Annotated in this window: 165 protein-coding genes and 11 pseudogenes (1 of these 176 cut by a window edge); 89 read left to right on the plus strand and 87 right to left on the minus strand. The window is 63.4% G+C overall.

Annotated features, from left to right (window positions below; genetic code table 11):
• The first annotated feature begins 99 nt into the window (after nt 1–99).
• The 4 genes from H4W01_RS06620 to acs all read left to right on the plus strand — a co-directional run bounded on the left by H4W01_RS06620 (nt 100) and on the right by acs (nt 6,646).
• Nucleotides 100–1,065, plus strand: coding sequence for a PQQ-dependent catabolism-associated beta-propeller protein (locus tag H4W01_RS06620; protein ID WP_029622827.1), 966 nt, complete (start codon nt 100–102; stop codon nt 1,063–1,065).
• 122 nt (nt 1,066–1,187) lie between these two features.
• The gene (locus tag H4W01_RS06625) at nt 1,188–2,603 is read left to right on the plus strand and encodes a porin (RefSeq protein ID WP_010406389.1); all 1,416 of its coding nucleotides are present in this window, start codon (nt 1,188–1,190) and stop codon (nt 2,601–2,603) included.
• 81 nt (nt 2,604–2,684) lie between these two features.
• Nucleotides 2,685–4,697 carry a TonB-dependent receptor gene (locus H4W01_RS06630; RefSeq protein WP_209613269.1) on the plus strand — a complete coding sequence of 671 codons (2,013 nt, stop codon included), beginning with the start codon at nt 2,685–2,687 and terminating at the stop codon, nt 4,695–4,697.
• A complete protein-coding gene (acs, locus tag H4W01_RS06635; RefSeq protein WP_425358374.1) occupies nt 4,694–6,646 on the plus strand; it encodes an acetate--CoA ligase in 1,953 nt (650 codons plus the stop codon). Before H4W01_RS06630 ends, acs begins: the two co-directional genes overlap by 4 nt.
• Before the next feature lie 102 nt (nt 6,647–6,748).
• Here the strand turns inward: acs and H4W01_RS06640 are convergent, their stop codons facing one another.
• Both H4W01_RS06640 and H4W01_RS06645 read right to left on the minus strand, forming a co-directional pair.
• The gene (locus H4W01_RS06640) at nt 6,749–7,696 is read right to left on the minus strand and encodes a quinoprotein relay system zinc metallohydrolase 1 (RefSeq protein WP_209610382.1); all 948 of its coding nucleotides are present in this window, start codon (nt 7,694–7,696) and stop codon (nt 6,749–6,751) included.
• On the minus strand, nt 7,697–8,497 hold the full coding sequence (locus H4W01_RS06645) for a quinoprotein dehydrogenase-associated SoxYZ-like carrier (RefSeq protein ID WP_209610383.1): 801 nt from the start codon (nt 8,495–8,497) through the stop codon (nt 7,697–7,699).
• Between the two features lie 78 nt (nt 8,498–8,575).
• On the opposite strand from H4W01_RS06645, the gene H4W01_RS06650 reads away from it, so the two are divergent.
• Complete coding sequence (locus H4W01_RS06650; protein WP_029622830.1) at nt 8,576–9,139, plus strand: rhodanese-like domain-containing protein; 564 nt, start codon at nt 8,576–8,578, stop codon at nt 9,137–9,139.
• 398 nt (nt 9,140–9,537) lie between these two features.
• Here H4W01_RS06650 and H4W01_RS06655 read toward each other — a convergent pair whose 3' ends face one another.
• The 4 genes from H4W01_RS06655 to H4W01_RS06670 are packed head-to-tail and all read right to left on the minus strand — an operon-like array spanning nt 9,538 to nt 16,500.
• Nucleotides 9,538–11,022, minus strand: coding sequence for a carboxylesterase/lipase family protein (locus H4W01_RS06655; RefSeq protein ID WP_209610384.1), 1,485 nt, complete (start codon nt 11,020–11,022; stop codon nt 9,538–9,540).
• Nucleotides 11,019–11,771 (minus strand): GDSL-type esterase/lipase family protein, encoded by a 753-nt coding sequence (locus tag H4W01_RS06660; RefSeq protein ID WP_133187613.1) that lies wholly within the window; start codon nt 11,769–11,771, stop codon nt 11,019–11,021. Before H4W01_RS06660 ends, H4W01_RS06655 begins: the two co-directional genes overlap by 4 nt.
• Nucleotides 11,771–13,093 carry a sugar porter family MFS transporter gene (locus H4W01_RS06665; RefSeq protein ID WP_209610385.1) on the minus strand — a complete coding sequence of 441 codons (1,323 nt, stop codon included), beginning with the start codon at nt 13,091–13,093 and terminating at the stop codon, nt 11,771–11,773. The genes H4W01_RS06660 and H4W01_RS06665 overlap by 1 nt, the downstream gene beginning before the upstream one ends.
• Nucleotides 13,090–16,500: a glycosyl hydrolase 2 galactose-binding domain-containing protein gene (locus tag H4W01_RS06670; RefSeq protein WP_334685178.1), complete on the minus strand. Its 3,411-nt coding sequence runs from the start codon at nt 16,498–16,500 to the stop codon at nt 13,090–13,092. Before H4W01_RS06670 ends, H4W01_RS06665 begins: the two co-directional genes overlap by 4 nt.
• A 459-nt stretch (nt 16,501–16,959) precedes the next feature.
• Between H4W01_RS06670 and H4W01_RS06675 the strand changes: the two genes are divergently transcribed.
• From H4W01_RS06675 to H4W01_RS06690, 4 genes are all read left to right on the plus strand, one after another.
• A complete protein-coding gene (locus H4W01_RS06675) occupies nt 16,960–20,133 on the plus strand; it encodes a TonB-dependent receptor (protein ID WP_209610387.1) in 3,174 nt (1,057 codons plus the stop codon).
• A gap of 109 nt (nt 20,134–20,242) precedes the next feature.
• Complete coding sequence (locus tag H4W01_RS06680) at nt 20,243–21,775, plus strand: tryptophan halogenase family protein (RefSeq protein WP_209610388.1); 1,533 nt, start codon at nt 20,243–20,245, stop codon at nt 21,773–21,775.
• Between the two features lie 85 nt (nt 21,776–21,860).
• A complete protein-coding gene (locus H4W01_RS06685) occupies nt 21,861–23,138 on the plus strand; it encodes an ROK family transcriptional regulator (RefSeq protein WP_010406416.1) in 1,278 nt (425 codons plus the stop codon).
• 88 nt (nt 23,139–23,226) lie between these two features.
• Entirely contained in the window at nt 23,227–24,123 is an 897-nt protein-coding gene (locus tag H4W01_RS06690; protein WP_334685179.1) for an ROK family protein, read from the plus strand.
• Nucleotides 24,124–24,785: 662 nt separating this feature from the next.
• On the opposite strand, the gene H4W01_RS06695 is transcribed toward H4W01_RS06690, so the two are convergent.
• The 3 genes from H4W01_RS06695 to H4W01_RS06705 all read right to left on the minus strand — a co-directional run bounded on the left by H4W01_RS06695 (nt 24,786) and on the right by H4W01_RS06705 (nt 27,650).
• Nucleotides 24,786–25,979: an IS91 family transposase gene (locus tag H4W01_RS06695; protein WP_209609414.1), complete on the minus strand. Its 1,194-nt coding sequence runs from the start codon at nt 25,977–25,979 to the stop codon at nt 24,786–24,788.
• 4 nt (nt 25,980–25,983) lie between these two features.
• Nucleotides 25,984–26,889 (minus strand): tyrosine-type recombinase/integrase, encoded by a 906-nt coding sequence (locus H4W01_RS06700; RefSeq protein ID WP_209609416.1) that lies wholly within the window; start codon nt 26,887–26,889, stop codon nt 25,984–25,986.
• Between the two features lie 128 nt (nt 26,890–27,017).
• Entirely contained in the window at nt 27,018–27,650 is a 633-nt protein-coding gene (locus H4W01_RS06705; protein ID WP_209610390.1) for a tyrosine-type recombinase/integrase, read from the minus strand.
• A gap of 264 nt (nt 27,651–27,914) precedes the next feature.
• Here H4W01_RS06705 and H4W01_RS06710 point away from each other — a divergent pair, with 264 nt between their 5' ends.
• Nucleotides 27,915–28,406, plus strand: a complete 492-nt coding sequence (locus H4W01_RS06710) for a hypothetical protein (RefSeq protein ID WP_209610391.1) — start codon at nt 27,915–27,917, stop codon at nt 28,404–28,406.
• Nucleotides 28,407–28,591: 185 nt separating this feature from the next.
• On the opposite strand, the gene H4W01_RS06715 is transcribed toward H4W01_RS06710, so the two are convergent.
• Nucleotides 28,592–29,326 carry an SDR family oxidoreductase gene (locus tag H4W01_RS06715; RefSeq protein WP_209610392.1) on the minus strand — a complete coding sequence of 245 codons (735 nt, stop codon included), beginning with the start codon at nt 29,324–29,326 and terminating at the stop codon, nt 28,592–28,594.
• Nucleotides 29,327–29,417: 91 nt separating this feature from the next.
• Here H4W01_RS06715 and H4W01_RS06720 point away from each other — a divergent pair, with 91 nt between their 5' ends.
• On the plus strand, nt 29,418–30,317 hold the full coding sequence (locus H4W01_RS06720; protein WP_334685180.1) for a LysR family transcriptional regulator: 900 nt from the start codon (nt 29,418–29,420) through the stop codon (nt 30,315–30,317).
• Between the two features lie 178 nt (nt 30,318–30,495).
• On the opposite strand, the gene H4W01_RS06725 is transcribed toward H4W01_RS06720, so the two are convergent.
• The 6 genes from H4W01_RS06725 to H4W01_RS06750 form a co-directional block, all read right to left on the minus strand.
• Entirely contained in the window at nt 30,496–31,113 is a 618-nt protein-coding gene (locus H4W01_RS06725; RefSeq protein WP_334685181.1) for a tyrosine-type recombinase/integrase, read from the minus strand.
• Nucleotides 31,114–31,451: 338 nt separating this feature from the next.
• Entirely contained in the window at nt 31,452–32,441 is a 990-nt protein-coding gene (locus H4W01_RS06730; RefSeq protein ID WP_209610394.1) for a hypothetical protein, read from the minus strand.
• Nucleotides 32,442–33,017: 576 nt separating this feature from the next.
• On the minus strand, nt 33,018–34,211 hold the full coding sequence (locus H4W01_RS06735) for an IS91 family transposase (protein WP_209609414.1): 1,194 nt from the start codon (nt 34,209–34,211) through the stop codon (nt 33,018–33,020).
• Nucleotides 34,212–34,215: 4 nt separating this feature from the next.
• Nucleotides 34,216–35,121 (minus strand): tyrosine-type recombinase/integrase, encoded by a 906-nt coding sequence (locus H4W01_RS06740; RefSeq protein ID WP_209609416.1) that lies wholly within the window; start codon nt 35,119–35,121, stop codon nt 34,216–34,218.
• 200 nt (nt 35,122–35,321) lie between these two features.
• Nucleotides 35,322–38,603: a PAS domain S-box protein gene (locus H4W01_RS06745; RefSeq protein WP_209610395.1), complete on the minus strand. Its 3,282-nt coding sequence runs from the start codon at nt 38,601–38,603 to the stop codon at nt 35,322–35,324.
• A 306-nt stretch (nt 38,604–38,909) separates the two neighbouring features.
• Complete coding sequence (locus H4W01_RS06750) at nt 38,910–39,542, minus strand: tyrosine-type recombinase/integrase (protein ID WP_209610396.1); 633 nt, start codon at nt 39,540–39,542, stop codon at nt 38,910–38,912.
• A gap of 350 nt (nt 39,543–39,892) precedes the next feature.
• Between H4W01_RS06750 and H4W01_RS06755 the strand changes: the two genes are divergently transcribed.
• The 8 genes from H4W01_RS06755 to cobA all read left to right on the plus strand — a co-directional run bounded on the left by H4W01_RS06755 (nt 39,893) and on the right by cobA (nt 50,530).
• Nucleotides 39,893–40,471, plus strand: a complete 579-nt coding sequence (locus H4W01_RS06755; RefSeq protein WP_209613271.1) for an ANTAR domain-containing response regulator — start codon at nt 39,893–39,895, stop codon at nt 40,469–40,471.
• Complete coding sequence (locus H4W01_RS06760; RefSeq protein ID WP_209610397.1) at nt 40,468–41,682, plus strand: ABC transporter substrate-binding protein; 1,215 nt, start codon at nt 40,468–40,470, stop codon at nt 41,680–41,682. The genes H4W01_RS06755 and H4W01_RS06760 overlap by 4 nt, the downstream gene beginning before the upstream one ends.
• A 184-nt stretch (nt 41,683–41,866) precedes the next feature.
• On the plus strand, nt 41,867–43,150 hold the full coding sequence (locus H4W01_RS06765; protein ID WP_209610398.1) for a nitrate/nitrite transporter: 1,284 nt from the start codon (nt 41,867–41,869) through the stop codon (nt 43,148–43,150).
• The gene (locus H4W01_RS06770) at nt 43,150–44,367 is read left to right on the plus strand and encodes an alginate export family protein (RefSeq protein WP_209610399.1); all 1,218 of its coding nucleotides are present in this window, start codon (nt 43,150–43,152) and stop codon (nt 44,365–44,367) included. The genes H4W01_RS06765 and H4W01_RS06770 overlap by 1 nt, the downstream gene beginning before the upstream one ends.
• Nucleotides 44,364–46,832 (plus strand): nitrite reductase large subunit NirB, encoded by a 2,469-nt coding sequence (gene nirB, locus H4W01_RS06775; protein ID WP_209610400.1) that lies wholly within the window; start codon nt 44,364–44,366, stop codon nt 46,830–46,832. The genes H4W01_RS06770 and nirB overlap by 4 nt, the downstream gene beginning before the upstream one ends.
• Nucleotides 46,829–47,173: a nitrite reductase small subunit NirD gene (nirD, locus tag H4W01_RS06780; protein ID WP_189677566.1), complete on the plus strand. Its 345-nt coding sequence runs from the start codon at nt 46,829–46,831 to the stop codon at nt 47,171–47,173. The genes nirB and nirD overlap by 4 nt, the downstream gene beginning before the upstream one ends.
• Nucleotides 47,170–49,752 carry a molybdopterin-dependent oxidoreductase gene (locus H4W01_RS06785; RefSeq protein ID WP_334685182.1) on the plus strand — a complete coding sequence of 861 codons (2,583 nt, stop codon included), beginning with the start codon at nt 47,170–47,172 and terminating at the stop codon, nt 49,750–49,752. Before nirD ends, H4W01_RS06785 begins: the two co-directional genes overlap by 4 nt.
• Entirely contained in the window at nt 49,739–50,530 is a 792-nt protein-coding gene (gene cobA, locus H4W01_RS06790; RefSeq protein WP_209610402.1) for a uroporphyrinogen-III C-methyltransferase, read from the plus strand. Before H4W01_RS06785 ends, cobA begins: the two co-directional genes overlap by 14 nt.
• A gap of 257 nt (nt 50,531–50,787) precedes the next feature.
• Here cobA and H4W01_RS06795 read toward each other — a convergent pair whose 3' ends face one another.
• From H4W01_RS06795 to H4W01_RS06855, 12 genes and pseudogenes are all read right to left on the minus strand, one after another.
• Complete coding sequence (locus tag H4W01_RS06795; protein WP_209610403.1) at nt 50,788–51,075, minus strand: hypothetical protein; 288 nt, start codon at nt 51,073–51,075, stop codon at nt 50,788–50,790.
• A gap of 1,104 nt (nt 51,076–52,179) precedes the next feature.
• Complete coding sequence (locus H4W01_RS06805; protein ID WP_209613273.1) at nt 52,180–52,572, minus strand: response regulator; 393 nt, start codon at nt 52,570–52,572, stop codon at nt 52,180–52,182.
• Entirely contained in the window at nt 52,572–54,350 is a 1,779-nt protein-coding gene (locus H4W01_RS06810) for a sensor domain-containing diguanylate cyclase (RefSeq protein WP_209610404.1), read from the minus strand. Before H4W01_RS06810 ends, H4W01_RS06805 begins: the two co-directional genes overlap by 1 nt.
• A gap of 530 nt (nt 54,351–54,880) precedes the next feature.
• Nucleotides 54,881–56,276, minus strand: a pseudogene (gene tnpC / locus H4W01_RS06815) (IS66 family transposase).
• A gap of 111 nt (nt 56,277–56,387) precedes the next feature.
• Nucleotides 56,388–56,735 carry an IS66 family insertion sequence element accessory protein TnpB gene (tnpB, locus tag H4W01_RS06820; protein WP_209610405.1) on the minus strand — a complete coding sequence of 116 codons (348 nt, stop codon included), beginning with the start codon at nt 56,733–56,735 and terminating at the stop codon, nt 56,388–56,390.
• The gene (tnpA, locus tag H4W01_RS06825; RefSeq protein ID WP_209610406.1) at nt 56,732–57,118 is read right to left on the minus strand and encodes an IS66-like element accessory protein TnpA; all 387 of its coding nucleotides are present in this window, start codon (nt 57,116–57,118) and stop codon (nt 56,732–56,734) included. The genes tnpB and tnpA overlap by 4 nt, the downstream gene beginning before the upstream one ends.
• Before the next feature lie 433 nt (nt 57,119–57,551).
• A pseudogene (locus H4W01_RS06830) lies at nt 57,552–57,737 on the minus strand (IS3 family transposase); the annotation flags it as partial.
• A gap of 94 nt (nt 57,738–57,831) precedes the next feature.
• A complete protein-coding gene (locus H4W01_RS06835; protein WP_209610407.1) occupies nt 57,832–58,473 on the minus strand; it encodes a MobA/MobL family protein in 642 nt (213 codons plus the stop codon).
• A gap of 192 nt (nt 58,474–58,665) precedes the next feature.
• Nucleotides 58,666–59,307, minus strand: a complete 642-nt coding sequence (locus tag H4W01_RS06840) for a hypothetical protein (protein ID WP_209610408.1) — start codon at nt 59,305–59,307, stop codon at nt 58,666–58,668.
• 87 nt (nt 59,308–59,394) lie between these two features.
• Nucleotides 59,395–60,045: a hypothetical protein gene (locus H4W01_RS06845; protein ID WP_209610409.1), complete on the minus strand. Its 651-nt coding sequence runs from the start codon at nt 60,043–60,045 to the stop codon at nt 59,395–59,397.
• A 46-nt stretch (nt 60,046–60,091) separates the two neighbouring features.
• The gene (locus H4W01_RS06850) at nt 60,092–60,355 is read right to left on the minus strand and encodes a hypothetical protein (protein ID WP_133187740.1); all 264 of its coding nucleotides are present in this window, start codon (nt 60,353–60,355) and stop codon (nt 60,092–60,094) included.
• A gap of 108 nt (nt 60,356–60,463) precedes the next feature.
• A complete protein-coding gene (locus H4W01_RS06855; RefSeq protein WP_209610410.1) occupies nt 60,464–63,274 on the minus strand; it encodes a hypothetical protein in 2,811 nt (936 codons plus the stop codon).
• 41 nt (nt 63,275–63,315) lie between these two features.
• On the opposite strand from H4W01_RS06855, the gene H4W01_RS06860 reads away from it, so the two are divergent.
• The 8 genes from H4W01_RS06860 (at nt 63,316) to H4W01_RS06895 (ending at nt 69,137) form a co-directional block, all read left to right on the plus strand.
• Complete coding sequence (locus H4W01_RS06860; protein WP_209610411.1) at nt 63,316–64,128, plus strand: hypothetical protein; 813 nt, start codon at nt 63,316–63,318, stop codon at nt 64,126–64,128.
• Complete coding sequence (locus H4W01_RS06865; protein WP_189676191.1) at nt 64,125–64,466, plus strand: hypothetical protein; 342 nt, start codon at nt 64,125–64,127, stop codon at nt 64,464–64,466. Before H4W01_RS06860 ends, H4W01_RS06865 begins: the two co-directional genes overlap by 4 nt.
• Nucleotides 64,466–66,196: a hypothetical protein gene (locus H4W01_RS06870; RefSeq protein ID WP_209610412.1), complete on the plus strand. Its 1,731-nt coding sequence runs from the start codon at nt 64,466–64,468 to the stop codon at nt 66,194–66,196. The genes H4W01_RS06865 and H4W01_RS06870 overlap by 1 nt, the downstream gene beginning before the upstream one ends.
• On the plus strand, nt 66,193–66,669 hold the full coding sequence (locus H4W01_RS06875) for a hypothetical protein (protein WP_209610413.1): 477 nt from the start codon (nt 66,193–66,195) through the stop codon (nt 66,667–66,669). Before H4W01_RS06870 ends, H4W01_RS06875 begins: the two co-directional genes overlap by 4 nt.
• A gap of 45 nt (nt 66,670–66,714) precedes the next feature.
• Nucleotides 66,715–67,368, plus strand: a complete 654-nt coding sequence (locus H4W01_RS06880; RefSeq protein WP_209610414.1) for a hypothetical protein — start codon at nt 66,715–66,717, stop codon at nt 67,366–67,368.
• 77 nt (nt 67,369–67,445) lie between these two features.
• Entirely contained in the window at nt 67,446–67,934 is a 489-nt protein-coding gene (locus tag H4W01_RS06885) for a hypothetical protein (RefSeq protein ID WP_209610415.1), read from the plus strand.
• Between the two features lie 11 nt (nt 67,935–67,945).
• On the plus strand, nt 67,946–68,515 hold the full coding sequence (locus H4W01_RS06890; RefSeq protein ID WP_209610416.1) for a hypothetical protein: 570 nt from the start codon (nt 67,946–67,948) through the stop codon (nt 68,513–68,515).
• A 16-nt stretch (nt 68,516–68,531) separates the two neighbouring features.
• On the plus strand, nt 68,532–69,137 hold the full coding sequence (locus tag H4W01_RS06895; protein ID WP_209610417.1) for a hypothetical protein: 606 nt from the start codon (nt 68,532–68,534) through the stop codon (nt 69,135–69,137).
• A gap of 222 nt (nt 69,138–69,359) precedes the next feature.
• Here H4W01_RS06895 and H4W01_RS06900 read toward each other — a convergent pair.
• A pseudogene (locus tag H4W01_RS06900) lies at nt 69,360–69,623 on the minus strand (ATP-binding protein); the annotation flags it as partial.
• Nucleotides 69,624–70,228: 605 nt separating this feature from the next.
• On the opposite strand from H4W01_RS06900, the gene H4W01_RS06905 reads away from it, so the two are divergent.
• From H4W01_RS06905 to istB, 5 genes and pseudogenes are all read left to right on the plus strand, one after another.
• Nucleotides 70,229–71,959 carry a methyl-accepting chemotaxis protein gene (locus H4W01_RS06905; protein ID WP_209610418.1) on the plus strand — a complete coding sequence of 577 codons (1,731 nt, stop codon included), beginning with the start codon at nt 70,229–70,231 and terminating at the stop codon, nt 71,957–71,959.
• 280 nt (nt 71,960–72,239) lie between these two features.
• Nucleotides 72,240–73,198 (plus strand): annotated as a pseudogene (locus H4W01_RS06910) (IS481 family transposase).
• 45 nt (nt 73,199–73,243) lie between these two features.
• Nucleotides 73,244–73,438 (plus strand): hypothetical protein, encoded by a 195-nt coding sequence (locus tag H4W01_RS06915; RefSeq protein ID WP_209610419.1) that lies wholly within the window; start codon nt 73,244–73,246, stop codon nt 73,436–73,438.
• A gap of 294 nt (nt 73,439–73,732) precedes the next feature.
• A pseudogene (gene istA / locus H4W01_RS06920) lies at nt 73,733–75,247 on the plus strand (IS21 family transposase).
• Nucleotides 75,234–75,962, plus strand: coding sequence for an IS21-like element helper ATPase IstB (istB, locus tag H4W01_RS06925; protein ID WP_209610420.1), 729 nt, complete (start codon nt 75,234–75,236; stop codon nt 75,960–75,962). The pseudogene istA and the gene istB overlap by 14 nt, the downstream one beginning before the upstream one ends.
• 368 nt (nt 75,963–76,330) lie before the next feature.
• Here istB and H4W01_RS06930 read toward each other — a convergent pair whose 3' ends face one another.
• Nucleotides 76,331–79,636 (minus strand): TonB-dependent receptor, encoded by a 3,306-nt coding sequence (locus tag H4W01_RS06930; protein WP_209610421.1) that lies wholly within the window; start codon nt 79,634–79,636, stop codon nt 76,331–76,333.
• Nucleotides 79,637–79,903: 267 nt separating this feature from the next.
• Between H4W01_RS06930 and H4W01_RS06935 the strand changes: the two genes are divergently transcribed.
• Entirely contained in the window at nt 79,904–80,167 is a 264-nt protein-coding gene (locus H4W01_RS06935) for a transposase (protein ID WP_209610422.1), read from the plus strand.
• A 726-nt stretch (nt 80,168–80,893) separates the two neighbouring features.
• Here H4W01_RS06935 and H4W01_RS06940 read toward each other — a convergent pair.
• On the minus strand, nt 80,894–81,241 hold the full coding sequence (locus H4W01_RS06940) for a DoxX family protein (protein ID WP_209610423.1): 348 nt from the start codon (nt 81,239–81,241) through the stop codon (nt 80,894–80,896).
• Between the two features lie 21 nt (nt 81,242–81,262).
• On the opposite strand from H4W01_RS06940, the gene chrA reads away from it, so the two are divergent.
• Nucleotides 81,263–82,474, plus strand: coding sequence for a chromate efflux transporter (gene chrA / locus H4W01_RS06945; protein WP_209610424.1), 1,212 nt, complete (start codon nt 81,263–81,265; stop codon nt 82,472–82,474).
• 208 nt (nt 82,475–82,682) lie between these two features.
• Here the strand turns inward: chrA and H4W01_RS06950 are convergent, their stop codons facing one another.
• Entirely contained in the window at nt 82,683–82,877 is a 195-nt protein-coding gene (locus H4W01_RS06950; RefSeq protein ID WP_209610425.1) for a hypothetical protein, read from the minus strand.
• 900 nt (nt 82,878–83,777) lie between these two features.
• The gene (locus H4W01_RS06955; RefSeq protein ID WP_209610426.1) at nt 83,778–84,365 is read right to left on the minus strand and encodes a recombinase family protein; all 588 of its coding nucleotides are present in this window, start codon (nt 84,363–84,365) and stop codon (nt 83,778–83,780) included.
• 188 nt (nt 84,366–84,553) lie between these two features.
• On the opposite strand from H4W01_RS06955, the gene H4W01_RS06960 reads away from it, so the two are divergent.
• Entirely contained in the window at nt 84,554–85,336 is a 783-nt protein-coding gene (locus H4W01_RS06960; RefSeq protein ID WP_209610427.1) for a YkgJ family cysteine cluster protein, read from the plus strand.
• Nucleotides 85,337–85,623: 287 nt separating this feature from the next.
• Here the strand turns inward: H4W01_RS06960 and H4W01_RS06965 are convergent, their stop codons facing one another.
• On the minus strand, nt 85,624–85,914 hold the full coding sequence (locus H4W01_RS06965; protein ID WP_209610428.1) for a hypothetical protein: 291 nt from the start codon (nt 85,912–85,914) through the stop codon (nt 85,624–85,626).
• A gap of 1,344 nt (nt 85,915–87,258) precedes the next feature.
• Between H4W01_RS06965 and H4W01_RS06970 the strand changes: the two genes are divergently transcribed.
• From H4W01_RS06970 to H4W01_RS06995, 6 genes are all read left to right on the plus strand, one after another.
• Nucleotides 87,259–88,200 (plus strand): endonuclease/exonuclease/phosphatase family protein, encoded by a 942-nt coding sequence (locus H4W01_RS06970; protein WP_209610429.1) that lies wholly within the window; start codon nt 87,259–87,261, stop codon nt 88,198–88,200.
• Between the two features lie 82 nt (nt 88,201–88,282).
• Nucleotides 88,283–88,897, plus strand: a complete 615-nt coding sequence (locus tag H4W01_RS06975) for a polysaccharide biosynthesis/export family protein (RefSeq protein ID WP_209610430.1) — start codon at nt 88,283–88,285, stop codon at nt 88,895–88,897.
• Between the two features lie 230 nt (nt 88,898–89,127).
• Nucleotides 89,128–89,523 (plus strand): hypothetical protein, encoded by a 396-nt coding sequence (locus H4W01_RS06980; protein ID WP_209610431.1) that lies wholly within the window; start codon nt 89,128–89,130, stop codon nt 89,521–89,523.
• Between the two features lie 25 nt (nt 89,524–89,548).
• Nucleotides 89,549–90,877, plus strand: a complete 1,329-nt coding sequence (locus tag H4W01_RS06985; RefSeq protein WP_209610432.1) for an outer membrane beta-barrel protein — start codon at nt 89,549–89,551, stop codon at nt 90,875–90,877.
• 27 nt (nt 90,878–90,904) lie between these two features.
• On the plus strand, nt 90,905–93,082 hold the full coding sequence (locus H4W01_RS06990; protein ID WP_209610433.1) for a GumC family protein: 2,178 nt from the start codon (nt 90,905–90,907) through the stop codon (nt 93,080–93,082).
• 34 nt (nt 93,083–93,116) lie between these two features.
• Complete coding sequence (locus H4W01_RS06995; protein WP_209610434.1) at nt 93,117–93,737, plus strand: hypothetical protein; 621 nt, start codon at nt 93,117–93,119, stop codon at nt 93,735–93,737.
• Here H4W01_RS06995 and H4W01_RS07000 read toward each other — a convergent pair.
• The 8 genes and pseudogenes from H4W01_RS07000 to H4W01_RS07035 form a co-directional block, all read right to left on the minus strand.
• On the minus strand, nt 93,704–94,876 hold the full coding sequence (locus tag H4W01_RS07000) for an O-antigen ligase family protein (protein WP_209610435.1): 1,173 nt from the start codon (nt 94,874–94,876) through the stop codon (nt 93,704–93,706). The genes H4W01_RS06995 and H4W01_RS07000 overlap by 34 nt on opposite strands.
• A 341-nt stretch (nt 94,877–95,217) precedes the next feature.
• Nucleotides 95,218–95,880, minus strand: coding sequence for a sugar transferase (locus H4W01_RS07005; RefSeq protein ID WP_209610436.1), 663 nt, complete (start codon nt 95,878–95,880; stop codon nt 95,218–95,220).
• A 188-nt stretch (nt 95,881–96,068) separates the two neighbouring features.
• Nucleotides 96,069–97,100, minus strand: coding sequence for a cell wall hydrolase (locus H4W01_RS07010; RefSeq protein ID WP_209610437.1), 1,032 nt, complete (start codon nt 97,098–97,100; stop codon nt 96,069–96,071).
• A gap of 295 nt (nt 97,101–97,395) precedes the next feature.
• Nucleotides 97,396–98,535: pseudogene (locus H4W01_RS07015) on the minus strand (IS3 family transposase).
• A gap of 63 nt (nt 98,536–98,598) precedes the next feature.
• A complete protein-coding gene (locus H4W01_RS07020) occupies nt 98,599–99,657 on the minus strand; it encodes an acyltransferase family protein (protein ID WP_209610438.1) in 1,059 nt (352 codons plus the stop codon).
• Nucleotides 99,658–99,772: 115 nt separating this feature from the next.
• On the minus strand, nt 99,773–101,284 hold the full coding sequence (locus H4W01_RS07025; RefSeq protein WP_209610439.1) for a lipopolysaccharide biosynthesis protein: 1,512 nt from the start codon (nt 101,282–101,284) through the stop codon (nt 99,773–99,775).
• Nucleotides 101,285–101,315: 31 nt separating this feature from the next.
• On the minus strand, nt 101,316–102,278 hold the full coding sequence (locus tag H4W01_RS07030; RefSeq protein WP_209610440.1) for a glycosyltransferase: 963 nt from the start codon (nt 102,276–102,278) through the stop codon (nt 101,316–101,318).
• A gap of 96 nt (nt 102,279–102,374) precedes the next feature.
• Nucleotides 102,375–103,694 (minus strand): hypothetical protein, encoded by a 1,320-nt coding sequence (locus tag H4W01_RS07035; protein ID WP_209610441.1) that lies wholly within the window; start codon nt 103,692–103,694, stop codon nt 102,375–102,377.
• Nucleotides 103,695–103,967: 273 nt separating this feature from the next.
• Here H4W01_RS07035 and H4W01_RS07040 point away from each other — a divergent pair, with 273 nt between their 5' ends.
• Nucleotides 103,968–104,804 (plus strand): glycosyltransferase family 2 protein, encoded by an 837-nt coding sequence (locus H4W01_RS07040; protein WP_209610442.1) that lies wholly within the window; start codon nt 103,968–103,970, stop codon nt 104,802–104,804.
• Nucleotides 104,801–105,883: a glycosyltransferase family 2 protein gene (locus H4W01_RS07045; RefSeq protein ID WP_209610443.1), complete on the plus strand. Its 1,083-nt coding sequence runs from the start codon at nt 104,801–104,803 to the stop codon at nt 105,881–105,883. The genes H4W01_RS07040 and H4W01_RS07045 overlap by 4 nt, the downstream gene beginning before the upstream one ends.
• Before the next feature lie 637 nt (nt 105,884–106,520).
• Here H4W01_RS07045 and H4W01_RS07050 read toward each other — a convergent pair.
• Together H4W01_RS07050 and H4W01_RS07055 are read right to left on the minus strand one after the other, a co-directional pair.
• Complete coding sequence (locus H4W01_RS07050) at nt 106,521–107,696, minus strand: glycosyltransferase family 4 protein (RefSeq protein WP_209610444.1); 1,176 nt, start codon at nt 107,694–107,696, stop codon at nt 106,521–106,523.
• A gap of 358 nt (nt 107,697–108,054) precedes the next feature.
• Nucleotides 108,055–108,945: pseudogene (locus H4W01_RS07055) on the minus strand (integrase core domain-containing protein).
• A gap of 124 nt (nt 108,946–109,069) precedes the next feature.
• Between H4W01_RS07055 and H4W01_RS07060 the strand changes: the two are divergent.
• Nucleotides 109,070–110,515: a hypothetical protein gene (locus H4W01_RS07060; protein WP_209610445.1), complete on the plus strand. Its 1,446-nt coding sequence runs from the start codon at nt 109,070–109,072 to the stop codon at nt 110,513–110,515.
• A 128-nt stretch (nt 110,516–110,643) separates the two neighbouring features.
• Here H4W01_RS07060 and H4W01_RS07065 read toward each other — a convergent pair.
• Nucleotides 110,644–111,791 (minus strand): annotated as a pseudogene (locus tag H4W01_RS07065) (IS3 family transposase).
• Nucleotides 111,792–111,971: 180 nt separating this feature from the next.
• Between H4W01_RS07065 and H4W01_RS07070 the strand changes: the two are divergent.
• Nucleotides 111,972–113,264, plus strand: a complete 1,293-nt coding sequence (locus H4W01_RS07070; RefSeq protein WP_209610446.1) for an MFS transporter — start codon at nt 111,972–111,974, stop codon at nt 113,262–113,264.
• Here H4W01_RS07070 and H4W01_RS07075 read toward each other — a convergent pair.
• The gene (locus H4W01_RS07075; RefSeq protein ID WP_209610447.1) at nt 113,180–114,310 is read right to left on the minus strand and encodes an ROK family transcriptional regulator; all 1,131 of its coding nucleotides are present in this window, start codon (nt 114,308–114,310) and stop codon (nt 113,180–113,182) included. The genes H4W01_RS07070 and H4W01_RS07075 overlap by 85 nt on opposite strands.
• 168 nt (nt 114,311–114,478) lie before the next feature.
• On the opposite strand from H4W01_RS07075, the gene H4W01_RS07080 reads away from it, so the two are divergent.
• On the plus strand, nt 114,479–117,010 hold the full coding sequence (locus H4W01_RS07080) for a TonB-dependent receptor (RefSeq protein WP_209610448.1): 2,532 nt from the start codon (nt 114,479–114,481) through the stop codon (nt 117,008–117,010).
• A gap of 3 nt (nt 117,011–117,013) precedes the next feature.
• Here the strand turns inward: H4W01_RS07080 and H4W01_RS07085 are convergent, their stop codons facing one another.
• Nucleotides 117,014–118,141: an ROK family transcriptional regulator gene (locus H4W01_RS07085; RefSeq protein ID WP_209610449.1), complete on the minus strand. Its 1,128-nt coding sequence runs from the start codon at nt 118,139–118,141 to the stop codon at nt 117,014–117,016.
• A gap of 126 nt (nt 118,142–118,267) precedes the next feature.
• On the opposite strand from H4W01_RS07085, the gene H4W01_RS07090 reads away from it, so the two are divergent.
• Nucleotides 118,268–120,838 (plus strand): TonB-dependent receptor, encoded by a 2,571-nt coding sequence (locus tag H4W01_RS07090; protein ID WP_334685415.1) that lies wholly within the window; start codon nt 118,268–118,270, stop codon nt 120,836–120,838.
• Between the two features lie 18 nt (nt 120,839–120,856).
• Entirely contained in the window at nt 120,857–122,953 is a 2,097-nt protein-coding gene (locus tag H4W01_RS07095; RefSeq protein ID WP_209610451.1) for a phosphocholine-specific phospholipase C, read from the plus strand.
• 276 nt (nt 122,954–123,229) lie between these two features.
• On the opposite strand, the gene H4W01_RS07100 is transcribed toward H4W01_RS07095, so the two are convergent.
• The 3 genes from H4W01_RS07100 to H4W01_RS07110 are packed head-to-tail and all read right to left on the minus strand — an operon-like array spanning nt 123,230 to nt 128,006.
• The gene (locus tag H4W01_RS07100; protein WP_209610452.1) at nt 123,230–125,098 is read right to left on the minus strand and encodes a TonB-dependent receptor plug domain-containing protein; all 1,869 of its coding nucleotides are present in this window, start codon (nt 125,096–125,098) and stop codon (nt 123,230–123,232) included.
• Nucleotides 125,099–125,109: 11 nt separating this feature from the next.
• Nucleotides 125,110–126,954, minus strand: a complete 1,845-nt coding sequence (locus tag H4W01_RS07105; protein WP_209610453.1) for a hypothetical protein — start codon at nt 126,952–126,954, stop codon at nt 125,110–125,112.
• On the minus strand, nt 126,951–128,006 hold the full coding sequence (locus tag H4W01_RS07110; RefSeq protein ID WP_209610454.1) for a ferritin-like domain-containing protein: 1,056 nt from the start codon (nt 128,004–128,006) through the stop codon (nt 126,951–126,953). Before H4W01_RS07110 ends, H4W01_RS07105 begins: the two co-directional genes overlap by 4 nt.
• Nucleotides 128,007–128,272: 266 nt before the next feature.
• Here H4W01_RS07110 and H4W01_RS07115 point away from each other — a divergent pair, with 266 nt between their 5' ends.
• A complete protein-coding gene (locus H4W01_RS07115; protein WP_209610455.1) occupies nt 128,273–129,259 on the plus strand; it encodes a hypothetical protein in 987 nt (328 codons plus the stop codon).
• Nucleotides 129,260–129,406: 147 nt separating this feature from the next.
• On the opposite strand, the pseudogene H4W01_RS22810 reads toward H4W01_RS07115, so the two are convergent.
• Nucleotides 129,407–129,558, minus strand: a pseudogene (locus H4W01_RS22810) (tyrosine-type recombinase/integrase); the annotation flags it as partial.
• Between the two features lie 395 nt (nt 129,559–129,953).
• Between H4W01_RS22810 and H4W01_RS07120 the strand changes: the two are divergent.
• The 4 genes and pseudogenes from H4W01_RS07120 to H4W01_RS07135 form a co-directional block, all read left to right on the plus strand.
• A complete protein-coding gene (locus H4W01_RS07120; RefSeq protein ID WP_209610456.1) occupies nt 129,954–130,277 on the plus strand; it encodes a VOC family protein in 324 nt (107 codons plus the stop codon).
• A gap of 3 nt (nt 130,278–130,280) precedes the next feature.
• Nucleotides 130,281–130,553 (plus strand): ArsR/SmtB family transcription factor, encoded by a 273-nt coding sequence (locus tag H4W01_RS07125; protein ID WP_209610457.1) that lies wholly within the window; start codon nt 130,281–130,283, stop codon nt 130,551–130,553.
• On the plus strand, nt 130,550–131,140 hold the full coding sequence (locus tag H4W01_RS07130; protein WP_209610458.1) for a hypothetical protein: 591 nt from the start codon (nt 130,550–130,552) through the stop codon (nt 131,138–131,140). Before H4W01_RS07125 ends, H4W01_RS07130 begins: the two co-directional genes overlap by 4 nt.
• 161 nt (nt 131,141–131,301) lie before the next feature.
• Nucleotides 131,302–131,424: pseudogene (locus tag H4W01_RS07135) on the plus strand (integrase core domain-containing protein); the annotation flags it as partial.
• Nucleotides 131,425–131,768: 344 nt separating this feature from the next.
• On the opposite strand, the gene H4W01_RS07140 reads toward H4W01_RS07135, so the two are convergent.
• Nucleotides 131,769–132,350: a septation protein IspZ gene (locus tag H4W01_RS07140; protein WP_209610459.1), complete on the minus strand. Its 582-nt coding sequence runs from the start codon at nt 132,348–132,350 to the stop codon at nt 131,769–131,771.
• A gap of 775 nt (nt 132,351–133,125) precedes the next feature.
• Between H4W01_RS07140 and H4W01_RS07145 the strand changes: the two genes are divergently transcribed.
• Complete coding sequence (locus H4W01_RS07145; protein WP_209610460.1) at nt 133,126–136,017, plus strand: TonB-dependent receptor domain-containing protein; 2,892 nt, start codon at nt 133,126–133,128, stop codon at nt 136,015–136,017.
• A gap of 209 nt (nt 136,018–136,226) precedes the next feature.
• On the opposite strand, the gene H4W01_RS07150 is transcribed toward H4W01_RS07145, so the two are convergent.
• Complete coding sequence (locus H4W01_RS07150) at nt 136,227–137,819, minus strand: glycosyltransferase family 39 protein (protein WP_209610461.1); 1,593 nt, start codon at nt 137,817–137,819, stop codon at nt 136,227–136,229.
• Between the two features lie 77 nt (nt 137,820–137,896).
• Here H4W01_RS07150 and rfbF point away from each other — a divergent pair, with 77 nt between their 5' ends.
• A complete protein-coding gene (gene rfbF, locus H4W01_RS07155; RefSeq protein WP_209610462.1) occupies nt 137,897–138,670 on the plus strand; it encodes a glucose-1-phosphate cytidylyltransferase in 774 nt (257 codons plus the stop codon).
• Nucleotides 138,655–139,752: a CDP-glucose 4,6-dehydratase gene (gene rfbG, locus H4W01_RS07160; protein WP_209610463.1), complete on the plus strand. Its 1,098-nt coding sequence runs from the start codon at nt 138,655–138,657 to the stop codon at nt 139,750–139,752. Before rfbF ends, rfbG begins: the two co-directional genes overlap by 16 nt.
• On the opposite strand, the gene H4W01_RS07165 is transcribed toward rfbG, so the two are convergent.
• Genes H4W01_RS07165 through H4W01_RS07210 form a run of 10 tightly spaced genes read right to left on the minus strand, consistent with a single transcriptional unit; the run spans nt 139,704 to nt 150,774 of the window.
• On the minus strand, nt 139,704–140,669 hold the full coding sequence (locus H4W01_RS07165) for a class I SAM-dependent methyltransferase (protein WP_209610464.1): 966 nt from the start codon (nt 140,667–140,669) through the stop codon (nt 139,704–139,706). The genes rfbG and H4W01_RS07165 overlap by 49 nt on opposite strands.
• Nucleotides 140,666–141,070 (minus strand): GtrA family protein, encoded by a 405-nt coding sequence (locus tag H4W01_RS07170; RefSeq protein ID WP_209610465.1) that lies wholly within the window; start codon nt 141,068–141,070, stop codon nt 140,666–140,668. Before H4W01_RS07170 ends, H4W01_RS07165 begins: the two co-directional genes overlap by 4 nt.
• Nucleotides 141,067–142,887 (minus strand): thiamine pyrophosphate-binding protein, encoded by a 1,821-nt coding sequence (locus H4W01_RS07175; RefSeq protein WP_334685183.1) that lies wholly within the window; start codon nt 142,885–142,887, stop codon nt 141,067–141,069. Before H4W01_RS07175 ends, H4W01_RS07170 begins: the two co-directional genes overlap by 4 nt.
• Nucleotides 142,884–143,894 (minus strand): NAD-dependent epimerase/dehydratase family protein, encoded by a 1,011-nt coding sequence (locus H4W01_RS07180; RefSeq protein ID WP_209610467.1) that lies wholly within the window; start codon nt 143,892–143,894, stop codon nt 142,884–142,886. Before H4W01_RS07180 ends, H4W01_RS07175 begins: the two co-directional genes overlap by 4 nt.
• The gene (locus H4W01_RS07185; protein WP_334685184.1) at nt 143,891–145,186 is read right to left on the minus strand and encodes a hypothetical protein; all 1,296 of its coding nucleotides are present in this window, start codon (nt 145,184–145,186) and stop codon (nt 143,891–143,893) included. Before H4W01_RS07185 ends, H4W01_RS07180 begins: the two co-directional genes overlap by 4 nt.
• A complete protein-coding gene (locus H4W01_RS07190) occupies nt 145,183–146,139 on the minus strand; it encodes a glycosyltransferase family 2 protein (protein ID WP_209610468.1) in 957 nt (318 codons plus the stop codon). Before H4W01_RS07190 ends, H4W01_RS07185 begins: the two co-directional genes overlap by 4 nt.
• On the minus strand, nt 146,136–147,248 hold the full coding sequence (locus H4W01_RS07195) for a capsule biosynthesis protein (protein ID WP_209610469.1): 1,113 nt from the start codon (nt 147,246–147,248) through the stop codon (nt 146,136–146,138). Before H4W01_RS07195 ends, H4W01_RS07190 begins: the two co-directional genes overlap by 4 nt.
• Nucleotides 147,245–149,125, minus strand: a complete 1,881-nt coding sequence (locus tag H4W01_RS07200) for a polysaccharide biosynthesis/export family protein (protein ID WP_209610470.1) — start codon at nt 149,123–149,125, stop codon at nt 147,245–147,247. Before H4W01_RS07200 ends, H4W01_RS07195 begins: the two co-directional genes overlap by 4 nt.
• Complete coding sequence (locus tag H4W01_RS07205) at nt 149,122–149,952, minus strand: inositol monophosphatase family protein (protein ID WP_334685185.1); 831 nt, start codon at nt 149,950–149,952, stop codon at nt 149,122–149,124. Before H4W01_RS07205 ends, H4W01_RS07200 begins: the two co-directional genes overlap by 4 nt.
• 9 nt (nt 149,953–149,961) lie before the next feature.
• Nucleotides 149,962–150,774 (minus strand): aldolase/citrate lyase family protein, encoded by an 813-nt coding sequence (locus H4W01_RS07210; RefSeq protein ID WP_334685186.1) that lies wholly within the window; start codon nt 150,772–150,774, stop codon nt 149,962–149,964.
• A gap of 124 nt (nt 150,775–150,898) precedes the next feature.
• Here H4W01_RS07210 and H4W01_RS07215 point away from each other — a divergent pair, with 124 nt between their 5' ends.
• From H4W01_RS07215 to H4W01_RS07240, 6 genes are all read left to right on the plus strand, one after another.
• Complete coding sequence (locus tag H4W01_RS07215) at nt 150,899–151,477, plus strand: M23 family metallopeptidase (protein WP_209610471.1); 579 nt, start codon at nt 150,899–150,901, stop codon at nt 151,475–151,477.
• Nucleotides 151,478–151,596: 119 nt separating this feature from the next.
• Nucleotides 151,597–152,112 (plus strand): RNA polymerase sigma factor, encoded by a 516-nt coding sequence (locus H4W01_RS07220; protein ID WP_209610472.1) that lies wholly within the window; start codon nt 151,597–151,599, stop codon nt 152,110–152,112.
• A 36-nt stretch (nt 152,113–152,148) separates the two neighbouring features.
• A complete protein-coding gene (locus tag H4W01_RS07225; RefSeq protein WP_209610473.1) occupies nt 152,149–153,099 on the plus strand; it encodes a FecR family protein in 951 nt (316 codons plus the stop codon).
• Nucleotides 153,083–155,569: a TonB-dependent receptor gene (locus H4W01_RS07230; RefSeq protein ID WP_209610474.1), complete on the plus strand. Its 2,487-nt coding sequence runs from the start codon at nt 153,083–153,085 to the stop codon at nt 155,567–155,569. Before H4W01_RS07225 ends, H4W01_RS07230 begins: the two co-directional genes overlap by 17 nt.
• Nucleotides 155,570–155,827: 258 nt before the next feature.
• Nucleotides 155,828–157,399 carry a peptide MFS transporter gene (locus tag H4W01_RS07235; RefSeq protein WP_443024794.1) on the plus strand — a complete coding sequence of 524 codons (1,572 nt, stop codon included), beginning with the start codon at nt 155,828–155,830 and terminating at the stop codon, nt 157,397–157,399.
• A 142-nt stretch (nt 157,400–157,541) separates the two neighbouring features.
• Entirely contained in the window at nt 157,542–160,460 is a 2,919-nt protein-coding gene (locus tag H4W01_RS07240; protein WP_209610475.1) for a TonB-dependent receptor, read from the plus strand.
• A 227-nt stretch (nt 160,461–160,687) separates the two neighbouring features.
• On the opposite strand, the gene H4W01_RS07245 is transcribed toward H4W01_RS07240, so the two are convergent.
• Both H4W01_RS07245 and H4W01_RS07250 read right to left on the minus strand, forming a co-directional pair.
• Nucleotides 160,688–163,420 (minus strand): DUF5695 domain-containing protein, encoded by a 2,733-nt coding sequence (locus tag H4W01_RS07245; RefSeq protein WP_209610476.1) that lies wholly within the window; start codon nt 163,418–163,420, stop codon nt 160,688–160,690.
• Nucleotides 163,421–163,428: 8 nt separating this feature from the next.
• Nucleotides 163,429–165,792, minus strand: coding sequence for a S9 family peptidase (locus tag H4W01_RS07250; RefSeq protein ID WP_209610477.1), 2,364 nt, complete (start codon nt 165,790–165,792; stop codon nt 163,429–163,431).
• A gap of 185 nt (nt 165,793–165,977) precedes the next feature.
• Between H4W01_RS07250 and H4W01_RS07255 the strand changes: the two genes are divergently transcribed.
• The 5 genes from H4W01_RS07255 to H4W01_RS07275 are packed head-to-tail and all read left to right on the plus strand — an operon-like array spanning nt 165,978 to nt 175,408.
• The gene (locus tag H4W01_RS07255; protein ID WP_209610478.1) at nt 165,978–168,347 is read left to right on the plus strand and encodes a beta-L-arabinofuranosidase domain-containing protein; all 2,370 of its coding nucleotides are present in this window, start codon (nt 165,978–165,980) and stop codon (nt 168,345–168,347) included.
• Nucleotides 168,344–169,378, plus strand: coding sequence for an Ldh family oxidoreductase (locus tag H4W01_RS07260; RefSeq protein WP_209610479.1), 1,035 nt, complete (start codon nt 168,344–168,346; stop codon nt 169,376–169,378). The genes H4W01_RS07255 and H4W01_RS07260 overlap by 4 nt, the downstream gene beginning before the upstream one ends.
• The gene (locus tag H4W01_RS07265; RefSeq protein WP_334685187.1) at nt 169,375–171,153 is read left to right on the plus strand and encodes a DUF885 domain-containing protein; all 1,779 of its coding nucleotides are present in this window, start codon (nt 169,375–169,377) and stop codon (nt 171,151–171,153) included. The genes H4W01_RS07260 and H4W01_RS07265 overlap by 4 nt, the downstream gene beginning before the upstream one ends.
• 2 nt (nt 171,154–171,155) lie before the next feature.
• Nucleotides 171,156–172,703, plus strand: coding sequence for a family 43 glycosylhydrolase (locus tag H4W01_RS07270; protein WP_334685188.1), 1,548 nt, complete (start codon nt 171,156–171,158; stop codon nt 172,701–172,703).
• Complete coding sequence (locus tag H4W01_RS07275) at nt 172,700–175,408, plus strand: DUF5695 domain-containing protein (RefSeq protein WP_209610481.1); 2,709 nt, start codon at nt 172,700–172,702, stop codon at nt 175,406–175,408. The genes H4W01_RS07270 and H4W01_RS07275 overlap by 4 nt, the downstream gene beginning before the upstream one ends.
• Before the next feature lie 22 nt (nt 175,409–175,430).
• Here H4W01_RS07275 and H4W01_RS07280 read toward each other — a convergent pair whose 3' ends face one another.
• On the minus strand, nt 175,431–176,612 hold the full coding sequence (locus H4W01_RS07280) for a M24 family metallopeptidase (RefSeq protein ID WP_209610482.1): 1,182 nt from the start codon (nt 176,610–176,612) through the stop codon (nt 175,431–175,433).
• A complete protein-coding gene (locus H4W01_RS07285) occupies nt 176,609–177,844 on the minus strand; it encodes an NAD(P)/FAD-dependent oxidoreductase (RefSeq protein WP_334685189.1) in 1,236 nt (411 codons plus the stop codon). Before H4W01_RS07285 ends, H4W01_RS07280 begins: the two co-directional genes overlap by 4 nt.
• Nucleotides 177,845–177,925: 81 nt before the next feature.
• On the opposite strand from H4W01_RS07285, the gene H4W01_RS07290 reads away from it, so the two are divergent.
• From H4W01_RS07290 to H4W01_RS07310, 5 genes are read left to right on the plus strand one after another with little or no spacing between them, the layout of a single operon-like run.
• Nucleotides 177,926–178,840, plus strand: a complete 915-nt coding sequence (locus H4W01_RS07290) for a dihydrodipicolinate synthase family protein (protein WP_010402273.1) — start codon at nt 177,926–177,928, stop codon at nt 178,838–178,840.
• Between the two features lie 9 nt (nt 178,841–178,849).
• The gene (locus tag H4W01_RS07295; RefSeq protein ID WP_209610484.1) at nt 178,850–179,848 is read left to right on the plus strand and encodes a 4-hydroxyproline epimerase; all 999 of its coding nucleotides are present in this window, start codon (nt 178,850–178,852) and stop codon (nt 179,846–179,848) included.
• 32 nt (nt 179,849–179,880) lie between these two features.
• Nucleotides 179,881–180,537 (plus strand): GntR family transcriptional regulator, encoded by a 657-nt coding sequence (locus tag H4W01_RS07300; protein ID WP_209610485.1) that lies wholly within the window; start codon nt 179,881–179,883, stop codon nt 180,535–180,537.
• A gap of 21 nt (nt 180,538–180,558) precedes the next feature.
• On the plus strand, nt 180,559–181,971 hold the full coding sequence (locus H4W01_RS07305; protein WP_209610486.1) for an amino acid permease: 1,413 nt from the start codon (nt 180,559–180,561) through the stop codon (nt 181,969–181,971).
• A 2-nt stretch (nt 181,972–181,973) separates the two neighbouring features.
• A complete protein-coding gene (locus H4W01_RS07310; protein WP_334685190.1) occupies nt 181,974–183,521 on the plus strand; it encodes a glycoside hydrolase family 27 protein in 1,548 nt (515 codons plus the stop codon).
• Nucleotides 183,522–183,639: 118 nt separating this feature from the next.
• Here the strand turns inward: H4W01_RS07310 and H4W01_RS07315 are convergent, their stop codons facing one another.
• On the minus strand, nt 183,640–184,074 hold the full coding sequence (locus tag H4W01_RS07315) for a hypothetical protein (RefSeq protein ID WP_334685191.1): 435 nt from the start codon (nt 184,072–184,074) through the stop codon (nt 183,640–183,642).
• 93 nt (nt 184,075–184,167) lie between these two features.
• Nucleotides 184,168–186,930 (minus strand): ATP-binding protein, encoded by a 2,763-nt coding sequence (locus H4W01_RS07320; protein ID WP_209610487.1) that lies wholly within the window; start codon nt 186,928–186,930, stop codon nt 184,168–184,170.
• Between the two features lie 191 nt (nt 186,931–187,121).
• Between H4W01_RS07320 and H4W01_RS07325 the strand changes: the two genes are divergently transcribed.
• From H4W01_RS07325 to H4W01_RS07355, 7 genes are all read left to right on the plus strand, one after another.
• Nucleotides 187,122–187,955 (plus strand): hypothetical protein, encoded by an 834-nt coding sequence (locus H4W01_RS07325; RefSeq protein ID WP_209610488.1) that lies wholly within the window; start codon nt 187,122–187,124, stop codon nt 187,953–187,955.
• Between the two features lie 217 nt (nt 187,956–188,172).
• Nucleotides 188,173–189,792 carry an MFS transporter gene (locus tag H4W01_RS07330; protein ID WP_209610489.1) on the plus strand — a complete coding sequence of 540 codons (1,620 nt, stop codon included), beginning with the start codon at nt 188,173–188,175 and terminating at the stop codon, nt 189,790–189,792.
• A complete protein-coding gene (locus H4W01_RS07335; protein ID WP_209610490.1) occupies nt 189,779–190,873 on the plus strand; it encodes an HlyD family secretion protein in 1,095 nt (364 codons plus the stop codon). The genes H4W01_RS07330 and H4W01_RS07335 overlap by 14 nt, the downstream gene beginning before the upstream one ends.
• Nucleotides 190,870–192,282, plus strand: a complete 1,413-nt coding sequence (locus H4W01_RS07340) for an efflux transporter outer membrane subunit (protein WP_209610491.1) — start codon at nt 190,870–190,872, stop codon at nt 192,280–192,282. The genes H4W01_RS07335 and H4W01_RS07340 overlap by 4 nt, the downstream gene beginning before the upstream one ends.
• A gap of 318 nt (nt 192,283–192,600) precedes the next feature.
• Nucleotides 192,601–193,383, plus strand: a complete 783-nt coding sequence (locus H4W01_RS07345) for a 3-hydroxybutyrate dehydrogenase (protein WP_209610492.1) — start codon at nt 192,601–192,603, stop codon at nt 193,381–193,383.
• A gap of 16 nt (nt 193,384–193,399) precedes the next feature.
• Entirely contained in the window at nt 193,400–194,581 is a 1,182-nt protein-coding gene (locus H4W01_RS07350) for a patatin-like phospholipase family protein (RefSeq protein WP_209610493.1), read from the plus strand.
• Nucleotides 194,578–195,321 carry an acetoacetate decarboxylase gene (locus H4W01_RS07355; RefSeq protein WP_209610494.1) on the plus strand — a complete coding sequence of 248 codons (744 nt, stop codon included), beginning with the start codon at nt 194,578–194,580 and terminating at the stop codon, nt 195,319–195,321. The genes H4W01_RS07350 and H4W01_RS07355 overlap by 4 nt, the downstream gene beginning before the upstream one ends.
• 431 nt (nt 195,322–195,752) lie before the next feature.
• Here the strand turns inward: H4W01_RS07355 and cyoD are convergent, their stop codons facing one another.
• The 5 genes and pseudogenes from cyoD to H4W01_RS07375 form a co-directional block, all read right to left on the minus strand.
• Nucleotides 195,753–196,139: a cytochrome o ubiquinol oxidase subunit IV gene (gene cyoD, locus H4W01_RS07360; protein ID WP_209610495.1), complete on the minus strand. Its 387-nt coding sequence runs from the start codon at nt 196,137–196,139 to the stop codon at nt 195,753–195,755.
• On the minus strand, nt 196,136–196,798 hold the full coding sequence (gene cyoC, locus H4W01_RS22815) for a cytochrome o ubiquinol oxidase subunit III (RefSeq protein ID WP_334685416.1): 663 nt from the start codon (nt 196,796–196,798) through the stop codon (nt 196,136–196,138). The genes cyoD and cyoC overlap by 4 nt, the downstream gene beginning before the upstream one ends.
• A 36-nt stretch (nt 196,799–196,834) precedes the next feature.
• Nucleotides 196,835–198,808, minus strand: a pseudogene (cyoB, locus tag H4W01_RS07365) (cytochrome o ubiquinol oxidase subunit I); the annotation flags it as partial.
• A gap of 3 nt (nt 198,809–198,811) precedes the next feature.
• On the minus strand, nt 198,812–199,729 hold the full coding sequence (gene cyoA / locus H4W01_RS07370) for a ubiquinol oxidase subunit II (RefSeq protein WP_334685192.1): 918 nt from the start codon (nt 199,727–199,729) through the stop codon (nt 198,812–198,814).
• 500 nt (nt 199,730–200,229) lie between these two features.
• The gene (locus tag H4W01_RS07375; RefSeq protein ID WP_209610497.1) at nt 200,230–200,625 is read right to left on the minus strand and encodes a winged helix-turn-helix transcriptional regulator; all 396 of its coding nucleotides are present in this window, start codon (nt 200,623–200,625) and stop codon (nt 200,230–200,232) included.
• An 89-nt stretch (nt 200,626–200,714) separates the two neighbouring features.
• Here H4W01_RS07375 and H4W01_RS07380 point away from each other — a divergent pair, with 89 nt between their 5' ends.
• Nucleotides 200,715–201,302: an FMN-dependent NADH-azoreductase gene (locus tag H4W01_RS07380; RefSeq protein WP_209610498.1), complete on the plus strand. Its 588-nt coding sequence runs from the start codon at nt 200,715–200,717 to the stop codon at nt 201,300–201,302.
• A 164-nt stretch (nt 201,303–201,466) separates the two neighbouring features.
• Here H4W01_RS07380 and H4W01_RS07385 read toward each other — a convergent pair whose 3' ends face one another.
• The 3 genes from H4W01_RS07385 to H4W01_RS07395 form a co-directional block, all read right to left on the minus strand.
• Nucleotides 201,467–201,910, minus strand: a complete 444-nt coding sequence (locus H4W01_RS07385) for a hypothetical protein (protein WP_209610499.1) — start codon at nt 201,908–201,910, stop codon at nt 201,467–201,469.
• Nucleotides 201,911–202,166: 256 nt separating this feature from the next.
• Nucleotides 202,167–202,598 carry an antibiotic biosynthesis monooxygenase gene (locus H4W01_RS07390; protein WP_209610500.1) on the minus strand — a complete coding sequence of 144 codons (432 nt, stop codon included), beginning with the start codon at nt 202,596–202,598 and terminating at the stop codon, nt 202,167–202,169.
• The gene (locus H4W01_RS07395) at nt 202,595–203,713 is read right to left on the minus strand and encodes a zinc-binding alcohol dehydrogenase family protein (RefSeq protein ID WP_209610501.1); all 1,119 of its coding nucleotides are present in this window, start codon (nt 203,711–203,713) and stop codon (nt 202,595–202,597) included. The genes H4W01_RS07390 and H4W01_RS07395 overlap by 4 nt, the downstream gene beginning before the upstream one ends.
• A gap of 117 nt (nt 203,714–203,830) precedes the next feature.
• On the opposite strand from H4W01_RS07395, the gene H4W01_RS07400 reads away from it, so the two are divergent.
• The 3 genes from H4W01_RS07400 (at nt 203,831) to H4W01_RS07410 (ending at nt 206,560) form a co-directional block, all read left to right on the plus strand.
• Nucleotides 203,831–204,742, plus strand: coding sequence for an AraC family transcriptional regulator (locus tag H4W01_RS07400; protein ID WP_209610502.1), 912 nt, complete (start codon nt 203,831–203,833; stop codon nt 204,740–204,742).
• Between the two features lie 166 nt (nt 204,743–204,908).
• Nucleotides 204,909–205,847 (plus strand): hypothetical protein, encoded by a 939-nt coding sequence (locus H4W01_RS07405; protein ID WP_209610503.1) that lies wholly within the window; start codon nt 204,909–204,911, stop codon nt 205,845–205,847.
• On the plus strand, nt 205,844–206,560 hold the full coding sequence (locus tag H4W01_RS07410; protein ID WP_209610504.1) for an ATP-binding cassette domain-containing protein: 717 nt from the start codon (nt 205,844–205,846) through the stop codon (nt 206,558–206,560). The genes H4W01_RS07405 and H4W01_RS07410 overlap by 4 nt, the downstream gene beginning before the upstream one ends.
• 37 nt (nt 206,561–206,597) lie before the next feature.
• Here the strand turns inward: H4W01_RS07410 and H4W01_RS07415 are convergent, their stop codons facing one another.
• Nucleotides 206,598–207,455: an aldo/keto reductase family oxidoreductase gene (locus H4W01_RS07415; protein WP_209610505.1), complete on the minus strand. Its 858-nt coding sequence runs from the start codon at nt 207,453–207,455 to the stop codon at nt 206,598–206,600.
• An 88-nt stretch (nt 207,456–207,543) separates the two neighbouring features.
• On the opposite strand from H4W01_RS07415, the gene H4W01_RS07420 reads away from it, so the two are divergent.
• Together H4W01_RS07420 and H4W01_RS07425 are read left to right on the plus strand one after the other, a co-directional pair.
• Nucleotides 207,544–208,440, plus strand: a complete 897-nt coding sequence (locus H4W01_RS07420; RefSeq protein WP_209610506.1) for a LysR family transcriptional regulator — start codon at nt 207,544–207,546, stop codon at nt 208,438–208,440.
• 177 nt (nt 208,441–208,617) lie between these two features.
• Complete coding sequence (locus tag H4W01_RS07425; RefSeq protein WP_209610507.1) at nt 208,618–209,661, plus strand: LacI family DNA-binding transcriptional regulator; 1,044 nt, start codon at nt 208,618–208,620, stop codon at nt 209,659–209,661.
• Between the two features lie 2 nt (nt 209,662–209,663).
• On the opposite strand, the gene H4W01_RS07430 is transcribed toward H4W01_RS07425, so the two are convergent.
• The gene (locus H4W01_RS07430; protein WP_209610508.1) at nt 209,664–211,022 is read right to left on the minus strand and encodes an MFS transporter; all 1,359 of its coding nucleotides are present in this window, start codon (nt 211,020–211,022) and stop codon (nt 209,664–209,666) included.
• Nucleotides 211,023–211,180: 158 nt separating this feature from the next.
• Here H4W01_RS07430 and H4W01_RS07435 point away from each other — a divergent pair, with 158 nt between their 5' ends.
• The 3 genes from H4W01_RS07435 to H4W01_RS07445 are packed head-to-tail and all read left to right on the plus strand — an operon-like array spanning nt 211,181 to nt 216,434.
• Nucleotides 211,181–213,652 carry a TonB-dependent siderophore receptor gene (locus tag H4W01_RS07435; protein ID WP_209610509.1) on the plus strand — a complete coding sequence of 824 codons (2,472 nt, stop codon included), beginning with the start codon at nt 211,181–211,183 and terminating at the stop codon, nt 213,650–213,652.
• A 29-nt stretch (nt 213,653–213,681) separates the two neighbouring features.
• Complete coding sequence (locus H4W01_RS07440; RefSeq protein WP_334685193.1) at nt 213,682–214,704, plus strand: alpha/beta hydrolase; 1,023 nt, start codon at nt 213,682–213,684, stop codon at nt 214,702–214,704.
• Complete coding sequence (locus H4W01_RS07445; protein ID WP_209610511.1) at nt 214,701–216,434, plus strand: alpha-amylase family glycosyl hydrolase; 1,734 nt, start codon at nt 214,701–214,703, stop codon at nt 216,432–216,434. Before H4W01_RS07440 ends, H4W01_RS07445 begins: the two co-directional genes overlap by 4 nt.
• Before the next feature lie 27 nt (nt 216,435–216,461).
• Here the strand turns inward: H4W01_RS07445 and H4W01_RS07450 are convergent, their stop codons facing one another.
• The 8 genes from H4W01_RS07450 to H4W01_RS07485 all read right to left on the minus strand — a co-directional run bounded on the left by H4W01_RS07450 (nt 216,462) and on the right by H4W01_RS07485 (nt 230,413).
• On the minus strand, nt 216,462–217,169 hold the full coding sequence (locus H4W01_RS07450) for a phosphatase PAP2 family protein (protein WP_209610512.1): 708 nt from the start codon (nt 217,167–217,169) through the stop codon (nt 216,462–216,464).
• Nucleotides 217,170–217,192: 23 nt separating this feature from the next.
• Nucleotides 217,193–219,640 (minus strand): TonB-dependent receptor, encoded by a 2,448-nt coding sequence (locus H4W01_RS07455; protein WP_209610513.1) that lies wholly within the window; start codon nt 219,638–219,640, stop codon nt 217,193–217,195.
• 182 nt (nt 219,641–219,822) lie between these two features.
• The gene (locus H4W01_RS07460; RefSeq protein ID WP_209610514.1) at nt 219,823–221,166 is read right to left on the minus strand and encodes a sensor histidine kinase; all 1,344 of its coding nucleotides are present in this window, start codon (nt 221,164–221,166) and stop codon (nt 219,823–219,825) included.
• Complete coding sequence (locus H4W01_RS07465) at nt 221,147–221,827, minus strand: response regulator transcription factor (RefSeq protein WP_209610515.1); 681 nt, start codon at nt 221,825–221,827, stop codon at nt 221,147–221,149. The genes H4W01_RS07460 and H4W01_RS07465 overlap by 20 nt, the downstream gene beginning before the upstream one ends.
• Before the next feature lie 65 nt (nt 221,828–221,892).
• Nucleotides 221,893–224,973 carry a discoidin domain-containing protein gene (locus tag H4W01_RS07470; protein WP_209610516.1) on the minus strand — a complete coding sequence of 1,027 codons (3,081 nt, stop codon included), beginning with the start codon at nt 224,971–224,973 and terminating at the stop codon, nt 221,893–221,895.
• Nucleotides 224,970–226,373 carry a glucoamylase family protein gene (locus H4W01_RS07475; protein ID WP_209610517.1) on the minus strand — a complete coding sequence of 468 codons (1,404 nt, stop codon included), beginning with the start codon at nt 226,371–226,373 and terminating at the stop codon, nt 224,970–224,972. The genes H4W01_RS07470 and H4W01_RS07475 overlap by 4 nt, the downstream gene beginning before the upstream one ends.
• A gap of 75 nt (nt 226,374–226,448) precedes the next feature.
• Nucleotides 226,449–229,397 (minus strand): TonB-dependent receptor, encoded by a 2,949-nt coding sequence (locus H4W01_RS07480; RefSeq protein ID WP_334685194.1) that lies wholly within the window; start codon nt 229,395–229,397, stop codon nt 226,449–226,451.
• The gene (locus tag H4W01_RS07485; RefSeq protein ID WP_209610518.1) at nt 229,394–230,413 is read right to left on the minus strand and encodes a LacI family DNA-binding transcriptional regulator; all 1,020 of its coding nucleotides are present in this window, start codon (nt 230,411–230,413) and stop codon (nt 229,394–229,396) included. The genes H4W01_RS07480 and H4W01_RS07485 overlap by 4 nt, the downstream gene beginning before the upstream one ends.
• 180 nt (nt 230,414–230,593) lie before the next feature.
• Between H4W01_RS07485 and H4W01_RS07490 the strand changes: the two genes are divergently transcribed.
• Nucleotides 230,594–230,686, plus strand: partial view of a glycoside hydrolase family 3 N-terminal domain-containing protein gene (locus H4W01_RS07490; RefSeq protein ID WP_209610519.1) — the beginning only. Its footprint extends 2,202 nt past the window's final position; only the first 93 of its 2,295 coding nucleotides appear in the window; its start codon is at nt 230,594–230,596; its stop codon lies off the right edge, out of view.

The raw sequence follows: 230,686 nt of genomic DNA on the forward strand, positions 1-230,686 counted from the left end.
CTTCGCGATTGAGTCGGAGATGTAGGCGGGGGCGAGCGCCGCACCCTATTGCACTTAGGTACAGCATGCGGCCGCGCGCGGTTGGATTAGACACTATGCATGCGTGCTCATCTTCTCTCGTCATTCCTTTGCGCCCTCGCCTTTGCAGGGGCCGCCCACGCCGAGACGGTCTACGTTTCCAACGAGAAAGGGAACAGCATCACTGTGATCGACGCGGCGAGCCTCAAGGTCACAGCGACCTGGCCGATCGGCAAACGCCCGCGCGGTATCGTGCTCTCGCGCGACGGCAAGTTCCTCTATGTCTGCGCGAGCGACGACAATGCCGTCCAGGTCATCGACCGCGCGACTGGCAAGGTCGTCGCCGATCTCCCCTCGGGCGAGGACCCTGAGCAGTTCGCACTGTCGCCCGACGGCACGACGCTGTTCGCGGCGAACGAACGCGACGCCGCGGTCACCGCGATCGATGTCGCCAAGCATGTCGTCGCCTGGCAAGTCGATGTCGGCGTCGAGCCCGAGGGAATGGCGGTCAGCCCCGACGGCAAGACGGTCGTTTCGACCTCGGAAACCGATGATTCGGTGCATTGGATCGATCTCGCCAGCCACAGGGACATTGCGCAGACCGCGGTCGGCATGCGGCCGCGCCACGCCGAATTCACCGCTGACGGCAAGGCGCTGTGGGTCAGTTCGGAAATCGGCGGCGGAGTGCAGATCCTCGACACGACCAGCCATGCGGTGAGCAAGACGATCGCCTTTGCGCCGCCGGGCGTGTTCAAGGACAAGATCATGCCGGTCGGGATCCGCTTCACCCCCGACGCGAAGCAAGCGGTGGTCGCGCTGGGGCGCGCCGACACGCTCGCGATCGTCGACGTCGCGAGCGCGACGGTGACCGGCTATGTCCCGGTCGGGCGGCGGGTGTGGCACACTGCGATCGATGCCGCGGGGCGCCGCGTCTTTTCGGCCAATGGACTTTCGGACAATGTCTCGGTGGTCGATCTCGCGACCGGGACCGTGATCGCGACCCTTGCCGCAGGGCGCGCACCGTGGGGCGTCGTCGTCGCGCCCTGATCCGACGCCCCCGGCAAGCTCCGCCACTACCAACCAAAGTCCAATTCCCCGAAGGCGGTGCTGGGCCCAGCCTCGGCACGCAAGGTACCGCGAAAGGCGGGCCGCCAACGGGGAGGATATCCATGAGGGGCACCACGAAATTGCTACAGGCGGTCTGCGCGGTCGCACTGCTGGCGGGCGCCACGCCCGCTTTCGCGCAGGACGACACGACCAGCGCACTGCTGCTGCGGCTGAAGGAAAAGGGCATTCTGACGCAGGCCGAATATGACGACCTCGTCGCGCGCAAGGCGCCCGTTGCGCAACCCGCCGCGGTCGCGACCAACCCGAGCGCCGAGCCGCAGACCGCAGCGGCGGCGCAGCTCGACGACAAGCGCCTGGTGCGGATGACGAGCAGCGGGATCGGCATGGACGTCGGCGGGGTGACAGTAAAGTTCTCGGGATCGGTCAACGCCTTCTACACGCATGATTCGCCCGATAAGCGCCTCGCTGGCACCACCGTCGTGGGTGGCCTCGCCAGTACCGGCACGCAGAACAGCTCGGCAATCCGCAACGGCCTGTTGCCGGGCATCTTCGGCCTCGACGTTTCGACCAACCAGGGCGGCTGGGACATTGCCGCGCACTTCGGTTTCTATCCTGGCATCAACAGCAATTCCTACGGCGGCAATGGCGCGAATGCGGCTGGCGCGCCGGTTGCGCTGGCAACATCGGGGATCGATGCCCGGCAGACCTACATGACGATCGGCAAGCCGCACCTCGGCACGCTCAAGCTCGGGCGCGACATCGGGCTGTTCGGGTCGGATGCGATCCTCAACGACATCACCTTGCTGTCGGTCGGCACGCCGGGGAGCAATGCGGGGCCGTCGAACACCTCGCTCGGGCGGATCGGGATCGGCTATATCTACACCGACTTCCAGCCGCAGATCACCTATACGACGCCCAAGTTCGGCGGCTTCCAGGCCTCGATCGGTGTGTTCCAGCCGCTATCCACGCTGACCGGCGGACTCGAAATCAATGGGACGCCCGGCTTCCAGGGTAAGCTGACCTACGACTTCAAGGCCGACGCCTTCACCGGGCACCTGTGGGCATCGGGCATTTCCCAACGGCATGACGGCTTTGCCGGTACGCCAAGCTATACCGGCAGCGGCTTCGATGTCGGGGGGAAGCTCGGCTATGGGCCGCTTAACGTGCTCGGATACTATTATGGCGGCTCCGGGCTCGGAACGACCGGTCTGTTCGTCTTTTCAACCGATGCGCTGGGGCGCAAGCGCGACAGCAGCGGCTTCTACGGGCAAGCGAGCCTGACCTTCGACAAGGTCACGGTCGCCGCGAGTTATGGCCAGAGCAAGCTCGATCTGGCGCGCGGTGAAATCAACCCGACGCTGCTCGACAAGAACAGCAGCTGGGTCGGACAGGTGCGCTACGGCCTGACGAGCTGGGTGACGCTGCTCGCCGAATATACCCACACCAAGGCCGAGGCGCAGGGCCCGAACGCGGCCAGATCGAACACCGTGTCGGTCGGGTCGATCCTGTTCTTCTGATCTTGCAACCACGCGGTGGCGGGGTGGTCCAACCGGGCTGCCCGTGCCACCGCGCTCTTTTGTGAAAGCTCCGGCTTGGCTATGCGTTGCCCATCACTCCTGCCGCTGTTGACGCTGGCCGTGCCCTTTTCGGCGCTCGCGCAGCAAGGCCCCGTGCCCCCGGCAGGCCAGGCCGATATCGTGGTGCTCGGCCAGCCGCTGCCGCTGCCGCCCGGGGTGCCGGCCTATGGCTCGGTGACGATCGGTCGTGCGCGTTTGACGGGGGACGCGACGGGGCGGGTCGAGGACGTCCTGCTCGACGTGGCGGGGTTCCAGCAGTTCCGCCGATCGGACAGTCGATCAGCCAACCCTTCGGCGCAGGGCGTTACGTTGCGCGCACTTGGCGGCAACGCGTCGAGCCGCGCGCTGGTGCTGCTCGACGGCGTTCCACTGGCGGATCCGTTCTTCGGCTATATCCCGTTCAACGCGCTGGCGGTCGATCGGCTCGCAGGGGTGCGCGTCACCCGCGGCGGGGGGGCAGGTGCGTTCGGCGCGGGCGCGGTGGCGGGAACGATCGAGCTGGCCAGCGCGACGCGCGCCGACCTGCCGCCGGTGGCGGGCGAGCTATTCTATGGCAGCAATGCCGCGGTCGTGGCGTCGGGCAGCGTCAGCCCCGACGCCGGCGGCGGGTTCGTAAGTCTATCGGGCAAGTTCGAACGCGGCGACGGCTTCTACACCACGCCCCCAGGTCAGTTCACTCCCGCGACCGTCCGCGCGCGCTACCGCGATGGATCGGCGAGCCTTCGTGCGGTCGTGCCGATCGATGCGCAAACCGAGATCCAGGCGCGCGGCCTGCTGTATCGCGACGCTCGCTCGCTCCGCTTCGCCGGCGCGGACAGCAGCAGCGCAGGCGAGGATGCCAGCGTGCGACTGATCCACCGCGGTGCCTGGGCGATCGACGCGCTCGCTTATGTCCAGGCGCGCAATTTCTCCAACCGCGTGATCAGCGCGACGAGCTTCAGGCTCACGCTCGACCAGCGTAACACCCCGGCGACCGGAGTCGGCGGCAAGATCGAGCTCCGGCCGCCGGTCGGGCCGGACCATGTGCTGCGCATCGGCGCCGACGCCCGGCTCGGCGACGGCCAGCTCTACGAGAATGCCTATGCCGCGAGCGGGGCGGTCACCACCCGGCGCAATGCCGGGGGGCACACCAGCACGACCGGGCTGTTCGTCGAGGATGACTGGACGCTCGGGCGGCTCGTGCTGACCGCGGGCGTGCGGGGCGATCGCTGGACGATTACCAGGGGGTTTTTCCGCGAAACCACCGCGGCGGGCGCGACAACCACCGACACGCGCTATCCCGACCGTGATGGGTTCGAGGGCACCGGGCGTGCGGGCGCGCTGTTCCACGCGAGCGACGCCGTGGCGCTGCGCGCGGCGGGCTATACCGGCTTTCGCTTGCCGACGCTCAACGAACTCTATCGGCCGTTCGTCGTCTTTCCGATCACGACGCAGGCCAATGCCGCGCTCGGGCTCGAGCGGTTGCGCGGGGCCGAGGGCGGGCTCGATCTCAAGCCGGTCGCCGGCGTCACGTTCGGGGTCACCGCCTTCTACAACCGGCTGGACGGCGCGATCGCCAACGTTACGATCGCACCCAATCTGCGTCAGCGCCGCAACGTCGATACGATCGTCGCCAAGGGGATTGAGCTTACCGCGCATGCCGCGCGCGGCCGCTTCTCCTTCGACGGCTCCTATGCCTTCAGCGACAGCCGGGTCCACGCCTCGGGCGCGTCGCGACAGCTCGATGGCTTCGTCCCGGCGCAGAGCCCGCGACACAGCGGCAGCGCGACGCTTGCCTGGGCATCGCCGCACAGCTTCGCCGCGGCGCTCACAGCGCGCCATGTCGGGAAGCAGTATGAGGATGACTTGCAGACCGACGTGCTCCCGCCTTCAACGACGCTCGACGGGGTGCTCACGCTGCCCGTCGGCCAGCGCGTGGGGGTCGTCCTGCGCGGCGAAAATCTTTTCGACGAGACGGTGATCACCCGCAATTCGGCCGGATCGATCGATTTTGGCACCCCGCGGACGCTGTGGATCGGCGTGCGCCTGCGATGAGGACGACCGACGTGACGTCAGATATCTATCCCGTACCGGCGAGCTGGGCGGACAGCGCGACGATCAGCGCGGAGCGCTATGCGGCCGACTATGTCCGCTCGCTCGACGACGCGGATCGCTTCTGGCTCGAACAGGCGGAAAGGCTCGAATGGTTCACTCCGCCGAGCGTCGCCGATCAGAGCAGTTTTCACGAGGCCGATTTCGGCGTGCGCTGGTTTGCCGATGGCGTGCTCAACGTCTCGGCTAATTGCATCGACCGGCATCTCGCGACGCGCGGTGATCAGGTCGCGATTTTGTGGGAGCCTGACGCCCCCGACCGGCCGGCACGCCGCATCACCTTCACCGAGCTCCATGCTGAAGTGTGCCGTTTCGCCAACGTGCTCAAGGCGCAGGGTGTGCGCAGGGGCGACCGAGTCACGTTGTATCTTCCGATGATCCCCGAGGCCGCGTTCGCGATGCTGGCGTGCACACGCATCGGCGCGATTCATTCGATCGTGTTCGGCGGCTTTTCGCCCGAGGCGCTGGCCGGGCGGATCACCGATTGCGACAGTCGTCTCGTTATCACCGCCGACGAGGGGTGTCGCGGCGGTAAATGCGTCTCGCTCAAGGCCAATGTCGATGCCGCCGCCAGGCTGATCACTTGCCTCGACACGGTAATCGTGGTGCGCGCGACCGGCGGACCGGTCGCGATGCAGGACGGGCGCGACATCTGGTATCACGATGCCGCGGCGCTGGTCGGGGGCGACTGCCCGCCCGAACCGATGAATGCCGAAGATCCGCTGTTCTTGCTCTACACGTCGGGATCCACCGGCGCGCCCAAGGGCGTGCTTCATACCACCGGCGGTTACTTGCTCTGGGCGGCCTACACGCATGCCTGCGTGTTCGATTGCCGCGACGGCGATACCTATTGGTGCGCCGCCGACGTCGGCTGGGTCACTGGGCACAGCTATATCGTTTACGGCCCGCTCGCGAATGGCGTCACCACGCTGATGTATGAGGGCGTTCCTAACTGGCCGACCCCGGCGCGGATGTGGCAGGTGGTCGATCGCCACCAAGTGACGCAGCTCTACACCGCTCCGACCGCGCTGCGCGCGCTGATGCGCGAGGGCGACGGTTTCGTCATGCAGACCAGCCGCGCCTCGCTCCGCCTGCTCGGGTCGGTTGGCGAGCCCATTAATCCCGAGGCGTGGCGTTGGTATCATGATGTGGTGGGCGATGGGCGCTGCCCGATCGTCGATACATGGTGGCAGACCGAGACCGGCGGCCACATGATCACGCCGCTCCCCGGCGCAACCCCGCTCAAGCCGGGCGCCGCGAGCTTTCCCTTCTTCGGGGTCGAGCCGGCGCTGGTCGATGCGGCGGGGGTAGTGCTCGAGGGCGCGACCGAGGGCAATCTCGTTATCGCGCGCAGCTGGCCGGGGCAGATGCGGACCGTCTGGGGCGACCATGCGCGCTTCTTCCAGACCTATTTCTCGGCCTACCCCGGCGTCTATTTCACCGGCGACGGCGCGCGGCGCGACACTGACGGCTATTGGTGGATCACCGGACGCGTCGACGATGTCATCAATGTCTCGGGCCATCGCATGGGGACTGCCGAAGTCGAGTCGGCGCTCGTGTTGCACCGGTCAGTCGTCGAAGCGGCGGTTGTCGGCTTCGCGCACGACATCAAGGGGCAGGGGATCTACGCCTATGTCACGCTCAACGCTGGCGAAGTGCCGACTGCTGCGTTGCGCAAGGATTTGGTCGCCTGGGTACGCGCCGAGATCGGCCCGATCGCGACGCCCGATGCGATCCAATTCACTCCCGGCCTGCCCAAGACGCGGTCGGGCAAGATCATGCGCCGGATCCTGCGCAAGATCGCCGAGGGTGACTTTGCCGCGCTCGGCGACACGAGCACGCTGGCGGACCCGGCAGTGGTCGACGATCTGATCGCCAACCGCGTCGGATGATTGGCATCGCTCCTGTTTCCTCGCGAAATCGGGGATCCAAAGCCCCTGACGCTGCGCTTGCAAGCCAGGGTTGCGGCGTCCGCAACAGCACCGCGCAAAGCGTCAGCGCTTGGCGTCGATCCGCGGCATAAGTTCCGCCTCGAGGCCCGGATAGAAATGCGAGACCGAGCGCTGCAGCTCGTAGCGCGCGGACTGCAGCGTCGCGAAACGCGCCGGGATCGCGACATTGCCCGCCGCGACATTGTCCTCGCCGGCGGCAACTGCCGCGCGCAGCGTCGCGGTCACCCAGTCGAGCCAGTCGCGCGTTTGATCGATCGCAGCGGTGGGGGTGGGATCGATCGGGCCATGCCCTGGCACGACGCACTTGTGACCTAGCGCTGCAAGCGTTTTCAGCGCGGTATGCCATTTCGCCAGATCGGCATGCGGGGTGGACGGCGCGCGATCATGGAAGACGAGGTCGCCCGCGATGAGCGTGCCGCTCGCTTCGTCGAGGATCGCGAGGTCGGCCGGGCTGTGCCCCGCCAGCGGCAGCAGTCGCAGCCGCCGCGTCCCGAACGTCTCGTGATCGGCAGCCAGGATCGTGCCGGGTGGGGTGAATTCGGTCCCGCGCATCCAATCGCCGAGCAGCCGGTACATCCCGTCCGAAAAGCCCGCACCCTCGCTTTTGAGCAGCGTCGCCAGCTGGGGCGTCGCCGCGACGATCCCAGGGGCGAAGGCGGCGGCAGCATAGATGTGGTCGGGGTGCAGGTGCGTCAGATAGAGGCGAACCACGGGCTTGCCGGTCAGCGCCTCGGCCGCGTGCCTGAGCGCGTTGCCGTAACGAAGCGACGGGCCGCAATCGACCAGCACAGTCCCAGCCTCGGTCGCGAGGATCGTTATGTTGGCGATCGCGCCGCCATTGGCCATTGCGATCGGTGCATCGACGCCGCGCACGACCCACAACCCCTCGGCGATCTTCTCGGGCGTGATCCTATAGGCGAGCGGTTGCGCCCGGACGGGCAGCGCGATGGCGCCGAGCAGTCCCGCCAGTGCGATCCGGCGATTGATCATCTAGCCGACGGCGGCCGGCGCGGGCGCGGCGTCGTGCACCGCAAGCGACCCATCGTAGCGGATGCCGTTGGTATCGCTGCCGCGCAGGACGATCGCCTCGCCCGCCGCCGTATCGGCGATCACCGAGATCGTCGGGTCTTCCGCAACCGACGCCTCGATTCGCATCGTCCCATACGATTTGCTGCCCGCCCCGCTCAGCGCGACCGTATCGAGATTATAAGTCGGGATATTCGTGACGAAGCCGGTATCCATCGGATGTCGGAAGGCAAGCCGGATGTGCGTACCGTCGCGCTCGCGCACCGCGATGCCGCGGACTTGGCCGAGATGTTCGGCCCAGTCGCCCTTGACGCGGCTCGCCGGTGGCGCCGAGCAGCCACCGCCCGCGGCATCGACCCAGCCGCCACTCACCAGCCAGCTACCATCCTCCAATTGCACCGCGCCGCGGACCGGGGTGCGCTGGTCGAGTTTGATCCGCGTGCCGAGAAACGCGCGCGCGCGTTGCGGCGCATAGTCAATCGCCAGCGGGATCGGGTTAAGATCGGCGAACAGCAGGATGCGCTTCACGCCGTTAATGCCGCGCGCGTCGACGGTAACGGGAAAGCTGCTCTGGTCTTCGGCGATTTCCGGGAAGTCCACCCGTACGCGGTCGTCGAAGCGGACGGGATCGCTGCCGAACAGGGTGGTGCCCAGACGCTGCCACATGGGCGAGCCGAGCGGATCGGCGGGCAAGGCGGCGTGCGCCGACACCGGTGCTAGCGCCAAGACTATGACCCCCAACCAGGGTGTCGACGATACGAACATGATCTTCTCCCAAAGCACATCTTAGCAGCGCCTCGGCGTCTGCTACCATGCGACTTTGGATCAAGCGGAGTCGGTCGGATGCGAATGACGATGATGTTCGCGCTGGCGATGATGGTACCCGTCTCCGCCACGGCGCAGTCCGATACCCGACATGTTGATGAGGCGCCGGTGGTTGACCCCGTCACGGGCTATAGGGTTAGCCACTATCGCGGCGTGGTAGGGTCGGTCCCCGAAGGCGTCGCACGCGTCGATGTCGCACAGGCCCGCGCGCTGTGGCGTGCGGGTGCGATCTTCATCGACGTTAATCCGGCACCCGGTGCGCAGCGCGACGCCAAGAATGGGCGATGGGCCCTCGCCGAACTACATTCTTCGATTCCCCGCGCGCATTGGTTTGCCGAGAGCGGGCGGGGGGCCATCCAGCGTGACGTCGAGCGCGCGTTTGTGGTCGGCGTGCGGCGATTGGCGGCGCGGCACCCCAACCGCCCGATCATCGTGTTCTGCCAAGCGGATTGCTGGATGAGCTGGAACGCAGCGCTTCGGCTCCACCGCGCGGGCCTGCCCGACATCCGGTGGTTCGCTGACGGACTAGACGGTTGGAAAGATGCGGGGTGGGGCGTTAAGCCGGTGGTGCCGGAACGATGAGCTGTTCTTCCTTTTGTGGGCCTTCGAAACGACGACGAGGTTCGCAAAAAGAGTTGAGAGGAGGGTATCTTTACGCGTCACATCTCGGTGTCGGATTGGGTGGATAGCGGTCTGTCCGATATCGGAACGCGACCTGTGTAAACGGGCGTTCCTTCATGTGGCAGAGCGGCAACTCCGAGCGCGCGCCGGGGGTGCGAGCTCGATCCCCTGTCGCACGTGTTCGCCAGTGTTGACGGCCCGAAAGCACCGGAGTTCGTCGAGCGCGGATTGAGGTCGACAGCTTGGGCGATCGCCATGAGCAGGACAGCGGTGTCCGTGGGATTTCGGATCACTCTAGCTGACTGGCGTAATGGGAGCGAGGTTGGACGCCATAAGATTGGGGCAGCCTCTCGATGCGCCTATGGCGCATGGCGCCAGGAACACGGCAATCGAAATGCATCGCGGGTGAGCGTTCCCGCAGAGGTGAAGGCGATCTCGATCGACCGGGTCGGTCTGGATCGCGGCCAGTAGGCAACACCCGCGCTGTTGGGATTTCGCGTTCGGACAAAATTAATCCAATAGGTCTGCAGCGGGGGCGCTGCAGCCTCCAGGCCCGTATTTGGCGATGCGAACACGCTGCGCAATTCGCTTCCGTGGGTCACTGCCGCACCGTCTGGTGGCGTATAATCATACGTGTACCGCCAAACCGAACCGCCGCGCGTGGCCACGGCCTTGGCGACTACGTTCGTCGGGCAACGGAAGGTCAAGTCGGTGGCGAGCTGCAGGGTCGCGTCACCCAGCCGCGGGTCGGACCGCGGAACCTGCCCCGGACCGAGCCCATAATAGGCGAGTGCGACGCCGGCGGTATCTCCGAACGCGCCTGTGGCGATCGCGCGCGCTGCGGAGAGGTCACCGTGCAGCGGCAGCTCGCGGGCATTGGTGCCGATGATCAGCGGCACGGGATTGGGTCGCCCGCGCGCGAGCAGGCGCGCCGGCGTATCGGTCAACACGCGACCATCCACCACCGCCTGCAGCCAGATGAAGCTATTATCGTCGAGGCCCGGCACGACGACCGCTTCTTGCGCTGCAAGAATGCGTTCGACCGGAAGCGCGCGCAGCTGGGCCGCTGTCGGGTCACGGGCGAGGCCCGCTGCCTCGGCGAACGACGCGCCGACCGCTTCGTTCTGCGCGAGACTGCGCGGCGGCACGCCGAACCCCGCAGTCCCGCTTTCCTGGATCGCAGCATGGAACAGCCCGTGCGCGAGCGGGGATAGTTGTTGCAACGCGACGTCTTGCGCGCCGGCCGATTCTCCAGCGATCGTCACTCGTCGCGGATCGCCGCCGAACCGCGCGATGTTCCGCTGGACCCACCGGAGCGCGAGCTGTTGATCGAGCAGCGCGTAGTTGCCCGAATGCCCACCAGCCTCGGCGCTAAGCGCCGGGTGACTGAGGAAACCGAGTGCGCCCAGGCGATACTGAATGCTGACGAGTACGATCCGGTGTTCGGTGATGCGGCTCTCGACGGTGCCGCCGGCGGCCCCGCCGCGATTGCCGCCGCCGTGGATCCATACCATCACTGGAAGCCTGGCAACGCGCGACAGGAGCGGGGTGCGGACGTCGACGAACAGGCAGTCCTCCGCGCCGCTGCGCGCCGCCGCCCGGTTCCACGTGCCATAGTCGGATTGCGGGCAGGCGGCATGGTCGGCGACCGCCGCGACGGGCTGCGTCCAAGGGCGGGGGCGGACCGGCGGCCGCCAGCGCAAAGCGCCGGTCGGCGGTGCACCATAGCGGATTCCGCGGAACACCGCGCCGCCGCCCGCGATCGCTTCGCCGCGGACCGGGCCGTCGTCGGTTGTCACGATTGGACCGGCGGCTGCCAGCGCCAGCGCCAGCAACAGGCTCACCGCGGCAGGCCGACCGGGGCAGGGCGGGCGAGCGCATCGCGGATCGCGGCCTCGGCCACCGGCGCCATCGCGGCATAGCCGGCTTCGTTGGGGTGAACCCCGTCGACGGTGAAGGCGGCGCGCTGCGCCTGGCCGTCGTGGAGCGCGCTCCAGTAATCGGCATAGGTCGCGCCGATCTGGGCGGCGTAGCGCTTGAGCCAGGCATTCATCCGCTCGATCTTCGACGAAACCTCGAGCCCCGGGCGCCACGGGAAATTGGCCGCGGGTGGGATCGACGCGAGGATCACGCGAGTCCCGTTCGCGCGCGCGAGATCGCACATCATGATGATGTTGGCCTGCGTCTGCTCGAGCGTCATCGGGCCGGTGTTGCTGGCGATGTCGTTGGTGCCGCCCATGATCTGGACCGCGGCCGGATGCAGGTCGATCACGTCCTGGTGGAAGCGCAGCACCATCTGCGGCGTGGTCTGGCCGCCGATGCCGCGATCGACACGGTCGGGGCCGAAGAAGCTCGGGACCTTGTCGAACCACCCCTGGGTGATCGAATCGCCGATGAAGACGACGCGCTGGCCTGTTGCAGAGGGGGCGAGCGCCGCATTGGCGGGCTGGTAGCGGCCGAGCCACGCCCAATCCTCATGCAATCGCTGTTCGGCTTCCTGCGCCTGGCGGGCCTTGGCATCTGCAGGCGTTTGCGCGTTTGCGGCCGTGGCCAAAGGCAGTAGCACGGACAGCAATATCATGGCGTGGCGCATCAGCGGGACTCCATCATCCGGGCGTGCATCGCATCGAGCGCGACGCCCTTGGTTTCGGGGAAGAACAGCAGCACGACGACGCATTGCACCGCCATCGCAACCGCGAAGATCACGAACGGCGCGCCCGCCGACCACGCGACGAGCACCGGAAACACGCCGGCGATGGCGGCGTTCATCAGCCAGTGCGTACTTGCCCCAAGACCGCTGCCGCGCGCGCGCACCGCGCTCGGGAAGATCTCCGACAGATAGACCCAGATGACCGCGCCCTGGCTGGTCGCGAAGAAGGCGATGAAGCCGACCAAGGCGGGCAGCAGCGCGGCGTTGCCGATCCGTCCGAACAGCACCAGCGCGGCGACCGACAGGCAGACCGTCATCCCCGCCGCGCCTGCGGCGAGCAGCGTCCGCCGCCCGACGCGATCGATAAGCGCCATGCCCACCAGCGTGAACAGCAGATTGGCCGCGCCGATCAGGATCGCCTGCCGATCGGGTGAAAAGCTGCCGGCTTTGGCGAAGATGTCGTTGAGATAATAAAGGACCGCGTTGATCCCGGCGAGCTGGTTGAACATCGCGGTCGCGACCGCCAGCAGGATCGGCTTGCGATGCTTGCGCCACGACAGCGTCTCGCCTGGCGCATCCTGCCGCAGCGCGTTCTCGACCGACGCAAGCTCGGCGGACGCCTCGTCCGCGCTCAGGCCGATCCGCGCCATCGCGGTGCGCGCATCGTCCAGTCGGCCCGACAGGATCAGCCAGCGCGGGCTGTCCGGAATGCGCGCGAGCAGGACCAGGAACAGGATCGCGGGCGCGGCGGTGACGCCAAGCTTCCAGCGCCATGCCGCCTCGCTGACGAGCGATCCGACAACCGCATTGCTGAGATAGGCGACTAGGATCCCGGTGACGATCGCGAGCTGGAACAGCCCGACCAGCATCCCACGCCGGGCAGGCGGGGCGATCTCGGCGATATAGACCGGTGCGAGCACCGAGGACCCGCCGATCGCCAGCCCGCAGGCGAAGCGGAAGGCGAGGAACGCGGTCCAATCGGTGACCAGGGCGCAGCCGAGCCCGGCGAGAACATACAATATGCCGAGCAGGCCGAGCACACGGCGGCTGCCATAGCGATCTCCCGGCTTGCCGGTGAACAGCGCACCGATCAGCGTTCCCCACAGCGCCGCGGACACCGTGACCCCGAGCGTTTCAGGGGTCAGGCGGTAGATCCGCGTGAGGTCGCCGGTGACGCCCGCGATCACCGCGGTGTCGAACCCGAACAACAGCCCGGCGAGCGCGGCGGTGCCGATGCTCGCCGCCAAGACGCCGCGGCCGCTCACCGCAGTGCCGTGCTCGATGCGGCGACGTTCCAGCCGCGCAGCGTGACGCTCGGGGTGGCAGCCTTCGCGGTCGGGTAGCGGATCTCGACCGTGCGGCTTTCGCCGGGCAGCAGCGAGACGTAATTGTCGGTGAAATAGGCGGGCAGGACCTGGCTGCCGTCCGTGTTCAGCACCGTCAGCTTGGTTTCGATCGCCGGAGTCTGGCTCGAATTGTTCAGGGTGACCGTCGCGACCGTCTCCGCGCCATCGACCCGGCTGCTCGCACTGGTCTGCAGCGTGACCGGGGCGAGCGCGTTGAGCGCCTGGAACTGCGCGTCAATGGCTGCCTGCCAGTAGAGGTTGGTCGACAGGACCTTGCCCGCCGCATCGCGTGCCTCAAGCCGCACCAAGGCAACGCCCTTGGCGAGGACCGGCGCGAGGTCGAGCGTGAACGCCGTGTTGGCGGTCTCACCGGTCGCCGTCAGCGTGGTGCGCTTTTCGGCGAGCACGCGGTTGTCGAGGCTGACGACCTTGGCCGAAACCGTCACCCCGCGCAGATCGCCGACGCGGTTGTTGACGAGCATCACCTTGTAATCGGGCAGGTTCATCTGGACGTGGACCGGTTCGGACGCCTTCTTGACGCCGTAGAACGACGCCTGCGTGTCGTAATCCGACGAGAACATCTGCCATGCCGACGACGGCCACGCCGGCTGCGTCATCCACAGCATCCGGCCGCTATTCTGCGTCCACAGCCCGGCGTTCATGCCCTCGAAGATCGCGCGGTACGATTCATACTGCATCATCTGCGCCTTGCGCTCGAAATCCTCGAGGCTCGTGCCCGGGCCGAAACGCGTCGCGAGCGCGTTCATATAGCTCGTCACTGCGCCGTTCCCGGTCTGGTGCCAGTCATGATATGCCCAGCTGTCGCTGATCGGCCAGCGATCGGGCTCGGGGATCGCACGCTTCCACGCCTCGAGCGTCGGCAGCGACGGCGTGCCGCTCTCGACCGAGAAACCCTTGGCGTGCTCGGTGAAATATTCGACCGGGGGACGCCAATTGTACGGCCCGCTGTTCTGCAGATTCACGCGATTTGACGAGCCCATGTAGATCCGCGTGCCATCCTCCTTGTGGATCAGCGCCTGCAGGCCTTCGTTGAGGATCGGCTGCGGCACGCCTTCGTTGCGGCCGAACCACACCACGATCGAGGGGTGGTTGCGATAGCGCTTCACCACGTCGGTCGCGTTCTTGAGGAACAGCGCCGGGTCTTGCGCCTCGATGTTATAGTCCTGCGTCGATTCCCAGAAATCGTTGAGGATCATCAGGCCGTATTCGTCGGCGAGATCGTAGAAACTGTCCTCGGTGTTCTGCCCGACCCAGTTGCGGATGATGTTCATGTGCGCATCCTGGTGGAGCCGGAAGAACGGCTCCAGCCGCGCGCGATCGACGCGCTTCATGAAGTCGTCCATGCCGATATTGCCGCCGCGTGCCGCGATCCGCACGCCGTTGACGCGAATTACGAGATACGGCGTCAGGCCGTCCTCATCCTTGATCCGCCGTACCGCGGGCGAGCTTTCCGCGCCCGGCACCAACGACGCCGCCCAGCCGTCCTTGACCTTGTGGATGCCCGTGTGACTGCCGTCGACGATCTGCTGGCCGAGCGCGCGCGCCTTCGACAGATCAATCCCGACGCGTTCGAGCTCGCCCTTCTGGTCCATCAGCGAGATGTCGTATGTGACCTGGCGCATGCCGAAGCGCAGCGTGCGGGTGTCGCTCGGCTGGCCGGCGACGCTGCTGGTCAGCGTCAGCATGTGGAGCGCGGGCGCGCCATAACCGTTCGGCCACCACAGTTTGGGGTTGCGGACGGATAATTGCGGGAACTCGGACGGACGCAGCACGACATGGCTGGTCTGTCCGGGGGCGAGCGTCACCGTCTTCTCGACCGCGACGTCGTCGAACGCGGCGCGCACGACGGTCGTGACCGGCTGCGCCGACGCGTTGGCGACGGGCACGGTGATCTCGACATCGGCGAGGCTGGTATCGGCGCGCGGCAGCGTGGTGACGACCTGCGCATCGCCGAGCGTCGCCGCGCCGGTCGCCGCGAGTATGACGCCCTGCCACAGGCCGGTGTTGCGGTCGCGGATGCTCGGGATCCAGTCCCACCCTTCGGCCGCGCCGAAGGTCGGGCCGTCGAGCATCATCATCCCGCCATTCTCGCCGACGCCCGCAGTCAGCGATTCCTCCTGCGCGATGCCGGGATGCGGTGGGGGCGAGACCTTGACCGCGATCGCGTTGCGGCCGGGGAGCAGCTTGCCGGTCACGTCGAACTGGCCGCGGATGAAGGCGCCCTTCATCGTGCCGATCACCTGGCCGTTGAGCCAGACTTCGGCGGCATAGTTGACGCCCTTGAAGGTCAGCTGCTGGTGCTTGCCCGCGGCCTCGGCCGGAACGTCGAATTCGGTGCGATACCAATATTCCTGCCGCGCCAGCGTTTCGGGGATCGCCAGATTGTTGAGCCCGTGCGCCGGGTCGGGATAGACGCCACGATCGACCAGCGTGGTCAGCACGGTGCCGGGGACGGTCGCGGCGTACCAGCCCTTCGTGTCGAACCCGGCGCGGCTGAGCGTCGTGCCGGGGGCGACGACTTTCGGCGCCTCGGCCAGTTGCCAGCCGTTGACGTCCCATTGCCCCGGACCGGTCGCGACGATCGCCGCCGCGGTCGATACCGGCTTCGCGACCGGCGTATCGAACGGAGCCTTCGACGTCGGTAGCGTCGCCGCGTCCTGCGGTGCGGTCTGGCCATACATCTGGTGGACCTGGACCGGCCAGGTCGGGCTGCCCTGCTGGAAGGCGATGAGCGCGGGGTCGGGCGCGCGCGCAGCGGCGGCTGCGATCGTAGCTGCGTCCGCTGCCCCTGCGACCAGCGCGAAGTTCGCGACACGTCCGGCAAAGACCGGCGCGTTCGCCCGCGGGGCGAGCGTCAGCACCGGCGACACCGCCGCCGCCGCCGTCGCCATTTTGCGCTGCGCGACTGGCTTGCCATCGACGAACAGCCGGGCGGTCGTCCCGTCGAAGCTGGCCGCGACATGATGCCAGGAAGCGGAGCCGAGCCGCGCGGGGGAGACGAGCGTGCCAGCCTCGGTGACAAGGCTCGGCTTCCCGCCGTCGAGCGCGAGAAAGCGGCGCGGGCCAGTGCCGGGATCGCCGAATCCGCCGATCAGCGCACTCCCGGTAGGAAGCGCGCTGGGCTCGATCCACGCCGACAGCGTCCAGGTAGGCGTGGCGATCGCCAGGGCGTCGGCACCGCCTATCCGGCTCACGATCGCATCGCCGCCCGCAGGCAGGTTGGCGTTGATCGGTCCATAGGTTTGTGCGCGCGCCGTTGCGGCGGTCGCCAGCAGAGCGATCACTGTCGCGCTTATCCGTACCATGCCCATCGATCGCCTCCCAGGATGCCGATCACGTCGGCTTGCCGCGACCAAAAGCACAGCGGCGGTAGATTGCCAAATCAAATTTGTTTATTTCGGCAGCGGGCATCCCGAGTGCTTTTCGAGTGTCAGGGTCCCGTAGCGATGGGCGCGCACAGTCGGCCAGTGAGGCCTTTGCCGGAGGGAATGCCTTGAAAATCATCGTTCCGCAGCTGGCGCAACGAAAGGCTTTGGGACGTCAAAACCGTTACGAAGTCGAACAATATAAAATGCCAAATTGCATTATTTAATCGTTGACGTGCGCGCGGACTTGGTGGATTTGTCGCGCATCGGAGACGACGGCAAGTCGCGAACGCGGTTTTGGGGGAGGGGACAGGCACTGCCTGGACCGCACATTCTCTTCATCCCGTGGAACGTGACAAGGCCGCGGGCCGCCGACGCAGGGCTGGAGAGGATTGGGGAATGAAATTGAAATTTGGGCATAAGGCGACGTTGTTGATCGCCGTATCCGGTGCGGCCTTGCTGACCGGCACCGCCGCGTCGGCACAGCAGAGCGGAACGACGCAGGGTGTGCTCGCGACTGCGCCGGGCGCGCAGTCCGCATCGCCATCGGCTGCGACCGCTGACCAGAATAGCGCTGCGTCCGACCCCGTCGCCGCACCGGCATCCGCCGCCGACGACAGCGCCGCGACCCCGGACATCGTCGTGACCGGCATTCGCGGTGCGCAGCAGCGTGCGGTGAACCTGAAGCGCTCGGCCGGATCGGTGACCGACTCGATTTCCGCCGAGGATATCGGCAAGCTGCCCGACGTGACGATTTCGGATTCGCTCCAGCGTATCCCGGGTGTCCAGATCCGTCGCGACGCGGGCGAGGGCGCTGCGATCAACATCCGCGGCCTGCCGCAGGTGACGACGCTGCTCAACGGCGAGGCCTATCTCGGGGCGCAGTCGATCACCACGATCCAGCCGAACTTCAACGATATCCCTTCGCAGCTGTTCGCCGGCGCCGACGTCATCAAGTCGAGCACCGCGGACCTGCTCAACGCCGGCATCACCGGTACGGTAAACCTGCGCACGCGGCGTCCGATGGACCTCAAGCGCGGCCTCACGCTCGCTGCAGCGGCGGAAGGATCGTATGGCGACAAGTCGAAGGAGCTCGACAAGAGCTTCAACGGCCTGGTCGGCTATCATGGCGAGCGCTTCGGCGTGCTCGTGTCGGGCACCTATTCCAACCTGCATCTGTCGAACTCGCACAACGGCATCCAGGAAGGGTACGGCGTCGGGCTGCACAACGAGCAGTTCAACACCGCGGCCAATCCGAGCGGCGACGTCAACACGACCAACGGTTTCTCGCCGGCGAACCGGCCGCACGGGACGGTCGTCGGCACCGGTCGCGACGTGAACGGCAACGGCACGTCGAACGACATCTTCATGACCCCGCAGGCGTTCACCGCGTGGAACAAGATCAACGAGCGCGAGCGGATCGGCGTCAACGCGTCGGCGCAATGGGAAATCAGCGATCAGCTGACGCTCGTCGCCGACGCCTTCTTCACGCGCCAGAACGAACATGACCGCACCGCGGGCATCCAGCTGCAAAACGTCAACTGGCAGGCGGGCGAAGCGACCCCGGGCGCCTCGCGCAATACCGGCGCGACCATCACGCAGACCGCGAACGGCATCCCGCACAGCTACAATCTCTATTCGACCCAGGTCTACAATTACGACCTCGGCAATTTCGACTCCTATTCGCAGAACGATCACTACAAGTCGCAATCGCAGAACTACAATGCCGAGCTGAAGTACGACAATGGCAGCGGTCTGAAGGCCAGCCTGCGCGGGATCTACGGCAAGGCTTCGCAGGATTACGACCAGAGCTATCTGCAGTTCAGCGTCAGCAACGGCGCGCAGTGGCAGCCGGGCGGCATCGGTCGCTATCCGAGCGGAAACGTCGCGTTCAACCCCGGCGGGTATGCGGTCAACACGATTGCGGGCGCCGCATCGCTACCGGCGACGGTCAATTTTTCCGGCAGCCAGCCGGTCTTCACGCTGCCATCGCAGCTCACCTCGCTGCTCGGCAACATCAACAATTATGCGATGAAGACGACCTCGTCGGAAGGGAATTACCGCCGCAACGGGGATCTCAAGCTGATCCGCGGCGATGTGTCATACGAAGCCAACGAGTCGGTCAGCCTCAGCGCAGGCGCGCGCTACAGCGAACGCTCGGTGACCGATTTCGAATTCGATCGCGCCGCGCCGCTCTATGCAGGGCAGGCCTCCAAGGCGGGCGGGTGTCTCGTCAAGTGGAAGGCGTTCGACGTTCCGCTGAACGATCCGAGCTGCTCGGCGGGCCCGGTCGGCGCCGCTTACACCGCCGGCGTCGTCCGCAATGCCAACAACGCAATCTTCAACGGCCAAGTGAAGCAATACACGCTGCCGGGCGCGGGCCTGCCGGGGATCTATGTCCTCAACCCTGGCGCGATGGACAATGCTCTGGCGTTCCAGAACAGCTTCTACCCGGGCAATGTCGAGGTGCAGAACCCCGGTGCGTCGTTCAACGTCGGCGTGAAGCAGATCTCGGGCTATCTGCAGATGAACGTGAAGGGCGAGATCTTCGGGATCCCCGTGTCGGGCAACGCCGGCGCAAAGATCATCAACACCAAGCTCGACATCGTCCAGTTCGTCACGGGTTCGCCGCAGCCTTATGGTCTGGCGAACCTCAGCAACGGGATCGTCGAGACCAAGCGCAACTTCACCGATGTGCTGCCGGCGTTCAACATGGCGTTCGATTTCTCGCGCAATCTCAAGCTGCGTGTCGCGTTCAGCCAGACGATGACGCTGCTCGATCTCAACCAGTGGGGCGGGGGTCTCAACCCGACCTATGCGATCGACACCACCAATGCCGGGTCGCCGGTATTCCGCGTGACCGGCGGCAGCTCGAACGGCAACCCGCAGCTCGATCCGTGGCGTGCTACCAATGTCGAGGGTTCGCTCGAATATTATATCGGGCGGAGCAGCTTGCTGAGCCTCGGCGCCTTCTACATCGATGTCGCCAGCTTCATTCAGTCGGGCACGGTGACGCGCACTGACCTGCCCGACAATGACGGCGTCGTGCGCGGTCGCACCGTGTTCATCACGACGCCGGTGCAAGGACGTGGCGGCACGCTCAAGGGGCTCGAGGCGGGCTGGAAGCAGTCGTTCAGCGACTTGGGCTTCATGCCGCACGTGTTGTCGAACTTCGGCATCGACGCGAACATCACCTATTCGCCATCGAATTCGGGGCAGACCGATCTCGCGGGCGCGTCGATCCCGTTCCAGGACAATTCGAAGATCCAGACCAACCTCGCCGGCTTCTATCAGGACGGCCATCTCCAGGCGCGCGTCGCCTGGAACTATCGCTCAAAGCGGGCGGTGCAGTCGGATTTCAGCGGGATCAGCGGGCTCGAACTATACCAGCAGCCGACCAACTACGTCGATGCATCGCTCAGCTACGACATCAATTCGCACTTCACCTTCTACGCGCAGGGCTCGAACCTGACGGGCGAGTATGAGAAATATTACCTGACCTTCCCCGATGCGAAGGCGTACAACAACATCTACGAACGGCGTTTCACCGGCGGCGTCCGCGTCAAGTTCTGACGCTGGCACCGTACCCGACCGCCCCGACACCCGTTCGCTCCGACAGGCGCGAACGGGTGTCGGGTGCGGGCGGAACGCCTGGGCGCGGGCAGCGCTATGGGAAGATCGCATGACCGGACAGAGCGAGAGGATCCACGGCGAGCGAGCGATACGCTCGATCGTCATCGTTGGCGGCGGGACCGCGGGGTGGATGGCCGCGGCGATGCTCGCGCGCCGGCTCGAAAAGCAGCCGGTCGCGATCACGGTCGTCGAATCGAGCGCGATCGGCACCGTCGGTGTCGGCGAGGCGACCGTGCCCGGCATCCGCGATTTCTTCCGCGAGATCGGGGTGACCGAACGCGAGGTGATGGCGGCGTCGCACGGCACGGTTAAGCTCGGCATCGAGTTCGCGGATTGGAAGCGGCCGGGGCACAGCTTTTTCCATCCGTTTGGGCTGTACGGGATGCGCTCGCGCGGCGTCGCATTCCATCACTATTGGCAGAAACTGCGCGCGGCGGGCGAACCGGTCGAGCTCGCCGACTATTGCCTGGCAACCGCGATGGCGAAGCAGAACGTCTTCATGCTGCCGACCGATCGGCCGGTCCACGACCTGCTGTTCTTCGACTGGGCGGTGCATTTCGATGCCGGGCTGTTCGCCAAGTTTCTGGCGACTCGCGCCGTTTCGGATGGCGTCACGCGGGTCGACGCGACGATCAGCACCGTCCGGATCAACGCGCAGACCGGGCTGATCGACGGCGTTGACACCAATTGCGGCAAGGCGATCGACGGTGACCTGTTCATCGATTGCACGGGCTTCCGCTCGTTGCTGCTCGGGGCAGCGCTCGGCAGCGGCTATGAGGATTGGAGCAATCTACTGCCGTGCGATCGCGCGGTGGCGATGCCGTGCGAACGCGCAGGGCCGCTGACGCCGTTTACGCGCAGCACGGCCTTCGCACAGGGCTGGCAATGGCGCATTCCGCTCCAGCACCGCGTCGGCAACGGGCTGGTCTATGCCAGCCGGCATTTGTCCGACGACGAGGCGGTTGCCACGCTGCGCTCGCGGATCGAGGGGGCACCGCTAGCCGAGCCCAATCTGATCCGCTTCCGCACCGGGCATCGGCGCGACTTCTGGCGCGGGAACTGCGTCGGGCTCGGGCTGGCCGCGGGGTTCATGGAGCCGCTCGAATCGACCAGCATCACGCTGATCCAGACCGGCATCGAAAAGCTGCTCGCGCTTTTCCCGGATCGCGACTTCGACCCAGCGCTGGCGAGCGAATACAATCGCTCAACGACGCTCGAATACGAGCGGATTCGCGATTTCCTGCTGCTGCACTATTGGGCGAACGATCGGCGTGGCGAGCCGATGTGGGATCAATGTCGCGACACCGCCTTGCCCGAGGCGTTGGCCAACAAGCTCCGGCTGTTCCGTGCGCGCGGGCATCTGGTCCGGTACGAATGGGAATCGTTCCAGGATCCGAGCTGGCTTTCGATGTATGCCGGTTTCGACATCGCGGCGCGGACGTACGATCCTGCGGCCGATTATTTCTCGATTCCCGATCTGCAATCAGCGCTCGCGCGGATGCGGGAGTCGATCGGCAAGGCGGTCGCGCTGGGGGAACCGCATGATGCCTTCCTGAAGGCTTATGCTGTAGCGTCGGCATGATCGCCTGCGCAGCGCCCCTAGAGGCGCACGCAGGGGTGGGCGGGGGCTGGCGACCGCCAGGGTGCGGCGCTCGGGCAACGAGGATATGATGGTGCAGGGAGCGGACGGAATTTTGGATCTTTCGGACTTCACCCCGACGGGACCAGGCGTGACCGCGAGCGACCGCGCCGCGCGGCTCGGCACCAGCCTGTCGGGGACCAACCTCGTGCGCGCCGGCGACTATAATCAGCGCGTTGTCCTCCAGGTGATCCGCAAGAACCCCGACATCACGCGTACCGAGATTGCGGCGATGACCGGGCTGACCGCCCCGACCATCGCCAATATCACCGCCCGCCTGTTCGAGAGCGATCTGGTCGTCGAGTCGGGCCGGCGTACGGGCGGGCGCGGCCAGCCCGCTACGCGCTTGCGGATCAACCCCGACGGCTGTTTCGCGATCGGTCTCAACGTCGACCGCGATCACGTCACGCTCGTATCGCTCGATCTTGCGGGAACTGTTCGGTCACGGCTGACGCGGCAGATCGCGTTCGCGATGCCCGACGATGTCGTCGCGATCGTCCGCGAGGGGCTCGGCGAGATCCAGCGCAGCGGCGCGCTCCGCGAGGACCGCATCCTCGGCATGGGCGTCGCCGTGCCCGACGATCTCGGCCGGGTTGCCCTGCCGCACCGCCCTGCGAATTACGAGCGCTGGAGCGAGGTCGATCTGCCCGCGCTGCTCGGCGCGATCGTGCCCTTGTCGATCCATGTCGACAACGACGCCGCTGCCGCGGCGATCGGCGAGGCGCAGTTCGGCGGCGGGCTCGACCATGAAAGCTTTTTCTACATCCTCGTCAGCGCCGGCCTCGGCGGCGGTCTCGTGATCGACGGTGCATATTACCGCGGCGCCAACGCGCGCAGCGGAGAGATCGGCTTCCTTCCGCTGCACCGCTACGATCCCGGCGGGCAGGTGTTGCAGGATGTCGTCTCGCTGTCGGCGCTGTCCGCCAGGATCGAGCGCGCGGGCGTGTCGCTCGACGGGGTCGATCCGACGATCGCGTTTCCGGACGCCGCCAAGCCGTATATCGACGGATGGATCGACGATGCGACTGACGCGCTGATACCCCCGCTGACCGCGGTCAATTGCCTGATCAATCCGGCGGTGGTGTTGATTGGCGGGCGCCTGCCTGACGAGATCCTCGACCGGCTCGCGGAGGCGAGCAATCGCAAGCTGCGCGCAATGGCGCCCAACATCCCCGCGCTGGCGCCGATGGCGCGCGCTACGCTGTCGCGCGATGCCCCTGCCGTTGGGGCGGCGATCTTGCCGTTTCTCGATCGGATCCTTCCCTCGGATTCGATCCTGATCAAGAGCAAAGCGGCGATTATATAAATTGACTTTGTTTATTGGCGGGGCAGGGTTGCCCGGTGCGATATGTCGCGCCGGACAGCGCGGCGGACCCTTGGAAGGCATTTAAGTGGTGATACAGATCGGCGTCGATTTCGGCGGGACCAAGATCGAAGCGGCTGCGCTCGATGCGGCGGGGCAGTATGTCGTGCGGACCCGGATCCCCAATCCCGGCAGCTACGATGCGGCGATCCGCGACGTGCGCGATCTGATCGCTGCGGTCGAACGCGACGCCGGTGCGACGGGAACGATCGGGATCGGCACGCCGGGGTCGGTCGACCCGCGGTCGGGGCTGATGCGCAACGCAAATTCGACCTATCTTAACGGTCGCACCTTTCGCTACGACCTCGAGCAGGCGATCGGGCGCGAACTGCGCATCGCCAACGATGCCAATTGCATGGCGCTGTCCGAAGCCGTCGACGGCGCGGCGGTTGGCGCCCGCACGGCCTTTGCCGTCATCATCGGTACCGGCGTGGGCGGCGGTCTCGTGGTCGACGGGCAGATCGTCGAGGGTGCGAATGGGATCGGCGGCGAATGGGGCCATGTTCCGTTGCCGTGGATGACCGCCGAGGAATTTCCAGGCCCGGCCTGTTGGTGCGGCCAAGCCGGGTGCCTCGACATGCTGATTTCCGGGACGGGGCTTCGCAAGGATTACGCCGCGCGCGGCGGGGAGGGGCTAGATTGCCCCGCCATTGTGGCCACGGCGCGAGAGGCCGATCCGCTCGCGGTGGCGGCCCTTGATGCCTATGTCAGCCGGCTCGGACGGGCGATGGCGATGATCGTGAATATCGTCGATCCTGATGTGTTCGTGGTTGCGGGCGGCATGTCGAACGTCACCGAAATCTATCCTGCTTTGCCCGATATCGTCCGCGCGCATGTATTTGGCGGGGTGTGGGAGGGGCGCATTGTTCCGGCACAATGGGGCGATGCGTCGGGAGTGCGCGGTGCGGCGCGGCTGTGGGGACGCTGATGACCGAGACATCACGTCGAACCGGACCTTGATAGATACGGGCCAGTCCCGATAGCGTCATAATCGCCGGCACATCTTCCCCCCTTTAGAGCGGCGTTTCCAAAAGCCGATTGAGCATTCCTTGATTGATCCGGCACCTAGGGGACGCAGCAGTGGCGGACGCGTGATTGAACGAGCGCGCGCCTGAAAGGCAGAACATCCGGACGCCACTATCGTGTTGGGAAAGCTCGAGCGTTCCACGCAAACTTGGCTATAGTTTCCCGCGGACCAAACGGACAGCCTAGAGCTGAAACTGCGCCAAAAAGGGTCATGAACAGACGGCGGGTTTTGGGGAGCGGACAGGGCCTTCTCACTCTCCGATACTGTGAAGGATATCGGATGCCGGCAGGCGAACGATATCCTCCAAAGCAGGAAGCCGCGGACCACGAGCGCTTACCTATGGGGATTTCGGTTTTCGCCCTGTCGTGCGGTGGTCGCATCGGCGTGCGGGACTCGCATCGGCGGTCGGAACGTAGGGTGCAGGGGCGATGTACCGCGTAGCTGGTAACCAGGGTTGGGGCTTGAGATCGGCGCCGGCTCGGCTGGCGTTGTTGCCAGCGCGAGCGACATCGCCGCCGGAAGCACGGGACTTTCGGAGCACGGTTGGGCTGAGCCATGCCGGGTCATGGCGCGGTGGTCCCGGTCGATGCGGTGGAGTGTGGCGGTGCGCGCGGCTGGCGCCAGCGCTCGAAGGTCTCGATGATGACCATGTGCCCGCCACAGCAGGGGCATGGTGGGCGGACATCGGTCGGCTCGTCGGGCGTCTCGTTATCGAGCGGCGGCGCGACGCCGAGCAACTGGCGGGCGTGTTCGAGATGCGCCTTGCGGGTGGCGCCGGCGAGCAGGCCGTAATGGCGGATGCGGTGGAACCCGCGCGGCAGGACATGGAGCAGGAAGCGGCGGATGAACTCGTCCGTCGCCAGCGTCATCACCTGCTGCCGATCGGCACCGTCGCGGCGATAGTCTTTGTAGCGCATGGTGACGCCGGCCCCGTCGAAGGCGAGCAGCCGACTGTTCGAGATCGCGACCCGGTGGGTGTAGCGCGACAGATAGGCGAGCACTGCTTGCGGCCCAGCGAACGGCGGCTTGGCGTAGACCACCCAGTTCTTTTTGCGGATCGGAGACAGGTGGCGAAGGAACGCACGCCTATCGGCCAGCTGCGCGAGGGTGCCGTAGAACGCGAGCCGCCCCGCCGCGTGCAGCGCCATCAGCCGGGTCAGGAACAGGCGGCGGAACAGCTTGCCCAACACCTTGACCGGCAGCAGGAACGCCGGCCGTGAGGATATCCAGCGCGTGCCGTCCCGCGCGATGCCGCCGCCGGGCACGATCATGTGGACATGCGGATGGTGGGTCATCGCGGACCCCCAGGTGTGCAGCACCGCGGTGATGCCGATGCGGGCGCCGAGATGCTTCGGGTCGGCGGCGATCGTCAGCATCGTCTCGGACGCGGCCTTGAACAGCAGGTCGTAGACCAGCGCCTTGTTGTGGAACGCGATGTCAGCGACCTCGGCGGGCAGCGTGAACACGACATGGAAGTATCCGACCGGCAGCAGGTCGGCCTCGCGCTCTGCGAGCCAGGCGCGCGCGGCGGCACCCTGGCACCTGGGACAATGCCGGTTACGACAACTGTTATAGGCAACCCGCCAATGCCCGCAGTCGGTGCAGGCCTCGACGTGCCCGCCCATGACGGCGGTGCGACAATGCTCGATCGCCGACATGACCTTGAGCTGGTGCAGGCTCAGATGCCCGGCATGGGTTGCCCGGTACGCAGGCCCGGCAGCACGGAAGATGTCGGCGACCTCGAGCGAGGCGCGCACCGGTTCAACCGGCCGGTGTCTTGCCCTCCATCAGCGCCATCAGCCGATCGAGCGGACTGGTGACCGCGCGGATCGTGCGGGTGGCGACCTTGGTGTAGAGCGCGGTCGTCTCGAGCTTGCTGTGCCCGAGCAACACCTGGATCACGCGGATATCGACATCCTGTTCGAGCAGGTGGGTGGCGAAGCTGTGCCTCAGCGTGTGCGGGCTCACGCGCTTGCGGATCCCGGCCGCCTCAGCTGCCTCGCAGACGGCGCGGTGGAGCTGCCGCGTCGAGATCGGATCGGTGTAGCTGCGCCCGGGGAACAGCCAGCCGTGCGGCAGCAGGACGCTGCGCCGCTTGCCCTCGCGCCACCACAGCCGCAGCAGCTCGAGCAGTTGCGGCGACAGCATCGCGTTGCGGTCCTTGCGCCCCTTGCCCTCCTCGATCCGGATCAGCATCCGCTTGCTGTCGATATCGTCGGCCTTGAGATGCGCGACTTCCGACACGCGCAGGCCGGCGCCATAGGCAACGCCCAGCGCCGCGCGGTACTTGATGCCCGGTGCCGCCTCGAGCAGCTTGGCCACCTCATCAACGCTCAGCACGTCGGGGAGCTTCCTGGGACGACGCGCCAGCACCAGCCGCCGCGACAGATCAGGTCGCTCGAGTGTCACCTCGAACAGGAAGCGCAGCGCCGACACCGAGCCGTTGATCGAGCCTTCCCCGACACCATGCTCGCGCTGGTGAAGCTGGAAGCGGCGTACATCCTCGGCGGTCGCGGTGTCGGGCGAACGTCCGAGGAAGGCCGCGAAGGCGCGGACGTGACGGACATAGTCGTGCTGGGTCCGCGCGCGCATGGCACGCATCGCCATATCGTCGAGCATGCGCTGACGCAGCGGGGTGAAGGGTCGCTTGGTCGGTTGAGGCGTCATAGCGAAGTTCCTCTTGTTGAAGGAACTCCATCGTCCGCCACCGCTCCCGCGCGGCCAAACCTCAGCGCCGGCGCGCTACCTCACCGCCAACACCACTGCCGCGCAGCGGCTTCGTGCATTGGGTCCGCTCAGACCTCAGTGCGTTCGGCCAGTTCCAAAGCGTCCTCCACGTCAACGCGCGAGTAGCGCACCGTGCTGTCGATCTTGGCATGGCCAAGAAGGATCTGAACGGCGCGAAGGTTGCCAGTCGCCTTGTAGATGATCGATGTTTTCGTGCGCCGAAGCGAGTGCGTCCCGTAATCCTGAGCCGGAAGACCGATGCCGACCACCCACTCGTGCACGAGGCGGGCATATTGCCGCGTGCTCACATGGGCCATGTAGTCGTTTCGGCTCGGGAATACGAAGTCGTTCCGTGTCCCGCCGCGTCGCTCCAACCATGCCCGCATCGTCTTTCGTGCCGTGTCCATCAGCTCGAACTGGACCGGTCGTTTCGTCTTCTGCTGACCGACGACGGGGCGGTCACGGACGCGCCCGCCGGAAACCACATCCCCGATCCGCACCGTGACCACGTCACAGCCGCGCAGCTTGCTGTCGATGGCGAAGTCGAACAGCGCTCGGTCGCGCAGTCGTCTATGCTGGTCGAGCCAGAAGCGAATAGCCCAGACCTGTTGCTGTTTCAGCGCCCGCTTCGCGCCGATTAGCCGGCCTTCATTCCACGCACGAAGTTCGTGAAACGCGGGGTCCATCGACGAGTGACCCATCGACCATCTCCATCGGATCAACCAATCGAGCGTACCCAGGCGCGGTAAACCGACGGTTCGGAAATGTGGTTGATCGTCCGTCGGTGATGTGAACGAGCGGCAGGTTTCGGACGGCGCCTCGCAGCCGCTGAGCGGCCGAAAGTGGGTCGTCCAGCCGCCAGTTGCTTGTGCAATTAGGGCAGCACGGCTGGTTTGGCGGGGCCTCCGTATCGACGGAGCGGATGGCTGGCGCGATCAGCGAATCTATCGCATTGCGCGATTGATATGACAGGTTACTTCACAGCGGGCATCGCGCCACTGCTCGCGTTGGCGACAGCGGCGCTGGCTGCGCCGCTCGCGGTCCATACGCCTGCTCCCGGAAGCCCGGAACGCACCGCGATCGTCAAGACGCTCCACGCGGGCGACGATAGCGCGCAATCGCGTTTCACCTTCCGAGCGTTTCGGGTCCTTTCGGCGGGCCCGGGTGCGATTGCCTATGTTCGCGGCGCAGGGCCGGTCGGCACCTTCCAGGCCATCCTAAAGCGCGACGGCCGGGCTGGATGGCGCAAAATATGGGGCGAAGGCGATGGCGGCAGCAGCAGCTGCGAAGTCGGCGCGCGGCATTATGCCCGGGCCTTGCAACTTCTGCGTACCTACACGGCCAACCCCGATACGATCTTTCCGGGCATCGTGGCGCGGACCGGGGAATTGCGACGCATGGCGAAAGCGAGGCCCGACGTGCAATGCGTCGGTGATTTAGACGGCGGCCCCAGCTGATCGCGGGACATTGGCCCTGTTTAGCCCAACTTACTCATGTTGCCGGCGTGGGGATCTGCTATCAGGAACAACGCGTTAGGAACCCGTACCAGCCTTGGCTTGGAGGCAGGGCACGCAAGAAAAACGAGCGCCCCCTGTCGGCCACGAAACGAGCGCCCGTAGCTGCGGAAGCGCCTGAAACCTGATCAGACGAAACCGCCATTGGCGCGGATCGTCTGACCATTGACCCAGCCACCATCGGGGCTGGCTAGAAATGCTACGACCGACGCTATGTCGTCCGGCTGGCCAAGCCGCTTCAGCGGATTGGCGTCGATCATCGATTGCACCACGGCCTCCGACTTGCCGTTCATGAACAAGGCCGTTGCCGTCGGCCCAGGCGCGACCGCGTTCACGGTAATGCCACGCATGCCCAGTTCCTTGGCGAGAATACTCGTCATGGCCTCGACCGCAGCCTTCGTCGCGGTGTAGACGCCGTACCGGGGAAGTAGCGCGCCGACGACGCTGGTCGAGAAGCTGATGATCCGACCTCCATCGCGCAAGCGACGCGCACCTTCTCGCATCCCGCGGAAGACGCCAGCGATATTGACGGCAAGCTGGTGATCGAAATCGGCGTCGCTGACGTCGGCAATCGGCGCGAAGATGGCCACACCCGCATTGTTGACCAGGATATCGAGCCCGCCGAATATGCGTTCCGCAGCGTCGAACAGCGATGGTATCCCGCCCGGCGTGCTGACATCTGCCTGTACCGCGATCGCTTCGCCGCCTGACGCGGCGATCTCGGTCACAACGTCCTGAGCATCCTCGTGACCGCGCGCGTAGTTTACGATCACGGCCATGCCGTCGGCCGCAAGGCGCTTCGCGATGGCAGCGCCGATGCCCTTCGATCCCCCGGTAACCAGTGCAACTTTACGTTCCGTCATGATCGGTCTCCTTCTGAGACGGGTATGTAGACGGTCGTGTGGCCGGGATAATCGGTCAGGTCTTGCCAAGTCCATTCGGATATGGCGAACAATGGACATGGATCGCCTCGAAGCCATGCGGCTGCTCGTACGGGTCGTCGAACGTCGCAGCTTCACGGCGGCGGCAACCGATCTCAATATGTCGCGCTCGACTGCGACGGAGGGCATCAAGCAGCTGGAAGCCCAGTTGGGCGTGCGCCTGCTGGAACGCACGACACGGATCGTGACCCCGACGCTCGATGGCGACGCCTATTATCGTCGCTGCATCGCGATCCTGGCCGATATCGAAGAGGCGGAGGGCGCGTTTCAGGATGCCGAGCCGCGTGGGCTGCTTCGGATCGACGTCCATGCGATGATCGCGCGGCGGTTCTTGATCCCGCACATTCCCGCGTTCCTTGACCGTTACCCGCGGATCGATCTTCATATCGGCGAAGGGGATCGCCTCGTCGATCTCGTGCGCGAAGGCGTGGATTGCGTCATCCGTGCAGGCGAGTCAACTGAAAGCGGCTTGATCATGCGTCGTGTTGCCACGCTGAACGAGATGACGTGCGCGAGTCCGGCATATCTCGCGCGCCACGGCGTCCCAGCGACACCCGCCGATCTCCAAGGTCATCGGATGATCGGCTATCTGTCATCGCGAACCGGCGAGATCATCCCCCTGGAATTTACGGTCGAGGGCCGGCTCGACTACGTCACCTTGCCGAGCCGCGTTACGGTCGGCGGTGCCGATGCGATGGGGGAGCTTGCCCGGCTGGGCATGGGGCTTATCCAGGCCCCGCGTTATCGCTTCGTCGACGATTTTGCTGCTGGCACGTTGACCGAGGTGCTGGCCGACTATCCACCTTCGCCGACGCCGCTCGTGGCGCTCTATCCGCAGAACCGACAGCTCTCACCGCGTGTCCGGGTTTTTCTTGATTGGGCTATAGGCATTTTCGCATCGGTCGATCTTTAAGAATAGGTGCCACCACGGTTCTGCGCGGTATCCGATGTCGCGATTGATCGGCGCCAATTAACACGAATGGACGGCAAGCTGTTGGAGGCTATATGCGCCCTGTTTAAGTGCAAATGCTAACGAGTGTCGGAAGTTGGGAAGCGGGGAAGGCGGCGTAAATGACCGGAACTGGGTCCGCTCAGACCTCAGTCCGTTCGGCCAGTTCTAAAGCGTCCTCCACGTCAACGCCCAAGTAGCGAACCGTGCTGTCGATCTTGGCATGACCCAGAAGGATCTGAACGGCGCGGAGGTTGCCAGTCGCCTTGTAGATAATCGATGCTTTCGTGCGCCGAAGCGAGTGCGTCCCGTAATCCTGCGGCGGAAGGCCCATACCGACCACCCACTCGTGCACTAGGCGGGCATATTGTCGCGTGCTCATGTGCGCCATGTAGTCGTTTCGGCTCGGGAAGACGAAGTCGTTCAGTGTCCCGCCGCGTCGCTCCAACCATGCCCGCATCGTCTTTCGTGCCGTGTCCATCAGCTCGAACTGGACCGGTCGTTTGGTCTTCTGCTGAACCACGATGGCGCGGTCACGGACGCGCCCGCCGGAAACTACATCCCCGATCCGCACCGTGACCACGTCACAGCCGCGCAGCTTGCTGTCGATGGCGAAGTCGAACAGCGCTCGGTCGCGCAGTCGTCTATGCTTGTCGAGCCAGAAGCGAATAGCCCAGACCTGTTGCTGTTTAAGCGCCCGCTTCGCACCGATAAGCCGGCCTTCATTCCAAGGCCGAAGTTCGTGAAACGCGGGGTCCATTGACGAGTGACCCATCGACCATCTCCATCGGGCCGGATCAGCCAATCTAGCGTACGCAGGCGCGGTAAACCGACGGTTCGGAATTGTGGTTGATCGTCCGTCGGTGATGCTGAACGAGCGGCAAGTTCGGGCGGCGCCTCGCAGGCGCTGAGCGGCCGAAAGTGGGTCGAAGCCGTCGCCTCTGTGTACAATCGCAGCTTGCAGCTCGTAGCGATTAAGGCAGCGGCCGCGGTTACCCATCGAAGCGCGATCTAGGTTGCAGACAAGACCGGCAGGCGTCGATGGGGCGGCTCCACAGATAACGCTTGCCTGAGCACCAACGGGCGTCCGAAGACGTCTTAGAGAGGCGGCCGGGTCAGGACGCCGATCCGGCGGCGGCTTGCGTCGAACATCACGGACCACCGGAAGAACGGCGCCAGTCCAAGATTCAGTGTCGTGATATCGCTGCCCGCTCGGCGCGGATAGGCGAACATTCCGCTCGCCTGATCGCGGCGACCGATCGTGACGGCGAACGAGGCGGTGCCGTCGCCGTCGCCGATCGCAATTGCCGCCGGACTGCCATTCGGCCACATTTCATCCGGTCGACCGCCTTGGACGCGAAGACCGCTCGCGCCTGTGTCCACCATAGCGGGTCCGCAAATGCGCTTGTTCGTGTCGGTTAGTACCAAGCAGCCTCTGATCTGGTTACTGTCCCCGAGCACATCGAAAAATCGGAAGCCCGCGATGTCGTCGGCATTTGGATTCAGAATAAGTTTGCCCTCGCGTTCCCCTTGCCGGGGCAGGTTTACGATCCACTGCCGGACGCCGAGCGCGATCAGCGGATTCGGCACGGCGTCGTTCCGCAAACCGGTGCCAATTATAGCGAGGAATCCCTGATCGGGATTGCCATTGCCCCCAATGCGGAAATTGGCGGCTGACAGTTTGGACGCTGGACAATCGGATTTTCGCGCGGTGCATTCAACGGTATCTACGCGCTCGATCGGAACCGCCGCGCTTGGAAGCCCCGTAATGGCGACATTGGCGGAAATTTTCTCACCGGTTAGCTCGACGCCTGAGCCGTAAGAGTAGTGGACGCTCGACCCGCGCTTCGTCGCCGCTTCGTCCGCTAGACCGGACTTCAGGACCCGCAGGCCTGTCGAGCCGGTGTCGAGTTGTGCTTCGACAGGGCGTCCATCGATAGTCAGCTGGACCGAATAGCGTCGTATACCGTCCGGCAGGACGACAGGACGGATCGGCACTTCAACCCGCGTCGAAGCGGATTGTGAGAAAGCTGGCTCGATTGGCAAAATCGGGAGCATCGCGAGGACGGCGAACGTTGATCGGAGCATTATTCGGTTCCTAGCAGCCCCCTGCCGGTAGACAGGTACCGAATATTGGTTCGAGTTTCCAAGCCACAATCGAAAAGCACGCCGGCGCTGCGACACCGATCTGGAGCTGGGTTCTGCGGTTCACTTCCATCGCTGTATCCCGCGCCCTGCAGGATCATCCAATGACAGTGCTCATGAAAGCTGATTTTGGTCATCTGTTGCGTGGGCAGCAGCGCCGGATTGGATTAACAAAGGTCCGTTTCTGGGTCGCGGCGGGCCGCAGCTGAACGTCCGCAATTGTGAAGGATATCGGATGCCGGCAGGCGAACGATATCCTCCAAAGCAGGAAGCCGCGGACCACGAGCGCTTACCTATGGGGATTTCGGTTTTCGCCCTGTCGTGCGGTGGTCGCATCGGCGTGCGGGACTCGCATCGGCGGTCGGAACGTAGGGTGCAGGGGCGATGTACCGCGTAGCTGGTAACCAGGGTTGGGGCTTGAGATCGGCGCCGGCTCGGCTGGCGTTGTTGCCAGCGCGAGCGACATCGCCGCCGGAAGCACGGGACTTTCGGAGCACGGTTGGGCTGAGCCATGCCGGGTCATGGCGCGGTGGTCCCGGTCGATGCGGTGGAGTGTGGCGGTGCGCGCGGCTGGCGCCAGCGCTCGAAGGTCTCGATGATGACCATGTGCCCGCCACAGCAGGGGCATGGTGGGCGGACATCGGTCGGCTCGTCGGGCGTCTCGTTATCGAGCGGCGGCGCGACGCCGAGCAACTGGCGGGCGTGTTCGAGATGCGCCTTGCGGGTGGCGCCGGCGAGCAGGCCGTAATGGCGGATGCGGTGGAACCCGCGCGGCAGGACATGGAGCAGGAAGCGGCGGATGAACTCGTCCGTCGCCAGCGTCATCACCTGCTGCCGATCGGCACCGTCGCGGCGATAGTCTTTGTAGCGCATGGTGACGCCGGCCCCGTCGAAGGCGAGCAGCCGACTGTTCGAGATCGCGACCCGGTGGGTGTAGCGCGACAGATAGGCGAGCACTGCTTGCGGCCCAGCGAACGGCGGCTTGGCGTAGACCACCCAGTTCTTTTTGCGGATCGGAGACAGGTGGCGAAGGAACGCACGCCTATCGGCCAGCTGCGCGAGGGTGCCGTAGAACGCGAGCCGCCCCGCCGCGTGCAGCGCCATCAGCCGGGTCAGGAACAGGCGGCGGAACAGCTTGCCCAACACCTTGACCGGCAGCAGGAACGCCGGCCGTGAGGATATCCAGCGCGTGCCGTCCCGCGCGATGCCGCCGCCGGGCACGATCATGTGGACATGCGGATGGTGGGTCATCGCGGACCCCCAGGTGTGCAGCACCGCGGTGATGCCGATGCGGGCGCCGAGATGCTTCGGGTCGGCGGCGATCGTCAGCATCGTCTCGGACGCGGCCTTGAACAGCAGGTCGTAGACCAGCGCCTTGTTGTGGAACGCGATGTCAGCGACCTCGGCGGGCAGCGTGAACACGACATGGAAGTATCCGACCGGCAGCAGGTCGGCCTCGCGCTCTGCGAGCCAGGCGCGCGCGGCGGCACCCTGGCACCTGGGACAATGCCGGTTACGACAACTGTTATAGGCAACCCGCCAATGCCCGCAGTCGGTGCAGGCCTCGACGTGCCCGCCCATGACGGCGGTGCGACAATGCTCGATCGCCGACATGACCTTGAGCTGGTGCAGGCTCAGATGCCCGGCATGGGTTGCCCGGTACGCAGGCCCGGCAGCACGGAAGATGTCGGCGACCTCGAGCGAGGCGCGCACCGGTTCAACCGGCCGGTGTCTTGCCCTCCATCAGCGCCATCAGCCGATCGAGCGGACTGGTGACCGCGCGGATCGTGCGGGTGGCGACCTTGGTGTAGAGCGCGGTCGTCTCGAGCTTGCTGTGCCCGAGCAACACCTGGATCACGCGGATATCGACATCCTGTTCGAGCAGGTGGGTGGCGAAGCTGTGCCTCAGCGTGTGCGGGCTCACGCGCTTGCGGATCCCGGCCGCCTCAGCTGCCTCGCAGACGGCGCGGTGGAGCTGCCGCGTCGAGATCGGATCGGTGTAGCTGCGCCCGGGGAACAGCCAGCCGTGCGGCAGCAGGACGCTGCGCCGCTTGCCCTCGCGCCACCACAGCCGCAGCAGCTCGAGCAGTTGCGGCGACAGCATCGCGTTGCGGTCCTTGCGCCCCTTGCCCTCCTCGATCCGGATCAGCATCCGCTTGCTGTCGATATCGTCGGCCTTGAGATGCGCGACTTCCGACACGCGCAGGCCGGCGCCATAGGCAACGCCCAGCGCCGCGCGGTACTTGATGCCCGGTGCCGCCTCGAGCAGCTTGGCCACCTCATCAACGCTCAGCACGTCGGGGAGCTTCCTGGGACGACGCGCCAGCACCAGCCGCCGCGACAGATCAGGTCGCTCGAGTGTCACCTCGAACAGGAAGCGCAGCGCCGACACCGAGCCGTTGATCGAGCCTTCCCCGACACCATGCTCGCGCTGGTGAAGCTGGAAGCGGCGTACATCCTCGGCGGTCGCGGTGTCGGGCGAACGTCCGAGGAAGGCCGCGAAGGCGCGGACGTGACGGACATAGTCGTGCTGGGTCCGCGCGCGCATGGCACGCATCGCCATATCGTCGAGCATGCGCTGACGCAGCGGGGTGAAGGGTCGCTTGGTCGGTTGAGGCGTCATAGCGAAGTTCCTCTTGTTGAAGGAACTCCATCGTCCGCCACCGCTCCCGCGCGGCCAAACCTCAGCGCCGGCGCGCTACCTCACCGCCAACACCACTGCCGCGCAGCGGCTTCGTGCATTGGGTCAAATAGGCCCATCGATGACCACTCTTTCAAACAAACTCCGACGGCAGATTTATTGAAGCGCAGCTTGCCGGCAGTTCAGTCGTCACGGAGCATAGTTTTGACTTTACGGGTTAGATCTTCCAGCGAAAATGGCTTCGTCAGCAGCTCCATGCCAGGGTCGAGGTGGCCGTTCCCGACCGCGGCATTTTCTGCATAGCCTGTAATGAAAAGTACCTTCAGTTCTGGTCGGAGCGCGCGCGCAGCGTCAGCGACCTGTCTTCCGTTCATTCCGTTCGGCAGGCCAACATCTGTAATGAGCAGGTCGATACGCGATCCTGATTGCAGGACCTTTAACCCCGCCGCACCATCAGCAGCGCCAATCACGGTATAGCCGAGTTCGTCCAGAACCTCGTCGACCAAGTGGCGTATCGTTGCCTCGTCATCGACGATCAGGACTGTCTCGCCTTTGCTCGCCCCCGCAGTCGGTGCCTGCTCAGTTTCGCTCTCGTCATACGCCTCGCCGAGATGACGTGGAAGGTACACGCACATGGTGGTGCCTTGTTCGACCTCTGAATAGATGCGGACCTGTCCGCCGGACTGGCGAGCAAAGCCGTAGATCATAGATAGACCAAGCCCGGTGCCCTGACCCAGCGGCTTGGTGGTGAAAAAGGGTTCGAAAGCCCGCTCGATCGTCTCCGGCGACATGCCCGTCCCGGTGTCCGTCACGCAAATGGACAAATATTGTCCAGGCGGCAGGTCACGCTGGCGCGCGGTACGATCGTCGAGCCACTTGTTGGCCGTTTCAATCGTGATCGTGCCGCCGTCCGGCATCGCGTCACGGGCGTTGATGCACAGGTTCAGCAGCGCATTCTCCAACTGCCCAGGATCAATCATCGCGATCCACAATCCGGCAGCTCCTACGATCGAGATGCCGGTCGTAGGTCCGACCGTACGCTGGAGAAGCTCCTCCATACCCATGATCAGGCGGTTTACATCCGTCGGCTTGGGGGCGAGCGTTTGCCGGCGTGAGAAGGCAAGCAGGCGTTGCGTCAGCGATGCCGCCCGCCGCCCGGCGCCTTGAGCGGCGTTCACGAACCGATCTACGTCGTCGTAGCGTCCGCGAGCGGCACGAAGCTGCAGCAACTCAAGGTTGCCCATCATGCCTGTGAGCAGATTGTTAAAATCGTGTGCCAGGCCGCCTGTAAGCTGCCCAACGGCTTCCATCTTCTGACTTTGCCGCAAAGCTTCCTGAGCGGTGGCTAACTCAGCTTCTGCGTTAAGCCGCATCGATATATCGCGGGCATGATGAAAGGCACCGATAACCCGCCCGTGCTCGTTGCGAAGCGGGGTGTACGTGATCTCCCAGTGCGGCTTCCCAAGCTCAGGCCGTCCGAACTCCTCGACAACCGTGAACCGCTCACCTGCCAGCGCGCGAGACATCAAATCGCGCATGACGGGTCGCTGTTGCTCAACGAAGAGGTCGGGAAAGATGTCACCGACCTTTGTGTCGAAGCCGTTCACTCGGCGAAATTCGTCGTTGTGAGCCTTGTTGAACGCGATCAGACGGTAGTCTTGATCGAAGGCGCAAACCGGAGAACGATCGGACTGAACGATGTTCTCGTATAGGCGCAGGGCTTCCGATCGTTCGGTGACCTGTTGTTCCAGCGTCTCGTTGAGACGTTGAAGCTCAGCCTCGGCGCGCTTGCGATCGGTGATATCGATCGAGGAGCCTACAAGTCCGATGACAACGCCTGCCGCGTCATGGAGTGGCGACTTGGTAGAAAGCCAGGTCGCAGCTCCTCCACCTGGCAGACTTACCTGCTCCTCGACGACCTCCGTCCGGTTCTCGGCCATGATGCGTCGGTCATTGGCCATGACCACCTGGGCCTGAGCCGGGTCGTTGAGGAACTCAAGATCGGTCCGACCGAGAACAGCGTCTAGTGATTGGCCAACCAGCTCCGCCGTGCCCCGGTTGGCCGCCAGCATGCGCCCTTCGAGATCCTTGGCGTATACTACGCCGGGAACCGCTTCCATGACTGCCGCAAGCAACCCATTTGCCTTGCGAAGAGCCTCTTCCGCTTCGCGGCGCTCATCGATGTCGATGACCGATCCGACATGGCCCAGGAAAGTGCCGTCTTCAGCAAAGCGGGGCGCTGCTGCGTCGATCGCCCAGCGATACGTCCCATCCACACGCCGTAACCGGTATTCGACGCGGAATGGACCTTGCGCAGCAGTCGCAGCCATGAAGGCCTCACCAGCCATCTTTTCATCGTCCGGGTGCGTGGCCGTCGTCCAACCAAGGCCGAGTGCTTCTTCCTCAGTCTGCCCGGTGAACTCGTACCAGCGACGGTTTAAATAGCTGCAGTAGCCGTCCGGCTCAGTCACCCACATGATCAGCGGCGCATGATCGGCCATGTTGCGAAACCGAGCTTCGCTGTCGATAAGTTCGGTGCGGGTGCGAGCCAGTTCTTCTGACTGCTCGCGCGTCGAGGTTTCGTTGCGCGCGATCTTCAGGAAGCCAGCACTACGGCCGTCGGACGCGACGATCGCGTGGGTCGAGCCGTTCATGAACACGCGTGACCCGTCGGCGCGTAGGTGCCACCGGACGTCAGGAGCACACCCGTCGGCAGCCGCTGCCGTGAGCTCCTTCTGAGGTACGCCGTTCTCGCGATCCTCCGGCGTGAAGATGTCGTCGATCAGGCTACCGATCGCGTCTTGCTCTGGGCGGACAAAGGTTGCCTCAGCCCCTGCCGACCAGGTCGTGATCCGACGATCTACGTCCGTGGTGATGATGGCGTAGTCACGGGCAGTGTCGAGGATCAGGCGGAGCCGCTCTTCACTCGACCGCGCCATCTCATACCGCTGGTTCCGTTCCAGGACCGTGCGGTGCAGATCGAGCTGGACCATGACCTGCCTCGCCAGCACACGTATGGTCTCCTGCTGGACAGCCGTAAGCTCGCGCGGGCGGTAGTCGAGCACGCAGAGGGTACCGATCGGCAGCCCCTCAGCGGTCTTAAGTAGCGCGCCCGCATAGAAGCGAATGTGTGGCTCGCCCGTGACCAGAGGATTGCAATCGAAACGCGGGTCGGCAGTCGCGTCGGGGACGAGGAGGAACTCCTCTTCCAGCAGCGCCTTCGCGCAGAACGAGCTTTCCAGTGGAGTCTCGCTGACGCCCAAACCCACTTCAGCTTTGAAGAACTGCCGACCATCCCCGATCAGATTCACGACTGCGATCGGTGTGTCACACAGCTTCGCGGTCAGCTCTGCGAGCTCATCAAAGGAACGCTCACGCGGTGTGTCCATGATCTCGTAAGCCGCCAGCGCAGCAAGCCGATCGTTTTCGCGGTCGGGGATATTGTCCATGTTCGCGATATCCACCGTTTCGGATCTTACGTCCATACGGAGCTGGCGACGACCAAGCCAATGACACCTTTGTGGGGGAGACATAGCGCGCTTCAGCATGGCCAGTTTGCGCATCTGGCTCGACGGTGCCGACGTCAGTGTCGTGCAGCTATCTGCGTTCCCTCATCCGACAGCTGCCGGACCCAAAAGCCCCATCTCAAACTATTCCGAGCGCATGACCCGGCTCACCGAAGCGGTCGATCCACTCACATGAACAAGCGGCGGGTTTCGGGCAGCGGAACGAACCGAGTAAGGGACCGAAATTGGGTCAAGCTGGGCTGGTCAGATCTCGGTCCGTTCTGAGAGTTCCAAGGCGTCTTCTACATCGACGCCAAGGTAGCGAACGGTGCTCTCGATCTTTGCGTGACCGAGCAGGATTTGCACAGCGCGCAAATTCCCCGTCGCCTTGTAGATTATCGATGCCTTGGTACGTCGAAGCGAGTGCGTGCCGTAATCTTCTGCCTGCAGGCCAATGCCGACAATCCACTCGCGCACGAGGCGGGCGTACTGCCTCGTGCTCATATGGCCCATATAGTCATTCCGGCTCGGGAAGACGTAGTCGTTTAACGTGCCGCCACGACGCTCGAGCCAAGCGAACAGTGTCTTTCGGGCAGGCTCAACTAGCTCGAACTGCACCGGTCGTTTGGTTTTTTGCTGCACCACTACGGCACGATCTCGGATGCGCCCGCCGGTCACTATGTCACCGATGCGAACCTTGACCACATCGCAACCCCGCAGCTTACTGTCGATCGCGAAATCGAAGAGTGCGCGGTCTCGGAGCCGTCGATGCTGGTCAAGCCAAAAGCGAATCGCCCAAACTTGCTGCGGCTTGAGCGCGCGCTTCGCGCCAAATACTCGCCCTTCGTTCCAGGGACGAAGCTCGTGGAAAGCGGGATCTAACGACGAGTGCCCCATCGCGCATCTCCACGATGTTAGGTTACTGCACCACGGTACATCCATCGGAGTAAATTAGCCCTTAGCATCTATGGTTGGTGCCGATGTTGCTGAGCGAACGGCCGAGCTCGGAAGGCTGCGTCAACGGTGGCATTCGCACGATGGGGTCGCGTTAGCCAAAGCATAGCAGAGGTTGCCACGGAACGGCTTGTAGGTAGCTCTGCGCTAAACCTTCACGACAAAAATAGAATTTTGCCACCCCACGAACGGACGTCGAGCAAAGCATAAGACGCCGCGCTGGCATATGGCCATGTTCAATCAGCTTTGGTCTGTCGGATCCAGGGTCTATGGACGGTAGCGGGGGGCGCGCCTTGCGGATTGCGATTGTCGATGAAAGTGCCGCGCGGGCGGCCGTGATCGAGGAAGGGCTGCGCGATGCTGGCCTAAGCGACGTCACGATCTTCGTCGATCGCCGCGGCATCGCCGCGCGGCTCGAGGCGCTGTCGCCCGATGTCGTGCTGATCAACCTCGCCAATCCGCATCGCGACGAGCTTGAGGAACTGTTCGCTTTGTCGAAGGCGATGGCGCGGCCGGTGGCGATGTTCGTCGACCAGAGCGATGTCGCCGGGATCGAGGCGGCGATCGATGCGGGCGTTTCCGCCTATGTCGTCGACGGCCTCAAGAAGGAGCGCATCCGGCCGATCCTCGAACTCGCGATCCGCCGCTTTCGCGCTTACTCGCGGCTGCGCGCCGAACTCGACGAAGCGCGCTCCGCGCTCGCCGAGCGCAAGGCGATCGACGAGGCTAAGGCGCTGCTGATGAAGAAGCGCGGGATCGACGAGCCTGCTGCCTATGTCGCACTGCGCAAGGCGGCGATGGATAGCGGGCGGCGGATTGGCGACGTCGCCGACGCGATCGTTACCGCCAACCGGCTGATGGGGGACTTATGACGACCACGCCGTTCCGCATCGGTTTCCTGCCGCTGGTCGACGCCGCCTTGCCGATCCTCGCGCGCGAGCTTGGCTTTGCCGAGGCCGAGGGGATCGCGCTCGAGCTCGTGCGCGACATGAGCTGGGCGACGGTCAACGACCGGCTGCTTTATGGCCATAGTGATGCCGCGCATCTGCTCGCGCCGCTGGCGATCGCGACGACGCTCGGGCTGGGGCGGCCGGCGACACCGCTGTCGGTGCCGTTCGTGCTCGGGCTCAACGGCAATGCGATCACGCTGCGGCCCGATCTGGCCACGCAGGTCACTGCGGTGGGCGCGCCGGGCGATGTCGCGGCTATCGGCGCGCGGCTTGCCGAAGTGGCGCAGGCGGCGCGGGAGCGCGGCACGCCGTTGCGCTTTGGCGTGGTGCATCGCTATTCGAGCCACAATTACATGCTGCGCTATTGGCTGATCGGCTGCGGGATCGATCCTGACCGCGATGTTGCGATCGTCACGGTCGCGCCGCCGTTCGCTGCCGACGCGCTCGCCGCGGGTGAGATTGACGGCATCTGCGTCGGTGAGCCGTGGAACAGCGTCGCGGTCGACCGCGGCGTCGGGGTGATCGTCGCGGTAACGTCGCAGATCTGGCTGCGCGGCGTCGAGAAGGTGCTGGCGATGCGCACCGCGCGGATGGAGGAGGAATCCGACCTCACGCATCGGCTGCTGCGTGCGCTGTACCGCGCGGGCGTCGCCTTCGTCGATCCGGCGCGGCGCGAGGAGATTGCCGCGATCCTCGCCGGCCCCGACTATCTGGATGGGTCGGCGACGCTGATCGGCCATGCCATTTCGGACCGCATCGTGTTTGCGCAAGGGGCGGCGCCGATCGACGTGCCCGACTTCATGTTCCAGCACCGCGAGGCGGCCAATTTCCCGTGGGTCAGCCAGGCGGCGTGGCTCTATGCGCAGATGTGCATCGCCGGCCACGCGGCACCGAACCCGGCCGATTACGACGCGGCGCAGCGCGTCTTCCGCCCCGACGTCTACCGCGCCGCGCTGCGACCGCTCGGTGTGCCGCTGCCTGGGGCGAGCTCGAAGCTCGAGGGCGGCATCGTCGAAGCGCTCGGGGTCGGTACGACGCAGGGGCGCTTGATCATGGGTGCCGACCGATTCTTCGATGCGCGGAGTTTCGATCCAGCCGACCTCGCAGGCTATTTGGGCGGATTCGAAGCATAATTCGCCGGGCTGCAGAAAATTGTTGCGTTGCGGCGCGAATCGCGGCAGCTTTCGGTTATCGTCGAGACGCTGCAACGGGGTAGCGTCTTCGGCATCACCAACATTCTGGCAAAGTCGCCGTCGCGTCTCGGAAGATCGAGCGTCGCGGCGGCTTTTTTGCGTTTGCTCGAGGGGAATCGGGACGATGACGCAGCTGCAGACAGAGTTTGACGCGGGGCTGGCGGGGACCAGCGCGCGAACCAAGGCGAAGCCGAGCGCAGCGGACGCGACGGGCTTCTGGCAGAGCGGGCACCGCCCGACGCTGATCGCCGCCTTCCTCTATTTCGACCTCGCCTTCATGGTGTGGGTGCTGCTCGGGCCGCTCGCGCCGATCATCGCCAAGGAACTGGCGCTGTCGCCCGCCGAGAAGGGGCTGATGGTCGCCGTGCCGACGCTCGCGGGCGCGGTGCTGCGGCTGGTCAACGGGCTGCTCGTCGACAAGATCGGGCCGAAGAAGACCGGCGCGATCGGGCAGATCATCGTCATCGCCGGCCTGTCGATCGGCTGGCTGTTCGGGGTCAACAGCTTTGCGGGCACGCTCGCGCTCGGCGTCGTGCTCGGTTTTGCGGGGGCAAGCTTCGCGGTCGCGCTGCCCTTGGCCTCGCGCTGGTATCCGGCCGAGCATCAGGGCAAGGCAATGGGGATCGCCGGCATGGGCAATTCGGGCACCGTGCTCGCCTCGCTATTCGCGCCGATGCTCGCCAAGGCGTTCGGGTGGAACGCGGTGCTGGGGCTCGCGGTGATCCCGCTGGCGATCGTGTTCCTGCTCTATATGGCGATGGCGAAGGATTCGCCGAGCCAGCCTGCGCCCAAGCCGTTCGCCGCCTATCTGTCGGTGCTCAAGGAAGCCGACACTTGGTGGTTCATGCTGTTCTATGGCGTCACCTTCGGCGGCTTTGTCGGGCTTGCCGCCAGCCTGCCGGTCTATTTCACTGACCGTTTCGCGCTGACCCCGGTGACGGCGGGCTATTGCACCGCTGCGTGCGTCTTCGCGGGATCGCTGGTGCGGCCGATCGGCGGCGCGGTGGCGGACAGGATCGGCGGGATCAGCACGCTGACCGCGGTCTATCTGCTGGCGGCGCTCGTCCTGATCGCGATCAGCACCGCGCCTGCCTCGCTGACCGTCTCGCTCGGCCTGTTCCTGCTGGTGATGGCGACGCTTGGTTTCGGCAACGGCGCGGTGTTCCAGCTCGTGCCGCAGCGCTTCCGCAGCGAGATCGGCGTGATGACCGGCCTGGTCGGCTTCGGCGGTGGGATCGGCGGCTTCTACCTCGCCTCCTCGCTTGGCTTCGCCAAGCAGTGGACCGGGAGCACCTCGCCCGGCTTCCTGATCTTCGCCGGGCTCGCGGTCGTCGCCTTGCTCGGCATCCTCAAGGTCAAGCGCCACTGGCGCGGCAGCTGGACCGCGGCGAACGGAGCGCGGATCTGATGCGCGCGCTGTCGCTCCTCGCACTGGGAGGGCTGGTGGCGACACCGGCCCTCGCCGACCCGCTCACCTTCACCCCGTTGATCGATGCGCGCCTGCGCTACGAACATGTCGAGCAGGCACCGCTTGCGAAGGACGCCGACGCCGTCACGCTCAGGCTCCGCAGCGGGTTCGAGGCGAAGCTCAGCGATTTCAGCTTCCTCGCCGAATCCGAGGCGACGCTCGCGATCAACCCGGCGTACAATAGCGGTGTCAACGGCAAGACCGCGTACCCGATCGTTTCCGATCCGCAGAATATCGAACTCAACCGGTTGCAGCTGCAATATCGCGGGCTCAAGCAGACCGTCGTCACCGTCGGGCGGCAGGCGATCAACCTTGACGACCAGCGCTTCGTCGGCGCGGTCGCGTGGCGCGACAATGAGCAAACCTTCGATGCGGTGCGCGTCGAATGGTCGGCGATCAAGAACCTCAAGGCCGATGTCACTTATGCAAACAACGTCCGCACGATCTGGGGGATCGACGGCGGCAATCGCTTCGGTCCGGCGCGGTTGGACGAGATCGGCGGTGACAACGTCTTCGCCAACCTGGCCTACAAGAGCAGCCTCGGCACGCTGACGGGCTTTGCCTATCTGGTCGATCAGGACCAGCGGCAGGTGTTCGTCAATTCGAGCCAGAGCTATGGCGGGCGCTTCGCCGGAGCCTATCCGCTGAGCAAGACGCTCAAGCTGAGCTACCTCGCGAGCTTCGCGTCGCAGCGCGACTATCACCGCAACCCCAACCGGTATCATGCAGACTATTATGCGGGTGAACTCGGCATCGCCGCCAAGGCGCTGACGCTGACCGGGGGGTATGAGGTGCTCGGCGCGGACAAAGGCGTTGCGGTCACGAGCTTTCAAACCCCGCTTGCCACGCTCCACAAGTTCAACGGCTGGGCGGACAAGTTCCTCGTCACCCCGCCCAACGGCTTGCGCGATGCCTATGGCTCGGTCGGCTATGGCTGGAAGAAGGTCGCCGGGCTCGACGCGATCGCCCTGGTCGCCGCCTATCACCGCTTCGACAGCGACCGGCTCGGCCAACATTACGGCGACGAGGTCGACGCGCAGCTCAGCGTCAAGCGGGGCCGATACACCGCGCTCCTCAAATATGCCGACTATCGCGCCGATCGCTACGCGACCGACACCAAGAAGCTCTGGCTTTCCCTGGATTGGGCTTTCTCATGACCAAACCGCATCTCATCGTCATCGGCAACGGCATGGCGGGCTGCCGCGCGGTCGAGGAAATCCTCGCGCGCGATGCGGAGCGCTATCGCATCACGATCTTCGGCGCCGAGCCGCACGTGAACTACAACCGCATCATGCTCTCGCCGCTGCTCGCCGGGGACAAGGCGTTCGACGACATCGTGATCAACGACCTCGCCTGGTATGCCGACAATGCGATCGAGCTGGTGGCGAGCGACCCCGTCGTCGCGATCGACCGCAAGATCCAGACCGTCACCGCGCGCTCGGGCCGGGTCGAGAGCTATGACACGCTCATCCTCGCGACCGGCTCGGACCCGTTCATCATCCCGGTGCCGGGGCATGATCTGCAGGGCGTCGTCAGCTTCCGCGACATGGACGATGTCGGCGCCATGCTGCGCGCGGCGGATGCCGGCGGCGACGCGGTGGTGATCGGCGGCGGGCTGCTCGGGCTCGAGGCGGCGCACGGCCTGTCGCTGCGCGGGATGAAGGTAACCGTGCTCCACATCATGCCGACGCTGATGGAGCGCCAGCTCGACGAAGCGGCGGGCTGGCTGCTCAAGGCAGCGCTCGAGGCGCGCGGACAGACGATCCTGACCGGCGCCGACACTGCCGAGATCTACGGCCAGGGCAAGGTCGAGGGCGTCCGCCTCAAGGACGGGCGCGACATCCCCGCGGCGCTGGTGGTGATGGCTGTCGGCATCCGCCCCAACGTCAAGCTCGCGCGCGCCGCCGGGCTGGCGATCGGGCGCGGGATCCATGTCGACGATCATCTCGTGACGTCCGACGCCAACGTGCTCGCGGTTGGCGAGTGCGTCGAGCATAACGGCCTCGTCTATGGCCTCGTCGCGCCGCTGTGGGACATGTGCCGCAGCCTCGCCGACGGGCTCGTCGCGACGCCCTCGGGCTATACCGGCTCGGTCACCTCGACCAAATTGAAGGTCTCGGGGATCGACGTCTTCTCGGCGGGCGACTTCTCTGGCGGCGAAGGGTGCGAAGACATCGTCATGCGCGATGCGGCGCGCGGCATCTACAAGCGCGTCGTGGTGAAGGACGACCGCGTCATCGGCGCGGTGCTCTATGGCGATACGCAGGACGGCAACTGGTATTTCGACCTGCTCAAGAAGCAGCAGGACGTCGCCGAAATCCGCGACGCGCTGATCTTCGGGCAAGCCTTCGCAGCCGGAGGAGCGGCATCGGCAAACCCTAATGCGGCAGTCGCGGCTTTGGCGGACGACGCCGAGATCTGCGGCTGCAACGGCGTCAGCAAGGGCAGGGTGGTCGGCGCGATCGTGGACGGCGCGTGTACGCTCGACGCGGTGCGCGCGTGCACTAAGGCCTCGGCCTCGTGCGGGTCGTGCACCAATCTGGTCGAAGGGCTGCTCGCGGTCACGCTCGGCGAGGCGTTCGACGGCGAGCGGACCGCGCCGACCGTGTGCAAATGCACCAGCTTCACGCATGAGGACGTCCGCCGCCTGATCCTCGAGAAAGATCTGAAAGCGATCCCGCCGGTGATGCAGGCACTGCACTGGACGACACCTGATGGCTGTTCGTCGTGCCGCCCCGCGCTCAATTACTATCTGCTCTGCGCCTGGCCGGGCGAGTTCGTCGACGACAACCAGTCGCGCTTCGTCAACGAGCGGATGCACGCCAACATCCAGAAGGACGGCACCTATTCGGTCGTCCCGCGGATGTGGGGCGGGGTCACCAACCCCAAGGAACTGCGCGCGATCGCCGACGTCGCCGAGAAATACGAGGCGCGGATGGTCAAGGTGACCGGCGGCCAGCGGCTCGACATCTTCGGGATCAAGAAGGAGGATCTGCCCGCGGTCTGGGCCGATCTCAAAGCGGCCGGAATGGTCAGCGGCCATGCCTATGCCAAGGCGCTCCGCACCGTGAAGACCTGCGTCGGCTCCGAATGGTGCCGCTTCGGCACGCAGGATTCGACCGGGCTCGGGATCAAGACCGAGCAGATGACCTGGGGCAGCTTCATGCCGCACAAGTTCAAGATCGCGGTCTCGGGCTGTCCGCGCAATTGCGCCGAGGCGACGATCAAGGATTTCGGCGTGATTTGTGTCGACAGCGGCTACGAACTGTCGATCGGTGGCAATGGCGGGATCAAGCTGCGCGGCACAGATTTCCTGTGCAAGGTCGCGACCGAGCAGGAGGCGCTCGATCACTGCGCGGCGTTCATCCAGCTGTACCGCGAGGAAGCGCGCTATCTCGACCGCACCGCGCCGTGGGTCGAGCGTGTCGGGCTCGACTATATCAAGCAGCGGATCGTCGAGGATGTGGATGGCCGCGTGGCGCTGACCGCACGCTTCCACTTTTCGCAGCGCTTCATGCAGGACGATCCCTGGGCGAAACGCGCGGCGGGCGAGGATTACAAACTCCATCAGCATCTCGCCGAAATCCGTCCCCTCGCGGCGCCTGCGTTGGTGACGGCGTGAGCGCGGTCGGTGAATGGCTCGACATCGGTCCGGTCGACCAACTCCCCGCTCTCGGCGCGCGGACGCTGCCGGTCCGCGGCGGGCGCGAGATCGCGATCTTTCACACCGCCAATGGCGAAGTCTATGCGCTCGCCAACCAGTGCCCGCACAAGCAGGGGCCGCTCAGCCAGGGGATCGTCCACGACACCACGGTGACGTGCCCGCTGCACAATTGGCGGATCTCGTTGGTGACGGGCGAGGCGCTTGGCGAAGACAAGGGATGCGTGCCGGTGATCCCGGTCAAGATCGATGGTGGCCGCATCCTGATCGGCCGCGCGGCGGCGCTGGAAGGCGTGGCTTGACCACGGTCAAGACCACTTGCGCCTATTGCGGCGTCGGCTGCGGCGTGCTCGCCACGGCCACCGGCGCACGCTCTGCGACGATCGCGGGCGACCCGGCCCACCCGGCGAATTTCGGCAAGCTGTGCTCTAAAGGCACGCATCTCGGCGAGACGATCGGCCTCGAAGGCCGCTTGCTCCACCCGATGATCGGCACCCGCCAGGCCAGTTGGGACGATGCGCTGGACCACGTCGCGCAGCGCTTCGCCGCGACGATCGCCGAGTATGGCCCCGACAGCGTCGCCTTCTACGCCTCGGGTCAGATGCTGACCGAGGACTATTACGTCGCCAACAAGCTGACGAAGGGCTTTATCGGCACCGCCAATATCGACACCAATTCGAGACTGTGCATGGCAAGTGCGGTGGCGGCGCATGTCCGCGCGTTCGGCGAGGATGTCGTGCCGTGCAGCTATGACGATCTCGACGCGACCGATTTGATCGTGCTAGTCGGATCGAACACCGCCTGGTGCCACCCGGTGATCTGGCAGCGAATCGAGGCCGCGCGGGCGGCGCGCGGCACCAAACTGGTGGTAATCGACCCGCGCCGCACCGAGACAGCCGAGCGCGCCGACCTGCATCTTGCGATCGCCCCCGACAGTGATGTCGCGCTGTTCACCGGACTGCTCGCGCACATGCGCTCGAGCTGGCGGCTCGACGGCAAGGCGCTGGCCGAGCGCGTGAGTGTCCCCGACGGCTTCTGGAAGACCTTGCCGAACCCCAACGCCGCGCGCACCTGCGACCTCGCGCCCGCCGATCTGCAGGCATTCTACGATCTGTTCGCGGATCACCCGCGCACAATCACGCTGTTCAGCCAGGGCGTGAACCAGTCGACCAGCGGCACCGACAAAGCCAACGCGATCATCAACCTCCACCTCGCCACCGGCCGCATCGGCAAGCCCGGCGCAGGGCCGTTCAGCATCACCGGCCAGCCCAATGCGATGGGCGGGCGGGAAGTCGGCGGGCTCGCCTCGACGCTCGCCGCGCATTTGGGGTTTTCGGAGGCTGAACGCGACCGCGCGCAGCGCTTCTGGCAGTCGCCGACGATCTGTCCGGGGCCGGGCCTGAAGGCGGTCGACATGTTCGAGGCGATGGCCCAGGGCCGGATCAAGGCGGTGTGGATCATGGCGACCAACCCCGCCGTGTCGATGCCCGACGCCCGCAGGGCGCGCGTCGCGCTCGCCAATTGCCCGTTCGTCGTGGTGTCGGACTGCATCGCCGAGACCGATACGCTGCGTTTCGCGCAGGTGAAGCTGCCCGCGCTCGGCTGGGGCGAGAAGGACGGCACGGTCACTAATTCGGAACGCCGCATCTCGCGCCAACGCGCCTTTCTTGCGCCCCCGGGCGAGGCGCGCGCCGACTGGTGGGCGATCGCGGAGGTCGCACAGCGCATGGGGTTCGCTGGTTTCGACTATCCGACAGCCGCGAGCGTGTTCCGCGAGTTCGCCGCGCAGACCGGGTTCGAAAATGGCGGCACGCGGATGCTCGACATGTCCGACCAAGCGACGATTTCCGACGCCGACTATGCCGCGATGGCGCCGTTCCAATGGGGCGGCGCCTCGCCCTTCGCCGAGCGCGCTTTCCCAACTCCCGACGGCAAGGCGCAGCTCGTGCCCGTCGTCCATACCCCGCGCGACGACGCCAGCCGCGCCTATCCGTTGCGGCTCAACACCGGCCGTTACCGCGACCAATGGCACACGATGACGCGCACTGGCCTCTCGCCGAAGCTGTCACAGCACCGCCGTGAGCCGCTGGTCGAGGTCCATCCCGACACCGCGCGACGTCTCGGCCTCACGGACGGCACACTCGCGCGGGTCGAGACGCCGAACGGCACGAGCATCTTCCGCGCCGCGATCACTCCCGATCAGCGCCGCCGCGAGCTGTTCGTGCCGATCCACTGGACCGACCAGACCAGCGCCGGCGGCCGCGCCGGATTGCTCCCCGGCAAGGATCGCGATCCCGTCTCGGGCCAGCCCGGTTTCAAGAACACCCCCGCGCGCGCCGGGCCGTACAAGCCCGACTGGACCGGCTTCTTCGTGTCGCGCGAGCGGCCGAGCGCGCCCGATTGCGCGTATTGGACGCGGGTCCGCTCTGCGCACGGCTGGCTGATCGAACTGGCGGGGGAGGGCGATCCCGCCGTGCTCACCACCCTGCTGCCAGCCGGCGAGCGCGCCGAGATGATCGACGCGCGGCGCGGCGTGGTGCGGGCTGCGGTGGTCGCCGACGGTCAGTTGCAGGCCGCGCTGTTCGTCTCGCGGGGCGCCGGCCTGCCGCCGCGCGACTGGCTGCTCGATCAGCTCGGCGTGCCCGACGCATCATCGTTCGAAGTGCTCGCCGGTCGCCCGGCCACGCCGGCGCTCGATCGCGGGCCGATCGTCTGCGTGTGTTTCGACGTCGGGCTCAACACCTTGCTCGCCGCGATCACCGGCGAGCGGCTGGTGAGTCTCGAGGCGGTCGGCGCCGCGCTAAACGCCGGCACCAATTGCGGATCATGTCGCCCCGCCATCGCCAAACTGCTGACCGTCCAGGAGAGTGCCCATGTCTGATCTCATCGCGCCCGGCGACGTGTGGCTGGTCGGCGCCGGCCCTGGCGACCCCGATCTGCTGACGCGCAAGGCCGAAAAGCTGATCGGCGCGGCGAGCATCATCTTCTACGATGCGCTGGTCGGACCGGGCGTGCTCGAGCTGATCCCGCCACACGTTCGGCGCGTCTCGGTCGGCAAGCGCTCTGGGCGGCATTCCAAGACGCAGCCCGCGATCGACGCATTGCTGGTTGCAGCGGCGCGGGCGGGGGAGCGGGTGGTGCGGTTGAAGGGCGGCGATCCGTCGATCTTCGGCCGTTCCACCGAAGAGATAGACGCGCTGACCACGCACGGTTTTCGTGTCCGCATCTGCCCCGGCATCACAGCAGCAAGTGCCGCCGCCGCCAGCGCCTGCGTCTCGCTAACGCTGCGCGGATCGGCCCGGCAATTCCGTTTGGTAACTGCGCACATGCGCGCGGGCGAGTCGCTGGATCTTGACTGGGCAGCGCTGTCGGATGCCTCGGCGACCGTTGCCTTTTACATGGGACGAGGGGCGGCAGCGGTCATTTCGCGCCAGTTGATCACGAATGGCCTTGACCCGGCGACTCCAGTGCTGATCGCGAGTGACGTTAGTCTTGCATCGGAATGTCTTGTTCATACCCGACTCGATTTTTTGGGATTGGCAATAGATCGTGCGGCGGATGCTGGCCCCGCATTGATCCTGGTTGGAGAAGCAATGCGGGCACAACGTATGGCGACGCTCTTGCCTTCGGTGCCTGCGGAAGCGTCAGCCGTATTTTAGTCAATGGTACCAGGGTCCAGCCAGGACCACGATCAAACAGCTATTTGGGCAAAGGACATATGACCACTCGCCATAAGGTAAGCTGCCAGCCGCGGAGACGGATCGAGTACGTCATAAACAAACGGCGGGTGATCTCGAGAACGCCTCGAGCTACTTGAGTGTCGGTTATCCGGTCAGCCTCGCCGGGCTGCTGGGGCAGCTATCGGCCAGTATCAAACGTGTGGCACAGCCTAAGCGCCTTAACCTGCTTGATCAGATCAAAGCAGCAATGCGGCACCTGCGACCGCTGCCAGTATGCCAGCGATGACCGCCACCTTGCGCCTCTGTTGCCTTTTGTAGGCGTGATATGCCGGTATGCTGAGATACCAACGAGCACCTTCGGGCTTGATAATTCCTGCCGTCGTGTATTCGCGGAAGAAACTGCGCTGGATCGAACCCTTAGGCTCGAACAAGATGGCCTCGGACGGCCGAACCGCGTCGGCGCGCATGAAAGCGGTTACCACTGCCTGCTGATCGAGCGCGACCGCGGCGGCTGCTGCTGCCATTATGAAATCCCCTCCGAATCGAACGTGTCAGGTGTCGCTCTACAAACCGTCGCTTAAGTTGGCCCAAGGAATACGGCAAGCCCGCCAGCGCCCGCGTCAGCACGGCAGCTAACCGCGACTATTTGTCATTCAGCCCATGCTTAGGCAGGTCGCATCTTACAAATCCACGGACTGTTCGTTTCCTGCTCGCGTGAGCGGATCCACTTGTATATTGGACAACACACTTCGCTACCATGCGCGAAATACCTTATACCCGCCGAGGGAGTGGATCGTGACGTCCTGTTGAAAATTGGTTTGTCGGTGGATGTCGAGTGGCGCTGAGCGCCGTCGGCCTGCGCAACTGAGCGAGAAATGTCCTGCGCATCGCAAGAAAACAGGACGACGCATCACTGCGCCGTCCTATTCCCACCACCGTAAAATCGGTTGCCCTCATCTCGGTCGACAGCGCCATCATAGCGTATTTTCGGGTGCCGCACATTAAAAAAAGTGAAACGCTGTATCCATGTCAGCGCACGAACACACTGGAGCGCTTTGCAGGAGCGGCCCTGCCCGGGAGAGGCGCGACGAGCGGGTTGATTACTTCCTCCTGGCTGGGCTAGACCTACTAAGCGCAGGGGCGCTCCGCGATGGGTGGATTGCCCATTTTCCGACCATGCCCAGGCTGCGTGCTCGGATAGCTTCGCGGGGGTACATCGCCTCGTTGCGGAGGTCGCCGAACGGTCCGTCGACCGCATCGATTTTGGCTGCGCGTGCCGCCATCGTGATCCGCCGCCAGGCATGATTAAAGATATCGCCGGGATAGTGGAAATCGCTGATGAGCGTGATGCTCAAATCGCTGATCTGCGGATGGTGCCTTCACTGAAAGCCTGATTTGGCGCTCTCTGCAAGCCAAATCGGGCGAAGTCGCACGCCTATCATTGACCGTTGAAAGTAACGACGAACCTTTATTGATATTGCCAAGCCGTATCTTGCTTGGTCGATCGCTTTCGACGGATTTGAAATGATTGATCGTAAATGATCGACTTAGCTACTCGCAGAACTTGGACGCCGACCCCGCTCGATCCGACGACCGCGCCTGTCGGCGTTGTGGTCAAGAGACACGGGTCACGTCACGAGCGCTCCTCCAGCGCCAAGTATTTCGCCGATGCACTTGAACAGCTCGTCCATGACGACCGGCTTACCAAGGACCCTGTCGGCGCCGGAGCGCAGGCAGCGGGCGGTGCCTGGCCCCAAACCCTCCGCGGTGATGACGACGATCGGAAGCCGAGCCTTCGCGTCGCAGCGCCCACGGATGCGCTCTATAACTGTATGCCCGTCCATTCCGGGCATCCGCAGATCGAGTAGAACGCAGTCGAAGTCATTGGCGTCGAGCTGCGCGAGGCCGTCCTCGCCGTTGGCGCATTCGTCGGTAACTCCTCCGGCCACGTTCAGCATGTCGCTCATGACCCGTCGGTTGAGTGCGTCATCCTCAATGCAGAGAAAGCGCAACGGCTGCATCATGACGCGAGCTGCAGTCGATTTCGGCCATCTCGTTTTGCATGGTAGAGCGCCGCATCCGCGCTTCGTATCGCGTCCTCGGCGCCACCGACGTCGATCAAGGCGACCCCGCCGCTCACGGTCACGCGAACCGGCCGCCCGTCGACCATAATGACCATCTTTTCGATGGCATTTCGTAGCCGTTCGCAGACGACCATAGCCTGCTCGAGCGAAGCATGCCGGAGAAGGACGGCGAACTCCTCGCCCCCTATGCGGCTTACGACGTCGCCACCCCGCACGGTCGTCATAGCGATGCGTCCGAATTCGCGCAGTACTCGGTCGCCCGCTTCATGCCCATGGCAGTCGTTCACCTGCTTAAAATGATCAAAGTCGAACATGGCTACACACCCGAACGAGCGCTCCGGGTGGACGTGTCTAACAAGTCTTTCGAGTTCCAGCTTGAATGCCCTGCGGTTGGGAAGTTGGGTGAGGGGATCCGTCAGCGCCGCATGGAACAGCTGCGTCTCCATTACTTTGCGGTCGGATATGTCGCGAAGCACGCTGACTACGCCTTCAACGACCCCGGCGTCATCGCGCACCGCACGGCTGTGGGTTTCGAACCATCGTTCCGCGCCGCTCGCGGTGACCGCCCTGTATTCGAAACTGACCATCGCGCCACCACCGCGCAGGGTCATGACGTGCGACCTTGCCGCCGATGCGCGATCCTCAGCCACCACGAGCAGCGCAGCGTTCCGTCCCACCAGATCCGAAGGCTCGAACCCGCCCAGTTGCGCTATCGAGGGCGAGACGAAGCGGACGAGACCATGGACGTCGAGATTCAGGATGATGTCCGTAGAGTTGTCGGCGAGCATTCGGTATCGCGCCTTGCTATCCCGCAACTCGCTGATCAGGTTGCTACGCCTTGCCAGGTCGGCCGAGATCGGCAGCACCGCGAGCACCGTCGCGGCGAGGTAGAATTGCAGGAACTGCATGTGGTCGCCCATGGTTCCATGCATCAGGCTGATCGGTCCCGTATTGCATAAGGTAAAGGTGAACCCGATGATCGTCAGCAGGATGACTGACGAGGCGGCGGCGAGCGACCCGCCGCGGAACGTGGCGAAGATCACGGGAAGTAACGGCAGGAACAGGAGCGGCATTCTGTTCTGGGCGAAGACGGCGATGCTGACGCCGACGACGAGCAGCAGCAGGACCGCAGTCTTCGCCGCACGCCTGTGGGTCATAGCTCGGATCCGCTCACCGAGATCTTTTCTGAAGAGAAGGATAAATACGGGCGTGAATGTCAGCGACCCAAGAGAATGGCCCGCGAACCATCGCGGGTATGCGGCCGAAAAGTCCGCGCCGACCACCATCGTCGCGACCGACGCGCCGCCGACGCCGCTCGCGGCGGGCGCTACCATCCCGGTTGCAAGCACGAAGCCCGCGAGCCAGCGCGTCGACTCCAGCGGACGCTCCGGTATCTGGATAAGCCTCAGCACCGAGGCAGCGATGACGGCCTCAAAGAGATTGACGAACGACAGCGGAATTGCCGCGGCTACACCAAGCCCGAACAGCGCGGTTACTGCCACATTCGCACTTCCGCACGCCAGGAGATGGGCGGGCCAGGCGCTTGGTTGCAGCGTCGTCAGCCTCGCGATCAGAAGTGCTGTCGCAACCCAAATGAACGCCACTCCACCGTCGAAGCGGGTGGTCGAAACCGTCACTGCTGCGAGGATAAAATAGCCCGCGGACGTGGCGATGACTGATTTTATAGCGATCTGGATTGGTGTTTCGCCGATCATACAATCGGCCTACGCCCAGAAGGTAAAGATGATGCTTCGGGGGCAGTCGACACTTCGCTCTGCCATAGCGGCACCAGAAAGATCGAAGTAAGCTCGGAACTGCGGTGCCGGAACGGCGTCACCTAAGGCTTCAGCGGCGCCCAATGCCTCGGTATCGATGAGCCGCTCGGAAAAGCTCGGCGCCTGTGTCTGCAGATTTGGTATCAGCAGGAACCGCCCTGAAGCTCCGTCTGGCCCGGTCGATTTGCGCGGTCACTGGATCTCAGGGTGAGCCGCGCCGGGTTTGCCGGAGGCTCCAAGTCCTCATATGAGGTTTTTAGGGTCAAGCGGTCATCACGCGGACACGTCCTTTTTCATTCGGCATCCAAGGTCTGGGCCTGATCGCATTGTAACGGCCCGGTACCCGAGCCTGGACAACCTCATCCAGACTCCGGCCTCGCTGCAGCGCCAAGACCGGCGGTAGATCGTAAGCGTCCGGTGAGGGTGTCGGCCTATGCTGGGAGGTAATTCCACGGGAACAGATCGTCGATCTACCGGGCGGGATAGTCGGCGATGCGCGCGATGGTGTCTGTGAGCCAAGCCTCTGGATCGACCCCATTGAGCTTGGCGGTCTCGATCAAACTGTAGATGGTGGCGGCGCGATGGCCGCCCTGGTTCGAGCCGGCGAACAACCAGTTCTTACGACCGACGGCGATGTCGCGCAGCGAGCGCTCCGCCGCGTTGTTGTCGATCTCGAGCCCACCATCCTCGACGTAGCGGGACAGTGCTGACCAGCGGGTGAGCGCATAGCGGATCGCGACCGCGAGGTCGGAACGCCGCGCCAGCTTGGGGGCGGTCGCGTCGAGCCATTTGCGGAACGCGACCAGCAGCGGTCCGGCTCTGGCTTGGCGCTCGCATCGTCGCTCGTTGGGCGGTCGACCCCGCACGTCCTGATCGGTCGCATAGAGGCCGGCGATGTGGTCCAGCGCCTCGCGAGCGGTCGCCGATCCGGTTGCAGCCTGGACATCGAAGAACTTGCGCCGGACGTGCGCCCACCAGGCGACTTCGGCGACGCGCTCACCATAGAGCCGATCGAAGCCGGCATAGCCGTCGGCGTGAAGATCGCCTTCGGAACCGAGCGAGGTGCGCGGCCGGAGGCTCGCCCTTGCGGTCGGGTGCATAGCGGAACAGCACGGCTCGCGGTGCTACGCTGCCATGCCCGCGCTCGTCGCGCACATGCGTCCATAGCCTGCCGGTGCTGGTGCGCCCCGCGCCGGGCGCAAGCACGGGCACCGGCGTGTCGTCGACGTGGAGCGTGGACCCGCCCATGACGTGGCGCTCGAGTGCGTCGACCAGCGGGTCGAGCAGGCTGGCCGAACGCCCGACCCAGTCGGCCAGCGTCGAGCGCGCGAGCTCCACGCCGTGCCGGGCATAGATCCCTGACTGGCGGTAGAGCGGGAGATGATCTGGGTATTTGGATACGAGCACGTGCGCGAGCAGTCCGGCACCGGGTCTGCCGCGCTCGATCGGCATAGAAGGTAGCGGCGCCTGCACGATGCGCTCGCACGACCGACAGCTAAGCCTCAGCCGGACGTGGCGTGTGACCCGGAACGAGGCCGGCACATAGTCGAGCTGCTCGGTCACGTCCTCGCCGGTGCGTCGCATGGCACCGCCGCAGTCGGGACATGTGCAGGGCGGCTCGTGCACCACGTCTTCGCGTGGCAGGTGGTCGGGGAGCGGCTGGCGATAGGGCTTGGCGGCATCGCGCGCACGGGCAACGGCCGGTGCGACCGTGGCGGCGGCTTCCGCCTCGGCCTCTTCGAGTCCGAGCTCCAGCTGGTCAGCCTCGCGGGTCAGGCGCTTGGACAAGCGACCGAACGCCATGCGCCGAAGCTGCGCCACCTGCATGCGAAGCTGCTCCAGCTCCACATCGACCGCAACGAGCATGGCCTTGACGAGGCCTACATCGTCGGGCAGCGAGGCGGCGTCCAGCAACACGATCGCTTATATCAGAACGGCGCCGCCCATGCACGCAGGAACGGCGCAAAACCGTGCTCTTTACGAAGCCAGCGTTGGCTGCGACGAGCGGATCGGATGCCGCCAGTCGACCCCTTCGAGCAGCATCGACAGCTGTGCCGGCGTGAGCACGGCGACGCCGTCGGCGGTCGCCGGCCAGGTGAACCGGCCACGCTCCAACCCCTTGGCGCGGAGCACCAGACCCTGACCGTCTAACCACACCAGCTTGACCAGATCGCCGCGCTTGCCTCGGAACCCGTACACCGCTCCGCCGAACGGATCCTGGCGAAGCCGCTGCTGAACGAGCGCCGCCAACCCGTCGAAGCCCTTAAGCATATCCGTGACGCCAGCTGCCAGATACACCCGGACGCCGGCCGGCGGGCCGATCATCCGAACGCGGCCAGCACGGCCTTCAGCACCCGCGCGTCGATCGGTGGTGCAAGGCGAACGCGTTGCCCACCAGAGCAGATCACCTCGACCACTCCTGGTCCAAGCGGCTCCGGCTGCGTAGCGGCACCGGCGCTCGCCACCTCCACCGGCACGAACGCAGGCGCCGGCAGCTGCGGTGCCTCGACCGGAATACCGTCGCGAAGCAGCACGCGCCGCCAGCGATACACCAGCGAAGAACAAACCCGGTAACGCCGCGCGACATCCGAAACGCTCGCCCCAGGCATCATCGCCTCCGAGACGATCCGCGCCTTGTCGTCATCGCTAAACCGCCGACGCGGCGCCGCCCCGCCCGTGCCAGAACCATCAATAATCATCATAGCCATAGTGCCGCACCAGTGCTTGCCACAGTGCCGCACCTGTGGCCTGCGGATCACACCTACCGCAAGGCGGAGCAGACCGGACGCTTACGGTAGATCGTGTTCCAGTTGCCGTATTGGGTTGGCAGGTCGCGCTAAGGCGTGCCGCAGCGAAGTCGCCAGAGGATGCAGTTGATGATCGAACGGTTCTCTTCGGGCGGTCACCCAAGGCGCACGGCTGGCCGCGTCAATCGGCAGCAAGCCTCACAAAATACGCAATTCCGCTTCGCTCAGATCGCCCCAGGTCAACCCCGCCTCCAAACGGAAGGCTTGGGTCAACTACCGTATATTGCGTCAACCAATTTGTTCGCGCTGCCTAGAAGTTTACTCGTCCTTCCTACTGTAAGATCAGCTTGTCGAACGTCGCGTCCGAGATTGCCCGGCGTAGCCGCAGGTTCTACTGCCCCTGAATGCGCCGGGCCTGATCGGTCTTCAGTCGACCATATTCCTTGCGCCAGCGACAATAGGTCTGTTCGGTAACAGCGATCCGCCAAAACGCATCCCCTGTCGTGCTACCCTGCGCAAACACGATCTCCGCTTCGCGCAGTTTGCCAATGATCTCTACCGGCTTGTGCCTCTTGCCCATTTTTAAACTCCTTCATGATCCAAAATAACAGAAATTTTGAATCATGAAGGGGGCATATCCAAGCGAGATCAACTCAGGGAGATGGTGCCAAACTTTAACTCGGTTCGATCTTGCTCGTTTGCGCAGCCATGAGGTGACCGAGGGCCGAGAAGTCGAGCCGCGCAGGTACGTACTGCCCGGCGCTATACGGACTGACGGCGGCGGCGCGCATCGACTGGGGGAGCTTTGCGAGCCAGTTCGCATGCAACCTGGCGCGCGCCGCGGGGCCACACCAACCGGGTACGGTTTGACCACGCCGCGCTTCATGACGCCAGACGCGCGTTGTGACGATGAGGTGCGCATGCGGTGGAACGGTTGCTTGACCGCCAGCATGCGTCTTGGCGTGGATCGACCATGCGACCGCGGGACCATGGGCGGCAATACTGCGGAGAGCATAATCGCGGGTCATGGCGATCCAAGTATCAGGGCCTTCATTGGCAGGGAGCGTCACGACGACATGCCAGGCGCGGACATCATCGGCGGCGAGGTGATCCGTAGATTCGTCGAGTTCGCGCCAGATGCGGCCGGGTTCTTCCGCCCAGCAGGGATGATTTGCTGGAAGCTCGAGCCCGTGAGCGACGAGGTCGTCGCGGTTGCTGTAGTCGATTTGACCGCGGTCGTCGGCCCCGACCCCGCGCGTGATATATAGGTAGTTGGCCATCGCACTGGCATGTGTGCAGCGGCGATCGCCGCTCATTTGGTGCCAGCCTGCTTTCGAGACGGGCCGGATGCTGACGGGGCGGCGATCGTGCAACGGAAAATTTGTCATGGCGTTCATGTGAATACTCCTTGAGTAGGGTGTGCCGCGCCGAAGTTCTGCAACAGGGCCAGCCCCGGCACGCTTGGCGGATTTCTGATTTGGGAGATTGGCGAGTTCGGCGCTCGACGATCAGCCGGCTTGCCGGACCCCGGCCGCATGCTCACGAAACGCCGCAAGCGCACGGCGGGCAGGATGCTCATGATCGTCGAAGTCGCCAAAGCTGTTCGTCCAGCAGGCCCAACCCCTCGCTGCTTCCCGCATCATCGTGCGCTCGGCCTCTGCGGGATCGGGTAGCAATGCTGCTGGAAGCTCAGGCACGCATGGCGGATGCGGGGCGGGGCCACAGAGGCACGGCATTGCGGTTACTGGGGTCTGTTTCATGTGCCACGTCATCGATCGTGGCAGGTCACGCCAACGGCCATCCGGGTCTGCAATCGCGGCAACTGTGCGGGGGTGAAGAGCCGGGTCTATCAATGCTGCAAGGCGTCGCGTCACCGGCCACCAACTGTCCCAGCTGATGATGACACCCGACTGAGGTATCCGCTGTTCCAGCCAGTAAAGCAGTGCAGGTATGTCGCCATCGCGCAGGACCTGTGCATTGCTGGCGAACCGATAGCCTTCCTCCTGGGGCGTGGCAGTGAACAGGCCGACCCCAATCAAGGCACGATCGTCGGGCTGGTGGCACATCTGGTAACAGGTCGCGACGGTTCGCAGGACGATGGCGGTGGCGATAGGTTCGAAGCCACGCGGTTCGATGGTGTCGAGAAGCATGATAGTTTCCTTGTTTATTTGAGGTTGGGGTTCCGCTGCGGAGGGGCTTCGGCTCGGCGGCGCGGATATGGTCGACCAGCTGGACGGTCAGAGCTGAGCCGACGGGAGCGCTTCCAGATGGACGGCAGCAGCGGGAAAATCGGCTGCGCGGAGCCAGTTGGCGAGGTGTGTCTCGATGACCTCGTGGACCCGGAAGCCGAGGCTCGACCTCGCCGCGATTTGGTGCATGGCAAGGCGCCACACGGCGATTACATCGAGTTGCAACGTGTCGACGATCTTCTCTCCGCGACCGGTACACCAGCCAATGAAGTCACGGGCAGGATCGGGCGTCGCGCACGGGATGGACAGCTCCGCACAGCACTCGCCGAGCGTGATCGGTTCGCCATCCTTATCGGCGCCCAGATCAATGATGGTCCGGCCACGGCCGCCCAGATTGCGTACGGCAGCGGACAAGCGCGCTCTCGGCAGTGTCTTGAGTAGACGAACACTTTCCTTCAGCTCGAAGCCCGCGAGTGTGGTGCGATCATCGCCAAGCCGGGTCTCGAGCCAGCTGATCAAGCCTTCGCCTGGGTCCTTGGCGGTAAGCACGGCTGTATGGAGCGCGAAGGTGACGATGCCACCCTGGATAGAGCCGCTGAACGTCGCCGCACCGATGATTTGCGGGTTTGAATTTTCGAGTTCGTGGCCGACGTCGAGCCGGGCAAAACAGACGGCAGTGATGACATGAGATGCGTTCATGAGGGATGGTCCCGATGGCGCGCGATGCCGCGCGCCGCGTCACCGGTCAGGGCGACGAGGTCGACGGCATGCACATTGCGTGATCGCTCCGAATGGAGCAGCGGACACCGTCTTCGAGCGACACGAGACGGTGGAAGAATCCTGGGGCGAAGCTGACTTTCGCCACCTTCCTTTTCCTTTCCCCTGGATCCTTCACTTCGCCTTCTCTTGAAATCTTCGCGACGGGCTGATGCCCGGTGCGGCTGCGCCTTTTCGTTGCTGCTGCTGGTTTTGCAGGCTCAAGACCGGCGGCTACGCAGGTGTTGCGCATCTTACTTTTCCTTATCGTATGGCTGATCCGGTCCGCACACCCGTTGGTCCATCGTGTGGAAGCGCGACCGGTGCGATGAGGCCAACCAAACCTTGGCCGTCGCTGGATCTACTGTTTAGTTCTGCCACGCGGCCGGAGGTTTCCCCGCGTACGGGAGGTTTTTGAAAAAGCGGAACCAGATGACCGTTTCTGATCCTTTTTGACGTGTTCGGCGCGTTTCGTAATAGGCTTTGCAGCCGCTGCGCGGTCGATCAGTTCAAGCAAGACGGCCGGGTGATCGCCGCAGTCTTGCGCCGCTTGCAAGGCGCGCAGGTGAAGATCGTCGCAACGTTTCTTGCGCGTCACTGCGGCCTTTCCTGCTTCGCTGTTCTGCGCCGTGTCGAGATAAAAGTCGGCCTCGTCCTGCCAGCGTAAGAACATCGCCTTCAGGGATGCCGGCATGGTAACCGGAACCACCACTGCTCGCACGGACCCGCCGCCCGCGGGTGCCAGCTTGCGTTCGATCTCCGTCACGCTCTGCGCGACAGAAGCGAGACATTCGACCCGCTCTTCCTGCTGTTCGCGGTATGCGATGGTGAGCATTTCCTGGGCTCCAGGATGCAGAAGACGCATAAGGTTTGCGTCGCTCCAGCTAATCACTTGGCGGATGTCGGGAACGACAATATTATCGACTTGGCTGAGTACCGGCGAGGTGTCTGATGGGGCGATCATCTCCCGGAAAAGCGCGTCCCCCTGCGTCCATCCAGCACGCGCCGCCACTGCGCCACGCGCACCATATCTGCCGGCTTCGTAGCGCCACATGCCGTTGGAAATCTCGCTGGGCCACGCTGCGCCAGGTTCGTAAACGGTCTCCAGAAGCTCCCCAATCTGGCGGCGCACAGTGGGGTGCTGCATGTACAGCGCGAAGCGGTCGGCGAACGCTTGGTCACCGCGGGCAAAAGCGGGGGTATGACGTCTTCCTTTTGTATCGAGCTCCCAGCGCAGTATCGTTGGATCCTCTCGTATCGCGAGCAGGAACGCCGCATATTCCGGTGTTGGGTTCCCGTGATCACCTTTGAGAAAGAGCGATCGGTCGAGAAGATTTTTTCGCCGCGCGGCGAGTTTTGCTCGCTCCTTCTGCTGAGCTTGTCGCAACTGGATGAGCAGCATCGCATCACGCACCCCTGCAACGTCGGGCCGCTGCGCAGGCGGAGCGGGAAGCGTGGGACCTGCAATCTTGCGCCCGGTGTTCGACCTGCTGGCGCCGTCCAGTTCGATGTCGAACGGGACTATTGGTGTCGATGGGCGGGGCACCTGTGTGCGCGCGGGCGCACGCACGGCCGCCTTTGTCTCGGCCAAGCCACTGGATCCTGTGTCAAGAGTGGCCAGGCTATGCTTTGCGTCAAAGAAGGGGCGGGGGGGAGTCGCCTCGGCCAAGCCCGGCGTTCGTTTGATGCGGTCGGATTGTCTCTCAATAGCGGGGCGCGGCAGAGCGCGGCGAGCACCGTTTATGCTCTTTGAAACCGGGATGGCAACGATGTCGGGGCGCGCCAGCGCCCGCCGCTTTTTTGCGGTCGGGCCGGCCAATTCGATTGGGCGTGAGGCGGCTTCGAGGACCTCGCTTTTGAGAACCGGCACGGTGACTTCGATCGGCCGCGGGGTCATCGCAAGCTTTTCCTTAAACCACCGAAGGCGTAGCGCAGCATACCGTTTGAGGTTGTCGGCGATGATGCGGATATTCTCTTCAACGACCCCGACATACTCGCCACGCCGATAGGCTTCGGTCTGCTCGCGACCGACCTTCTTCGTCGGTTTCAGCGACAACCCGCGTTCCTGCATCGACAGCGAAGTATAAATGTGATGCCGCCCTTCCTCACGGCTGACCTGGGTCATTGTGTCTGCAACCACGGCGCGAAGGAGGCGTATGCCGATCGGTCTGGAAAGGTCGGTGCGAAGCTCGGTCGCGACCTCCCAATCAGATCCCCCAGCATAGCGCATCGGCCGGAACCCGGCTTGAATATGAGCATGGTAATTGCGCTCGTCGCTATGTGGATCGGGCGGATGGACAGCTGCCGCATATGGCAGGCCGTGACGACCAAAAAATTCCTCGCACACTTGGTGTACGATGCTGAAGCGCGCGTCCGCACTGATGTCCTTGGGCAAGCGCACGATGACCCGTATTTCGATATTGGCGTTGGCGCGGCTGGCGCGCGCGACATCCTCCTTGAGGTCCATGGCGGCCGCCACGAGTTCGGGCGTCGGCCCCATGTTCGAGCAGCGTGACAGACCGCCCGACGAGAGGCGTTCTACGGCATTTTCCGCCCAGATGTAGTTCAGATGGAGACGAGCGCAGCCTGGCCGATACCGCGTATCGTTAGCGCCGACCGAGGTCATCTGGACTAAGATTCCGCGCCGACCAGCGCGGTCGAGGATGACGATGCCCATCCGGGGAAGGCGCCGTGTCGGCGGTATATCCTCACGCTTTCTACGGTTCGCCGGCACCGGCTTTTTCTTCTCATGAACACGGTCCGTTAGCCGAATCGTCACCCCTTCCAGTTCACGCTCCAGCTTCGCAATGGCGATGATGTGACGGCGCATTGCGCGGTCGCTGCGCGTTATCGCGGCCAACCGGTTTTGCTCGATCCGCATGTCGCGCAACATAGCGCGCTCGGCATCCTCGCAGCGGCCGAACTGCTGGCGAAGGCGCTCGGGCGTCGCGTCGATGAGGACGTCGCCGATGTTGAACGCAGGTTTCGAGATTTGGGCAGGGAGGGGGGCAGGGGGGTGGGATCGGCGACTGGGTCGCCGCGCTTGCGTTTCGTAGAAACGCTTATCTCGCATCCCACCCCCAAAATTGACTGAACAACTGGTGCGAAGGTCGTGCCTCTGATTTCTGGATGCGCCCATGGTAATGGCTGCCGCGCGTTTAAATTCAGCCATTACCAAGGGCAGAAGATCTTCAGCCGGGCATCATGCCCTGGATGACGACGCAACCCGCCTCGAAAGACCGTGTACTCCACTCGCGTAAGGCCGCCCTGCCGCGATGGGATGCGCCGCTCCTCGGCCATCCTCATCGTAGCTACTATACGCTTGGCGGTCTGGCGGTCGCGGTCGGTATGGCGGCGGACGACGCTACCGCACTGGCCGGGCTGCTAGCCGTACCCTTCCAGGACGCGACGCGCTGGGTCGAGGAAGCAGCAGCAGATTCAGCCGATCGCTATGCGATGCGTATCCTGTACCGGGCGCTCGATCGGCACCGCGGCGACTGCGAGGCAGTGGGGCGGCGGATGATCGCGGCGCGTCGGGATCGCGCCGAGCCGCCGCTGGGGTGCAGCGCGGGGGACGCCGCCCGGTTCGTGCTCGGCAGCCAGTTCCACGGCTATGGCCTGCGCTATACGCATGCGCCAGCGCTCGCCGGGCTGTGCGCACTCGGGACGCCTGTAATGCTGGAGCGCCTGCGCATCGTGCCGGGCCGGGGTCGCACGCTTGGAGGGCGACTGTTGCCTGGCCTGCGCGAGGGCTTCGCCGATCTCGATCGTATCGGGCGAGTGTCGGCGTTCAACCGGGGGGCCGCGGCTTACGCTGAACGCTGCCGCAGATTTGCCGATCGCGAAGCGGCCAGTGTCGATCGTAGTTGGCGCGATGCGCCCGTCACCCGGCGGCAACGCTGGACGATCCTTGATACGACCGATGGCCTCGGGATCGAACTGCCGGATTGCCAGACCTGCGGTGAGGCGGCCGACTGGTTGTCGGCGCACGGCGCCATCCTTAAATATCGAAAGGGAAAGCGATGAGCGGCAACACCCAATCCCTGTCCGGCGAGGCCGCCGGGGGCGATCTCGCTGAAAAGCACAACGCCCTGCTCGAGGCGCTCGGTCGCGCCGAAATCGACATCGTTCGATTGAAGAAGCAGGTCCAGCGTGCGCCGGCCGAGCAGCTGGAAACGCTGCTTGTACAGGCTGGACGACTGGTCGATGAACGCGCGCAAGTTCTGGCAGAGTTGGTGCCGGTGGAGGCCGCGCTTATATCCAGGCGATATCGTGAACTCGAAACGGCTCGGGACCGTTGGGTGGGCGATATCGAGGATGAGCAGGCAGCCGGCCATTTGCCAAGTGACGACGAGGTGTGGTGATGGAAGACTTGACCCCGCTGATCCAGCGGCTGACGCTGATGCACAAAATGCCCGAAAGAGCCGACTTGCTGATGTCGGTCCCGGCAGCATGCGGTGTGGTGGACAAAGGTGTTCTTCTCGGAGGGCTGCAGTCGGGAATCGACTATCGGCCCGGGGGCTACGAAAGCTTCTCTGGAGCGACGTCGCTAGTTGCTCGCATACCCGCCGGCATACGCATGAGCCGGCTCGCCTTTGGCGGCGACGTGCGGGCGCTGGTCGCGGTCCGGGACGGCGACGTTCCAGCAGGGCTTTTCCATCTTCCCGACGAAAAGCAGGCCCTTATCGGATTCCTCGCGGAGCGAGCCGGGTTGTGGAATGGTGATGGCGATCCGGGAAGTGAAAATATCGAGGCCTCGCTCGAGCGCTTTTACGGCTTCCGACTCGGTGATGTTGCCGAAGGCCTGCTCGAGATTGGGCGCGAGGATCGGGTGGCCTACGTGCTACTGCTCAGTCTTGAGTTTAACCTGGCACTCGCGAAGCGCCCGAGCCTGGGCGCGAGGAGCGCCCGTTTTCCGCGGCTCAAGCGCGGGCTGCTCGACGCGGTGCTCATGCTAGCCGAGCTCGAGCGACTGCGGAGCATCGTCGGCAGTCTCGCCGCTCGGCTGTACGGCGCTCGGCGGGATGATGAGGTAGGCATTCCGCTCTCCAGCGCTGAGGCGGTCCGTATGCTGAGCGGTCGAGAGGGATCATGCGACGCGTTTGATGATCGTTTCGTGGCGTATCTGGGTGATGCACAATTCCATGTCGAGACTCTACTCTGGCACGCCGACGCCGGGCCGCGGACCATCGATCCGCAGGACCCCCTGCTCAAGCTGCTGATGGACGACAGTGATGTGCGCGCATCCATGCGCCACCCGGAGGCACGAGCTCGACTTCTGAACCGGCTGAAAGAAGCGCGAAGTTCCCGGCCGAACCGGGGAGGCAAGACCATGCCGATCGGGCTTGCCCGCTTCATGGGTCTCGACATCCTCGATACGGCCACTGTCGGTCTGGTCGAGATCGGCCACGGTGTCGACCGCCTAAGCAACAAGCGCGTGACCGGATCCCAGCAACTCGCTCGAAAGACGGCGTTCTGGACCCTCTTCCTGAAGCTGCTGGGAAACGTGGCTACGGACCTTTCTGATCGTGCGCTCGCCAGCGGGCGGCGCGGTCCGATGCCGCCGTTCGGCGAGGATGCGAAAGACCGGGAATTTGGCGAAGCTCGCATGCGCCGTGCGCAGGGCCGCAACGGCCTGATCCATGTCTATCTTCCGGTCGCGGCGACGCCCGTTGGTGCAGGACGCTTCGCGCCCGATCACTGGCTGAACCGCGATCGTCATCTGCCATTCTGGCGAGGCATCGTTCAGGATTTTCAAGGAGGCGGATTGGGCGGAGCGTTCGACGCTTTGCCCGCTGAGTGGAAGCCCGCTTTGCTCGCGCGCATAACCGCGCTGCGCGAAACCCTGCATGCGATCCGCGATCGGGTCTCAGACGCAGAAAATGTGGACGTCACAGCGTCAGCGGTGTCGGCGCTGTTCACGGGGCTGACCCCCCTCACGAGCGATCCGCTGTTGGCCTATGTGCTTCAGCGTCACCGCAAAGCACGCAAGGGTGATTGGCTGCCCGGGATCGTCGCTGCTTCTCGGTCGATCCATGACGAATCGGAGATAGCGGCGGCCGTGAAGACATCGCAGGACAAAACGACGAAATGACGAGCACCTCGACCACTCGTCATCTGTCCAGACCGATGGCCACGATGCTGGAAGCGGCCGGGCTTACGGTCGATATCGTCGATGACGCCATTGCCGAACAGATTGCAAAAGGTCGTCCCAGCGCACTTCGCGTCGGACATCCGCTCGTTGATCGGCTTCGGGCAGAAACTGGTCTCGGCGTCGTGCTCATTGGCAGACGGTATCGTCGTCTCATGCTTGAAATAGAGCAGCCGGTTGAACGGGCAATGCGTTGGATCTACCGAGAGCATAGCCCGGTCCGGTCCGATTTTCTATGTCGTGGGAAGATCCCGGAGACCTTTGCCGCCGGTCTCGGCGGAGAACCACTCTCCCGGCTCGCGGATCCGCCATGGCAGATCGGCACTGCGATCATCAAGACCGTGACCGTTCTTCATGATGGCTGGCTGTCCGTGGCCATCACGCCTTGCTGGCTGGACTTCAAATCGGGCGAGTGATGACCGTGCTTGGCACCAGGCAAGCCTGAGCCGTACTGACGGGACATGACCGAATCACCTACGCCCCGCCTGGGATCTGTTCACCTCGAAGATCTCGCGAGCTTTGTGTTGATGAGCGGATGCGCAGGCCAACGAGCAGAGGGCGCGCGTCCGCTGAGCGAAACCGCCCGGGCACGCCTTCGCGCCCGGCTAAAGCAAATCGGTCGCGCTAATTGGCCAGCGACGATCAAGGACGATCCTCTTCTGCGCCGCGGATATACGCTGCAGCAATGCTGTCGCCTGATCACGGCGTTGCTGCTGATCGACGCCCATCTCAATCCCAGCGTCGCTATACCGATAGCGCGTGCCGGCGAGCAGCTATTCTTGCGCGCGATGATTTCGCGCATGGCTCCCGATAACGGCACCCAACGAGATTCCGCCGACGATCTCATCGCCGTCATCGTCCTTGCCGAGCTGGTCGAGCTGGTCGATCCCGACCAGGCCGTGTCGCCATCATCGGCCCTGCGCCTGCTGGCGCGCAAAGATCTGCCAATGCTCTGGGACCGACCCCACGGGCTGAAACGTCCCGGCCAGCGACTTGTCGTGGATATCGGCGCAGCCGCTGCCAGCATGTGGCTCTGGGTCAGCGAGCGGCGCCTGCTGCCGCAGGACGCATTGTGGGAGCTCGCTTCGACGGCAGGACTAAATAATAAACTTTGAGATATACAAGTATCCGAGTACTTGACGCAGGGCTCGGGTCGGTATAGATCTGCCTTCGAACAGCGGAAAGGAACGTCATGTCTGTCGATCTCGCCCTCGCCCGTGTCCGCCCGTGGGGCGCATCGCTGCATCCGGTTACGGTCGGTCGCTCGCATACGGTTCTGCAGGCGCCGGACGGTCGCCTGTGGGACAGCGTTCGCGATGTCTTCTGGGGCCAGCACCTCAACATGTGCATGTGCGAGGACCAAGAGGATCAGCTCGAGCTGATGCGAGCAACTCTGCGGTGCGTGTCCGAGGATCTGCATCGCATCGATCCTGACGCGATGACCGAGTTTCTGTTCGGCGGCAGCGAGATGTTCTTTCGTCACTATTTGCTGACGCTCGGCCATCATGAGCTCATCGAGCACGGTGCTACCGTCTTCAAGCATGCCGCGCTGTCGCCACTCGGCTGGTCGGTGCTGGCGATGCTCGAGGCAACCCGCCCCGTCATCGTCGATCAGAAGGACCCGGCAAAAACGAGAGCCGCCAAAATCCAACGCGCGGAGCGGCGCGTGTTCGCTCGATAAGGAGAGACGACATGCCCCATCACATTCCGTACGCACCTGCCTCTCACGGCAGCGATGCCGACCGCGCCGGCGACACACTCTTCGAGCGTATGCGGCGCGGGACGCAGATGCACACCCATAACGAGGTCAAACCGGCGAACGGCGGCGTCGGGTTGAATGCCAGCGAGGGGCCGCTGGTCACCATCGACCTGACAACCTCCGAAGACAGGGCTGTTCGCTTCGCTAGAGCTGATTTCGACGGGAAGCCGGGCGTAGTCATGCAGGAACAGGACGGGAAGGGCGCCTGGCGCGATGTCTGGTCTTTGCCGACGCAGTCGATCGACGCAATGGAAGGCATGATCGGCTGGCTGAACACACAAAGTCATCGCTGGGATCGGTTCGCGCGCATGTTGCATCGTCAGGGTGCCGACGAGCTCACCGCCTGGATCTTCGAACTGATGGTAGTGCCCTCCACAGGACACGCGACCGCGCCGCGCTTCGACCCTCGGCAAGGCTGGGCCACGATCGACCAATACGGCCGCGTGGTACGCGACGACTGCGCCTGCCGTGCGCGCTCGATACAGCACAGCCGGCACTTCTGATCGGACAAGCCTCCTCATGTATAACGATCCAAATTGGTTCTTCACCGATGAGCCGGTTCAGATGTGGGGCCGGCAGCTCGTCTATCACGAAATCCGTGACGGCGATGATCAGGTCATCACGCCGGATAACCGACGCTACACGTCGTTGCGGCGAGCGTTCGCGCTTTACCGGGTCGGACTCGGTGACCGCGGTCCCGGCGACGAGCAGCTGGACGTGATGCGACGGACGCTCAGCTGGCTCCACTGTCGCCGCTACGAACAGCCCGTGATCGAGGCGAATGCCAAATGCCCGGCGTCCGCCCGGCACGAGAAGGTCGATGACCGACGAGTGATCTGCGACGTGTTCGGAGGGTCACGCCCGCTGTTCGAACACTATTTGCTGCACCTCGACATGCTCGGGCTTACCACCCTCATCGACCGTGGCGACTATGGTCTGACCCGCGAGGGTCAGGCCGCGCTGATCATGCTCGAACTCACACGGCCGCGCTCGGGCGTACTAACGTCGGTCCGTTGGCTGATCTATGGGATAAAGCAGGGGAAGTGGATCAGCGTCGATCCGAACCGTTGGGCCAACGGGATTATCGCCATTGAAAAAAAGCCGGCTAACCAGCCAACTCAGTGACGGGCCACATTGCGAGATGAATCATACCAGGTTCGCCGGAGGCTGCAGCGCGACGATCTGGATGAGAGTGTAGCGACGATCAGGATGCGAGTCCGACGATCGCGACCGTGGTGGTGTAGCGATGCTGATTGTAGCTCTTTGATTGGCGCTGGGAGCGGCCTCCTCGATGGTTTTGATTGTCGCGTAGGTTGGCGGTCGGCCCGCGCGTAATTGTCGATGGAAGGCAGTGCGGCGGCGGTAGCTCTCGACGTTCATCTCGAAGATGGTGGCGTGATGGACCAGGCGATCGACCGCGGCGAGCGTCATGGCGGGATCGGGGAAGATCCGCCCCCATTCGCCGAATGGCTGGTTGGCGGTGATCAGCGTCGAGCGGCGCTCGTACCTCGCGCGGATGAGTTCGAACAGGACAGATGTCTCGGCCTGGTCTTTAGTGACGTGGGCGAGGTCGTCGAGGATGAGCAGATGATATTTGTCGAGCCTGGTAAGTACCGCCTCGAGCCCGACGTCGCGCCACGCGACCTGCACTAACCAGATAGGAAAGTCGCTGCCCAGTAAATCTGACAGTGCCTTTCGAATGCGTGCGGCCGTAAGACTTCAGTTGCTAAAAGTCGCGCTTCCGCACAAAGCGACCTGCGCCGCGCGTAACGCAAAAATACGATCCGCCGAAACTGGATCGAGACGCCCCCACGAAAATGCGGACCGATCCGGCGCGCCTTCCGACCAGATTCGTTGGGCGACCACGAAAAGCTCCTGGACCGAAGGCGATCGCGCTTCGGACACACAGTCTACCACCTCTGTGGAAAAGAGAGCGTTTAACGAAGCGGTCATGTCATCTGCCCCCTCCTTGTCGCCGCACGGCATACACTCCTAGGATGACACTCTGCGGACAACGAACCTGTCAGATCAACGCGGCACCCAGCCCGGCGCAGTTATGCCGACGGTACCGCCGAACTTGTCAGGGTGCCGCTTCGCGTCGATGCTACGTTTCGTTTCTACTGCTGGTCCGTCAATACCGACCAAAAAGTGTAAGCTGTCACATGCGGTTAAGAACTTTGATCTAGCCGCACAACCATATGGTTAAAAGCTTACTTATGATCTGGCCGCGCAGCATGGTCGCCCGACTGATGGTGCCCGTTCTCCTGATGTTGGGCCTGGTGGCACTGTTCGGGCTTGTGAATTTTGGTACGAGCGTTCGGCTTTCTTCCGCACGAGCGAGGTTGGAACAGAGCGAAAGGGTGCATATTGGTCTAATTGAAGCCCGCTCCCTCAGTCGTTCGCTCCAGCGCGACGCACTCAATCTTTTGATCGAGAAGAATGCCGACGAGCTGGCGATCATCAATCGTAAGTTTACGAGCCGGTCGGGCGAGATGCGTAAACTGTTGAATGCTCTGGCCCACAATCCTGCATTCGAAGCGGGCAGTCGGCGTACCGCATATTTTCGCAGCCAGGCAATCGTCCTGGACCAGCTTGCTGCCGTGGCGTCGGCAGTTGCGCTTGACAACGCCTCGGGCGCCTTGAACGACTTCAGGAAGCAAGTACGTCCCAACGAACGCGCCTCATCGGCAATCGCAGATGCGCTGATTTCAGACCAGAACACATTGGTGAGCGGGCTTCTCAAGGATAGTCGCCAGTTAGAATGCCAAAGTTTGTTCGTCAGTTTGTTCGCGGGGGCCGCTTTGTTCACGCTTGCGGCTACAACGACATTGACGATCGTCCGCCGCACAGTTGTCCGCCCCCTGGCGGACATCGAATACGAGATGGTAAGGATAGCCGCAGGTGAAATAGACGGTTGTACTCCGCATGTGGAAAGGAAAGACGAAATAGGTCGAATGGCGCGCGCTATCGAGGTTTTTCGTGCCTCGGTTTCCGAACGGACACGCCTTCAGGCCGCGAATGCGCTGCAAGCAAATCTTGAGGCCAGCCGCGCGCTCGAACGCGCGCAGGCCGAACGCAACGCCGATGAGGCGGAAGCTGAGCACAACCGAATAATCAGCACCTCTGCGGCACAACTGGAATTGCATATTGCCCAAGCAATCGAAATCTTGCGGAAATCTGCTCTCAAGCTTTTGGACACATCGGGCGAACTCGCCGGTCATTCAGCGCAGGCGACACGCGAACTAGGTGAGGTAAATGGGGCGGTATCGCGAGCGGTCGAGGGGGCAGCCGACGTCGCAGCCGCAACTACCCAGTTCATGACCGCTCTTGCGCAATCAAGTGCCAGTACCCGTCTATCGGCCCAGTTGACGTCTGAAGCGACCATCGATGTCGCTGCTCTCTCGAGCCAGATGGAACTAGTCCGGCAAAATTCATTGACTGTCGGCAACATCGTCGACGTGATCGGCGGGATCGCGAAAAAGACGAACCTGCTGGCACTGAACGCTACGATTGAAGCGGCCCGCGTCGGTGAAGCAGGCATGGGATTCTCCGTTGTCGCTGGAGAAGTGAAGATTTTGGCGGCTCAGTCTGCTCGCGCTGCCGACGAAATCGCCGAAAAAATCGTCGCCATGCAGAATGCCTCCCTCCTCGCGAGTGACAGTCTCGGACGGATCGGGGAGCGGATCGCCGAAATTGCAGCAGGTTCGGGTATTTTGGCCGTGACAATCGAAGAGCAGGCTCAGAGCGGAAACGTCATCAATCACAACATAAATGGAGCCGCGATGGATCTCACGGTCGTGAGCGGACGGGTTACTGCGGTCTCCGCTGCCGCTGGTGAGGTGGAGGGCTTGGCGAACCAGGTTCGCGCAGATGCGACGCAAGTCGAAGGCGGCGCTGCGGCGATCGCGCACGCCCTTTCGGCATTTTTCGAAAACCTGCATCGGTAAAAAATGCAATCGATGAGTCCACATCATTGAGCGATAGCTCCCGCGAGCCAAGTGTAGTATTGCACTTTCATGGCAGGGGCTTCCGACTTCGCTGTACGAGCCCGCTGCGACGGCGCAAAAGGACGACAATGGGGCCTTTTTTCAGCGTCTGAGGACCGGTGGCTCGAGGGAATATTTAGTTGTCAAATGGAGGCCGAAGCGGCGTCCAAGGCGCTTAGCCTAGGTGTTTGATCCCACGGCTTGATGGTGCGATCCCTTCGTCAGAATGGAAGGAAGCCATATGGGACAGGTACGTCACGGGAGCGCCACGACCACGCACGCCGTCAGAGCAGCAATACAGCGATCGCAAGCTTCGCTCTCGGCGCTGAGCCGGGAGCTTGGGATCACCCCAAGACAGTGGCGAAGTGGCGCAAGCGGGCGACGGTCGAGGATCTGAAGACCTGGCCGAAGGCCCCTCATTCCACGACCCTGACTGAAGCCGAGGAGGCGGCGGTTGTGGCGTTCCGGCGGCATACGTTGCTCCCGCTGGACGACTGCCTTTATGCGTTGCAGCCGTCGATCCCGCATCTGACGCGTTCAGCGCTGCATCGATGTCTCCAACGACACGGGATATCCCGCCTGCCGAACATTGAAGGCGACGCGCCGAAGCGACAGCGCTTCATGCGCTACCCGATCGGCTTCTTTCACATCGATATCGCTGAGGTGCAGACTGCCGAAGGCAAGCTCTACCTGTTCGTCGGCATCGACCGCACCAGCAAGTTCGCCGTCACCCAGTTGGTCGACAAGGCTGATCGGCGGACGGCGTGGGAGTTCCTCGAACACCTGCTGAAAGCCGTGCCCTATCGCATTCACACAATCCTGACCGACAATGGCATCCAGTTCGCCGAGCAGCCGCGCAACCGTAACACCGTATGGTCGCGGCAGATGCGCTTCGACATTATCTGCGAAGCGAACGATATCAAGCACCGGCTCACCAAGCCGAACCACCCTTGGACCAATGGTCAGGTCGAGCGGATGAACCGCACCATCAATGAGGCGACCGTCAAGCGCTTCCACTACGATAGCCATCACCAGCTACGGACGAACGTCGCCGACTTCATGGCTGCCTATAACTTCGCCCCCCGGCTTAAGACGCTCAGCGGCCTCACACCCTACGAATACATCGCCAAAATCTGGATTTCAGAACCAGACCGGTTCATCGTCAATCCGATCCACCAGATACCGGGACTAAACACCTAGGGCCCCGCAATGGAGTAATCATCGGTTATTTGATAAGTCGAAGTTATGACGATTCAACCGAATTTCATCCCATCGCTGATGACCGATCATCCTGCTACGCGCACCTGGGGAATTTATAGCCCTTTACAAGATAGATGGCTCGACGTGATTTTCACGACAGAGCGTGAAGCGGAAGAGGCTTGCCAGGTGATTAAGTACCTGCCTGTGCGAGCGAAAAAAGCAGGGTCGCGTTTTTATTAGAATTTTATACAGCCCTTTCTCGATAGCTGCTTGTCTGCTCTTTGCTGAGCCCTGACTGTGGATAATCGTCGAAGCAGGACTTCATCCCTTGGCGGGATAACTACCTAAGTTTACTAAAAATTATTATTTTTGAGAGGGGCCCAATCGGCGCCGGTCACGACTCAACTTTAATCAAAAATCTGTGGATCGGCGTGCAAAAAGGACCCCCTTAGCGGGGTGATCGGCGTCCAAAAGGGACCCCTCATTTCGATGGTTTAGACAGCGGCCTGGGTATTCTCAGGCGGCGAGATCGGGATGTTGGTGGTGGAGACTGTGGTTCGGGTTCGGCGTGAGTACGCCGGCGGCAAGCCGATCAAGGCGATCGCGCGGGATCTTCGATTGTCGCGCAAGGTGGTGCGCAAGGCGATCCGGGCACCGGAAGGTTCATTCGACTATCATCGGTCGGTGCAGCCGCTGCCGCGGATCGGACCGTTCCAGGAACAGCTCGATACGCTGCTGGCCGAGAACGAGGCGCGGTCGCGTCGCGATCGGCTGCGGATGACGCGGATCCACGATCTGCTGCTGCGCGAAGGCTTCGAGGGATCGTACGATGCGGTCCGGCGCTACGCTACGCGCTGGGCGGAGGCGCGACGCAAGGATCCCGGCGCCGGCGTGGCGGCATTTATCCCGCTGCTGTTCAGGCAAGGCGAGGCGTACCAGTTCGACTGGAGCCACGAGGACGTGGAGATCGCGTGCAAGCCGATGCGCGTGAAGGTCGCCCATGTGCGGCTGTGCGCATCGCGGGCGGTCTAAGTCCGAGCGTATCCGCGCGAGACGCAGGAGATGGTGTTCGACGCGCATGCGCGCGGCTTCGCCTTCTTCGGAGGGGTGCCGCTGCGCGGCATCTACGACAACATGAAGACCGCGGTGACGACCGTGTTCGTCGGCAAGGAGCGCGTGTTCAACCGTCGCTTCCTGGTGATGGCGGATCATTACATGGTCGAGCCGACCGCCTGCTCGCCGGCCGCCGGGTGGGAGAAGGGCCAGGTCGAGCATCAGGTCCAGACGATCCGAGGGCGGCTCTTCAAGCCCAGGCTGCGGTTCGCCACCCTGGAGGAACTGAACGGCTGGCTGGAAGCCGAGTGCCGCCGCTGGGCTGAGATGCATGCGCACCCCGAGCATAAAGAGATGACGGTCGCGCAGGCGCTGGAGTTGGAACGGCCCGCGCTGCAGCCGATGCTCGCGGCGTTCGACGGCTTCCACGAGACGCAGCATGCGGTGACCGGGACCTGCCTGATCAGCTTCGATCGGAACCGCTACTCGGTTGCCGCCAAGGCGGTGCGTCACGCAGTCCAGGTCCGGGCCTATGCCGACCGGATCGTCGTGCGGATGGGTGATGAAGTGATCGCCGATCATCCCCGGTTTTTCGGTCGCGACCGGACGATCTACGATCCCTGGCATTATCTGCCGGTGCTGGTGAACAAGCCCGGTGCGCTGCGGAATGGGGCACCGTTCCAGAGCTGGGATCTGCCGCCTGCGCTCGCTCGGCTGCGCCGCAAGCTGGGCAGCGATGACGATGCCGATCGGCGGTTCGTCCGCGTTCTTGCGGCCGTCCTCAGCGATGGCCTGGATGCCGTCGAGGGCACCGTTCGCGAAGCGCTCGACGCCGGTGCGGTCAGCGACGAGGTGATCCTCAACATCCTGTCACGGCGGCGAGAGCCACCCCGGCCTGCATCCATCGTTACGTCTGAGGATCTAACGCTGATGCACCCGCCGATCGCCAACTGCGCCCGCTACGACAGCCTACGAGGCCTTCATGCAGCGGCATGAGATGATCGACGCGATGCGCGGGCTCGGGCTCAAGGGCATGGCAGGCGCGTTCGACGACGCGGTCACCACGGGGGTCCAGCGCAAGCGCACCGCGATGGAGATCCTGAGCGATCTGCTGCGCGCCGAGGGCGCGCATCGCCACGCCGCTTCGATCCGCTACCGCATGACGGCTGCCAGGCTGCCGGTCGTGAAGGACCTCAACGCGTTCGTGTTCGAGAACACCCCGATCAACGAAGGGCTGGTGCGCTCGCTTCACGCAGGCTCGTTCCTGCCGGGCCGCCGCAACGTCGTGCTGGTCGGGGGCACGGGCACCGGCAAGACCCACCTCGCCAGCGCGATCGCCGCCAGCGTCATCCGCGCCGGTGCCCGCGGTCGCTACTTCAACACCGTCGATCTGGTGACGCAGCTCGAGGAGGAGACGCGGATCGGCAAGGCCGGCGCGCTCGCGGCCCAGTTGCGTCGCCACGAGCTCGTGGTGCTCGACGAGCTTGGCTATCTGCCGTTCGCCCGCTCGGGCGGCCAGCTGCTGTTCCACCTGATCAGCAAGCTCTACGAGCACACCTCCGTGATCATCACCACCAACCTGACGTTCGGCGAGTGGCCCAGCGTGTTCGGCGATCCCAAGATGACGACCGCGCTGCTCGATCGCATCACCCACCACTGCGACATCGTCGAAACCGGCAACGACAGCTGGCGCTTCAAGAACCGCAGCTGATCCCGGACCGGTAGCCAGAAAGAGCTGTTCGCGGTGCTCGCGCCTCCGGTCGGGCTACGCCCTCCCTACGCCGCGAGCACCGCGAACGGCACTCCATCATCGACGTCGGCTCAATGCGGCTAGGGGATCCCTCTTCGACGCCGATCGGGGGTCCCGGTTCAACGCCTATTTACAATCAAAAATCTACTCGCTTTTACAGATACCTAGCCAGATCATGGCGGGGCCCCTCTTCGACGCCTATCCACACCCTTGACCCCAAAACCCTCATGTGGGGAGTTGGAAGCTCCGGCAAACCGGTGCGGTTCAGAGCCTCGACCACCGCCCTCAGCTGAAGGCGGCGGCTTCCGCGTTCTCTATTGACGCTACGCTTAGAACTTGAAGCGGGCGCCCACCCGAATGAAATAAGTCGAAGCGTTAAAATTTGGCGCCAGGTTCGTGTCCGGAGCGCGGAACGCCGAATAGCGGTACTGAGCGCAAACTTGTGAGGAGTTAGTGTTTACTACCCCCGCACCCGGCGCCGTGCCAGTCGGAACCGCTTGGCTTAAACACTGTACACTTACTACCGCAGCGCCGCTGATTGACCGGAGCCCACCCCAATTGGGATTAATCAGGTTTGGCAAGTTATTAATATCGGCAAAGAGCGCCACGCGGGACTCGCCAAAAAACAGAGGAATTTCCTGCTCCAAATGAAGATCGATTCGGGTGACAGCCCGGTTTCGGGCAATGTTCTTTGGCGCTATTTTTCCGCGGTACTTATTAAGATCGTTGCTGCTTATAAGGGTATTTAGCGAATTTTGTGTGTCAATGCTGTCATAGCTTACAATCGCATCGGTAATATTGATTGGTACATAGAGCAAATTCGACGGGGCGTTGCCGTTCAATACCGTGCCAAACACCGTTGAACGAGTTGAGACGTTATCGAGCGCGTAAAAGCTGTAGGGGTTTCCAGCGCGAGTTTCACCAAACAACTGAATTTTCGTCTTATAGTCTTTGTAGAAAGCGTGATCATATCCAACACCGTATTTGAACTGCCACTTGGTCTGGTTGTCAGACGTACCAAGCAGCGGGAAATTCGGATCGGCGAAAGTCTGGAAACGATAATTCGAGTTTGGCGTCGATGCGCTGGCGCTGCCAATGTCGCGAACATCCTGAAGGATGTAGGCACCGTTAAGCGAAAGACCGAAGTCAAATTTCTTGTCGAAGCGGACGACGCCGATATGGCTGCGACCGCCAGTCGTGTTATAGGTAAGCACATCCCAACCGGCATCGGCAAAGCCAAGGCGACCAGTGTAACGCGGACGGCCGTCGGGAAGCACCCCAATCTGTACCGAGCGAACATCCGTGAAGGAAACGTCATTACGAGTCTTAGCGAAAAGGTAGTCTGCGCCGAAATTAATGCCGAAAAACTTCCATTCTGCCGATAACGTCGCTTTTATCGAGGTTGGGAGTTTAAAATTCTGGGCGATTTCGGCGGTATTCGTCGCCGCGTTGACCGAACCGCCTTGCGCGAAGGCAGTCAACGCCGGGTTTACGTTACCCCCGACATTATTGAGCGCCGCCGCGCAAATAGCCGGTGTAAGATTAGCGGCACCAGTGCAGCCATTCGGGTTTGCCGCCGTAATCGCGGCGCGGGTAATGGTAAGCGAGTTGGTGGTGACGGTGTTCGAGAAGCTGTTCGACAGATAAATATCCGGGTTACCGCCAGCGAGGATACCGGCGCCCCCATGCAAACGGAGATTTGGGGTCACCTTCCATTCGAAGCTTGCACGAGGCTCAAAGGTTTCCAGACCCTTGTAGGTCTTGGTGTTCGCAAAGCCGGTGCGATCTGTGAAAGCCTGGTTGAATACGGGGGCGTTGTGCGAAGAATAAAGGTTCCAGCGGAACCCGTAGGTCAGCGTGAAGGCCGGCGTGATACGCCAATCGTCCTGGACGCCAAAAGATGTTTCTTCGTACCGGAACTTGGCGGCAGCACCATTTGCACCGCCGACGGCAACTGCAGCATATTGGATCTGGTTCGCATTGCCAGCCTGGAAATCAGCAAGAGAGTCAAAATAGTAGCTGCCCAGGCTATTCGGCACGAAATTATTAAACGTACGGTTCCTTGTCCATTCGCCTAGTAGTTTCAGCTCATGATTATTGAGGCTCAAGCGGCTGAGGATCGATCCGCTGTATGTATCGGTGTTAAGCACGTTGGTCTGACGAAAATTGTCAGGACCAAAAAAAATGCGGGGCGTTCCGGTCGAGCAGCCAGTTGTCGATGAGGTATTCGCACCTCCCGTTGGGGTCGTCGTGTTGGTCGGATCTTGGCACACCGCAAACTGTGAGTTGCCGCGGCCACCGACTGGTTCCTGCCCGCGGACATAGCTCTTGTAGCTGAAGCGAACTTCCGTCGAGAAGCTGCTCGACCAGGTCGAGTTGAACTGCGCGATACCAGCGCGGAGCAGTTCGCTGAGCACATATGCGTTTGAGCTCAACCCGTAAGACGGCGTAGTGCCGGAGGTCGACGTGTTGTTGGGGCTGACCAACGAGTTGAACGCATTGATGTAAGAGATCGACAAGCGCTGGCCGTCGGCGACGTTCCAGTCGAGGCGCGTATTGAATTTTTCGTCCTTACGCGGGTTGATGCGCAGCAAGTCGCCATATGCGGCACTCGAGATGCCGTAGCGCGCTGCGCCGGCAAGGGTTCCGAGGTTGCTAACCTGAGTGGTGGTCAAGCCCGGAATACTCTCAGGCTGCGTACCAAATGCGCGAGGATCGGTGTTCTTTTCATAAGAGAACATCAAAAACACGCGATCGCGGACGATTGGACCCGCGATCGTCGCGCCATAGGTCTCCGACTTAAACTTCGGCAGCGCAACGGTGGTTGTTCCGATCCGGTTGCCTGAAAGACCGTCGGTATTCTGCGAATAGAAACCGGTGAGGAACAATTTGTTAGTGCCCGAGCGAAGCACGGCGTCGATCACGCCACCTTGATAATTGGTTTGGCGGATGTCGAAATTCGCCGCCGATGTCGAAACCTGACCAAGCGCGTCGAATGTCACCGGGCCACGAATGTTGGGGTTTGCGTCTTGGTTGAGACCGAAGGTATCGCCTACTGCGACGCCATTGATCGTAAAGCGGTTGAAGCGCGGATTTACGCCGGCAAATCGGACCGCACCGCCGCGATCGGTCGAGTTACCCAGATCAAAAGTCACGAACGGATCGCGGCGCGCAATGTCACGAATGTCTCGATTGACCGAGGCCACCTTGCTGATGTCTTCCGCCGTCAACGTCGTCTGCACGCCCTTGGAAACAGTTCCCGAACCGCGCACCTTCGACGCGACAACGACGATGTCCGCGCCCGAATTTGCGGTGAGATCTATCGGGAGATCAAAGGTTTGCTGTGCAACCGTGTAAATGTCTCGGACAGATGTATTACCTTGGGCACTCGTAACTTCGACAGTGTAAGGACCGCCGCTGCGCAAACCAGGCAAGGTGAATTCTCCGCTCCCACCCGTCTTCGTAGTCGCGCGCGTACCCGACGAGACATCGACGGCAACTACCGTAGCATCGGCCACAGGGTCGCCGCCCTTGGTGACGCTACCGCGGATGATCGCCGTCGTTTCCTGCGCACCTGCCGCAACCGGGACGATGAGCGCGGCAACAGCCACGCCTAGGAAAAGAGTGTTCCGCATATATGCCCCTTGTGAAAGATTCGCTTCATCGCGGCGGTTCGCCGTCGGGACGGCCGTGCATTAGGAATATTTCGCCGACATGACATTTGCATCATTCGTTCACGAAGCATTAAGCCTAGGCGGCGTGCCGTGAACCATCGGACGAAGATAATGTGCTGGATTATTTAAAAGAATGACCGCTTACTGTGACGGCAAATTCGAAAGCGGCTGACCTGCTCCTCAGAAATCATGCCATTGGTAAATTAGCTCGTCAGATGGAGACGAGCGATGCGGCGAAGCCGATTTACCGAGGATCAGATTATTGGGGTGCTACGCCTGCATGAGGGTCGCGTGAAGACCGCCGACCTGTGCCGCAGGCATGGGATAAGCGATGCCACCTTTTACACCTGGAAGTCCAAATACGGTCGCCTGACGGTGTCCGACGTGGCGCGGTTGCGGGCGCTCGAAGACGAGAACCGCTGGCTGAAGAAATTACTGGCGGAGTCGATGTGGGACGTGTCGGCGTTGAAAAATCTGCTGGGAAAAAACTGACCCGGTCTGCGGAGCGCTACGCTGCGGTGGAGAAGCTGATGGCCAATCACGCCTTGTCGTAAGCGTCGCGCCTGCAGGCTGATCGGGGTCAATCGGTCGGCGTGGCAATATGAACCGCTTCGCGGGAAGGACCATGCTGTCCGCGAGCTGAGGGGGTGACGGGATGTCTTCTGCGCCGAAAGTCGGTCGCGGAAGGGGTCCCTTTTGCGACCTCGTGAACATTCCACTAGCGGCCGCAGCGCCAATCGTTGATAGGATGCTTCATGCAACTCCGGCAGCATTGGCGACTAGCGGTCGCTCTTATCCCGGCCCTGCTGCTCAGCACGAGCGTCTTCGAGCATTTCCGACAGCTTGGGTGGAGCCGGATCGGCGAGGGCATAGCAGAGTTTTTGGCAGCCTTTGTTTTAGGAATGGCCGCCCTTTGGTTATTGGGAAAGCTTTTCCCGCCCCGTTCGTAGTGCAAATTTCAAAAGTTTTGCATCAACGCTACGATCCGAGGGACGTCGACAACCTACCTTTTTGACGCGGGTATGTGACGCTAGATTCTCCACTCAAATCGGCATCTGCCAGTTAGCGTCAGAACCGACCGGTTTTGACGCTTTCGTATGGCTTGCGTTCCAGCAGCCGGTCGATCGACCAGCGCCCACTTCCAACGATGATGAGGTACAGGCAGCCTAGCAGGATGGTGAGATCGGCGCGGCTTTCGTGCTGCGCGCTCCAGAAGCCCTAACGTTTGGAGTCGGGAAGGCTGAATGGTCCGAACCCGTGCTCCAGCAGGATGGGAAGCTTGGTGGCGATCAGTGCTACGATCATGGTCACGATCAGCGGAATGGCGGCAAGCCGGGTGAATAAGCCCAGGATGATAAGTGCGCCGCAGACGAGTTCCACCATGCCGACGAATGGTCCCATCATTTCGGGGTATGGGATACCGATCTTCGCAAAGCGGCCGGCTCCCAGAATGTCCGGGAAGATCAGTTTCTGGATTCCTTCGGGGAAGAAAACGACCAATCCGACCGCTAAACGGATCAAGATCGTCCACGGGCTAACGGTGCAGTGAATGATGCGATTGAACATGGCCGAGCTATACCGCACTCTATGACGAACGAGCAAAACATCGCTGGCGCCGATCGGGGCAAGGTCAGCGAAGTGTTCGCCGTGTTCCTCAAGCTCGGGCTGACATCAATCGGCGGGCCGATCGCGCATCTCGGTTATTTCCGGGAAGCGTTCGTGGTGCGGCGTCACTGGATCGACGAAGCGGGCTATGCCGATCTGGTCGCACTCTGCCAATTTCTGCCTGGCCCTGCCTCAAGCCAGGTCGGGTTCGCGCTAGGACTAAAGCGGGCGGGGCCTTTGGGCGCACTTGCAGCCTGGGCGGGTTTCACACTTCCGTCGGCGGTCCTGATGCTCCTGTTCGCCTATGGCGCGTCGAGTTTTGGCAGACCGATTGGTCTCGCTCTCATTCATAGCCTCAAGCTCGTCGCAGTCGCGATCGTCGCGCAGGCGATATGGGGCATGGCGCGCACGCTCACCCCGGATCAGCCCCGCGCAGGACTGGCGTTGGTCGCCCTTGCCGTGGTGACGCTACTTGGCGGCGCATGGGGACAAATCGCCGCGATCGGTTTGGGCGCACTTGGCAGGCTCTGGCTGTGCCGCACCCCGGCGCCTCTATCGGCTGCGCCTTTACTGTTCGCGGTTTCACGCAAAGTCGGCATCGCCTGTCTGGCAGCCTTCATACTCCTGCTCATCGGTCTGCTGATGCTCGCTCCGGCGTCGGGGTCACAAGGATTGGCTCTGTTCGACGCTTTCTATCGGTCCGGTGCGCTGGTGTTCGGGGGTGGCCATGTCGTGCTGCCATTGCTGCACACCGCTGTGGTCGGGCCGGGCTGGACCGCCGATGCGACGTTCCTTGCGGGTTACGGAGTGGCGCAGGCCGTGCCGGGGCCGCTGTTCAGCTTCGCTGCTTATGTGGGCGCGGTGGTCGGCCCTGCACCGCACGATATGGTCGGCGCAGCCATAGCCCTGGTCGGTGTCTTTCTTCCCGGCGTCCTGATCCTGATAGGCGCGCTGCCATTCTGGGAGGCCATGCGCGCCCGTGCCGAGGCCCAGGTCGCGCTACGTGGCGTCAACGCGGCGGTGGTCGGCATTCTTGGCGCAGCGCTTTACAGTCCGGTCTGGATCAGCGCGGTAGTAAGCCCGTATGATTTCACCGTCGCCGCTGTCGGCTTCATTCTACTGACGGTCTGGCGTGCGCTGCCAATTGCCGTGGTTACGCTCATGGCGCTGATCGCAATCATGCGGCCTACATAATCTATATGGCTGCACCGCCTGAGACGGTAGCCCAGCACCTGCGGCTGTGGCGGATCTGATGCAAAACTCACAAGTTTTGCATCACGCTTGAAACGGCCGAAAGCTCGGCATTGCGGTAATGCAGAGATCCGATGCGCGGGCCGATCGCGGATGTCAGGGCTTAGCGGAGAGCGGACAGGCAGCTCTAAAAAAAGGGCCGTATAAAATTCTAATAAAACCGCGAGCCTGCTTTATTCGCTTGCACAGGCAGGTACTTAATCACCTGGTAAGCCTCTTCCGCCTCACGCTCTGTCGTGAAAATCACGTCGAGCCATCTATCTTCTAAAGGGCTATAAAGTCCCCAGGTGCGCGTAGCAGGATGATCGGTCATCAGCGATGGGATGAAATTCGGTTGAATCGTCATAGATTCGATTTATCAGATAACCGATGATTACTCCATTGCGGGGCATAGAGACGCGGCCGATTGGAATTGCCCGAACGCCTACAATTTGGTCGCTTTCTGCCGTTCCGGCTGTTGCGAAAGGGTTCGCTTTCACGACGACAGGAAGCGCCCTTTGCGGCCGTTCGCGCTTCGGCTAGATCGCCCACCTTGTGAGGAATGTAGGGTGCGTTATCTTCTCTTACTGTTGTGCCTTTTCGGTTGCTCACCTCAACACGGTCAGGAGCGCTGGCGATATGCTCCCGAACCATCATCGCCGTATCAAGCGACGCTGATCGGGGACGACTTCAACCTCGGGGAAAGTCAGCAATTCAGCCTGCGTATTGACGCGCAGCCGGCAGAGGCCGGCGACAACGGCCGGTTCTTTGAAGGGCCAATCGAAGCTGGCGGCGCAATAAACCCTCCGAGACCGCAGCTTGTGTGGACATCAGCGACAGACCTGTTGGTCACTGCACATACCAAGGAACTTGAAGGTCAAACGACCCGACGATTTGGAGGCAATGGAAGGCCGAGAGGATCGGTTACGATCCGATACGTCGCCGATGGGCCGATTAGTGATTAACCTCCGCTTGCCACCAGGCCCGGCCGTCCAGCAGCCGTTCGCGCCTAGCGTACGTAAAACCTACTTTCGTGTCGTGATCCCGTGATCGTTGGAACCCCGCTGCCGTTAGATCGTATTAGCTTTGCGAAATCCGCCGGGCGGTATTCCCCCCCATACTATCCCGCTCGCCTTTAGCCGCTGGTCCCTCTGGACCGGCGGCCTTTTCTTTGGCCCGCTTAAAACAGGCGTTTTCCGATCTCGTAGGCATAGCCTGGATCGTGATCGGCTCGGTTTCCCGCATCAAGCGCATCTTGGCTCCATGCTTATGTACTTGGTGAAAGCGCTCCCGTGGTCCGCTGCACAGTAGGAATTGCGATCCGCGATATCGTAGCTCGGCTCACACCCAACAATGCGGCGACAGTGCGTTGCGTGTCGCCGGCTGCAAGGCGCTGCAGGGCCTCGGACTGCTGGTGAGGGGTAAGGGCAGCGCGGCGGCCGAATTTTACGCCACGGGCCTTGGCCTGGACCGTGCCGGCAGCCGTGCGTTCGGTGATACGATGGCGCTCATAACTCGCTGCGACCCCCGGCACGGCAATGATGACTTCGGCGAACTGAGAGGTGGTATCCACCATCGGCTCCGCGATCGAGCGGAAGCCGGCACCGGCTTCCTTCACCGCATAGAGGATGTTCAACAGGTCACGGGTGTCGCGGGCAAGGCGATCGGTGGACGTCACCATCAACACATCGCCGGCATCGAGCGCGCCGATCGCGCGCTTGAGCTGGGGCCGCTCGGCCGTCGCGGCACTGACCTTCTCGCGATAGATCTTCGTACAGCCCGCCGCGTCTAGCTGAGCGAGCTGCTGCGCCAAATCCTGGCCAGTAGATGAGACACGTGCGTCGCCATAAATCATGCCCCCAATGTGCATCGGATTTATGCATCGCGGAAGTGCCCGGTTTCGTACGGTTTTTCATCTGATGCAAAACTTGTGCGTTTTGCATCAAACCGGTCTACCGCAATGCTTATAGTTTGTTTGCCATACTTGTTCAGTTTGGCGAGATCGGCGGGAAGTGCTCCCCCCGTTGCGTGGAATTTTCGCTGATGACGATTCACTTCGATTGCACCATGTGCGGCCGTTGCTGCCACAATCTGAAATTGCCGATGTCCGCAAACGAGGCGATTACGTGGTTGACCCGCGGCGGTGACGTGCAATTACTATGCGAGGCTTCCGTCTATCCGGACGGGCAACACCAAACGCAGCGTGACAATTATGACTGGCAACGCAGCTTCGCCGCCAGCAGCGGTACGCTTCCGGTCCGTATACGCATGACGTTTGTGGGCGCTTTTTCGGGAGCTTGTCCTTATCTACTCGCGGACATGCGGTGTGGCGGCTATGAGGATCGACCAAGGGTGTGTCGTATATACCCGGCTGAGGTAAATCCCTTTGCCGCCATCGGTCCGGCGGGCAAATCATGTCCGCCAGAGGCATGGTTCTCCGATCAGCCGGTCTTTGCAGTTAACAACGCGCCCGTTGACCGCGAAACACGCCTATTAATTGATGCCGCGCGCAATGCTGGCTTAGAAGATACCGTAACTAAGGAAACCGTTTGCGTCCTGCTAGGCGTCGCCGAGGCTGCTTTTGCCAATGAGGGTTTCGCGATTCATACACCGGCGCCTGCCACATTGCTCGTTGCGCTTAAGCAGGCCATTAAAGGTCCGCCGGTGGGAGCCCTCGATTGGCGGATTGTAACCAATCGATCCTCGACGCTCGCCATGCTCAACTCGGCTGACGCGAATGCGATGATGACGTCCTCCGAACAAACCTTCGAATATCACGGCTTTTTCGCCCCCGATGAAGCAGCCACTTTCGCTATTGCGGCGTAGCCTCACCGAGGCAGAGGTTAAAGAATATTGCGCCGGCGAAAGCACACATCCGCCCAATCGCTGACGGCCAGCCAACCGGCTGCTTGGTGCTACGACGTTGATGCAAAATTTTTGGGTTTTGCATCAAAGTCGTCGCCTGGCAGTGCCATCTGCCGCTGACAGCATGGTGCCAATTAGCTCTGCTATCTACAGTTTCGAGCCGCTGCCGGCGGTGTGCATCAAACGGTCGTTTTCTGAACATCGCTAAATCGATCGAGTTAGACATTGAGCACCGTAGGCGACGGCTGTTAGTCGAGGCAGAGGTGGGGCTCCCAGATAATCAACTCTACGATGGGTTTCGGTGCGATTGTGTCAAAATCATATCGCGTTGGATGATTGGCCGATACCGTGGCAGACGCTAAAGAGCCTTCTGGAATAGCCCCCACGGTATCTGCCATGCGGAACTCGACAATCGATCCAGCTGGTGGAGCAGCTTCCGCTTCTCCTTCAAAAACCAAAAGATAATCGAGGCGCAGCCAATAATCATTGTCGTCCTCATGCCAGCCATGGTTTGCCGACACACTAAAGGGCGTTTCCAATTACCGTCTGGTCCCAGCGCGGACCGCCATGCGGTCCCAGGAGGGGACAACGCCTATATACACGCCGGCTAATCGGATGATCCAAAAGCCTGCTTCAGCCACGATTGCGAAAAGCCGGGAAAGCAAAAAGGGCGGCGGCAGCGCAGAGCCGGGAAAAACCTGTCCTTGGTGGCCCGATGGTCAAGCGGTGGGGCGGTGCCAACGGCGGGAAGGCCTTCCATTATGGATGCAAAGCCTATCCCGGCGACAACGGCGTGCGAGCGGCGCCGGGCAGGGGTGGGTCGACCATAGTCGCATCATCTCTGTCGATCGCCGCCGCGGCAGGCGAAGTTGAGGCAGTCCATGGCGGGTCGCTAACCGAGAGGCAGATAGTTCCGCAGCGCCATGCCTCTAGATCTCGATGACTGCGGAAGTGGCACACCGTTCAGTGCAGGTCCCCGCAACCAAACCCACATACACCAAACCGTCTCAGGTCCGCCCGAGGCGGTTTTTTTGTGCCGTTTTTCTGGGGCTTACGCTCGAGTCGCGAGTGACGTGCCCCCCCGTCTTTCATCGAATTGAACTCACGCGGGAACTCGTCGCAAAGTTCTGAAAAGAGCGCCGGGTCCATGAGATGAGTGTGCAGGGTCGTGAGGACGCGCTGCTCGAGCACATCGCGGCGAATGTTCACACGGTTGGCGCACGTTCCCTTGTTCCGCGCCGCCGCTCATCGATCCGCGGCTTGCCACGTTGACCGTCCTCAAAAGGCGCGATGCGCTGGGTGTGCTGGCGCTTCTTCGCTGCCACTCACAGCGTGTCATCGACTAGGGCTGCGGTTCCGCCGAGGTCGTTTGCTCATCTTGCCTTCTCCTTGCGGCCAGTATGGCCGCTCAAAAGATCGGCAATCCACTTATACCCCGCTGTTCAAGTTCCTCGAGCCACCTCTGAAGCGGGTGGGTTCGTCGAAATGTGCAGATTTTTTCCGGTCAGCGAATGATATCCGCCTGCGTCGGTCAATGACACGGCAATAGGGGCGAAGCACAAACGCGCTGGGGTGATAGTGCAATTGCCTGCCAATGCCTGGCAATGTCCGATTTCCGTAAATCATTTCAAGCCGCCCCCTCGTCGAGCACCGTATAGGATCGTCATGGTTGACAAACGCATAACGCATTCGTTCGTGCCGATCGATGCTGTAAGAGCTGACTGCGAACCCGAAACGATGGGCGCAGCCTTGAGCATAAGAGCGTCCTCTCCTTGATGGAAAATTCTCAATCATTCGAGCCAATTCGGAGCTATGACGGCAACGAGAACGCTCCTCTGCCACGTTCGAGGCTATTGGAATCTATTTTCGTAACAGGCACTTGGTTGGTCGGTTTGATCGCGATCTGCTCGATGATTGGCGTGGTGTCGCCCTATGCCGACGCGATCAATCTCGTGGCACCGCTATGGCAGGTTGTGGGGCTCATCATGATCGTCGGCGCGACCGCGCTTGCGGCGGGGCGGTCGCGCGGATGGTTGGCGGTCCCGGCATTGTGCCTCTTCTGTGCGTTCGCCGTGACGGTCTTGCCCGACTGGCTCCCCCGCTTGCCTCGCCCCGCAGGCGTTGAGCAGAACGGCCTCAAAGTCGTTATTTTCAACGCCTGGAAAAACAATGCCACGCCGGAACGGGCAGCAAGATGGATCGCGCAACAATCGCCCGACGTCGTCGTGCTGGCCGAAATCGACTGGCAGCGGGGCGGCATCCCGGCGCGATTGAAGCAGTTCTACCCATATCAGCAGGATTGCAGCGGCGCGCACCGATGTTCCACAGCGGTGCTGTCGCGCATCAAGCCCATCGCCAGCGGCGGTTTGGCGCATGGCGATCCTGAAAACAAAAGCGCGTTATCTGCAGCTTGGATTCGCCTGGCAGGCACATGCGGGGCTTATGATATTGTGGGCGTGCATCTGAACCACCCGTGGCCGATGGCCGGGCGAGCGGGGGAGCGCCGCCAACTGGCCGATTTCCTGCGCGGCCGGAGTACGCGCGCGATCCTGGCTGGCGATCTCAACCTACCGCCGTGGATGTTCGAACTCGGGTGGCTTGAACGCGACACAGGCTTGGCGCGCCGCACCTTGGCGCTGCCGACCTGGCCCAGTCCGTCGGCACGAGGATGGCTGAACACACCCCTGTTCCCGCTCGACCACCTGCTGGCAGGCAAGGGATGGGCGGTGTCGGCAGTGATGCGCGGGCCCGATATCGGGTCGGATCATTATCCGATGGTGATTCGACTTGTTCCGATCTCACAATGCGCCCCATCGCGATTGTAACAAACGGGATCAACGACTGTTTGTTGCCAGCGCCTGCGCAATCCAGTAGCGTTTGACATAGCAATTTGAGTGCAATGAGCAAATGACGTCACGATTTCTCCTTGCTGCTACTTTGAATCTTTGGGTGTGGACAGGCGTGCCTGCCGCAGCGCAGTCACCAACTGTCGGTGCGACGAAGACGGCCCCGACCCAAGCGGTACCGGAGACTGCGGTCGCCCCATCCAGTTCTTCGTACAATGAGGATTATAAGCTTGGTGTCGCCGACAAGGTTCGCATCATTGTGTTCGATGAACCAACCCTCTCAGGCGAATTTCTCGTCAACGCCAATGGTTCGCTTTCGCTGCCACTGATCGGCGATGTGCGGGCCGAAAATATGACGCCGACCGAGGTCACCCAGGAGATTCGCACAAAACTGATGGATGGCTACGTCCGTGAACCCCGCGTCAGCATCGATATTCTCACCTTTCGCCCATTTTATATTTTCGGCGAGGTCAATAAACCGGGCGAATATCCATTCTCTGCCGGTCTTACCGTAGAAAACGCCGCCGCTACTGCCGGAGGCTTTACGTACCGCGCCGACAAGAAAAAAGTGTTTATCAAGCATGCTGGCGAAACCGAATCGATTCGCCAGAAGCTGACGCCTGACCTCAAAGTTCGAGCTGGCGATACGATACGCATTGGCGAGCGCTATTTTTGAACATCTCTATTATGGCGCTCTCCTGAGCGGAGGGTGCGCCTGCTCTTACGGCTAGCAAAATTATACCAAGCCAAGATATATATAAAAATCTCAATTTTCCTTCGCAGTTGCGAAAAGACAATTTTTGTGAGATTTTAACGGTGTCGGCTTGGGAGTTCGAGATGCGATCCTCACGCGTTAGCAAAGTCAGTTCATTCGCTGTATATGTGTTAGCAGCAGCGTCGCCCGTAGTGGCTATCGGGCAGACGATTCAGCCTGCTGTCGTATCGACAACACCTGTGGTGCCCGCTCTGACAAGTGACGAGAAGGTTGCCGTCCTGGTCAAATTGATCGCTGACACGATCGCAGCAATGCCAGCAAATAGCACGAGCCAAGATATCGAGGCGCGATTGTCATTCGTCATCGATCAGGCCCAGCCGGATGCTGCAACGATCAAGGCTGCACTGGGCAGTGTTTCGGCTAATTCAAAACTGAAAGCTGCGGTAAAGGCTGCACTGAAAAATCTCACCGCGGTTCTTTCACGGGTTCAAAACACGGGTACAGCGGCACTTGCCGCGCAGACCGTCGTGACGCAGGGAACGGCGCTCAGCTTGGGCGGCGGTACTTCTAACTACGTTCGGCCATAATCGCTGAGGCGGGGGGGGTAACAAAATGACGAGACCCGCAGGAAGGCCCCCCAAGACCTCTTTGTACGCTGCGGTGCCTATTTTCGGGTGGCTTTTGGTGCCGTGCATCGTTCATGCGCAGAACGTCGGCGCCAATTTCGTCACCCCTGATCTCCCGCTGGAATATGATCGTGGGCGTAATATCGCGGTGCTTGAGCGGCCACGGCCGGAATATTCGGCAATCGGCATCCCGATCGGCGGCTTCATCCTGTTGCCGCGCGTCGAGGGCGGCGTCGGCTATAGCGATAACGTTTACGCCACACCGGGTACGAAGACGGCTGACGGGTATGTCGATCTCAGTCCTTCGGCACAGCTCAAAAGCAATTGGAACCGCAACGACTTCGGCGTCGATGCCGGGTATAGTGTGCGGCGCTATTTCAGGCAGACGCGGCGGAACCAGGATGGATGGACCGTCGGTGCTACAGGTCGATATGATGTGGGCGGTACGCTAGCTCTATCGGCGGCGGCGCGCACTCGACGGGCTGTCGAGCCTCCGACGTCCGGTGCCTATCCCACTGCTGTGTCGGCCGCAGAGGCGTCGCAATATCAACAAACCACCGCGGGCCTCACCGCATCCTACGCGCCGAGCCGCCTGAAAGCGCAGCTCGCGTACAACTTCAGTGCTTTGTCGTTCGACAACGTGCGTACGTTTGCCAACACGGTGATTGACCAGAAAAATCGTAACTCCCAAACAAACAACGGCACGCTTCGGATCGAATATGCGATCAGCCCCGATACGTCGGTTTTTGCAAGCGGTAGTTATGAGCGGACCGGCTATTCGCAGCAGTTGCTGCCGGGTGTCGCCAATCGCGATTCGAAAACTATTCGTGGACTGGTCGGTGCGACATTCGACGTATCGACCAAAGTACGCGGTGCCGTCGGCATCGGCTATATGCGCCGTAACTACGACTCCCCGCTTTATCCCGACATCAGTGGAGTGAGCGGCGAAGTTCGCCTGGAATATTTCTTGAGTGCATTGACCACGGTTGGCCTGACAGGTCGCAGGATCATCCAGGATGCCTCCTTAGCCAATTCGGGCGGCTTTATTAACAATAGTGTGGCATTGCGCGTGGATCATGAGGTGCTCCGCAATCTTCTTCTCAACGCACAGGTCGGGTATGAGAAAGATTTATATGAGGGCATACGTGCATCGCTCGATATTTTTCGGACCAGCGGGGGAGCGAAGTATATTCTTACCCGTGAACTTGGCCTTGGTTTCACCATAGCGCATGATTCGCGCTCCGCTCGCGATTTACTGGCAGGGACCGGCTATGGTGAGACCCGCATCATGGTTTCTGTCGCCGTTCAAAGATAACACTATTCGGTTGAAAGAACGCATTTGATGGACGCCTTTCCCCGCACTGCGGATGCCAGAGGCACGAGTCGCTTCGACCAGACACGACATATCGGCCAAAAACCGGTAACGCTGACTGCGCTTGGGGAAACGCTCAGCCGCCGCTGGAAATTGTTGGTCGCCGTTATCATTTTGACGACCGGAGGCGCTTTCGTGGCGGCGTTGCTGATTACGCCAAAATACGATGCCATCTCGCGGATCCGCATAACGCCGGCGCGCCAATCGCCGCTCGATTACGAGGACGCCACCAAGAACGGCCCACTCGACCAAGCATCGCTCAATACCGAAATCGCGACGATCGAATCTCGCGATGTCGCCCGGCGTGTAGTGAGGGTGCTTAATCTACAAGGCGATCCCGAATTTGTTGGTGTCGCGAAGCCGAGTCTGCGCCTCAGTCCCGAACTCGCACAAGCGCGTGCCATTGAAGTCGCGACATCGGCCTTGATGGCGCGCGTTTCGGTCGAGCAACAAGACAAGAGCTTGGTGCTGACGATCAAGGTGCGGACCCTGAATGCGCTGAAATCGGCTAACATCGCCAATGCAGTCGCCGCAGCCTATATCGACAACACGGCAGATGTGCAGATGAGCACCGCAGCACGCCAATCCTCGACCGGGCAAGAGGCACTGCAACGCCTTGGCGCTGACGTCCAGGCGAAGGAGGCCGAGGTCGCTGAGTATCGCGCCCGCGTCGGCATCGTGCAGGGCGGTGCCAATGGAACAATTAACGAACAGCAGATCGGCCCGTTGTCGATGCAGCTTGCAACGGCAGAGTCACAAGCAGCGGCGGCGCGGTCCCAAGTGCTTGCGGCACAGCGTCAAATGTCGTCCGGTGGCACTGATGCCATCTCTGCTGTGTTGTCATCGTCGGTGATTGCGGATCTCCGCCGCCAGCGAACGGAAGCGGAATCCCGACGTGCCGAGCTGAATGCGCGCTATGGTCCGAAACATCCTGATGTTATTCAGAGTAACCAAAAAATCGAAGCGCTCGATCGCCAAATTCGTCAGGAGCAGAAGCGGATCGTCGATGGACTGCGGAGTGCTGCCGACGCAGCCGATGCCCAGGCGGCCAGCCTCCGCTCGCAGCTTGCCGTTCTGAAGGGAACGATCGGCAGCAATAATCAGGCTTCGGTCAAGGCCGAAGCGTTGCAGCGCGAGGCTGAGGCGGCGCGTGCGGCTTACACCCGCCTGGCAACCTCAGTCCAACAATCGTCGCAAGCGCAGCGCAGCAACGAGCCGCAAGCGCGGGTGCTGGAGCGCGCCGTGGTGATGTCGCAACCAAGTTATCCCAACCGTCCGGCAATGGTTGCCGCAGGATTGCTCGTCGGTCTCGTGCTGGGCTTTGCCATTGTGCTGATCGTCGATGGCGTTCAGGCGACCGTTCGCAAGCCGGAAGATGTCGAGACGATGCTCGACGTAAAATTCATCACCGCCGTCCAGCAGTTGACGCGCCGGCAGCGTAAAGACCGCGACGGCAAGACCTGTTCGCCGGCCGGTACGCTTAGCGCCAAACCCGTTTCGGCTTATTCCGAAGCGTTTCGGACGATTCGTAATGCCGTCCGCAGCTCGCGCACCACCGACCGTAAGATCATCGCGATTAGCTCCACGCTCCCCGCAGAGGGGAAAACGACCAGCGCGCTCTCTCTGGCGCGGGTCATGGCGTTGAGTGGCGAGCGCGTTTTACTGATCGACTGCGATATTCGCCGGTCCAGCATCCTGCGGGAAACCGGCGTTGAAACAGCGATCGGCTTGATCGAGGTTCTGTCGGGCGACGGCACGTTCGATCAAGCAATCGGGGCCGATATGATCCCGGAGCTCGATGTGATGCCGGTGCTCAAGCCGACCTTCACCCCGATCGACGTTTTCAATAGCGACGCTATGCGGAATTTGCTCAGCACCCTGCGCACAAAATACGATTACATCATTCTCGACACACCGCCCTTGCTCGGCGTGGCGGATGCGCGGACTTTGGCGCTGCTCGCCGATACCGTAGTACTGACGGTCAAATGGAATTCCACACCGATTCCGGCGATCGACGCCGCCCTTGCGGGCCTTGAACAAGACGGTGCGTCCGTCCTCGGTGTGGTACTGACAATGGTCGACTCACGATCTGAAGCGATGGGCGCACTATATTATTCGTCGCGGTACAGTAGTTATTATGAGCAATAGGCACGCAAGTCGACATGCGGGATTGGGCAGTTGCTTGGCACCGCTGATCGGCTGTGCAGTTTGCCTCGCTGCGTTACCTCCCGCGATCCTCGTCCTGCTTGATGCCTGGAAAACGCAAGAGATCGTTGCAGTCTTCGATGCCACATCACCAACCGCGCGTGGCGAGATTTTGGAGCGGTATTTCGATACGCCGCCCGCCCAGCTGTCGAGCCAGGCGGCTGCGGCACTGGCGGAACTCGCGATCGAGGGTGCCAGCCACACGACGGAAAATGGGCTTCGCAAGCTCTATCTTGGCGAGGCCATTGATCTCGTAAAGCGCGTTCGCGTCGCTCGTCCGGATTGGCCGATCGGCAATATTCTTAGGGCGCGGTTGCTAGTGGCGCAGAGCGGGACAATCACGCCGCCTGCAATCCAGGCCTTTCAAGCGAGTTACGCCAATGGGGGCTTTTTGCGACGTGAGGCCAAATGGCGTATCGCGTTTGCGACCTTGTGCTGGCGATCGCTTACGTCGCACACGCGAAGCGCTGTTGTGGACGAAGCTGTGTGGATGGTCCGATATGATGGAAACCTCAGGCCCGAGATCGAAGCCCTGCTGGGCGATTCGCCGGCCGCTGTCAGCTTTCAGCTCAGGCTCGCTAGACCGTTATCGCGCTGATCTGACGTCCGAAAGCGCAGCGAACGGCCCCAACACAGCCCGGCCAAGCCTGCGGTGAACGCGGCAATGCCCGGCACATTCAATGCAATATCGACGCAAGAGCAGCCGATCGCGAGGCAAATTGCGAGGACTATGGCGATCCCCAAAGTGTCGGCATGGATGATCAAGGCAGGCACGGTTCTGATCGTCACCAGAGTGCCCGCGAACACTAACAAGCCGAGCGCTGGCCATCCTGCTTCGAGGGTAAATTGCAGCGCGGCGTTATGCGCTGCGCCGAAGTTCCAGAAATCCAGAGCGCTGCTGGCATCGAGATGTCGCTGGTTGAACTCAAAAAATGACCCGAGGCCATAGCCGTAGGCAGGGGCGTTCCAAGCGAGCGCGCTGTAATGACGCCAAACCAGCCACCGCCCGATTCCGTCCGAATCGGCGGTCGACAGCCGATCAAGCACGGCACCAGCCGCGAGCGGTAGAGTTAGCGTGAGTGCGAGTATCCCAACGATCAGCACGGACCAACTGCGCAGGCCCATCTTGTCACGAGCTCTCGAAGCTACGACCTGCGTCACAACGAGAATGGTAAGGGCGAGCATGGTCAAAAGGAACGCTGAGCGTGACTGCGACAGCAAGAGAAAGACGAAGGCTCCGGCTGCGACCATGAGCGCCCCCCCGATGACAACCACTTGCCGAGCGCTGGTAGTCCGGAAGATCCCGCGGTCCATGGCATAGCCAACAGAGATGATGGCGATCATGCCGTAAAAGCATCCGGCAGCATTCGGATTACCGATCGTCGCGCTGAAACGATGATAGCCTGTATCGGACGCAAAGCCCCAGAGCCCCAGAAAATCAAACTGCCACGCGGCGATGGTCACGATCAAAAGGACGCCGCTGAACAAGACAATCCAACCGGCAACGCTGCGACATAGACCGCGCTGCAAACCGATCAACGCTACCGCAAAAAACAGGGCTGCTGCCGATGCAAGCTTAAGATATTCGAGCGCATAGGCTTCTGCGACAATCGGCACCGCGGGCGACCACAATCCGCCGCCGACGATTGCCGGAAGAGCGGTCCAGCTCAGCAGGAGTGCGACCGTCAAGGCAACCGGAAGGGCAGCATGCCTAGTCCGTCGGTCGATCTTGGCCACCACAAGGATAGCCGCAGCAAACAATAGCGACGCTACTACAAGGGCAGCGGACATGACTGCCGAGTTAGAGCCCGCCGCACCGACTCCCGACACCAAAAGGACTGCGACGACAGCCCCCCCCCACGACAAAGGAACAGGCGAAACGACCGCAACATATGTCCGTTGTCTCACACCGATCGCTCCGACATATCACAGGCCTTGCTGGGATCCGATCGTGTAGCGGTCTCAAATGATAAACCACTAACAAGTGCGCAGGGAGTTATCTGCCACAGCAGCCCATATAACTCATGCACAGCACGCTTTAGCTTATTGGTGCTCGAGCAAATGGTAAGCTATGCGAGCTAAAATGACCCTCGCTGCGTCAGGACTGCGGGAAGCGTCATCAACAAAATCTTGCTGTTCAAGCGCAATGTTCGGCGGCGCGAGTAGACAACGTCGAGGGCAACGCGCCGACGATAGGTCGTGTTGTTGCGACCGCTCACCTGCCAAAGACCCGTAATGCCGGGCTTTACGTTGCTATAGTCAGCAAACCAACGGCCGTAGCGCGCCACTTCGGCGCGTACGATCGGTCGCGGACCGACGATGCTCATATCATTCAACAGAACGTTGAAAAGCTGCGGCAGTTCATCGAAGCTCGTCCGACGCAGAAAAGAACCGATCGGCGTAATGCGCGGATCGCACCGCAGCTTATGATCAATTTGCCATTCTGCGCGCGCCGCCGGGTCACTGGCAAGCAAGGCATTCAAGCGAGCCTCAGCATCGACCACCATCGTACGAAACTTGAAGCAACGAAATTCACGGCCATCAAGTCCGAGCCGACGATGTGCAAAGATGATCGGCCCCTTCCCGGTTGCCATAATTGCCAACGTGATCACGCCCATAAGCGGTGCAAAGAACAAAATCGCCAGCACCGCTACCGTGAGATCAACTGGCCGAAACCAGTCGCGTTGCGCTTTTGGAGAAGCATTTGCGGCCCAATCGAGGTTTAACTCTGCCAACTGCATCTGCGTTGCCCCCGTTACGGCTATCGCCGAATCGTTGCATTGCAATATATCGAGGTGCACAAGAATTAAAAGCTTATTAACCAATTAGTATTGACACAAAATGGCTCAGCACCGCGAAGTTGCCCAGGTCAAAGAAAATCTGCACGTCATTCACTCGGTTTTGGTCAATCCGATCGGACTCATTCTCTCTAATTGTTTGGAATCGCCAAATTCCCTGTTCGCCGGTTGGGGCGGCTAAAATAGGGATTGGCCGACGGCGTGGGTTTGGGAGCGGGTTTCGTGTCGGACGAACTTTCCGTCGCCGGATAGGCACTTAGTTTCGCGGCTTCGATGGGGCTCGCAGTCTGCACTGGGATTTTGGACTGGTCGTTTGCCGATGAAGCGGTCGCCGCACTCAATCCTTGCTTCGACGCGCTATTGTCCGGTTCAGGCGCGACCTCGACGAGCTTTCCAGGCGTGGTCAGGAAAGGGTAGGCACCATAGGGCGCTATGGGTCGGTAAAAAACGTGGTTGTTGATGATCGCGACCTTGGCAAGTTCTGATGCCCAGACCGGTACGATCCACACCGTATGATAATGGGTCGCTTGGCCGACTTGATATGACACGATCCCATGCAGCGCCGCCTGGGCCACGGCATACACTTTCTTCCAGCGTGTCGGCTCGGGCCTTCGACGTAGAGATCCGTCGCACGTAAAGCTGAATTGGCAACCGGTCGGGCGGTCAGCTCCCTGATAGACAACCCCGCACACCGTTTTGGGATAGCGTGGATGGCGAACGCGGTTCAGTATGACCTGCGCAACCGCTAGCTGTCCGGCTGTCGGCTCCCCATTCGCTTCATAATAGAGGGCTGTGGCAAGGCACTCTGTCGCCGCGGCAAGATCCTTGGGCGAAAGCCAGTCCGGCGAAAAGACGGGCGGTGCCGGATTGAGCATTGTGAGTGGCCGGGCAACGTTTCGGGCGAAGGCGTCGGACGGCGTGATGTCGAGCTTTTGCTGGGGAAGGAAGGTTTCGAGCGGGAGGAGGTCGGCGGTCGGGGCTGACGTTGAGCTCGCAGGCGACGCTTGATCTGTCGGTAGTAACGGACTCGCCTCAGGTACTTCAAAAAGCCGGGCAAAGTAGATACTGATGCCTACTGCAGCTACCAGCAATGTCCCTAGCACAAGCAGGGACAACGCAGCTAGACGCGCTGGGGAGATGACAAAAAAATCGAATCTGGCCATAATGACCTGCCTGGCTAGGATCGCGACGGTCTTGATGGTAGTTTGGTTTGCTGTCTTGTATCAGCCCAAAAAGACTAGGCCATGTTGACACAAGACTTCAGCCATAGGCGAACGACGGTGAGGTTGAGAAAGCTGAAGACACGCAAAAACCGTCGGATTTGATGGGTAGCAGGCGCGACGCGGTGGCATTGGAGCCTTCGTTGCGCCTGAGGGCGGCGCTTTGGCCATTTTCGGTGTTTGTATCCGGCGATTTCGGGCATTGTCCTCGATTTTGAGCTGAATATCCCCTAGTTTTCTAGACGCCTTGAGCCATCAAAGCCTGCTGCCGTTCGAGATCGACGGGCGACAGCATCCCGCTCCTGACATGCGTACGGATCGGGTTGTAGAACATCTCGATGTAATCGAACACGTCCTGCCGGGCTCCTTCGCGCGTTTTATAGATGCGTCGCCGAATGCACTCACGCTTGAGGAGATTGAAGAATCTCTCAGCGACGGCGTTATCGTGGCAGTTTTCCCGCCGGCTCATTGAGTGTTCCAGATTGTAAGCCCGGGTGAAGGCAGACCAGTCTATACTGGTGAACTGCGAACCCTGATCCGAATGGATCAGAACGCGGTTTTCAGCTTACGCTGCCAGACCGCCATGTGCAGGGCCTGCAAAACCACATCGGTTGTCTAACTGCTTTGCAACGACTATCCCGCCACGCGAAGAGAGTAGAGGTCGAGCACGACCGCCAGATAGGCGAAGCCTTCCATCGTGCGGATATAAGTGATGTCCGTCACCCAGGCGCGATAGCCTCCGGCACGTCGAACTGGCGATCCAAAGTGTTGGCAGCAACGGCCGAAGGCCTTCCTCCCGAACTACCTGGCTGCCGCTTGTAGCCGACCTGCGCCTTGATGTCTGCCAGGTTGCTCAGGCGGGCAATGCGATTGGGACAACAGGTCTCTCCCTGATCGAGCAGATCGTCGTGCAACTTGCGATACCCATAGATCTTGCCGCTGTCGCTCCAGGCCTGCCGGATCAATGCAATCTACCGAGCATCCACCTGCGCTCGCCGGCTTAGCGGTGCTTTGCGCCAGGCATAGAAACCGCTGGGCTAGATCGCCAGGCACCGGCACATCGCGCGGACGCCAAACTGGTTCTGATGCTCGGCGACAAAGGCGTATTTCACTTGGCATCCCTGGCGAAATACGCGGTGGCTTTTTTTAAGATGTGTCGCTCCTCGGTCACCCGAGCCAACTCGCGCTTCAACTGGCGGATCTCGGCGTCCTTATTGGCATCGCCCGATGCCACCTTCGCAAGCTGCTTCTTCCGCGCATACGGCGAGTGCGGGCTGACGCCGAGACGCTGCGAAACCTCCGCTACCGGGTGACCCCGCTCCGTGATCTGTACCACCGCGTCACGCTTGAACTCATCGCTGAAATTGGGCTTTTCCATCGTCGCTTCCTTTCCTCAAAATTAGGATTGAAGGGGTCAAGAACGCTAGGGGCCATTCAGACATCACGTCGAAATGGTCTGCAGCTTTGCCGAGCGGCGCAGCCTGAGCCATTGGCTCAGCTGAGCACGAACTTTCGCATCTGCAACGGCCAGAATCCATGCTAAAGCAATCAGCATAAGCGTCAGCGTGATCGTGAAGGCAAGCGGGCTCATGAACCTACGAGCCACGAACCATCCTATGGTCAAGATAGGAAAATGAACAATATACAATGGGTAGGAAATATCCCCTAGAAACGCGCCGCTGCGCTGAATGCTAAGTGGCATTTCCCATGCCGCGCCGAAATAGATGATCAGAGGCAATATCGCGACGATCATGATAAGGTCGTATACTATACGAAATCCGTCGGGGATTTGCGGCGTCAGGACCAAAAGCAGTGCGGCCAAAGGGGCAAGTGTTAACCAGGTTGATTGCTTGTCGCGACCAGTGCGAAGCCGATGAAGCAGCATTCCGGCACAAAAGGAAAAGCTCACGCGAGCAACTCCGAGACCAATCCAGGACCATTCTCCGCCCGGGATAGCGCTGCCAAAGCGAAAAGCGCCAATCAGGATACACGGCGCTGATATCATGCAAATGAACAGAAGCAAGCTCGCTCGTGCCCTGAACAGAAAAGTTGCGAAAAATATGTTGATTATAAGTTCTAGAAAAAGAGACCAAGCTGGAGCATTTAATGGGAACAGAAATCTGTCATCAAAAGGCGCCGGTAAAATAATGAGATTTGCGGCAATATTTCCGATATAATGCAATGGAGTCAGCGCGAGATCATCACGCTTTATGATTTGTCCAAGGCCCTTCACCGCACCCAATGCGAGCCCGACAATAAACAGCGGGTACAAGCGGATATACCGCAGCTCGACAAATTGAGAGACGCGCATTTGACTGCGCAGCTTTCCGCCATAGGCTCCAGCAAGGACAAAGCCACTTAACGCAAAAAAGAAATCGACCGCGAGATAACCTTCGCCCGCTAGTGGAAGGCCTACGATCCAGCCGGTGTGCAACAGCAGCACCCAGATCGCAGCCAAGCCGCGCATTGCGTCGAGCGTATGATAGCGAGATCGATCCATTATCTCACGCCCCCCCCCCAGCAGATACAATAACGCAAATGGCCAACAATACGACGTCAATATTTACACAAACTCGTATAGGAGGTACAGTATAACCTGCTCCGCGCGAAAATTACTAAACATCGCGCTTTCGTGTTCTTAGAAAGACCGAGTTCCTAGCACTTAACATAGCCCCGATCGCGGCGGATTCAAAGCCAGACGGACTCCCCGATAGAAACCATGTCAGCAACATGGTCGCTGCGTAGGCGGCTATTGCGCAAAAGCCGCACCCGATCAGCGACAATGCCAGAACCGGTCCGTTCAGAATGGCCAGATCTGGGCGGAGGGCTGCGAGAACCAGCACCAAAGCGCCGCCGGCCAGCGCAGGACGCCACGGGCGCAGCAACTGGCGAATGATTGGAATGCCGATCAGGTCTCGCACAAACCACGCCGATACTAGGCTCATTAGCACTGACGTCACGGCGCGCCCGCCTATCACGCCATACACGCCGAACCACAAAGCACCCAATATGGCGGCCGGAACTCTGATACACAGCTCGCAAAGGCTTTGACGCAGAAACACGTTGGTCCGCCCCAACGCCATTGCCAATGGGCCGAGCGGCGACGTGAAAAGAGGGGGTATCAAGGTTAGCGCAAGGAGTTCGAGATAGGGCCATGCGTTCTGCCATTTCGGGCCGAGCGCGAGCCGGACCGCCGGCTCGGCCAACAGGCTTAGCCCCAACATGAGCGGCAGACCGGCGGCGAAGATGCTGGTAGCGGTTCGTAAATAGGCTTCGCGCAGCCGCGCCGGGTCGTTGCGGATCAGGGAAAATGCCGACAGAAGCGGACGAATAATCGGCTTGATGATCGCTTGTTCGGGCAGGCCGGACAGATTACTCGCGAGCGAGAATGTCCCTAGCTGCTCCCGCGACACAACACGACCGAGAATGAGCCAGTCGATTTGCCAGTTGATGGCCGTAACAGCTTGAGCCGCTGTCGTCCAACCAACAAAGCTCGAGAACGTGGGCCAGTGCGCGAGCGATAGGCGCGGTCGGAAGGGCGCTAAGATGTAAGAAATGACGACCATCATGGCTGGCGTTGCAACTGTGCCCATCGCAATCGCCCAATAGCTACGCGTAAGCAGTGCGCATGTTGCGGCGATCGCGAAGCCGGCAACCTTGCTGCTCACCTCGATCACCAGATCTCGTCGGAAGTCGATCGCGCGGGCAAACTCGGCCATTTTCGGGCTAACGAGACCGCGAAATGACGGAGCGAGTGCAAGAAATGCGATCAGCGGGAGCAAACGTGCGTCGCCATAGATGTGCGAGAAGGGCCATGCCAGAAGAACAAGAATGCCGCCAAGCAAAAGGCCGCGCAGCGCGCCCAAGGTGAAAGCCGTATTCAACAGAGGCCTGGAGATGGCGTCTGACCGCACCAAAACCTGGCTGATCGGAAGTTCGAAGATCGCTTCCATGATCTGGACGAGTGTCATCGCGACCGCCACCACGCCAAAGTCTTGCGGCGTAAGGATCCACGCTAGCACGAGCAGCGAGGCGAAATCGATCGCTTTCGCCCCGAGGCGGGATCCGATCAGCCAGATTGCGCTCCGGCTGACGCGCCCGGCGATCGGCCTGTCTGAGTTGGTCATTGTAGCACGCCGTGCTCGACCGACGCGGCGATCACCACGAATGGCTCCAGTATGTGACGATTTCGGCTTCGGGAAAAAGCTCCCTCGCTTGCGCAGGGGATAGGAACAAGCGATCGCCTCTAAGCCGATTTCGCAGCTTTTTATGAATGAAGTTTGTCCAGTCCAGCGGATACCATATGCGACGACCCAGCGTCGTCACTTGGCCGTAGTTCACCGAGCTGCGCCGAGCCGGGTCGAGCAGGTCAAGGACTGGCCCGACCCGGTGCCAAGCGGCTTCCTCTGAAAGCGATGCGAATTCATGGTACGTGCGCTTTAGCAAAATCGGGCCTGTCATCTCTTCCGGGCCGAGCGCGTTGCGCTTGGCCGCATCGGGATTTTCGCGCGCGACCTCTATCATTTTCAGAATGGCGAGCAGCCAGAACAACTGGCGGGGGCGCGACGCCATGATCGCGTTAGGCAAGGCATGTTCGAACGCTTTGTTGGTGCCCATCCATCCGAGAAGGATATCATTTGTCCTCATGCTTAACCGGAGCGGACGCAGGCATTCGCTGTCCATGTCCGCATACAACCCGCCGAATTCAAAAAGGAAAAAAAAGCGCACCGCGTCGGCGCGAAAAATCTCGCGTGGATAAGAATCATAAACCGCTAAAAACCACGGATAGCGCTCCGCAATAAAGCGCCGATTATCATCATCGTCCCACAGAACCACCACGGCTTCTGGGTTCAGATCAACGAAGGTTTGGCGCCAGTATCGATAATTGACCGGTATGTCGCTTCGACTTTTCCACGTTTGGAAAACCAACGCGGGTATCCCCGTAGCGACCGAAGCGAAATATGGGATATGCAGAGCTACTGCGCTATCGTCTAAAACGATATCTTGCAGCGATAGCAGGTCCTTTGCAGGCGTGCGGGAAAGCCGAAAAAACCGAACCGCCGTAGTGTCGGAGACGGCGTGGAGGAAGCGGCGTAATCGCCAGCTAAAGCGGTCTGGCATCTGGCCACTCCTGGTTTCGGTCGATCGCTATAGGTTTGACGTCGTCATGACGCACATGAGTAGCGCAGCTCTGCCTGATGTCGGCAACGCCGCTAGTTACCGACGCCGCTCGGGACGTAAGACCATTGGTATCGCCGCCATGATAGCAAACAAGATTGCGCTGGCGAAACCATAATCGACCGACGTACTGGCACCCGCCGCAGGTATCGCACAAACTAACAAAGCGATGCGAGCGCCTGCTGCCATTCGTCGAACTGAGGTCTTTCCCGGAGGTGTCGGCGTCAACACGCAACGCGCGATGAAAGCAGCCATAAGGGCGGCACCAAGGACTCCTGCGCCGCTGATCAATGCGACCGGCCAACTCGAGGCTCGGGTAGAACCCACACCCACGCCGTACCCGAACGTTTGCGCCATTCCTTCGAGGCTTACGCGATTCCAGTTACTACGCTCAAGGTACGAAGATGTGGTTTTTTTCTGGAGAACGATCGTGTCGAACGCTTGGTACGCTGCATCAAGGATATGCGGACGTATCAAGACGACGATCATACACAGAGCAAACACTATGCCGACAAGCGCAATATCGCTCACGCTGGACTGCTTTTCGGCTACATTATTTGCGAAGAGCGCATGATATGCCACACTCCCCACCCACAGTATGCATAGAACACAGACGCCAACATACGCACCGGACGAGGTCGACAGGATCGTGAAGACAACAAGCGCGCCCGCTAGCGGAAGCTCCGCATGTGCAAGCCATCCCCCTACTGCCCGTGCCGGGCGCACGAACAACAAGATTGCCGCCAAGCACAGCGTAGTCCCCCCGTAAGCGGAAGCTTCATTATTGAACCCTATAACACGATGCATCCCGGCAATTTCGTTGTCAGCCATGAGGGTATAAGTCGCGGTTCGCAATGGCGCGAGAAAATTAGTGCCAGTAAATATTATGTCGAGCACTCCGGAAATACAGAATATAACCCCACCAAGCAAAAGGCCCTCTGCTAACATTTCCCTGCCCGTGGCGTCGATCATAAGCATATAGATCGATATGGTTATACTAATAGATATAAGCAAATAGAGCGGCTGTGTGACGTTCCCCGAACTGAAACCCAAAGGGGTCACCAACCCGGTGTTCAAACCCATGGTTGGTACGCCAGCAAACAAGACCGGAGCGGTAAGCGTCACCACCATCGCAACGACGAAAAAAGCGGTCAATAGTCCCAACCTCCGCCAATTAAGCAGGGCGTCGATCAGTACCTCTGTATTGGCACCATTAGTGAGAATTTTCAATGTCAGAAGCGGCGCGCAGATTGCATATGGAATCAAGGTGATCGTCCCCGGAATCGTATTGAACGATCCGAATGCCAAGCTCGCGAAAAATAGATATAGGGCCACTCGCATTGGGGCGACGACTGCCATAGCGAAAAGTGCCCAGAAACACAATAAAATCATAGCCTTGGACCTCCTTCGCGTGCTTACATAATTTGCACTATAGCGGCCTGTTCTGGCAAGCGGCGGTCGCATCGAGTGCGGAGATTCGTACATTTCGTGTACCCATCGACACCGCGACATTGATATCGTTTATGTTTCTTGCTGCGGTGCGACAATTTGTGCAATGCCATACGCGGATAGGGGACTCGGGCAAAGATGCGGATCGTAGTTATTATTGCGAGCAGGGGGCGCCCGGCAGATTTGAAGCTGTGGTTGGAACATGTGGCACGCCAGTCGCTGATGCCAAACGCAATGATCTGGGCAGTTCATTCGGATGATGATTTGCCATCCGGCGAATGGCGCTCCCGTCCTAATTCCCCAATCGTTTGCAAGTCAGATCCTGGACTGACAAAGCAGCGCAATGCGGCCCTAAGGATAGTGCCTCCCGAGACAAATATAGTCGCATTTTTTGATGATGATTATATTCCCTCTTCGTACTGTATTGAGGGCATCGTAAATGTCTTCAAATTATATCCATTAGCCATAGGAATTACTGGCGTTATCTTGGCGGACGGTATAAAAACAGTCGGAATAGGCGTGGGCGAAGCGATGAATATAATTGCGGAACGCGACAAAATGGGTTGGGCAAAGTCTCCCCGCCTGGTTCGCCAGGAGGGTTTGTATGGCTGTAATATGGCTTATCGCTTTCACAGCCTGGCGCGAGAAACCTTTGATGAGAATTTACCGCTTTATGGGTGGCAGGAAGACGTAGACTTTGCTAATCGTGCTGCAAGATATGGTATTATTGGCGCAACCGATGGGTTTGGTGGCGTTCATCGTGGATCAAAAAGTGGAAGAAGTAGTGGAAGGCGGATAGGATACTCGCAAATTTCAAATCCGATCTATCTTTGGAATAAACGGACAATGTCTACGGCGCTTGCAGTACGATTGATGTTCGGCAACATTGTTGCGAATCATGCTAGAATGATTATGCCTGAGCCATGGGTAGATCGCAAAGGCCGTGTTGTCGGTAATTGGATAGCGATTGTCGATTTAATTCTTGGTCGGCTCGACCCTACACGGGTCGTAGATTTGTGACTGGCTTATCCTCTGCTCTTAATCATGATTCCCATGGCCGACTTGTATCAATAATTGTAATAAATCACAATTATGGCCAGTTCGTTTCTTGCGCTATCCAAAGCGCGTTGTCGCAGGATTACGCATCAGTTGAGGTAATAGTTGTCGACGATGGATCGACCGATGATTCGCGTGATATTATTGCATCATTTGCGGGTGCAATTAAACTCGTACTACTTGATCATGGAGGCCACTCTGTTGCTGTAAATGCGGGATTTTCGCACTCAACTGGAGATATGGTGCTTTTTCTCGACGCTGACGATTTTTTGCGCCCTGAATGTATTTCAACTGCTGTGGCGGAGATGAAGTCGACCGATGTTAAGCTGCAGTTCCAGCTTGCGACTATTGATCAGGACGGCACCGATCAGGATATGATATTTCCATATTTTTCACCGATGATGTCGTCTGATTCTGTGCATCGACAGGCACTGGCGTCGGCGTGGTACCCTTGGACCGTGTCCAGCGGGAATCTCTTTGCCCGCTGGTATCTTGAAGAGTTGTTCCCGCTAAACACCGAAATAGTATTTCGCTCTCCAGATAGCTACCTCAATAAGCTCGCGCCGCTCTATGGAGCGGTGCGGACACTGCGCAGGGTGCTTGGGGCTTATCGCGTTCATGGACGGAATGCCTGGGCGTCATCACCGAAAAGCTGGGATCACATGGTGGCGGTCCGATGGCTGCGTTTCGACCGGATGTTGGAAGGCGAATTCTTAGATTGCGCAGCTCGGAAAGGTATTGTGACCCGTCGGCCGCTCCTACCGATTTTTCATCAGCTGGAATATCGCGCTCTCGCGCTGCGCTTTACCGCGGAGAGGCCAATCCCCGGGGATAGTCGAGCGTCCGTACTGTTGGACGGTATGCGTTGGCTAGTGCACAGCCACCCAGATGGAGTTATAGGTAGCGTTGCACGTATTGTGTGGTTATTTTTTGTCGTTATTGCACCGAAAAAGGTGGTGGAGGACCAGATACGAAAAGCGCGCGCGCAGTCTCATCGCTCGCGATTCTGGAAGCAAGCGCTGCGCCTTTCAAGACTGAGGTAATTGCAGATCATCACTTTCAGCTAAGGAATCTCTTCTCGAGTGGCAAAACTCTTAGTCCGATGGTCTGCGCATTAACGAAAAATATCTTGCCGCGCATATGGCAGGAGTCTAACGCGTCGTCGATCAACTTGTTCGGGATTTTGAGAAAAGCATCGAAGAATTCCCGGGAGTATTTCATGGCGTACGACGAATATTGATGCAAAAAATGCACATCATCGGAAATATAGATTGATATCGGTTGACTATAATATTTTCTTAAGGGGAAAGGTTGGGGAGAAAATTGAGTTGCTGACTAGAGCTATCTGTAGAACATTATTGAGCGTTTTTAATATAGGTTCAGTGATCTATGGCGATACTGTTACTGTGGTGCACGATATGCACGTATTGCTCTAACGCACTCAAAGAACTATGCTAGAATTTTATATTCTACGGTTGGAGAGATTATTGGAAACCGTAGCAGCCGTATTCTGACCGTTTCCGATTATTCCTGGCTATGCCGGTCGAGAGTGGTATTTTCTATCGAGACCGTATTCGTATCATACATAACGTTATTGGTAATAAGGAACCTCCCGAAGGGCTTGCAGCTGATTTTTTATTCGAACCGGCTTGAAGACCCGAGGCATCCACATGAGAAATCTCAGCGCTCGTATCTCCCAGCCAAAAAGGGAGCGAGAAGTTCATTCGTGCGACGATTAACAGCTTCTGCCGTATAATACCGTCGTGCATGGAGGCCGCCGATTTGGCCCATTGCAGCTAACTCGCCGTCGCTTGCCAGCAGCTGGATCAGGGTAGCAGCGAGCACGTTTACGTCCCCTGGGGGCAGGAGAATACCCGCACCCGTTCCCTCCAATATCTCCGTGGCACCACCTCCGCGTGCAGCTATCACTGGAACCTGTGCCATCATCCCCTCTACGATGACGCGTCCAAAAGGTTCGGGTTCTGTCGAGCAGTGTAGCAACACGTCCATCCCCCGCATCAACAAAGGGACGTCGCGGCGGAACCCCGCAAAGTGAACACGATCGGTGACCCCAAACTCTGCAGCAAGCTGGATCAATTCGACGGCGTAATCGTTTTCGCCAAAAAACGCCGCCCCTACAAATACAATATGAGCTCCCGAAACGTCCTTGAGGGCTCGAATAGCAACGTCCTGCCCCTTCCACCGGCAAATGCGACCAAAAAACCCGAGAATGGGTACATCGGGAATGCCGAACTCGTCTCGCACGAGAGAGCGAGAAGTAGATCGATCGATCTGGTCAAAAGGCAACGGGTCTATACCGTTCGGGACGACCGCAACTGGGCGGGTGCCGCCGACCTCCCGATAGGCTTCGGCTGTGGCCTCTGAGTTGGCGATCACAAGTCGAGCCGTCAAGTTTGTGGCAGCGATCACAAGTCGCCTGTTGATCCCGCTAAAGTCTGGCGCGGTCATAATATCATGCAGATGCCACACCATTGGGGTTCGCGTAAAAACTGCCGCGACGGCGGTTAGCGCGGCAGCCTTTTGCGAATTTGCGTAAACTATTCTCGTCGTTCGTAGCCGTTTGACGATCGAAAATATCAATCCTGTTAGGTTGAAGGCAGCCCTGACCAAGTGGGAAAAGCTACTCCCGCGATGAATGGATAAAATCTCTCGCGCTCTCGGCAAAATATCGACTTTAATACCTTGATCTTCAAGTTCATATCTAAAAGCACCGCTGCTGAATAGTAATACTCTTCCGTTAAAATTAGTACGTTCAATGTAATTTAGCAGGCATAACTCGGCACCGCCCAAATCTCCGGCGTGATTGACAAACAATATATCGTTAATATATGTCATAATATGCCAATCTTTAAATTAAATATTTGTTTAAATTTAGAGAGTAGTAGGTTTGTTTGAATCTTATCATGATTGACGTACGCGAAGAACCCTCTGTGTTTATGCGTTTTTCCTCGCAGGCTCGCGCAACCAGCTTGCACTCGGTTCGTAGCCGATTTCTAGCTCAGCCAGAACAACAATCGCCACCTAAGCGGCGCTCGCATACTTCACCCACCGACGCCTTCAAGCCGCGGACTCGAGCGCTGAGCTACCGCAATTCTTCGGCGCTGATGTCGTAATGCGGCTGTCCGTCGTCACAACATTCGGCACAGATCGCGGCGTGAATTAGCGGAGTGAGGACCTCGTCTGGAGTTTAATATTATGCAACGAGCTTTTGGTGTTGCAAGCGCAGATGCTCGATTGGTCCGTCGTTTGATGCGTTCGCGCTGCTTGATGATGGCTGGTGCCCTGCCGAAGTAGGCGTCGGCGGGCGTCACGTTGGTCAGGCTCTCGTGATAACGCTGGTGATTGTAGTGCTCAATGAATGCTTCGATCCGAGCCTCAAGGTCGCCGGGCAGAACGTAGTTTTCCAGCAGAATACGGTTTTTCAGGGTCTGGTGCCCGCGCTCGATCTTGCCCTGGGTCTGGGGATGCATCGGGGCACCGCGCACATCGCTCATCCTGCGGGCCTCAATGTATTCCGCCAGTTCGCCCGCGATGTAGCTGGGACCGTTATCGCTGAGCAGCCGGTGTTTGTGTAACACCCGTGGCGCTGTCGCAGCCTGATGCGTTGAGGGCGAGGTCGAGCGTGTCGGTCACGTCCTTGGCCCGGATGTTGATGAGATGTGACTGCTCGACGATCCTGATGATCTCGAGCTTCTCAGATGGGAGATACATCATGCGTCGTCGCCCCCATCCGCGATCATGCTTTTTTGAGCAGGCGGTTCTCGAGCGTCAGGTCGGCCACGCATTGCTTTAGGGCACGGGCTTCGCGGCACAGATCCTGCACCTCGCCTCTGGTCGCCGCGCGGGCAGTGTCGCCGGCCAGGCGGCGCTTGTCGGCCTCCATAAACTCCTTCGACCGGGTGTAATACAGGCTCTGGGCAACGCCGTCCTTCCGGCACAGCTCGGCGATGCTGTCCTCACCGCGCAGGCCCTCCAGCACGATCTTGATCTTGTCTTCCGCCGAGAAGTGCCGACGGGTCTGCCGGCGAATGTCCTTTACCACCTGCTCGGCAGGCCTCCTGGGACTTGAGGATTTGGGGCTCAGCTTCGTTCCGTCGTCACTACGACGAGACCCAAATCCTCGTTAAATCACAACCTACAATCTGTGCCATTGGCGCTGACTGCGGACAGGTGCGGACGGGGGCGATCGCAGCAGAAGGAGGGCTCTGGTGGAGCTTGCGAAACAGAGCGATGGCATGGTGTTCTATGCGGGCGGCGTTGGCATTACGGTGGCACGTTGTAGTTTCAATTGGACGCTCCAACCCAAAGGAAACCGCATAATGAAGCGCCGCGCGCCATGTTTGCTTCTTGCGACGATCGCTGCCTGTTGCGCGACTGCCTGCGCCGCCAGTGCACAGACTCCCGTGCCGGTGGAGCACTTCCTCGACAGCATCGGCGTCGTCTCGACCTTTGCCGACAGAGGGCAGCCGTTGCCTAGAACGATCGAAATGCTGTGCTATGGCGGTTTCCGCTGGGTCCGCGCAGGTATTGAAGGCCTCACCGACAAGGGACCCGGCGGCGTCGGCGATTTTCTTGCATTGCACCGTGCCACCGGGGTCAAGCTGAGTTGGGGCCTGGTCAGCGGCGGCACCGACATCGCCAGGCTCCTATCGACGGGGCGCGTGCTGGCCAACGCTGGGGCGTTGCTGGCGTTCGAAGGCAATAACGAGCCCAACAATTGGGCCGTCATCGTCGATGGCGTAAAGGGCGGCGGCCGGGATTTATCGTGGCGACCCGTGGCCCTGCTCCAGAGCAGGCTTTACGCGGCGGTCAAGGTCGATCCGCTGCTTGCAGCCTATCCGGTCTGGTCGATTTCCGAGGCGGGTGCCGAGACAGACGACGTCGGCCTGCAGTTCCTGACCATTCCGACAGGCGCGAGCTCGTCTTTCCCGGCAGGAACCCGCTATGCGGATGTTGCGAATCTCCACAATTATCCAAAGCGCACGTCACGGATACCACTTCCAGACAACCTTGCGTGGAACAGCGCCGATCCATCGCCGGCGGCCGAAGCCGACGGGCTTTACGGCAACTACGGCAAAACCTGGAACAGGCATTTCGCAGGCTATGCTCAGCCAGAGCTTGTGCGCCTGCCGCGCGTCACAACCGAGACGGGCGTCACGTTGCAGGGCGCTGTGGATGAAGCGAAGCAGGGTGCCATTCTGCTGAACGTCTATCTCTCTCAATTTGCGCGGGGGTTTTCGCATACCTCGGTCTACATCCTGCGCGACCGGACGGACGAGGGCGGTAACCAGACCTTCGGCTTCTTTCGGCCAGACTTCAAACCGCGCAAAGCGGCGATCTATCTGCACAACCTGACGGAGATCCTGGGAAGACCCGGGCCCGCGGCAGGAGCTGTCGGCCTCGACTATGACATCGCGAATCGTCCCGCAACGGTCCACGACCTGCTGTTGCGGGGACATGATGGTCGTCTGCTGCTTGTCGTCTGGGACGAACGCGGTCAAGGCGAGGATCATATTACCATCAGACTCGGAAGTGACCGCGCTGCCCGACTCTATGACCCGACGGTCGGCACGAGGGCCGTGCGGGAGACGCCTGTTGCACGGCGGATCGACCTCACCATGACGGATCATCCAATTGTGGTGGAATTTCAGTAATGGAAACTTGGCGTCGGATGAACGTCAAATCAGCTATTCCTATCGCATCAAACGGATGCCGAAGGGGGGGCTTGCCCGGCCCAGCCCTTTGTGACCTTTGAGCTGCTGTCGGTCACATGGACACCAAGTTAGGCTACATGAGCCTGCTTCTCGAAGTCCATGGGGCTGAGATAGCCCAAGGTCGAGTGCCTGCGCGTAGGATTGTAGAAGCGTTCGATGTAATCGAACACGTCCTGCCTTGCCCGATTGGGCGTGCGGTAGGTTTTGCGCGCGATCCGTTCGGTCTTCAGCGAGGAGGAGAAGCTCTCCATCGCCGCGTTGTCCCAGACGTTGCCGGACTGGCTCATCGAGCAGGTGACGCCATTGTCGGCCATCAGTCGCTGGAACTGCTCGCTGGTATATTGGCTGCCCTGGTCGGAGTGATGCAGCAGCGCATCGGGCTTGCCGCGCCGCCAGATCGCCATGACCAGCGCATCGGTGACGAGCTGCGCCGTCATCGTGTCGTTCATCGACCAGCCGACCACCCGCCGCGAGAACAGATCGATCACCGCAGCCGCGTACAGCCATCCTTCGGCGGTCCAGATGTAGGTGAAGTCGGCCACACACTTCTGGTTCGGCGCGTCGGCGCTGAACTGCCGATCGAGCACGTTGCCCGCGATGACCGAGCGTTCGCCATGATCCTTGGGCAGACCGCGGCACCTAGGCCGCGCCATCAGGCCGTGCATCCGCATCAGCCGTTCGGCACGATGCAGGCCGCATGAAAGGCCTTCGGCCAAGAGATCGTGCCAGACGCGACGCGAGCCATAGGTTCGGTAGCTGGAGATGAAGCTGGCGCGGATCTTCCCTGCATACGCTTCGTCGCTCAGCGACCGGGCGCTTGGCGCACGCACGAGCCAGGCGTGGACACCACTGCGCGAGACATCGAGCGCCCCGCAAAGCTACGACACCGGCCAGATCCCTCGATGCTTTGCGATGAACCCGAACTTCATATCGAGTCCCTGGCAAAGTAGGCTGCGGCTTTTTTCGGATGTCGCGTTCGGCCTTCATCCGAGCCAAGTCGCGGCGTAGCCGCTCAATCTCCTACTGCTCGGGCTTCATCTGACCGTTGCCCGGAAACGCCGACTGGGGGATCAGCTTCCGCTTCGCGGACCCATTTGCGCATCACGTTCTCGTGCAGTTCCAGATCGCGCGCGGCCTGCGCTACCGCCACGCCCCGATCTCGGACCAACTTCAACGCCTCGAGCTTGAACTCTCGGCTGAACTTCCGTCGTTGCATTTATACCCTCCGGTTCCGAAAACACCTTATCTTGATGTCCACGAAACCGGCAGCAGCCCACTGTTCCGCACGCAAACGACAGGTTTTGGGCAACCTCCCTATCATGAGCAGCTTCCTGACCGATAGCCAAACGGTCATCGACTGTCCTTAGGGCTGCACGCCTCTGGCGAAGGGACAGTTGTGGAACTCCGTTTCGGCATCTCGCATTTCGGCAAGGCTGCCTTGTGGGCGGTCATCGAAATCTATGCGTTGTTCAGCCTGACCGATCTGCTGCGCCTGCCGGCCGAACTGGCGGGGCTGATCTTCTTCGTGCTGCTGTTGTGGAGCGCGGCGAGCGACATGATCGTTGGGGTGCTAATTGATCGATGGCTGTCGCCCAAAGCAGTCACCCGCGTCCTGCGGCTTTGCGTGCTGCCGATGAGCCTTGCGTTCGTCGCCGGGCTCGTCCCCGTCGCCGGGACAGGCGGGGCGGCGGCGTTGGGCGCGGCCTTCCTGTTCCGGCCGCTCTATTCGATGATCGACGTGCCGCATAACGGGCTGCTGCGCGAGTTGGGCCGCGACCCCGTGCGACGGCGGCGCCTGTCGACGATCCGGTTGCTGTGCGGTGCCGCGGCATCGTTCGGCGTCGCCTACCTAGCGACCGTAATGCTGCGGACATCGGCGCATGCGACGGATGCGGTCCAGGCTTATCGTCGCTTTGTCGTTGTGGTCGCGGGTATCAGTGGCGTGCTGCTGCTGGCGACCCCGCCGCTGCGCGGGGCGGGCGCGCCGGAGGCTTTGGATGCGCCCAGGGCAACCACCGCCATTCTGCGCGATCCCCTGGTCCTGCTGGTCTTCGGCGCGACGATGCTGGGCATCGTCGGTGCCAGCTTGTTCCAGAAAACATTGCCCTATATCGCGCGCTACCAGTTCGATGATCCGCGCTGGACCGGGCGCGCCATGCTGGTGCTGGCGGCAGGCAAGTTGCTCGCCGCGCCGTTGTGGACCTATCTGGCGGCGCGGTGCGGCGCGCGCGCTGGGAGCGTGGCGGCTTACGCATTTGGCGCGATCGGGGCGGTTCTGTTCGCTATCGCGCTCACACGCCTTCTACCCTTCGAACTGGCCTTGTTGTTGCTGGGTGCCGGCATCGGCGGTGCCAGCCTGCTGTCCTGGATTTTGGTGGCGGAATTGGTCGAGCGGCTCGAGTTCGCGCACGCGCGGCGATTGCAGGGAAGCCTGTTCGGGCTGTTCACCTGTCTGTCGAAGGTCGCGCTGGGACTCGGCGGGACGCTGCTGGGGATGATCCTCGCGGCGGACGGGGGGCTTAGCGGGACGGCTCTGGCGACCATTTGCACCCTTGTCTTTGTAAGCGCGACGGCAGCGATCGTCAGTTTGCGCGTCGCGCGACGTTATGGAGACACTGCGCGGGACGGACGTTCATCGAAGAAAGTGGCGAACATGCAGATCGACGCGGCACCGATCACCCCGGCATAGGGCCCCAGGCTCGACAGCGCGACCTGCGGCACCGGCAGCACGGCACGATCGTGAAACGCCGCGTCGAGGTCGATCGCCGCGAGCAACGCGGCCAGCAAATGCGGCGGCAAGCGCCCGCCCAAGATAATCGCGTCCGGATCGAGCAAGCGGGCCGCAGTATGGATGCCGCTGGCGAGTTGCGCGCCGGCCCGGTCGAGCCACTGTCGCAGCGGCGGGCAAGTCGCGGGATCGAGCTGTTCAAGCGTGTCGAAATCGCCGACCGCGACACCGCTGCGTTCGAGCGTTTCGAACAGATCCTGCCCCGATGGGCGTTCGCGATCGGGGGGATAGAGCACGCCGATTACGCCGGCATTGCCATGGCTACCGCGAAACAACCGCCGTCCAAGCACCAGCCCACCGCCGACGCCGTGCCCGATATGCACCAGAACGAATGAGTCGAGCCGGCGGCCGATGCCGTTGACACGCTCGCCCAGGGCGGCACTCGCCGCATCGTTCTCGACGAACACCGGGACTGGCATGCGCGCGCCGAATTCGGCCGCGAGATCGCGATTGAGCAATTCCGGAAAATAGGCGTGCGCGCGCAAGGCCGCGGTGGTGTCGCCGAAATCGCCGGGCAGCGCGAAGCCGACACCGACGATCCGATCGAGCGGGACCTCCAACGCGGCGACCTGGCGCAGCATGCCAGCGCGCGCCGCCTCGGCGATTGTCTCGGGTTCGGGACGGGCAATTCGGATCCGCTCGCTCGACCGCAATTCGCCCGCAAGATCGATCAGACCGACATCGACATAGCTGTGCGAGAAATAGACGCCGCAAGCGAACGCGCCATCGGGCCGCAGCGAAACCGGGCGGCTCGGCTGGCCGCGCGCGCCGGTGCGCTCGACCACGTCCATGACAAGCTCGCGTTCCTCGAGCTCGCGCACCAGCCGGGTGATCGATCCGACGCCGAAGCCGGTGCGCTCGGCGAGATCGCTGCGCGTGATCGGCGCATTGCGCCAAATCGCCTGAAGGATGACGCGCTCGCTCGCGGAAAGGTCCGAACTTCCCATGCTTCCCCCCGTGATCGCCGGACGGCTCGCCTAGCGGTCTCCCGATAAAGCAGCAATGCGCCTATTAAATTCCACCGTAGAAATTATGTCACAAACGCGCGCTAGGGAGAGCTGGACCAAGGGAATCGGTGGGGAATGATCGTGCAAAGCTACGGGACACGGGCGCGCTTGATACGGACGACGGCACTGGCGGCGACATTGCTCACGCCAATCGCAGCGTGGGCGCAGCAAGCGGAGGGGGGCGAGGAAATCATTGTGACCGGGCTGCGCAGCGTCGATACGACTGCGGGGCAAGTGAAGCGGGCCAAGCGCGGCATCGTTGACACACTTACCGGCAGCGAAGCCGACAAGCTGCCCGATTCCTCGATCGCCGAAGCGCTCGACCGGATCGTCGGAGTCAGTTCGGACCAGGGCTATAACAGCTCACAGCCGCGCACCGTGACGGTGCGTGGGTTCGATGCGCGCTACAACAGCATGGACGTCGATGGAAATCCGGTGTGGAACTCCAGCCGCAATAATCGCGGTACCCAGCTCGACGTCTTCCCATCGTCGATCATCAATCAGCTCAACGTCTACAAGACGGTGCTGCCCGACCAGGACGCCAATTCGATCGGCGGGCATATCGAACTGCGCACGCTGCGCGCGTTCGACGGCGGCGATGGTGCGTGGGGCAAGGTCAAGGGATCGATCGGCGGCTATGAACAGGAAAGCGTGCCGACCGGTGCTGGCGGCCCCTCCTACCGGTTCAGTGCGGTCGGCAAGGATACGTTCGGTTCCGATCATCGCTTCGGCATCGTGCTCGGTGCCGATGTGCAGCGCGACCGCTTCTACGACCAGTACGATCAGGTTACCGCCTATTCGCAGGTGGCAGGCGTCGATGTGCCCAACGGCACGCTGCTGCTCGGTAATTACGACAAGGAAATCACGCGCCGGAGCGTCTATGGCAAGCTGGAAGCGCATGCCACGGACACGCTTTACGCGTTTCTTTCCGCCAACTGGTTCCGCGAGAACGACACCGAGAATTACTATCGCGGCGGCACCTATTTCACAGCCGCGACGACGAGCGGCACTACGGCCGATGGCACCGGCAATTTCACTAAGGGCACCGCGCTCACCTATCCCGAGAGCTATCGGCTCGATCGCAAGACGCTTATGCTGTCGGGCGGGCTCGATTACCGCGTTGGCGCGCGCGGCGCGCTGACCGTGCGGGGGGCATTCACCAACTATCATCATGACGAGGTGCTGAGCCGCGGCTCGCAATTCCAATATTCCTATGTCACGGGCAGCTATGACATCGGCGAGGATTATCCGTCGGTGACGCTTGCCGCCGATTCCAAGCTCGGCGTTGCGGCGAACTGGCTACACCAGACCGGCAAGACGGCCTTCGTCCAGGGTATGCCGATCCGCGACAAGGTCTATAGCGGCCGGGTCCAGTACGATTTCAACACCCAGCCCGATGCGCGCGGTTTCGGATATCAAATCGGCGGCGGCTTCCGTCGGCTCGATCGCAACTATGACCAGACCGTTACCAGCTATACGCTCGCCAAGGGCACCAGCTTCGCGCTCTCGCAAGTGCCGCTCGCCTGGGCGGGGATCCAGACGCTCGACGGTGCCAGCCCCGTCTATATCGACTCGGCGGCCTATTGGGCGTGGATGCAGGCGCATGCGACAATCACCACCGATGCCACGCCCACTTCCGATTATCACTTGATCGAAGATGTTTATGCCGGCCATGCCGCCCTCACGTTCAACGCTGGCCGGCTCCATGTGCTTGTCGGCGGGCGAGTTGAGGTGACCGATTTTACCGATGTCACCGGGCGTCTGGTATCGGGCAAGGCGCAGTCCGTGACGTTCGCCAATCACTATACCAATTTCCTACCCAACGCGCAGGGTTCCTACGACATCGCCAAGGGGTTGCGCGTGCGGCTAGCCTATACCCGTACGCTGGCGCGGCCCGATTTCTCGGATTTCGCGATGGGCAGCACGATCACCTACGATACCAACGGCTATCCGGTGAAGAGCGGCACCAATCCCTATCTCGCGCCGCGCGTCGCCGATAATTACGATACCAGCATCGAATGGTACCACCCGTACGGCTATGTCTCGCTAGGCCTGTTCCACAAGGATCTGGCGCACGAGACCTTCACGCAACTGACTCAGAAGCTCAACGACGCGGGCGTGGTGATCGAGACTGACACCATCCCGCTCAACGGCGGCAGCGCGAAGGTCAACGGGGCTGAGGCGAGCGCGGTGATCGACCGCTTTCGCTTCCTGCCGACGCCGCTGAATGGCTTTGGCGTCAGCGCCAATTACGCCTATCTCGACGGATCGTGGAACGTGGTGTTCAGCGACGGTTCGCGCCGCACGGTGGGCGGCTTGCGCAACCAGCCGAAATGGCTCGCCAATCTTAACTTGAACTACACGTTCGGGCGCGTCGAAGTGACGCTGGCCTATCGGTTGCGCGGGCGCACCTTCACCGGCACCTTCGGCCCCACCGCAGCAGGCGATATCTGGATCGAGGATTATGCCCGGCTCGACTTGCAGGCCAATGTCCGCCAAGGGCGCAACGTCAGCCTGTTCGGCGAAGCGCGCAATCTCAACAATGCCTGGTGGCGCGCGACCACCGGGGTGGATCGCTCGCTTTATTATGCGACCAATCCGGGGCGTAGCTATCTAGGCGGGATCAAGCTCAAATATTGAGCGTCAGGCGTGCGGAAGCAATGCCCGAAAGATCGGCAGCGACGCCGCGCCGATCATCCCGGCGGACGAGCCGAGCGGGGAGGCGAGCACCGGCGGGACCGGCAAATCATCGAGGGGGCTGAGCACGCTGCGCAAGTCGATCGCGCTTGCCAGCCGCTCGATGATCTCGGGTGGCAAGCGCCCGGCGAGGATGATCGCTTCAGGACCGAAGAAGCGACCGACGCGCGCGAGATCGGGCGAGAGCTGGGCGGCAGCGCGGGCGATCCATTCGGCAACGGCGGGCTTCGCCGCGCGCGGCAGGTTTTCCAGCGCGTCGAAGTCGCGCGTTGGGTGGCCCTGTGCGATCAAGGTCTCGATCAAGTCCTGTCCCGAGGGGCGAGGCGCGCCGTAGGGATAGAATTGCCCCATCAACCCGGCATTGCCCTGCACCCCGCGATAGGGCTTGCCGTCGATGATCAAGCCGCCGCCGACGCCATGCCCGATATGGACCAGCATGAAGGTCCGGAAGCGTCGGCCGATTCCCACCACGCGCTCGCCGATGGCGCAAGCGCGGCCGTCATTTTCAAGCAGCACGCTGGCCCCGAGCCGCTCGGTGAAGAAGGCCGCGAGGTTCGGCTGACGCAGGCCGGGGAAATATTGATGTGGCATCAAGGTGCCGTCCGAATAGAAATCTGCCGGCAGCGACAGGCCGATGCCGAGCAGGCGATCGCGCGGCACTGCACTGTCTGCGAGCAGTGTGTCGATATGGTGAGAAACCGCCTCCGCGATTGCCTCCGGCGTCGGTTCGCGCAGCGCCCCGCGGATGCTGCCGACCAGAATCCCGCTGAGATCGACCAAGCCGACCTCGATATAGCTGTGCGAAAAATTGACGCCGATGGCATAGCCGGCCGATCCGTCGACCACGATCGGCCGCGCGGGCTGGCCGCGTTGTCCTTTGCGTGCGGGCTGTTCGCTGAGCAAGCCGAGCGTGGCGAGTTCCTGGACCAGTTGCGAAACCGCCGGCCGGGTCAGGCCAGTCGCGTCGGCGATCTCCGCGCGCGACGAGGGGCCGGTCCGCCACAGGGCATCGAAGATACGCCGCGATCCGGCCGACAGGTTGAGCAAATGCGTCACGCTTCCTTCTGTCTGCAAGAATGCGGCACCTTTCAACCCGATCATTTAAATTAAGTGATGCAACTTAAATATAAATGTCACGAAGCGCCAATAGGAGGGGCTGACGCTGCATGCGGTCGGCACATTTCTTTGGGGGGTATCGTGATGGGCTTGGATATACGAACGCGCGGCTCGGTCGCATCGATTGCGCTGGGGCTCGCCGGCTTTCTGGCGAGTGCGCCCGCGACGGCTCAGTCAAGCCCGGGCGAGGACGCCGCCGATAGCGGGACCGTGGTCGTGGTCGGTCGCCGGTCGACCGAGACGACTGGCGAACAGATTAAGCGGGCGGCGGCGGGGATTGTCGATTCGACCACGGCGAGCCAAATCGAAAACAGCACCGACACGACCTTGCCCGAGGCGCTGGACCGCGTCGTGGGGGTGAGTTCGGACAAATTCTACGGCACCAGCGATGCCGGATATGTCTCGATCCGCGGCTTCGATTCGCGCTACAACAGCATGGATATCGACGGAAATCCGATCTGGTTCAGCAGCCAGAACAATCGCGGCGCGCAGATGGGGATGTTTCCCGCCGCGATCGTCAAGGAAACCAGCGTCCACAAGACCGTGACCCCCGATCAGGACGGCAATTCGGTCGGCGGCCGCATCTCGATGCGCACGTTGCGCGCGTTCGACGGCGGCGATCGGCCGTATCTCTCGCTGGGTGGCCGCGTCGGCGGCTATGAGCAGGACAGCGTTGTTAACTCGGGTCTCTCGACGCGCTTCTATGGCGCAGGCAAGGCCACCTTTGGCGCGGATCATCGGTTCGGCATCGTGCTGGGCTTTAACTCGCAACGCATGCGCAACGCAGACACCTATGGCGGCGTCGATACCTATGCCCAGGTCAACGGCGAGGACCAAGTCGCTTCCTCGAATATCTACAACAATAGCATTTACGACAAAATCGATACCAATAACGCGCTGTACGCCAAGCTCGAGGCGCAAGCGAGCGACCGGCTTTACGCGTTCATTTCCGGCAATTTGTTCGATGATTCCCGGCGGCAGTATCTCGATCGCGCCGCAGTCTATGTCTACAATACAAACGGTCGTACCACCAACTTTAACGACGGCTCGGCTGATTTTACTGGCGCAATCGGCCAGACCAAAGAATATGATTATTACATCAAGCGCAAGGCAAAGGTAATGGGCAGCGGGCTCGATTACCGGCTGAGCGACTCCGGTGTGCTGACGCTGCGCGGCAATTATACCGACTTTACTAACACGATCATTACCCGCTACCCCGAGACGTTCCAATTGAGCGGCGTGGCGGGCCATTATGACCTCAACGGCAACGAGCCGACCGTCACGGTTACCAACGCGACGGCCTATAACGATCCCGCCAATTGGGTGAACCGCAATTCCACCGCGTCCTACATCCGCGACCAGTACCTTCATGACAAGGTAACATCGCTCAAGGCGGATTTCGCCCAGAACACTTTCGCATCCGCGCGAGGGTTCGGTATCGTCGCAGGGGGAAGCTGGACAAGGCTCGACCGTAGCTATGACCAGAACCAGTCCAACTATCTGCTGCCCAAGGGGACGAAGCTGCTGCTCTCGCAGGTGATCACGCCGGGCGTGACGATGGCGAACAATGCCGCAGTCAAGATGAACTGGGACGCCTTCTGGTCCTATCTCAAGACCAATGGCACGGCGACCTACGATGCGGCGCTGAGCTCCGATTATCGCTTGGTAGAAGACGTGATCGCCGGCCATGCCGCGCTCTATTGGAGCCGTGGCGGGTTTCGCGCGATCGCGGGTGTCCGCTATGAGGCCACGCACGACGATGTCCACACCGGCGACGTGGTGAACGGCGTGGCAACGCCGACCGCGCGCACCCATCGCTATGGCAATTGGATGCCCAACATCCAGGCGACCTATGACGTCACCCGCCGCCTGCGGGTGCAGGCGGCGGTTACCAAGACGATCGGTCGGCCCGACTTTGCCGATTTCGCGCCTGGGCGGACCCAGACGCTAGACACCAATGGCAATCCCGTGATCAAGGGGACTAACCCCAATCTCGACCCGCGCGTGTCGACCAACTATGATGCCAGCCTGGAATATTATCTGCCCGACGGGCTCGTTTCGCTCGCGGTCTTCCACAAGGATCTCGCGCATGAGACCTTCACCGAGCAGACCCAGACCCTAGATGCGACAGGCCTGGTCGTGCTCACCCAGCAAATGCCGCTCAACACCGGCAGCGCGCGCGTATCGGGAATCGAGGCTTCGGTCGTAAAGCGCCGGCTATCCTTCCTGCCGGCACCATTTGACGGACTCGGCTTTCGCGGCAACTTTACCTATCTCGACGGGCGATGGAACGTGGTGTTCACCGATGGTTCGACCCGCGGCGTTGGCGGATTGCGCAATCAGCCTAAATGGCTCGGCAATGTCGGGGTGAGCTACACGGCTGGGCCGGCGAACATCAATCTCGACTGGCGTGCCCGCGGGGGGACCTTCACCGGTACCTTCGGAACGACCGCAGTCGGCGATGTCTGGATCAAGGGCAGCGATACGCTCGACTTGCAAGCGAATGTCCGCGTTCTGCGCGGCATCCAACTGACGTTCGAGGCGCGCAACCTCACCGACAGCTACACGATCCAGACAACCGGGGCGACCAACGCGATCTACAATAGCGTCGGTGCCGGTCGCAGCTTCTTTGGCGGTTTCAAGTTCAAATATTGATGGGGATTGAGGCACGACATGAGCGATTTCGAAACGGGCCGGCGCGGCTTTCTCCAGGCCACGGCCAGCACTTTGGTGGGCGCACAACTGTTCGCCCCCGCACTGGCGCGTGCGCTCGCTACGCCGGCTGCGCGCCGCACCGGCACGATCGAGGATGTCGAGCATGTCGTGATCTTCATGCAGGAGAATCGCTCGTTCGATCATTATTTCGGCACCATGGCCGGAGTGCGCGGCTTTGCCGATCCTAACCCGTTTCGGCTGCCCAGCGGTGCGCCGGTGTGGTGCCAGCCGGACGGGAAGGGGCGCACGGTCGGACCGTTCGCGTATGACATCGAGAAGACCAGCTTTTCGGTAATGAAGAGCCTCGACCATCATTGGGCGAGCGGCCATGCCGCCTGGAACGAGGGACGCTACGACAATTGGGTCCCGGCCAAAGGCGGGCTGACGATGGGGCATCTCACCCGTCACGACATCCCCTATCATTTCGCGCTGGCCGACGCCTTCACGGTCTGCGACGCTTATCATTCGTCGCTACAAGGGCCGACCGCGCCCAACCGGCTCTACCTGATGACCGGCAGTGTCGATCATCACGCGACCGGCGGCGGGCCGGTGACCGACAATATCGACATCACGCAATTGCCCAACGGCGTGACGTTCGGTCGCGGCTGGAAGACCTATGCCGAGCGGTTGCAGGATGCGGGCATTTCCTGGCAGCTCTATCGCCAGGGTACTGATCGTCTGAGCGACGACAATAGCGATGGCGGGATGAACACACTCGCCGCCTTTGCCGCCTTCCAGGAGTCGCGTCCTGGAGATCCGCTCTACCATCGCGGGATGGAGCCGCGCCGGCTCGACCAGCTTAAGCGCGACGTCGAGCAGGATAAGCTCGCGCAAGTGTCGTGGATCGTTCCGCCGCGCATCTTTTGCGAGCACCCCAAATGGCCGCCGGCGTTCGGCGTTGAATATATCGCGCGGATCCTTGATGCGCTCACCGCCAATCCGGTGGTGTGGAGCAAGACCGCCTTGCTGATCATGTATGACGAGAATGACGGCTTTTTCGATCACATGCCGCCTCCGGTGGCACCGTTCGGTCGCGACCAGGGCCTGAGCACCGTACCGACCGATGACGAGCGCGACCCACGCAGCGGACAGCCCTATGGCCTCGGCATGCGTGTGCCGATGCTCGCCATCTCGCCGTGGAGCCGTGGCGGCTACGTATGCTCGGAGGTGTTCGATCACACCTCGGTGATCCGTTTTCTGGAGACGCGTTTCGGGGTGCATGAGCCCAACATCTCGGCATGGCGGCGGACGGTGTGCGGCGATCTCACCTCGGCATTCGATTTCACCGCGCCGAGCGCGGCGGTGCCGCGCGCGCTCGCCCTGCGCAGCGCGGGAAGTGCACTGCCCGATCAAGCGCGCTTCGATGCCTATAAAGCGGTAGTTGGCAAACGGCCCAAGCCGACCGTGCCGGCGGCGCAGCCGATGCCGACGGTCGAGCCAGGCGGCAAGAAAGCGCGGCCCTTGCCCTATGCGCTATCGGTCGATCTGAAGTCGATCGCGGGGGCGGTGCGGCTCGACTTCGTCAATGCGGGCAAAGCTGGCGCCGCCTTCAGCGTCTGCGACCGGCTGCGTCCGCACCTTGCACCGCGCCGCTATACCGTTTCGGCGGGCGCGTCATTGTCGGACGAGTGGCCCTTGCTCGACACCGCGCATGCCTTGGAGGTTCAGGGGCCTGCAGGTTTCGTCCGATCGTTTTCCGGCACCGGCGAGCCAGCCTTTACGGTCCACGTGCGCAGCTTGGCCGATCATGTCGTGCTCGCGATCACCCAGCATGGCGCGACCCCGATCCGGATCGGCGATGCCTATGCGGGGCGCACGGTCGAGATCGCCCCGAAGCGCGGCGAGCGCGCCGAGCATCGCGTCGCGGTCGCGGCCAACGGACATTGGTATGATCTGACGGTGGAAGCCCCCGGGCACAGCGAGCGCTTCGCTGGGCACGTCGAGACGGGGCGTGCGTCGATCAGCGATCCCCGGATGAATGGAGACCGACAGGCAGCAGGCGTGGCCGGGGGGGCTGAGGTTCACCGCGAGCTGAAAACTCCGCCGACTGGCTGACGCTCATCCGACCTCCATCTGAAGGGGAACGAATGTCCGCTGGAAAGAAACGGTCATTTCGGACGTGAGCTGCTTCATGCCGCTTAGCTGCGTTGCCTGGCTGCCTGTCCGTTTTTCGTCACCGGGGCGGGGCGATCCGCCGACGGGATATGTGAGGAAAAAGGTTCCGTGACGCCAACTCTGACGGTTTCCAGGCGATCTTGTCAGCAGAGCTAGGCCTGGCAACGCGCGACGGAAACCGAGCGGGGCCTGATTTGGTGTGGGCCTGCGGGGCGTTCATTCCCACAGGAGCGACAGCCGGACGCTGCGTCCAGGCGCGTTGGTGCCGACCGCGTTCCAGCTCCGATTGTCGCCGATATTGCGCAACGCCAGCCGCACCGAAACATTGTCGCCCGTTCGATAGGCCAAGCCGGTGTCACCCTCGAGATGGCCAGGTGTGATCCGCGCACCGGTGGGGATGGCGCTGTCATTGACGTCGCTGTTGCCGCGCAGCGTCGCGTCGGCCCGCCAAGGACCGCGGGCCCATAGCAGCCGCAGATTGCCGCTCCATTCGGGGCGGCCGCGCAGCGGCGTCGCGCTGTCGAGCGACAGATAAGTGAGAGCGCCGGCGACCGACCAGCCGCCGCCAAGGCCAAGCGACACCGCACCCTCGACACCGCGCGCACCGACGCGGGCGCGATTGACCAAGCGGAACGCGGCGGCGTCGAAATCGATCAGATTGCGGAAGCGATTGTCGAAGACGGTGACGCTGGCCTGCCCGCGCCGCAGCGGGATCTCGACGCCGGCATCGATACTGCGACTGGTCTCGGGTGCCAGCGCCGGATTGCCGATCAGCGGGTGCCCGAGCGCATATAGGCTCGGCCGTTTGTAGCCGCTGGCGATGTGCGCGAACAGGCGCGGGCCGTTCGACGCGACCTGCCAACGCAGGCCGCCGCGACCCGTCCAATGGCCGTCTCCGCCCTGGAGCGTGTCGTAGCGCACCGCGCCATCTAGCGTCAGCCCGGCGGGGCCGCGCACCGTCGCCTCGGCGAAGCCGCTATGCGTCACGCGCGTCCGCGCGAAGGTGACCGGGAGCGGGAAGCCGAAATCGAGCGCGCCGGTGCTGCGCCCGTCCTCGCGCAGCACCGCGCCGCCGACGGACAGTGTCGCAGGCCCGATATCGCCGGCGAGCGTGGCGATGCCCTCGAGCCGGGCGAAGCGATCGTGCGCGGTCGTGGCCGGGACGCCATCGAGCACACCGGGCGCGATCGCAGGGATGGCGCTGTCGCCATGCTGCACCGACCAGGCAAGCGACAGGCTCGGGCGAAGCTTGAAGGCGGGATCACGGCCGACCGAGACCGCCGCGAGGCTGACGTCACCGCTGGTTCGTTCCGGGCTGCGCTCGACCGCGAGCAGCGGACCGCCGCTGTCCTCGGGAAAGCCGGTGCCGCGCTTGGTCGCATAGAGGCCGATCACCGCGACGCGGAAGCTGCCGACCGTCTGGCGGGCATGGCCGAACAGCTGGTCGCGGCGCAGCGTGCCGGCGGGGTCGCCGTCGCCGCTGTCGTAATGCCCGCCCGCGGCGATCACCCCGCCGCTATTCCAGCCGGCCGCCAGGCTTGTCGAGGCCGCGCCGCCATAGCGGCTGTCGATCCAGCCTTGCCCGCCCGGGTGCAGGCCCGCGGCGGCAGAATTGCGCGTGATAATCTGCACGACGCCAGAAAGCGCGTCCGAACCATGGATCGCCGAGGCGGCGGTTGGCGCGACCTCGATCCGTTCTACAACCAGCGGATCGAGCAGTGTGAAGTCGAACGCGCCGCCCGCGCTGTTGGTTGGATCGTTGAGCCGGACGCCGTCGATCAGCACCGTGGTGAAATTGGGCTCGCCGCCGCGGATCGTCAGGAAGCTGCCACCGGCGGGGCCCCCGGTCTGGAACGCGGTCACGCCGGGGAGCTCATCGAGGATGTCGAGCAGCGTGGCGGGCTGACGGCGTGCGACCGCTTCGCGTCCGGCGACGGAGACGCCCGCGTCCGCCCCGGTCCGCGAGGCGGTCACGACGATACTGTCGTCAGGATCGGATCCCTGCGTCTGCGTCTGCGCCTGCACCTGCGCAGCAGGCATGGCGAGGAGCGCTGCAAGCACCGCCAACGGCGTCGCGGGGTTCAAGCTCGCCGCTCTCAGCGCATGTCGCGGGCAAGCACGGCGAAATCGGGCTGCGCGACCTCGGTCTCCGGCGCGGACGCTGCGGTTGCCGTCAGCCTGGCGGTCGGCGCGGTGCCGTTGAGGAAATTGTAGAGCAACGCCCGCTGGCCGCGCGTCAGGTCGCGCGATACCGGCATGTAGCGGAAGCGCTCGAAATAGCCCGGGTCGGTGAGCTTCTTGATGAGCGGGGCATAAGCGCGGACCTGCGCCTCGTCGTCGAGCCGCAGCCAATTGTCCATGCACGGCGCGATCGCGTCCCAATAGGCGAGGACGTTGGCGTAGACATTATCCCAGCTCGGCTCCAGCTTGGCGAGCCCATCATCGTTGGGCAGGACGCGCAAATACATATAGGTGAAGACCTGCGGATTGAAGGTGTTCGGCGTGACTGGCAGCGTAGGATTGTTGCCGGGCTGGAACACCAGGCCGGTAACGGTGGCGGCCGAGGTCTTGAGCGGGAAGCTGACGCGGCCGTTGGCGTCGGTCGTCGCGGTCAGCGGGTTGTTCTCGGTCGATCCGATCTCGGTCATCGTCACGGTGATGCCGGCCCCGGCAGGCACACCGCAGGCATAGACCTGGGCCTGCCCCTGCGCGGGATCGCCCTGATCGACATACAGGTTGGGTTCGAGCGGGATCGCGCGCAGCGGCTGCTCGACGAGCAACGCGGTAGGGGTGCCCTCGATCTCGACCGAGAGGGTGAGGGCGCCGAGGTCGAGCGCGATCTGGGTGGCCGGGAGCGGCACGTCGACGATCCCCGAGGTCGCGAGATAGGCGGCTTGGTCATATTGGTCGGGCGTGAGCGTTGCGATCGGCACGGTGCCAGCCGAGAGCGTTAGATCGCCGACATTCGCCTTGTCCGGGGCGGTCGTGTTCCACGGAACGGCATTGCTAAGGTCGAGCGCAATGCGGCCGTCATCGACCCGCGCCCAGGCGGTCCCGAACGGCACCGGGGGCAGGCCATTGCCGATCGCGACCGCTGCGTTGGTGGTCACCAGCGTGCGATCGCCCGGTTCGTGAATCGGATCGCTGTCGCGCCAGATGCCGGCGGTGCCGACCAGCAGGCTGCGCGCCGGATTGGGCTGGAAGCCGCCGGCCGCGAATTTCTCGACCAGCGCTTTGGCCTGCGCCTCGACCTCTTCCGGGGAGCCGCTGGCGAGGCTCAGATCGTCATAATAGATCGTCCGGTAAGTGCAGAAGCGCGTCATCACGCCCTTCACCCCCGGCTCCGCCATGGAGCCGAGCAGCGCCTGCAGCGCGGGGGAATCATAGGCGTCGATCTTGAGCGTTGCCGGATCCCAGGCATAGCATGCCTGCCACAGGACCGATGCCACGCCGGCGATCATCGCGTTCGCGCGGTTGGCGAAGAAGTTGATGTAGCGGTCGCTCGAGCGGCGCACCGGCGCGCCGAGGATCCGGCAGCCGCCATCGATGCCGAGATGGATCGAGTCGAAGAAGAGTTGCGAGGAATAGGGGCCATAGGGCTCGGCATCGATCAGCATGCCGGCGAAATTGACCGGCGCGCTGACGAACGGATCGGTCGTATCGAGCCCGGCACCGATATCCACCCCCGAGACGCAGCAATCGTAGAAGACCGAGCGATAGGTGCCTGCCGGGTTCCAGTTCTGTGCCGGAATCTGGTCGATTGCGGCCTGGCGATACGCGCCGACCTGGTCTGCCAGCACCGTACTGCCGTCGAGCTGCGGGTCGGCCCCGACCTCGTCGTAATTGGCGGTCCAGGCCTGGTAGGTATTGTTGTTGGTGGTGACCGGATCCCAGCTGATCTCGCCGCTGAAATAGATGCGGGGGAATTCGAGGATGCTCATGCCGCGTCTCCCAGGACGAGCGTTTGGGCCGCGATGATCGGCTCATACAGGAAGGCGGGCCCTGCGACCTTGCCGTTGGCGAGCGGCGTGTTGAGCGCCTGGATCGCCGCCATGCGCAGGTCGAACATCGCGCGGACCGCGACGCCGAGCTGGCCGACCGCGCCGCCGAACGCTGCGCTGAGCGCCCTCACCATCGCGCTATAGGCCGCGTTGCATTTAGCCTGGGCGATCTGGACCGCCTCGGACTCGGCGCTGAAATCATACGTTTCGGGATCGGCGATCGCGGGATACGCCGCGCTCCAGTCGACGCCGAGCGGGCCGCCCCATTTATAGCCGGAGTCGTTCTGCTCGGCCGAGATGTCCTTTTCGAGAACCTGATTCCGCTGCATCTCCCAGAAGCGGTAGTAATGCGCGAGCATGTTCTGGAAATCGAGCGGACTGCCCTGGTTCTTCGGCGTCTTGGGCGTGCCTTCGCCCTCCGAGACGATCTGGTCGATCGCGTCGCAGGCATCCGCGCAAGTGTTGACCGCGAAGATCTGCCCCTGGAAGAATTGCGCGTCGTCGATCTGGTTGCGGTCGGGTGTCCAGGCCGAGTCTGGCAGCGCCGCCAGCGCTGCCTTCAGTCGCTCGTAATATTCGCCGATCGTCACTTGCTTGTCGCCCGGGGTCGCCCGGAGGATGCGGGGGTCGATCGGCTCGAGCGGCGCCTCGATCGCCATGCCCTGCGCCATCGCCGCTTCGGAGAAGGGATAGAGGTGGACGATCAGGCTCCCGCCTACGTCATGCGGAAGCGAGCCGGGATAGTGCGGCGGCGTGATCACCACCGTGCCGCCGATCGCGTTCATAATGTTGCACGCCAGGCACATGTGGATCATTTCCTGCAGGATCACCGACTGCAGCCGCGACTTCGCCGGCGCATTGGTATCGGGCAGGATGGTGAGCGACGCGTAAAGATAGGGCGGCAGCGTCGAGAACTCGATGTCGATGGCACCCTGTACCAGCGCCTGCACGTCGGCGACGCTGTCGGGTTCCTTCCAGAGAAGCTTGATCATGGTTCCCCTATCCCCCCTGCTCTGGTGCCGAAAATTCGAGTGTCTCCAGAATGGACGGGCAATAGATCCATAGTGGAGTTTTCTAGAACACGCGACCATATCTCCATCAAACCAAATGGATGGAGTAGTCTATATGAGACCTACTCGGACGACCGATTACATATCAGAAATTATCGACAAGCAATATTGATTGTGAGGCATATTGCGCAGTATCTATCGCAGTAGAGCACAAACGTCGCGCTCGACTCGACGGAGAGGGTGAGATCATGATCACAATCCGGCCACTGTTGATACTTTCTGGTGTCGGCATGATGATGGCTAATCCAGCAATGGCGCAGGTCTACCAGACCTATGGCACGCACAACCCGGCCGATGTCAGCCCGTGTCAGACGCCGAACTGCGTCTATCCGCGCGCACCCGGGAATCCGCCCAATCCGCTCTGGCCGGTCTATTGGCAGTCGAACTGGACGATGTACCGCGTCTACGGCCCCGACGCCTCGAAATACCCGCCGCCTTATGCCGGCAAGCCGCCGCAGGGCGCGACCTATCAGACCTCGTACGGCGCGACGCTGTACGATTCGACCTGGCGGGGGAAATCGGGCGAAGGCGCTATGGAGGAGCGGTACGACCAATATTGCCTGCCGATCTTCCCGCTCGACAACCATTTCTCCTGCAAGTTCATCTCGCTTGGCGACACCGCCTATTTCGTCGCGGGCGAGGGGCGGCCGACATGGATGCCCAAGCTCTGCCTGTTCTCGCCGCTCAACCATCCGCCGCGGCGCGACTTCGTCTCGCATCTTCCCTACAGCGCTGCGGACAGCGCGCGGATCGGGCCGGGCGGGCAGGGCTATTCCTTCTGGGTCAGCGCGCAGAACGGCTATGTGATGCAGGTCGGCGCGAGCCCGGATCGCACCGCCGATGGCGGGATCCTGTTCGGCTATGGCTTCCAGGCCAACGTCAAAGGCGAGGTCATGCCGCAATCCTTCTATTTTTCAGGCTATCCGCTCGCGCCCGCCAACGCGCCGTTCGTTAGCCAGAATTATACCAGCTTTGCCGCGACCCAACCGTCGCCCGACATCTGGGCGGAGGTGAGCGGCATCGACCCGACCACACTGCCTGCCTGCCAGCTGTTCGATCCGCCCGAGACGGCGGGCGGATCGACCAATGCGGCACTCAAGGCGGGGAGCAGCGCGCCCGTGCGCGCGCCGACCTGGGGCGATATCGGGCGGTGGAAAGTGCGAACCGCGCCTTAGCAGGCCAAGCGCCGGTGGGGGGGGATTGATGGTGACGATGCCCGGGTTCCTCGCAGCGGCATCTGCGGGATCGACGCCCCGGTCACGCGGTGCGTTACGGGAGCAGGGCAAATATTCCGTGCATTTTTGTCGACTGTGCGACCCGGATCTTACCACATCGCAACCGCGCAGCTTGCTGTCGATCGCGAAGTCGAAAAGCGCCGGGTCGCGAAGCCGCCGGTGCTGACTAGCCAGAAGCGGATAGCCCAGACCTGTTGCGGCTTGAGCGCGCGTTTCGCGCCGACGACGCGGCCTTCGTTTCAGGGGCGAAGTTCGTGAAAGGCAGGATCCATCGACGAGTGTTCCATCCCTCGCCTCCATGGAGCCGGGTCAGCACTTTGATATTAAAGGAGACGCGGTAAAGCATCGGCGCAAATATGTCGTTGGTGGCCGTCACGGCTTTGGCCGGCGCGGCTCGCGACCAACCCACGTCGTTCTAACGCTGATGCGGAGAGGGCAGGTTACGTCAGAATCCGACGTACCGGATTTCATCTGATTTCCGGCATGTGGGGAGAGCGATGGGAGCGACGACAGGCGGCCGTATTCCGATCTTGTAGTGACGGTGGGCGATACCTCTTTCGACAATAGACCTTTGCATTTCGTCGTATCGCGAAATAATATGGTCGTCGTGGGAGGTTGTAATAGGACACAGGCTATGGCGACGATCGGGCATTTCGATATTGCGGGCGACAATATGGCGGCGCTTATCGGTTTCTACGGTGGCCTGTTCGGTTGGGAGATCACGCCGCGTGGGCCGGGCTATGCGCAGGTCGCAACCCCCAATCTGCGTGGTGCGATTGTCGAGACGCCGGAGCCGTCAGCGGCGCTGGGGATAGTGGTGGACGATCTGGATGCGGCACTGGCGCAGGCAGGCGAGCTGGGCGGCATGATCGTCATGTCGGCGACCGACAATGGCTGGGTCCGCAAAGGGCAGGTCCGCGATCCCGCCGGCAATATGCTGACGCTGATCCAGAAGTGACGCTTGGGCGACGACGATCTTGACGAGATCCTGCGGGCGCTGGCGCATCCCGCGCGGCGGACGTTCCTGCGCGCCTGTTTGACGGGATCGCGGGCGGCGGGGGATTTGTCTGCCTTGTCGGATCTGTCGCTCGCCACTGTGTCGGAGCATCTGAAGGTGCTGCGTAAGACGGGGCTGTTGCAGTTGGAACGACAGGGCCGGTTCTGGATGTACCGCACCGATGCCGCGCTGCTGGACGCGGTCGCGGCGGCGATGCGCGAATTGGGAGACGCATGATGGGGCGCGAGGCGACGGCTTATGCTGAAGTGGGAAGCAAGACAGGCCAGGTCCGCGCTTTGCTGGAAAGCACCGAGCTTATCTTGCGCGGCGAGATCAGGCGGCGCTTCCCCAAGGCCGCGATGAGGCAGGTACGGGTCGAGGGCGACACGTTACAGTTCCGTGCGAACGAAGAGACCGTGGCGCTACATCTCGGCGCGACGGTGGCACAAAGCTGGGCAGCCGCGATCGCCAAGCCGCCGCCCAGCCTGCGTGCAAAGCTTGGGCTTGGCACGCAGGCGCGCGCCCTGCTGATGGGTGAGATCGCGGACGAGGTGCTGGCCGAGGCAACGCAGGGTGCGTTGGTGACGAACGGCGCAGCGGCGCAGATGATGATCGCGATCATCGACGGTCCCGACGATCTAGCCAAGGCGCAGCGTATCCACGCAAGCTTTCCCGCTTTGCCGCTCTGGACCGTTTATCCAAAGGGACGCGACGTGGCATTTGGCGACACTGCGATCCGCACCGACCTGCGCGGGGCGGGGTTCCGCGACACCAAATCCTGCGCCGTTTCCGATACCCTCACCGCCACGCGATACAATCGTTGACGGGTGATGTATCAGCGTGACTGACCTGCTGCCCGTTTCCTGGACCGTTTTGAGCTGGAAAATTCCAGTTTAGGATTGAGGGCCAAGCGATGGAGTGAGCGATGAAGAGATCGAAGTTCAGCGAGGCGCAGATTGCGTTCGTGTTGAAGCAGGCCGAGGATGGCACGACGATCGACAATGCGTTCTTCGAATCGTTCAATGGCAAGTTCTGGACGGAATGCCTGAACCAGCACTGGTTCATGAGCCTCGACGACGCGGTGGGAAAATGCGAGACTTGGCTCCGGATGGTGGTCGATGCCCTGCTTTTCACCAGATCCGCGCTGGCTCAAAGGCTAACAAACATTCGTTTACTGCCAATGCGACCGTCGTCTTGCCAGCGCCCGGAATTCGGCAGCGGGCAGACGGAGCCAATCCGGGCCCTAAAGCTGAGTTCTGAACAAACGGCGAGTGTCCCCTGCGCTCTGTCAAAGCAGCGATGGCGGCGTTAGGAACGAACGACCGCATTTGGGAAGCTGCGAGGCCAGCGTGAATGGCGGATCGTGGGTCTTCACGACCGCGAAGCTGCCGGTCGGCTCGTGCCCAGTTTCGAACAGTCACCGAGCGTGCCGGTGCGTGCGCGAACGAGCGTTTAGACGTCAGCAACCTGGTCGGTGGAACGAGCGCTAAATGCGGCACCTGCTCGGGCGCGCAAGACGCCATATTGGACGGAGAACAGCGCCAGCTTTGAACCAGAGGCTAGAACGAGCAGCAACGTTGCCGCTCGGTGGGGTGGCAGCGTGGCGACGAGCAAGACGTTCGCGGCTGCCGTCCCGAACATCAGCCATGCCCATGCCCACCCGACATGATCCCAAATACCCGTGGGCAGCAGGTCCAGCGCTATGGCAGGTACGTAGCGCTTGACCCATCCGCGCGGCAGCATCGTCGCTCCGATACAGCAATAGATGATGCTCGGCTTGAGTAGCAGGAAGCGTGCACTGTGCGTCAGCAGCGACACGCCGCCGAGGCTGATGGTGAGGGCGATGCCGATCACGAGCAGACCTGGAACAGCTTCGTGCTTCAGCTTGTGCCGGACCGCTTGAGCAACGCCGACCGTCAACCCAATTGCAGCCGCCCATATGACGGCCCCCGTTAGCACGAAGATCAGGTAGAAAACTAACGTGCCGATAAGGTCTTCGAAGAGGGGGCGTGCGGTGTGAACCAGATATCGCATCGGCATGCTCCTCCGCGCTCAGTGACTATAAGGCGATCCGCCGTTCCCCGCAATTTTGCCACGCCCCCGGGTGATGTCCACCAACCACTAAACGGTGCTGTCTCCGATGCTCCAGGCTGAGCCTGAAAACTGCCGCTCGACTGGACCTGAACACATGGCTGCCAACTCAAATTGCGAATCTCCCGCTGTGCAAACAGCGGGCCTTTTTCCGTTTACTGCGATGGGAAGGATGCTCGCGCGATCGCCTTTGAGCTCGCTTGCCAGCACGCCTTCCCGTGGCGTTCGAGCACGTCGCGACGGATGTTCACCCGATTGCCGCACCTTCCCTTGTCGCGCGCGGTCGGGCATCCAACCGGGGTCGATGAGATGTGCGAGTAGCCGCCGCCGCAGATTCCACACTTGGCAGGCCGGAGAGAAGATACCGCGCGTTCGCGGAAGGCGGCCATACCGCCTGTGGAGCGGCGCGCAGCTGCGTCTGGGCCTGTCGGGCCGTGGCGGCGTCCCATAATGCTGCTTCGACGATGCGAAGCGCCGGCACGGGTGACGCTGCGCATTTCAGGCCGCCGCACGGCGCATCGCGGCACGCGGATGGGCGATTCCGGGGCCATTGCAAACCAAATCCGGGGGTGTGTTTCGATAGTCACAAATTAACCACACTGCCAAGGAAACGACCGGTCGCGCGCATTGCCCCCTTGCGGCCACCGTGTCGATTGTTTCACCATCCTGTCATAAACCCGGAGAGGATGTCGCAAAGACGACAAACGGGGAAACAATCATGCTTAAAGCTATCTCGCCTTATTATCTGGGTGCCGCCATGGTGGCGCTCGCGGTCGGCATTTCCGTTGCTCCGGCGTCGGCGCAGGTCGCGCCAGAAAATGCCACCGCCGCCTCCGACCAGGATATTGTCGTCACCGGATCGCGCATCCGCCGCAGCCCGCTCGACCAGGACAAGCCGGTCGTCACCGTCGACCAGGCCGCGATCGCGCGTACCGGCCTGAGCTCGGTCGCCGACGTGCTGCAGCGCTTGCCGAGCGCGGGCGGGGGGCTCAACACCAAGGTCAACAATGCCGGCAATATCGGTGGTCCGCCCGACGGCACCGGCGTCAGCTCGGGCGCGGCGGAAATCGACCTGCGCTATCTCGGGGCCAAGCGCACGCTCGTGCTGGTCGACGGCCTGCGCTACGTCAACGGCTCGTCGGCGGGCGGCATCCCGGCATCGGTCGATCTCAACGAAATCCCGATGAACTCGATCGAACGGATCGAAGTCCTGCAATCGGGCGCATCGCCGCTCTACGGCACCGATGCGGTGGCCGGCGTGGTCAACATCATCACCAAGCAGGCGCAGAAGGGGCTGCAGGCCAACGCCCAGTTCGGCACCTTCCGCCAGGGCGATGGCCATACCCAGAATTACGAGCTCAGCTACGGCATCCAAAAGCCCGCAAGCGGCACCTCGGTCGTGCTCGGCGGCTATTATACCAAGCAGGAAGCGGTCAGCACCGGCAATCGGGCGATTTCGCTGTTCCCGGCATCGGGTGCGGTGTCGTGCCAGGATCCCGCCTTTGCCGCGACCGGTGGCGTCGGGTGCAGCGGCTCGCCGCCGCTCGGGCGCTACCGCGTGCTGGGGCAGAATTTGACGCTCAAGGCACCCGTCATCGGACGCACCGCGACGCTGGCCGATTTCAAGACCTTCACCGATGCCGACCGCTTCAACTTCGCGCCGTTCAACTATCTGCTGACGCCGTCGGAGCGGTATGGCGGATTCCTGAACTTCAAGCAGGCGCTGAGCGACAACGTCAACATGCGGGTGAAGCTGGTCTATAACCACCGCCACTCGACCACCGAGGCGGCGTTCCTGCCGCTCGTGATCGGGCCGGGTGCCGGCAACGGCAATCTGCTCGATCGGATCTCGGTCGACGCGAGCAACCCCTATAACCCGTTCGGGGTCACGCTGTCCTCGGGGGTTAACCTCGACGGCACGCCGTCGGGCGTGCCCGCCAATTACGTCGCGATCAATCGTCGTTTCGTCGAGGGTGGCCAGCGTATCTTCACGCAGGATGTCGACACCTTCTCGGGAACGGTGACGCTCGACGGCTCGTTCCACATCGGCGAGCATAAGTGGTTCTGGGATGCGAACGCGGTCTATGGCCTCAACGATGCGCACCAGCTCTTCACCGGCAACGTCAACGCCGCCAAGCTCGCGCAGGCGCTTGGGCCAGTCTCGCAATGCACCGGTGCGTGCGTGCCGTTCAACATCTTCGGTGGTGCAACGGTAGGCGGCGCGGGTTCGATAACGCCGGCGATGCTCGCCTTCGTCACCTTCAACGAACGCGACAAGAGCCAACAGGAACTCAATGATTTCAGCGCCAACCTTTCAGGAGCGCTGTTCACGCTGCCGGCCGGCGATGTCGGCCTGGCGATCGGCTATGAGCATCGCGATCAGGGGGCGAGCTACGACCCCGATCCCGTCATCGTCGCCGGGCTGGGTGCCGACGTGCCGACCCAACCGAGCCGCGGGCGCTTCAACGTCGATGAAATCTATGGCGAGCTTCGCGTCCCGATCCTGACCAACACCGCGTTCTTCCAGAAGCTCGAATTCGACGGCGCGGTGCGCCACTCAAACTATTCGACCTTCGGCAGCAACACGGTCTTTACCGCGTCGGGCCTGTGGAAGCCGGTTTCCGACCTGCTGTTGCGCGGCGGCTATGCCGAGAGCCTGCGCGCGCCGAGCATCGGCGAACTCTACGCCGGGGCCTCGCGCTCCGACCAGACGATCCAGGATCCGTGCACCAGCGGCCTGGGCGGCTCGTTCCAGACCAACGCGACGGTGAAGGCGAACTGCATTGCCAATGGGGTGCCGGCGAATGGCAGCTATGCCGAGCCGGCTGGCCAGATCGGCGTTTTTTCGGGCGGCAACGTCAACCTCAAGCCCGAAACCGCGAAGACCTGGACCGCAGGGGGCGTCTACAGCCCATCCTGGGCGCGCGGCGGCTTGGCCAGCGTGCTGAGCCTTGAGGTCAATTATTATTCGATCAGCCTGAAGAACGCGATCGACTCGGCCCCGGCGTCGCTGATCCTCTCGCGCTGCGCATTCAACGGCGATGCCGCGAGCTGCGCGCTGATCAAGCGCACGACTGTCGGCACCATCGCATCGGTCGGCGCGGTTCTGCAGAACCTGAACTCGATCAAGACCGATGGGCTCGACAGTACCTTGCTCTATCGCACGCCGCGGTTCCGCGGTGGCACGGCGGGCCTCAGCGTCAATGCAGCCTATCTGTTGAAATACGACGCGCTGCTGCCGACAGGCTTGCAGAAATGCGTTGGGACCGAGCGTTGCCTGTCGGTCGATCAGGCCTTCCCGCGCTTCAAGCTGAACAGCACGGTCGATTTCTCGACGCCGTCTTTCGGGGCGTCGTTTACCGGCCGCTATATCAGCGCGGTCAGGGAGAGCGATGCAACCAAGCATCGCATGACGCCAACCTTCTATGGTGACGTGCAATTCTATCTGTCGACCGACTGGATGCAAAAGTTCAAGCTGGTCGCCGGCGTCAACAACGTCTTCAACAAGCAGCCGCCCGTCTGCATCACCTGCGACGGCGCGAATTTCGATACGACCACCTATGATGTCCCCGGACAGTTCGGCTATTTGCGGCTGTCCTACGGCTTCTGAGGTTCCGCGCTGCCTAAACGTCCTGCGTGGTGTCCTTCACCGCGCAGGCACGGGCCGCATGAAACGATTTCCAACCGTGCGTTACAGACGGTCGCGCCAATGGCGAGAGAGGTGATGGGGTGGACGCCTTCGTTAGTGGTGTTCAACACCTCCGCCATTGCACATCGATGCAGGCGGGGTCCGTCTACCCCATCACCCCCTTTTTGAAATCAGTCCCTTAGTCGGACGACATAGACCACCGGGCCGCCGCGCTTGCCCTCAATGGGCGAGACGATCGCCCGGATCGTGCCGCCGCGCGCCAAGCGCCGATAGGCGGCGATCTGCGCCGGGAAGCGCTCACGCTCGGCCTGATAGCGGGCGTAATGCGTGAAGACCGCATAGTCGGCACGACAGCTCGGCAATAAGTCAGGCGGAACGTTGCCGACATCGACAATCGCACTGCCCGCGCGCGCTGTCTCGACCTTGGCGTAGCTGGGCTTGCGCGCCATCATCGCGCGGATGTCGACGCAGCCCGACTGGCCCATCGGGAACAGCAATCGGCCAGGCCGACCGATCAGATCAAAGGCGGCGTGTTCGATCAGCACCGAGCGCTGCGGATCGACATGCGCGGTTAGCCATGCCGTGGCGATCTGGCGGGTGTCGGTGGCACGTTCCGCCGTCCGCGCGGCGTTCCAATACAGCATAAGCGCGCAAAACGCCGCCGTGATCGCCACGATAGCACTCCGCTCCAACCGCCGAGGCAGCAGCGCCGCGACCTGTGCGATGCCGACCGCCGCCGCCAGCGCGACGAACGGCAACACCGGCACGGCCCATCGTTCCCAAATCAGCGACTGCGCGCTGATCGAGGCGAGGAAGACGATGCCAACGGGCAGCACCGCCACTGCGAGCGTGCGGTGGCGATAGACGCTGACGGCACCGCCGACTGCTGCCAGTGCGACACAGACCGGCCCGAACGACCCGCTCAAAACGTCGGTGAGGTAATAGCGCAGGTTCGCAGCGAACCCGCCGCCGGTCGAGCCGAGATGATAGGGACGGGCTTCGCCCAGCAGATCGCGCATGACGATGGCATGGTCGATGAGGAGAAAGGGCGACACCGCGACCAGGGTCACGACCGCGACCACCGGCGCGATCGGCAGGTCGAGCAACCGCCGCCGGTCCCGCATCGCCAGCCACAGGATCGCGCATTCGACATTGCCGAAGGCGATGAAGGCGGGCCATTTCGTTGCGCAGGCCAGTCCCGTCGCGACCCCGGCCAGCACGATGTCGCGCCGCCGTCCGTGCTGGAATACGAGCACCGCGAACCGTGTGCTCAGAAGCATGAACGCAGTCGCCATCATGTCGGTGCGGATGATCTGCGAGAGTTCGATGTGGAGTGGGTTCACCGCCAGCAATGCGGCCGCGATCAGCCCGACGCGCGGCCCCACCGCGCGCTTGCCGATGCTCCACGTGAGATAGATGCAGGCGAGGCCGCAAGCGACCATCAGCAGCCGGCCCGGCACGATCAGCAAACCCGGATCGGCGAAGACGGCGGCGGCGAAGCCCGCCGGGGTCCACCATCCCGCCGCGATGCCGCTCGCCGCCACGCCCGCGAAGATCACCGCCAGCGCATAGAACAACGTTGTCGCCGGATGCCCGAACCAGCCGGGATCGAACGTGTGGCCGCGCAGCATGTCGAGCGCTTTCATCACGAACAGTGGCTCGTCGGGGTCGTTGAGGGAGGGGAGGCCGAAGCCCAGGTGCCACAGCCGTAATGCTGCCCCGAGCAGCAGGATGCCGACCAGGGTCGCGCGCCCCTTGGTCATCCGCAAACGCGGTAATCCTTTACGGGGACGGCGGGGTGTTTCCGTCATCATGCGACTGGTACTTTTCTGGAGGAATGATGCAGACCGTGATTTTGGCCGGCGGCCTCGGCAGCCGGCTCGGCGAGGAAACCGCGATCCGGCCCAAACCGATGGTCGAGATCGGCGGCATGCCGATCCTGTGGCACATCATGAAGATCTACGCGGCGGCCGGGCTCAACGATTTCATCGTGTGCCTCGGCTACAAGGGCTATGTCATCAAGGAGTATTTCGCGAACTACTTCCTGCATACGTCCGACGTGACGATCGATCTGCGCGGCGGCAACGGCATCGAAGTCCACAGCTCGCGGAGCGAGCCGTGGCGCATCACGCTGGTCGATACCGGTGCCGAGACGATGACCGGCGGGCGGTTGAAGGCGATCCGGCCGTATCTCGATCCCGACGCGCCGTTCTGCTTCACTTATGGTGACGGCGTGGCCGACATCGACATCGCCGATCTCGTCCGCTTTCACAAAAGCCACAATATGCGCGCGACGATCACCTCGGTCGCCCCGCCGGGCCGGTTCGGCGCGCTGGAATTCGCCGGCGACGCGGTAACGGCGTTCCGTGAGAAGCCGGCGGGGGATGGTGGCCTTATCAACGGCGGCTTCTTCGTCGCCGATCCGAGCGTACTCGACCTGATCGCCGGCCCCGACACGATCTGGGAAGCCGAACCGCTCCAGCGGCTCGCCGAGCAGGGCGAATTGCGCGGCTATCGCCATCATGGCTTTTGGCACCCGATGGATACGTTGCGCGACAAGCTGCACCTCGATGCGCTCTGGCAATCGGGGGCGGCACCGTGGAAGCGCTGGTGAACCCCGCCTGGCGCGGCCGCCGCGTACTCGTCACCGGGCATACCGGCTTCAAGGGCAGCTGGCTGGCGCTGTGGCTGCATGCGATGGGTGCCGAGGTGACGGGCTTCGCGCTGCCGCCACCCACTGAGCCGAGCATCTTCGCGAGCGCGCGTATCCAGGACCTGGTAACGCACGTCCAGGGCGATATCCGCGATCTGGATGCGCTCCGGCGCGTCGTCGCTGCCGCCCGTCCAGAGATGATCTTTCATCTCGCGGCGCAGCCGCTGGTGCGTCTGTCGTACGAAAGCCCGGTCGAAACCTATGCCGCCAACGTGATGGGCACCGTCCATCTGCTCGAGGCGGCACGGCAGGTTGGCGGAGTCGCCGGCATCGTCTGCGTCACCAGCGACAAATGTTATGCCAACCGCGAATGGGACTGGCCATATCGCGAGAACGATCCGATGGGCGGGCATGATCCGTACAGCAGCAGCAAGGGCTGCGCCGAACTCGTCATCGCCGCCTATCGATCCTCCTATTTCGACGCGGCCGGGCCACTGCTCGCTTCGGTGCGCGCGGGCAACGTCATCGGCGGCGGCGACTGGGCGGCGGACCGGCTGATCCCCGATCTGGTGCGCGCGTTCCTGGCTGGCCAGGCGCCGGTGATCCGCTCGCCCGGATCGGTGCGGCCGTGGCAGCATGTGCTGGAGGCGCTGGCGGGGTATCTCGCGGTCGGCGCGCGGTTGCTCGGCGGCGAGCGGCGTTTTGCCGACGGCTGGAACTTCGGCCCCGGCGACGAGGATGCCCGTCCCGTGCAGTGGATCGTCGATCGCATGCGCGCGAGCTGGCGGGACGAAACCGCAGCCCCCGTTGCCGAGACCGGGCCGATCCCGCACGAAGCCGGCCTGTTGCGGCTCGACAGTTCGCGGGCACGCGGTGCGCTTGGCTGGTGCCCGGCGCTCACGCTCGGCGCAGCGATCGACTGGATCGTCGACTGGCACAAGGCGGTTGCGGACGGTGCCGACGTCCGTGCCGTCACACAGCGGCAGGTTGCGCATTATGCGGAGATTTCGACCCGCTCCGCGACGGCCATGGCCGCGGGCTGATCCGTTGAACGGCGCGCGAGCGTCATGATGTTGCCCAGGCGCAGCCCGATGGCGCGCCTGGGCAGCGGCATCCACTCCGTCCGCACACCGAGCGCGGCCCCTGCCTGACGGGCGAGGAAATCGATCGGGAAGACATTGCGGCTGCGCGTGATCGCCACGTCGGCGAAGCCCGCCTGCGTCACCGCGCGCCGGATCGTGGCGGGGTTGTACAATTCGGGATGCTGCAAGCAAAAGGCCGGCCAGCGCGGCCCCAGCACGCGGCGCAGCAGCGAGCGTTCGTCGTGCGTCACCAGCATCAGCGTGCCGCCGGGGCGCAGCTTGCGGTGGACGGCCTCGAGCATGCCGACCGGATCGAGCAGATGGTCGAGCAAATGTACCATCACGGCCAGCCCGACGCTGCCATCGGGAACCGCGTTGAGATTCGACATGCCCGCAAACACACGCGCCCGCTGACCGGAAACGGCTGCGGACAAGATGTCGTGCACTTCGCGGTTCGGCTCGAACAGCCAGAAGCGGTCGAACCGTCCGCGCCGCGCCGCTTCGCCGGCGATATGGCCGACATCGGGCCCGATCTCGAGATAATCGCCGTCGAGTGGACACGCTGCTGCGACCGCATCGAAATAGCCGCGCTGCGTTGCCGCGATCGCATCGCCGTCGACCGAGTTCATGTTGGGCGGCATCGTCGCGTAGAGTTCGCCCAATTGCGCCTCGCCGAAGAAGATCGGATTGTAGAGCAAGCCGCATCCGCTGCAGCGATGATAGCTGAAGAAACACCGCGCCTTCTCGATCCCGAACCAGAACGGCGTGAGATCGGCGAGCGGCAGATAATCGGCACGTCTGGTGCTGACCACTTCGGGTCGGGCATCGGCCGACCCGCAGATCGGGCAATCGCGGTCACGCAGCGCCGCAAGCGTCATTTCGGTCTCCCCCGGAAGGTTACGCGACTGTGCCAGAACCAGCTTCCGACAATCAGGATCGCGGTGAAGGCGAGTTGGGCCGGGACGGGCGGCAGCCGCGCAACCTCGACTAGGAAGGGCAGCGCCGCCCAGTTTGCGGCGTAATTGACGAGGTAAAAGCTCGCGAAGGTCGCGAATTCGCGCAGCAGATTGCCGCGCGTGCGGAACACCCCCGCTTTGTAGGTCGTGAATGCGAAGCACAGCGACAGCGCCTGCGCGATACCCAGCGCCAGCAGATAGCGCCCGTGCAGTGCGGGCACGCCCCACAGCAACAGCGGATAGACCGACAGGCCGAGCGCGGTGTTGGCAGTGCCCGCCACCAAAAAACGGAGCGGTCTGCGCCGGTCCGCCGCCCGGGTCACGACTCCTCCAGCAGCGGGATCGCCATGTTCTCCCGCAGTACTTCGCGCGGCAGGAACGGCGACAAATCCTCAAGCGGCGGCGAGGTGATACGGCCGTCGGCATGCGCCTTGGAGCCGAGCTTGGGTGCATAGGGCACCGCCTCATCGACCATGATTTCGCAAAACGCCGGGCCGTCGCTCGCCAGCGTCGCTGCGATCGCTCCGGCGAGATCATTATGCCCGTCCGCGCGGTGGTAGGCGAAACCGAAGGCGGCGGCGACCTTGGCGAAATCCGGGAAGGTCACATGGCTCTTCGGCCCGCCGCCGACCTCGACGCCGTTGAAGAAATTGCGCTGCGTCTGGAAGATCGAGACGTAGCCGTTGTTGTTGATGAGGAACACCTTCACCGGCATGCCGTAACCGGCGATGGTCTGCATTTCCTGCAGGTTCATCATGATGCTGCCGTCGCCCGCGATGCAGATCACGCGGCGCGCATTCTTGGTCGCGGCGCACACGCCGATCGCGGCGGGCAGATCATAGCCCATCGTCGCGCTGCCCGAATTGGTCCACAGCCGCTGGCCCTGCTGGATGCGCGCGGTCTGGAAACTTACGACGCAGGCACTGCCGTTGCCCGTGACGACGATTTCGTCCTGGTCGAGCGCCTCGAACAGCGCTTCCATCGCGACATAGGGATGGTTGGCGGGGCCGTGATAGCGATATTCGGGCAGCACCACCGGGAAACGCGCGCCGCGTTCGCGCGACCAGGCGAGCCAGTTGCGGTGTGCCTCCGTCGGGCCGGCATAGGGCGCTGCGATCAGCGCGGGGAGGAGATCGGCGAGATCGGCGACCACCGGCATGTCGGGCCGCACGGTCGGCTTGGCGAGTTCGAGCGGATCGATATCGACCCAGATCTTGTACGCCGCGCGCGCGAAACTCTGCCAATTGTAGCTGACCTGACGGATGTTGAGCCGACTGCCGAGCACCAGCAGCAGATCGGCGCTCTGCGTCACCATGTTGCCGCCGCGATCGCCCACTGTGCCGGGGCGCCCGGCATAGAGCGGATGCGCGTTCCACAATGCGTCATGCGCGTTCCAACCGGTCACCACCGGCACGCCGAGCCGCTCGATCAGCCGTACGAAATCGGCATGCGCGCCGCTCAACCGCACGCCATTGCCAACGAACACCACCGGCCGCTCGGCCTGCGCGATCCGCGCGAGGATCTCGCGAGCGGTCGCGGCGAGATCGATATCGTGCCACGGCTCAAGACGTTCGTCCGCATCGAAGCCCGGGAGCGTAGCGGGGTCGATCATCGCCGCCTGCACGTCGAGCGGAATGTCGAGCCAGACCGGGCCCGGTCGGCCGTGCGTGGCGAGGTACAGCGCCTTTTCGAGATGGTGGCGGATCGACTGCGGATCGGTCACCATCGTCGCATATTTGGTGATTGGCCGGACCAGCTCCTCGATATCGAGCTCCTGATCACCGAATTGGCGCAGCGCGAGGCCGGTCGCGCGCACCGTCGTCTCGGTCTTCACCTGGCCGGAAATGACCAGCATCGGGATCGAGTCGACAAATGCGCCATAGACGCCGGTGATGGCGTTGGTGCCGCCCGGCCCCGACGTGACGTTGACCAGCGCCGGGCGGTTGGTGAGCCGCGCATAGGCCTCCGCCGCGATCGACAGCGCCTGTTCGTGGTGGGTGAAGGTCGTCGTCAGCCGTGGATTCGTGCCGATCGCATGGTTGAGATGCATCGCGCCACCGCCGGTCAGCATGAAGACATCGGTGATGCCATTGTCGGCCAGCCAGTCGGCGAGCCAAATCGAAAGCTTGATCGTGGTCATGCGGTCCATCCATGTGAAGCGGCGGTGCGGCGGATCGCCGTGTCGAGGTCGACAGTGGCGGCGACGCCAAGGTCGCGGCGAATGCGCGCGGTTGCGGGAACGTAGCGGCCTGGGTTCCAGCCGGGATCGGGGCGGCCCAGGATCTCGACGCCTGGGCCGCCGAGCACCGCAGCGGTGCGGTGGGCGAGATCGGCGATCGACACCGCTTCCTCGGAGCCGACATTGTAGCTCGCGCCCGGCGTGCCCGTGAGGGTGAGCGTCCACATCCATATCGCCAGATCGGCGGCGTAGAGATACGATCGCACGGCCTGCCCCGAACCCTCGACGCGCACGATCCGGCCAGCCATCGCATCGCGAATGAAATTGCCGGCGGCGAAATGCGTATCGAGCGACAGCAACGGGCCGAGCAAAGCAAAGATTCGCGCGCTGACCGTATCGAGCCCGAATTGGCTGCGGTAGATCGCGCAGAGCGTCTCCGCCGCGCGCTTGCCCTCGGCATAGGAGGAGCGTGGATCGAGCGGATCGGGGCCGCCCATCCAATCCTCGCCGACGTGGGCGAGGTCCCACGGCTGCACGCCATAGACCGCGCCCGAGCTCATGAAGACGAAGCGCGCACCGCGATCGACCGCGACATCGAGTGCGGCGCGGGTGCCCCCTAGGATCGTGTCGAACATCCGGCGCGGGTCGCTGTCGCGCAGCGCGGCGCTGGCGTCGGTCGCGCCGTGGATGACATGCGTGAAGGCACCCTGCGGCGGCACGAAGCGCGTGATATCACCAGCCACCAAGGCGAAGCGCCGCGCCAGATCGGGTTCGCGCCGCGCGAAGGCGGCGGGGTCGCGCGTCAGCAGCGTTACCGTCACCGACACCGGCGCGCGCGCGAGCGCCGCCAGCATCCACCGGCCGATGAAACCGGTGCCACCGGTCATGAAGATCCGCGCTCCCTCCAGTCGGGGCCACAGCGGGGCCATCGCAGCATCCATCGCGAGAAGATCGCTCTGCGGGATCATGCGACTGCGAGCCCCAGCGACGGTCGCGTGTCGCGGTGCGCGCGCACCACCTGCGCCAGCCCGTCGAGGGCGAGCGCCCACACGATCGCGGCGATCAGGCCCGGCCGGATAAAGTGGCCGAGCGCGAGGCCCAGCCTGGGCAACACCGTGGTGCCGCCCAGCCAGCTCGTCCCCGGCACCTCCATGATCGTCGACAGCGGCCATTCGAACACGAGGCTGAGCGCGTAGGCACACATGATCGCAATGGTCGGGCCGATCCCCCGCCCGCGCTCGAGGAACACCAGAAACAGCAAGAAGGTCTGGGTATAGCCACCGGGCGACTGGGTGACGAAATAGGTGCCGAGCAGGATCGCCGCGAGTCTGCCCCGCTCGAGCGCGCCCGGTTGCAGCCATGCCGCCGCGAGGCACAGCGCCGCCACCGCCTGGGTCGAGCGGATCACGATCGGCACCGCCACCTCAATCCCCTCGATCAGGCGCGACGGCACGAAATCGAGCACCGGCATTTGCGAGGCGCGGACCAGCAGCAGCGGCGCATAGCTGGTCGAATAGGCAATCTCGCCCCACACCTGCCCGGTCTGGAAAGTCACCCAATTGGCGGTGTTGGCGACGATCTCGGCCGGCGTTCCCGCCCCGACCAGTGCCAGCGTGACCAGATACAGCGCTACCGTCGCGAAGCCGGCATATTCGAGCGGCCGCCACTCACGCCGCACGGCGTGGGCGAAGGCACCGAGCACCAGATACGGCTTGAAGTTGATCGCCACCGCATTCGCGACCGCGCGCGCAAGCGGCGAGCGCGTGACCGGGCCATAAGCGACGATAAACGCAGCGAAACCAGCGAGAATGAGGTTCCCGCGCTCCAGCGTGTAGAGCAGCGGCAGGCCGACCGCGAAGGCGGCGGTGCGCGGAATCGCGGTGCGCCGGTCGTTGCGTCGGAAGGCGATCCACAGCAGGATCACATCAATCAAGTAGAGCGCGCCGATCGCCGAACGTCCCACCCAGTCGCAATCCCGCGCATGGAATGGGGAATCGCGGTAGCAGCCGGGCAAGCTCGCGAGATCGAGAAACACGAACGACAGCGGCGGATAGATGCTGCGCCACACGTCATAGGCACCCGGCCGGTTCGCCCAGAAGGCGGTGTTGAACCAGTCCATGAAGGTATCGTTGGTATCGAACACGAACGGCGCGGGCAGATAGTGATTGGCGTGGAAAAACATCGCCATCCGCCCGACGCTCGCCAGCACGGCGAGCATCAGCGCATATTCGACGAACGGCCAGCGCCCGCGCGCGATCACACCCGCTCCTCGCGCGGCGGGAAATTGAGGCGCGCTTCTTCGATCACCAGCGGCGCGCCGCGCGATCGCTCGGCGATCAGCCGCACCTGATCGCCGATCAGGCCCAGGAACAGTAGCAGCACGGCGAACATTGCCAGCGCCAGCCCGAGTGCGGCGAGCACCAGCGCCGGTCCGCCGAGCAGTATAGCGACCAGCGCCGCAGCAAAGGCGATCACCGCGAGAACCGCGATCGCTACCGCCAGCAGCATCGGTGCGCGCAGCAGCGTCTTCGCCGAACCCGCCAACCCCGACAAGGCGAAGGCGAGCAAGGCGGCAGGGCCGTTCTTGGTCTCTCCGGCGGCGCGTGGCGGGCGATCGAACGGGACCAACGCGATCGGATAGCCGGTCTCCACCACCATGCCGCGAAAGAACGGCTCAGGCTCGTGCCACCGCGCCAGTTCGTCGACCACGACACGGTCGAACAGTCCGAAACCGGTTGCGTTGGGGATGATCGGATAATCGGCGACCTGCGCCAGCATCGTATAGCCGGTCTTGCGGATCAGCCCGAGCAACGGCCCAGTCTGCTCCGAGCGACGCTGTCCCAGCACGATTTTCGCGCCGCCGCGCCACAGCCGCACCAATTCGCCGATCAGCGCGGGCGGGTCCTGAAAATCGGCGCACATGCCGATCACCGCTTCGCCCGTCGCCTGATAGATGCCGTGCGTCGGCGAGCGCATCTGGCCGTAATTGCGGGTGTTGAAGATCGCCCGCACCCGCCCGTCCTCGGCGCACATTTCGCGCAGAATATCGCGGGTCGCATCGGTCGAGCGATTGTCGATGAAGATGATCTCGTGGCTCGCGACATGCCGCTCCGCCTCAGCGGTGACCGCCGCGCAGATCGCACGGACGTTCTCCTCCTCGTTGAAGCACGGGATGACGATCGATAGCTCGGGTGGCCGTTCCGCTGCGGTCATGCGATCGGCTCGGGTTCGAGCCAACGCAGACGGATGCCGGTCGCGGGTGCATAAAACTCGGTGAACAGCGCGAGGCCGAACACCAAAGCGAGCAGCGCCACCGCCGAAATGTTGTACTTGCGATCGGCATCCAGGCGCGGCTGCTCGATGATCTGTGCGTCCGAGGCGGTTTCGGCGGCGAGCGCCTCGACCGCGACTTCCTCGGACGAGCGCGCATAGACCTCATACAGCGCCTGCGCGAACTTGTAGTTGCGGAACAGATCGAAATACCGTCCCGACGTCTCCGACAGCCCGGCGACATTGGGTCCGGCGGCACCGGTCGCGGGCGCGGCCGAACTGGCGATCTGGCTTTGCAGCGAGGCGATCTCCGATTGGACCGCCTGCAGTTGTGGGTTGTCGCTGCCCTGGAACTGCTGAAGCGTCCGCAGTTCAACCCGCTTGGCTTGCAACTGCGCCTGCAACCCGGCGCGCAGCGACAGTTCAGCGCCCAATTGAGCCTCGGGTTCGGCAAGATTGTTCTGACGGCGGAACCCCTTCAGCGCTGCTTCGGCGCGGGTGACCTGATCGGCCGCCTCGCGGTAGCGGGCCTGCACGATGGTGCGCTTGCGCACGACACGCTCGTGCCCGAGCGCGTTGAGCCGCTCGGTGACGGCAGTGACATAGGCCTGCGTCAGCCGTTCCGCCTCGACCGGATCATGCGTGCGCGCTTCGATCTCGAGCACTCCCCCGGTCAGCGAATGCACATCGACCAGCCGGGCGAGTGCACGGCGCGCCGCCGCCTCGGAGCCGAAGCCGTCCGGCCCGGCCAGCTTGAGCCGAGCAATCACGGTGATCGCCACCTCGTTGCTGCGCGCGACTGCCAGATACAGGTCGACGGGCTGCTTCGCCCCGCCGAGCAGCGATGCGAAACCCTGCAACTGCCCGCCTAGCGCATTCATCATCGAGCTCAACCCGATGCTGGCGCTGTCCTGCGGGACGATCTGCGCACGCGCTACATATGGCGTCGGGAAGACGCACAGCAGGCCTAGAGCGGCCATCGACGCCGCGTAGATCCGACGCCGGATACGGCGATCGGCGATCGCGCGCCGGAGCGTGACGAGCGCGCTCAATTGACGGCGTTCGCGATGGTGGCAGCGCTGATCAACGGGCTGAACAACGATCCGGTAATGTCGCGCAGCCGCGCCCAGAATTCGCCGCGCGCAGCATCGACCGGCACGAAGATCAGATCGCCGGGCAGCGCCGGTGCCTTCAGCACACGGCGGCCGCCCGCCACGACCGTGCCGTTGGCGCGCACCACGAACACCCCATTCTTGTCGCCAAGCTTCTGGATGCCGCCTGCCGACTTCACGAAATCGCCGATCGACATGCCGTCATGGTACGCGAAGGACGCGGGGCTCGGGACCGAGCCGAACACGCCGATCGTGACCGGCCGGGGCGGCACGAACACCGAATCGCTGTTCTCCACGATCACGTCGCCGGGCAGCGCGGTGGCGTTCACCGGCAGATCGAATACGAGGCGGCCGGTCGGCTCGCGCTTGCGCATCTGGTCGACCACCGAATGGATCATCGACAGGCTGCTCGCAGAGCTCATCTGCGCGCGGTTGACCGAGACGAGCGGCTGCGTGGTCAGCAGCAACTCCATGTCCTTCACTGCGCGATCGAAGCTTTGTCGCTGCTGGGCCTTGACGCTCTCGCGCGTGATGACGCTCGCATAGGGGAAGGCATCGGCGCTCAGACCGCCTGCCTGCGCCACGACATCGGCGAGCCTAGTGCCGGGCTTAACGTAATAGCGGCCCGGTTTGGCGACTTCGCCGCTGATCGTGATCAGCACCGGCTGTGTGCCGAGCGGGCGTTCGATGCCAAGGTCGGACAGCACGCGAACCACCGCGCCGCGCCGCACGATCGTGCTGCGTGCCTGATCGGCGCTGAGCTGCTGCCAGCCCGGCTTTTGGCCGAGCGTATCGAGTACCAGCAAGCGCGCCTGATCCGCGACGGTACTGGTGCCGCCGGCATAGGCGATCGCGTCGCTGATCGTCTGGTTAGGTGCCAGTTCGAAGATTGCTTCCTGATTGACGCTCCCCAGCACCGCGACCTGATCGCCGGCCGGCGCGACATAGATGACGTCGCCATTTTCCAGCGTCGCGTCGCCGGTCTTGTCGCCCTTCAAGAGCAGATCGTAGAGATCGAAATCGGAGACGAGCTTGCCGCCACGTCGCAACTGGAGCGAGCGGAAACTGCCCCCTGCGCTCGGCCCGCCCGCCGCCATCACCGCGCTGACCAGCGTCGAAAGGCTGCTGACCGTGATCGAACCCGGCCGCCGCGCGAAGCCGGTGACGTAAACGGTGATGCCGCGCAGCCGCGCAACCGTTACGTCGAGGTTGAACTGGCGATATTGCCGCGACACTTCGCGCGCGATGACATCGTGCAGATCGGCATAGCGCGTACCGCCGACCGTGATTGCCCCAACGCGCGGCACGAAGATGCGGCCCTCATTGTCGACCGTCAGCCGCAGCGCCGCCTGAACCGATCCGGTCAGGCCGAGCTGCAACTGGTCGCCCGGGTTTAGCCGGTAATCGCCCGGCACCGCCACGCTCGGCGGCGCGGCGAAGGTGCCAGCTTCGGGCGTCAGCAATTCTGCGCCGAAGCGGTGCAGCGGTTTGCCTGCAAGATCGGAGACATAGGTTTCGAACTCGCTCGGCCGCACCGGCTTGGCCATCGTGATCGGCGCGGCCTCATCTTTCGGTGGCGCGGACGGGTCAGTTTGGGCCGTCGACGCGGGAGCCTCGATGACGGCGGGCTGGAATTGCGCGACGCTGGTCTGCGGCACCGCGACGCTGGGGGACGCCGTTTTGGCCGCGCCCGATGCGCCTTGCGCCTGGTCTCCGACGGGCGAACTCAATTGCGCTCGGGCGGTGCCGGGTACGGCCAGCAGCGCCAGCGCCGGAATGAGCGCGCGCGCGGGAAAGCGCCGCTTCGGGGATGTCATGCTGCGATCGCTTCCGCAAGATGGAGCGGGGCGGCCGCGCTCAGGAACGATTTCGCCGCCGTCTGCCAAAGGTGTTCGGTGCCCGCCACGAGCAAGCCCGACGAGTCCGCGCCAACGCGATAGGGCTGGCCATCCCAATGTGCCGCGAAGCCGCCGGCTTCCTGCAGGAACAGCACGCCGGGCGCGTGATCCCACGGCAGGATGCGTTGGAACAGCGCGATGTCGTCCTGCCCCCGTACCAGCCGCGGATAGCTTTCGGCGGCGCAGCGTGGGATCGGCACAACATCGAAATGCCGCTCGGCACGGGCATGGACACGGGAGCGGCGAATCTCTGGCATGAACTGCGTGGCGAGGGCGGCGATCGGGCGGGTGCGGCGCGCCGCGCTGATGCGCACCGCCGTCCCGTCGATCGTCGCGCCCTTGTCGCGTACGGCGTGGCACAGACGCCCGGTGACCGGATCGAGCATCCAGCTTTCGATCGGCACGCCGTCCGCGATGAGCGCGACCATCACCCCGAACGGCGCATGGCCCGCCGCGAAGTTGCTCGTCCCGTCGAGCGGATCAACCAGCCACACCAGACCCCGGCCGGCATCGTCGAGCAGGGCGGGGTCCTCGGCGGCAGCCTCCTCACCGATCACCCGCGCGCCGAGCGCGAGCTGGTCGAGCCCGTCGCGCAGCCGCAATTCCGCTTCGCGGTCGGCGCGGGTGACGATCTCGCCAGGGCTCTTCTCGACAATGTCGTGCGCGAGCAACGCCCGGAACCGGGGCAGGATCTCGCGCGCGGCGACTTCGCGCATCAGCGCGGCGACGGGGGTCTGCAATTGCACGGGCTTGCCTCAGGCGGCGACGCTGGCCAGCCGGGGCTTGGCGGCGACGGCGACTCGCTCGCGCATCATTGCGATCCGTGCCTGATCCTCCCGCGCGATGCTCTCGTAATAGTCGCGCTTGTTCTCGAGCCACGCCAGCTCGAACGCGACCGCATTGCCGATGGCTTCCTCAAACCGCGCGGATTCGGCCATGCTGCCGTCGAAAATCACCTTGCGCGTTTCGAATCGGGTCAGCTTGACGCTGCGGATCTCGCGCAGCGCGTCCATCGCCTCAATCGCGACCGATCCACCGACGACGAGATCGAGGTCGTTGGCCAGACAGGCCTGGGCCGCGATCAGCACAGCATGGGTGATTTTGCGATGGTTGATCTCGCCGCGCGGCATGCCTTTCGACAAGGTGAAGTCGACCCGGCCGAACACGATGCCGTCAAGCCGCGCGCGCGCGATCGGCAGCATCTCGTCGAGCACCGCCAGCGTCGCGCCGGTTTCGAGGTTGAACAGGAACTCCGTGCCCTCGTGGCCAGCGCCGTACACCTTGTCGCGCGCATCGGCGAATTTGGAGAGCGCGTACGGCGTCTCCACCATCGGCGCGATGATGTGATCGATGCCGTACAGGCGTGAAGCGTACAGGTCCGAGATCGCCTCGCAGCCGCCGATCTTAAGCGCCACCTTCAAGTCGGCACGTCGGATGAGCTCGAGCAGGCGCAGGAATTCGTCGGGGCGGGTGCCTTCCGCTTCGAATTCCGCCTTGACGGCAACGACGCCGAATTCATCGCGGCCCTTTTTGAGCATATCGAGCATGCGGCGTTCGATCGTGTTCATAAACGCTGGTGTCCCCTGCGGGTGGTTGATCTGCGAGGAAGACGGGGCCGCTCGAAAAAAGCCGTAACCGGTCGGGAAAAATTTTTGGGCTACGGGATGTGTGTGGCGAATCCGTCCTCGCTGTATGCGGAAAACGATCCTGTTCCTGATGTTCGCCATGCTGGCGGGATCCGCAACCGGGCGGCCGCGCGGCCATGAGACAGCACGGGTCATCCGCCTCTCGTCGAGCTTCGGCAGCCGGGTCGATCCCTTTCTCGGCACCACGGCGATGCACCGCGGCATCGACCTGGCCGGTCCCGCCGGGACGCCGATCCTCGCCGCCGCCGCCGGTGTGGTCCGCTTTTCCGGCCCGCGCGGCGGCTATGGCGGTTTCGTCGAGATCGCCCATCCCGATGGCTCGCGGACCCGCTATGGCCACATGGAGCGGCTGATGGTGTCGGCGGGCACGGTGGTCGATCGGGGCACGATCCTCGGCCTGATGGGGTCGACCGGGCGATCGACCGGTAGCCACCTCCATTTCGAATATCTGCTGGGCGGGGTGGCGGTCGATCCGCTTTCCTATCTCGGCTCGGTCCCGGCGCTGCGGCCCGCGCCCTTCGGCGTGTCGCCATCGCCACCCCGCGGAACGACCGTCCCGTTCCGCTCCGCTTTCGCCCGCGCGCGCGATGTGGCGGCGGGTGCGCCTATGGAAAGCGCGCAGTGACACTGGCGTGGGCACCGCCCCATCCGTATATCGAGGGTCACTTCGCGCGCCGCGCGAGGGTCTCCGGTGTCGCCAAAGGGGGCTTGGCACGCCGCTTCAGGAGTGCTTTTGCGCCCGCCATGACGATCGCACCGGCCATTGACGGGTTGCAGCGCGTGTTCCTCAGCGAACGCGCGAAGTTGCTCCGCTTCCTCGCGGTACGTGGTGCCGGCGAGGATGCCGAAGACGTGCTCCAGGACCTTTGGCAGCGAATCACGAGCGCCCGACACGAACCGATCGGTGATCCGCTTTCCTATCTGTTCCGCGCAGCCGAGAATGTCATGCGCGATCATCAGCGCAGCCATGTCAGCCGGGCACGACGCCAGCGCGACTGGCACGACGCGAGCGCAATCGATTATGACGAGCAACCCGGCGAGCGCGCGCTGATCGCGCGCGAACGGTTGCAGGAGGCGGAACAGGTGCTTGCGGCGCTGGGCCCGCGCGTCGCCGAGATCTTCCGGAAATATCGGCTCGAGGGCATGGGGCAGGCGGCGATCGCGCGCGAATTCGGCCTCAGCCTCAGCTCGGTCGAAAAGGATCTGCACAAGGCGTATCGCGCCTTGGCGCAGTTGAGGGCGAAATTCGATGCGGAATGATCGACACGATTCCGTCTTCGACGCAAGGGGACGGTAATGGACGCACCGGGGGTCATCGCTGATGTTGCGCGCGGCTGGGCAATCCGCGTCAGCGATCCCGCGTTTAGCGACTGGGACGGTCTGACGGATTGGCTCGCCGAGGACCCTGCGCATGTCGTGGCGTACAATGAAGCGATCGACGACGAGGCGTGGGCGGACTCGTTGTTCGCGTCGCCGCAACCGCGCCCGATCGCATTTGCCCGGGTCGCGCAGGACAGGCGAACGCGCGCGCGCCTGCTGCGTCGGGGTGGCGGTGCGCTTGCGGTCGCGGTCGCGCTGCTCGCGGGCGTGGGTGGCTGGCTCACGCTCGGCGGCAACGGGCAGGATGTCACAACCGCCGCCGGAGAGCGCCGAACGCTCGCGCTTGCGGACGGATCGAGCGTCGTGTTGAACGGCGCGACCCATATCAAGATCGGCACGCGCGAAGCCGAGTTGCTCGGCGGTGAGGCGCTGTTCCAGATCAGGCATGATGCGGCGCACCCCTTCGTCGTTCGCGCCGGCGCGGCGCGGTTGGTCGATGCCGGCACGGTGTTCAACGTGATCGCGGCGGGCGCGGCGCTCGACGTAGCGGTCGCGCAGGGCGCGGTGCTGTACCATGCGGGCGCACGCGACATCCGACTGGACGCCGGCAAAGCCCTGTCGAGCGCCGCCGACGGCGCTGAACCGGTGCTGCGCGCCACCGACCCCGAGACGGTGGGATCGTGGAATGCGGGCTTCCTGCACTATACCGCCGCGCCGCTCGCTCAGATCGCGACCGATCTGGCGCGCAACCTCGGCGAACCGGTGCGGGTCGGGGAAGACGCGAGAGCGCAGCGCTTCACGGGTACACTGGCGATCACGGGGACGCCCGACGCGGTGCTGGCGAAGACCGGGCCGCTGCTCGGCGTGCGCTTCGTCAAGGATGGCGTAGGCTGGAGGATGGTTTCCCGCGATGGCACCGCTCGCTAGGCTCCTGCCGTTCAGCGCAGTGCTCGTCGCCGTTCCTGCCTCCGCGCAGAGCGCGGCGAGCGACATACGCGTGTCGGCCGGGCCGCTTGCCGCTTCGATCCGTGTGCTGGGCCAGCAGGCCCATGTCAGCATTGGCTTTCGCGACATGCGGCTGGCCACGCTGAAGGCGCATGCGGTGCGGGGCCATTTCACCCCCGCCGAGGCGCTGTCGCGGATGCTGCTCGACACCGGTGCCTGGGCGCGACAGGTCGCGCCGGACAGCTTCTCGATCGAGCCTGCGACCTCCGCGCCGCCTCGCAGATTGGCCACGGAACGCCGGCGCCCGGCCAAGCCCTCGCCCCCGTCCCCTGACGCTCCCGACGAGGACATCGTCGTGACCGCCACCAAGCGCGCGATCCCGCTCGCCAGCTATCCCGGCGGCGCGCAGGTGGTCGACGGCCGCGCGCTGAGCATCGCCGAGAGCGCACGCGGTTCGGACGCGATCGAGATGCGCGCGGCCAGCGTCAGTTCGACGCATCTCGGGCCGGGGCGCAACAAATTGTTCATTCGCGGCATCGCCGATTCGAGCTTCGTCGGACCGACCCAGGCAACCGTCGGGCAATATTGGGGCAACAGCCGCATCACCTACAGCGCGCCGGACCCCAGCTTGCGCCTGTATGACGTGCGCAGCATCGAGGTGCTGGAGGGGCCGCAGGGCACGCTCTACGGAGCCGGTTCGCTCGGCGGGGTGGTGCGCGTGGTGCCGCGCGCGCCCGATCTGTACGATGCTTCCGGCCAGATCTGGGGTGGCGGGCAATGGGTCCAGCATGGCAGCCCCGGCATGGACGGCGGCGCGATCGTCAACGTGCCGCTGGTCGAGGGCAAGCTCGCGCTGCGCGCGTTGGCGTTCGGCAATTATGACGGCGGCTATATCGACGATGTCGAGCGCAAGCTCGACGACGTCAACAAGGTTCACACCGTCGGCGGCAGGGCGGCGCTGCGCTACGAGCCCGGCGGCGGCTGGTCGATCGACCTGACCGGGCTCGGCCAGCGCATCCATGGCGACGACAGCCAATATGCCGATCGCGGCGGATCCAACCTGACCCGCGCGAGCGCGATCGCGCAGCCCTTCCGCAATGATTATTGGCTGGTCGATCTCGTCGCGCGCAAGACGTGGGGACCGATCGAGCTGACCACGTCGCTCGGCTATTCGGGGCAACATGTGCTCGAAGTGTTCGAGGGCCCGACGCTCAACGATCCCGCGCTGCCGGACGTACAGCCGAAGGCGAATGCGGCAAGCGGTGCTTACAGCCAGGACAATCGGGTGAAGATGCTGACCGCCGAGACGCGGCTGGCGCGGCGCGGCGCGGACGGGACCGGCTGGGTGGTCGGACTGAGCGTGCTGCACAACACCGCGCTCGTCAAACGGGGGCTCGACGGCGACGATCACCTTGTCCAGTTCGCGCTGACCGGCGTGCGCAACCAGGTCGATGAAGTGACGCTCTATGGCGAGGGTACGGTCGAACTCATCGACCGGCTGACCTTGACTGCGGGCGGGCGGGCAACGCGCTCGACCCTGTCGGGTAAAGCCCAGGACGTGGCCGACGCGATCGCGCTGCGTTTCGATTCAAACGCGAGCAGCAGCCGGACCGAGACGCGCTTCCTGCCCTCGGTCGCGCTCGCGTATCGCGCCAATCGCGCCTGGACCGTGTTCGCGCGCTATCAGCAGGGTTTCCGCCCCGGCGGGATCGCGGTGCGGCAGAATTTCATTCAGCGTTTCAATGGCGATCGCGTCCAGACGGCAGAAGGCGGCGCGCGGCTGGGAACGCGCACGCTGGAGACAAGCCTGACCGCATCATGGTCGGACTGGCGCGATATCCAGGCGGACGTCATCGACGGTTTCGGCTTTCCAACCACGGTTAACATCGGCAACGGGCGCGTGCTGTCGATCGGCTGGAGTGCGAAATGGCACCCGACGTCGCACTTTTCGCTGGAAGGCGCGGTGTACTGGAATGACAGCCGCATCGTCAGCCCTTCCGCCAGCGCAGTGACGTTGGTTGCCAACAGCGCGATTACGCTGGCACCGGGTACGGGCACCCAGGCCGGGGGCACGGTCGCCCAGGTCGCCAGCACGATCGACCAGAGCCGGTTGCCCAACGTTGCCGATATAAGTGGACGGCTAGGTTTCACTTATATGACGCCGTTGCGCGCCGGAAATCGGTTCGAGGTAAACGGGTTTTCCCGCTACATCGGCAAATCGGTGCTCGGCATCGGGGGGATTCTGGGGCGTCCGCAGGGCAATTATGTGGATACCGGCGTGGATGCGCGGATCGGCAACGACCGGCGCGGCATCAGCCTGTCGCTCACCAACCTGCTCGACACGCGCGGCAATCGCTTCGCTTTGGGCTCACCGTTCCTGATCCGTACGCAGGATCAGATCACTCCGCTCCAACCGCGCAGCGTGCGGCTGGGTTTCGACCTGGCATTTTAAAGTCGGGTGGGATCAGCCTGATCTGTGCCCTGCATTCGGCCGGACTAAATGACGAATCGGGCGATGGCGGTAGGATCACGGCGCTCTTTGCAAGGGTCTGACGTCGCACGTTAAAAGATTGCATATAAAATACCGTATACCCTAGGGTGAGGGGTAGGATGTTGCGGAGAGTGCGATGGTTGGGAATACGCGGAAGGGTGAGCGACGCGACGAACAGGCGTTCGAGCGTTGCCCGCCTTTCGATGGCCGTCGTCAGGCATGACCTCCGTTGGAAATCGCTCCTCCACCGCTGACCTTAGCCGCTTTGGCGGGACGGACGCGCCCGGCGAGTCCAAGGTAATGCTCGGCCATCCACGTGGCCTCTTTGTCCTGTTTTTCGCCGAAATGTGGGAACGCTTTTCCTATTACGGCATGCGCGCCATCCTGATCTTTTATCTGACCAAACACTTTCTGTTCGCCAAGGATCATTCCTACGCCGTCTATGGGGCCTACACTTCGCTGGTCTATATAACCCCGGTCATCGGCGGCTATCTGGCTGATCGCTATCTCGGTGCGCGCAAGGCGGTGCTCGCGGGGGGCGTCTTCATTGTCACCGGCCACTTGCTGATCGCGCTGCTTGAAGGGCCGGTCGGGGCACAGGGCTTGTATCTGAACGGTTTCTATCTGGGGCTCGCCGCGATCGTGGTCGGAACGGGCTTTCTCAAGGCGAATGTGTCGGTTCTGGTCGGTGGGCTGTATGCGCGTGGAGATCGGCGTCGCGACGGCGCTTTCTCGATCTTCTATATGGGGATCAACCTCGGCGCGTGGATCGGGCCGATCGTGATCGGGATCCTCGGCGAGACGGTCGGCTGGAGTTATGGTTTCGGTGCGGCGGGCATCGGGATGTTGCTCGGGCTTGTCGCGTTCGTGCTGTTCGAAAAGGATCTTCGCGACACCGGCCGGCCGCCGCGCGAGCTGTGCGGCCCGCCCGTGTTCGCCTGGCTTTCGCACGAACCGCTGATCTATCTTGGGGGTATCGCAGCCGTCGGAGTCGTGTGGTGGCTGATCCGCTCGCAAGGAGCCGTCGGGATTCTGCTGATTGGCTTTGCGGGGCTGACGGTTGGCTATATCGTCTGGCGCTCGGTGTTCACCCTGCCACGGGTCGAGCGCGATCGGGTTTTTGCCGCGCTGTTTCTCGTCGCGCTAAGTCCACTCTTCTGGGCGTTGTTCGAACAGGCCGGATCCTCGCTCAACGTCTTCACCGATGAGCGCGTCGATCGGATGCTGTTCGGCTATCAGATTCCGGCGACGGTCTTTCAGTCGATCAACTCCGCTTTCATTATCGTGCTGGCACCGCTGTTTGGATGGGGATGGGGCCTGTTGGCGCGGCGGCGGCTCGAGCCCAACGTGCCGCTTAAGTTTGGGCTCGGGCTGATCCTGGTCGGGCTCGGTTTCCTGGTGCTGGTTGCCGGCGCGGCACCTCGCGGTGCGTTGACCCCCGCGCTGTTCATCGTGCTGGTCTATCTGTTCCATGCGATGGGCGAATTGTGCTTCTCGCCGATCGGCCTGTCGTCGATGACTCGATTGTCGGTTACGCGGATGACAGGCTTGATGATGGGAACGTGGTTCCTGGCGACGGCGGCGGGAAATTTCATCGCGGCCTTGATCGCCCAAGCGACCGGTGCCGCAGGCGCGGGGCCGGACACGATCCTGACTGTCTATACGAGAATCGGTGGATTTTCGATGGTCGTCGGTCTCGGCGTCATCGCGCTCAGCCCATTGGTCGTACGGCTGATGCACCTCGACACGATCGCGGACACGTCGGATTCGGGGGATTCCTTGGCGATTTAAGCCAAAAAAAGCATGCCCGTGGCGTGGCAGCACGAAGCGCAGATTTCCACTTGTATACTTTATATCGTATGTCATAACTCTGTCATGGGACGTGTGGCGAAAGGGCCAGGCGAAGGACCTTGAGGGGAAAATCGGCATGCGAATGAAAGTAGTTCTAACGCTCACCTGCTGCATGTCGGCGCTATCGGTCACGTGTCCCGTGGCGGCTTCCGCCGCCATCGCACCGTCGGCGGTCGCGCAAGACGCCGCTCCAGCCGCGCCGCTGAGCAAGGCCGAGCGGATCGCCGCTCGGCGTAAAGCGCGCGCAGAGCGCGAGGCCGCGCGCCGTCGCGGCAAAGCGGTGCAACAAGCCGTTGCCGCAGGTGCCGATTCGGCAACCTATAAAGGCGAAGGCGGCAACGACATCGTCGTCGTCGGCCTGCGCGCCAGCCTGAAGTCAGCGCGCGACCGCAAGCGCAATTCCAAGCAGATCGTCGATTCGGTCGATGCCGAGGACGCCGGCAAGCTGCCCGACAATAACGTACCGGAGGCGCTTGCGCGTGTTTCGGGCGTGCAGATCGACCGCGCACACGGCGAAGGCCAGAACGTCACGATCCGCGGCCTGGGCGATGTGCAGACGACGATCAATGGTTTCGAGGCGGCAAGCGCCGGGTCGCGTGCGCTCAATCTCGCGGACATTCCGGCCGAATTGCTGAAGTCGGTGCAGGTCTACAAGACCCGCAGCGCCGACCAGATCGAAGGCGGCATTGCCGGCACGGTGAACGTCGAACTCCGTCGCCCGCTCGATCTCAAGAAGGGGCTGACCGTCGCCGGGAGCTTTCGCGAGACCTTCTCCGATATCGGCAACACCAAGAGCCCCTATGCCAGCTTGTTGCTGGCCGACCGCTTCGACACGCCGATCGGCGAGATGGGCTTCCTGCTCAACGGCTCCTATACCAAGAACAATTACAATGAGAATTACGTCGCGGCAGAATCGCCGTTGCCGATCGGCATCTATGTCGGCAGCCCGGTCTATAACGCGCAGCCGGCGAGCCTGAAGAACACCATCATTCCCTACGCCGTAACCTATGGCGTCGAGTCGGGTTCGGTCGAGCGCCCGTCGCTCAATGCTTCGTGGCAATGGAAGGCGAACGACCATCTCGATTTCGTGCTCGAGGGGTCTTATTTCGGTGCGCGCGAGACAAATTATAGTGACTATCTGAAGGTGCAGACCAACGTCGACACCGGCGTTTATTCGGATATCGTGACCAATCCCGACGGCACGATCCGCTCGGTGACCTATTCGACGCCGTCCACCGGCGGGCTTCCGGGCGGTCCATTGAGCCTTTACCAGAAGCGCAAGACCGACGGCTACACCACCAACTTCGAGACCCACTGGCACAGCGACAAGGTCCAGATCAATTTCGGCGCACAGTATAATTGGTCGAAGACCTCGGTCTATTTTGTGCAACAGCAGTACCACTTTCCGGTCGGTACATCGGTGCATACCGACTTCAACTCCTCGAACGTTCCGGGCGGCGGTCCCTATGTGACCTTCCTCGGCACCGACGTGAGCAATCCCGCCAATTACAAGCTGTTCCAGGTGCATGATCAGAACGGCACCAACAGCGACACGATGTTTGCGACCAACCTCGATTTCACAGTCAAGACGAGCGACGAAGGCCTGCTGCGATCGTTCCAGTTCGGCACGCGCTTCACGAAACGGACCTCGGGATACGTCTATGGCTATCGCGATGCGTTCTTCAGCAATGTGACGACAGCGCCATCGCTTACGACGGTGGGAAGCAAGACCGGCATCGGAACGGTCGCAACGACCCCCGATATCAGTGGCGCGGGCCAAATCCCGACCTGGTATCATCTGAATGACGCCCAGTATTACAGCAACTTCACCGCCGTGCGGAATTACATCATCGCCAACGGCGCGGATCTGGCGGGATCGGACTGGACCAAGGCCGAGCCCGGCGCGACCGATCTCGGTTCGGGCTTTGCCGAAACCGAACGCACGTTTGCAGCGTACAGCCAGGGCAATTATGCCTTCAAGGCGGCGGGCATCCCGATCGATGGCACGTTCGGGCTTCGTTTCGTCAACACCTGGGGCACTGCGGCAAGCGCGCAGAATGCCTATCAACTGGGTGCTGACGGCAAGATCCTGAAGAATGCCAATGGTCAGGCCGTTTACAATACGGTCGTGACGAGCGTTGGCAGCAAGGGCAATTATATCGACTTGCTGCCAAGCGCCACCGGCGTTTTGCACTTCACGCCGACGCTGCAATTGCGCCTGTCGTACACGCATAACGTGCAGCGCCCGGATTTCTACTCGCTTCGCAACTTCCGGGAATTGCGCGATGCGATCGCGAGCCCGACTGGAACGGTCTATGCTGGCAATCCCGCGCTCAAGCCCGTCCAGGAAAACAACTACGACGCCTCGCTCGAATATTATTTCGGCAAAGGCGGTCTGGTGTCACTCGGCACCTTCCTGAAAAACCAGACCGGGTTTATCTATACCGTCCGAGCATCGGAGTACGTGCCCGAGGTCAACGCGATCCATCCGGTTGAGCAACCGCGTAATGCGGGGCCAGGTAAGACGTTCGGTCTCGAAGCGCAGGTGAATTCGTTCTTCGATTTCCTGCCCGGCTTCGCCAAGCACTTCGGCGTGAACGCGAACTTTACGTATATACCGGTGGCGACGCTGGATTTGGCGGGAGATATTCCCGATGTGCCGCATGGCCGCGACGCGCCGTTCACCTCCAAATATTCCGGGAACATCGCGTTATTGTATGACACCCCGGTGCTGAGCGGACGCCTCGCGTATAACTATCGTTCGTCATACAAAACCTATGCTGACTATGTTAACCCAGGTTATTCGGTCTATTCGGCAGATACGTCGCGCCTCGACGCCGCGATCAACGTTACGCCGGTCAAGTTCCTGACCTTGAGCGTCGAAGGAACGAACCTTCTGCACAACAATGTCAGGACCTATTTCGGTGCGTATAATGCCTTGCCGGTCGGCGCACGCCAGCAGGCACGGGTGATCCAGGCGGGTGCCAGGTTCCGTTTCTGATCCATGCTTTATAGGGTTGTCCGGAAGGGCCGCGACGTAAGTCGCGGCCCTTTTCGTATCGGCGGCGCGCTTGACGCGGGAGGAAGCAGGTGTGGCGTCAGAACCCCGTATCGGCTGAGCGAAATCGCGGCCGATGCACTTTGGCGGGGCATCACATCTGAAGTGCGCGCGTCAAAATGCCGGCGGGGCAGGGGCCCCGCCGGAATTCGCGTTCCTCTCATCCGGACTCAGTGCGGCGTGAGCGTGATGGTCGTTTGCGTGGCCGAGAGGGGAATGGTCCGGCCGCCGCGGGCATCGGTGCCCGCGTCGGTAGTATAAGCGCGGCCGCCTTTCGTGGTCGTCTCGATGAACAGACGGGCTGCGGGCGTGGTTGCGGTCGCCGGGTCGAGCGTCAGCGTGATCCTGCCAGTGGCCGGGGCGTAGGCGGCGCTGGCGATCTTGCCGGCCTCAAGCGTGATCCACGTCCCCGCAGGCGCGATGAACAGGCGTGCGCGGGCACCGTCCTTGGGCACGACGCTGACCGAGTCCGCCGCCTTGGTGAGATTGCCGCCATAAGCCAGCCAGCCAAAAGTCGGATCCTCGACCAGATAGGTCGCGGCGGCATAAGCGTGGCCGAAGAAGCCCATGCCATAATCGCCGGTATAAGGGTCCCACGCCATCCGGTCGGGCCAGCTATGGAACGCGGCCGATCCGAAGCCGTCGCGATCGATATTGGTGATCCCGCCCATCATCCCGCCATAAGCGACGCGCAGCAGGTGCGTGTCGGCGGGGTTGGCGCGATAGGCGTCGAACAGCGGGACGGCGTTGAGCGCCGAGCCATAATGGTGGATCTGCCGCTCGATCCGCGGATATTTGCCGCCGTAGAGGAAGTCCCAATAGCGCCGGGCATTGCCGTTATAGCCCCAGCTCGGAATTGTCGGATCGTAACCGAGGATTGCCTCGCGCGTGGTGTCGGCCTGCGGCTGATAGCCGAAATAGCGCATCCAGGCATAGACTTCGGGCTGGCCGGTCGAATCCCATGCCATCTCGCTGCCGAAGGGATATTGCAGCGTCTTCCAATGGTCGGCGCGGCCTTTCATCAGCGCTTCCATATTGGTCGCCTCGGCGGTCATCCCCTCGCGCTTCAGGTCCTTCAGGATATCGACGAACACGTCGCCCTCCATCAGGCCGAACTGCGTGTAATAGGGCGCATCGCGCATCATCGCGGTAACGGTGCCATAGGCATGGTCGAGATACCATTTCCAGTCGTGCGCGGTGACCAGTCCCGGATGGTTGCGCGCAAGGCGATAGAGCACCCAATGCCCGATCGCGACATGCGGATAATTGTACGCACGACCGAGATCGTCGGCATCCTTGTGCGACCAGGACGTCCAGTTCCGCCAGTTCTCGGTCGGGTCGTAATAGCCGGGATGTTCCTTCGGGTCGTAATAGAAGATGCTTTTCTTCACCGCGCCCGCATGGTCGCCGCTGGCGATTTGCAACGTGCCGACGACGGTTTCGTCGATTAGCGCCTCGAGCTTGCCGACCTCGGTCGCATCGGGGTTGTCGAGCTGCTTCATCATCGCCGCGACCCAGCTGCCAGCGCCGCCCTCGTCGCTCATCCCCGAAATCCACACGCGCGGTTCCTGCGTCAGGATCTTGCCCGCTTCCTTGTCGTAGGAGAGGATCGCGGGCGCGCGGTGGAACGGGTCGCTCTTGTCATCATACCATTGCTTGGTGGTGGTGAAGCGGCCGATATCGGCCATCACCTGATCGAGCGGCTTGGTAATGTCGTAGCTAACCGTCTGCACCGTGCCATCCGCATAGGTGATGCTGAGCCGTGCCGGACCCCAGCCACGCGCCTGCACGTCATAGCGCGCCCAGCCTTTGGCGGCGGCGGTCGGCGTGGCGATCAGGGCACCGGCCGGGAAGGATTCGACCTTGGCGACCTTGCTGTCATATTTCAGGAACAGCGCAGCGGTGAGATCGGTCGGCACGACATAGCCCGGAATGCCGACCGCGACCGGGCGGTGCTGCGCGGCGAGCGTGGTCTCGATGCCGCGAATATCGGGGGACTGCACGAAGCGCACGCCGACATCGCGGCGTTCGCCGGGGGCGAGCGTGATGCTGGTGGGCGCGTTCCATTGCGGCCCGGCCTTGCTCCATTCCTTGTCGGCATAGCCTTTTGACGCGATCGTCCAGTCGTAAAACCCTTCCGAGGTCTGGCTACGCTGGCTCTTCTCGGTGAAGGTCGTGCCCTTGGGCGCGGCGCGGTCCTGCGGGAGCGGGACATAGGCTTCGAGCGGGCTGTGCCCCTCGGGCAGGACGAGCAGGGCGGGGCCCTTGCCGCTCAGCCGGGTCACCTGAAGATACCCCGCATCGCGCCCGATATAGGGGTCGACGAAGCTCGCCTCGGCATGCGCCTGTTCGAGCGTGCGGTCATCGATGATGTTGTCGAACACCATCGGCAGACCAAGCACGCCGATCTCGACCGGGGTCTGCGACGTGTTGATCAGCGTGAAGCGCAGCACCGGCGCGCCGCCGACGGTGACCCAGCGCCGCTCGACCCGGAGCGGAATGCCGTCGCCCATCGACGCGGTGATGTCCGCCGCGGCGAGCGTTACGCCGCGCGCGGGCAGGGGCGTGATCGCCTTGCGCTGGTGCGCGGAGGCGAAATCGCGCCATTCGCCACCGGGCGTGCGCAGCCGCACGTCGATGTCGCCGACATGGTTGTAGCCATCGCCTTGCCGCTCCGGCTCGCGCTTGCCCGGGACGAAGTCAAAGCCAGGCTCGGCGAGCGGCGATAGGCCAGCCAGCGTCTGCGTGTCGGTGCGCAGGAGCAGTTGGAAGCTGCCGACGCGGAACGCCGTTGTGGCGATCGGTCGATAGACCGGCTTGGCCGGTTGCGCTTCCTGTGCGCCGACCGTGACGGGCATCGATGCGGCAAGCGCCAACAGCGATACGTTGAGCAAACGGGGCATTGCGGATCTCACTGTTTGGCCGATGGGGCAGGCTTGGACGGATCTTCAAACGCGGCGTCGGCAGGCGGCGCTTCGTCGAGCAGGTTGCGCACGAAATAGTCGCGGAACTTGCGGTAGAAGAACGGCTGCGAAACGCGGTGCGTGGTGTTGGGCAGCACGACCATGTCGAAGCTGCGATGCGCCTGGATCAGCGCGTTGCCGAGCCGGAAACTCTCGGTGATCGGCACATTGTCGTCGATATCGCCATGGATCAGCAACAATTTGCCCTTGAGGTTGCCCGCGACCGACATGTTGGAGTTGCGATCCCACACCGCCGGGTCAGGATTGCCCATCGTCACTTCGGGCCACCAGGCTTTGTCGAGCCGCAGATCGTGATTGCCCGACGATGAAACCGCGACCTTGAAGAAATCGGGCCGCCGGAGGATGAAGCGCGCCGCGTCATACCCCCCGGCCGAGCCGCCATAGACGCCGACGCGCGTCGTATCGATATAGGGATAGCGCGCCGCCATCTGGCGGATCATCGCGATATGATCGTCGAGGCCGACTTCGCCCAGATTCTGGTACGCCGGCAAGCGGAACGCCTGACCGCGTTGCGACGTGCCGGTCGCATCGATCACCACGACGATCGCCCCGAGTTGCGCGACGCTGCCGGGGCCGTTCAGCAATGCGTCGCCAAACGCGCTCGGCACGACGTGCATCGTCGGGCCGGTATAGACATTGTCGATGATCGGATAGCGCCGCGTCGGATCGAAATGCGCCGGGCGATAGATCATCCCATAAAGCGGCGTTTTGCCGTCGGCGGCGAGCCCCCGGAACGGCTCGGGCATGGTGAAACCGGTCGCGATGAGCGCTGACGCGTCGGCATGGCCGAGCTCGTACAGAATGTGCCCGTCGCTGGTGTCGCGCACGACGGTGCGCGTCGGGACGGTCGGGCTCGACATTGCGTCGATCACGAACCGGCCATCGTCGGAGACGCGCAGATCATGCTCAAGCGGCTCGGGCGTCAGCAGGACGGGCTGGCTGCCGTCGAGCGTCACGCGGTATAGCGCGTGATAATAGGGGTTGCGGTCGGCTTCGCGGCCGACGCCGGTGAGCAGGATCGAGCGCTTCGCGCCATCGACATAATTGACCGACGTGACCTCCCAATTGCCCTTGGTCAGGGGTATGCCGCCATTGGGATCGTCAGGACGCACCAGGTAAAGCTGCGCCCATCCGGTGCGTTCCGACACGTCGAGCTCGCCGCCCAATTCGGGGGCTGGTTGCAGAAAGCTCGATGTCACGGTGACCAGCGGCTTCATCGCTTCGCGCGCGGTGACCGTCGACGCGCCGGTGACCGGGTCGGACATGTAGACGACGATCTGGCCGTAGCCGCGCTCGACCCATTGCGAGCGGACCTTGCCCGCCGACCAGCTCAGATCGGGATCGGCCGGATAGAGCAGCGATTCGCTCGGGACTTGGAGGGGCACGATCTTCGCCTTGCGATGCTTCACCGCATCCTCGACGTCGATCACCAGTCGGCTGGCTTGCGGCAATTTCGCCGCACCCGCGAGCGGGTAAACGTAGGAGAAACTGCGCGGATAAAAGGCCCCCGGCGGCGTTTCCTGCGTCATCGTCAGGCGCTGCACATCGGTCGTATCGAGCCGCCAGGTGAGGATGCGCTTGCTGTCGGGCGACCACCGCACCGACACCGGCAGCACGGGATCTTCGGTGCCTTGCTTCAGGATTTCCCCCAGTTCGGCGATGCCGCGACCATAGGGTTTGTCGCGCGTGCCGTCGGTGGTGAGCGCGACCCGGCGTTGGGTCTTGAGGTCGACCGCGACCAAATTGTGATCCTCCGCCACGATGCGGAAGCGGCCGTCGGGCGAAACCGCATCGTCGCCCTTGGGCGAGTCCTTGGCGGCCTCGGTCAGCGCGCCATCCTTGAGCGTCCAACGCTTGCCCAACGCGCCGAAACTGAGCACGCCTGTCGCCGGGTCATAGTCCGGCGCGTCCAGATAAAGGCCACTCGGTGGGCCCGATTTGCCGGTCGCGTTGGAAACAAGCTGCGCCAGCGCGGCCTCGTTGACGACCGTACGTGCCTCGCGCGTTGCGAAATCGAGGAACAGGATATCGCGGGCGTCAGTCGGGCCGCGCCGGAACAGCACGCCATTGCCGTTATTGATGAAGTGCGCGTCGAGATTCTGATCGACGATCAGCTTGCGCATGGCATCACCAAGGTAGCGGTCGGCCAGTTGGTAGCGCTGCTCTATCGTCGGCAAAGGCGCGGGATTTGCGCGAGCCGCGATCGGTGCCAGCGCTACGCCGGTCAGCAGCGCTAGGTGCACAATGCGACGGCGATGAATGCGTAGCGATGATAGACTGAGAGCAGGCACGGCGATCCCCTTTTGCCGCACGATACAGCAGGCATGTCCGCGCGCGTCAATAATATTATACGGTATATGATCGGAAGCTGGGGATCGGAATCATTCCGCCGATCCGCCAGGGGTGTCGCGCGTTCTGCGATTGACCTTACCTTCCAAATGGTCTTAATCGTATACCGTATTATAAGGGAGTGATCATGCAGGGCACGCGTCGCGAAGTGATGGCCGGAGCAAGCGCCTTGGCGCTGCTGGCGGGGCCAACCGCAGGGTTTGCTGCCCTCGCCGCAGTTTTGCCGCGCCGGGCCACGCCGTTTCCTTTGTCGGCGGTGCGCTTACGCCCATCCGATTACGCGACCGCCGTCGAGGTCAACCGCGCCTATCTGTTGCGCCTCAGCGCCGATCGGCTGCTGCACAATTTCCGTGCCTATGCCGGGCTCAAGCCCAAGGGTGAGGTCTATGGCGGCTGGGAGAGCGATACCATCGCCGGTCACACGCTCGGCCATTATATGTCGGCACTGGTGCTGCTGCACGAACAGACTGGTGACGCGCAGGCGAAGGTGCGCGCCGACTATATCGTCGATGAGCTGGCGGACGCGCAGGCGGCGCGCGGCAACGGCTATATCGGCGCGATGCAGCGCAAGCGGAAAGACGGCACGGTTGTCGATGCGATCGAAATCTTTCCGGAGATCATCAAGGGCGATATCCGCTCGGGCGGGTTCGATCTCAACGGTGCCTGGTCGCCTTTCTATACGGTGCATAAGCTGTTCGCCGGGCTGCTCGACATCCACGCGAGCTGGGGCAACGCCAAGGCGCTGTCGGTCGCGATAGCCTTTGCCGGGTATTTCGAGCCGGTGTTCGCCGCGCTCGACGACGCGCAGATGCAAACCATGCTCGGCACCGAATATGGCGGGCTCAACGAGAGTTTTGCAGAACTGTTCGCGCGGACCAAGGATCGCAAGTGGCTGGCGATCGCCGAGCGCCTGTACGATCGCAAGGTGCTCGACCCGCTGACCGCGGGGCAGGACAAGCTCGCCAACTTTCACGCCAACACCCAAGTGCCCAAGCTGATTGGCCTGGCGCGGATCCACGAATTGACCGGCGAACCGGCAAAGGCCGCAGCACCGCGCTTCTTCTGGCAGGCGGTGACGCAACATCACAGCTATGTGATCGGCGGCAATGCCGACCGCGAATATTTCTCCGAACCCGACAGCATCAGCCGCCACATTACCGAACAGACCTGCGAGCATTGCAACACCTACAACATGCTCAAGCTGACGCGGCAGCTCTATAGCTGGCAGCCCGACGGCGCGCTGTTCGACTATTACGAGCGCGCGCATCTCAACCATGTGATGGCGGCGCAGGACCCCAAGACTGCGGGCTTTACCTATATGACGCCGCTGCTGACCGGGGCGGTGCGCGGATATTCGACGTCTGCGGACGACGCCTTCTGGTGCTGCGTCGGAACCGGCATGGAAAGCCATGCCAAGCATGGCGAGTCGATCTTCTGGGAAGGCGAGGGGGCCCTGTTGGTGAACCTCTATATCCCCGCCGACGCGACGTGGCGCGCGCGCGGCGCGACGCTGACGCTCGACACGCGCTATCCGTTCGAGCCAATCTCGACGCTGACGCTCACCCAGCTCGCCCGCCCGGGTCGCTTCGCGATCGCGCTGCGCGTGCCCGGCTGGGCTGCGGGCAAAGCGGTGGTGCGCGTCAACGGCCAGCCGGTCACGCCGAGCTTCGCGAGCGGCTATGCGATCGTCGAGCGGCGCTGGAAAGCGGGGGATAGCGTCGCGATCACGCTGCCGCTCGAGCTGCGGATCGAGGCGACGCCGGGCGACGACCGGACGGTCGCGATCCTGCGCGGGCCGATGGTGCTCGCCGCCGATCTCGGCACGACCGAGGGGGACTGGACGTCTCCCGATCCGGCGCTGGTCGGCACCGACCTGCTCGCCAGCTTCCGACCGAGCGCAACGCCGGCGCGCTACACCACCAGTGGCGTCGTGCGGCCGGGTGACCTCAGTTTCGTGCCGTTCTACAAGCAATATGAGCGCCGCAGTGCGGTCTATTTCAAGCGCTTCTCGGAGGGCGAATGGAAGACCGAGCAAGCCGCCTTCGTTGCCGAGCAAGCACGGCTCAAGGACATTGCCGCGCGATCGGTCGACGTCGTCCATCTCGGCGAGATGCAGCCCGAGCATGATCATGGCCTGACCTCGGAGCTGTCCTTCCCGACCAGCTATCGCAACCGCAACGGGCGCGATGCGCGCTCGGGCGGCTTCTTCGAATTCACGATGAAGGCAAAGCCCGGGCCGCTCGTGCTGCAGGCGACCTATTGGGGCGAGGAGCGCGGGCGCGATTTCGACATTCTGGTCGATAATGTGAAGATAGCGACGCAACGTCTTAGCGGCGATGTGCCGGGCAAGTTCATCGATATCGAATATCCGCTGCCCCCGGCGCTGACCGACAAGAAAAGCGAGCTCAAGGTTCGCTTCGTACCGCACGATCGCAGCTCGGCGGGGCCGGTGTTCGGCGTGGTGCTGTTCACGGCCAAGCCCGGCACCGCCAAATGACCATCGCGACCGCGCCAGTCTCGGTGCGTATGACGCTGGCGGAGGTCCGTGCGCTCGCCCGGCGCGTGCTGCTTCAGGTCGGGCTGTCGGGCGATCATGCGCACGCGGTCGCCGAGACGATGGTGGCGGGGGAGCGTGACGGTTGTACCTCGCACGGACTGTACCGCCTGCTCGTCGCCGCCAAGAGCGTCCGTGCCGGCACGGTGGTGCCCGACGCGATGCCGCTCCTGTCGGAGCCGGCCCGCGCGCTCGTGCGGGTCGATGGCGGTGGCGGTTTTGCGCAATTGGCGTTCGAAACGGGCCGCGCAATGCTTGTCGAAAAGGCACGGCGTTATGGCATTGCCGCGCTGGCGCTTAATCACGTCGTGCATTTCGCGGCACTCTGGCCCGAGGTCGAATGGCTGGCAGGTGAGGGCCTGGTCGCGCTCGCCTTCACGCCGAGCCATGCCTGGGTCGCGCCTGCCGGTGGGACGCAGCCGGTATTCGGCACCAATCCGATCGCTTTTGGCTGGCCGCGACCGGGTCGGCTGCCGTTCGTCTTTGATCTGGCGACCAGTGCCGTCGCGCGCGGCGAAATCGAGCTGCATCGTCGCGCCGGTAAGCCGGTGCCTGACGATTGGGGGTATGACGCCGCAGGCCAGGCGACGACCGACGCCGAGGCCGTGCTCGCGGGCGCGATGCGCACCTTTGGCGGGCATAAAGGGTCGGCGCTGGCGGCGATGGTCGAGCTGATCGCGGGGCCGCTGATCGGCGACATGACCAGCGCGGAGTCGCTCGCCGCTGACGGCGGCGCGGGTGGATCGCCGCTCGGCGGTGAATTGATCGTGGCGATCGACCCGGCTGGCTTTCTCGGCGATCAGGTCGAGGCGCACCTTGCGCGGGCGGAGGGCATGTTTGCCGCGATCGAGGGGCAGGGCGCGCGCTTGCCGTCGCAACGCCGCTACGCAGCGCGCGCGCAGAGCATGGCGCACGGCGTCGAGATTCCGGCGGCGTTGCTCGCCGATATCGATGCCCTGGTGGCAGGAGAATGAAGATGCGGCATGGCTGGTTACTTCTTGCGCTCCTTGGCACAGCGATGCCGATGGTGGCCGACGCGGCACCGCGCAAGACGGCGGGCCGCGCCGTCTCCGCCGACGATCGGCTGAAAGCGATCTATACCGCTGAATATGCCTGGCGGCAGAAGATGCAGGGGCCCGACGAGAACAGCCCGCCCGAAACCCAGGCCCATTTGCCCGATGTGGGCCCGAAGGCGCAGGCGGCAAAACTCGCGCGTTGGACCGAGACCGAGCGCCTGCTCGCCGCGATCCCGTTGGCGCAGTTATCGAGAAAGGCAAAGGTCGATTACGCGGTCTATAAGGGGCAGATCGACGCACTGCTCGCCGAACAGACCTATCGCGATTACGAAAAGCCGCTCAATTCCGACACCAGTTTCTGGGGCGATGTCGCCGAGGCAGCGCGCCGGAGTTTTCACAACGAGGCCGACTACCGCGCCTATATCGCGACCTTGCGCGAGCTGCCCGGTTATTTCGACGCGCAGATCGCCAATATGCGAGCGGGTCTAAAACGCGGGTTCACGCCCCCCCAAGTAACGCTGCAGGGCCGCGACATTGGCGTGGCGCAAGTCGCCGAAGCCAAGTCGCTCGCCGACAACCCGCTTTATGCGCCCTTCATGACCTTCCCTGCGTCGATCCCGGCCGCGACCCAGGCCGCGCTGCGCAAAGACGGCGCGGCGGCGATCGCCGAGGCAGCGGTGCCGGCGCATGCCAAGCTGCTCGCTTTCCTGCGGACGGACTATATTCCGGGCGCACGCAAGACGCTGGCGGCATATGATCTGCCCGACGGCAAGGCCTATTATCGCTCGAAAATCCGCGAGTTCGTGACGCTCGACATGAGCCCCGACGCGATCCACGCGATTGGGGTGGCCGAGGTCGCCAAGATCCATGCGCAGATGCTCGACGTGCTGCACCAGGTGAAGTTCGATGGCGATCTGCCCGCCTTCCTGCATTATCTCCGCACCGATCCGCGCTTCTACCCCAAGACGGCGCAGGATTTGCTCAACCGTGCCGCCTGGATCGCCAAGACCTTCGATGGCAAGGCAAGCGACTGGTTCGGGCATCTGCCGCGCAGCCGTTTCGCGATCAAGCCGGTGCCGGCCGACCTCGCGCCCTTCTACACCGGCGGGCGTGGTGGCCCCGGCATCTATCTGGTCAACACCTGGAACCTGCCCTCGCGGCCCTATTATCAGATGGTCGCGCTCACGCTGCATGAATCGGCACCGGGCCACGCGATGCAGATGCCGCTTGCCGCCGAAAATACCGGGCTGCCGCAATTCCGCCGCGACGCCTATCTCTCGGCCTATGGCGAGGGCTGGGCGCTGTATTGCGAGCAGCTTGGTGACGATATGGGGATGTATGACGATCCCTATGATCGTTTTGGTATGCTCAGCTACCAGATGTGGCGCGCGGCGCGGCTGGTCGTCGATACGGGGATCCATACGCAAGGCTGGTCGCGCGAGCGTGCGCAGCAGTTCTTGCACGACAATACCGCGCTGTCCGATCACGAAATCGAAACCGAGGTCGATCGCTACATCGCCTGGCCGGGGCAAGCGCTGAGCTATTACATGGGCGAGCTCGCATTTCGCAAAGCGCGTGCGCGTGCCGAGCAGGCACTGGGCCCCAAGTTCAATGTGCGCGCGTGGCACGACGCGATGCTCGAGCTCGGCTCGGTGCCGCTCCCGGTGCTCGACGCGCGGACCGATCAACTGATCAAGGATGGCGGCAAAGGCCCCTATCCCGAAACGGAATGACGATGCGACGCTCCATCCTCGCCCTTGTCTTGCTGACAACGACCCCGCTCGCCGCACAGGAGACGATCCACAGCAACGGCAATCCGATCCTCGCCGACGGTCGCTCTTATTCGACCGACCCGGCACCGGTCGTGATCGGCGATACTTTGTGGATCCTCGCCGGGCGCGACGAGGCTCCGCCGGGCGTCAATGATTTCATCATGAACGAGTGGCAGCTGCTCGCCACCAAAGACCCGGCCAAAGGCGACTGGACGCACTATCCGGCGATCGCGCGGCCCGAAAGCGTGTTCAAATGGGCCGAGCCCGGGCACGCTTATGCCGGCCAGATCGTGCCTGGGCCCGATGGCAAATTCTACATGTATGCGCCCGTGTCGGAGGCGAAGAGCGATGCCCCCGACCGCTTCGCGATTGGCGTCGCGGTTGCCGATACTCCGGTGGGCCCATGGCGCGATGCGCATCGGTCGGGACCGATCATCTCGCAGCGCGTACCCGAGCGCAACACGATCCAGAATATCGATCCGACCGTGATGATCGACGATGATGGCACGCCGTACATCTATTGGGGCACGTTCGGGCAGTTGCGCGGGATGGCGCTCGCACACGACATGATGACGCCGATGGGCCGCGAAATCCGGGTCGACGGGCTGAAGGGCTTCTTCGAAGCGCCGTGGCTGATGAAGCGCAAGGGCGTCTATTACATGCTCTACGCCGGCAACGCTGCAGGGCCGACGAGCGACTGCACGCCGGCGGTCTATCATGCCTGCATCGCTTACGGCACCGCAAGCTCGCCGCTCGGGCCGTGGACCTATCGCGGGGTGATTTTGAAGCCCGTGTCTTCGACCACGTCGCATTCGGGGGCGGTCGAGTTCAAGGGCCAATGGTATCTGGCCTATCATACCGCCGACGCGGTCGGCGGCGGGCATTTCCGGCGCAGCGTGGCACTCGACAGAATCGAATGGGACGATAGCGTGACCCCGGCGCGAATTCGCCCGGTCGTGCCGACGCGGTCGCCACAGCCGACGCCGGCACCGACGCGCAACGTCGCCGGTTCGGCCACGGCGTTCGCTTCGAACGCCCCGGTGCCGGTGCAATATTGGATCAAGGCGCTCAATGACGGTATGCGTCGCGAGGCACCCTTGCCGCCCGACATGTGGGGCACTTGGCGCGGTGCCGACAATCCGGCGCATCCGTGGATCGAATATCGCTGGGCCAAACCGGTGACGCTCAATGGCTCGCGCATCTGGTTCTGGGGGGATCATCCGGCCGGGGCGGGCGAAGGCGTTGCGCCGCCTGCGCGCTGGCGGATCGATTATTGGGACGGAAGCTGGAAGCCGGTGCCGCAACCGAGCGGCTATGGCACCGCGGTCGATGCGGCACAGGAGACGCGCTTCGCCGCAATCACCACGCGCTGCCTGCGCGCGACCTTCGATGCTTCGCAGGCGGGCGGTGCCACCGCCGGGGTTGCGGTAACCGAATGGGAGGTGCTCGCGCCTACGCCGCAACGGCCGACCGCCGCACCTGTCGCCGCGTCGGAGCCTTGCGGCTCATGACGGCGCTTAGCCGTCGCGCTTTGCTCTTTTCGGCGGTCGCGGTGGGCGCGCTCCGCCTCGCCCCGGCGGCGTGGGCGATGGAGACGCCGCAACGGCGGGTGGCGCGCACCATCCAGGGGCGCGCGTCGCGCTTCGTCGTCGGGACCGACGCGACCGGCATAACCAGCCTGTCCGTCCGCGATGATCCTTTCCCAACCGATTATGTCTATCCCGGCGTAGCGCTCGGCACCGCGCGCATCGCGTGGCGGCGCGGCGCGGGGGACTGGGAGCGCTTCGACAGCGCGCGCGCCATCGCGGTACGCACGGTAGAAACAGCCGCAGGCAGGGTGGCGAGCTATGCCATCGCCGACGCGCTGGACCTGCAGCTTGAGCAGCGTCTCGAAGGGGCGGATCTGGTGTGGCGCATCACGCTGTACAATGTGTCCGCCGTGCGCGTCGAGATCGGCGATCTGATGCTGCCGCTGCCGATGAACAACATCGCCGGCGCGGTGAAGGACGACGGCAACGCCGTGTTGAAGCACAGCTTCGTCTCGGGGCATGGCTCGCATCTGTTCTGGATGCGGCGCAACAGCGTCGGGCCCTATCTGCTGCTGATGCCCGAGCGCGACACCCAGCTCGAATATTGGGACATGGCCGCGGCCGAGAACCATGATGACGGCTATGGCGTCTACATTCACGCCGCAGCAGCTGCTGCCGAAAGCGCCGCCAAGGGAACGCGCTGGCGCATCCCCGTCACCAACCTGATGATCGCGCCAGGCGAGCGGCGCCGCTACGCCCTGCGCTTCAGCCTGGTCGCGGACTATGCCGCCGCGCGGGACGCGATCGCCGCTGCGGGCGGGATCGATGTTGAAGTCGTGCCCGGCATGACCGTCCCGAGCGACTTGTTCGTGACGCTGGCGTTGCGTTCGTCCGACCCGATCCACGGGATCGCTGCCGAGCATCCCGCTGCAACGCAGATCGAGCCGCTCGGGGAGCGGGCGGGGCGGCAATTATACCGAGTCCGCTTTGGCCGTCTCGGCGAGAATCGCCTCACGATCCGCCACGGTGACGCTCGCGTCACCTATCTCGAATTCTTCGCGACCGAGCCCGTCGAGACGCTGATCGCCAAGCGCGGCGCGTTTATTGCCGCCCACCAGCACCGCGATCCGACGAAATGGTATCGGGGGCTGCTAGGTGAGTGGAACATGCAGAGCCAGACGCTGCTTGGGCCCGACACTTATGATCGGATCAAGGGCTGGCGCATCTATGAAGTGACCTGCGACGATCCGGGGCTAAGCAAGCCCGCTTTCCTCGCCGCCAAGAATGCCGAGCACCCGGTCCAGGCCGAAATCACCGCGCTCGACGACTATATCGAGCACTTCGTCTGGGGTGGGCTGCAGCGCAGCACCGCCGAGACCTATCCCTATGCGATCTATGGCATTCCCGACTGGAAACAGAATCGCGACAGTGCCGATCCTGGCACCAAGGGGAAGCTGCACATCTGGCGGGTCTACGATTACCCGCACATCATCCTGCTTTACCTTTCGCTGTATCGGATCGCGACCGACCACCCCGGGGTCGCGACGCGGCTGGACGCGAAGGCCTATCTCGAACGCGCGTTCGGCACGGCGCGGGCGATGTTCACTATTCCCAAAGCGCTGGCGAACTGGTCGGCCTATGAAACGGGCTTCTACAATGAATGCGTCCTCCCGGAGCTGATCGTCGCGCTGGACGCCGCCGGTCGATCCAAGCAGGCGCAGGAGCTGCGCGACTTTTGGGAAACGAAGGTGCGCTTCTTCGTCACCGATCGGCCCGATCTGTTCGGTTCCGAATATGCCTTCGATTCGACCGGCTTCGAATCGACCCAGGCGATCGTGCGGTATGCGCTCGACCATCCGGTCGCGGGCGTTTCGCGCGAAGCGGTCGCGGCGTTCAGCGCTCGGCAAATGGCGGCCAATCTGTTTTGCCGTGGCTGGCTCGAACCGGCTTATTATCTGCTGGGCAGCGATTATCGCGGGTCGGGCGGCAATGCCTATACGCTCAGCTACATGGCGCAAATGGGCGGCTGGGCGGTGCTCGACCACGCGCTTGGCGATCCTGCCGATCCGCATCCTCTGCTTCGGCTCGGCTATGCGTCGTTTCTCAGCAGTTGGGCCTTGCTCAACAGCGGTACTGCGGAGACCGATTACGGTTATTGGTATCCGGGCAAGGCCAATGACGGTGCGGCGGCAGGCGGGTTTGAGCCGGCCCCGACCGGGCTGACCTGGCTCGACCAGCCGCATCATCGCAGCGCATGGTATTATGCCTGCGAAATCGATCTCGGCTTTTGCGGTGCGCTACGCAGCGCGGCGACGATCGTCGCCGATGATCCGATCTTCGGGCGGATCGCTTATGGCGGCACCCTGCGCGAGGACGATCAGACGATCGCGGTCGTACCGCGCGATGGCGTGCGGCGGCGGTTCCACGCGCGCTGGGCCGGCGGGACGGTCGATCTCACCTTGCACGCCGGGCGCTTTGCCGCCGAGCGCGAGATCACGCTGGCGCATGACGGGTCCGGCGTCGAATTCCGTGTCGAATACGGTGCGGCACCGGTCACGCTCGATCTTGGCGCGGGACGGTGGCGGGTCGCGATCGACGGTGCAATCCTTACCGAGGCTGGCGGCGCGATCCCGCTTGCGGTGCGCGGTCCTTCGCCCGCTGCGGTTAAGCTGACTCGCCTCGCCTGAGCCGACATGCCCCTCGGCGCGCTTAAGCGGCGAAAGGACGGTCGAGCGATGGCTGGGGTTGGGTGAACCACTCCGCCCCAGTCGCGGTCACATGGAAATGGTCTTCAAGCCGAATGCCAAAGCGATCGGGCACGACGATCATCGGCTCGTTCGAAAAGCACATGCCCGGTGCCAGCGGGGTTTGGTCGCCGCGAACCAGATAAGCGGGCTCATGAATCGACAGGCCGATGCCGTGCCCGGTGCGGTGCGGGAGGCCGGGCAGGCGATAGTCGGGCCCGAGCCCCGCGTGTTCCAGCACCGCGCGTGCCGCAGCGTCGATCGCTTCGCACGGCACGCCGGGTGCGACTGCGGCGAAGGCGGCGGCCTGTGCTTCCTGTTCGAGCGACCATAGATCGCGCACGTCATCTTCGACCCGGCCGAAGGCATAGGTTCGGGTGATGTCGCTATGATAGCCATCGACCGTACAGCCGGTGTCGATCAGGACGAGACTGTCGTCTTCGAGCCGCTGATCGCCAGGCAGACCGTGCGGGAATGCGGTCGCACGTCCGAACTGGACGGCGCAAAAGGTGGAGCCCGCCGCGCCAAGCGAACGGTGTGCGGCATCGATGAAGCGGATCACCTCGCTTGCAGCGATGCCGGGCCTGAGGATGCGCGCCGCGCGCCGCTGGACTTCCAGCGTCATTGCCTTGGCTTGCTGCATCAGCGCGAGTTCGGCGGCGGATTTGATCATGCGACAGCCGTCGATCGCGGCGGCCCCGTCGATCAGGGTCAGCCCATGCTGGCGCAGGCGCTCGCCATAGTGGAACGGCAATAGTGGATCGACCGCGAGCGTCGTCCCGCGCGGCAGCGCGTCCGCGACCAGCGCGCTGGGGTCTTCGTCTTCCTCCCACAGCAAAGGCTCGGCAGCAACGGCGAGGCCGGCTTCGAGCGAACCCAGTTCGAACGCCGGACAGATTAATCGCGGCGTACCGGTCAGCGGCAGGAGCAAGGCGACCAGCCGCTCGGTCGGCGACCATGGCAGGCCCGTGAAATAGCGCAGGCTCGCCCCGGCGTTGACCAGCAGTGCGGTCGCGCCGGAGGCTTCGGTCAGGGCGCGGGCACGGTCGAGCCGGTCGCGCCGCTCGGCTGGTGTGATCGGCGCGGAAGGGGTCGGCCATGGACCGAGCGTCGCCAGTTGTTCGTCCGCCGTCGATCCGCCGATCATCGTCTGCCTCCCTTGCCGCCAAACCGTTCGAGGTCGAACGGGGCCATGTCGATACGATCCGGGTGCCCGCCGATCATCCCGGCGATGATTTCCGCCGTGACCGGGGCGAGCGTGAGCCCGAGATGTTGATGCCCGAACGCGTAGAACAGATTGTCCGCGCGGCGCGACCGGCCGATCGCCGGAAGATAATCGGGCAGGGTTGGGCGGCTGCCCATCCAGCGCGTGAACGGTCCGCCAATGGCAAGGCCGAGGTCGCCGACATGCTGTTCGAGCCGCTCCCATTTGCGCGGGTCGGGCGGACCATCGACATGGCCGAGTTCTACAAAACTTGCCGCCTGCACGTGATCGCCGAAGCGCGTGACGATCATTGACCGATCCTCGAACACGACCGGCGGGAGATCATGCGGCCAGCCCGTGGCGCTTGCGCGGATATGATAGCCGCGCTCGGCGATGATCGGCGCGCGATGGCCGAACGCCGCCACGATCGGTGCCGAGCGGACGCCTGCGGTGACCAGCACGCAATCGGCGTCCAGACCCGGGATCGTCGCTTTCCCGTCCTCGCGCAGCAAAGTTGCCTCCTGCTCGACGATCGTGCCACCCGCCGCGCAAAAGGCTGCGCTCAGCACGGCGGCGAGCCTGCCCAGATCGGTGATCTGGCCGGTGCCGTGGAACTGGATGGCACCGCCAAGCGGCACCGTCGTCGCGCTTTCGAGCGCCGCGATTTGCTCCGCTGTTGCGGTGCCAAAGCTTGCGGTGCCGGTATCCGCTTGCGACCACGCCGCGCGTCCTGAAGCCGCCGTTGCAGCGCTTTCCCACACGACCAGATGGCCGGCTTCGCTCAGCAGATCGGGTGCCTCGATTGCCGTCACCAGGCGTCGCCAGGCGGGCAGGGCATCGGCGAGCAACGTCGCGAGCGCACGTTTGCCCACGGCGAAGCGCTTCGGTCGGGCGGCGGCGATCATGCGCGCCGCGAACGGGAGCCAGTCCCCGACTGCGGCGAGCGGGAGGTCGAGCGCGCCGCCGCGAGCGAACAGACGGTCACCCGCCGAGCGCAACGTTGCGATCGAGGCGAGCGGGGCAACTTGCTCGGTTGCGATATGGCCAGCGTTGCCCCAGGATGCCGCGTCACGGCGTGTGGAGCGTTCGACGAGTGTCACTATATGCCCCCCCTGCGCGAGCCGGAGTGCACAACTGAGACCGACCACGCCCCCGCCGATCACCGCGATTTTCACTTTCGACTTTCTCCTGTTGCCCTGCAGCATTTCACTTCGTATACCGTATTCCAGATCAAACAAAAGGACGGATCACGGAAAATGGCAATCGGTTGGAGGGGTGTTTTCCCCGCTGTAACGACGCAGTTGCGCGCGGATCTGTCAATCGACCTCGCTGATACGCAGCGCGTCGTCGACGACCTGATCCGCGACGGCGTCACCGGTGTGATCGCGCTTGGCACGGTCGGTGAAAACAACTCGCTTGAATATGACGAGAAGGTCTCGGTGCTCTCGGCGATCGTGGAAGTGGTGGCCGGTCGCGTGCCCGTGCTCACCGGGGTTTCCGAATATGATACGCGTCGCGCGGTGCGCTATGCGCAGGCGGCGGAGAAGATCGGTGCCGATGGTCTCATGCTGCTGCCGCCGATGGTCTATGTGCCGCAGCCCCACGAGCTCGTCGCGCACTTCAAGGGCGTCGCGAACAACACCGCGCTGCCGATCATGCTCTACAACAACCCGCCAGCCTATCGCACCGTGATCGACAAGGCGGTGCTGACCGAGCTGGTCGATACGCCCAATATCGTCTGTGTGAAGGAGTCTGCGCCCGACACCCGCCGCTTCACCGATTTCCGCAACCATTTCGGCGATCGCTACGTGTTGTTCGCCGGGCTGGACGACGTCGCACTGGAAGGGCTCTACCTTGGCGCGCAGGGCTGGGTGTCCGGTCTCACCAACGCGTTCCCGCAGGAATCGGTCGAACTGGTACGCGCGTTCGAGCGCGGCGATCATGCCAAGGCGCTCGAAATCTATCGCTGGTTCATGCCGCTGCTGCATCTCGATGCCGAGCATGATCTTGTGCAATCGATCAAGCTGGCCGAAGAAGTGATGGGGCGCGGGTCGGAACGCGTGCTCCCGCCGCGCTTGCCGCTGATCGGCGAACGCCGCGCAGAGGTGATTGCGATGGTCGAAAAGGCCGCGGCGACGCGTCCGACGATCCAAGTGGCCAAGGCGGCCTGAAGGTAGAGCGTGCGCCACACTTTCTTCTGCATAGACGGCCACACCGCCGGAAACCCGGTTCGTCTGGTGGCGGGTGGCGCACCGCTCCTGAAAGGCGACAGCATGTCGGCGCGGCGGCAGGATTTTCTGTCGCGCTTCGACTGGATCCGCACGGGGCTGTGCTTCGAGCCGCGCGGGCATGACATGATGTCGGGCGGTTTCCTCTATCCGCCGACCACGCCCGATGCCGATATCGGGATCCTGTTCATCGAGACATCGGGGTGTTTGCCGATGTGCGGGCATGGCACCATCGGCATGGTCACGTTCGGGCTCGAACATGGGCTGATCCAGCCGGCGACCCCGGGCGTATTGCGGATCGAGGTGCCGGCCGGGGTGATCGACGTGCGCTATACGACCGAGGGCGATAAAGTGACGGCGGTGACCATCACCAACGTCCCGGCCTATGTCGCGCAGCGCGGCCTCGCGGTCGATGTCGAGGGGATTGGCCCACTGACGATCGACGTCGCATATGGCGGCAATTTCTACGCGATTATCGAGCCGCAGGGGGGCTATGCGGGGCTCGATGCGCTCGGCGCGGCGCGGCTGGTCGAGCTGAGCGGACGCGTTCGCGACGCGGTGCGCGCGCAATATGAACCCGTCCATCCGCTCGACCCGACGATCCGTGGCGTCAGCCATATCCTATGGGCCGACGCGCCGCTCGCCAACGATGCCGACGGCCGCAACGCGGTCTTCTATGGGGACAAGGCGATCGATCGATCGCCGTGCGGCACGGGCACCTCGGCGCGGCTTGCACACCTGGCGGCGACAGGGCGGCTGAAAGTGGGGGACCGCTTCATACACGAAAGCTATATCGGCAGCCGCTTCATCGGTCGCGTCGAAGCGGATACTATGCTCGGCGATCTGCCGGCGATCATCCCGTCGATCGAAGGATCGGCGATTACCACCGGATTTAATACGATCTGGATTGATCGCGCCGATCACTTCTGGGAAGGTTTCCAGGTTAAATGAGCAAACCCGCCGTTTCTCCGGAGCACGCCCGCATGAGCATCGTCGTTCGCACTTTATCGGAACGCGTATTCGAGATCGTCCGCGAGCAAATTGTCACTGGGCAGTTGCCGCACGATTTGCCGATCCGCCAGGATGCGCTGGCGGCTGAGTTGGGGGTCAGCAAGATCCCGCTGCGCGAGGCGCTGGCGCGGCTCGAGCAAGAAGGGCTGCTGACCAGCCAGGCCAATCGCGGCTATTTCGTCCAGCCGATGTCGAGCGCCCAAGCCGAGGAAATCTTCGAGCTGCGGCTTGCGGTCGAGCCGGTTGCGGCGGCGCGCGCCGCGCGTGTGGCGACCGATGCCGACCGCCGCGCCGCGACCGAAAGCTTCGAGCGGCTTGATGACGCCGCAGAGGGCAATCTCGCCGAGGTGGCGATGCGCAATCGCGAATTCCACACAGCACTCGTCCGCCCGGGAGATCGTATCCTGACCACGCAGGTGGTGGAACGTCTCACAATCCTTGCCGAGCGGTATGTCATCGCGCATCTGGCACCGGCCGGCCGCGACGAGCGCGCGCATGTCGAGCATCGCGGATTGCTCGATGCCTGGCTGGCGCGCGACGAAGCCACCATCGTGTCGATGCTGAGCGAGCATATCGCCGCCACGCTCGACGATTTGCGCATAGAGTTTGCGGCAGCCGCCGCGACCTGATTCATCATTCCAGGAGAGGTCATGTTCGGACCACGTAAGCCGCTCGACAGCGTTACGAGTCACCCCAAGAACGCGCGCCTCGCCAAGACATTGAGTTGGCCGCATCTGGTCGCGCTCGGGGTCGGCGCGATCGTTGGCACGGGTATCTACACCTTGGTCGGCGTTGGAGCCGAACGTGCGGGCCCGGCGGTGATCCTCGCCTTCGTCATCTGCGGGCTGGTGTGTGGATGTGCTGCCTTGGCCTATGCCGAGCTCGCGACGATGATCCCTGCGGCGGGGAGTGCCTATACGTTCAGTTACGCCGCGCTCGGCGAAGGCATCGCCTGGATCGTCGGCTGGAGCTTGATCCTCGAATATTCGCTCGCCTGTTCGACCGTGGCGGTGGGCTGGTCGGGTTATCTGGTGGGCTGGATCGAGTCTGCGGGCGTGCATTTGCCGCACGCCTTGCTGGTCGGGCCGCATGGCGGCGGCATCGTCAATTTGCCGGCGGTCGCGGTGGCACTTGCCGTGATGGGCATGTTGATCGCGGGAACGCGCGAAAGCGCGACGCTCAACATCATCCTGGTGGTGATCAAGCTGGTGGCACTTGGCGTCTTTGTCGCCTTTGCCGCGCCCAATTTCCACACCGCCAACCTGCATCCATTCATGCCCTATGGCTTCGGCAGCGACGGCAAGCATGGTGTGATGGCGGCGGCGGCGATCGTATTTTTCGCTTTCTACGGCTTCGATGCGGTCGCGACCTCGGCCGAGGAGACCAAGAACCCCGCGCGCGATCTGAAGATCGGCATCATCGGGTCGATGGCATTGTGCACGATCATCTATATGGCGGTGGCGATCGCCGCCGTCGGTGCGCTGCCGTTCACCGCGCTCGCCAATTCGCCCGAGCCGCTCGCTTTGGTGCTGCGCAATCTCGGGCAGCCGCTCGCGGCGCATCTCATCGCCTTGGCCGCGATCATCGCGCTCCCCTCGGTCATCCTGGTGATGATGTACGGCCAAAGCCGCGTGTTCTTCGTGATGGCGCGCGATGGTTTGCTGCCGCGCCGCCTCGCCAAGGTCTCGCAGCGTACGGGCGCGCCGACGTTGATCACCGTGTTGACCGGCGTGACGATCGCGCTGGTCGCGGGGATCTTCCGGCTCGACGAGATCGCCGAACTCGCCAATGCCGGGACCTTGCTCGCCTTCATCTCGGTTGGCGCATGCCTGATGGTGCTGCGCCGCACTGCGCCCGATGCCAAGCGGTTGTTCCGCGCACCTGCCCCCTATGTCGTCGGCATGCTGACGATCCTCGGCTGCCTGTATCTGATGGTCAGCCTGCCACCGATGACGCTGGTGCGCTTCGCCGGCTGGAACGTGATCGGGCTCGTCATCTACTTCGCCTATAGCCGACGGCATAGCGACGTAGCGGCGCGCGCGGCATCGGTTGCGGCGCTTTGAGCGTGCGACCTTGGCGGCACTTGGTCGCGGGTGTGGCGGCGTGGCTGGGGATGCTGCTCGCTGGTTCGCCAGCCGTCGCGCACCCGCTCAGCTTCACCCCGGCGCAGGGGGCTTATGACATCGCGTTTGTGTTCCCCGGCGCACCGGCCAACCCCGGCATCCGGATGCTCGAGTTGCACCGCGCCGCCGACGGGAGCGTGTCGGGCTGGGTGACGTCGGACTGGTATGGCCGGATGCCGATGCAGCAGATCGTGGGAACGCCGACGCTGCTCAGCTTCGACATGCGCAACCTCAACACGCCGGGCGTGCCCATCCGGCATTGGCGCGCGCAGGTGCGCGGGCAGAACGTGACGCTCGACGGCGGCATCTGGGACTCGACAGTCGCGCTGACCGGGCACCGCGCCACCGCCGCCGAACGGACCGCGCTGACGTTCCACGAAACCACACTGCCGGCACTGGGGACGCTTGCGCCCGACGGCCTCGCTTTGACCCCGCCAATGGGGTGGAGCAGCTGGAACAAGTTCGCCGACAAGATCGACGACGCTACGATCCGCGCGATTGCCGATGCGATGGTTTCGACCGGCTTGCGCGATGCGGGCTATACTTACGTCAATATCGACGATGGCTGGCAGGGCGTGCGCGGGGCCGACGGCCAGATCCGGCCCAACGCCAAATTCCCCGACATGAAGGCGCTCGCCGATTATGTCCACGCGCGTGGGTTGAAGTTTGGCCTCTATTCGTCGCCCGGGCCACGCACCTGTGCCGGCTATGAGGGTAGCTACGGGCATGTCCGGCAGGATGCGCAGACCTTCGCCGACTGGGGCGTCGACTATCTCAAATACGATCTGTGCTCCGGCGAATATTTCTATGCCGATGCCGACACCGTCCAGCGCAGCTATTATGAGATGGGCGCTGCGCTCCGCGCGACCGGGCGGCCGATCGTTTATTCCTTGTGCGAATATGGGCGGTTCCACGTGGGCAGCTGGGGCAGGGCGGTCGGCGGTCATCTGTGGCGCACGACGGGCGACATCACCGACGATTATGCGACGATGGCACGGATCGGGTTCGAGAAGAATGGCGATCCAAACAACGCCGGGCCGGGCGGGTGGAATGACCCCGACATGCTCGAAATCGGCAATGGCGGCATGTCAGAAGCCGCTTATCGCTCGCATATGACCCTATGGGCGATGTCGGCCGCCCCGCTGATGATGGGCCACGATGTCCGCACGACGAGCGCGGCGGCGAAACGCCTGCTCGAAGACCGCGCCGTAATCGCCATCGATCAGGATGCCAGGGGCGTGCAGGGCAAGGCGGTGCGCAAGCAAGGCACCTCGGAAATCTGGCTCAAACCGCTGGCCGGGGGGGCATATGCGATCGCCGTGTTCAATCGTGCCGATGCGCCCGTGACCCTGACGCTACGCCCGGCCGATATCGGGTTGGACGCGTTCACGGCGATGCGCGACGTCTGGAAGGGGGGTGCGCTCGATCCGCAGGTCTCGACCTTCACGGTTCCCGCCAACGATGTGGTACTGCTGCACGTTCGTGGGTAGCCAGCGTTAGACCGGGCAGAGACCGGCATTGTTGAGCGGTACGTCGATGCGGCCGTCATTAGGGCGGTTTTCGGCTGCGTGGGGGGGGCATTGCCTTTGAAGCACCGGCGGTGTCTGGTCAGGAAGGCACCGCTTGCCGTTGTTCGATCCAGTCGAGAAACGCGCCGTGCCCGTGGAAGTCGAGGCGAATTTCGTCCCGCAGGCCGCGCACGATCGGCGTGGTGAGAAACCGGTCGATATCGCGCGACCAGATTGCCCACATGCGCGTTTTCACATAGCCTTGGGCCCGCAACTCATAGAGTTCGTGGATGAGGTGCATCACCTGCAACAGGCCGGGAAGAATGCGCGACAGTTCGTCGGGCGACAGTTCTGCAGTCCAGATCGGCAGCAATTCGGTAAGCAGCATGTGCCGCACGGTTTGCAGGCGATCCGAATAGGCGAGGAAGATCTGCGCGTCGAGCTGGCGCGTGTGGTTGCGCATCGCCGTATAGACGGCGATCACCCCGACGAACACGCCACTGGTGCCCATGAAACGTAAGACGATTTCTAGCATTGCTCCTGCCTCGCGGCACCGAGGCGGGCTTCTTCCCGGTATGCGTGCCAGGCGGCGTAACTGCCCCGGTGTCGCAGGGGGCGTGACTTGGCGTTAGCTGGGTCCCTCCGGCAGCACGACCCGAGCCGCGCGGACGTCCGCACCGTGATCGTCGCCTTCGATCCGGGCGAGCGCCGGCACCAGGATGTGCGCGGCATCATCCGGCTCCATCAGGCGGCCTAGCGACGTCGCGGCCCGCAGCGCCCAGAGCCCGGCACCCTGCGCCTCCGCGATCGCCAGCGCCCGCTCGAACAGCGCCCGCGCCGCCGCTGCATCGCCGGCAAGCAGCGTATTCTCGCCAGCGGCCCGCAGGATCTCCGCAGTCGCCCAGTGTGGGGCATTGGCTTCGGCTCGTGCGGTCGCTTCCGCATCGCACAGCGCCGCGCAGCAGGTGATGAAGACGTCTTTGTCGTGCGGCAAAGGCGGGCGCAACCGATCCAGCGCGAGCGGCTGCGTTGGCTTCCCCACGCGCATGTCTGCGATCCGCGAAAACCACGCGGCGAGTTCGGCCATGTAGGTGAAGCGGTTTTCGTCCGCCGCGTGGGCGAGAAGCTCGGCATAGTGCCGCGCCAGATCGTCGTCGCCCAGCCACAGCGCGACCGGACAGGCCGCGCTGCTCAACAGATAGCAGAAGGAACTCGGATTACGCACCCGCCGAGCGTCTACTACGGCTTCCATGATCATAGACCGGGCGCTTTCCAGTCGACCCTGCACTGCCAGCGTGACGCTGTGGTTGCCACGCAAAACCGTCGAATGATCATAGCGAAGCACCGCCCCGTAAGCGGTTCGGTTGCTGCGGCTGGCGAGCAGTTCGGCCGCGATCGCCGCCGATTCCTCGAGCTTGCCCACGCGGAAGGTCATCACTCCGATCACACGCTGTGCGAAATCGCGCAGGTCGGGGGCCGGATTGGTGCCTCGCAGTCCTAGCATTTGCTGCGCGAGCGTCAGGGACGCGGGATGATCGCCCATGATTCCGCGTTGACCGGAAAGCATCCACAGCGCGGTTGCCATCGCCTGGCTATCGCCGATCTTTTTGGCGATCCTAAGGACCTGGGTCGCGGCGCGTAGGAACCCTTCGCCGGGCCCGTCCGCCGCGAATAGCAGCACGCACAGGCCGATCTGCACCTGAAGTTCCTCTGCCCCACCGCGCTGGCCAAGCGAGTCCAGCGTGATGATCGCCTGCTCCAGCCAGCGATGATATTCGGCAAACTGCGACATGCCGAGCCACAGCGGTGCAGAGGCCAGGATCAGGCGGATGCCCAACCTTTTGTCGCCGTCCTCGCCCAGCGCCCAAACCAGCGCCGCGCGAACGTCGTCGATCGCGTTGCCGTATCGCTCCCACCAGGTGGTGCGCTCCATCCGCAGCCAATCGGCCTTGGCGTGATCCAGCAGCGTACCGACCCACTCGGCGTGCCGGCGCGCCGCGATTCCAGCCTCGCCCGAACCCTCCAGCTTGCGCCGGGCATAGGCCTTGGTTGTTTCCAGCAGGCGATACGTTACTCCTTGCGATGAGGGCTCGATGACGAGCAGCGACTTGGCCGCGAGTTGTAATATGGCCTGCGCGGTGCGCACCTCCTCGGCCGCACCCAGCGTGGCGACTTGCACGGCGGCGGCCAGATCGAAGCCGGAGCGGAACAGGCTGAGGCAGGCAAAGACCAGGCGCTCATCGGGTGTGAGCAGCTCGAAGCTCCAGTCCAGCATCGCTTCGAGCGTCTCGTGGCGGGCGAGGGTGCGGCGACCAAAAGCGAGGAGCGAAAGGCGTCCGGACAGCCCGCTGGACAGTCCCTCCAGCCCGACCATCGGCATCGCCGCCGCGGCCAGTTCGAGCGCGAGCGGCAGCCCGTCGAGCGAACGGCACACCGCGGCGACCTGCCGGGCATTCTCCTCGGCGAGCCGAAATCCGCTAGCGGCTGCCGCCGCACGCTCGGCGAACAGCGCGACCGACGGGTTGCTGGCGATCGTCTCCACCGCATCCGCTGCGGTGGGTACGGGCAGGGGCTGGAGATGCACCTGCACTTCGCCCGGCACCCGCAACGGTTCGCGGCTGGTCGCCAGCAGAGTGACGAGCGGGCAGGATTGCAGCAGCGCCTCTGCGGCCCTGGCTGCGATTTCGATCAGATGCTCGCAATTGTCGATCAGCAGGACGAGTTCTGCCGCGCGCAGGCGGTCCACCAGCACGGACGGCAGCGTGTCCCGGCCCATCGGGCTTTGGATCGCCGCAGCGGTGGCGGTGGCCACGTGTTCAAGGGACGTGCAGTTGGTCAGGTCGACAAAGAAGACGGCGGTGCGGGCACGAAGCTGCGCCAGCGCCGCCAGTGCGACGCTCGTCTTGCCGATGCCCCCCGAACCGACGATCGTGACGAGCCGGTTCCGCTCCACGCTTTCCACCACTTCGGCGACGCACGCCTCGCGGCCGATCAGCCGGTTGATCGGCAATGGCAGCGGAAGTGGGCGGATTTCCGGAGACTCCGGTACCTCTTCCGCGTGTTCGTCTACCGCGTCGATGCTAACGTCGGCGCGCAGCCGATAGCCGCGGCCTGGCACATTGACGATCTCGGCGTCGCCATCCGCCCCGGCCCGCAGCGCGCGACGGATCGCCGTGATGTGCACGCGCAGATTGTTCTCCTGGACGAAGATGTTCGGCCAGACGCGATCGGTAATTTCCTGCACTGAAACGACATCGCCGGCCCGCTCGGCAAGCAACGCCAGAATCGCGAGCGCACGCGACCCCAGGCCGACGCGGACGCCGCCATTCAACAATTGCCCCCGTTCCGGGCGAAGCTCGAACGAGCCGAACCGGATACACCGGTCGCTCATGATTGTCTGCCGCCTAGCGGATCCATCTATGCCCCCCCAGGCACGTTAGCGCTCCCTATATGCGCGAATTAACATCTCTTGGCACCTGTTAAGTCGGCACTTTTTGGCGGTGCGGATATGCGCGGCGGCGAGGTACAGGGATCGAGACTCGCTCGACCACCCGGGGCCGATTTCCGCAAGGGAGATAGAGTATGCGCCTCGTAGAGGTTGCCGCACCCGGCTGTGACGGTGCGGCAGAGAAGGTTTATGGACCAACGCCGGAGGCTGTGCGTGCACAACTGGAGCGGCTCCGTGTCGCCGCCTTCGGTAGCTCGGAAAAACTGTTTTCATTTCTTCGCTTCGTCGTCGAGGAAGCGCTGGCGGGCCGCGCGGCGACGCTCAAGGAAATCGTGATCGGTTCGGAGCTTTATGGCGGCGTCGTTGACTATGATCCGCGCATCGATTCCGCCGTGCGGGTGGAGGCCCGCCGTCTGCGCCGCAAGCTCGGTGCCTATTATATCGGGCCGGGTCGCGACGATGCGGTGATCGTATCGATTCCGACAGGAGGCTATGTGCCAAGCTTCCATCTGCGACAGGATGTGCCGTGCGCTGTCGCTGCCGTCGCGCGCGTGGAGGCGGGGGCACCGATGCTGGCGGTGCTGCCGTTCACCGCGCTGTGCATCCACGAAAAAGCCTTCGCTGCGGGCGTGACCGATGAGATCATCCACGCGGCGGAGCGGGCAACGTACCTCCGGGCGGCACCGCGGGCGATCATGTTCCAGTTTCGCGAAAGCCGCTATTCGCTCCACGAAGTCGCCGCGCATGCCGGCTCGGATCTGGTGCTGCATGGCACGATCCGCCGGGCGCAGGAGGTGCGCCGGGTGTGTGTGGAGCTCTCCAGCCGCTGGGGGCAGATCCTGTGGTCCGATCGCATCGACTTCGTCGGCGAGGAGGATCTCGAGGTGCAGGAGCGCATGGCTGAGGTCATCCTCGAACGGCTCCCGCGCGATACGCTACGCGAACGGGGCCTGCCGGATATCGCCTGAAGCGCGCCTTCACGTCGGCAGGTTAGTCGACGTCGACGTCTGGGGCGTCAGCCGCGCTAACAGTCACTCGCGTCCGGTCCACGGCGTCGGGATCTAAGAGCGTGCAGCGCGGCGAAAGGCTCGGCGCGACCAGAAGGTTCGACCACGTGAATGACTCACTTCTCACAGTCTATCGGCACGGACGCGTGACCGGCGGCCCGGTTTCGTCACCATTGCCATGAGCGAGGCGCATGCCTTCAGGCCCGAAGAGCGACCGCTCTTCGCAGGGTCGCCATTCTCGCCCTCGCATCCTGCCGGCCGTCGCCTCGGCTACTTTGCCGTCGGCATGTTTCTCGCCGCGACCTCGACCTTCGGGAACGCGCTGACGACGGTCAACACGGGAAACGTGGCAGGCCCGCTCGGCCTGTATGCCGCCGAGGCGGCCGCGCTGCCTGCCGTCTATGTTGCGATCAACGCGAGCGCCAACCTTTCGCTCGTCAAGGCGCGGGCGCAATTCGGCATCCCCCAGGTGACCGGCCTTTTCCTCGGTCTCTACGCGCTGGCAGGGCTGGTCCAGTTCGGCGTCGCCAGCTTCTGGGCGGCCGTGTTCGTACGCGCGACCAGCGGCATGGCGGCCGCCGCGCTGATCACCCTTGGCGTCTATTATCTGATGCAGGCCTTTCCACCAAAGGCAAAGCCGCTCGGCGCAGTGATCGGGATGGGCATTTCCCAGCTCGGTACGCCGCTGGCCCGGCTCGTCCCCGTCGCGGTGCTGGTCGACAACGGATTGTGGGGCCTGCACGCCATCGAAGTCGCGCTGGCGCTGGTCTCGCTCGCGCTCCTTCTCGCGCTGCCATTGCCGCCCAGCGAGAAGAGCGCCGCGTTCGCGCCGCGCGATTTCCTGACGATCCCCTTGGCGACCATCGGCCTGGTGCTGCTTTGCCAGGTCATCGGGCAGGGCCGTACGCTCTGGTGGATCGACACGCCCTGGCTCGGCGTGGCGCTTGCGACCGCCATAGCACTGCTCGCGGCCGCCTTTCTGAACGAGACGAACCGGCGCAATCCGCTGGTGCATTTCGAATGGATCGGCACCTGGGGCATAGTGCGCTTCGCCGCCGTGGCGCTGGTCCTGCGCCTGGCGCTTGCCGAGCAAAGCTACGGCGCGGTCGGCCTCCTGACGCTCGGCGGACTGAACAACGACCAGCTCGAGACGCTCTTCGCTATGGTCGCGCTCGCGATGCTGCTGGGCATCGTTGCCGCCGCGCTGACGCTGTCCGAGCGCCGCTTGCCCTGGCAAATTCTCGTCGCCGCGCTGATCATCGCCGCCGGCGCGTGGCTGGACAGCGACGCGACCACGCTGACCCGCCCGGCGCAGTTGATCCTGAGCCAGGCGATGATCGGCTTCGGCACCACCTTGTTCGCCGGACCGGCGCTGCTGCATGGCTTCCTCCGGATGATCCAGCGGGGCGGTGATTATCTCGTCAGCTTCGTCGTCACCTTCAGCATCTCGCAGAATGTCGGCGGGCTGATGGGATCCGCGCTGCTCGGCTCGTTGCAGACGATCTGGGCGCGCAACGCCAGCAACGCCCTGGCGGCCGACATGCTGGCGAGCGACCCGCAGGTCGCCGCGCGGATCAGCGGCGGCGGTGCCTCGCTGGCCGCCGTGCTCGTCGATCCGGCCCAGCGCGCCGCACAGGGCGCGGGCCTGCTGGGACAGGCAATGGCGCGCGAAGCCGCGGTGATCGCCTTCACCGATACCTTCCGGTTCGTGGCCATGCTCGCTTTGGCCACCGCCGCCTTCATTTTCGCGAACATCCTCGTTGCGCGCACCCGAGAGAAAACCCATGACCGCAGCTGACACCGCCCCACCGCCGGAGAACGAAGCGCCGACATGGCGCCCCGCCGCCAAGCGCCCGATACGGATCATCGCCACGGTGGCGCTGGCGCTCGCCGGCATTCTCCTCGTGCTCGCTGCCTGGAATCTGCCGCCCTTTGCAGGACGATATCAGCAAACCGACAATGCCTATGTCCGCGGCCGGGTCACGGTCATTGCGCCGCAGGTGAGCGGCTATGTCCTGCAGGTGCTGGTCCACGACTATGACGTCGTAACGCCCGGCCAGATATTGGTGCGGATCGATGACCGTATCTACCGCGCCCGCGTCGAGCAGGCGCGTGCCAATCTTGCGGCGGCTGAGGCCGCGCTTGCCAATTCTGTCCAGGCCCGGGCTTCGCGGTCGGCAGGTCTCCGGGGCCAGGTAGCGGGCGTCGAGGGCGCGCAAGCGCAGCTCGCCAGGGCGAGGGCGGACATGGCGCGCGCCAGTGATCTTGCCCGGGACGGCTCGATCTCGGTGCGCGAGCGCGACCAGACGCTGGCCGCCCTCGCCCAGGCACAGGCGCAACTGCGCCAGGCACGGGCCGGCAGCGAGATCGGCCGCCAGGATATCCGGACGGTCGAAGTCGGCCGTGGCGGCCTGGAAGCGCAGGTCGAAGCGGCGCGCGCGCAATTGCACGCGGCCGAGATCGATCTCGAGCACACCGTGGTCCGCGCGCCCGAAGGCGGCGTCCTCGGCGAGGTCGGTATTCGGGTCGGCAGCTACGTCACCAACGGATCGCAGATGCTGGCGATCGTGCCGCCGGATCGCTGGGTCATCGCCAACTTCAAGGAAGACCAGACGGGGCAGATCCGCCCAGGGCAACCGGTCAGCCTGACCGTCGACGCACTGGACGGCGCCAGGCTGAAGGGCCGTGTCGAGCGGCTGTCGCCTGCGGCCGGATCGGAGTTCGCGGTCCTCAAGCCGGACAATGCGACCGGCAATTTCGTGAAGATCCCGCAGCGGATCGGCGTGCGGATCGCGGTCGATCCCGGTGCGGCAGCGGCGAAGCGCCTGCGTCCGGGCATGTCGGTGGAGGTCCGGATCGACACGAGCGTCCGGCCATGAGGGGCCGTCTTGCTGCGAGCAGCCTTGTTCTCCTGCTGTCGGCCTGTGCCGGCCCCCGACCGGCGATGCCTGCAGCGGTCGAGGTCGTGCCGCCGACCCAGTGGCGCGACGGTCGCGAAGCCTCGGACGCTGCCGTCGATGCGCAATGGTGGCGTAGCTATGGTGATGCCACGCTGACCGGTCTCGTCGAAGCGGCGCTCGCGCACAATGAGGATGTCGAGATTGCCGCCGCGCGCGTCGAGGAGGCGCGCGCGCAGTTCGCCGCCGCGCGCGGTGCCAGGATGCCGCAGGTGCAAGGCCTCGGCACGGGCGGCCGCACCCGCAGCGTTAATGCGTTCGGGATCGATGTCGACCAATGGGCGGGGCAGGGCGAAGTGCAGGCGTCGTTCGACCTCGACCTGTTCGGCCGCCTGCGCAACAGCGCCGCCACCGCGAAAGCGCAGCTCCTCGCCAGCGACGATAGCCGCGAAACCATACGCCTCGCCGTCGCCGCAAGCGTGGTCAGCGGCTATGTCCAGCTCCGGACATATGACGAACGACGCGCGATCTTGCAGCGAACCCTCGAAGCGCGCGCGGGAAGCCTGAAGCTCATTCGGCGGCGCGCCGAAGCGGGATATGGCTCGCAACTCGACCTGGCGCAGGCCGAAGCGGAGTATCAGGCGGCGGCCCAGATCATCCCCACCGTCGACCTTGCGATCACCAAGCTCGAAAACGGCATCAGCATCCTGCTCGGCCACACGCCCGGCCCGATCGCGCGGGGATCGGCGGTCACCGCGCTGACCATCCCCGTCGTGCCGCCCCAGCTGCCGGCGCGCGTGCTTCGACAGCGCCCCGACATCGCCTCGGCCGAGCAGCAGATCGTCGCGGCGGACCACGCGCTGGACGCGGCGCGCGCCGCCTTCATGCCTGACATCAAGCTGGCGGCATCCGGCGGTTTCGTTGGTTCCTCGCTGCTTCCAGACAATCCGCTTTCGGTCTTCTCGCTGGGCGGCAGCATCCTGGCACCGATCTTCAACGGCGGGCGGATCCGCGCCCAGGCCGAAGGTGCCGCCGCCCGCCGCGACCAGGCCGCCTTCGCGTATCGAAAGGCGGCCCTTGCCGCGTTCCGCGAGGTCGAGGACGGGATGGCGTCGGTCGAACGGTACGGAGAGCAGGAGGAGGTGCTGGCGCGCCAGCAGGCAGCGCTTCTCCGCGTCCAGCAGCTTGCGTCGCGCCGCTATCGCGAGGGCTATTCGCCTTATCTCGAACAGCTCGATGCCGAGCGCAGCCTGTTATCGTCGCAATTGTCGCTCGTCCAATCGCGCAGTGATCGCCTGCTCGCATCGGCCGCGCTTTTTCAGGCGCTTGGGGGCGGTTGGCAGCCTCCGGAACGGACGGCGCAATATCCGTCCGCGCCCCGGCGGCGCTAACGCGCACTCACCTCCGCACCGAAATGAAATGATCTTTAGACGTGCAGCGCGGCCGCGGGCTCGGCGTGATCGGAAGGTTGGATCCATGACGAAATACCGTCTCAACCGATGCCGACTTGGGCTCGTGCCCGTTATTTGGCTGGCCATCGCGTCTGCGACCATGGGTGTCTGCACGACCCCGCCATACTGCGCGCGCCAGCGCGACATTCCGCCGCCGCTCTGTGGTGGGAAGCAACCTGCGCAGCGGTGAGACCTCCGAACGCCACACAGATCCCGCCTCGGAGAGAGGTGCTGGTGCCAGACAATAAGGACATTCAAATGGATTTGAGAGATAAAGCCGCGATCGTCACGGGTGCCGCCAGCGGTATCGGCAAGGAGATCGCCCGCGAGTTCGTCCGACAGGGCGCAAAAGTCGCCATCGCCGATCTCAATATCGACGCCGCGCGCGCGACGGCCGACGAACTCGATGCCAGCGGCTCGTCGACTTTCGCCGTGAAGATGGATGTGACGAACGAGACCGAGGTCGAGGCTGGCGTCAGCGCGGTATGCGATCGGTTTGGGGGTATCGATATCCTCGTCTCCAACGCAGGCATCCAGATCGTCGCACCGGTGGACCAGTTCGATTTTGCCGACTGGAAGAAGATGCTCGCGATCCACCTGGACGGCGCGTTCCTCACCACCCGGGCCTGTCTCCAGCGGATGTACGCCCAGCAGCGCGGTGGGTCGATCATCTACATCGGCTCGGTCCACTCCAAAGAAGGCTCCAAGCTGAAGGCACCCTATGTTGCGGCCAAGCACGGGCTGATCGGTCTCGCCAAGGTTGTCGCGAAGGAAGGGGCGGACCATGGCGTCCGCGCCAACGTCGTCTGCCCCGGCTTTGTCCGGACGCCGCTGGTCGAGAAGCAAATCCCCGAACAGGCAAAAGCCCTCGGCATCACCGAAGACCAGGTGGTCCGCGACGTGATGCTCAAGGAAACCGTCGACGGGCAATTCACGACGCTCGACGACGTCGCGCGGTGCGCGGCGTTTCTCGCGGCATTTCCGTCAAACGCCCTGACCGGTCAGTCGCTCGTGGTCAGCCACGGCTGGGCGATGCAATAGGGAAGGAGGCGTCCAAATGACTATATCCTCGAAACCCGAGAGGTTGGGGCGGACCGGGCGCTTGCAGCAAACGGTTCCCTTCGAGTGCATCGCGCTTGTCCTGCAAGGGGGCGGTGCCCTGGGTGCCTATCAAGCCGGTGTGTACGAAGCGTTGGCCGAAGCCTCGCTTCACCCCGACTGGGTCGCGGGCATTTCGATCGGCGCAATCAACGCCGCCCTGATCGCGGGCAACGCGCCGGAGGTGCGCGTCGAGAAGCTGCGGGCGTTCTGGCAGACCGTGACGGCCGACCCGTGGGCGGACTGGTTCGGTCCGCCAAGTCAGTTCGGCGGCGACCTCGTTCGCCACTGGGCAAACCAATGGCATGCGGTCTCCGCCGTCCTGCACGGTGCCGCAGGATTTTTTGCGCCGCGGCAGGTCCCCGCCTATTTCGCGCTTACGGGGACGGCCGACGCGATCAGCTTCTACGATACGTCAGCGCTCAAAACCACGCTTGAGCGGCTGGTCGATTTCGACCGGATCAATGCCGGCGAAATGCGCTTCAGCGTCGGCGCGGTGAACGTGGCGACAGGCAATCTGGTCTATTTCGACAATAGAACACACGAGATCCGGCCCGAGCACATCATTGCCAGTGGCGCGCTCCCCCCGGCTTTTGCGCCGGTCGAGATCGAAGGCGAATATTATTGGGACGGCGGTGTGGTGTCGAACACACCGCTCCAATGGGTCGTCGAGAGCGCAGAACGCCAGGATACGCTTGCCTTCCAGGTCGATTTATGGAGTGCGCGCGGCAGCATCCCCCGCTCCCTGCCGGAGGTGATGACGCGTCAGAAGGAAATCCAATATTCCAGCCGCACGCGGGCGCGATCCGATCAGTTCAGAAAGGAGCAGCAGCTCCGCAGCGCTTTGACGGAACTCATCTCGAAACTGCCCGAGCATTTGCGCGATACGCCCGAATATGCGGTTTTGGCACCGGAGTCAGAGCGCAAGGTCTACAACATCATTCAGCTCATCTATCAGTCGCGGCGCACGGAGGGAGATTCCAAGGACTTCGAATTTTCCGCGCACAGCATGGATGACCATTGGGCTGCGGGACTGTCCGACACGATCCGGACGCTGCGCCATGCTGAGGTGCTTGAGCGACCGACCAGTGCCGATGGCATCTTCACGTTCGACATCGCCACCAACGGGAGGCTTTCATGAACATCTCCGAAGTCCGTAGTCGCGCATTTGCGATGCCGTTGACGCAGCCCGCTTACCCGCCAGGGCCGTACCGGTTCTACGATCGCGAGTTTCTGATCCTCACCTACCGCACCGATCCCGATATACTTCGCGCGATCGTTCCCGAACCGCTCGAAGTCGTTTCCGATCTGGTGAAATTCGAGTTCATCCGCATGCCGGACTCGACCGGCTTCGGCAACTATACCGAAGCGGGCCAGGTCATCCCGGTTCGCTTCCGGGGGGAGGCCGGGAACTACACGCTCAACATGTTCCTGAACGATCACCCGCCGATCGCGGGCGGGCGCGAGCTGTGGGGCTTTCCCAAGAAGCTCGCCGGCCCAAGCCTCCAGACCGAAACCGACACGCTGGTCGGCACGCTGGATTATGGCCCGGTGCGCGTCGCGACCGGGACCATGGGCTACAAATATAAAGCGGGCGACGCGGAAGCGACGGTGCGCTCGCTCACCTCGCCCAATTTCCTGCTGAAGATCATTCCCCATGTGGACGGCACGGCGCGCATTTGCGAGCTCGTCGAATACCATTTGGAGGACATTCAGCTGAAGGGGGTCTGGACGGGGCCCGGGGCCTTGTCGCTGGTGCCGCACGCGCTGGCCCCGGTGGCGGATCTCCCGATCCGCGAGCTGGTTTCGACAACGCATTTCGTTGCTGACCTTACGCTCGGGCTTGGCAAAGTCGTCTACGACTATCTCGCCGACGCGTAAGCGGCGGCCGGGGCCGGGCCGTGCCCCTTACGCGACGGCCCGGCGAAACCGGAAACCCGCCTGCAAGGGTGCTGGCTAAGGGTTAGGGATGCACGAGAGGCGGGTGCCGGCTGCATGCTGGCACCCGCCTCTTGTGTTTGCGGAATATGCGCTATCGATGGCGCTCGCTGGAGCAGACCCTGGGATATCGCTCCCTAAAGGGACCGACCGGGACGCTGTACGCGCTGCTGTGCTCGCAGTGGCGGAAGGCTGTGCGGCCCAACCGAACGGAGCCGCGTCAGCGATCGGCCCGCAGGCGAAGGATCGCGGTGGCGACGCCCGCGAGCGCCAGCACGACAGCGGCGACCGCGACCTTGCGCGGGGCGATACGGTTGAGGATGGTCATTTGCTTTCCTTTGCTTTTTTGATGTGGGGGCGGATGCTTGCCGGGCTCACGACTGCATCTGCATGACCTGCTCCATAGGCATCATCTGGTAGTTCAGATTGGCCATGATCCACAGCGAGCCCGCGATGACGAGAAAGACGATGATCAGGCCGAAGGCGAGTGCGAGCACATTGTTGGTGTTGTCCGGCCCCGTGGTGATGTGCAGGAAGAACACGAGATGGATTCCCATCTGGGCGACGGCGAGCACGCACAGGCCGATCGGGATGCCTGGGTGCCAGAGCAGGTTCGATTGCGACGCCCAGAAGGAAATTCCCGTGAGCGCCAGCGCGAGCGCCAGTCCGATGATGTATCCAGCGCTGCCGGAGAGGAAGCTGTCGCTTTCCTCTCCCGGCGCAGTGTCGGGGCTGGTCGGGCGGGGTGGGTGTTCGGTCATAGGCTGGTTCCAAACAGATAGACGATGGTGAAGACGGCGACCCAAACGATGTCCAGCGCATGCCAGAACAGGCCGAAGCACAGCAGCTTGCGCTGAACCTTGGGCTCAAACCCGCGCTTGGCGATCTGGGCGGTGAGCGTCGTCAGCCACACCAATCCGGCGGCGACATGGAGCCCATGGCAGCCGACCAGCGCGAAGAAGCCGGAGAGGAAGGCCGATCGCGACGGCCCCGCACCTTCCGCAATCAGCGTCGCGAACTCGCGCAGCTCGATGGCGAGGAAGCCCGCGCCCAGCAGCCCGGTTGCGGCGAGCAGCAGCTGCGTCAAGCCGGTGTTCCTGCGCTTGGCGGCGAGCAGCGCCAGCCCGCAGGTAAAGGTCGAGAACAACAGGCACACCGTCTCGACGCCCACCGTCGACCGGCTGAACAGCATGCGTGGCGTCGGCCCGCCATCGGTCGCGCCGGACAGCACCGCATAGGTCGCGAACAGGGCCGAGAACATGACGATATCGGTCAGCAGGAACACCCAGAAGCCGAAGCTGGTGACGATGTGCCTTTCGGCCGGTCCGTCGTGGCGCGCGCTGAGCGGGACCTCGCGGTCGCCATCATGCCCCAGCTGGTGCGGGTCCGTACCCGCCAAAGCCAGCGCGGCATCTGCCATCTTCCGGCGATCGTCCGTCAGGTCGGCAAGCGCGGTGGACCCGGCGGCGCGGCGTGCCTGATCGCGTCTGGCGACTTCGCTCGCGGGGATCTCGACCTCGTCCTCTCGACGCCAGCCGAAGCGCACGAAGGCCACGAACACGGCAACCAGCCCCAGCGCCACCAGCCACCAGATATGCCAGACGAGCGCAAAGCCGGTGAAGCTGGCGCAGAACGCCGTGATGAAGCCGATCGGCGTGTTGCGCGGCATCTCGATCGCCGCATAGACCGGTGCATTGGCGAGCTGACGCCGCGCGATCTCGCGCTGCTTCATGCCCCAATAGGCTTCCTCGCCGCGCACGTCGGGAAGGACCGCGAAGTTGAACGCGGGCGGGGGCGAGGTGGTCGACCATTCGAGCGAGCGGCCGTCCCATGGATCGCCGGTCACGTCTCGCAATTGCTCGCGGTTGCGGATCGAGACGACCAGCTGCGCCGCCTGGAAGAGCACGCCGCACAGGATGAGCCCTGCGCCGCATGCCGACGCGATCATATAGGGCTGCCAGGTCGTGTCGTCATAATGCTGCATCCGCCGCGTCGCGCCCATCAGGCCGATCACGTACATCGGCATCCAGGCGAGGTAGAAGCCGAAGAACCAGCACCAGAACGCCGCCTTGCCGAGCCCGTCGTGAAGGCGGAAGCCGAACGCCTTGGGGAACCAGTAGCTATAGCCGGCGAACAGCCCGAACACGACGCCGCTGATGATGACGTGGTGGAAATGGGCGACGAGGAACTGCGAATTGTGGACGATGAAGTCGACCGGGGGCACCGCGAGGAGCACGCCGGTGAGGCCGCCGGTCACAAAGGTGATCATGAAGCCGATCGTCCACAGCATCGGCACTTCGAACCGGACCCGGCCGCCATACATGGTGAACAGCCAGTTGAAGATCTTCACGCCCGTGGGCACGGCGATGATCATCGTCGCGATGCCGAAGAAGGCGTTGACGTCGGCACCGGCGCCCATGGTGAAGAAGTGGTGCAGCCATACCATGCACGACAGTACGCAGATCACCATCGACGCGGTGACCATCGAGCGATAGCCGAACAGCGGCTTGCTCGAGAACGTAGAGACCACTTCGGAATAGATGCCGAAGGCGGGGAGGACGAGGGCATAGACCTCGGGATGGCCCCACATCCACACCAGGTTGACGAACATCATGGCGTTGCCGCCACCGTCGGTGGTGAAGAAGTGGAAGCCGAGATAGCGGTCGAGCGTCAGCATCGCCAGGCAGGCGGTGAGGATCGGGAAGATCGCGAGCATCACCAGGTTCGAGGCCAGCGCCGTCCAGCAGAACACCGGCATGCGGGTGTAGCGCATTCCGGGCGCGCGCAGCTTGAGGATCGTCGTTACCAGGTTGACCGCCGACAGCATCGTGCCGATCCCGGTGATTTGGACCGACCATAGATAATAGTCGACGCCCACCCCGGGGGAATATTGCAGCTCGCTGAGCGGCGGATAGGCCAGCCAGCCGGTCCGTGCGAATTCGCCGATGAACAGGCTGACGTTAATCAGCAGCGCGCCCGAGGCGGTCAGCCAGAAACTGACCGAGTTCATCGTCGGGAAGGCGACGTCGCGCACGCCTAGCTGGAGCGGCAGAATGAAGTTCATCATCCCCGCCACCAGCGGCATCGCCACGAAGAAGATCATGATCGTGCCGTGGGCCGAAAAGATCTGGTTGAAATGCTCAGGCGGGAGATAGCCCTGGTTGACGCCCGAGGCCATGGCCAGGTGGGTGCGCATCAGCAGCGCGTCGGAGAAGCCGCGCAGCAGCATGATCAGGCCGAGCATCACATACATGATGCCGATGCGCTTGTGGTCGACCGAGGTGATCCATTCGTGCCACAAATAGCCCCAATGGCCCTTGGCGGTGATCCAGGCGAGCACCCCGCCGATCACCGCCAGCACGACCACCGAGGTGATCAGCGGCAGCGGTTCGGCGAACGGGATGGCGCTCCAGGTGAGTTTGCCGAGCATCGCTCAATAGCCCTTGTTGCTGGCACCGTGGTCGGCGGCCATGGGAGGGGAGGCGACCTGTGCGGTCGCGATCGGCTTGCCGGCAACGATGCTGTCGAACAGCGCCGGGTCGACCGTGGCGTACGTGATTGGCGCTACTTTCCTGCTGGGCTTGGCAAGCGCCGCGTAACCCTTCGCATCCAATGCGGGCCCTGCGGCCTTGGAGACGGCGACCCAGGCATCGAAGCGGGCGCGGGGCACCGCGTCGTAGCGGAAGTGCATGTCCGAAAAGCCGTCGCCGCTGAACTGGGCGGACAGGCCGTCATAGCTGCCGACATGATCCGCCAGGAGGTTCAGCTGGGTGGCCATGCCGGTCATGGTGTAGATTTGGCCGCCCAGCTGCGGCACGAAGAAGCTGTTCATCACCGTGGCGGAGGTGAGCGTCATATGCACCGGCGCGCCCACCGGCACGACGATCCGGTTGACGCTGGCGATCCCCTGCTTGGGGTAGAGGAACAGCCACTTCCAATCGAGCGATACCACCTGCACCTCGATCACCGGCTGGGACGAGGCGAGCGGCTTGGCGGGGTCGAGATTGTGGCAGCTAATCCAGGCGACACCGCCGAGCAGCAGGATCACCATCGCCGGGATCGACCAGATGACGATTTCCACCTTGCCCGAATAGGCCCAGGTCGGGCGATAGCGCGCGCGCATGTTGCTCGCGCGGAACCACCAGGCAACGCCCAGCGTGGCGAGCATCACGGGCACGACGATGCACAGCATGATCCCCGTAGCGTTGAGCAACAGCGTCTTCTCCGCCGCGCCGACGGGCCCTTGCGGCGCGAGAATGCCACGTGCGCACCCACCCAGCAGCATCGCCGCGACGCACGCGAGGCTGATCCGCCGCCAGGGACGGTGGGGGATAGGGGTTTGCGCCCTCATGGCCGACCGACCGCAGCAAGGCATTTCGGCCTTGCAAGCATCTGCTGCTGCTTCACGTTTCACCTCAATATGTTGATGGAGCCCCTTGCGGCATTGGGGTCTTTGCGCTCGCCCAACAAAGCAGTGCCGGATATACGCTTGTTTCGCAGGATGTTGCGTGAGCACAGGGTGAGCCGTGCTGCGCTAACAGGGGAGTGTTGGGGGTAATCAGCCGCGATCCGGCCGCCCGACGCGGAGCGCCTAGCGCGGGCCGTTCAAAAGCCGCGAAGCCGCCTGCCGACGAATAGGATCAATCAGTCGCGCGGCGGCTTCACACCAAGCTCTACGCCCGCTGCGATGGACAGGGTTGGCGGTCGGCTTCGTCCTGACGCGGGGCAGACCTACGACGCGAAAGGCTTCGGCCCGCTGTTCCGGATGCTCGGCGACCGCATCCTCCGCTTCATAGAGTAAAGCGTATATGGGACGGGCTACACCAAAGACTGGGCGGACAGGGCTTCCCGCTACGCGGCACCGCGGCCACGTTCGGCGCTCACCGCCCGATCATAACGAAGACGATTTTCGTCGATCAGTTCGAGATGCTTGCCCGCCCAAGCGCCGAGCGCGCGCAGTGGCTCCGACAGCGAATATCCAAGGTCGGTTAGCGCATATTCGACTTGTGGCGGAACCGTTGGGTATACGGTCCGGCTGACCATGCCGTCGCGGTCGAGCGCCTTCAGCGTGCGGGTGAGCATTTGCTGCGAGATTCCGCCGATCGTGCGCTTGATATCGTTGAAGCGCCGCGGCCGCTCGGTAAGGACCATGACGATCATCACCGTCCATTTGTCGCCGACCAGCGAGAGCACGCTGCTCATCCTGCGGCAATCGGCGCTGACGCCGTGAGTGGCGGGCATATCCATGTGACCTGGTCCTAAAAATATGCGTCCTTGGCGGGCCGCTTTTGGTCTCATACGTGGTCCTGGTCACAAATCCAGACCGGAGACCATCTATGGAGCTTCTGCATCTCGATTCCAGTATCATGGGCGACGCCTCGGCGAGCCGCGCTGTGTCTGCCGCCGTGGTCGGACATTTGCGGGAAACCGATCCAAACCTTGAGGTCACGTACCGCGACCTCACCGCCGAGCCGATCCCGCACATGACACTCGATACGTTCCTGGCGCTGGATCGCGGCGAGGACGTGCAGCAATTTCTCGATGCCGACATCGTCGTGATCGGCGTCGGATTCTACAACTTCTCGATCCCGAGCCAGCTGAAAGCCTGGGTCGATCGCATCGCCGTGAAGGGCAAGACGTTCACCTATGGCGAGAACGGCCCGGTTGGTCTCGTCGCGGGCAAGCGCGTGATCATCGCGATCGCGCGCGGCAACGTTTATGGAGAGGGATCGCCCTATGCGGCGTATGAGCATGCCGAAACGCTGCTGCGCTCGATCTTCGCCTTCGTCGGCGCGGACGTCGAGGTGATTGTCGCAGAGGGGCTCGGTCGCGGTGAAGACGCGCGTCGGACGGCGATCGATCATGCGCTGGTTCAAGCCAGCCAGCTGTCGCCAACGTTCGGCCCTGCGGCCGTGAGCGTTTGATAGAAGGGCCCCGTTCGCGACGCGGCAGGTCCGAGTGGTGCCCGGGGCCAACATTCCGGCCGAGCGAAGCGGCCATCTCGTCTGTCGATGATCGTTATTGACGCTGCTGAACACGGAGATGGGAGTGCAGGTTGCCCTACACCCCCGTCTCCGTCCGTCATGGCTCAGCGGCGATAGCCGTCCCAACCGCGATGATCGTAGCCGCCATATCCGCGATCGTAACCGCCACGACCACGATCATAGCCGCCACCATGACGGGCATACTCATCATTGTAATCGCGATAGCTGTTGTAGCCCCGGTATGAATCGTACCCGCGATAGCCACCGGCGTAATAGCCGTTGTAAACCGGAGGGTAGGATACGACCGGACGTTCATATCCGCGGTCATAACCGCGATCGTACGCATAATCGCGATCGCGATCGCGACGCGCGCTGGAGGCGAGTGCCGCACCAATAGCGAGACCCGCAACGCCCGCGATCACCGCAGTCTCGCCATTGTCGCGGCCGCGATAGCCTCCGTAGCGCTGCGCTTCGGCGGGCGCTGCCATTGCAATCGCAGAGGCACCGAGCGCGACGGCGAGCGTGATTTTCTTGAACTGGGCAATCATGACCTGTGTCCTTGGGGTCAGCGGCGATGCGATCATCATTGATCGCGTCGTGCTGACTTGAGGACGTTTTAGCTCGGTGCCGCTGAACGGCCTCGGAATGGACCCTGCAGCCGATGTTCATGCCGCCGATACTTGCGCGTCGCATTTCACGAGGGGCGGGGCGGGCAGCCAGAGCACGCCAGCGCCGCGTCGCCCCCAGGAAAGGCGCGACGAGAAACGAGCCTTTGAGAACCACTTGATTGAAATCACGGGCAGTTCAGAGCCGCATCCCGTTGATCATTCGCGGTTCGGGAAAGCTGTGGTCGGTCCGGCTCGGGCGCGGATGGTTGAGCGACAAGGCGCGTCCTTCGTCGCGCAGGCGGCGCACAGCGTCCGGCCAATCGGGTAGCGCGCTGCCCGGCTGCGTCCAATGCGCCACGCTTGCCTCGTCGCCCCATTCGCCCAGCAGCGGCGCGGCCTTCCGGTGTGCGCCGCTCCCGCCATAAGCGCGCATCGCCGGTTCGTCGCGCCAGACCGACAGGGTCCAGAACGCATGATCCGAATCCCGCTGGACGGCACCGGCCAGGAACCCGTCGGCCTTGCGGATCTGTGCAATCGTCCGGTTCGCATGGAGCATGAAGAACGGGAGGAACCGCACCGAGCGCAGGCGAAAGCGGGTCACGCTGACCAAGGTCGTGGCGGCGCTCACAGGGTCACCACCAGCTTGGTCGCCGAAACGCCCTGGCGCTGGCGTTCGAGCGCAACGGGAATCCGTGCAAGGCCAGTGCCGACCACCGTCGGTGCAGGCGCGGCCACGAAGCGGCCCTCGGCCAGCGCGGCGGGCAGGAACGCCTCGAAGATCATCGGACCCACTTCGTTGGCGATCAGCGCGCTGCCCCAGATCATCTTGGTGCGGACGTTGCGGCGACGCGCTTTACGGGTCAGGGCGAGGGTGCCGATCAGCATCCGCACGAGCGCAGGCACGAGATGGAGCAACCGGCTGCGGCCGCGGGGCACGTTGTCCCACGACGTCGGCGGCGTTGCCATCGCCACGAACCGATTGCCCTTGCAGGCACCGACAATCTCAATGCACGCGGCGGCGGAGCCCGGCCCGATCGCCAGCGCACCGATGATTTCCTGCCCGCGCAAGGCGCTGACAATATCGGCGAGGACGGTCTTGGAGCGATAATCGAAGGCTTCGCGCGCGCCCAGCTGTTGCACATAAGCGAAATTGCGCGGCGAGGCGGTCGTCACCACGTCATATCCGGCCGCGACCGCAAGCTGGATTGCATTGCTGCCAACACTGGTCGATCCGCCCCAGACGAGCAGCGTCTTGCGCGCAGGTGTGGCCGCCCCCGATGGTGGGTTCATCGCCAGGAAGTCTTTCTGAAACATCCCGCAGGCAGCCGTGGAGATGCCGAGCGGAAGGACGGCGGCTTCCTCATACGTCATTGCCGCAGGGATCGGTGCCGCCATGTGGGCGAGCACGACGACAAACGCCTGAAAGCCGCCCTCAGCGGCGCGATTGCGCTGCGGATCCGACCCGGCAGCGTAACCGACCACACGGTCTCCGACTGCAAAGCGCGTTACGCCGCTGCCGACCTCGACAACGTCGCCAGCGATGTCGGAACCGACAATGAAAGGGTAGGCGGTCCAGGGTGTGAAGAGGTCGCCCAGCGTCTGCTGCAGCCGATCCATCGGATTGACGGCGACGGCCCGGACCCGGACGACGATTTCACCGGCCTCGGCGGCGGTATAGGGGGCGGCACCAACCGTGAACGGCGCGCGCTTCGCGTTGAGCCATAGGGCTTCATTCTCGACCATGACGATACCTCCTGATGCGGTGCTGGGCGTTGCTGCCGCCACTGGAAATATGAGAGCGATGTTGTACTATCCATGCTGCAGCGTCGCCAATTTCATTGCGATCGTCCAGGAGTGGCTATGGATCCTCTTTCCGACATCCTCTCCTTGCTCAAGCCGAACAGTTACGGGTTTCGCGGGCTCGATGCGGGGGGAGCTTGGGCGCTTTCGTTCGGGGCGGACGACAGCATCCGGTGCTATGCGGTCCAGTCGGGCGCATGCTGGCTTGCGCTCGACGGGACGGCCGAGCCTGTCCGGCTCGCGGCCGGCGATTTCGTGCTGCTGCCCGGGGGAAAGGGGTACCGGCTGTACAGCACGGCCGACGCACCGGTCACAGATGCCTTCCGCTTCTTCCCGGCGGTTCCTGCGGGTGAGACCGCAGTCCTGAATGGTGGCGGCGGGGTCCTGGGTGTGGGCGGGTATTTCGGCTTCGAGGGCATGCACGCCGAACTGCTGCTCGGCATGCTGCCGTCGATCGTCCATGTTCGTGCCGAAGCCAATAAGGCGGCGTTGCGCTCATCGATCGATCGGCTGATGGGCGAACTCAGGGAGCCTAAGCCCGGCAGTGCTTTGCTTGCCGAGCACCTTGTCCAGGCGCTCCTGATCGAAGCGCTGCGGCTGCATTTGGCGGAGCATTCGCGCCACCGCAGCGGCTGGTTGTTCGCGCTGGCCGACCGGCAGATGAGCGCGGTGATTGGGGCGATGCACGCCGAGCCGGGGCGCAAATGGACCTTGGAGTCGCTGGCAAAAGTGGCGGGCCTGTCACGGTCGAGCTTCGCTGTGCGGTTCAAGGCGACGGTGGGCGAGCCGGCGATGGATTATCTCACCCGCTGGCGGATGATGATCGCGTCCGATCGCCTTGCGAATGGCGGGATGCCGATCGCGCTGGTCGCGCCGACCGTCGGCTATGAGTCGGAAAGCGCGTTCGGTGCCGCCTTCAAACGCGTTATGGGCTATTCGCCCAGGCAGTTTGCGAGGGCTGCCGCGCCGTGAGGTCTCGCGAAACGCCCGCATGCGGATCCAGGCGTTGTGCCGCTTCACACCGGGAAGGGGCGATCCCGATTGCGGCCCGCCTGTAACACGCTAGAACTTTCGCATGGGAGCCTCTGAGCGCACACATCGTCTATTTCGTCACGACTGGAAGATTGCGACCAATGCAGTGCGCGCCACCTTCGCGGCCTGGCAGGATCGTCTGGTCGCGGCGATCCTGCTGCTGATGGCCGTGGCTGGCTTGCGAAACGGGTTCGCCGATCTGCCCTGGTTGACCGCACTCTGGGCGGGGGTCGCGGTCAGCCTTGGCGTTGGCATGGCGGCGGGTCGCCTTGTCCTGGCGCGGCTCGCATTCCATGCTTTTGACGGGTTGCTCGCGGCAGACGCTCTGCAACTGCCCTTTCGCCGCCGGTATATCGGTGCCTGGCACGGCATTGGGATTGTGATGCTGTCGGGTATCACGCTGATCGTCAGGCCCTCGCTGCTGATCGTCAGTGTGCCCGCTTACCTTGTCGGCGCACTGATGGCCGGGCTGACCGCTGCCGTTGCCATGCCGCTGCGCATCCTCGATGCCACACGGCCGAATTGGTCTGTCCGTGCCTGGTTGCGCCATCCAAGCGCTGGGGTGGCAGCGGCTATCATCCTGCTGCTCGTGTTGCTGCAGGCACGGACGCTTGGCCCCAACGTGGCGCTGGCATATGCTGGCGTTGGCACCGTGGTGCTCACCCTGGCGCTGACCGATGTCGATCAGAGCGCCGTCCGCTTCATGACGATTGCCGGATACGGATCGGGACGGATCGTGCTTCGCCTGTCGCGGGCGCTGGTGTCGTTCGTCGCGGTGGCGGCTCCGGGGTGCTGGTTGATATTGGGGGCAGCCCCAGCCGGTATTGTCGCCGCCGCTTCGGCCCTGATGTTCGGTCTTATGGCGATGCGCGTGCTTGCCTATCGGCTTCATGACAAGCGGTTCGCGGATGTTCTGGTGCTTGTTCTCGCCGGGCTGCTCCTGCTGGTCGGCTATGCCATTCCCGTTGCGTTGCCGATCAGCGCCCTCGCCGTGTTTTGGCATTTACAGCGCCGGGCGGCCTCGAAGACGTGGCTGCTGGTATGAACCCGGCCGTTCTTCTCGCCGGGGCAGCCGTCGACCGGAACGGGCAGCGTGTCGTCCACGACGTCCACCTGACCGTGACGCGTGGGTCGTGGTTCGGTGTCATCGGTGCCAATGGCTCGGGCAAGACGAGCCTGTTGCGGGCGCTGGCCGGTCGACTACCGTTCGCCGCCGGATCGTGTCTGGTCGAGGGCGAAGACCTGTCCGCAGATCGGGCCGGGCGGGCGCAGCGCTTCGGCTTTTCGCCTCCGGCCGACGCGCTGCCGGAGGCGTTGCGGGCGCGCGATGTGCTCGAGCTGGTCGGGGGCGATCTTGACGCCGTCCGCGCGCGTTTGGGCGCGTTGCAGGCCGCATTGGGCCTCGCCCCGCTGCTCGACCGCTGGATCGGCGACTGTTCGGCCGGAATGCGGCAGCGGATTGCGATCGCCGCCGCGTTCGCGGGCGGGCACGCGCTGGTGATCCTGGACGAGCCGTTCAACTGGCTCGACCCGGTGGCAATGTTCGACCTGCGCGAGACGTTACGCGGCATGGTCGATAACGGTCTGACGCTGGTAACCGCGCTGCACGACCTTGCGACCCTGGCCACGGCCTGCAATGCCGGGCTCATGCTCGCCGATGGGCGAGTGGCGATGACGCTGGACGAGGACATGCTTCAAGCCGCTGCGCGCGACCCGCAGACATTCGAGCGGCGGACAATCGACCTGCTGCGATCCTGAGGCTATTTTGATCGCTAAGACCCAGCGTCGCCGTGCCTCAACCGATGCCGTCCAGTTTGGCGATAGCGTCGGCGGGCAACGTCAGCGACGCCACGGCGAGGTTCTCGTGCAGATGCGCCACCGACGATGTGCCGGGGATCAGCAGGATGTTGGGTGCCCGCTGCAGCAGCCAGGCGAGCGCGACTTGCATGACCGTCCAGCCCAGTTGCGCCGCCACGTCCGATAGCGCCGTCGATTGGAGCGGGTTGAAACCGCCGAGCGGGAAGAAGGGGACATAGGCGATGCCCTCGGCAGCGAGCGCGTCGATAAAGGCGTCGTCCGTGCGGTGCGCGAGATTGTACTGGTTCTGGACGCAGACGATCTCGGCGATGCCCCGCGCTTGCGCATATTGGGTCGGCGTCACATTGCTGAGCCCGATATGCTTGACCAGGCCCTGGCGTTGCAGATCCGCGAGCGCCTCCAGCGGCCCCGCGAGCGAGCCTTCCGCTGGGCCGTGGATGTCGAACATCAGCCTGAGGTTCACGACGTCGAGCGCCTCCAGTCCGAGATTTTCGAGATTGTCCTCCACCGCGCGCGCCAATTCGTCCGGTTCGAGCGCCGGGTGCCATGCGGCATCGTCGCTGCGGCGCGCGCCGACCTTGGTCACGATCAGCAAGTCGTCCGGATAGGGTGCCAGCGCCTCGCGAAGCAGCCGGTTGGTGATGTGCGGGCCGTAAAAATCGCTGGTGTCGATGTGGTTGACGCCAGCTTCCACTGCAGCGCGGAGCACGGCCAGCGCCTGTTGATGATCGCGGGGTGGACCGAACACACCCGGGCCAGCGAGTTGCATCGCGCCATAGCCGAGCCGCTGCACGGTGCGGCCGGCGAAGGAATAGGTGTCGGTTGGGTCGGTCATCGTCTGTCTCCAATGATGGCGAGATAGACCTTGCGGATCATCACGAAAAGCGGGAGGTATCTGCACGGGTTGTACGGAAAGCCGAACAATGAAAGCCGACCTTGCCGATCTCAATGCCTTCCTGGCGGTCGCGCGGGCGCGCGGCTTTCGCGATGCCGCGCGTGCTGCCGGGGGCAGCGCCTCCACGCTCAGCGAGGCGGTGCGTCGGCTCGAAGAGCGGCTCGGCGTACGGCTGCTCCATCGCACCACGCGCAGCGTCACCCCGACCGAGGCGGGGCAACGGCTGATCGAGCGGCTGGCCCCCGCGCTCGGCGAAGTGGAGGCGGCGCTGGACGTCGTGAATCTGTTTCGCGATCGTCCGGCGGGCACGCTGCGCCTCAACGTGCCCGTCAGCGCGGCGCGGCTGGTGCTGCCGGCCATCCTGCCCGGCTTCCTTGCCGCCTATCCCGACATTCAGGTCGAGATCGTCGCCGAGGACGGGTTTGTCGACATGGTGGCATCGGGATGCGACGCCGGCATCCGCTATGACGAGCGGCTGGAGCAGGACATGATCGCGGTGCCGATTGGCCCACGCGTGCAGCGTTTCGCAACCGCTGCCGCCCCCGCCTATCTCGACGCGCATGGCCGCCCCGGCCACCCGCGCGACTTGCTGAACCATGCCTGCCTGCGTGGCCGCTTTGCCAGCGGCGCGCTGACCAGCCCGTGGGAATTCGAGCGCGACGGGGAGATCGTGCGGATCGAGCCGCAGGGCCCGCTGATTGCGAGCGTCGCCGGTGCGGCCGATTTGCTGGTCGACATGGCGGTCGCGGGCAGCGGGATCGTGTCACTGTTCGAGGATTGGCTACGACCGTCGATCGAGCGCGGCGCGTTGCAGCCGGTGTTGCCGGACTGGTGGCAGTCCTTCTCCGGTCCGTTTCTCTATTATTCAGGCCGTCGCTTGGTGCCGCCGCCACTCCGCGCTTTTCTCGACTTCATCCGCCGTTAGCAAGCCGGTGCCGAGACACTGATTGTGGCGCACATGCTGGAGACGGGTTTTCCAACCGACCTGCACGCGCGTTCGGCGCGGACGCGTGTCTGCTCACCACAGCATAGGGTATTTGATCGTTTCGATACGCTAGCCTAGACGCAGTGCTTGTACGTCCCGCATGATTAGGCGCATCCCATGATAGCTCCGCCCCTGCCACCCTCGTCCGGCGACGTGACGACGATCGCAAGCCTTGTCGATCTGGCGCAGGCCGCTGGTACCTCGGTCTCGACCGCATCGCGCGCGCTATCGGGCCATTCGTCGGTCAACGAAAAGACCCGCCTGCGCATCCAAAAACTCGCCGACGCGCATGGCTTTCAACCAAACCGGCTCGCCCGCAACTTGCGGTTGCAGCGTACGCAATCGATCGGGCTCGTGTTGCCGCTTGGGCATGAGGCGGGGCAGCACCTGTCCGACCCGTTTTTCCTGTCGCTGCTGGGTCATCTGGCGGATGGGCTGACGGAGCGGGGCTACGATTTGGTTCTCTCGCGGGTGATCCCGCATGATGGCACCTGGCTTGACCGGCTGGTCGATAGCGGCCGGATCGATGGACTGATCCTGATCGGCCAGTCCGACCAGAGCGCCGTGATCGACAAAGTCGCGGCACGCTATGCCCCGATCGTGGTGTGGGGCGCGCGCCTTCCGGGACAACGCTATCTGACGGTCGGATCGGACAATCGACTGGGCGGAGCACGCGCAGCCGAGCATTTGATCGCGATCGGTCGACGCCGACTCCTGTATCTTGGCAATGCGAGCGCGCCCGAGTTCGCGGAGCGGCTCGCCGGATTTCAGGATGCGGTGTCGCGGGCCGGCCCCGGCGTGGCAGCAGCGGCGCTGGACCTGCACATGACGCCCGACGCAGCCCATCTTGCGATTGCCAAATATCTCACCGACAATCCCGCACCCGATGCGATTTTCGCGGCATCCGATGTGGTCGCGATGAGCGCCTTGCGGGCGTTGCGCGAGCGCGGCCTGAGCGTGCCACAGGACGTCGCGGTGGTCGGCTATGATGATGTGACGCTGGCGGCGCACACCGCCCCGGCATTGACCACCATCCGCCAGGATCTGGTGGTCGGTGCCAAGGCGCTGATCGAGATCCTGTTCCGCCGGATTGCGGGCGAACCGGCGCAATCGCTGCAACTGGACCCGCAACTGATTGTGCGCGGGTCGAGCGTGGCGTGACGTCAGGCGGCTGGCGCGACCGTTCGCACGGGCGTGACCCGCATCGTCGCCAGCGCGGCGGCGAGCATCAGCGCGCCGCTGAGATACAGCACGTTGCGCGGGTCGCCCCCCAGCACGCCATTATACAGCAAGGGCAGCGTCAGGCTCTGGATCATCATCGGCACAACGATGAACATGTTGAAGATGCCCATATATACGCCCGTTCGCGCCGGTGGGATCGAATCCGCGAGCATGATGTACGGGTTCCCCATCAGGCTCGCCCAACCCAGACCGATGCCGATCATCGGTAAGAACAGCCAGTTTTGTGTGGTGATTCCGGGGATCGTCAGCATCGCAGCGCCCGCCGCCAGCATACACAGCGCATGGATATTGCGCGCGCCCCACGCCCGCGTCACCGGCACCAGCGCAAAGGCACCGACAAAGGCGATGAAATTGTAAAATCCGCCAAGCTGCCCGGTCGCCAGCGCAGCCGCGCGGAAGCCGGGGGAGGCGGGGTCGCTCGTGCCGTGGAGCGAGCGCGCCAGCGAAAAGGTGATGTACTGCCAGTAACAGAACATCGCATACCATTGGAACAGCATCGCCACGGCCAATTGTCGCATCGTCGGCGGCATTTCCCGGATCGCTTCGCCAATCTCGCGCAGCGTGTTTCGGGCCGATAGCGGGGTACGGCGCAACTCGGCAATCTGGGCCGCCGTCAGGGGAAGCTCGCGGACCGACAGAACCGACCACAGGATCGTCGAAAGGGACAGCACCGCACCGATCAGAAAGGCTGCTTTCGTGATGTGCGGAATGCCGTTCAGGTCGACGGCATCGCGGCTCATTCCCGCATAGACCAGGATGGAAGGCGCGAGGTAGGCCAGCGTTTGCGCAAGGCCGGTAAAGGCGCTCTGGGTCAAGAACCCGATCGGTCGCTGCTTTGCATCGAGCCGGTCGCCGACATAGGCGCGGTACGGTTCCATCGTCACATTGTTGGCCGCGTCCAACACCCACAGCAACGCGGCAGCCACCCATAGCGTCGGGCTGTACGGCATGGCGAGAAGCCCTAGGCTGCACAGGATTGCGCCGATCAGGAAATAGGGCGTGCGTCGGCCGAAGCGGCTGATGGTCCGGTCGCTGAGCGCGCCGATGAGCGGCTGCACCAGCAGCCCGGTCATCGGGCCTGCCAGCCACAGCAACGGCATCGCCGCCTCGCTGGCCCCGAGGTAACTGTAGATCGGCCCCATATTGCTTTGCTGCAGGCCGAAGCTGAACTGGAGCCCGAAAAAGCCGATATTCATTTGGAAGATGCGCGCCAAGGAAAGGCGCGGTTTGCGCTCCCCTGCGGACGCGTTGCCCGTGCTGTCATCCGCCTTCTGGTGCATCGCCCTCTCCAACCTGTTCGTGACAGCCTGTCTTTCGGCGGTCGCTACCATCGATCCAAACTTTTCACAAACGATTGCGAAAAATTATTGCAATCGATTGCGAAGCGATTATGAGCATCCCTCAAGCCGCAATACAGCGGACACTAGGAGGGGTTATCATGAAGCTTGCAACGCTTTTGCTCGCCGGTACGGCTTTGGCGTGTCTGCCGCAGGTCGCACTCGCGCAGAGTTCCGTGCCAGCGCCGGAAGCGGCCGTCGAGCCCGAGGGCAAGGCCGATGCTGCCGATATCATTGTGACAGGCACCGCTCGGCCCGAGCGCCGTTTGACGACCAGCATCTCCATCAGCGCGGTCGACTCTCAGGAAATCGCCAAGCTCGCGCCAATGGGCAGCGCCGACCTGTTGCGCAACATTCCGGGCCTGCGCGCGGAATCTTCAGGCGGCGAAAGCAACGCCAACATCGCGGTCCGCGGTTTGCCGGCGGCAAGCGGTGGCGGCAAGTTCGTCCAGTTTCAGGAAGACGGCCTGCCGGTGCTGGATTTCGGCGATATCGCCTTCGCGACCGCCGACACCTTCGTCCGCCCCGACTATAGCGTCTCGCGCGTCGAAGTGGTGCGCGGCGGTTCCGCCTCGACCTTCACCAGCAACGCGCCGGGCGCGATCATCAATTTCATCAGCAAAACCGGTGACGTGGCCGGCGGAACGGTCGGCATCACCAAGGGGCTTGATTTCAACCGTACCCGGATCGACGCCGATTATGGCGCGCCGCTTGGCGAAGGGTGGCGGTTTCATGTTGGCGGGTTCTACCGCGTCGGCAATGGCGTCCGGAACGCCGATTATACGTCGGAGCGCGGCGGCCAAATCAAGGGCAACGTCACCAAGACATTCGCAAACGGTTTCATTCGCCTGAACTTCAAATATCTCGACGACCGCTCGCCTATCTATGTCCCGACGCCCATTCGGGTGACCGGCACCGCTGCGAACCCGACCTATGCGTCCTTCCCCGGTTTTGACGTGCGGTCGGGAACGTCGCTGTCGCCCTATTTCCGCTCGGACATTGCGATCGGCAGCGGCGGCCAGCGGATCGTCTCCGATCTGGGCGACGGCTACCGCGTCAAGACGCGCGGCGGCGGTGCCGATGCGTCGTTCGATCTGGGCGGCGGCTGGCATATCGAGGACAAGTTCAACGTTGCGAGCAATTCGGGCAGCTTCGCCACCTCCTATCCGGGCCGGGTTGCGCCGCTGACCACCCTAATGAGCGAAATCGGCGGTGTCGGGGCCACCTTGCGCTATGCGAACGGGCCAAATGCGGGGCAGGTCATCGCCAACCCGGCGGGTCTCAATGGCAACGGCCTCGGCATCAACGCGCTGACCTTCGGGGTGACGCTGAACGATTTCACCAACGCCACCAACATCCTGACGCTGAACCGTGACTTCAGCGCCGGTGGCGGCACCGGCAATGTGACGGCCGGCTATTTCAAATCCTATCAGGCGATCCAGATGGACTGGCACTGGAACAGCTATCTTCAGGAAGTGAAGGGGCGCGATGCGGCGCTGCTGAACGTCTATAATGCGGCTGGTCAGTCGGTTACGCAAAACGGGCTTATCGCTTATGGCGAACCGGTGTTCGGCAATTGCTGCCAGCGTTATTACAATGTCGATTACAATATCGATGCCCCCTATCTGGCGGTGTCGTACAAGATAGGGAAATTGAATCTCGACGGGAGCGTCCGTTTCAACAGTTCCAGGGCGAGCGGATATTACGCGTCCAATAACGGGCTGAGCGTGGTCGACGTAAACCAGGACGGTATTATTCAGACACCGGAGCGCAGTGTGCCCGTGGTCAATCCCCAGGCATCGTCGCCCGTCAACTATCGCAAGAACTATTTTACCTACTCGGTCGGTGCGAATTATGAGGTTATGCCGAGTCTGGCGCTCTTCGCACGCGTAAGCCGCGGTGCCCGCTTTAACGCGGACCGTATTCTCTTTGGCGGCGGCGTCAGGGCCGATGGCAGCGTCGCGGACGAAGTCGCGGTCAATTTCGTCAATCAGCAGGAGGCTGGCATAAAGTTCCGGCGGGGCGTGGCCTATGTCAACCTGACGGCGTTCCGCGCGACCACCGCCGAAGCCAATGAAATCGTCATCCCGCAGCAAGCCATCATCAACAACAAATATCGGTCTTATGATGTGGAATTCGAAGGCGGGGTCGATCGCGGCATTTTCCACCTTACGGCCGGGGCCACATATACCCATGCCCGCATTACCGAGAGCCAGGTGACCCCGGCGCTGAACGGCAACATCCCGTATCGCCAGGCGGCCTTGATCTTCCAGGCAACGCCTTCGATCCGGACCGACCGGTTCGACATCGGCGCAAACGTCACCGGTACCACCTCTTCCTACGCGGCCGACGTCAACACGCTGAAAATGCCGGGGTATGTCATGACCAATGCCTTCGCCTCTTATGCGATAACGCCAGCGATCCGGCTTTCGGTCAACGTCCAGAACCTGTTCGACGTGATCGCGATTACCGAGGTCGGCCAGGTGCCGGACAGCGTGCCGACCGACGGCATCGATACCGCGCGCGCCTTCCCCGGGCGCAACATCAGCGCCACCGCGACGCTGCGTTTTTGATGCGCGGGCGAGCGTTTGCGGTGGCGGCGATGGCCACGGTGCTTGTGTCGGTTGGGGCGACGGACAGGGCGGCAGCGATGGACGAGACCGTCGTCGTTCCGTCGCGGCCTTTGCCCGTCCCGAAAACGGTCAGCCCTGAATTACAGCGGCTGATCGGATCGCCCATGAACCCGAGCTGGGATCAGCATCCGGCATCGGCGGAGGCGTGGCGCGCTTTGGTCAAGACCTATGCGGCCGACATTGAAACGGTGTTGCCGGCGCTGATGGCCCGCGAAAAGGTCACGATCCGCGCCGACCGGATGAACGGTGTGCCGGTTTTCTGGGTCGAGCCAGAAACCGTGCCGTCCGAAAATCGGGACCGCATTCTGCTCAACTTCCACGGCGGCGCGTATGTTTTCGCCCCCGGCAAAGCCGGGCTACGCGATGCCATCTTGCTCGCCGGGCGTGGTTTTAGAGTGCTGAGCGTCGATTACCGCATGGCCCCGGACGCCCCGTATCCGGCCGCGATCGATGATGCCGAGGCGGTGTGGAAGGCGGTCGTCGCCCGATATCCCGCAAAGCGTGTCGGCGTGTTCGGATCGTCAACCGGCGGGGCGATGACACTGGCGCTGGTGGTGCGTGCCAAGGCGCATCACTTGCCACTGCCCGGTGCGCTTTGGGCGGGCACGCCGTGGGCGCAACTCGACAAGATCGGGGACAGCTATTTCACCAATGACCATGTCGACAATGCGCTGGTATCCTATGACGGGCTGCTGGGCGCGGCCGCACGGCTCTATGCCAACGGTCATGACATGGCCGACCCGGAGCTGTCGCCCGTCAATGCCGATTTCGCCGGCTTTCCGCCGACTTTGCTGACGACAGGCACGCGCGATCTCTTCCTGTCCAACACCATCAGGGTTCATCGCAAGCTGAAGCAGGCGGGGGTCGTCAGCGACTTGAACGTTTATGAGGGCTTGTCGCACGGCGATTTCGAACGCGATCCGGATTTGCCGGAATCGCGCGAAGTGTACGGCGAAGCCGCGGCCTTCTTCCGCCAAATGCTGGCCCGATGACCGAGACGCTACAGTCGTTGTTCGATCTGCTGGAACCGCTCTACCAAGGCCATCCCGCCTGGCCGGTAGAGCGCGACCGTATCGCGGCGGCGGTGTCCGCCGCCGCCGAGGCCAGATCGCCGGCCTTGCGCGCGCTGGACGCCGACCGGGCGGCGCATCCCGCCTGGTTCGGTGCGCCCGACATGGTCGGCTACAGCTTCTATGTCGATCGGTTCGCCGGGACCCTCGCGGGGTTGCGACAGAGATTGCCGTGGCTCGAAGCGCTGGGCATCCGCTTGCTCCATCCCTTGCCCATGACATTGGGCCAGTCGGAGCACAGCGATGGCGGTTTTGCGGTTGCAGACTATCGCGCGATCGAGCCCGCGCTTGGCAGTCTGGACGACGTGCGGGCGCTGGCCGCCGATTTGCATGATCGCGGCATGGCGCTGGCGATGGACTGTGTGTTGAACCACACCGCGCGGGATCATCCCTGGGCGCAGGCCGCGCTGGCGGGCGATCGCGAGATGCGCGGCTATTACCGCATTGTCGACGACGCCGCCGAAGTCGCCGCCTGGGAGCGCGATCTGGACGAGGTGTTCCCCGATACCGCGCCGGGCAATTTCACGCATGAACCCGCGCTTGGCGGGTGGGTTTGGACGAGTTTCTATCCGTTCCAATGGGATCTCGACTGGTCGAACCCCGCAGTTTTCCGCGAAATGCTCGATGTGTTGCTGTTCTGGTCGAACATCGGCGTGGATGCCTTCCGCCTCGATAGCGCGCCCTATCTGTGGAAGCGGCGCGGGAGCGTATCGCGCAACTTGCCGGAAACGCACAGGCTAGTTGCCGCGCTCCGCGCCGGTCTCGACATCGCGGCACCCGGTGTCGCGCTGCTGGCGGAAGCGATTGAGCGCACCGCGGACGTATTGCCCTATATCGAGCCCCAGGACGGCACACGCGCGGCGCAGCTTGCCTATCACAATGGCGTGATGGCGGCTTTATGGGTGGCGTTGGCGACGGGCGACGCGGCGATCGTCGGTGATCTGGTGCGCGATACCGTGCTGACCCGGCCCGATACCGCGTGGCTCACCTATCTACGCTGCCATGACGACATCATCTGGTCCGCGCTTAATGGGCGGGTGCCTGCCGACGCGCTGGATCGCATTTCGGATTTCTACACCGGCGCGGGCGGGTTCGGCGATGGCCGCCGCTTTCAGGCCCGACCCGGCGCGGCCGCCAGTACCGTGGGGATGCTCGCCTCGCTGGTTGGCACCGAGGGCCCGGAAGCGCTGGGTCGCTATCGCTTGCTGCTGGCCACCATGCTGGCGCTGCCGGGCATGCCGATGCTGTATATGGGCGACGAAATCGGATTGCCGAATCACGTCGATCCCGCCGCGCCGGACGATGCGCGCTGGCTGCATCGGCCGCCGATGGACTGGTTACGCGCCGATTGTGCGGAGGTGGGCGAGGGCGCTGGGGCGGCATGGCTGGCGCTGACCAAATGGCTGCTCGCGGTGCGGGCCACGCTGCCCGCGTTCGACGCCAAGGCCGCTACAAAGGTGCACGGCGAAGTGCCGGGCCTGCTGGTCGTGTCGCGCGGCTCTGGCGGCGATACGGTCGTCCTTGTCTCGAATTTCGGTGCTGTGCCGCAGGTGTTCCCCTTTGCCGGCCGATGGCAAGATGCGATTGAGGACCGTCCTATCGAGCGCGTGGTCGCGCCAGGGACCGTGCTCTGGGCGACGCGCTGCGTTTGAACCGCTGCTGGCCGTGGTCAGCCGCGGTCAGACACCGGCAACATGCGCTGCGATCAGTTCCTGCCGCGCCGCATCGAATTTTACGCGAAAGGCGGGGATCGCCATCAGCTTGCTGGCGACCAGCGTGCCGAGGACATGGCTGGCCTCCACGTCGGTCGGAAAGTGGACGCCGCAATATTCGCGGCCGGTCGCGTAATCGGCGGCGCGGTCGAGGATTTCGGCAGACCGCCCCGGGAGCAGGTGGGCGAGCACGAACCCGGTCGAATAGCCAAGCGTCGCATGGCCGCTCGGGTAGGATTTCAACGGCTTGCCGGTCTTTGCGCAGTTCGGGATGGTGGGATCGATGCCGAACGGGCGGGTGCGGTGGAAATAGAGCTTAGCGACATCGGCCGCAGCGTCGCCCTCTTCCTGAACCTCGCGTAGCAACGCCCAGGTCAAAGGCAAGGTCTCGAGCGTGACCCCGAGCGTGCGGTCGAACAGGGCGGGGGTCTCATGCGTGTCATCCCAGCGCGCCTGATCGAGCCGCGCGGGGGGCGCAGCGGCGATCAGCGCGTGGATTTCGGCGAGCTCGCCACGCTCTTCAAGCGACCCCGGCGCGGGCGGTGCCGGAAGCACCAGCGTCGGCCGCAGCTCGTCCACCGTGAGATAGTGGAGGAGGTGCGGGGCAGCGATGCTTGGCGATCCGCCAAGCACCAGCGCTGCAGCAAGGAGCGCTGTTCCAAGATAGCGTTGCATGGGCGTCTCCCGGCGTTTGAAGGTTAGAACTTGATCCGCGCCGAAGCCAGGAACGAGCGCGGCGGCAGGTAGCTGAACTGGTCCTGTTGGCCGTAGCCGCTTTGATAGCCGCCCACGACCGGCGCGCCCGACGCGCTGTTCGAGATCGCGGTGACGGCACGGCTGTTGAACACGTTGTTCACCGTCACGCCGAGCCGCAAGCCGCCCTCGATTTCCTGGCTGATGGCGAATTCGCCGATGCTGTAGGGGCGGATGCGGTACAGGCGGTAGCCGGGGCTACCGTTATATTCGCTGGCATATTGCGGGCCGGTGAACTTCTGGTCGAACGACAGGCGGAAGCCGCCGTTATGATAGATGAAGCCGCCCGCCGCAGTCGAGAAGGGGGCCTTGGCGAGTTGGGCACCGGTCGTCACGCTATGCGCGTAATTGTACGATCCGTTGGTGAACAGCGTCAGCCCGTGCACCGGCATATAGCTGAGCGAGCCCTCGACGCCCTTGTAGCGCACTTTGCCGATGTTGATGAGCAGGGTCTGGTCGCACCCGGTCGTGGTGCAGCTGCCGATCTTGTTATCGATGTTGATGACATAGCCATCGACGTCGACCGAGACCTTGTTGCCGTGCCACACCGAGCCGACCTGGTAATTGGTCGAGGTCTGCGGCTTGAGCGCATCGAGCGCGGTCGAGAGCGTGCCCGAGGCCGAGTAGAAGCTCGACAGATCGGGGACGTACATGCCCTGCGCATATTGGCCGTAGAACGACCAATTGCTCATCGCCATATAGTTGATCGTCGCGAAGGGCAGCGTCTTGGTCCAGGTCTGGCTGGTGTAGAGCGGCAAACGCGTCTTCTGGTTGACCGGGGCGGCGATGCCGCGCTCGAAATGGACGTATTTCACGCCGGGCGTGATCGACAGGCCTTCGACCGGGTGGAATTCAAACTCGCCGAACAGCTGATACTGGTTCCAGTTCGAATGCTGGACGTAGCTGAGATTGGCCTGGTCGATCGAGGGCAGGGCAAGCTGTGCGGCGGTGCCGTTGCCGTTGTTGAATTTTTCATTGTAGCTGAAGGTGTTGGTGGTGCGGTCGAGATCGATCAGATGGCGGTCGGTTACGGCATGTTCGTACCAGCCGCCGACGCGGATCTTGCCGAGCGCGAAGTCGTAATTGACCTGGCCGATATAGCCGAAGACCCGATATTTGTTGAGCTTGTTATAGCCCAGGATATCGGTCGCCGGACCCGGCACCGCTTTATAGGGCGACGCCGCTGTCCCGGCACCGCTGAACCCCGTCACGACCGAGCCGGTGTTCCCCGACAGCGTGTTGTTGGTGTAACCATACATATACCCGCGATTGTCGAGCGAGAAGCCGGAGCCGAGGTCGCTCTGCAGGCGGACATAGGAGAAATCGGTGGTTTTGTCGGTGCGGTTATACTTCCAATAATCCTGCTGCGCCGGGTTGTTGCCGAGCGCGTAATTGCGGCCGTAGATCCCGACGTTAGAAGTCGCCGCGCAATTGTTGCCGGTCAGCTGCGTCAGCGGTTGGCCATCGGTGCCGAGCGCGGTGGTGCCGTTCGCCCCGACACTGGCGCTGCCGCAGGTCGCGCCTTTCAGCACGTCCGACTGGTAATAATGGTTGCGGTTCCACGTGCTCATGATCGTCAGCGTGTTGTGGCTGCCGATCGGCGCGACGATCTTGCCGTACAGGTTCTTCGAGCCGACCGGTGAGTAGGTCAGCGCGCCGTCGGACTGGAGATACTGGCCGGTCAGCACGATCCGTGCGCCGCCGAGCTTTTCGATGCTGCCCGACTGATATTCGGCGCGCCCGATAAAGGTGCTCCAATTCCCGATGAGCCCTTCGACCTGCGCGCTCTGCTGCTCGCTCGCGGCGCGCGAATACAGGTTGATGTTGCCGCCATAGGTCGCCTGGCCGAGCTGGCTGGCATTGCCGGGGCCGCGATCGACGACGATCGTCTCGATCGTGTTGGATGGGAAGAACGATGTTGAATGGTGCGTCGGGTTGTTGGTGTCGGCAAAGGGAATCGAGTCGTAGGTGACGTTATATTCGCCGTCCTGGAAGCCACGGATCGTCGCCTTGGTCTCACTCAGGCCATAGCCATTGCCCGCGCCCGAGATCGACACGCTCGGCGTCAGCGCGATCAGCTCGTTGAAATCGGCCGAGGCGGTGGTGTTGGCGATGTAGTCGCGGCTGACGGCGGCTTGCGGCTGCGTGGTGGCGAGCGAAACGGTGACCGGCGCGCTCTGCGCGGTCTTCGATCCGGTGACGATAATGTCGGAGGAGGTCAGCGACTGCTTATCGTTCGCCTGGCCCGCGCTGTTGGCGCTGGTTGCGGTCTGCCCGTCTTGCGGTGCCGCGGCGGGTGCCGGTGCAGGTGCGTCGGACGTCGTCGCATGGGCCGGCAAGGCTACGCACAGAGCGACCCCGGCGAGCAGGGTCTGGCGGAAGGTCGCACGCATGAAAATGTCCCCAATAATGAGCAGGTGCTCGGCGCGCGCTTCTGACGCTGCAACCGAGCGATCCGCGGTGGACCTTCCGGCCCCCGCGCTGCCCCGCCTTTAGGGTGTGGCCGTTACCGTCCCGTGGCTGTTCTGTTGCCAACCAAGGTCGGGAAGGTAAATTCGAGTTAATGCGAAAGCGCTCACGCAGCGCTGAGCGTGGCGACGCACCCAGGCGCGCCGTCGCCGATGCGGAGTTCGAGCCGGTGGATCCGCGCGATCGCGGCGACCAGCGCCAGGCCAAGGCCGTTGCCCGGCTGGCTGCGGCTGGCCTCGACGCGGTGGAAGCGCGCGAGCACCTTGTCGCGCTCTCCAGCCGGGATGCCTGGGCCATTGTCGGACACGGTCAGGGTCGGTCCCGCCTGCAGGCCGATCACGATCTCGCCACCGGCGGGGGTGTATTTGATGGCATTGTCGACCAGATTGCCGACCGCCTCGAACAGGAGATCCGCATCCCCCTCGAACCGGATATCGGGCCGCATCTCCCGCCGGATGTTGATCCCGCGTTCAAGCGCCGCGGCTTCGTGAAAATCGGTCGCATCCTCGACCACTTTTGCGAAATCGAGCAGGTGAAAGCCTTCGCGGCGCGCGCCTTCGTCCATTTCGGAGATGCGCAACAGCGCGTTGAACATGGCGATCATGCCGGTCACTTCCTCGACCGCGTCGCTGATCACCGCCGCCATCGCAGGCGTACTCGTCTGCGGATGGTCGGCCTGCCGCAGATTGGCCAGCAAGCGCGTGAGCGGCGTGCGCATGTCATGCGCGATATTGTCGCCAGCAGCCTTCACCTCGAGCATCAGGCGCTGCACTTCGTCCAACATCCGGTTCACTTCCCCGGTCAGGTCGTCGAGTTCATCGTGGCGCGCCGATGCCGGCAGGCGCGCGTCGAGCCGCCCGGCCATGATGTCGTGCAGGCGCTGCGTCAGCGACCGGACGCGGCGCTCCTGCGCCACCGCCAACAGCACCGAACCCGAAAGACCCAGCACCAGCAGCCCGAGCCCGCCCCAGATGATCGCAAAAACCAGATCGGTCGCAAAGGCCCGCGATTCCTGCAGATCCTGCGCGACCAGGAAACGGTCCCCATTGGCAAGCCGCAGCGTCATGGCCCGCAGATCCACTTCGCCCCGCGGCGTGATGCTCGCCATTTCAAAGGGAATGCCATCGGCGTGGCCTTCGGGGAGCGCCTCCGGTGCCCCGGCCAGATGCCGCCCCGCTGCGTCGAACACGCCGAACGGGCGCAGGTGATGCACGTCCGAGCTATTGTGGCGCGCTGCCCGCTCGATCGCTTCGGCCCGCGACGAATCCATCGGGACTTTCGTGGTTTCGCGCCCCAACCATTCGTCGGTCTGCGCGTTGAAATGCGTAATCGCGCGATCATGGACGAAGGCGAACAGGCTGATCGACGCAGTGCCGAACAGCAGCAGGAAGATCATCGCGAAGCGCGCGCTGGAACTGCGCCGCCAGCGCTTAATCGCAGCGAAGGACATAGCCCGTTCCTCTCACGGTCTCGATCAGCGGCGGCCGGTCCGCATGTTCGATCTTGCGCCGCAGCCGGGTGATGTGGACGTCGATGACGTTGGTGCGCTGGTCGTAGCGATAGCCCCACACGTCCTCGAAGATCATCGCGCGAGTGACGGTGCGATCGTGATGGCGCAGCAGATATTCGAGCAGCTGCAGTTCGCGCGCCTGCAGGTCGACCCGCGCGCCATCGATCCACGCTTCGCGCGCGATGAGATCGATGCGGACGCGGCCATGTTCGAGCGTGATCGTCGAGGTTTCCGCGACGCGGCGCCGGATCAGCGCATTGACGCGGGCGGCAAGCTCGACCGGCTCGAACGGCTTGGCGAGATAATCGTCGCCACCGGCCCGCAGCCCGCGCACGCGCTCCTCGACCGCCGATAGCGCGCTGAGGATCAGCACCGGCGTCCCGATGCCGCCGCTTCGCATCATCGCCAGCGCGCCGATCCCGTCGATTCCGCCAGGCAACATCCGATCGAGCACGATGGCGTCGAAGGCGGTCTCCTTGGCCCTTAAAAACGCATCCGCGCCCGTTTGCACCGCAACCACCGCCAGGCCTTCATCGGCTAGGATCGCGCAGATCGCATCCGCCGACTTCGGATCGTCCTCTATCACGAGGACCTTCGCCATACGCTGTACCTTCGATCGGAAAGCGACTCCTTTCGGTCCGAAATGTGAAGGCTACGTGACAGAGGCTATTTGGGGGCTGCCGGAGCGACGACGATGCGTGCTGCTCTGCCGTTGGCCGAGATATGGAGGCCGTCCTTGGCAGGCCGCGCCCGACGGCCGTTAATCGTCGCAACAAGACGCTGCGTTGACGACGGCAGCGCGAGCACGAAGCCGCCCGGGGGATGCGCGGTGCCGCTGATGTTCACGACCATCGCTTTGCCCGATCGACGCAGCGAGAGGTTGAGCGTGCCATAGGCCGTGCGCAGCCCGTTGATCGAACTTCCCGCGCCGCGCAGCCACGGCTCGGTCAATCCGGCCCCGAGCACCAGCGCATGGTCTGAAAAGCGTTCAAACGCGAACAGATCGAGTGCCGCACGGATGAAATCGGAAGCGACCCACGCATGCGGCATGTCCCCGATGAAGCGCTGCTCACGCGGCAGGCGGCCGACGACTTCGGCCCAGCCGTTCCACGCCGCCGGACGCTGCCCGCTCATATAAAAATCGAGCAACCGGTTCGCGCGCTCCGCCCAGCCGATCCGGACAAAGGCCGAGACGTTGCGCCACTCATAGGGCGTATAGTCCGCCCACTTTGCGTTGGGCGCAGTGCGCCCTTCGACGCGGGCCCATTGTCTGGCGAAGGTATTGCGCAGCAAGGTGGCATCGAGCGCGGACTGTTCGCCCGCCGGGTCGAGCGCGATCGTAGTGGAGGTCGCGTCGAAATCGCCAAGGCTGGTTGCGCCCGGAAGGAAATCGATCCCGAATTTGGCGGTCGAAGCCTTAATCGCGGCGTGGAGGTCGCCTGCGAACTGGTCGCGGGCGGCGGCGATCGCGCTGGCCTCGGGACGACCGAGCACGGTGGCCGCAAAATGCGCGTCCTTATAGCCGGTCAGCGCCCAGAAATCGTCCCACAGGCTATATTGCGGTTCGGCCGAATAGGCTTCGTGGCTGATCGAGCGCGGCATCAGGCCGAAGCTGAACGCCGGGCGGGCAGCAGTGCGTTCGCTGGCGCGCTGGCCGTCCATATAGCGGCGCGCGGCGTCGATCTTTGGCCAGTCGCGGGCGAGCGCGGCGCGGTCTCCGGTGAAGCGGTAGAGCTGGGTGACGAGATGGATATATTCGCCGTTCGCGTCATTTTCGGGCACCGGATCGGCTCCGCGCGGATCGACGCAGCACGGCACCTTGCCGTCGGCGAACAGCTTGGTCCCGTACCAGTCGGCGAAGCTGCGCGCCGGTGCAGTGACGCCGAGGCGCAGCAGCGTGTCCGACATCATCGTCCCATCGCGAATCCAGCTTCGATCGTAGGAGCGCGTGCCGGGTTGCAGGGCAGGGCCAGTGCGGCTCATCAGAATCTGCGCCAGCGCGGTGCGCACGCTATCAGCGACGGCCTGTCGCGACGTCGGAACGGTAAGCGTAACCGCCCCAAGCGTGCTCCGCCACGCCGCGACCGTTGCGGCATGCGCGCGGTCAAAGCCGGGGCGGTCGAGCGCGGCTGGCGGGCCTTCGAAGGGGATCGCCATCGGCACGTCAGTGCTCTCACCGGGGGCCAACGTCACGTCATAACCGAGCGCGGCGGTGGCGAGACCGGTCGGATCGTCGACCGCGGGTGCGCCACCTGTGACGGGCACGGCAAGCGCGCCCTGGTCGAAGGCGCGCGCCGCCGCCCATGCCGGGGCGGTGAGCGGCAGCAGCGTTCGCGTGACGGCGGCATCGCCTTCGATCGCGGGCGGCGCAGTGACGCTCAGCGCGCCATTGTGCCACGCAATCCGGGAAATCGGGCTCACCCCGCCGGGCCGACCGAGGAATTGCGTCGGTGCATTGACCTGGAGCGGGCGCACCGCGAGCAGCAAATGCAAGGTGCGGCGGGTGGTGCCGGTGTTGGTCAGCCGCCACTTCGCGAGCAGGCGTGGTGCCGCGCTGTCGACAAACAGGCTGGTGTCGAGCTGCCAACCGGTCCCTTGCCACCGCACATGCGGCATCGGCAATGCGCCGTCTTCCAGCGATTGTGTCGCGGTGACATTGGCCCAGCTGAAGGTGTGCCCGTCAGCGATGACGAACGGTTCGATCGAAAAGGCCCCCTTGCCGACTTCGATCGCGCCATCCTCGCCGATCAGCCCGGCCGGGCCGCCCTCCGCCGAGCCGACCAGCGTCCAATAGGGTTGTTCGCCGGAAAAGCCGCGCGGGAAAGTGCCGCGCGGTGCGGCCTTGGCGAGGCTGGCGACGAGCGCGTTGGGCGTAGCGGCCCATTCGGGTGGGCGGGCCTCGATTTCGGCGAGCGCGGCGGGTGGCGCTCCGATGGGTAGGGAGACACGGAGATAGCGCGTTTCGGTGTCGGGCAGGGCAATCGGATCGTCGCCGCCGTCGCTCGCATCGACCCGGCGCAGTACGCGCCAGTCGCTCCCGGTATCCGATCCCTCAATCGCATAGCGCGTCGCGCCAGCGTCGGGGAGCCACCGCAGCACGACACCGCCGAGGGCTTTCGCCCCGCCAAAATCGATCGTTACGGCGTCTCCGCCATGGCCGTGCCAAGCGGTTGCCCGGTCACCGTCCAGCACCGCAGGGTCGCTCGCGCGCGGGGTGGGGAGGGGGCCGGGAATTGCCAGCGGTTCGAGGGTCAGATCATCAAACGCGATCTCGCCCGCGCCGCCGTCGCGCCCGCGCACCAGAACGACCTCCATGGCGGCTGTGTGCCGCAGGCTAGTGTCGCTGCTTGGGCCCCAGGCAAAGCTGAGGTCGCGCGGGCGCAGCACCAGCGTTTGCCAGGTCGCGGATGGGCGGAAGTTTCGGCGCTGATACCACCAGACATTGGCACCGCTCGCGTCGGTGAACTTGAGCTGCAAGTCGTTGACACCACCGGTGCCACGCACCTTCAGCCGGATCGCATAATTGGCTGGCCAGTCGATCGGCAAAGCGCGGCGCGCAAAGGCGTAGCCCGCGACATCATGAAAATCATAGCGCAACCGCAAGCCGTTGCCGGTTGCGCCCGGCACCGAATCGATTTCGGCACCGACGCCGTTCGAGGCGTCGGCCTTCCACGGCTGGACCGTTTCGAAGGTATCGAGTGGCGCAATCTGCGCCGCGCCGGCCAGCAGCAATGCCGCCAGCATCATGCCAACCAGCCGCCCGAAAATCCGGCGCGCGTAAGACCGCGGCGGAGGTGGGGATTGCCGCACATCGTGCGCCAGATCAGGCCGGAGCGACGGTTTTCGATCATCGCGACAATCGGCCCCTGGTCGATGCCGAGATGATCGTGCGCGACCCAACCGACACCGGGCACCACGGCCCCTTCGTGCACCGCAGGCGAAGCGGTGGTCAGGGTCGGATTGAACGAGTCGGCGAAGCCGAATTTCCGGTAGATCGCGTGGCCATAGCGCCGGTGCAGCGCCTCGGCGGTAGGCACGACGATTTCGGGGGCAAAGGCGATCGAGCCGAGCGCTGCGGTGGGGGCAATCGTGCCATCGTCGCGGTCGCCGGGGCCGCGCGCCGAATAACTGAAGAATGCGCGCGACCGCCCGTCCAGCGTCGCGGTAAAATCGCCCGGTCCGTCGCACGCGGTCAGGCCCCAGCAATCGGCCCCATAGCCTGCGAAATGGCCGGGATTGGCGATCGCATAAGCGCGCTGCGCATAGGTGGCGCGCCTGCTGTTCTCGAAATAATCGATGCCCTTGGCCGCAATAAAACGGTCGCGAATGCCGCGGAAATCGACCCAGGTCTGGCTGTATTGGTGACCGAACAACGGCGGAAACGCGAGATGCGGCTTGCCCCAGCGATCGCTCCATGCAGGGGCGAAACGCGCGGTCCAGGCATCCCAGGTCTCGCGCGGCAACGGATGCGTCGGCGATCCGAGTGCGAGCAGATAGAGGAGCAGCGCTTCGTTATAACTGTCCCAGTCATGCGGGATGTAGCCGCTCTCGGGGTGCCAGCCCATCGACAGGAACGGCGCGCGCGGCGTGAACCAGCTCCAGTCGACCGCGCTGTAAATCTGCTCGGCGAGCTGGCGGATGCGGCGCTCGTCGGGATGATCGTTCGTATACCAGCTTTGCGCGAACAACACGCCGCCGAGCAGCAGTGCGGTGTCGATCGTCGACAATTCGGTACGGCCAAAGCGCGTGCCCGTCTTCCTGTCGAGAAAGTGGTAGAAAAAGCCCTTGTGTCCGGCAGTGCCAGTGGCTTCGGGGCCTTGCGGGGCCTCGGCGAAGAACCGCAAGGTGGCGAGCGTGCGGGCGCGCGCTTGCGGGCGGCTGATCCAACCCTGCATCACGCCGATCGGATAAGACGTCAGCGCAAAACCGACGGCAGCGATGCTGGCGAAGGATGGGGTCGGCCAGCGATCGGGCGCGAGGCCGGTTGCGGGATCGGTCGTATCCCAGAAATAGCGGAAGGTGCGGTACTGGATGTCCGCGATCAACGCCTCGCCCCGTAGCGCGCGGGGAGCGGCAGCAAGGCCGTTGCTTGCCAGCCCGGCGAGCGCCAGGCCGCCGGTGCCGAGGAAATGACGCCGGTCGATCATGCCAAGAACCTTTGGATACACGGTACAAAAAGACGACGGGCGGCCCAGGGAAGGCCGCCCGCCAGGGGAGGAAGCTTAGAAGCGGTAGCCCACACGGAACTGGACGCGCCGCGGCAGGGTCAGCGTATTGTTGCCGATCAGGCCGGGAAGCAGCGGGTCGGAAATCTGCCCCGTGTTTGGATCAATCGCGTTGTTTACAAAGCCGTCAAAGTCTTTGAAGTTCTTGTTGTTGAAGGCGTTCAGCACATCGATTGCGACGCTGATCTGATCCTTGCCGAGGCCACGGAAGTCGATATGCTTTTCGAGGCTGAGATTGACTTCGCAGAACGCGAACAGCCCCTTGATGCAGTTCTTGACCGGATAGGCTGAGGTGATCTTCAGCTTGCCATTGTCGAAGCCGTTGGTGGCATCGGTAACGGCATAGGCCTGGCCGCTGCCGAAGGTGCTGAGCGTCGAGAATTGCAGACCGAAGGGCAAGTCCAGGATGCCGGAAACGACCAACCGGTGGCGTTCGTCACCCGGGCGGGGGCGGAAGCCATAGGCGTCCGGCGTGGTCCCATCGAGGCTGAACAGATCGTTGCCGTTCTGCTCGCCTTTTGACAGCGTGTACGCGATGTTGATGCCGTAGCCCGATGCCTTGGTGTAGTTCTTGTCTACGGTGACATACAGTGCCTTGTAGCGCGTCTTCAGGCCGTCATAGCCGATCAGGGCGTTGGCATAGCCGAACGCCTGAACCGGGGCGACGTTGCAGCAATTGCCCAGACCGTTGTTCTGGCGCGTCGCGAACAGGTTGGTGTAGCCGTTGCGTCCCTTGATGTACGAGCCGGTGACGGCCACTTGCCAATGGCCCAACTTCTGCCGGATGCCGATGCTCGCTTGATCATTGACGGGTGGCTTGGCGTTGTTCTTCACCGCGAACAGTTCGGGCAGACCTTCGGTCGTTGAGCTCGCAATCAGCGCTAGCAAGCCCTCGCGCGTCCCATAGGAGGGGTTCCACACCACAGTCGGCAAGCCGGATCGCGGTTGTCCGTCACGCGAGAAGCGGAACACGCCAATCTGGTTCAACGACCGGGACAGTTCGTCGATCGTGTTGTTGAAGTTGTTGCGATCGTAATAGCGTCCGACACCGCCGAAGATGACGGTGCTTTGATTGCCGCTCAGGTCGTAGGAAAAGCCGAAACGTGGCGCGATCGCACCGGCGAACGGCTTGCGGTTGTGGCCCGTGGAAATGTAGTTCTCGGGATCGAAATAATAGGTCTTGGGCAAGGCGCGCAGCGCCGCCGCAGCCTTGGCAGGCGTAATATAGTCATTGTTGAAGCCGTTGGTTTCATAATCCCACCGCACGCCGAGGTTCAGCGTCAGCTTCTTGGTGACCTGCCAATCATCCTGCGCATAGAGACCGATTTCGGTGTCCGAGGACTGGATTCGCCCATTGGTGAGACCAAGCCGCGCTTCTGCTGGGAAACTGTAATCGGTGTTGTTGGCCGGATCGACACGATACACGAAATCAGGCTGCACATAGTTGCGGTCATCGAAGGTGAAATCCACGACGTCGACTCGTCCGCCAATCTTGATCGTGTGTTTGTCGAATCCACTGTAAGTGAAATCGTCGCGGATGGTGTAGTTGGATTGAACTTCATTTCGCGTGGAATTTTTACCACCGAAGGAAATTACGCCAACATATTCCTGCGTTGGAAGATTGGGGTTGAGGGCTGTCGGATTATATTGATAATTGATGTAGTTGGTGTTGAACTCATTGACAAACCGGTCGCCGTTGTACGTCCATTTGAACAGATAGGTGTCTACCTGGTTGCGCTTGTTCTCGGCGCTTTCATAGGCGAGATTGCTGCCGAAGCCCTGAATATCGGTTTCTTCACGACGGCTGAACGACAGGTCAAACGTCTGATGCGAATCCGGCGTGAAGGTCAGCTTGCCGAAATAGAATTTGCCGCGGAAGGGGCTGACGAACGATCCAGTCAAATCCGAAAGTTTGCGACCCGACGCGGCCTCGACCTGCGCCCGCGCGGCGGGCGTGCCACCAGCGACGACGTTGAAGGCGCGGTCCTGGTCGTTGCCTTCGAACGATCCGAAGAAGAACAGTTTATCCTTGATGATCGGGCCGCCAAGCGAGATGCCATATTGCTTGCGCGTGAAGGCGGGCTTCGGATTATTGTTGAGCTTGTCGAGATACCCTTTCTCGCTCAGGCCCTTGTCGGTGTACTGACCGAACACGTCGCCGTGGAATTCGTTGGTGCCCGACTTGGTGATGGCGGTGATGATCGCAGCACCGGCTTGCTCATATTCCGCTTTGTAGTTTTGCGTGAGCACGCGGAACTCCTGCACAGCCGACTGGCCGAACGGGTTGCCGCGGCTGTTCTGCTGGCCGGCAACGCCGCCCTCGCGCGCCTGGTTCTTGAGGCTGACGCCGTCGATAAAGACGTTGACCTGGCTTGCGGTCGAGGCACCCGATTGGAAGCTCTTGTCGGTCTCGCTGTCATTATACCGGACGCCGGGGGCAAGCGCTGCGAAGGACAGGAAGTTGCGGTCGGTCTGCGGCAGCGAGCGGATCTGCTGCTGGGTGACGTTGGTGGCGACTTCGCTGGTCTTGGTTTCGACCAGGCGGCTGCCTGTAACGATGATGTCTTTGCCGGTGTCGACCGGTTCCGCGCCTGGCACGGCGACGGTCGCATCGAGCGACGCCGTCTGGCCGATGCCGACGGTAACGAGCTGTTTGAAGGTCTCGCCATTGGCGGCCGTCACGGTCACTTGATAGGAGCCGGGGCGCAAGCCGTTGAGCGTGTAATTGCCGGTCGCGTCGGTGGTGGCGCGGAAGGTCTGGTTGGTGTCGCTGCTGACGGCGGTTACGCTCGCATTGGCAGAGGGTGCGCCAGCGGCGTCGGTCACCACGCCGCGGATCGCCGCGGTCGACGTCTGCGCATAGGCAGGCGCGATCGCCAAGCCGCTGGCGGAAACCACGGCAGCGCTGCTCAGGAGCAGCCGGAGGAAGGGTGTTTTGGTCATCATGCTTTTCCCTGCTTTTCACCCGACTGACGCGGGCTTGTTTTGGTTGTGTCGCGTATCATCAACTCGGGCGTGGACAGCTCGAGGCGGTGATCTGGTGTGCCGGCAATGGCATCGGCCAGCCGGGCGATCGCCCGTGCGCCGATGTCGGCGATGTCGACGCGCATCGTGGTGAGCGATGGCGAAATCAGCCGAGCCAGTGGAATATCGTCGAAGCCCGCGACCGCGATCTGGTCGGGTATCGCAACGCCAGCGTCGCGCAGCGCGATCAGCGCGCCGATCGCCATCATGTCGTTGGCGGCAAAGATGGCATCCACGCCGTCTGGCGCGCGCAGGATCTCGGCAGCGGCGGCAGCACCTGCCTCTTCCATAAAGTCGCCGATGAGGACGCGCGGGGTTAAGCCCGCCTCGACCATCGCGGCTTCATAGCCGTCGATACGGGCGCGTGCTTCGACGTTACTGGTCGGCCCACTGACATGGACGATGCCGCGTCTTCCGCGCGACACCAGATGCCGCACCATCGCCGCCGCGCCGCCGAAATTGTCGACGCGCAAGGTCGGGCAATCGTCGCGCGACGTCGCGCAATTGACGAGGATGGAGGGGATGCTGGGGGGGAGACCGGCCAGCAGTCGGTCGGGATCGATATGTGGTGCCATGATGACGAGCCCGTCGACGCGACCACGCATGGTGTGGAGCATCTCGACGGCCCGCTCCCCATCATGAAGGTTCGACAGCAGCAGATGCAGACCACGCTCGGACGCGGCACGATCCATGCCGCGCAACGCTTCTGAGAAGAACTCACCGTGCAGGTCCGGCAGCACCACCCCGATGGCATGCGCGCGCGATGTGCTGAGATTGCGCGCGCCGGCATGCGGGAAGTAGCCGAGCCTGGCGGCAACGTCTTCGATCTTGCGGCGCGTCTCGGGGCGAACATTGCTGTGGCCGTTCAACACGCGTGACACCGACGCGACGGAAACCGCCGCTTCGCGCGCAACATCGCGGATCGTGGCATTCGCCATTTCTGTCTTCATCCTCCCCGTTGGCGTTGCCGAAAACGCCTCAACGCCGGTTGAGCAAATCCGCTCTGCCGATCTCGCTGCTTGATGTAACCGGTTACATCAATCAAAAGCAGTGTTCAAGACCGTGCCTTCCGGCACAGGATGGCATAGGCGAGCGCGAGATCGCGGGGAGTCTGACTGATGGAATTTACGGGAATTTCGCGCCGGGCGGCGTTGTTGGGGGCGGGTGCCGTGACCGCCTGGCTCGCAAGCCCGGCGCGGGCACTGATGGCC

Source organism: Sphingomonas sp. PL20 (assembly GCF_017875905.1).
GTDB classification, from domain to species: domain Bacteria; phylum Pseudomonadota; class Alphaproteobacteria; order Sphingomonadales; family Sphingomonadaceae; genus Sphingomonas; species Sphingomonas echinoides.

What these genes read in the sequence shown, in the direction of transcription:
- H4W01_RS07335 (WP_209610490.1), top strand. Translation starts at nt 189,779, where the DNA reads ATGACCGCAGCTGACACCGCCCCACCGCCGGAGAACGAAGCGCCGACA.
- H4W01_RS06705 (WP_209610390.1), bottom strand. Translation starts at nt 27,650, where the DNA reads ATGGGTCACTCGTCGATGGACCCCGCGTTTCACGAACTTCGTGCGTGG.
- H4W01_RS06940 (WP_209610423.1), bottom strand. Translation starts at nt 81,241, where the DNA reads ATGTTCAATCGCATCATTCACTGCACCGTTAGCCCGTGGACGATCTTG.
- H4W01_RS07415 (WP_209610505.1), bottom strand. Translation starts at nt 207,455, where the DNA reads ATGACCGACCCAACCGACACCTATTCCTTCGCCGGCCGCACCGTGCAG.
- H4W01_RS06885 (WP_209610415.1), top strand. Translation starts at nt 67,446, where the DNA reads ATGTCTGTCGATCTCGCCCTCGCCCGTGTCCGCCCGTGGGGCGCATCG.
- H4W01_RS06640 (WP_209610382.1), bottom strand. Translation starts at nt 7,696, where the DNA reads ATGATCAATCGCCGGATCGCACTGGCGGGACTGCTCGGCGCCATCGCG.
- H4W01_RS07350 (WP_209610493.1), top strand. Translation starts at nt 193,400, where the DNA reads ATGACTATATCCTCGAAACCCGAGAGGTTGGGGCGGACCGGGCGCTTG.
- H4W01_RS06725 (WP_334685181.1), bottom strand. Translation starts at nt 31,113, where the DNA reads ATGGACCCCGCGTTTCACGAACTTCGGCCTTGGAATGAAGGCCGGCTT.
- H4W01_RS07455 (WP_209610513.1), bottom strand. Translation starts at nt 219,640, where the DNA reads ATGCGTGCGACCTTCCGCCAGACCCTGCTCGCCGGGGTCGCTCTGTGC.
- H4W01_RS07030 (WP_209610440.1), bottom strand. Translation starts at nt 102,278, where the DNA reads ATGCCAGACCGCTTTAGCTGGCGATTACGCCGCTTCCTCCACGCCGTC.
- H4W01_RS06740 (WP_209609416.1), bottom strand. Translation starts at nt 35,121, where the DNA reads ATGACGCCTCAACCGACCAAGCGACCCTTCACCCCGCTGCGTCAGCGC.
- H4W01_RS06840 (WP_209610408.1), bottom strand. Translation starts at nt 59,307, where the DNA reads ATGCTTCTCGACACCATCGAACCGCGTGGCTTCGAACCTATCGCCACC.
- H4W01_RS07385 (WP_209610499.1), bottom strand. Translation starts at nt 201,910, where the DNA reads ATGATTGCCCAGTTCAAGAAAATCACGCTCGCCGTCGCGCTCGGTGCC.
- H4W01_RS07340 (WP_209610491.1), top strand. Translation starts at nt 190,870, where the DNA reads ATGAGGGGCCGTCTTGCTGCGAGCAGCCTTGTTCTCCTGCTGTCGGCC.
- H4W01_RS06835 (WP_209610407.1), bottom strand. Translation starts at nt 58,473, where the DNA reads ATGAGCGGCGATCGCCGCTGCACACATGCCAGTGCGATGGCCAACTAC.
- H4W01_RS07200 (WP_209610470.1), bottom strand. Translation starts at nt 149,125, where the DNA reads ATGACATCCCCGAAGCGGCGCTTTCCCGCGCGCGCGCTCATTCCGGCG.
- H4W01_RS06670 (WP_334685178.1), bottom strand. Translation starts at nt 16,500, where the DNA reads ATGGTACGGATAAGCGCGACAGTGATCGCTCTGCTGGCGACCGCCGCA.
- H4W01_RS06855 (WP_209610410.1), bottom strand. Translation starts at nt 63,274, where the DNA reads ATGGCTGAATTTAAACGCGCGGCAGCCATTACCATGGGCGCATCCAGA.
- H4W01_RS06950 (WP_209610425.1), bottom strand. Translation starts at nt 82,877, where the DNA reads ATGACGATTCAACCGAATTTCATCCCATCGCTGATGACCGATCATCCT.
- H4W01_RS07255 (WP_209610478.1), top strand. Translation starts at nt 165,978, where the DNA reads ATGCAGGGCACGCGTCGCGAAGTGATGGCCGGAGCAAGCGCCTTGGCG.
- acs (WP_425358374.1), top strand. Translation starts at nt 4,694, where the DNA reads ATGAGGACGACCGACGTGACGTCAGATATCTATCCCGTACCGGCGAGC.
- H4W01_RS07465 (WP_209610515.1), bottom strand. Translation starts at nt 221,827, where the DNA reads ATGGCGAAGGTCCTCGTGATAGAGGACGATCCGAAGTCGGCGGATGCG.
- H4W01_RS06890 (WP_209610416.1), top strand. Translation starts at nt 67,946, where the DNA reads ATGCCCCATCACATTCCGTACGCACCTGCCTCTCACGGCAGCGATGCC.
- H4W01_RS06650 (WP_029622830.1), top strand. Translation starts at nt 8,576, where the DNA reads ATGCGAATGACGATGATGTTCGCGCTGGCGATGATGGTACCCGTCTCC.
- H4W01_RS06750 (WP_209610396.1), bottom strand. Translation starts at nt 39,542, where the DNA reads ATGGGGCACTCGTCGTTAGATCCCGCTTTCCACGAGCTTCGTCCCTGG.
- H4W01_RS06645 (WP_209610383.1), bottom strand. Translation starts at nt 8,497, where the DNA reads ATGTTCGTATCGTCGACACCCTGGTTGGGGGTCATAGTCTTGGCGCTA.
- H4W01_RS07095 (WP_209610451.1), top strand. Translation starts at nt 120,857, where the DNA reads ATGAGCGATTTCGAAACGGGCCGGCGCGGCTTTCTCCAGGCCACGGCC.
- H4W01_RS07260 (WP_209610479.1), top strand. Translation starts at nt 168,344, where the DNA reads ATGACCATCGCGACCGCGCCAGTCTCGGTGCGTATGACGCTGGCGGAG.
- H4W01_RS07180 (WP_209610467.1), bottom strand. Translation starts at nt 143,894, where the DNA reads ATGATCCCGCAGAGCGATCTTCTCGCGATGGATGCTGCGATGGCCCCG.
- H4W01_RS07150 (WP_209610461.1), bottom strand. Translation starts at nt 137,819, where the DNA reads ATGACCAAGGGGCGCGCGACCCTGGTCGGCATCCTGCTGCTCGGGGCA.
- H4W01_RS06905 (WP_209610418.1), top strand. Translation starts at nt 70,229, where the DNA reads ATGATCTGGCCGCGCAGCATGGTCGCCCGACTGATGGTGCCCGTTCTC.
- H4W01_RS07395 (WP_209610501.1), bottom strand. Translation starts at nt 203,713, where the DNA reads ATGGTCGAGAATGAAGCCCTATGGCTCAACGCGAAGCGCGCGCCGTTC.
- H4W01_RS07115 (WP_209610455.1), top strand. Translation starts at nt 128,273, where the DNA reads ATGATCACAATCCGGCCACTGTTGATACTTTCTGGTGTCGGCATGATG.
- H4W01_RS06685 (WP_010406416.1), top strand. Translation starts at nt 21,861, where the DNA reads ATGATGGTGCAGGGAGCGGACGGAATTTTGGATCTTTCGGACTTCACC.
- H4W01_RS07430 (WP_209610508.1), bottom strand. Translation starts at nt 211,022, where the DNA reads ATGCACCAGAAGGCGGATGACAGCACGGGCAACGCGTCCGCAGGGGAG.
- H4W01_RS06700 (WP_209609416.1), bottom strand. Translation starts at nt 26,889, where the DNA reads ATGACGCCTCAACCGACCAAGCGACCCTTCACCCCGCTGCGTCAGCGC.
- H4W01_RS06865 (WP_189676191.1), top strand. Translation starts at nt 64,125, where the DNA reads ATGAGCGGCAACACCCAATCCCTGTCCGGCGAGGCCGCCGGGGGCGAT.
- H4W01_RS07035 (WP_209610441.1), bottom strand. Translation starts at nt 103,694, where the DNA reads ATGGCAGTCGTCGCCCCAATGCGAGTGGCCCTATATCTATTTTTCGCG.
- H4W01_RS07010 (WP_209610437.1), bottom strand. Translation starts at nt 97,100, where the DNA reads ATGGCCAGATTCGATTTTTTTGTCATCTCCCCAGCGCGTCTAGCTGCG.
- H4W01_RS07280 (WP_209610482.1), bottom strand. Translation starts at nt 176,612, where the DNA reads ATGATCGGCGGATCGACGGCGGACGAACAACTGGCGACGCTCGGTCCA.
- H4W01_RS06850 (WP_133187740.1), bottom strand. Translation starts at nt 60,355, where the DNA reads ATGCGCAACACCTGCGTAGCCGCCGGTCTTGAGCCTGCAAAACCAGCA.
- H4W01_RS07485 (WP_209610518.1), bottom strand. Translation starts at nt 230,413, where the DNA reads ATGGCGAATGCCACGATCCGCGATGTTGCGCGCGAAGCGGCGGTTTCC.
- H4W01_RS06975 (WP_209610430.1), top strand. Translation starts at nt 88,283, where the DNA reads ATGACGTCACGATTTCTCCTTGCTGCTACTTTGAATCTTTGGGTGTGG.
- H4W01_RS07210 (WP_334685186.1), bottom strand. Translation starts at nt 150,774, where the DNA reads ATGAACACGATCGAACGCCGCATGCTCGATATGCTCAAAAAGGGCCGC.
- H4W01_RS07140 (WP_209610459.1), bottom strand. Translation starts at nt 132,350, where the DNA reads ATGCGATATCTGGTTCACACCGCACGCCCCCTCTTCGAAGACCTTATC.
- H4W01_RS06680 (WP_209610388.1), top strand. Translation starts at nt 20,243, where the DNA reads ATGACCGGACAGAGCGAGAGGATCCACGGCGAGCGAGCGATACGCTCG.
- H4W01_RS07230 (WP_209610474.1), top strand. Translation starts at nt 153,083, where the DNA reads ATGGCACCGCTCGCTAGGCTCCTGCCGTTCAGCGCAGTGCTCGTCGCC.
- H4W01_RS07050 (WP_209610444.1), bottom strand. Translation starts at nt 107,696, where the DNA reads ATGACATATATTAACGATATATTGTTTGTCAATCACGCCGGAGATTTG.
- H4W01_RS07445 (WP_209610511.1), top strand. Translation starts at nt 214,701, where the DNA reads ATGACCGAGACGCTACAGTCGTTGTTCGATCTGCTGGAACCGCTCTAC.
- H4W01_RS07165 (WP_209610464.1), bottom strand. Translation starts at nt 140,669, where the DNA reads ATGACGCTTGCGGCGCTGCGTGACCGCGATTGCCCGATCTGCGGGTCG.
- H4W01_RS07175 (WP_334685183.1), bottom strand. Translation starts at nt 142,887, where the DNA reads ATGACCACGATCAAGCTTTCGATTTGGCTCGCCGACTGGCTGGCCGAC.
- cyoD (WP_209610495.1), bottom strand. Translation starts at nt 196,139, where the DNA reads ATGACCGAACACCCACCCCGCCCGACCAGCCCCGACACTGCGCCGGGA.
- H4W01_RS06985 (WP_209610432.1), top strand. Translation starts at nt 89,549, where the DNA reads ATGACGAGACCCGCAGGAAGGCCCCCCAAGACCTCTTTGTACGCTGCG.
- H4W01_RS07325 (WP_209610488.1), top strand. Translation starts at nt 187,122, where the DNA reads ATGCGCCTCGTAGAGGTTGCCGCACCCGGCTGTGACGGTGCGGCAGAG.
- H4W01_RS07105 (WP_209610453.1), bottom strand. Translation starts at nt 126,954, where the DNA reads ATGAGCATCCTCGAATTCCCCCGCATCTATTTCAGCGGCGAGATCAGC.
- H4W01_RS06625 (WP_010406389.1), top strand. Translation starts at nt 1,188, where the DNA reads ATGAGGGGCACCACGAAATTGCTACAGGCGGTCTGCGCGGTCGCACTG.
- H4W01_RS07480 (WP_334685194.1), bottom strand. Translation starts at nt 229,397, where the DNA reads ATGATGACCAAAACACCCTTCCTCCGGCTGCTCCTGAGCAGCGCTGCC.
- H4W01_RS07315 (WP_334685191.1), bottom strand. Translation starts at nt 184,074, where the DNA reads ATGCTAGAAATCGTCTTACGTTTCATGGGCACCAGTGGCGTGTTCGTC.
- H4W01_RS06875 (WP_209610413.1), top strand. Translation starts at nt 66,193, where the DNA reads ATGACGAGCACCTCGACCACTCGTCATCTGTCCAGACCGATGGCCACG.
- H4W01_RS07145 (WP_209610460.1), top strand. Translation starts at nt 133,126, where the DNA reads ATGCTTAAAGCTATCTCGCCTTATTATCTGGGTGCCGCCATGGTGGCG.
- H4W01_RS07330 (WP_209610489.1), top strand. Translation starts at nt 188,173, where the DNA reads ATGAGCGAGGCGCATGCCTTCAGGCCCGAAGAGCGACCGCTCTTCGCA.
- rfbF (WP_209610462.1), top strand. Translation starts at nt 137,897, where the DNA reads ATGCAGACCGTGATTTTGGCCGGCGGCCTCGGCAGCCGGCTCGGCGAG.
- H4W01_RS07380 (WP_209610498.1), top strand. Translation starts at nt 200,715, where the DNA reads ATGGAGCTTCTGCATCTCGATTCCAGTATCATGGGCGACGCCTCGGCG.
- H4W01_RS06860 (WP_209610411.1), top strand. Translation starts at nt 63,316, where the DNA reads ATGACGACGCAACCCGCCTCGAAAGACCGTGTACTCCACTCGCGTAAG.
- H4W01_RS07375 (WP_209610497.1), bottom strand. Translation starts at nt 200,625, where the DNA reads ATGGATATGCCCGCCACTCACGGCGTCAGCGCCGATTGCCGCAGGATG.
- cyoA (WP_334685192.1), bottom strand. Translation starts at nt 199,729, where the DNA reads ATGAGGGCGCAAACCCCTATCCCCCACCGTCCCTGGCGGCGGATCAGC.
- H4W01_RS07290 (WP_010402273.1), top strand. Translation starts at nt 177,926, where the DNA reads ATGGCAATCGGTTGGAGGGGTGTTTTCCCCGCTGTAACGACGCAGTTG.
- H4W01_RS06660 (WP_133187613.1), bottom strand. Translation starts at nt 11,771, where the DNA reads ATGCGCCACGCCATGATATTGCTGTCCGTGCTACTGCCTTTGGCCACG.
- H4W01_RS07470 (WP_209610516.1), bottom strand. Translation starts at nt 224,973, where the DNA reads ATGATGCTGGCGGCATTGCTGCTGGCCGGCGCGGCGCAGATTGCGCCA.
- H4W01_RS06765 (WP_209610398.1), top strand. Translation starts at nt 41,867, where the DNA reads ATGACGCAGCTGCAGACAGAGTTTGACGCGGGGCTGGCGGGGACCAGC.
- istB (WP_209610420.1), top strand. Translation starts at nt 75,234, where the DNA reads ATGCAGCGGCATGAGATGATCGACGCGATGCGCGGGCTCGGGCTCAAG.
- chrA (WP_209610424.1), top strand. Translation starts at nt 81,263, where the DNA reads ATGACGAACGAGCAAAACATCGCTGGCGCCGATCGGGGCAAGGTCAGC.
- H4W01_RS07400 (WP_209610502.1), top strand. Translation starts at nt 203,831, where the DNA reads ATGGATCCTCTTTCCGACATCCTCTCCTTGCTCAAGCCGAACAGTTAC.
- H4W01_RS06630 (WP_209613269.1), top strand. Translation starts at nt 2,685, where the DNA reads ATGCGTTGCCCATCACTCCTGCCGCTGTTGACGCTGGCCGTGCCCTTT.
- H4W01_RS07460 (WP_209610514.1), bottom strand. Translation starts at nt 221,166, where the DNA reads ATGTCCTTCGCTGCGATTAAGCGCTGGCGGCGCAGTTCCAGCGCGCGC.
- H4W01_RS07275 (WP_209610481.1), top strand. Translation starts at nt 172,700, where the DNA reads ATGACGGCGCTTAGCCGTCGCGCTTTGCTCTTTTCGGCGGTCGCGGTG.
- H4W01_RS06770 (WP_209610399.1), top strand. Translation starts at nt 43,150, where the DNA reads ATGCGCGCGCTGTCGCTCCTCGCACTGGGAGGGCTGGTGGCGACACCG.
- H4W01_RS06880 (WP_209610414.1), top strand. Translation starts at nt 66,715, where the DNA reads ATGACCGAATCACCTACGCCCCGCCTGGGATCTGTTCACCTCGAAGAT.
- H4W01_RS07215 (WP_209610471.1), top strand. Translation starts at nt 150,899, where the DNA reads ATGCGGAAAACGATCCTGTTCCTGATGTTCGCCATGCTGGCGGGATCC.
- H4W01_RS07245 (WP_209610476.1), bottom strand. Translation starts at nt 163,420, where the DNA reads ATGCCCCGTTTGCTCAACGTATCGCTGTTGGCGCTTGCCGCATCGATG.
- H4W01_RS06810 (WP_209610404.1), bottom strand. Translation starts at nt 54,350, where the DNA reads ATGATCGGCGAAACACCAATCCAGATCGCTATAAAATCAGTCATCGCC.
- H4W01_RS06720 (WP_334685180.1), top strand. Translation starts at nt 29,418, where the DNA reads ATGGACATGGATCGCCTCGAAGCCATGCGGCTGCTCGTACGGGTCGTC.
- H4W01_RS07440 (WP_334685193.1), top strand. Translation starts at nt 213,682, where the DNA reads ATGGCCACGGTGCTTGTGTCGGTTGGGGCGACGGACAGGGCGGCAGCG.
- H4W01_RS07225 (WP_209610473.1), top strand. Translation starts at nt 152,149, where the DNA reads ATGGACGCACCGGGGGTCATCGCTGATGTTGCGCGCGGCTGGGCAATC.
- H4W01_RS07355 (WP_209610494.1), top strand. Translation starts at nt 194,578, where the DNA reads ATGAACATCTCCGAAGTCCGTAGTCGCGCATTTGCGATGCCGTTGACG.
- H4W01_RS06955 (WP_209610426.1), bottom strand. Translation starts at nt 84,365, where the DNA reads ATGATTTATGGCGACGCACGTGTCTCATCTACTGGCCAGGATTTGGCG.
- H4W01_RS07090 (WP_334685415.1), top strand. Translation starts at nt 118,268, where the DNA reads ATGGGCTTGGATATACGAACGCGCGGCTCGGTCGCATCGATTGCGCTG.
- H4W01_RS06930 (WP_209610421.1), bottom strand. Translation starts at nt 79,636, where the DNA reads ATGCGGAACACTCTTTTCCTAGGCGTGGCTGTTGCCGCGCTCATCGTC.
- H4W01_RS07475 (WP_209610517.1), bottom strand. Translation starts at nt 226,373, where the DNA reads ATGATCGACCGGCGTCATTTCCTCGGCACCGGCGGCCTGGCGCTCGCC.
- H4W01_RS06795 (WP_209610403.1), bottom strand. Translation starts at nt 51,075, where the DNA reads ATGGCAGCAGCAGCCGCCGCGGTCGCGCTCGATCAGCAGGCAGTGGTA.
- H4W01_RS06715 (WP_209610392.1), bottom strand. Translation starts at nt 29,326, where the DNA reads ATGACGGAACGTAAAGTTGCACTGGTTACCGGGGGATCGAAGGGCATC.
- H4W01_RS07220 (WP_209610472.1), top strand. Translation starts at nt 151,597, where the DNA reads ATGACGATCGCACCGGCCATTGACGGGTTGCAGCGCGTGTTCCTCAGC.
- H4W01_RS07130 (WP_209610458.1), top strand. Translation starts at nt 130,550, where the DNA reads ATGATGGGGCGCGAGGCGACGGCTTATGCTGAAGTGGGAAGCAAGACA.
- H4W01_RS06805 (WP_209613273.1), bottom strand. Translation starts at nt 52,572, where the DNA reads ATGCAGCCGTTGCGCTTTCTCTGCATTGAGGATGACGCACTCAACCGA.
- H4W01_RS07305 (WP_209610486.1), top strand. Translation starts at nt 180,559, where the DNA reads ATGTTCGGACCACGTAAGCCGCTCGACAGCGTTACGAGTCACCCCAAG.
- H4W01_RS07300 (WP_209610485.1), top strand. Translation starts at nt 179,881, where the DNA reads ATGAGCATCGTCGTTCGCACTTTATCGGAACGCGTATTCGAGATCGTC.
- H4W01_RS07025 (WP_209610439.1), bottom strand. Translation starts at nt 101,284, where the DNA reads ATGACCAACTCAGACAGGCCGATCGCCGGGCGCGTCAGCCGGAGCGCA.
- H4W01_RS07120 (WP_209610456.1), top strand. Translation starts at nt 129,954, where the DNA reads ATGGCGACGATCGGGCATTTCGATATTGCGGGCGACAATATGGCGGCG.
- H4W01_RS07075 (WP_209610447.1), bottom strand. Translation starts at nt 114,310, where the DNA reads ATGGGAAGTTCGGACCTTTCCGCGAGCGAGCGCGTCATCCTTCAGGCG.
- H4W01_RS07020 (WP_209610438.1), bottom strand. Translation starts at nt 99,657, where the DNA reads ATGGATCGATCTCGCTATCATACGCTCGACGCAATGCGCGGCTTGGCT.
- H4W01_RS06620 (WP_029622827.1), top strand. Translation starts at nt 100, where the DNA reads ATGCGTGCTCATCTTCTCTCGTCATTCCTTTGCGCCCTCGCCTTTGCA.
- H4W01_RS07420 (WP_209610506.1), top strand. Translation starts at nt 207,544, where the DNA reads ATGAAAGCCGACCTTGCCGATCTCAATGCCTTCCTGGCGGTCGCGCGG.
- H4W01_RS07450 (WP_209610512.1), bottom strand. Translation starts at nt 217,169, where the DNA reads ATGCAACGCTATCTTGGAACAGCGCTCCTTGCTGCAGCGCTGGTGCTT.
- H4W01_RS06915 (WP_209610419.1), top strand. Translation starts at nt 73,244, where the DNA reads ATGACGATTCAACCGAATTTCATCCCATCGCTGATGACCGATCATCCT.
- H4W01_RS07425 (WP_209610507.1), top strand. Translation starts at nt 208,618, where the DNA reads ATGATAGCTCCGCCCCTGCCACCCTCGTCCGGCGACGTGACGACGATC.
- tnpB (WP_209610405.1), bottom strand. Translation starts at nt 56,735, where the DNA reads ATGATCGGCCCGCCGGCCGGCGTCCGGGTGTATCTGGCAGCTGGCGTC.
- H4W01_RS07345 (WP_209610492.1), top strand. Translation starts at nt 192,601, where the DNA reads ATGGATTTGAGAGATAAAGCCGCGATCGTCACGGGTGCCGCCAGCGGT.
- H4W01_RS07005 (WP_209610436.1), bottom strand. Translation starts at nt 95,880, where the DNA reads ATGCAGTTGGCAGAGTTAAACCTCGATTGGGCCGCAAATGCTTCTCCA.
- H4W01_RS06710 (WP_209610391.1), top strand. Translation starts at nt 27,915, where the DNA reads ATGACAGGTTACTTCACAGCGGGCATCGCGCCACTGCTCGCGTTGGCG.
- H4W01_RS07320 (WP_209610487.1), bottom strand. Translation starts at nt 186,930, where the DNA reads ATGAGCGACCGGTGTATCCGGTTCGGCTCGTTCGAGCTTCGCCCGGAA.
- H4W01_RS06935 (WP_209610422.1), top strand. Translation starts at nt 79,904, where the DNA reads ATGCGGCGAAGCCGATTTACCGAGGATCAGATTATTGGGGTGCTACGC.
- H4W01_RS07190 (WP_209610468.1), bottom strand. Translation starts at nt 146,139, where the DNA reads ATGACCGCAGCGGAACGGCCACCCGAGCTATCGATCGTCATCCCGTGC.
- H4W01_RS06845 (WP_209610409.1), bottom strand. Translation starts at nt 60,045, where the DNA reads ATGAACGCATCTCATGTCATCACTGCCGTCTGTTTTGCCCGGCTCGAC.
- H4W01_RS06895 (WP_209610417.1), top strand. Translation starts at nt 68,532, where the DNA reads ATGTATAACGATCCAAATTGGTTCTTCACCGATGAGCCGGTTCAGATG.
- nirB (WP_209610400.1), top strand. Translation starts at nt 44,364, where the DNA reads ATGACCAAACCGCATCTCATCGTCATCGGCAACGGCATGGCGGGCTGC.
- H4W01_RS07270 (WP_334685188.1), top strand. Translation starts at nt 171,156, where the DNA reads ATGCGACGCTCCATCCTCGCCCTTGTCTTGCTGACAACGACCCCGCTC.
- H4W01_RS06675 (WP_209610387.1), top strand. Translation starts at nt 16,960, where the DNA reads ATGAAATTGAAATTTGGGCATAAGGCGACGTTGTTGATCGCCGTATCC.
- H4W01_RS07240 (WP_209610475.1), top strand. Translation starts at nt 157,542, where the DNA reads ATGAAAGTAGTTCTAACGCTCACCTGCTGCATGTCGGCGCTATCGGTC.
- cyoC (WP_334685416.1), bottom strand. Translation starts at nt 196,798, where the DNA reads ATGGCAGATGCCGCGCTGGCTTTGGCGGGTACGGACCCGCACCAGCTG.
- H4W01_RS06990 (WP_209610433.1), top strand. Translation starts at nt 90,905, where the DNA reads ATGGACGCCTTTCCCCGCACTGCGGATGCCAGAGGCACGAGTCGCTTC.
- H4W01_RS07435 (WP_209610509.1), top strand. Translation starts at nt 211,181, where the DNA reads ATGAAGCTTGCAACGCTTTTGCTCGCCGGTACGGCTTTGGCGTGTCTG.
- H4W01_RS06730 (WP_209610394.1), bottom strand. Translation starts at nt 32,441, where the DNA reads ATGCTCCGATCAACGTTCGCCGTCCTCGCGATGCTCCCGATTTTGCCA.
- H4W01_RS06760 (WP_209610397.1), top strand. Translation starts at nt 40,468, where the DNA reads ATGACGACCACGCCGTTCCGCATCGGTTTCCTGCCGCTGGTCGACGCC.
- H4W01_RS07110 (WP_209610454.1), bottom strand. Translation starts at nt 128,006, where the DNA reads ATGATCAAGCTTCTCTGGAAGGAACCCGACAGCGTCGCCGACGTGCAG.
- H4W01_RS07235 (WP_443024794.1), top strand. Translation starts at nt 155,828, where the DNA reads ATGACCTCCGTTGGAAATCGCTCCTCCACCGCTGACCTTAGCCGCTTT.
- H4W01_RS06960 (WP_209610427.1), top strand. Translation starts at nt 84,554, where the DNA reads ATGACGATTCACTTCGATTGCACCATGTGCGGCCGTTGCTGCCACAAT.
- H4W01_RS07410 (WP_209610504.1), top strand. Translation starts at nt 205,844, where the DNA reads ATGAACCCGGCCGTTCTTCTCGCCGGGGCAGCCGTCGACCGGAACGGG.
- H4W01_RS07265 (WP_334685187.1), top strand. Translation starts at nt 169,375, where the DNA reads ATGAAGATGCGGCATGGCTGGTTACTTCTTGCGCTCCTTGGCACAGCG.
- tnpA (WP_209610406.1), bottom strand. Translation starts at nt 57,118, where the DNA reads ATGGCTATGATGATTATTGATGGTTCTGGCACGGGCGGGGCGGCGCCG.
- H4W01_RS06870 (WP_209610412.1), top strand. Translation starts at nt 64,466, where the DNA reads ATGGAAGACTTGACCCCGCTGATCCAGCGGCTGACGCTGATGCACAAA.